This is a genomic window from Modestobacter lacusdianchii, from assembly GCF_054177765.1.
In genome coordinates, this window is the sequence record NZ_JBJJTJ010000006.1 from 1 (window position 1) to 193,356 (window position 193,356).

General features: G+C 74.1%; 186 protein-coding genes, 2 tRNA genes and 2 pseudogenes. 86 read left to right on the top strand and 104 right to left on the bottom strand.

The features are described from left to right. Nucleotides 1-228: 228 nt before the first annotated feature. The 3 genes from ACJTNH_RS05680 to ACJTNH_RS05690 all read left to right on the top strand — a co-directional run bounded on the left by ACJTNH_RS05680 (nucleotide 229) and on the right by ACJTNH_RS05690 (nucleotide 2,581). On the top strand, nucleotides 229-525 hold the full coding sequence (locus ACJTNH_RS05680; protein WP_458173465.1) for a winged helix-turn-helix domain-containing protein: 297 nt from the start codon (nucleotides 229-231) through the stop codon (nucleotides 523-525). 234 nt (nucleotides 526-759) lie between these two features. Beyond that, nucleotides 760-1,650, top strand: a complete 891-nt coding sequence (locus ACJTNH_RS05685) for an ATP-binding cassette domain-containing protein (protein ID WP_458173467.1) — start codon at nucleotides 760-762, stop codon at nucleotides 1,648-1,650. Between the two features lie 94 nt (nucleotides 1,651-1,744). Beyond that, nucleotides 1,745-2,581, top strand: a complete 837-nt coding sequence (locus tag ACJTNH_RS05690; RefSeq protein WP_458173469.1) for an ABC transporter permease — start codon at nucleotides 1,745-1,747, stop codon at nucleotides 2,579-2,581. 219 nt (nucleotides 2,582-2,800) lie between these two features. On the opposite strand, the gene ACJTNH_RS05695 is transcribed toward ACJTNH_RS05690, so the two are convergent. Beyond that, nucleotides 2,801-3,529 carry a class I SAM-dependent methyltransferase gene (locus tag ACJTNH_RS05695; protein WP_458173471.1) on the bottom strand — a complete coding sequence of 243 codons (729 nt, stop codon included), beginning with the start codon at nucleotides 3,527-3,529 and terminating at the stop codon, nucleotides 2,801-2,803. Nucleotides 3,530-3,617: 88 nt separating this feature from the next. Between ACJTNH_RS05695 and ACJTNH_RS05700 the strand changes: the two genes are divergently transcribed. Both ACJTNH_RS05700 and ACJTNH_RS05705 read left to right on the top strand, forming a co-directional pair. Next, on the top strand, nucleotides 3,618-3,812 hold the full coding sequence (locus ACJTNH_RS05700; RefSeq protein WP_458173473.1) for a helix-turn-helix domain-containing protein: 195 nt from the start codon (nucleotides 3,618-3,620) through the stop codon (nucleotides 3,810-3,812). Between the two features lie 140 nt (nucleotides 3,813-3,952). Continuing rightward, entirely contained in the window at nucleotides 3,953-4,309 is a 357-nt protein-coding gene (locus tag ACJTNH_RS05705) for a cupin domain-containing protein (protein ID WP_458173827.1), read from the top strand. Here the strand turns inward: ACJTNH_RS05705 and ACJTNH_RS05710 are convergent. Beyond that, nucleotides 4,215-5,084 carry an NmrA family NAD(P)-binding protein gene (locus ACJTNH_RS05710; RefSeq protein WP_458173475.1) on the bottom strand — a complete coding sequence of 290 codons (870 nt, stop codon included), beginning with the start codon at nucleotides 5,082-5,084 and terminating at the stop codon, nucleotides 4,215-4,217. The two genes, ACJTNH_RS05705 and ACJTNH_RS05710, sit on opposite strands and share 95 nt — an antisense overlap. 85 nt (nucleotides 5,085-5,169) lie before the next feature. On the opposite strand from ACJTNH_RS05710, the gene ACJTNH_RS05715 reads away from it, so the two are divergent. Then, nucleotides 5,170-5,589, top strand: a complete 420-nt coding sequence (locus ACJTNH_RS05715) for a MarR family winged helix-turn-helix transcriptional regulator (RefSeq protein WP_458173477.1) — start codon at nucleotides 5,170-5,172, stop codon at nucleotides 5,587-5,589. Between the two features lie 13 nt (nucleotides 5,590-5,602). Here ACJTNH_RS05715 and ACJTNH_RS05720 read toward each other — a convergent pair whose 3' ends face one another. Both ACJTNH_RS05720 and ACJTNH_RS05725 read right to left on the bottom strand, forming a co-directional pair. After that, entirely contained in the window at nucleotides 5,603-6,727 is a 1,125-nt protein-coding gene (locus tag ACJTNH_RS05720) for a sensor histidine kinase (RefSeq protein WP_458173479.1), read from the bottom strand. After that, nucleotides 6,720-7,394, bottom strand: a complete 675-nt coding sequence (locus tag ACJTNH_RS05725) for a response regulator transcription factor (protein ID WP_458173481.1) — start codon at nucleotides 7,392-7,394, stop codon at nucleotides 6,720-6,722. Before ACJTNH_RS05725 ends, ACJTNH_RS05720 begins: the two co-directional genes overlap by 8 nt. A gap of 86 nt (nucleotides 7,395-7,480) precedes the next feature. Between ACJTNH_RS05725 and ACJTNH_RS05730 the strand changes: the two genes are divergently transcribed. Continuing rightward, nucleotides 7,481-8,158 (top strand): M15 family metallopeptidase, encoded by a 678-nt coding sequence (locus tag ACJTNH_RS05730; RefSeq protein ID WP_458173483.1) that lies wholly within the window; start codon nucleotides 7,481-7,483, stop codon nucleotides 8,156-8,158. A gap of 60 nt (nucleotides 8,159-8,218) precedes the next feature. On the opposite strand, the gene ACJTNH_RS05735 is transcribed toward ACJTNH_RS05730, so the two are convergent. Further along, complete coding sequence (locus tag ACJTNH_RS05735; RefSeq protein ID WP_458173485.1) at nucleotides 8,219-9,016, bottom strand: MerR family transcriptional regulator; 798 nt, start codon at nucleotides 9,014-9,016, stop codon at nucleotides 8,219-8,221. A gap of 151 nt (nucleotides 9,017-9,167) precedes the next feature. Here ACJTNH_RS05735 and ACJTNH_RS05740 point away from each other — a divergent pair, with 151 nt between their 5' ends. Continuing rightward, a complete protein-coding gene (locus ACJTNH_RS05740) occupies nucleotides 9,168-11,501 on the top strand; it encodes a glycoside hydrolase family 65 protein (RefSeq protein ID WP_458173487.1) in 2,334 nt (777 codons plus the stop codon). A gap of 24 nt (nucleotides 11,502-11,525) precedes the next feature. Here ACJTNH_RS05740 and ACJTNH_RS05745 read toward each other — a convergent pair whose 3' ends face one another. The 13 genes from ACJTNH_RS05745 to ACJTNH_RS05805 form a co-directional block, all read right to left on the bottom strand. Continuing rightward, complete coding sequence (locus ACJTNH_RS05745; protein ID WP_458173490.1) at nucleotides 11,526-12,212, bottom strand: hypothetical protein; 687 nt, start codon at nucleotides 12,210-12,212, stop codon at nucleotides 11,526-11,528. A 129-nt stretch (nucleotides 12,213-12,341) separates the two neighbouring features. After that, complete coding sequence (locus ACJTNH_RS05750) at nucleotides 12,342-12,794, bottom strand: hypothetical protein (RefSeq protein ID WP_458173492.1); 453 nt, start codon at nucleotides 12,792-12,794, stop codon at nucleotides 12,342-12,344. A 216-nt stretch (nucleotides 12,795-13,010) separates the two neighbouring features. Beyond that, a complete protein-coding gene (locus ACJTNH_RS05755; protein ID WP_458173494.1) occupies nucleotides 13,011-13,442 on the bottom strand; it encodes a hypothetical protein in 432 nt (143 codons plus the stop codon). Further along, the gene (locus ACJTNH_RS05760; RefSeq protein WP_458173496.1) at nucleotides 13,439-13,687 is read right to left on the bottom strand and encodes a hypothetical protein; all 249 of its coding nucleotides are present in this window, start codon (nucleotides 13,685-13,687) and stop codon (nucleotides 13,439-13,441) included. Before ACJTNH_RS05760 ends, ACJTNH_RS05755 begins: the two co-directional genes overlap by 4 nt. A gap of 208 nt (nucleotides 13,688-13,895) precedes the next feature. Next, a complete protein-coding gene (locus tag ACJTNH_RS05765; protein ID WP_458173498.1) occupies nucleotides 13,896-15,956 on the bottom strand; it encodes an MMPL family transporter in 2,061 nt (686 codons plus the stop codon). 382 nt (nucleotides 15,957-16,338) lie between these two features. Then, complete coding sequence (pcaD, locus tag ACJTNH_RS05770; RefSeq protein WP_458173500.1) at nucleotides 16,339-17,112, bottom strand: 3-oxoadipate enol-lactonase; 774 nt, start codon at nucleotides 17,110-17,112, stop codon at nucleotides 16,339-16,341. Then, complete coding sequence (locus ACJTNH_RS05775) at nucleotides 17,109-17,687, bottom strand: nuclear transport factor 2 family protein (protein WP_458173502.1); 579 nt, start codon at nucleotides 17,685-17,687, stop codon at nucleotides 17,109-17,111. Before ACJTNH_RS05775 ends, pcaD begins: the two co-directional genes overlap by 4 nt. A 23-nt stretch (nucleotides 17,688-17,710) precedes the next feature. Beyond that, nucleotides 17,711-18,580: an adenylyltransferase/cytidyltransferase family protein gene (locus ACJTNH_RS05780; protein WP_458173504.1), complete on the bottom strand. Its 870-nt coding sequence runs from the start codon at nucleotides 18,578-18,580 to the stop codon at nucleotides 17,711-17,713. Continuing rightward, a complete protein-coding gene (locus tag ACJTNH_RS05785; RefSeq protein ID WP_458173506.1) occupies nucleotides 18,577-18,870 on the bottom strand; it encodes a muconolactone Delta-isomerase in 294 nt (97 codons plus the stop codon). Before ACJTNH_RS05785 ends, ACJTNH_RS05780 begins: the two co-directional genes overlap by 4 nt. A gap of 31 nt (nucleotides 18,871-18,901) precedes the next feature. Then, nucleotides 18,902-20,023, bottom strand: a complete 1,122-nt coding sequence (locus ACJTNH_RS05790) for a muconate/chloromuconate family cycloisomerase (RefSeq protein WP_458173508.1) — start codon at nucleotides 20,021-20,023, stop codon at nucleotides 18,902-18,904. Between the two features lie 66 nt (nucleotides 20,024-20,089). Then, on the bottom strand, nucleotides 20,090-20,986 hold the full coding sequence (locus ACJTNH_RS05795; protein WP_458173510.1) for a dioxygenase family protein: 897 nt from the start codon (nucleotides 20,984-20,986) through the stop codon (nucleotides 20,090-20,092). Nucleotides 20,987-21,110: 124 nt separating this feature from the next. Continuing rightward, nucleotides 21,111-22,706 (bottom strand): 4-hydroxyphenylacetate 3-hydroxylase family protein, encoded by a 1,596-nt coding sequence (locus tag ACJTNH_RS05800; protein ID WP_458173512.1) that lies wholly within the window; start codon nucleotides 22,704-22,706, stop codon nucleotides 21,111-21,113. A 91-nt stretch (nucleotides 22,707-22,797) separates the two neighbouring features. After that, complete coding sequence (locus tag ACJTNH_RS05805; protein ID WP_458173514.1) at nucleotides 22,798-23,367, bottom strand: flavin reductase family protein; 570 nt, start codon at nucleotides 23,365-23,367, stop codon at nucleotides 22,798-22,800. Between the two features lie 45 nt (nucleotides 23,368-23,412). On the opposite strand from ACJTNH_RS05805, the gene ACJTNH_RS05810 reads away from it, so the two are divergent. Next, nucleotides 23,413-24,345, top strand: a complete 933-nt coding sequence (locus ACJTNH_RS05810) for an IclR family transcriptional regulator domain-containing protein (protein WP_458173516.1) — start codon at nucleotides 23,413-23,415, stop codon at nucleotides 24,343-24,345. Nucleotides 24,346-24,387: 42 nt separating this feature from the next. Here the strand turns inward: ACJTNH_RS05810 and ACJTNH_RS05815 are convergent, their stop codons facing one another. After that, nucleotides 24,388-25,611, bottom strand: a complete 1,224-nt coding sequence (locus ACJTNH_RS05815) for an acetyl-CoA C-acetyltransferase (protein ID WP_458173518.1) — start codon at nucleotides 25,609-25,611, stop codon at nucleotides 24,388-24,390. 424 nt (nucleotides 25,612-26,035) lie between these two features. Between ACJTNH_RS05815 and ACJTNH_RS05820 the strand changes: the two genes are divergently transcribed. Next, nucleotides 26,036-26,884 carry an aldo/keto reductase gene (locus ACJTNH_RS05820; protein ID WP_458173520.1) on the top strand — a complete coding sequence of 283 codons (849 nt, stop codon included), beginning with the start codon at nucleotides 26,036-26,038 and terminating at the stop codon, nucleotides 26,882-26,884. A 347-nt stretch (nucleotides 26,885-27,231) separates the two neighbouring features. After that, entirely contained in the window at nucleotides 27,232-27,540 is a 309-nt protein-coding gene (locus tag ACJTNH_RS05825) for a putative quinol monooxygenase (RefSeq protein ID WP_458173522.1), read from the top strand. 402 nt (nucleotides 27,541-27,942) lie between these two features. Here ACJTNH_RS05825 and ACJTNH_RS05830 read toward each other — a convergent pair. Both ACJTNH_RS05830 and ACJTNH_RS05835 read right to left on the bottom strand, forming a co-directional pair. Continuing rightward, a protein-coding gene (locus ACJTNH_RS05830; RefSeq protein WP_458173524.1) for an IS3 family transposase occupies nucleotides 27,943-29,222 on the bottom strand; the annotation gives its coding sequence in 2 pieces (ribosomal slippage) (nucleotides 27,943-28,934 and nucleotides 28,934-29,222; 1,281 coding nt in all). Nucleotides 29,223-29,888: 666 nt separating this feature from the next. After that, the gene (locus tag ACJTNH_RS05835) at nucleotides 29,889-31,031 is read right to left on the bottom strand and encodes a glutathione-independent formaldehyde dehydrogenase (RefSeq protein WP_458173526.1); all 1,143 of its coding nucleotides are present in this window, start codon (nucleotides 31,029-31,031) and stop codon (nucleotides 29,889-29,891) included. 264 nt (nucleotides 31,032-31,295) lie between these two features. Here ACJTNH_RS05835 and ACJTNH_RS05840 point away from each other — a divergent pair. Further along, nucleotides 31,296-32,485, top strand: a protein-coding gene (locus ACJTNH_RS05840) for an IS3 family transposase (RefSeq protein ID WP_458173528.1) whose coding sequence is annotated in 2 segments (ribosomal slippage) — nucleotides 31,296-31,566 and nucleotides 31,566-32,485 — 1,191 coding nt in all. Because the reading frame shifts where the segments join, the coding sequence is not laid out codon by codon here. A gap of 150 nt (nucleotides 32,486-32,635) precedes the next feature. Here the strand turns inward: ACJTNH_RS05840 and ACJTNH_RS05845 are convergent. The 3 genes and pseudogenes from ACJTNH_RS05845 to ACJTNH_RS05855 all read right to left on the bottom strand — a co-directional run bounded on the left by ACJTNH_RS05845 (nucleotide 32,636) and on the right by ACJTNH_RS05855 (nucleotide 35,462). Then, nucleotides 32,636-34,251 (bottom strand): annotated as a pseudogene (locus ACJTNH_RS05845) (aldehyde dehydrogenase family protein). Then, a complete protein-coding gene (locus ACJTNH_RS05850) occupies nucleotides 34,163-35,038 on the bottom strand; it encodes an alpha/beta fold hydrolase (RefSeq protein WP_458173530.1) in 876 nt (291 codons plus the stop codon). Before ACJTNH_RS05850 ends, ACJTNH_RS05845 begins: the two are co-directional and overlap by 89 nt. Nucleotides 35,039-35,054: 16 nt before the next feature. Next, nucleotides 35,055-35,462, bottom strand: a complete 408-nt coding sequence (locus tag ACJTNH_RS05855; protein WP_458173532.1) for a hypothetical protein — start codon at nucleotides 35,460-35,462, stop codon at nucleotides 35,055-35,057. Between the two features lie 165 nt (nucleotides 35,463-35,627). On the opposite strand from ACJTNH_RS05855, the gene ACJTNH_RS05860 reads away from it, so the two are divergent. After that, nucleotides 35,628-36,605, top strand: coding sequence for a LysR family transcriptional regulator (locus ACJTNH_RS05860; RefSeq protein ID WP_458173534.1), 978 nt, complete (start codon nucleotides 35,628-35,630; stop codon nucleotides 36,603-36,605). Nucleotides 36,606-36,832: 227 nt separating this feature from the next. Here ACJTNH_RS05860 and ACJTNH_RS05865 read toward each other — a convergent pair whose 3' ends face one another. Then, complete coding sequence (locus tag ACJTNH_RS05865; RefSeq protein ID WP_458173536.1) at nucleotides 36,833-37,066, bottom strand: helix-turn-helix domain-containing protein; 234 nt, start codon at nucleotides 37,064-37,066, stop codon at nucleotides 36,833-36,835. Between the two features lie 306 nt (nucleotides 37,067-37,372). Between ACJTNH_RS05865 and ACJTNH_RS05870 the strand changes: the two genes are divergently transcribed. After that, complete coding sequence (locus ACJTNH_RS05870) at nucleotides 37,373-38,581, top strand: tyrosine-type recombinase/integrase (RefSeq protein ID WP_458173538.1); 1,209 nt, start codon at nucleotides 37,373-37,375, stop codon at nucleotides 38,579-38,581. A 93-nt stretch (nucleotides 38,582-38,674) separates the two neighbouring features. On the opposite strand, the gene ACJTNH_RS05875 is transcribed toward ACJTNH_RS05870, so the two are convergent. After that, nucleotides 38,675-38,762: transfer RNA gene (locus tag ACJTNH_RS05875), tRNA-Leu, on the bottom strand. A gap of 86 nt (nucleotides 38,763-38,848) precedes the next feature. Between ACJTNH_RS05875 and ACJTNH_RS05880 the strand changes: the two genes are divergently transcribed. Both ACJTNH_RS05880 and ACJTNH_RS05885 read left to right on the top strand, forming a co-directional pair. Then, a complete protein-coding gene (locus tag ACJTNH_RS05880) occupies nucleotides 38,849-40,177 on the top strand; it encodes a M20/M25/M40 family metallo-hydrolase (RefSeq protein WP_458173540.1) in 1,329 nt (442 codons plus the stop codon). Between the two features lie 12 nt (nucleotides 40,178-40,189). Beyond that, a complete protein-coding gene (locus ACJTNH_RS05885) occupies nucleotides 40,190-41,005 on the top strand; it encodes an SDR family oxidoreductase (protein WP_458173542.1) in 816 nt (271 codons plus the stop codon). 7 nt (nucleotides 41,006-41,012) lie between these two features. Here ACJTNH_RS05885 and ACJTNH_RS05890 read toward each other — a convergent pair whose 3' ends face one another. Beyond that, nucleotides 41,013-42,092, bottom strand: a complete 1,080-nt coding sequence (locus tag ACJTNH_RS05890) for a PP2C family protein-serine/threonine phosphatase (protein ID WP_458173544.1) — start codon at nucleotides 42,090-42,092, stop codon at nucleotides 41,013-41,015. 147 nt (nucleotides 42,093-42,239) lie between these two features. On the opposite strand from ACJTNH_RS05890, the gene ACJTNH_RS05895 reads away from it, so the two are divergent. Then, complete coding sequence (locus ACJTNH_RS05895; protein WP_458173546.1) at nucleotides 42,240-43,196, top strand: NADPH:quinone oxidoreductase family protein; 957 nt, start codon at nucleotides 42,240-42,242, stop codon at nucleotides 43,194-43,196. Between the two features lie 57 nt (nucleotides 43,197-43,253). Here ACJTNH_RS05895 and ACJTNH_RS05900 read toward each other — a convergent pair whose 3' ends face one another. Then, nucleotides 43,254-43,457, bottom strand: coding sequence for a DUF5703 family protein (locus tag ACJTNH_RS05900; RefSeq protein WP_222194965.1), 204 nt, complete (start codon nucleotides 43,455-43,457; stop codon nucleotides 43,254-43,256). A gap of 149 nt (nucleotides 43,458-43,606) precedes the next feature. Here ACJTNH_RS05900 and ACJTNH_RS05905 point away from each other — a divergent pair, with 149 nt between their 5' ends. Then, nucleotides 43,607-43,858, top strand: a complete 252-nt coding sequence (locus tag ACJTNH_RS05905) for a hypothetical protein (protein ID WP_458173548.1) — start codon at nucleotides 43,607-43,609, stop codon at nucleotides 43,856-43,858. Between the two features lie 4 nt (nucleotides 43,859-43,862). On the opposite strand, the gene ACJTNH_RS05910 is transcribed toward ACJTNH_RS05905, so the two are convergent. Then, a complete protein-coding gene (locus ACJTNH_RS05910) occupies nucleotides 43,863-44,867 on the bottom strand; it encodes a YncE family protein (protein ID WP_458173550.1) in 1,005 nt (334 codons plus the stop codon). An 81-nt stretch (nucleotides 44,868-44,948) separates the two neighbouring features. Between ACJTNH_RS05910 and ACJTNH_RS05915 the strand changes: the two genes are divergently transcribed. Genes ACJTNH_RS05915 through ACJTNH_RS05930 form a run of 4 tightly spaced genes read left to right on the top strand, consistent with a single transcriptional unit; the run spans nucleotide 44,949 to nucleotide 49,472 of the window. After that, nucleotides 44,949-47,309 (top strand): phosphoketolase family protein, encoded by a 2,361-nt coding sequence (locus ACJTNH_RS05915; RefSeq protein ID WP_458173552.1) that lies wholly within the window; start codon nucleotides 44,949-44,951, stop codon nucleotides 47,307-47,309. Further along, nucleotides 47,306-48,406, top strand: coding sequence for an acetate/propionate family kinase (locus ACJTNH_RS05920; RefSeq protein WP_458173554.1), 1,101 nt, complete (start codon nucleotides 47,306-47,308; stop codon nucleotides 48,404-48,406). Before ACJTNH_RS05915 ends, ACJTNH_RS05920 begins: the two co-directional genes overlap by 4 nt. 35 nt (nucleotides 48,407-48,441) lie before the next feature. After that, complete coding sequence (locus ACJTNH_RS05925; RefSeq protein ID WP_458173556.1) at nucleotides 48,442-48,945, top strand: hypothetical protein; 504 nt, start codon at nucleotides 48,442-48,444, stop codon at nucleotides 48,943-48,945. Next, nucleotides 48,942-49,472: a hypothetical protein gene (locus ACJTNH_RS05930; RefSeq protein ID WP_458173558.1), complete on the top strand. Its 531-nt coding sequence runs from the start codon at nucleotides 48,942-48,944 to the stop codon at nucleotides 49,470-49,472. The genes ACJTNH_RS05925 and ACJTNH_RS05930 overlap by 4 nt, the downstream gene beginning before the upstream one ends. On the opposite strand, the gene rpsD is transcribed toward ACJTNH_RS05930, so the two are convergent. Next, nucleotides 49,460-50,065 carry a 30S ribosomal protein S4 gene (gene rpsD / locus ACJTNH_RS05935; protein WP_458173560.1) on the bottom strand — a complete coding sequence of 202 codons (606 nt, stop codon included), beginning with the start codon at nucleotides 50,063-50,065 and terminating at the stop codon, nucleotides 49,460-49,462. The genes ACJTNH_RS05930 and rpsD overlap by 13 nt on opposite strands. A gap of 68 nt (nucleotides 50,066-50,133) precedes the next feature. On the opposite strand from rpsD, the gene ACJTNH_RS05940 reads away from it, so the two are divergent. Next, a complete protein-coding gene (locus ACJTNH_RS05940) occupies nucleotides 50,134-50,934 on the top strand; it encodes a DUF2470 domain-containing protein (protein ID WP_458173562.1) in 801 nt (266 codons plus the stop codon). Between the two features lie 93 nt (nucleotides 50,935-51,027). On the opposite strand, the gene ACJTNH_RS05945 is transcribed toward ACJTNH_RS05940, so the two are convergent. Genes ACJTNH_RS05945 through ACJTNH_RS05955 form a run of 3 tightly spaced genes read right to left on the bottom strand, consistent with a single transcriptional unit; the run spans nucleotide 51,028 to nucleotide 54,285 of the window. Beyond that, the gene (locus ACJTNH_RS05945; protein ID WP_299951027.1) at nucleotides 51,028-51,294 is read right to left on the bottom strand and encodes a GlsB/YeaQ/YmgE family stress response membrane protein; all 267 of its coding nucleotides are present in this window, start codon (nucleotides 51,292-51,294) and stop codon (nucleotides 51,028-51,030) included. Between the two features lie 56 nt (nucleotides 51,295-51,350). Beyond that, nucleotides 51,351-53,300, bottom strand: a complete 1,950-nt coding sequence (locus ACJTNH_RS05950; RefSeq protein WP_458173564.1) for an AAA family ATPase — start codon at nucleotides 53,298-53,300, stop codon at nucleotides 51,351-51,353. Between the two features lie 4 nt (nucleotides 53,301-53,304). Next, the gene (locus ACJTNH_RS05955; RefSeq protein WP_458173566.1) at nucleotides 53,305-54,285 is read right to left on the bottom strand and encodes an aldo/keto reductase; all 981 of its coding nucleotides are present in this window, start codon (nucleotides 54,283-54,285) and stop codon (nucleotides 53,305-53,307) included. Between the two features lie 161 nt (nucleotides 54,286-54,446). On the opposite strand from ACJTNH_RS05955, the gene ACJTNH_RS05960 reads away from it, so the two are divergent. The 7 genes from ACJTNH_RS05960 (at nucleotide 54,447) to ACJTNH_RS05990 (ending at nucleotide 60,598) form a co-directional block, all read left to right on the top strand. Then, nucleotides 54,447-55,277 carry an undecaprenyl-diphosphate phosphatase gene (locus tag ACJTNH_RS05960; protein ID WP_458173568.1) on the top strand — a complete coding sequence of 277 codons (831 nt, stop codon included), beginning with the start codon at nucleotides 54,447-54,449 and terminating at the stop codon, nucleotides 55,275-55,277. Nucleotides 55,278-55,383: 106 nt separating this feature from the next. Beyond that, entirely contained in the window at nucleotides 55,384-56,085 is a 702-nt protein-coding gene (locus ACJTNH_RS05965; RefSeq protein ID WP_458173570.1) for a histidine phosphatase family protein, read from the top strand. A gap of 10 nt (nucleotides 56,086-56,095) precedes the next feature. Further along, nucleotides 56,096-56,647, top strand: a complete 552-nt coding sequence (locus ACJTNH_RS05970) for a DUF3090 family protein (RefSeq protein WP_222194953.1) — start codon at nucleotides 56,096-56,098, stop codon at nucleotides 56,645-56,647. 16 nt (nucleotides 56,648-56,663) lie between these two features. After that, nucleotides 56,664-57,515, top strand: coding sequence for an SCO1664 family protein (locus ACJTNH_RS05975; protein ID WP_458173572.1), 852 nt, complete (start codon nucleotides 56,664-56,666; stop codon nucleotides 57,513-57,515). A gap of 234 nt (nucleotides 57,516-57,749) precedes the next feature. Next, complete coding sequence (locus ACJTNH_RS05980; protein ID WP_458173574.1) at nucleotides 57,750-58,136, top strand: VOC family protein; 387 nt, start codon at nucleotides 57,750-57,752, stop codon at nucleotides 58,134-58,136. 72 nt (nucleotides 58,137-58,208) lie between these two features. Next, nucleotides 58,209-59,492: a cysteine--1-D-myo-inosityl 2-amino-2-deoxy-alpha-D-glucopyranoside ligase gene (mshC, locus tag ACJTNH_RS05985; RefSeq protein ID WP_458173576.1), complete on the top strand. Its 1,284-nt coding sequence runs from the start codon at nucleotides 58,209-58,211 to the stop codon at nucleotides 59,490-59,492. After that, nucleotides 59,489-60,598, top strand: a complete 1,110-nt coding sequence (locus ACJTNH_RS05990; RefSeq protein WP_458173578.1) for an HD domain-containing protein — start codon at nucleotides 59,489-59,491, stop codon at nucleotides 60,596-60,598. Before mshC ends, ACJTNH_RS05990 begins: the two co-directional genes overlap by 4 nt. 276 nt (nucleotides 60,599-60,874) lie before the next feature. Here ACJTNH_RS05990 and ACJTNH_RS05995 read toward each other — a convergent pair whose 3' ends face one another. Then, nucleotides 60,875-61,735, bottom strand: a complete 861-nt coding sequence (locus ACJTNH_RS05995) for a PAC2 family protein (protein WP_458173580.1) — start codon at nucleotides 61,733-61,735, stop codon at nucleotides 60,875-60,877. Between the two features lie 224 nt (nucleotides 61,736-61,959). Between ACJTNH_RS05995 and metH the strand changes: the two genes are divergently transcribed. Then, a complete protein-coding gene (gene metH / locus ACJTNH_RS06000; protein ID WP_458173582.1) occupies nucleotides 61,960-65,784 on the top strand; it encodes a methionine synthase in 3,825 nt (1,274 codons plus the stop codon). 75 nt (nucleotides 65,785-65,859) lie between these two features. Here metH and ACJTNH_RS06005 read toward each other — a convergent pair whose 3' ends face one another. Both ACJTNH_RS06005 and ACJTNH_RS06010 read right to left on the bottom strand, forming a co-directional pair. Beyond that, the gene (locus tag ACJTNH_RS06005) at nucleotides 65,860-67,260 is read right to left on the bottom strand and encodes a CopD family protein (protein ID WP_458173584.1); all 1,401 of its coding nucleotides are present in this window, start codon (nucleotides 67,258-67,260) and stop codon (nucleotides 65,860-65,862) included. Then, nucleotides 67,257-67,919 (bottom strand): copper resistance CopC family protein, encoded by a 663-nt coding sequence (locus ACJTNH_RS06010; RefSeq protein ID WP_458173586.1) that lies wholly within the window; start codon nucleotides 67,917-67,919, stop codon nucleotides 67,257-67,259. The genes ACJTNH_RS06005 and ACJTNH_RS06010 overlap by 4 nt, the downstream gene beginning before the upstream one ends. A 362-nt stretch (nucleotides 67,920-68,281) precedes the next feature. On the opposite strand from ACJTNH_RS06010, the gene ACJTNH_RS06015 reads away from it, so the two are divergent. From ACJTNH_RS06015 to ACJTNH_RS06030, 4 genes are all read left to right on the top strand, one after another. Beyond that, nucleotides 68,282-69,055 (top strand): hypothetical protein, encoded by a 774-nt coding sequence (locus tag ACJTNH_RS06015; protein WP_458173588.1) that lies wholly within the window; start codon nucleotides 68,282-68,284, stop codon nucleotides 69,053-69,055. 78 nt (nucleotides 69,056-69,133) lie between these two features. Next, on the top strand, nucleotides 69,134-69,832 hold the full coding sequence (locus ACJTNH_RS06020; RefSeq protein WP_458173590.1) for a class F sortase: 699 nt from the start codon (nucleotides 69,134-69,136) through the stop codon (nucleotides 69,830-69,832). A 35-nt stretch (nucleotides 69,833-69,867) separates the two neighbouring features. Then, nucleotides 69,868-70,602, top strand: a complete 735-nt coding sequence (locus tag ACJTNH_RS06025) for an HAD family hydrolase (protein ID WP_458173592.1) — start codon at nucleotides 69,868-69,870, stop codon at nucleotides 70,600-70,602. Between the two features lie 121 nt (nucleotides 70,603-70,723). After that, nucleotides 70,724-71,485: an SAM-dependent methyltransferase gene (locus tag ACJTNH_RS06030; protein ID WP_458173594.1), complete on the top strand. Its 762-nt coding sequence runs from the start codon at nucleotides 70,724-70,726 to the stop codon at nucleotides 71,483-71,485. Between the two features lie 18 nt (nucleotides 71,486-71,503). On the opposite strand, the gene ACJTNH_RS06035 is transcribed toward ACJTNH_RS06030, so the two are convergent. Beyond that, nucleotides 71,504-72,481, bottom strand: coding sequence for a RecB family exonuclease (locus tag ACJTNH_RS06035; RefSeq protein WP_458173596.1), 978 nt, complete (start codon nucleotides 72,479-72,481; stop codon nucleotides 71,504-71,506). Between the two features lie 97 nt (nucleotides 72,482-72,578). On the opposite strand from ACJTNH_RS06035, the gene ACJTNH_RS06040 reads away from it, so the two are divergent. From ACJTNH_RS06040 to ACJTNH_RS06085, 10 genes are all read left to right on the top strand, one after another. Further along, nucleotides 72,579-73,559 (top strand): tRNA (adenine-N1)-methyltransferase, encoded by a 981-nt coding sequence (locus ACJTNH_RS06040; RefSeq protein WP_458173598.1) that lies wholly within the window; start codon nucleotides 72,579-72,581, stop codon nucleotides 73,557-73,559. 190 nt (nucleotides 73,560-73,749) lie between these two features. After that, nucleotides 73,750-75,471, top strand: a complete 1,722-nt coding sequence (gene arc / locus ACJTNH_RS06045; RefSeq protein WP_458173600.1) for a proteasome ATPase — start codon at nucleotides 73,750-73,752, stop codon at nucleotides 75,469-75,471. A gap of 118 nt (nucleotides 75,472-75,589) precedes the next feature. Then, the gene (gene dop, locus ACJTNH_RS06050) at nucleotides 75,590-77,095 is read left to right on the top strand and encodes a depupylase/deamidase Dop (RefSeq protein WP_458173602.1); all 1,506 of its coding nucleotides are present in this window, start codon (nucleotides 75,590-75,592) and stop codon (nucleotides 77,093-77,095) included. 175 nt (nucleotides 77,096-77,270) lie between these two features. Continuing rightward, nucleotides 77,271-77,480, top strand: coding sequence for a ubiquitin-like protein Pup (locus ACJTNH_RS06055; protein WP_458173604.1), 210 nt, complete (start codon nucleotides 77,271-77,273; stop codon nucleotides 77,478-77,480). Nucleotides 77,481-77,735: 255 nt separating this feature from the next. Continuing rightward, a complete protein-coding gene (locus tag ACJTNH_RS06060) occupies nucleotides 77,736-78,263 on the top strand; it encodes an endonuclease VII domain-containing protein (protein WP_458173606.1) in 528 nt (175 codons plus the stop codon). After that, complete coding sequence (gene prcB, locus ACJTNH_RS06065) at nucleotides 78,260-79,102, top strand: proteasome subunit beta (protein ID WP_458173608.1); 843 nt, start codon at nucleotides 78,260-78,262, stop codon at nucleotides 79,100-79,102. Before ACJTNH_RS06060 ends, prcB begins: the two co-directional genes overlap by 4 nt. A gap of 3 nt (nucleotides 79,103-79,105) precedes the next feature. After that, nucleotides 79,106-80,020 carry a proteasome subunit alpha gene (prcA, locus tag ACJTNH_RS06070; protein WP_458173610.1) on the top strand — a complete coding sequence of 305 codons (915 nt, stop codon included), beginning with the start codon at nucleotides 79,106-79,108 and terminating at the stop codon, nucleotides 80,018-80,020. A 59-nt stretch (nucleotides 80,021-80,079) separates the two neighbouring features. Next, the gene (gene pafA / locus ACJTNH_RS06075; RefSeq protein ID WP_458173612.1) at nucleotides 80,080-81,438 is read left to right on the top strand and encodes a Pup--protein ligase; all 1,359 of its coding nucleotides are present in this window, start codon (nucleotides 80,080-80,082) and stop codon (nucleotides 81,436-81,438) included. 22 nt (nucleotides 81,439-81,460) lie between these two features. After that, nucleotides 81,461-82,069 carry an N-acetyltransferase family protein gene (locus ACJTNH_RS06080; protein ID WP_458173614.1) on the top strand — a complete coding sequence of 203 codons (609 nt, stop codon included), beginning with the start codon at nucleotides 81,461-81,463 and terminating at the stop codon, nucleotides 82,067-82,069. 114 nt (nucleotides 82,070-82,183) lie between these two features. Beyond that, nucleotides 82,184-82,933, top strand: a complete 750-nt coding sequence (locus ACJTNH_RS06085; protein WP_458173616.1) for an SDR family oxidoreductase — start codon at nucleotides 82,184-82,186, stop codon at nucleotides 82,931-82,933. 119 nt (nucleotides 82,934-83,052) lie between these two features. Here ACJTNH_RS06085 and ACJTNH_RS06090 read toward each other — a convergent pair whose 3' ends face one another. Continuing rightward, entirely contained in the window at nucleotides 83,053-84,171 is a 1,119-nt protein-coding gene (locus ACJTNH_RS06090) for a DUF3866 family protein (RefSeq protein ID WP_458173618.1), read from the bottom strand. A gap of 52 nt (nucleotides 84,172-84,223) precedes the next feature. Here ACJTNH_RS06090 and ACJTNH_RS06095 point away from each other — a divergent pair, with 52 nt between their 5' ends. The 7 genes from ACJTNH_RS06095 to ACJTNH_RS06125 all read left to right on the top strand — a co-directional run bounded on the left by ACJTNH_RS06095 (nucleotide 84,224) and on the right by ACJTNH_RS06125 (nucleotide 91,721). Then, on the top strand, nucleotides 84,224-85,201 hold the full coding sequence (locus ACJTNH_RS06095) for a helix-turn-helix transcriptional regulator (protein WP_458173620.1): 978 nt from the start codon (nucleotides 84,224-84,226) through the stop codon (nucleotides 85,199-85,201). Further along, nucleotides 85,198-86,163: a helix-turn-helix transcriptional regulator gene (locus ACJTNH_RS06100; protein ID WP_458173622.1), complete on the top strand. Its 966-nt coding sequence runs from the start codon at nucleotides 85,198-85,200 to the stop codon at nucleotides 86,161-86,163. The genes ACJTNH_RS06095 and ACJTNH_RS06100 overlap by 4 nt, the downstream gene beginning before the upstream one ends. A gap of 28 nt (nucleotides 86,164-86,191) precedes the next feature. After that, nucleotides 86,192-86,398 (top strand): hypothetical protein, encoded by a 207-nt coding sequence (locus ACJTNH_RS06105; protein WP_458173623.1) that lies wholly within the window; start codon nucleotides 86,192-86,194, stop codon nucleotides 86,396-86,398. A 104-nt stretch (nucleotides 86,399-86,502) separates the two neighbouring features. After that, complete coding sequence (tatA, locus tag ACJTNH_RS06110; protein ID WP_458173625.1) at nucleotides 86,503-86,829, top strand: Sec-independent protein translocase subunit TatA; 327 nt, start codon at nucleotides 86,503-86,505, stop codon at nucleotides 86,827-86,829. A gap of 43 nt (nucleotides 86,830-86,872) precedes the next feature. Then, nucleotides 86,873-87,805, top strand: coding sequence for a twin-arginine translocase subunit TatC (gene tatC / locus ACJTNH_RS06115; RefSeq protein ID WP_458173627.1), 933 nt, complete (start codon nucleotides 86,873-86,875; stop codon nucleotides 87,803-87,805). A gap of 126 nt (nucleotides 87,806-87,931) precedes the next feature. Next, nucleotides 87,932-90,784, top strand: coding sequence for a DEAD/DEAH box helicase (locus ACJTNH_RS06120; RefSeq protein WP_458173629.1), 2,853 nt, complete (start codon nucleotides 87,932-87,934; stop codon nucleotides 90,782-90,784). 70 nt (nucleotides 90,785-90,854) lie between these two features. Beyond that, nucleotides 90,855-91,721, top strand: a complete 867-nt coding sequence (locus ACJTNH_RS06125) for a DUF4333 domain-containing protein (RefSeq protein ID WP_458173631.1) — start codon at nucleotides 90,855-90,857, stop codon at nucleotides 91,719-91,721. A gap of 9 nt (nucleotides 91,722-91,730) precedes the next feature. Here ACJTNH_RS06125 and ACJTNH_RS06130 read toward each other — a convergent pair whose 3' ends face one another. Next, entirely contained in the window at nucleotides 91,731-92,648 is a 918-nt protein-coding gene (locus tag ACJTNH_RS06130) for a 5'-3' exonuclease (RefSeq protein WP_458173829.1), read from the bottom strand. A gap of 75 nt (nucleotides 92,649-92,723) precedes the next feature. On the opposite strand from ACJTNH_RS06130, the gene ACJTNH_RS06135 reads away from it, so the two are divergent. From ACJTNH_RS06135 to ACJTNH_RS06145, 3 genes are all read left to right on the top strand, one after another. After that, nucleotides 92,724-93,872 (top strand): M24 family metallopeptidase, encoded by a 1,149-nt coding sequence (locus ACJTNH_RS06135; RefSeq protein WP_458173633.1) that lies wholly within the window; start codon nucleotides 92,724-92,726, stop codon nucleotides 93,870-93,872. After that, complete coding sequence (locus ACJTNH_RS06140) at nucleotides 93,847-94,326, top strand: Lrp/AsnC family transcriptional regulator (protein ID WP_458173635.1); 480 nt, start codon at nucleotides 93,847-93,849, stop codon at nucleotides 94,324-94,326. Before ACJTNH_RS06135 ends, ACJTNH_RS06140 begins: the two co-directional genes overlap by 26 nt. Before the next feature lie 100 nt (nucleotides 94,327-94,426). Beyond that, nucleotides 94,427-95,539, top strand: a complete 1,113-nt coding sequence (locus ACJTNH_RS06145; RefSeq protein ID WP_458173637.1) for an Rv2578c family radical SAM protein — start codon at nucleotides 94,427-94,429, stop codon at nucleotides 95,537-95,539. A 6-nt stretch (nucleotides 95,540-95,545) separates the two neighbouring features. On the opposite strand, the gene ACJTNH_RS06150 is transcribed toward ACJTNH_RS06145, so the two are convergent. Then, complete coding sequence (locus tag ACJTNH_RS06150) at nucleotides 95,546-96,391, bottom strand: hypothetical protein (protein ID WP_458173639.1); 846 nt, start codon at nucleotides 96,389-96,391, stop codon at nucleotides 95,546-95,548. 190 nt (nucleotides 96,392-96,581) lie between these two features. On the opposite strand from ACJTNH_RS06150, the gene ACJTNH_RS06155 reads away from it, so the two are divergent. Together ACJTNH_RS06155 and ACJTNH_RS06160 are read left to right on the top strand one after the other, a co-directional pair. Further along, nucleotides 96,582-97,745 (top strand): glutamate--cysteine ligase, encoded by a 1,164-nt coding sequence (locus ACJTNH_RS06155; protein ID WP_458173641.1) that lies wholly within the window; start codon nucleotides 96,582-96,584, stop codon nucleotides 97,743-97,745. Between the two features lie 52 nt (nucleotides 97,746-97,797). Further along, the gene (locus ACJTNH_RS06160; protein WP_458173649.1) at nucleotides 97,798-98,664 is read left to right on the top strand and encodes a lysophospholipid acyltransferase family protein; all 867 of its coding nucleotides are present in this window, start codon (nucleotides 97,798-97,800) and stop codon (nucleotides 98,662-98,664) included. Between the two features lie 3 nt (nucleotides 98,665-98,667). Here ACJTNH_RS06160 and ACJTNH_RS06165 read toward each other — a convergent pair whose 3' ends face one another. Both ACJTNH_RS06165 and ACJTNH_RS06170 read right to left on the bottom strand, forming a co-directional pair. Further along, on the bottom strand, nucleotides 98,668-100,101 hold the full coding sequence (locus ACJTNH_RS06165; protein ID WP_458173651.1) for a lipase maturation factor family protein: 1,434 nt from the start codon (nucleotides 100,099-100,101) through the stop codon (nucleotides 98,668-98,670). Nucleotides 100,102-100,112: 11 nt separating this feature from the next. Beyond that, nucleotides 100,113-100,625: a GNAT family N-acetyltransferase gene (locus ACJTNH_RS06170; RefSeq protein ID WP_458173653.1), complete on the bottom strand. Its 513-nt coding sequence runs from the start codon at nucleotides 100,623-100,625 to the stop codon at nucleotides 100,113-100,115. A gap of 109 nt (nucleotides 100,626-100,734) precedes the next feature. Between ACJTNH_RS06170 and ACJTNH_RS06175 the strand changes: the two genes are divergently transcribed. Continuing rightward, nucleotides 100,735-101,928 carry an IS30 family transposase gene (locus ACJTNH_RS06175; protein WP_458173655.1) on the top strand — a complete coding sequence of 398 codons (1,194 nt, stop codon included), beginning with the start codon at nucleotides 100,735-100,737 and terminating at the stop codon, nucleotides 101,926-101,928. A gap of 28 nt (nucleotides 101,929-101,956) precedes the next feature. Here ACJTNH_RS06175 and ACJTNH_RS06180 read toward each other — a convergent pair whose 3' ends face one another. Then, nucleotides 101,957-103,321, bottom strand: a complete 1,365-nt coding sequence (locus tag ACJTNH_RS06180; RefSeq protein ID WP_458173657.1) for a KamA family radical SAM protein — start codon at nucleotides 103,319-103,321, stop codon at nucleotides 101,957-101,959. Nucleotides 103,322-103,445: 124 nt separating this feature from the next. Here ACJTNH_RS06180 and kdd point away from each other — a divergent pair, with 124 nt between their 5' ends. The 8 genes from kdd to ACJTNH_RS06220 all read left to right on the top strand — a co-directional run bounded on the left by kdd (nucleotide 103,446) and on the right by ACJTNH_RS06220 (nucleotide 112,247). Further along, nucleotides 103,446-104,483, top strand: coding sequence for an L-erythro-3,5-diaminohexanoate dehydrogenase (kdd, locus tag ACJTNH_RS06185; protein WP_458173659.1), 1,038 nt, complete (start codon nucleotides 103,446-103,448; stop codon nucleotides 104,481-104,483). Beyond that, on the top strand, nucleotides 104,480-106,012 hold the full coding sequence (locus tag ACJTNH_RS06190) for an amidohydrolase (RefSeq protein WP_458173661.1): 1,533 nt from the start codon (nucleotides 104,480-104,482) through the stop codon (nucleotides 106,010-106,012). The genes kdd and ACJTNH_RS06190 overlap by 4 nt, the downstream gene beginning before the upstream one ends. A 163-nt stretch (nucleotides 106,013-106,175) precedes the next feature. Beyond that, a complete protein-coding gene (gene kamD / locus ACJTNH_RS06195; protein ID WP_458173663.1) occupies nucleotides 106,176-107,753 on the top strand; it encodes a lysine 5,6-aminomutase subunit alpha in 1,578 nt (525 codons plus the stop codon). Between the two features lie 46 nt (nucleotides 107,754-107,799). Next, a complete protein-coding gene (gene kamE / locus ACJTNH_RS06200) occupies nucleotides 107,800-108,552 on the top strand; it encodes a lysine 5,6-aminomutase subunit beta (protein ID WP_458173665.1) in 753 nt (250 codons plus the stop codon). After that, the gene (gene kal, locus ACJTNH_RS06205; RefSeq protein WP_458173667.1) at nucleotides 108,549-108,944 is read left to right on the top strand and encodes a 3-aminobutyryl-CoA ammonia lyase; all 396 of its coding nucleotides are present in this window, start codon (nucleotides 108,549-108,551) and stop codon (nucleotides 108,942-108,944) included. Before kamE ends, kal begins: the two co-directional genes overlap by 4 nt. A 282-nt stretch (nucleotides 108,945-109,226) precedes the next feature. Beyond that, entirely contained in the window at nucleotides 109,227-110,810 is a 1,584-nt protein-coding gene (gene lnt / locus ACJTNH_RS06210) for an apolipoprotein N-acyltransferase (RefSeq protein WP_458173669.1), read from the top strand. Beyond that, complete coding sequence (locus tag ACJTNH_RS06215) at nucleotides 110,807-111,613, top strand: polyprenol monophosphomannose synthase (protein WP_458173671.1); 807 nt, start codon at nucleotides 110,807-110,809, stop codon at nucleotides 111,611-111,613. The genes lnt and ACJTNH_RS06215 overlap by 4 nt, the downstream gene beginning before the upstream one ends. A 37-nt stretch (nucleotides 111,614-111,650) precedes the next feature. Beyond that, nucleotides 111,651-112,247, top strand: a complete 597-nt coding sequence (locus ACJTNH_RS06220; RefSeq protein WP_458173673.1) for an FxsA family protein — start codon at nucleotides 111,651-111,653, stop codon at nucleotides 112,245-112,247. 87 nt (nucleotides 112,248-112,334) lie between these two features. On the opposite strand, the gene ACJTNH_RS06225 is transcribed toward ACJTNH_RS06220, so the two are convergent. The 5 genes from ACJTNH_RS06225 to ACJTNH_RS06245 all read right to left on the bottom strand — a co-directional run bounded on the left by ACJTNH_RS06225 (nucleotide 112,335) and on the right by ACJTNH_RS06245 (nucleotide 116,061). Further along, a complete protein-coding gene (locus ACJTNH_RS06225) occupies nucleotides 112,335-112,679 on the bottom strand; it encodes an RNA polymerase-binding protein RbpA (RefSeq protein ID WP_222194908.1) in 345 nt (114 codons plus the stop codon). 194 nt (nucleotides 112,680-112,873) lie between these two features. Continuing rightward, entirely contained in the window at nucleotides 112,874-113,650 is a 777-nt protein-coding gene (locus ACJTNH_RS06230; RefSeq protein WP_458173675.1) for a thymidine kinase, read from the bottom strand. After that, nucleotides 113,647-115,020 carry an MFS transporter gene (locus ACJTNH_RS06235; protein WP_458173677.1) on the bottom strand — a complete coding sequence of 458 codons (1,374 nt, stop codon included), beginning with the start codon at nucleotides 115,018-115,020 and terminating at the stop codon, nucleotides 113,647-113,649. The genes ACJTNH_RS06230 and ACJTNH_RS06235 overlap by 4 nt, the downstream gene beginning before the upstream one ends. 94 nt (nucleotides 115,021-115,114) lie before the next feature. Then, on the bottom strand, nucleotides 115,115-115,288 hold the full coding sequence (locus ACJTNH_RS06240; protein WP_458173679.1) for a hypothetical protein: 174 nt from the start codon (nucleotides 115,286-115,288) through the stop codon (nucleotides 115,115-115,117). After that, nucleotides 115,285-116,061, bottom strand: a complete 777-nt coding sequence (locus tag ACJTNH_RS06245) for a glycerophosphodiester phosphodiesterase (RefSeq protein ID WP_458173681.1) — start codon at nucleotides 116,059-116,061, stop codon at nucleotides 115,285-115,287. Before ACJTNH_RS06245 ends, ACJTNH_RS06240 begins: the two co-directional genes overlap by 4 nt. Before the next feature lie 208 nt (nucleotides 116,062-116,269). On the opposite strand from ACJTNH_RS06245, the gene ACJTNH_RS06250 reads away from it, so the two are divergent. Then, nucleotides 116,270-116,578 carry a hypothetical protein gene (locus ACJTNH_RS06250; protein ID WP_458173683.1) on the top strand — a complete coding sequence of 103 codons (309 nt, stop codon included), beginning with the start codon at nucleotides 116,270-116,272 and terminating at the stop codon, nucleotides 116,576-116,578. 96 nt (nucleotides 116,579-116,674) lie between these two features. Here ACJTNH_RS06250 and ACJTNH_RS06255 read toward each other — a convergent pair whose 3' ends face one another. Beyond that, nucleotides 116,675-116,917 (bottom strand): hypothetical protein, encoded by a 243-nt coding sequence (locus ACJTNH_RS06255; protein ID WP_458173685.1) that lies wholly within the window; start codon nucleotides 116,915-116,917, stop codon nucleotides 116,675-116,677. A 620-nt stretch (nucleotides 116,918-117,537) separates the two neighbouring features. Between ACJTNH_RS06255 and ACJTNH_RS06260 the strand changes: the two genes are divergently transcribed. After that, nucleotides 117,538-117,963 carry a hypothetical protein gene (locus ACJTNH_RS06260; protein WP_458173687.1) on the top strand — a complete coding sequence of 142 codons (426 nt, stop codon included), beginning with the start codon at nucleotides 117,538-117,540 and terminating at the stop codon, nucleotides 117,961-117,963. Between the two features lie 76 nt (nucleotides 117,964-118,039). Here ACJTNH_RS06260 and ACJTNH_RS06265 read toward each other — a convergent pair whose 3' ends face one another. Further along, complete coding sequence (locus ACJTNH_RS06265) at nucleotides 118,040-118,594, bottom strand: isochorismatase family protein (RefSeq protein WP_458173689.1); 555 nt, start codon at nucleotides 118,592-118,594, stop codon at nucleotides 118,040-118,042. A 236-nt stretch (nucleotides 118,595-118,830) separates the two neighbouring features. Here ACJTNH_RS06265 and ACJTNH_RS06270 point away from each other — a divergent pair, with 236 nt between their 5' ends. The 6 genes from ACJTNH_RS06270 to ACJTNH_RS06295 all read left to right on the top strand — a co-directional run bounded on the left by ACJTNH_RS06270 (nucleotide 118,831) and on the right by ACJTNH_RS06295 (nucleotide 125,942). Further along, nucleotides 118,831-120,456, top strand: a complete 1,626-nt coding sequence (locus tag ACJTNH_RS06270) for an ABC transporter substrate-binding protein (RefSeq protein ID WP_458173691.1) — start codon at nucleotides 118,831-118,833, stop codon at nucleotides 120,454-120,456. Further along, nucleotides 120,423-121,511 (top strand): ABC transporter permease, encoded by a 1,089-nt coding sequence (locus ACJTNH_RS06275; protein ID WP_458173693.1) that lies wholly within the window; start codon nucleotides 120,423-120,425, stop codon nucleotides 121,509-121,511. Before ACJTNH_RS06270 ends, ACJTNH_RS06275 begins: the two co-directional genes overlap by 34 nt. Further along, nucleotides 121,504-122,325, top strand: coding sequence for an ABC transporter permease (locus tag ACJTNH_RS06280; RefSeq protein WP_458173695.1), 822 nt, complete (start codon nucleotides 121,504-121,506; stop codon nucleotides 122,323-122,325). The genes ACJTNH_RS06275 and ACJTNH_RS06280 overlap by 8 nt, the downstream gene beginning before the upstream one ends. Next, nucleotides 122,322-123,290, top strand: coding sequence for an ABC transporter ATP-binding protein (locus ACJTNH_RS06285; protein WP_458173697.1), 969 nt, complete (start codon nucleotides 122,322-122,324; stop codon nucleotides 123,288-123,290). Before ACJTNH_RS06280 ends, ACJTNH_RS06285 begins: the two co-directional genes overlap by 4 nt. Then, nucleotides 123,284-124,009 (top strand): ABC transporter ATP-binding protein, encoded by a 726-nt coding sequence (locus tag ACJTNH_RS06290; RefSeq protein ID WP_458173699.1) that lies wholly within the window; start codon nucleotides 123,284-123,286, stop codon nucleotides 124,007-124,009. Before ACJTNH_RS06285 ends, ACJTNH_RS06290 begins: the two co-directional genes overlap by 7 nt. Before the next feature lie 142 nt (nucleotides 124,010-124,151). Continuing rightward, a complete protein-coding gene (locus ACJTNH_RS06295) occupies nucleotides 124,152-125,942 on the top strand; it encodes a glycoside hydrolase family 15 protein (protein ID WP_458173701.1) in 1,791 nt (596 codons plus the stop codon). Between the two features lie 41 nt (nucleotides 125,943-125,983). On the opposite strand, the gene ACJTNH_RS06300 is transcribed toward ACJTNH_RS06295, so the two are convergent. Together ACJTNH_RS06300 and ACJTNH_RS06305 are read right to left on the bottom strand one after the other, a co-directional pair. Next, nucleotides 125,984-126,769, bottom strand: coding sequence for a hypothetical protein (locus ACJTNH_RS06300; protein WP_458173703.1), 786 nt, complete (start codon nucleotides 126,767-126,769; stop codon nucleotides 125,984-125,986). After that, nucleotides 126,766-127,677 (bottom strand): annotated as a pseudogene (locus ACJTNH_RS06305) (ABC transporter ATP-binding protein). Before ACJTNH_RS06305 ends, ACJTNH_RS06300 begins: the two are co-directional and overlap by 4 nt. 141 nt (nucleotides 127,678-127,818) lie before the next feature. On the opposite strand from ACJTNH_RS06305, the gene ACJTNH_RS06310 reads away from it, so the two are divergent. The 3 genes from ACJTNH_RS06310 to ACJTNH_RS06320 are packed head-to-tail and all read left to right on the top strand — an operon-like array spanning nucleotide 127,819 to nucleotide 130,000. Then, nucleotides 127,819-129,168 (top strand): sensor histidine kinase, encoded by a 1,350-nt coding sequence (locus ACJTNH_RS06310; protein WP_458173705.1) that lies wholly within the window; start codon nucleotides 127,819-127,821, stop codon nucleotides 129,166-129,168. Beyond that, nucleotides 129,165-129,836 carry a response regulator gene (locus ACJTNH_RS06315; RefSeq protein WP_458173707.1) on the top strand — a complete coding sequence of 224 codons (672 nt, stop codon included), beginning with the start codon at nucleotides 129,165-129,167 and terminating at the stop codon, nucleotides 129,834-129,836. The genes ACJTNH_RS06310 and ACJTNH_RS06315 overlap by 4 nt, the downstream gene beginning before the upstream one ends. Further along, the gene (locus ACJTNH_RS06320) at nucleotides 129,836-130,000 is read left to right on the top strand and encodes a hypothetical protein (protein ID WP_458173709.1); all 165 of its coding nucleotides are present in this window, start codon (nucleotides 129,836-129,838) and stop codon (nucleotides 129,998-130,000) included. Before ACJTNH_RS06315 ends, ACJTNH_RS06320 begins: the two co-directional genes overlap by 1 nt. Before the next feature lie 10 nt (nucleotides 130,001-130,010). On the opposite strand, the gene ACJTNH_RS06325 is transcribed toward ACJTNH_RS06320, so the two are convergent. After that, the gene (locus ACJTNH_RS06325; protein WP_458173711.1) at nucleotides 130,011-130,628 is read right to left on the bottom strand and encodes an antibiotic biosynthesis monooxygenase; all 618 of its coding nucleotides are present in this window, start codon (nucleotides 130,626-130,628) and stop codon (nucleotides 130,011-130,013) included. 108 nt (nucleotides 130,629-130,736) lie between these two features. On the opposite strand from ACJTNH_RS06325, the gene ACJTNH_RS06330 reads away from it, so the two are divergent. Further along, nucleotides 130,737-131,459, top strand: a complete 723-nt coding sequence (locus ACJTNH_RS06330) for a M50 family metallopeptidase (protein ID WP_458173713.1) — start codon at nucleotides 130,737-130,739, stop codon at nucleotides 131,457-131,459. Between the two features lie 94 nt (nucleotides 131,460-131,553). On the opposite strand, the gene ACJTNH_RS06335 is transcribed toward ACJTNH_RS06330, so the two are convergent. Both ACJTNH_RS06335 and ACJTNH_RS06340 read right to left on the bottom strand, forming a co-directional pair. Next, a complete protein-coding gene (locus ACJTNH_RS06335; RefSeq protein WP_458173715.1) occupies nucleotides 131,554-133,926 on the bottom strand; it encodes a glycoside hydrolase family 65 protein in 2,373 nt (790 codons plus the stop codon). Then, nucleotides 133,923-134,654 carry an HAD family hydrolase gene (locus ACJTNH_RS06340; RefSeq protein WP_458173717.1) on the bottom strand — a complete coding sequence of 244 codons (732 nt, stop codon included), beginning with the start codon at nucleotides 134,652-134,654 and terminating at the stop codon, nucleotides 133,923-133,925. The genes ACJTNH_RS06335 and ACJTNH_RS06340 overlap by 4 nt, the downstream gene beginning before the upstream one ends. A gap of 340 nt (nucleotides 134,655-134,994) precedes the next feature. On the opposite strand from ACJTNH_RS06340, the gene ACJTNH_RS06345 reads away from it, so the two are divergent. After that, the gene (locus tag ACJTNH_RS06345; RefSeq protein WP_458173719.1) at nucleotides 134,995-135,534 is read left to right on the top strand and encodes a YbhB/YbcL family Raf kinase inhibitor-like protein; all 540 of its coding nucleotides are present in this window, start codon (nucleotides 134,995-134,997) and stop codon (nucleotides 135,532-135,534) included. A 73-nt stretch (nucleotides 135,535-135,607) separates the two neighbouring features. Here ACJTNH_RS06345 and ACJTNH_RS06350 read toward each other — a convergent pair whose 3' ends face one another. Continuing rightward, nucleotides 135,608-136,435, bottom strand: coding sequence for a GNAT family N-acetyltransferase (locus tag ACJTNH_RS06350; protein WP_458173721.1), 828 nt, complete (start codon nucleotides 136,433-136,435; stop codon nucleotides 135,608-135,610). Nucleotides 136,436-136,525: 90 nt separating this feature from the next. Between ACJTNH_RS06350 and coaA the strand changes: the two genes are divergently transcribed. Next, nucleotides 136,526-137,488 (top strand): type I pantothenate kinase, encoded by a 963-nt coding sequence (gene coaA, locus ACJTNH_RS06355; protein WP_458173723.1) that lies wholly within the window; start codon nucleotides 136,526-136,528, stop codon nucleotides 137,486-137,488. Between the two features lie 90 nt (nucleotides 137,489-137,578). Here the strand turns inward: coaA and gcvP are convergent, their stop codons facing one another. The 22 genes from gcvP to ACJTNH_RS06465 all read right to left on the bottom strand — a co-directional run bounded on the left by gcvP (nucleotide 137,579) and on the right by ACJTNH_RS06465 (nucleotide 158,883). After that, complete coding sequence (gene gcvP / locus ACJTNH_RS06360) at nucleotides 137,579-140,587, bottom strand: aminomethyl-transferring glycine dehydrogenase (RefSeq protein WP_458173725.1); 3,009 nt, start codon at nucleotides 140,585-140,587, stop codon at nucleotides 137,579-137,581. 215 nt (nucleotides 140,588-140,802) lie between these two features. Continuing rightward, entirely contained in the window at nucleotides 140,803-141,375 is a 573-nt protein-coding gene (locus ACJTNH_RS06365; RefSeq protein ID WP_458173727.1) for a MerR family transcriptional regulator, read from the bottom strand. Nucleotides 141,376-141,620: 245 nt separating this feature from the next. Next, complete coding sequence (locus tag ACJTNH_RS06370) at nucleotides 141,621-142,109, bottom strand: bifunctional nuclease family protein (protein ID WP_458173729.1); 489 nt, start codon at nucleotides 142,107-142,109, stop codon at nucleotides 141,621-141,623. Between the two features lie 106 nt (nucleotides 142,110-142,215). After that, entirely contained in the window at nucleotides 142,216-142,938 is a 723-nt protein-coding gene (gene ftsR, locus ACJTNH_RS06375) for a transcriptional regulator FtsR (protein ID WP_458173731.1), read from the bottom strand. Beyond that, on the bottom strand, nucleotides 142,935-143,480 hold the full coding sequence (odhI, locus tag ACJTNH_RS06380) for an oxoglutarate dehydrogenase inhibitor Odhl (RefSeq protein WP_164702279.1): 546 nt from the start codon (nucleotides 143,478-143,480) through the stop codon (nucleotides 142,935-142,937). The genes ftsR and odhI overlap by 4 nt, the downstream gene beginning before the upstream one ends. A gap of 294 nt (nucleotides 143,481-143,774) precedes the next feature. Next, the gene (gene gcvH, locus ACJTNH_RS06385) at nucleotides 143,775-144,176 is read right to left on the bottom strand and encodes a glycine cleavage system protein GcvH (RefSeq protein ID WP_458173733.1); all 402 of its coding nucleotides are present in this window, start codon (nucleotides 144,174-144,176) and stop codon (nucleotides 143,775-143,777) included. A 134-nt stretch (nucleotides 144,177-144,310) separates the two neighbouring features. After that, nucleotides 144,311-145,258: a DUF881 domain-containing protein gene (locus tag ACJTNH_RS06390; protein ID WP_458173736.1), complete on the bottom strand. Its 948-nt coding sequence runs from the start codon at nucleotides 145,256-145,258 to the stop codon at nucleotides 144,311-144,313. Then, nucleotides 145,255-145,587 (bottom strand): small basic family protein, encoded by a 333-nt coding sequence (locus tag ACJTNH_RS06395; RefSeq protein ID WP_222194877.1) that lies wholly within the window; start codon nucleotides 145,585-145,587, stop codon nucleotides 145,255-145,257. Before ACJTNH_RS06395 ends, ACJTNH_RS06390 begins: the two co-directional genes overlap by 4 nt. A 3-nt stretch (nucleotides 145,588-145,590) precedes the next feature. Continuing rightward, nucleotides 145,591-146,589 carry a DUF881 domain-containing protein gene (locus tag ACJTNH_RS06400; RefSeq protein WP_458173738.1) on the bottom strand — a complete coding sequence of 333 codons (999 nt, stop codon included), beginning with the start codon at nucleotides 146,587-146,589 and terminating at the stop codon, nucleotides 145,591-145,593. Continuing rightward, nucleotides 146,586-147,251 carry a CDP-alcohol phosphatidyltransferase family protein gene (locus tag ACJTNH_RS06405; RefSeq protein WP_458173740.1) on the bottom strand — a complete coding sequence of 222 codons (666 nt, stop codon included), beginning with the start codon at nucleotides 147,249-147,251 and terminating at the stop codon, nucleotides 146,586-146,588. The genes ACJTNH_RS06400 and ACJTNH_RS06405 overlap by 4 nt, the downstream gene beginning before the upstream one ends. A gap of 139 nt (nucleotides 147,252-147,390) precedes the next feature. Then, a complete protein-coding gene (locus tag ACJTNH_RS06410; RefSeq protein ID WP_458173742.1) occupies nucleotides 147,391-147,606 on the bottom strand; it encodes a hypothetical protein in 216 nt (71 codons plus the stop codon). 471 nt (nucleotides 147,607-148,077) lie between these two features. Further along, nucleotides 148,078-148,151 (bottom strand) — tRNA-Pro (locus tag ACJTNH_RS06415). 103 nt (nucleotides 148,152-148,254) lie between these two features. Then, nucleotides 148,255-149,619 (bottom strand): ribosome biogenesis GTPase Der, encoded by a 1,365-nt coding sequence (der, locus tag ACJTNH_RS06420; RefSeq protein ID WP_458173744.1) that lies wholly within the window; start codon nucleotides 149,617-149,619, stop codon nucleotides 148,255-148,257. Continuing rightward, complete coding sequence (gene cmk, locus ACJTNH_RS06425) at nucleotides 149,616-150,305, bottom strand: (d)CMP kinase (RefSeq protein WP_458173746.1); 690 nt, start codon at nucleotides 150,303-150,305, stop codon at nucleotides 149,616-149,618. The genes der and cmk overlap by 4 nt, the downstream gene beginning before the upstream one ends. 157 nt (nucleotides 150,306-150,462) lie before the next feature. After that, complete coding sequence (gene aroH / locus ACJTNH_RS06430; protein ID WP_458173748.1) at nucleotides 150,463-150,825, bottom strand: chorismate mutase; 363 nt, start codon at nucleotides 150,823-150,825, stop codon at nucleotides 150,463-150,465. Between the two features lie 112 nt (nucleotides 150,826-150,937). Further along, nucleotides 150,938-151,855: an aldose 1-epimerase family protein gene (locus ACJTNH_RS06435; protein WP_458173750.1), complete on the bottom strand. Its 918-nt coding sequence runs from the start codon at nucleotides 151,853-151,855 to the stop codon at nucleotides 150,938-150,940. Further along, a complete protein-coding gene (locus ACJTNH_RS06440) occupies nucleotides 151,852-152,925 on the bottom strand; it encodes an ABC transporter ATP-binding protein (RefSeq protein ID WP_458173752.1) in 1,074 nt (357 codons plus the stop codon). Before ACJTNH_RS06440 ends, ACJTNH_RS06435 begins: the two co-directional genes overlap by 4 nt. 116 nt (nucleotides 152,926-153,041) lie before the next feature. Further along, nucleotides 153,042-154,460: a xylulokinase gene (xylB, locus tag ACJTNH_RS06445; protein WP_458173754.1), complete on the bottom strand. Its 1,419-nt coding sequence runs from the start codon at nucleotides 154,458-154,460 to the stop codon at nucleotides 153,042-153,044. A 43-nt stretch (nucleotides 154,461-154,503) separates the two neighbouring features. Next, nucleotides 154,504-155,694, bottom strand: coding sequence for a xylose isomerase (gene xylA, locus ACJTNH_RS06450; RefSeq protein ID WP_458173756.1), 1,191 nt, complete (start codon nucleotides 155,692-155,694; stop codon nucleotides 154,504-154,506). Nucleotides 155,695-155,743: 49 nt separating this feature from the next. Continuing rightward, nucleotides 155,744-156,649, bottom strand: coding sequence for a carbohydrate ABC transporter permease (locus ACJTNH_RS06455; RefSeq protein WP_458173758.1), 906 nt, complete (start codon nucleotides 156,647-156,649; stop codon nucleotides 155,744-155,746). Between the two features lie 2 nt (nucleotides 156,650-156,651). Continuing rightward, complete coding sequence (locus ACJTNH_RS06460) at nucleotides 156,652-157,548, bottom strand: carbohydrate ABC transporter permease (protein WP_458173761.1); 897 nt, start codon at nucleotides 157,546-157,548, stop codon at nucleotides 156,652-156,654. Between the two features lie 24 nt (nucleotides 157,549-157,572). Then, nucleotides 157,573-158,883, bottom strand: a complete 1,311-nt coding sequence (locus ACJTNH_RS06465) for an ABC transporter substrate-binding protein (protein ID WP_458173763.1) — start codon at nucleotides 158,881-158,883, stop codon at nucleotides 157,573-157,575. A 299-nt stretch (nucleotides 158,884-159,182) separates the two neighbouring features. On the opposite strand from ACJTNH_RS06465, the gene ACJTNH_RS06470 reads away from it, so the two are divergent. After that, nucleotides 159,183-160,181 carry a LacI family DNA-binding transcriptional regulator gene (locus ACJTNH_RS06470; protein WP_458173765.1) on the top strand — a complete coding sequence of 333 codons (999 nt, stop codon included), beginning with the start codon at nucleotides 159,183-159,185 and terminating at the stop codon, nucleotides 160,179-160,181. Nucleotides 160,182-160,276: 95 nt separating this feature from the next. Beyond that, complete coding sequence (locus ACJTNH_RS06475) at nucleotides 160,277-162,640, top strand: beta-xylosidase/alpha-l-arabinosidase (RefSeq protein ID WP_458173768.1); 2,364 nt, start codon at nucleotides 160,277-160,279, stop codon at nucleotides 162,638-162,640. Nucleotides 162,641-162,717: 77 nt separating this feature from the next. Here ACJTNH_RS06475 and ACJTNH_RS06480 read toward each other — a convergent pair whose 3' ends face one another. From ACJTNH_RS06480 to ACJTNH_RS06520, 9 genes are all read right to left on the bottom strand, one after another. Further along, a complete protein-coding gene (locus tag ACJTNH_RS06480) occupies nucleotides 162,718-163,557 on the bottom strand; it encodes a pseudouridine synthase (protein WP_458173771.1) in 840 nt (279 codons plus the stop codon). Between the two features lie 102 nt (nucleotides 163,558-163,659). Next, on the bottom strand, nucleotides 163,660-164,538 hold the full coding sequence (gene scpB / locus ACJTNH_RS06485; protein ID WP_458173773.1) for an SMC-Scp complex subunit ScpB: 879 nt from the start codon (nucleotides 164,536-164,538) through the stop codon (nucleotides 163,660-163,662). Further along, the gene (locus ACJTNH_RS06490; protein ID WP_458173775.1) at nucleotides 164,535-165,377 is read right to left on the bottom strand and encodes a segregation and condensation protein A; all 843 of its coding nucleotides are present in this window, start codon (nucleotides 165,375-165,377) and stop codon (nucleotides 164,535-164,537) included. Before ACJTNH_RS06490 ends, scpB begins: the two co-directional genes overlap by 4 nt. A gap of 153 nt (nucleotides 165,378-165,530) precedes the next feature. Next, the gene (locus ACJTNH_RS06495) at nucleotides 165,531-166,052 is read right to left on the bottom strand and encodes a hypothetical protein (protein WP_458173777.1); all 522 of its coding nucleotides are present in this window, start codon (nucleotides 166,050-166,052) and stop codon (nucleotides 165,531-165,533) included. A 58-nt stretch (nucleotides 166,053-166,110) separates the two neighbouring features. Continuing rightward, nucleotides 166,111-167,031 carry a ParA family protein gene (locus ACJTNH_RS06500; protein WP_458173779.1) on the bottom strand — a complete coding sequence of 307 codons (921 nt, stop codon included), beginning with the start codon at nucleotides 167,029-167,031 and terminating at the stop codon, nucleotides 166,111-166,113. A 315-nt stretch (nucleotides 167,032-167,346) separates the two neighbouring features. After that, nucleotides 167,347-168,261: a site-specific tyrosine recombinase XerD gene (gene xerD / locus ACJTNH_RS06505; RefSeq protein ID WP_458173831.1), complete on the bottom strand. Its 915-nt coding sequence runs from the start codon at nucleotides 168,259-168,261 to the stop codon at nucleotides 167,347-167,349. A 68-nt stretch (nucleotides 168,262-168,329) separates the two neighbouring features. Then, nucleotides 168,330-169,445 (bottom strand): alanine dehydrogenase, encoded by a 1,116-nt coding sequence (ald, locus tag ACJTNH_RS06510; RefSeq protein WP_458173781.1) that lies wholly within the window; start codon nucleotides 169,443-169,445, stop codon nucleotides 168,330-168,332. 212 nt (nucleotides 169,446-169,657) lie between these two features. Next, entirely contained in the window at nucleotides 169,658-170,197 is a 540-nt protein-coding gene (locus tag ACJTNH_RS06515; RefSeq protein ID WP_458173783.1) for a dihydrofolate reductase family protein, read from the bottom strand. Then, complete coding sequence (locus ACJTNH_RS06520) at nucleotides 170,194-171,126, bottom strand: helix-turn-helix domain-containing protein (protein ID WP_458173785.1); 933 nt, start codon at nucleotides 171,124-171,126, stop codon at nucleotides 170,194-170,196. Before ACJTNH_RS06520 ends, ACJTNH_RS06515 begins: the two co-directional genes overlap by 4 nt. 120 nt (nucleotides 171,127-171,246) lie before the next feature. On the opposite strand from ACJTNH_RS06520, the gene ACJTNH_RS06525 reads away from it, so the two are divergent. Beyond that, nucleotides 171,247-171,891, top strand: coding sequence for a hypothetical protein (locus ACJTNH_RS06525; RefSeq protein ID WP_458173787.1), 645 nt, complete (start codon nucleotides 171,247-171,249; stop codon nucleotides 171,889-171,891). Here the strand turns inward: ACJTNH_RS06525 and ACJTNH_RS06530 are convergent. The 9 genes from ACJTNH_RS06530 to steA are packed head-to-tail and all read right to left on the bottom strand — an operon-like array spanning nucleotide 171,876 to nucleotide 182,781. Beyond that, nucleotides 171,876-172,289: a GlcG/HbpS family heme-binding protein gene (locus ACJTNH_RS06530; RefSeq protein ID WP_299960277.1), complete on the bottom strand. Its 414-nt coding sequence runs from the start codon at nucleotides 172,287-172,289 to the stop codon at nucleotides 171,876-171,878. The genes ACJTNH_RS06525 and ACJTNH_RS06530 overlap by 16 nt on opposite strands. Before the next feature lie 50 nt (nucleotides 172,290-172,339). Then, entirely contained in the window at nucleotides 172,340-172,924 is a 585-nt protein-coding gene (locus ACJTNH_RS06535; protein WP_458173789.1) for an NUDIX domain-containing protein, read from the bottom strand. Continuing rightward, nucleotides 172,924-174,645: a CTP synthase gene (locus ACJTNH_RS06540; RefSeq protein WP_458173791.1), complete on the bottom strand. Its 1,722-nt coding sequence runs from the start codon at nucleotides 174,643-174,645 to the stop codon at nucleotides 172,924-172,926. The genes ACJTNH_RS06535 and ACJTNH_RS06540 overlap by 1 nt, the downstream gene beginning before the upstream one ends. After that, nucleotides 174,620-176,992, bottom strand: coding sequence for a hypothetical protein (locus tag ACJTNH_RS06545; RefSeq protein WP_458173793.1), 2,373 nt, complete (start codon nucleotides 176,990-176,992; stop codon nucleotides 174,620-174,622). The genes ACJTNH_RS06540 and ACJTNH_RS06545 overlap by 26 nt, the downstream gene beginning before the upstream one ends. Nucleotides 176,993-176,997: 5 nt before the next feature. Then, complete coding sequence (locus tag ACJTNH_RS06550) at nucleotides 176,998-178,137, bottom strand: glycosyltransferase family 4 protein (protein WP_458173795.1); 1,140 nt, start codon at nucleotides 178,135-178,137, stop codon at nucleotides 176,998-177,000. Continuing rightward, nucleotides 178,130-179,764 (bottom strand): murein biosynthesis integral membrane protein MurJ, encoded by a 1,635-nt coding sequence (gene murJ / locus ACJTNH_RS06555; RefSeq protein WP_458173797.1) that lies wholly within the window; start codon nucleotides 179,762-179,764, stop codon nucleotides 178,130-178,132. The genes ACJTNH_RS06550 and murJ overlap by 8 nt, the downstream gene beginning before the upstream one ends. Nucleotides 179,765-179,810: 46 nt before the next feature. Then, nucleotides 179,811-180,656, bottom strand: a complete 846-nt coding sequence (locus ACJTNH_RS06560) for a hypothetical protein (RefSeq protein WP_458173799.1) — start codon at nucleotides 180,654-180,656, stop codon at nucleotides 179,811-179,813. Beyond that, nucleotides 180,653-181,600, bottom strand: a complete 948-nt coding sequence (locus ACJTNH_RS06565; RefSeq protein WP_458173801.1) for a copper transporter — start codon at nucleotides 181,598-181,600, stop codon at nucleotides 180,653-180,655. Before ACJTNH_RS06565 ends, ACJTNH_RS06560 begins: the two co-directional genes overlap by 4 nt. Next, nucleotides 181,597-182,781 carry a putative cytokinetic ring protein SteA gene (gene steA, locus ACJTNH_RS06570; protein WP_458173803.1) on the bottom strand — a complete coding sequence of 395 codons (1,185 nt, stop codon included), beginning with the start codon at nucleotides 182,779-182,781 and terminating at the stop codon, nucleotides 181,597-181,599. The genes ACJTNH_RS06565 and steA overlap by 4 nt, the downstream gene beginning before the upstream one ends. A 163-nt stretch (nucleotides 182,782-182,944) precedes the next feature. Here steA and ACJTNH_RS06575 point away from each other — a divergent pair, with 163 nt between their 5' ends. Next, entirely contained in the window at nucleotides 182,945-183,991 is a 1,047-nt protein-coding gene (locus ACJTNH_RS06575; protein ID WP_458173805.1) for a helix-turn-helix domain-containing protein, read from the top strand. 118 nt (nucleotides 183,992-184,109) lie between these two features. Here ACJTNH_RS06575 and recN read toward each other — a convergent pair whose 3' ends face one another. The 4 genes from recN to ACJTNH_RS06595 all read right to left on the bottom strand — a co-directional run bounded on the left by recN (nucleotide 184,110) and on the right by ACJTNH_RS06595 (nucleotide 187,989). Then, a complete protein-coding gene (gene recN / locus ACJTNH_RS06580) occupies nucleotides 184,110-185,903 on the bottom strand; it encodes a DNA repair protein RecN (protein WP_458173807.1) in 1,794 nt (597 codons plus the stop codon). After that, on the bottom strand, nucleotides 185,878-186,936 hold the full coding sequence (locus tag ACJTNH_RS06585) for an NAD kinase (RefSeq protein ID WP_458173809.1): 1,059 nt from the start codon (nucleotides 186,934-186,936) through the stop codon (nucleotides 185,878-185,880). The genes recN and ACJTNH_RS06585 overlap by 26 nt, the downstream gene beginning before the upstream one ends. Before the next feature lie 133 nt (nucleotides 186,937-187,069). Continuing rightward, nucleotides 187,070-187,867, bottom strand: a complete 798-nt coding sequence (locus ACJTNH_RS06590) for a TlyA family RNA methyltransferase (RefSeq protein WP_458173811.1) — start codon at nucleotides 187,865-187,867, stop codon at nucleotides 187,070-187,072. Then, on the bottom strand, nucleotides 187,867-187,989 hold the full coding sequence (locus ACJTNH_RS06595; RefSeq protein WP_458173813.1) for a hypothetical protein: 123 nt from the start codon (nucleotides 187,987-187,989) through the stop codon (nucleotides 187,867-187,869). Before ACJTNH_RS06595 ends, ACJTNH_RS06590 begins: the two co-directional genes overlap by 1 nt. A gap of 364 nt (nucleotides 187,990-188,353) precedes the next feature. Between ACJTNH_RS06595 and ACJTNH_RS06600 the strand changes: the two genes are divergently transcribed. Beyond that, on the top strand, nucleotides 188,354-188,692 hold the full coding sequence (locus ACJTNH_RS06600) for a sterol-binding protein (RefSeq protein ID WP_458173815.1): 339 nt from the start codon (nucleotides 188,354-188,356) through the stop codon (nucleotides 188,690-188,692). Nucleotides 188,693-188,705: 13 nt separating this feature from the next. Here the strand turns inward: ACJTNH_RS06600 and ACJTNH_RS06605 are convergent, their stop codons facing one another. Further along, nucleotides 188,706-189,779, bottom strand: a complete 1,074-nt coding sequence (locus ACJTNH_RS06605; RefSeq protein WP_458173817.1) for an HAD-IIA family hydrolase — start codon at nucleotides 189,777-189,779, stop codon at nucleotides 188,706-188,708. 106 nt (nucleotides 189,780-189,885) lie between these two features. Beyond that, nucleotides 189,886-190,272: a tetratricopeptide repeat protein gene (locus ACJTNH_RS06610; protein WP_458173819.1), complete on the bottom strand. Its 387-nt coding sequence runs from the start codon at nucleotides 190,270-190,272 to the stop codon at nucleotides 189,886-189,888. Between the two features lie 136 nt (nucleotides 190,273-190,408). Between ACJTNH_RS06610 and ACJTNH_RS06615 the strand changes: the two genes are divergently transcribed. Beyond that, complete coding sequence (locus ACJTNH_RS06615) at nucleotides 190,409-191,716, top strand: DUF1015 domain-containing protein (RefSeq protein WP_458173821.1); 1,308 nt, start codon at nucleotides 190,409-190,411, stop codon at nucleotides 191,714-191,716. Between the two features lie 37 nt (nucleotides 191,717-191,753). Here the strand turns inward: ACJTNH_RS06615 and ACJTNH_RS06620 are convergent, their stop codons facing one another. Both ACJTNH_RS06620 and ACJTNH_RS06625 read right to left on the bottom strand, forming a co-directional pair. Beyond that, on the bottom strand, nucleotides 191,754-192,113 hold the full coding sequence (locus ACJTNH_RS06620) for a single-stranded DNA-binding protein (RefSeq protein WP_458173823.1): 360 nt from the start codon (nucleotides 192,111-192,113) through the stop codon (nucleotides 191,754-191,756). Between the two features lie 86 nt (nucleotides 192,114-192,199). After that, nucleotides 192,200-193,198, bottom strand: a complete 999-nt coding sequence (locus ACJTNH_RS06625; protein WP_458173825.1) for a hypothetical protein — start codon at nucleotides 193,196-193,198, stop codon at nucleotides 192,200-192,202. Nucleotides 193,199-193,356 lie beyond the last annotated feature (158 nt).

Genomic DNA, 193,356 nt, shown 5'->3' on the forward strand with positions numbered 1-193,356 from the left:
GATTAAGGGCCACCAGTACCCCCCCCCCACCCCCCCCCCCGGCCCACACAACCCCCCCAACAGCGGGCCGCCCCCCCCCCCCCCCCCCCCCCCCCCCCCCCCCCCCCCCCCCCCCCCCCCCCCCCCCCCCCCCGCCGCGCCGTTCCGGGTCGCCTCGGCCGAGGAGACGGCGGCGCTGGAGCCGACCTGGCGGCGGCCGGCCGCCGTGACGAGGGAGGGCGGAGCCGGGTGAGCGCCGAGCGGCCGTGGACGTTCCTGACCAACCACGGGCACGTCCTGCTGGCCGTCGCCGGGGCGCCGGACGCCCGGGTCACCGAGATCGCCGCGCAGGTGGGCATCTCGCCCCGGGCCACCCTGACGATCCTCGGTGACCTCGCCGACGCCGGGTACGTCCGCCGCACCCGGGTCGGGCGGCGCACCCACTACGCCGTGCAGCCGCACCAGCCGTTCCGGCACCCCGCCGCCGCGGCGCACGAGGTCGACGAGCTGCTGGCGATCTTCCAGCGGCCCCCGGCCTCCGGCTGAGGCCGGCCGCACCGGCGGTGACCGGCCGGCCGCCGGGGGTGGGCACCCGCCCCCGGCGGTCCCACCCGGCCGCGGAACTCCCTTGACCTCAGGTGCACCCGAGGGGCCAGCATCGCCGCTGGACGCCCGGACGGACGGGGTCCCCGGGTCGACACCGGCACGCCGATGACTTCCCGGTCGCCGTCCGGTCCTCCCTGACAGAGCCGCCCGTGCAGCGCACCAGTGAGGAAGCCGATGACCATGCAGACCACCCTCGCCATCGAGGCGAGCGGGCTGGGCAAGTCCTTCGGGGAGACCCGCGCCGTCGCCGGCGTCGACCTCGCCGTGCCGGCCGGCACCGTCTACGGGGTGCTGGGCCCCAACGGAGCGGGCAAGACCACCACCATCCGGATGCTGGCGACGCTGATCCCGCCGGACCAGGGCAGTGCCCGGGTGCTGGGCCACGACATCGTGTCCGAGGCGGACGCCGTCCGGGGGCTGGTCAGCCTGACCGGCCAGCTCGCCTCGGTCGACGAGGAGCTCACCGGCCGGGAGAACCTGGTGCTGATCGGCCGGCTGCTCGGGTACTCCCGCGCCGCCGCCCGGGCCCGCGCCGACGAGCTGCTCGACGCCTTCGACATCGCCGAGGCCGCCGGCCGGCTGGTCAAGCACTTCTCCGGCGGCATGCGCCGCCGGCTGGACATCGCGGCGAGCATCGTCGTCACCCCGCAGCTGGTCTTCCTCGACGAGCCGACGACCGGGCTCGACCCGCGCTCCCGCAACCAGGTCTGGGAGATCGTCCGGGCGCTGGTGGCCGAGGGGACGACGATCCTGCTCTGCACCCAGTACCTGGAGGAGGCCGACCAGCTGGCCGACGGCATCGCGGTGATCGACCGGGGCCGGGTCATCGCCGAGGGCACCCCCGGCGACCTCAAGGCCTCGGTCGGCACCGGCTCGCTGCACGTGCGGCTGCGCGACCCCGGGCAGCGCGGCGAGGCCGCCGAGCTGCTGGAGCGGATGGTCGGGCAGGTCGCGCTGGCACCGGAGCCCTCGGCGCTCTCGGCCACCGGGGCGGATGCCGGGCAGGCGGCGGTCGCCGTCGCCGAGCTCACCCGGGCCGGCACCCGCTGGCCCACTTCACCCTGACCCAGCCCAGCCTCGACGAGGTCTTCCTGTCGCTCACCGGCCACCCCACCGAGGAGACGGCACCCGCCGACGACACCCTGCAGGAGCAGCTGTCATGACCACCACGACCAGGGAACCCACCGGCGCGGACACCGCCGCCGTCCGCCGGGCCATCTCCGCCAGCCCCCGGCCGCCGCGGCCCGGGCCGCTGTCGGCGGCGCTGACCTTCGGCTGGCGGGGCATGCTGAAGGTCAAGCACGTGCCTGAGCAGCTGCTGGACGTGACCGTCACCCCGGTGATGTTCCTGCTGATGTTCACCTACCTGTTCGGCGGTGCGATCGCGGGCTCGACCAGCGCCTACCTGGACTACACGCTGCCCGGGTTGCTGGTCATGTCGGTGCTGTTCACCACCGTGTACTCCGGCATCTCGCTGAACACCGACCTGACCAAGGGCGTCGTCGACCGGTTCCGCTCGCTGCCGATCTGGCGGCCGGCGCCGCTGGTGGGCGCGCTGCTGGGCGACAGCGTCCGCTACGTGGTCGCGGGCACCGTGATCATCGTGGTCGGCGTCGCGCTGGGCTTCCGGCCCGACGGCGGCGTGCTCGGCGCGGTCGCGGCGCTGGCGCTGGTCGTCGTCTCCTCGTTCGGGCTGTCGTGGGTGTTCTCGGTGCTCGGGCTGCTGATGCGCTCGCCGAACGCGGTGATGAACGCCGGTTTCATGGCGATCTTCCCGCTCACGTTCCTGTCCAACGTCTTCGTCGACCCGGCGACGCTGCCGGGCCCGCTGCAGGCCTTCGTCGACGTCAACCCGATCTCGGTGCTGGCCACCGCGTCGCGGTCGCTGATGGCCGGCTCGCCCGACGGCACGGCGATCGTCGTCTCGCTGGCGGTGGCGGCCGGGCTGGCGGCGGTGTTCGTCCCGGTGACCACCCGGCTGTACCGCAGCCGCTGACGGGCGGACCGCGGCTGGGCGGCGATCAGACCGCACACCGAGGCGATGGCGGCCACCGCGGCGACGCAGACCGCGGTCAGGACCGCGTGGCGTCGACGGGGGTTGGAGGTGGTGGGTGTTGCGGCCGGTCCGCCGGCAGGTGGGTGCGCACGGTCCTCGCCGGGCCAGGGGGCACCGGCGCCGGGGCAGTGCCCGGGCGCCGGTGCCGGGTGGGGTGGGTCAGCTGCGCCGGGTGGCGCGCACGACGACGTCGTGCAGGTGGACCAGGCGGCCGTCGGCAGCGGTGAGGCTGCGGTGCAGCTCTTGCGCGGTGTGCACGTCCCACCCCGCGTCGTCCCACTCGGGGTCGCCCAGCAGGGCGGTCACCGAGGCGGCGGTCACCGTGGCCCCGGCGGGCGGCCGGCCGTCGTCCCCCGGGTGGCCGTGGCCGTGGGCGTCGTCGTCCAGGTGCCCGACGACGAGCAGCGTGCCGCCGGGAGCCACCCACCGCGCGATCCGCGCGTAGAACGCCAGCTGCGGCATCGCCGGGTGGGCGTAGGCGGTGGTGACCAGGTCGAACGGGGCCTCCGGTGCCCAGTGGCCCAGGTCCGCCGCCACCCACTGCACGCGGTCGCCGACCCCGCTCGCGGCGGCTCGGTCGGCGGCCCGGGCCAGCGCCTCGGTCGAGATGTCCGCCGCGGTGACCCGCCAGCCGTGCTCGGCCAGCCAGATGGCCTCGGCACCGGCACCGCACCCGGCGTCCAGCGCCCTGCCGGGCACCAGGTGGCCGACCTCGCGGGCCAGGTGCGGGTTCGGGGGGTTGCTGCTCATGGACCCGCGGTCGCCGGCCCGGTCGTGCTGCCAGTGCCGTTCCCAGTACGCCCGGTCGAAGTCGTGGCCCCCGCCGGACCGGTGGCCGTGGCCGGCGTCATGGTCCCGGCTCGACGGCGCCGGTTGCTGCTCGCTCATGTCAGGTCCTCCCCATCGGTGTGCACGGGGACGATGACCTGCGACCCCTCACTTGCGCAAAGTTCCTTGCCGAACTGGCAATCGACTGATGAGCGACCCCTGGAGCCGGACCATCGACGCGGTGGGCCCGCGGCTCCGGCAGCTGCGGCAGCGACGCGACGCCACCCTGGTCGACCTCGCGGCAGGGACCGGCATCTCGACCAGCCCCCTCTCCCGGCTGGAGGCGGGGTTACGGCGCCCAGGCTGGAGCAGCTGCTGCCGCTGGCCCAGGCGCACGGGGTGAGCCTCGGCGAGCTGGTCGACGCACCACCCACCGGCAACCCGCGGGGTCGACCTGCGGCCCATCGCCGCCGGCGGCGGGTCGGTCGTCATCCCGCTGACCCGCCGCCCCGCCGCCCCGGGGGCATCCAGGCCCACGAGTTCGTGCTGCCGGCCGGGAGCGACGACGCCGAACCGGAGCCGCGCACCCACGAGGGCCGCGACTGGACCCACGTCCTCGACGGCACGCTGCGGCTGGTGCTCGGCGAGCACGACATCCGCCTCGCGCCGGGCGAGGCCGCCGAGTTCGACGTCCGGGCCCGGCACTGGTTCGGCGCCTCCAGTGCCGGGCCCGTGGAGTTCCTCAGCCTGATCGGCCGGCAGGGCGAACGGGCGCGCGACCGGCGGGGCGTGGCCGCCCCCGTCGTCAGGCCGCGGCCGGCACGCCCGGCGCCGCGTCGACGAGGAAGGCCGCCAGGCTGCGGGGCGGCCGCCCGGTCACCTGCTCGACCGTGCCGGTGACGGGAGTGAAGCTGCCGCGCTGCACCCGCTCGTAGGTGAAGGTGAGGATCTCGCGGTCGAAGCCCGCCGTGCCGGCCACGGCCTCCTCGACGGTCACCTCCCGGTGCACCACCGGGCGGCCGACGCCTTGGGAGAGCAGCTCGGCGGTGCGCGGCAGGGTGAGCGCCTCCGGTCCGGTGAGCTCGTACCGCCGGCCGGCGTGCCCCCGGTCCAGCAGCGCACGCTCGGCCACCGCCGCGATGTCCCGGGCGTCGATCCAGGCGATCTGCGCACCAGCGTCGGGGAAGGGCAGCTCGCCGCCGCTGGTGAGCAGGTCGAGGTAGAAGCGCGGGTCGGTGAACACCTGCATGAACCAGCTGGGCCGCAGCACCGTCCAGCTGCGGCCGCTGGCCTGCACCACCTGCTCGGTGCGCATGGCCCAGCCCTCGGGGCCGACGTCGTCCGCGCTCTGCTCGGACAGCAGGACGACGTGCGCCCGGTCGGGTACCCGGTCGAGCAGGGCGCCGATCAGCTCGGGTGCGTCGGCCCGGTCGGGCCGGACGACGTAGACGGCGTCGACGCCCTCGACGGCGGCGGGCCAGCCGGCCGGGTCGTCCCAGGAGAAGGCGGTCGGCCGCACGCCCGGGGCGGTGACGGTGGTCGGGTCGCTGCTGCCGCCGAGCACCTCGACGTCCGGCCGGGCGGTGAGCAGCTCGGCCAGCGGGGCTCCGGTCTTGCCGCGGACCCCGGTGACCAGCACGCGGGTCGGGGCGGTCGCTGCGCCGGGAGCGGTCATGTCGATCTCCTCCGATTGGTTGAGTGACTGAAGTACTTCGCCCATGCAAGCACGGATCCCTGAGCCACTCAAGTAATCTGGGTGCGTGACCGAGTCCTCGAGCCCACTCGGGCAGCAGCTGTGGGACCTCGTGTACGGCTACGACGCCGCCTACGACCGGGCGGCGCAGCAGGTCGGGCTGAGCGCGGCCCAGGCCTGCCTGCTCGACCAGCTCACCCGGGGCACCAGCTCCATGGGGGAGCTGGCCACCGCGCTGCTGTGCGACGCCTCCAACGTCACCCAGCTGGTCGCCCGCCTGGAGGCGCGCGGCCTGGTGACCCGCGAGCCCGACCCGGCCGACCGGCGGGTCAAGCGGGTGTCGATCACCGCGGCGGGCCGCCGCGAGCACCGCGCTGTCCGGCGGGCGTTCGACTTCCCGGCCGAGACGCTGAGCCGGCTGACCGTGGCGGAGCAGCAGCTGCTGTCCGAGCTGCTGGGGAAGATGCAGGCACCGCCGGAGTCCTGACCGACGGGGCCGCCTACGGCGAGGTGGGCAGGTGGACGAGGACCCGGAGCCCGCCCCCGGGCCGCGGCTGGACGGCCAGCGACCCGCCGTGCACGGCGACGATGCTCGCCACGATGGCCAGCCCGAGGCCGACGCCGGCGTCGTCGGTGCGGATCCGCGTGGTGACGCGCTGGAACGGCTCGGTGAGCGTCGCGACCAGCTGCGGGGCGACCACCTCGCCGGTGTTCTCCACGGTGAGCGTGGCGTACCGGGGGCCGCCGGTGGTGGTGATCCACACGGCGCCGCCGGAGGGGAGGTTGTGGACCACGGCGTTGTGCAGCAGGTTCGTCGTCAGCTGCAGCAGCAGGGCCGGTGAGCCGACGGCGGGGCTGACGTCCCCGGAGGTCTCGATGACCACGCCGCGCCGTTCCGCCAGCGGGAGCAGCGTCTCGGCGGCCTCCTCGGCCAGCAGCGACAGGTCGACGTCCTCCCGGTCCAGGGCGCCGTGCTCGGCCCGGCTGAGCAGCAGCAGCGCTTCGGTGAGGGCGATCGCCCGGGCGTTGACCGCGTGCAGGCGTGCGAGGAGCTCGCCGGTGTCGGCAGTCGGATCGGTGCGGGCGAGGTCCAGGAGGGCCTGCGTGACGGCCAGCGGGGTGCGCAGCTCGTGCGACGCGTTCGCCGCGAACCTGCGCTGCTCGGCGACGTGCCCCCCGATCCGGGCGAGCATCGCGTCGAAACCGTCGGCCAGCTCCCGGAACTCGTCGCTGCGCCCGGGCAGCCGGACCCGGTGGGAGAGCGAGCCGCCGGCGGCCAGCCGGGTGGCCTGGCTGATCCGGGTCAGCGGCGCGAGCATCCGGCCGGCGAGCAGCCACCCGCCCACGAGGCCGACGACGAGCAGCACGGCCAGCACCGCGGCCGCCTTCGGGACGAAGGCGCGCTGCAGGTCGCCGCGGTCGGGGATGAAGACCGACCGCGGCATCTCGCCGGACCCCGGCACCGCGGCCTGGCCGTACCGGACGTCCTCGGGCACGTAGCGCAGCAGGAACACCCACACCACGGCCAGCAGCAGCACGCCGGCGAGCATCAGGAAGCCGGCGTAGCTGAGGGTGAGCCGGGCGCGGACGCTCATCCCCGGCCGGCGGTGCGCCGCCTCAGTCACCCGCGGGGCCGGTGTCGATGCGGTAGCCGACGCCCGGCACGGTCGCGATCACCCACGGCTCACCGAGCCGCTTGCGCAGCGCGGAGACGGTGATCCGCACCGCGTTGGTGAACGGGTCGGCGTTCTCGTCCCACGCGCGGGCCAGCAGGTCCTCGGCGCTGACCACACCGCCGTCGGCGGCCACGAGCACCTCGAGCACGGCGAACTGCTTGCGGGTCAGCGCGACGTAGCGGCCGTCCCGGAACACCTCGCGGCGGAACGGGTCGACCCGCAGGCCGGCGAGCTCCCGCACCGGTGGCCGGTTGTGTGCCCGCCGGCGGTCCAGTGCCCGCAGCCGCAGCACGAGCTCCCGCAGCTCGAAGGGCTTGGTCAGGTAGTCGTCGGCGCCGAGCTCGAACCCCGAGGCCTTGTCGTCGAGCCGATCGGCGGCGGTGAGCATCAGGATGGGGGTGCCACTGCCGGAGGCGACGATGCTCGCGGCGATCTCGTCGCCGGACGGCCCGCACACGTCCCGGTCCAGCACGGCGATGTCGTAGGTGTTCAGGCCCAGCAGTTCCAGCGCGGTGTCACCGTCCCCGGCGACGTCGGCGGCGATCGCAGCCAGCCGGAGCCCGTCGCGGATCGCATCGGCCAGGTAGGGCTCGTCCTCGACGATCAGCACGCGCACGCGGCGATGCTAGGAGCGGGCGCGTATCGCCGGGGTATCGGAAACCGCTGACGCGCCGGTGACACCGCGCTGCCTTGACTCCGGGCATGACCCGGAACGCACCACCACGGACGACGCCCCGCCGGGGCGGACGCATCCTCACCGCAGCCGTGCTCGCGGCGGTCGCGGGCACGGTCGTCGCGACGACCCACCTGTGGCCGACGGCCGGGCCCGAGGTCCCGCCACCGCCGGCGGCGGGATCGGCGGCCTCCGGGCCCGCCGTGGTCGAGGCCCTGCCCCGCGTGCTGGGCGGCGCGGGCGGTGGTGCCATCGGCCCGGCGGACGGCGTCCTGCCCGCGGGCACGACGGTGCACGACGACGACCTCCCGGGCGTGGCCGGGCTCGACCCGGCGCTCCTGACCGCACTGCGCCGGGCGTCGGCCGACGCCGCGCGGGACGGCGTCCGGCTCGAGGTCAACAGCGGCTGGCGCTCCCGTGCCTACCAGGAGCAGCTGCTCCGCGAGGCGGTCGGCGAGCACGGGTCGGCGGAGGAGGCCGCCCGCTGGGTGGCGACCGCGGACACCTCCGCACACGTGTCGGGGGACGCGGTGGACGTCGGGCCGCCCGCCGCCGCGCAGTGGCTGGCCGAGCACGGTGCCGGGCACGGGCTCTGCCCGGTGTACCGCAACGAGCCGTGGCACGTCGAGCTGCGGCCCGACGCGGTCGGCCACGGCTGCCCGCCGATGTACGCCGACCCCACCGAGGACCCGCGCCTGCAGGAGTGATCCAGCACCCCCGAGAACGCCGCCGGCGTCCACCGGGACCCGGCGGGTGCGCCCCGGCCGTCAGGGCCCGGCGACCCGGAAGACCGGCCAGCCGATCTCGGTGCGCCAGGCCGCGGGCCCGGGGACGTCGCGAGGACCGACCAGATAGACCTCGCGCACCGGCCCGGCCACCGCCAGGGCGTTGGCCACCACCCACGCGCCCAGCTCTCCGTAGGTGACCTCGATGTCGTCGTGCGCACCGACGTGGGTGGTGACGGCCAGCTCGACGGCCGGCAACGTCACCGGGCGCACCCGGCCGCGGCGCGGCGGACGGGCCGCCGGCCGGTACACGAGCACGTGCCCGCGGCCCTCCTCGAACAGCGCGTTGTCGTACAGCCCGCCCGGCGGGCCGGCGGCCTCACCGACGACGGCGTCCAGCTCGGCCATGGCACCGGCGTACCAGCCCAGCACCTCCTCGTGCGTCACGTCGCCCTCGACGGCGGCCACCGACGTCGCCGGCACCGCGCGCAGTTCGACGTCCAGGGGCGGCGGCTCCGGCCGCAACAGCCGGCGGAGCGACGCCACCGCGGCACGGGTGCGGTCCAGCTGCTGCTCCAGCCGCTGCAGGTGGTCGGCCACCAGCGTGGCGCGGGCGTCGGGGTCGGGGGAGCGGAGGATCCGCTGCACGTCCGGCAGCGGCACGTCCAGCTCGCGCAGGCGGTGGATGACCTGGGCCGACGGGATCTGGTCGGCGGTGTACCAGCGGTAGCCGGTCGCGTCGTCCACGTGCGCCGGCTCGAGCAGGCCCGCGTCGTGATACCGACGGAGCGTCCGGATGCTCAGGTGGGTCAGCCGGGAGAACTCTCCGATCGCCAGCACGGCCCCACCTTGCACCCTCCCCCCGGGGGAGACCCCAGCGCGTGCCCCTCCGGGCCCCGGCCGTCGCCTCGGATCGCGCCCCGGCGCGCCGCCCGGTAGGACGGTGGGCGAGGCGCGGCCACCCCGCCACCCGACGACACGAGGGACCGATGTGACCGCACCGACACTGGACGTCGACCCGTGGCTGGTCCGTGAGCCGCAGGTGGGCCTCACGACGCTGGCCGCCGCCGAGTCGCTCTTCACGCTGACCAACGGCCACGTCGGCATCCGCGGGACGCTCGACGAGGTCGAGCCCTTCGGGATGCGCGGCACCTACCTGTCCGGGGTGCACGAGACGCACCCGCTGTCCTATCCCGAGGGCGGCTTCGGGCACCCGGAGGAGGGGCAGGCGCTGCTCACCGTCGCCGACGGCACGCCGGTGCGGCTGCTGGTCGACGGCGTCCCGCTCGACGTGCGCGAGGTCCGGCCTGAGGTGCACGAGCGCACGCTGGACCTGCGCGCCGGGACGCTCGACCGGCGGGTGCGCTGGAGGACGCCGCGCGGGACGACGATGGAGGTCACCTCCCGGCGGCTGGTCTCCCTGGCGGAGCGGTCGGTGCTCGCGGTGCGGTACGAGGTCCGGGCCCTGGACGGGCCCGCGCACGTCGCGGTGCGGTCGGAGCTGGCCGGCGGGCAGGTCACCCCGACCGGCGTGGTCAACGACGACCCGCGCGTCGCGGAGTGCCTCGACCGCGCTTTCGAGTCGCTCATCTGCGCCTGCACCCCGACCGGTGGCGCGCTGGCGTCCCGGACCCGCCGGTCGGGCATCACGGTCGCCAGCGCCGTCGACCACCGGGTCGACGGCGGGCGGGTGGCCACGGAGTCCGACGGCGACCGGATCGTCACCACCGTCACCGCCGACCTGACCGCCGGCGACACCCTCACGCTCACCAAGGTCGTCGGGTACGTCTGGGCGGTGGACACCGGCGGGGACTCGCTGGTCGGCGAGGCCTCGGCCGCGGTGGACTCCGCGCTGGACCTCGGCTGGGACGGGCTCCTCGCCGCGCAGCGCGAGGTGCTCGACGAGTTCTGGGCCACGGCGGACGTGCAGGTCGACGGCGACCCCGAGCTGCAGCAGGCGCTGCGCTACGACGTCTTCCAGGTGTTCTGCTCGGCCGCCTGCATCTCCGGCGCGCCCGTCGGGGCCAAGGGGCTGACCGGCATGGGGTACAGCGGCCACACGTTCTGGGACGTCGAGGGCTTCGTGCTGCCCACGCTGACCCTGCTGCGGCCGGACGCGGCGGCCCGGCTGCTGCGCTGGCGGGCGGCGACGCTGGACTCCGCCCGGGACCGGGCCCGCACCCTCGGGGTGGCGGGCGCGGTGTTCGCCTGGCGCACGATCAGTGGGCCGGAGGTCTCCGCGTACTGGCCGGCGAGCACGGCGGCGGTGCACGTCAACGCCGACATCGCCCGCGCGTTCTGGTTGTTCGAGAACGCGACCGGTGCCGACCTGGAGTCCGTCGGCGGGCTGGAGGTGCTCGTGGAGACCGCGCGCGCGTGGCTCTCGCTGGGCCACGCCGACGACTCCGGCGCCTGGCACCTGTTCGGCGTCACCGGGCCGGACGAGTACACCGGCGTCGTCGACGACAACGTCTTCACCAACCTGATGGCCCGGGCCAACCTGCGGCGTGCCGCCGACGCCTGCCGCCGGCTGGCGCACCAGGCCTCGGACCTGGGCGTGGACACCGACGAGATGGCCGCCTGGCGGGCCGCGGCCGACGCGGTGTCCGTGCCGTGGGACGACGCGCTGCGGGTGCACCCGATGAACTCCGGTTTCACCACCTACGCGGACTGGCCGTTCGAGGACCTGGAGGACAGCTACCCGATCGAGCAGCACCACCACTACGCCCGGTTCTACCGGCGGCAGGTGCTCAAGCAGGCAGACCTGGTCCAGGCGCTGTGGTGGTGCCGCGACGAGTTCACCGCGGAGGAGGTGGCCCGCGACCTCGACTACTACGAGGCGCGCACCGTCCGCGACTCCTCCCTGTCCGCGGCGGTCCAGGCGGTGGTGTGCGCCCAGGCGCAGCACCCCGACCTGGCGCTGCGCTACCTGCGCGAGTGCGCCCTGGTGGACCTGCGCGACGTCCGGGGCGACACCCGGGAGGGGCTGCACCTGGCCTCGGTGGCCGGTGCCTGGCTGGCGTTCGTCGCCGGCCTGGGCGGGCTCCGGGACGACCACGAGGAGCTGGAGATCGCGCCGCTGCTGCCCTCCGCGCTCTCCCGCACCGCCTGGTCGGTCACCTGGCGCGGCCGGCTGCTCCGCGTCGAGACCACCCGTGCGGGCACCACCGTCACCCTGGTGCGCGGCGACGGGCCGGTGCCGGTCGTCGTGGACGGGGTGCCGTTGACCGTCACGGCAGCGGCCCCGGCCCAGGCGCCGCTCCGCGCTCCGACGCCCCTGCTGGAGGAGCCCCGGCAGCCCGCCGGACGCGCACCGCGCACCTGACGGCGCCGGCGTCCGGTGGTCGGCTCAGCCCTGACCGGCCGCCCGGTCGGGGGCCTGCGACGACGGCGGCCAGGGCGGCAGCGCCGGTGGGGTGGTGAGCTCCCGGTAGGCGGTGGTGTGGGCGCGCAGGGCACTGACCGCCTCGGCGACGTCGGTGGTCACCCGGCCGGCCGTCGGTGCTGCTCGCTCCGCCGCCAGCACCGCGTCGCAGACCTCCGCGAGCGTGTGGAGGTACGCGCGCGCATCGGACTCCACGTCAGCCCGCCCGGCCGGGCCCGCCAGCGCCGCCTGTCGCAACAGCTGCTCGAGCCGGGCGCCCTCGTTCTCCAGGCCGGGCAGCAGTGCGGGCACGTCGCCGAGGTGCGCACCGGCGGCCTGCGCGGTGGCCACCTGTCGACGCACACGCTCGCGGGCCCGGGCGATCTCCAGCTGGAGCTCCGCGGCCGTGCGCCGCGGGCCGGGCGGCAGGCGGCGGGCAGCGACGGCCGTGGCGCCGTGCGCGCCGAGGGTGCGGGCCCGGGCCACCAGCGGGCTGCGCCGGACCCGCCGCACCGCCAGCCACCCGATCAGCAGGGCGGCCATCACGAGCACCAGGAACACGCCACCGAGGACGGCGAGCACGGTCGGGTCCAGCGACACCAGCCACGCCAGCTCGTCGTCGGCCCGGACGTCCAGGGCAGCGGCCTGGCCGGTCGGCAGCGGGGTGGTCATGCGACTCCTCGTCTCGGGGCGTGCGCCGTCGGGGAGGCAACGGTCGCACCGCCCCCGACGGTTCCCCGCTGCGCGCCGCCCCCGGTGACAGGGCCCGGCCGCCGGGGTCGGACCCGCCGCGCGATCCGATCAGCTCTCCGTGGGCGCCGGGAGCAGCCCCAGGGCTGCCATCAGCGCGCCGTAGACCAGCGCCGGGCCGGTGTGCGGCAGCCGCTTGCCCGCGGCGGCGCGGGCCTGGCCCCGGCGGTGGGCCCAGCGCTCGGCGGCCACCGTCCCGGCGACGGACCCGGCCAGCGCGGCGGTCAGCACCCCACCCGCGACGGCCTTGGTGCGCAGGGGCAGTGCGCGCAGGGTCTCCGGGAGCGAGGCGCCCTCCTCGGACGCGGGCTCCCCACCGGTGGCGGGCGGGGTGGCCCGCAGCTGGCGGACCGCCACGGCCGCGGACGCGGTCAGCAGCCCCGCCTTCGCCCAGGCGCGGGCGGTGCGGGAGGGGACCAGGTCGGGGCTCGCGTACCAGAGGGCCGTCAGCGCGCCGGAGGTCAGGCTCATCACGACTCGGGAGGACGTCGGCTGGGTGCTCATGCCGCCATCCTCACCCGACCGCACGGCCATCCGGGAGCCCCGACCACGGCATCGCCGCTGCCGAGGTGGGCACCGGTCCCGCCGGCCGGTTCGCGCACCCAGCGGCGTGCCCGGCCGCCCGGGCGCACCAGCAGCCGTGGGTACGGGGCTGCTGGTGCGCCGGTGGCCGACGACGGTGGGCGCGACCGGCTCGCTGCCGGCCGCGCCCACCGCCGCTCACCTGCGGCGGCGGACCAGGACGCCCACCAGCCCCGCCGCGACGGCCACCGCGGCGAGCACCCACCGGCCGCGGTCGGCGGCGATGACCACGACCGCGACCCGCGGCTGCACCCGCCGGGTACCGAGCAGGAGCCCACCGGCCGGTGAGTCGACGCCGGCACCGGCGACGGCCACCGGACGGGACGGCGACTCCAGGTGGGCGGTGATGCCGGCCGCGGCCAGGGCGTCGGCCAGCCCGCCCACGTCCCGCCGGCCCGGTGCCACCCCGGTGCGCGCGGTCGCCGCCTCGCGGAGCCGGGTCACGAAGGCCCCGACGTCCTCGGCGACGACCCGCACGTCAGCGCCGTCGGCGTGCACCTGCACGCCCGACCCGTCCACCTCCAGCGACAGCTGGCCGGACAGGTGGAGCGGGCCGTGCGGCTCCGTCATCCCCGGCTGGCGTTCTCGGCGGTCGTGATCCGCAGGGTGCCGTTGAGCCGCCAGACGGCGCGCGGCGCATCGGCGCCGGTCTCGCGCGGCACCTCGACGACCATGTCGACGAACTCGTAGTTGATCGCGGCGCCCTTGCCGGTGAGGTACGACCACATCTCCTTGCCGAGGTCGGCGAAGCTGGTGGTCTCGTGGGCCTTGATGTCGCGGGAGCCGGTTGCTGCGTCGGAGCTGGTCATGCTCATCGGGGCGATCTCCTCGACCGTCGGGGTTCCGCCGGCGCTGCTGCCGACGTCGGTTGCGCCCTACCCGATACCGCGCGAGACGAACACGTCGCGCTCCGCTGTCGACGGCGGGGTGGCTCGCCGGGCCGGGGTGCCGCCCGGCCCGCCGAGGCTGAGACGCCGACGGCACCCGGCCGGTCGGCGTGCCGGGCAGCAGCCCGGGTCGGCGTCAGGTCTGGGCGGAGGCACCCGACCGGCTGCGCTCGGGAACGACGTCCCCGGCCGGGCCGACGTCCTCCGCCGGGCGACGGGCCAGCCTGCTCGGCCACCACATGCCCCGGCCCACGTCCAGGGTCAGCGAAGTGACCAGCACCGAGCGCACGACGATCGTGTCGAGCAGCACGCCCAGGGCCACGGCGATGCCCAGCTGGGTCAGGAAGGTCAACGGCAACGTGCCCAGCACCGCGAACGTCGCTGCCAGCACCAGACCGGCCGAGGTGATCACCCCGCCCGTGGCCGCCAGCCCGATGAGGGCGGCCCGGTGGGTGCCGTGGTCGACGGCCTCCTCCCGCACCCGGGTCATCAGGAAGATGTTGTAGTCGATGCCCAGGGCGACGAGGAAGACGAAGACGAACAGCGGGAACGAGCTGTCGGTCGCGGTCACGCCGAGCGTCCAGTCGAAGAGCAGGGCGCTCAGCCCCAGCGCGGCACCGTAGGACAGCACGACCGTGGCGATCAGGAGCACCGGCGCGACCAGCGCCCGCAGCAGCACACCCAGCACCACCAGGACGACCAGCATGATCAACGGGATGATGACGACGTTGTCCCGCTGGGAGGCGTTCTGGACGTCGAGGTTGAGCGCAGTGTTGCCGCCGACCAGCGCCTCGCCGTCGCCGGCGTCGTCCAGCACCGCCCGCAGCCGCTCGATGGTGGCGTAGGCGGCCTCGCTGTCGAATCGCTCGACCAGCGAGGCCTCCACCAGCGCGCGGTCGCCGACCACCTGGGGTGGCTGGGTGGCGGCGATCCCCTGCGTCGCGGCGGTGGCCTCGGCGACCTCGGCGACGGAGCCGGCCGTGGTCAGCACGTACACCGGGTTGCCCGCAGCGGCCGGGAAGTGCCGGGACGCCACCGCGTCGCCCTCGATCGACTCCGGGGTGCCACGGAAGCTCTCCGCCTGGGTGAGACCGCTGGGCTGCAGCAGCAGCACGCCCGCGCAGGCGGCCAGCAGCAGTGCGCCGGTCACCAGCCAGGTGGCGCGCGGCCGGGGGGCGATGCGGGCGCCCACCCGCGCCCACAGCCCGGTGGCGCTCGGCTCGGCGCTGCCGAAGGCCGGCCGCACCGGCCAGAACACCCAGCGTCCGCAGATGACCAGCAGCGCGGGCAGCAGCGTCATCAACACGCAGAGGGTGACGGCGACGCCGATCGCGGCGACCGGACCGAGCCCGGCGGTGGAGTTCATCTCCGCCACGACCAGGCACAGCATGCCCAGCACGACGGTGCCGCCGCTGGCCAGCACGGCCGGCCCGGCCCGGTGCACGGCCTCGGTCATGGCCTCGTGCCGGTCGGTGTGCAGCCGCAGCTCCTCGCGGTAGCGCGCGACCAGCAGCAGCGCATAGTCGGTGCCGGCACCGACCACCAGGACGGTGAGGATGCTGGCGCTCTGCGCGTTGACGGTGAGGTCGGCGTGCCGGGCCAGCAGGGTGATCACCGCCTGCGACACGGACAACGCGATGACCGCGGAGAAGATGGGCAGCACCCACAGCACCGGGCTGCGGTAGGTGAACAGCAGGATCAGGATGACGACGCCGAGCGCGGCGAACAGCAGCGTGCCGTCGATGCCCTCGAACGCCTCCGCCGAGTCGGCGGCGCTGCCGGCCGGTCCGGTCACGTAGGCGGCCAGGCCCTCGGAGCCGCTCTGGGCCTCGGCGCGGATGTCGTCGACGATCGGGGCGATCTGCTCCCAGCCGTCCTCGCCCACGTTGAGCGGCACGATGAGCTGCGCCGCCTCGCCGTCCTCGGCGGGCACCGGCCCGACCACCTCGCCGTCGAGGGCCCCCAGCTGCCCGAAGGCCGCGACGTCCGCCTGGACCGCCGCGGTGTCCTCGGCGGTCAGCCCGGTGCTCCGCTCGTAGACGACGACCGCGGGGATGAGGTCGGGGTCGGAGCCGAGCTCGGTCTGCAGTTGCAGCGCCCGGGTCGACTCCGCGTCCGGCGGCAGCCACGCCGCGATGTCGTTCTCCTGCTCGTCGGTGAGCCCGCCGGCCACCGGAGCAGATGCCGATCTAGGCACGCCGGCCGACGGTTCGGATGCGGCGAGGACAGCAGCCAGTACAGCAACGCGGTCTGGACGGCGGCAGGCGCGGGAGAACGTTCACGGTTGTCTTTGCCCCCTGACCTCCGGAAACTAGTCGTGCGCGGATGCTGACGAACACCCCGCACGAAGCGGTTGGTCAAGGGGTGGGCTGCTGCAAGAGTGCACGGCAGGCAAGCCCGCCGAGGCCCGGCCCGCCCCGTGCATCCGGGTGCTCGGCGCTCACCCGTCCTCCACCGACAACGACGAGACGGCCGGCTCGGACGTGCCCGAGGTCGACCCCGGCGACCTCGTCCGCGCCGTGCTCGACGCCTGGCCGCAGGAGTCGGCCACGGCCAGCGACGAGCCGGAGCCGATCGGATCAGTCGCGGGAACGGAGGTGGCCACGGATCGCGTCGGAGACGGCGTCGGGTGCCTCTGCGCTGACCAGGTGCGACGTCCTGGGGATGGACAGGAAGGCAGCTCCCTCGATGCCGTCGGCGATCGCGCGGACCATGGGCAGCGGTGTGGCTGGGTCCTCTGCGCCGGCGATCACCAGGGTGGGGGTGGTGATCTCGCGCAGGCGGTCTCGGATGTCGAACGCTGCGATGGCATCGCATGCGGCGGCGTAGCCCTCAGGTGGTGTGTCCCGGAGCATGGCGAGCAGCCGACCTGCTTCGTCGGGGTGCTGCGCGGCGAACTCCTGGGTGAACCAGGCGCCGGTTCGTGATGGGACCAAAAACTCGGTGCCCTCCGCACGGACCTTGGCGGCCCGGAGGGGCCAGGACGGTGGGTCGGCGAACCGTGCGGCCGAGGCGATGATGGTGAGGGTGGGCAGCCGGGTCGGCGCAGTCACCGCGAGGTGGAGCCCGATCGCACCGCCGATCGACACCCCGGCGTAGTGGAAGGTCGCGACGCCTAGCTGGTCGAGGAGGGCGAGGACGTCGCCACTGAGGTCAGCGATGGTGGTGGGTCCAGCGACGACGGCACTGTGGCCGTGGCCGCGCAGGTCGAACCGCAGGACCCGGAACTGGTCGGACAGGGCTGCGGCTTGGGCGTCGAAGAGATGGAGGTTTGTGCCGAGGGAGGGGCCGAGCACCAGCACGGGTGCGTGTGTGGGGCCGTCGATGACGTGGTGCAGCGTGGCGGTGGTCATGGGTTCCTCGTCGGTGTCGGCTCTGCTGGTGGGGTCGACGGGGTCGGTGCGTCGTCGGATGTCCGGGCTCCGGACCTGCCGGAGGCGTTGGGCCGGGGGAGTGCGGCGGCCCGGGCGCTGTCGAGGGTGAACCGGTGGTGGTCCCAACCCTGGTTAAGGGGGGCGAAGTAGGAGAAGCGGACCTGCTTGATCTGGTAGCGCCAGCCGTTCGGTGTGCGGGTGAGGGTGTCCTGGTAGCGACCGGCGGCCACGTGCGGGACGCCGTCCACGACACAGGGTTGCCAGAGCAGGGACGTCGCATGGGCCTCGTCCGCGCCGGGGTGCACCGTGATCTCCAGGTTGGAGATGTGGTGCCAGAAGGTGGTCAGGCCCTGGTCGGCGAGGCCGGCGAAGAACCGCACCAGATCGGATCGGCCACGGACCACCGACAGGCCGTCGAAGGTGCCGTCCGGGGTGAAGCAGTCGACGAGCTCGTCCCACTGTCCCTGGTCGAGATACCTGCAGTAGCGTGCGTCGAGCTCGCGGATGGCTTCGCGGTCCTCGAGCACCGCGATCCTGCGCCGGAGGTCGGCCATCGGGTCCCGTGTGGGCGTGGGGTTCACGCGGGCTCGAGGAAGTCCAGGCCGACCGGCCCCGACCACGCCGTGCCCGGTCGTGGGGTGGCGAGGGGGACCAGCACCTGACCCCGGTCGGTGACCTGGACGAGCAGCAGCGGCCCGGGACCTGCGACGGGGCGGGTGACCCGGACTCGGTAGAGGCCGGGGGCCGGGATGGCCGCGGTGGGGTCACTGGGGTGCAGCACGCTGCCGGCAGCCCCGCCCGCGGCGAGCAGGCTGCCTTCCAGGCGGTGGGGTCGGCCGAGCATGCCGGCGGCACCGAACACGTCGCCGGCGGCCAGAGCCTGTCGGACCCCGGTGGAGGAACAGCGGACTCCCGCGTGGGGGTGCAGCGGGGCCGCGGTCACCGTCCAGCCGAGTTCGGGGCCCAGTGCGCGCAGCAGGGCGACGTCCCCTCGTCCTCGGGAGCCGAACCGGAAGTCCTCACCGACCACGATGGACATCGCGTGCAGACCGTCGCCCAGTACGCGGCGGGCGAAGGAGTCGGCGGCCTCCCCGGCAAGATCTCGGTCGAAGGTCAGCACGAGTACCCGGTCGATGCCGCTCTCGCCGGCCAGCTCAGCGCGCCGCCGGGGGCTGGTGAGCGCCGAGGTGTCCCGTGCGGGGCCGGCGACTCGGGCGGGGTGGGGGTCAAAGGTCACCAGGACGACGGGCAGGCCCAACCGATCGCCGTGTGCGGCTGCGGTGCCCAGCAGCTGTTGGTGGCCGGTGTGCACGCCGTCGAAGACGCCGACGGTGACCACGCACGGGCCCCAGTCGGCGGGGACGTCGTTTAGCCCCCACCACAGGTTCACCGGGGACTTGTCGGCGTCGTGGACGGCCGGGGGGTGCTCGGTGTGGGCGGAGGTCATGGGGCCGTGTTGGCCGACAGCGCCGAGGGGTGCTCGGTGAGGGCGGTGACCTGGACGGTCATGAACGGGAACAGCGGCAGGGACCACAGCAGGTCGTGCATCGCGGTCGAGTCGGGGACATCGAAGATCGAGATGTTGGAGTACTGGCCCACCACCCGCCACAGGTGGACCCAGGTGCCCTCGCGCTGCAGCTGCAGGGCTCGGGCCTTCTCGGTGGTCACGAGCTCGGTGCGCTCGTCGGGGTCGAGGTCGCGGGGGATGGCGACGTCCATCCGGACGTGGAAGAGCACGATGCCTCCTGGGCGTCGGTCGGCTGGAGGGTCAGGCCCGGGTGAACCGGGCGACCGCGGCGGCGTCGAGGTCCACACCGAGTCCGGGGCCTTCGGGCAGGTGCAACTGCCCGTCGCTGTAGCGCAGCGGTTCGGTGAGCAGCCCTTCGCTCATCAGCAGCGGGCCGAACAGCTCGCTGCCGGCGGTGACTGCGGGGGATGCGCAGGCCAGGTGAAGGGACGCGGTGGTGCCGATCGGGCCCTCGATGGAGGTTCCGCCGTGGCAGGGCACGCCGGCGGCGGCGGCGATCGAGGCAATGGCTGCGGTGCGCCGCAGGCCACCGGACTTGGTGGTCTTCAGGCTGAACACGTCGGCCGCTCGGTGCTTGACCAGGCGGAGGGCGTCGCCGGGGGTCCGCAGGCTCTCATCGGCCATGACGGGGATGGACAGGGCGGCGTTGATCTCGGCGAGCCATTCGAATTCCGGGCCGGGCACGGGCTGCTCGATCAGCTCGATGCCGGCGTCGGCGAGGTGGGGCAGCCAGCGCAGGGAGGTCTGCAGGTCCCAGCGGGCGTTGATGTCGACCCGCACGCCGGCGCTGCCCCGCAGCTTCTCAGTGACTTCGATGATGCGGGCGACGTCCTGGGCGGGTTCCTGGGCGCCCATCTTCAACTTGAAGGAGGTGTGCAGGCCGGCGTCGAGCTTGGCCTGGGCTTCGGCGACGACTTCGCTGGCCGATTCGGTGCCCAGCGCCCAGGTGACCGGGATGGCGGTGCGGGCCAGTCCACCCAGCAGGGTGTGGACGGGGACGCCCAGAGCGCGGCCCCAGGCGTCGTGCAGGGCGACCTCGATGGCGGCCTTGGCGTAGAGGTTGTTGGCCACGACATCGTCCATGGCCTGGTAGATCGCGGCGATGTCGTCGACGCGTCGGCCGATCAGCTGGGGGGTGAGGTAGTTCTCGATGATGACCTGCATGGTCTCCACCGACTCCCCGCCCCACCACGGGCCGCCGGGGACGACGCCTTCGCCGGTGCCGGTGGCGCCGCCGGCGGTGTGGATGGTGACCAGCAGCAGGGGTTGGGCGGTCATGCCGGTGCGTGCGAAGCGGTGTGGGCGCACAAGGGGCACATCGAGGATGGCGGTGTCAACGCGGTCGATGGTCAGGTCGTGCACGGTGGTCTCCTCAGCGCTGGTGCGGGCACCCGGCCGCATGGCCGGGTGCCCGCGGGTGTAACAGGGTCAGTTGCGCTCGAGCACGAAGTCGTAGGTGACCTCACGGGTGCCGTTCCCGGCGTCGGTGGGGTCCAGGATCAGCTCGGGCTTGGTGGCCTCGGCGACGTCGGAGTCCAGGTACTCCCCACCGGCGAAGTACAGCTGCGTGGTCACCGTGCGGTGGCCCTCGGCGCTGACGAGCAGGTGCAGGTGGGCCGGGCGCCAGGGGTGCCAGCCGGCGGCGGAGATGAGCGCTCCGGTCGGGCCGTCGGTGGGCACCTGGTAAGGAGCGGGCTGGATGGTGGTGATCTCGAAGCGGCCCTGGTCGTCGGTGGTGACCACGCCGCGCAGGTTGCCGGAGGGGATGTCGGGGGCGAAGCCGGAGTAGTAGCCCTTCTCGTCGGCCTGCCAGATGTCCAGGACGGCGTGAGGCACCGGCGAGCCGTCGGTGCCGGTGACCTGCCCGCGGAACAACAGCGGGGTGCCCTTCTCATCGGGGCGGGCCGGCAGCGTGGCCGGGGAGGTCAGCTGCACCTGCTCGGGGAGGTAGTAGGGGCCCAGGATGGTGCCCTTGGTGCCGGTCTGGGTGCGGGCGGCGACCTCCTCGACGGCGTGCTCGACGAACACGTCGAGGAACAGCGGCCACTCCCCGCCGTCGCCGACGTCCATCAGCCACTTCTTGGCGGCCTGGAACTCCGGGTAGGTGACCTCGTGCTCGCTGATGACCTGGTGCACTGCGCCCAGCAGTGCCCGGGCCAGGGTGTCGACCCGGGCGGTGTCGCTGACGGCGCCGGCGCCGGAGTACTGGCTGGTGGAGCGGAAGGACGCGCTGGCCGAGGCGCCGGAGTCCGCGGCGGTGGGGGAGGTGGCGGCGGCGCTGTGGTCGATGGCCGACTGCTCGACGGCGTTGTCGGTGGTGGTCATGGTGCTGGCTCCAGTCGGGAGTGGTGGATGAAGGTCACCCGGTGTCGGTGGCGCTGATGTCCCACTGATGCCGGCGACCGCCCTGAGGCGGTCGCCGGCACCAGCGGGGTGGTCCGGTCAGATCTCAGTTGCGACGGTTCCTGAAGTAGGAGACGTCGTCGTTGCCGATGAGGTCGGGCACGGTCCAGCCGTCCAGGTCGTACTCGTTGAGGCATGCCTCGGCCAGGCCCTTCATCGCCCCGGTGGTGCCCTGGGCCTCGGCGGCGAACAGCAGCTCGGCTTTGACGTTCTCGTGGTTGCCCGAGTAGTTGCGCTCGTACAGCTCGTGGCGGCCACCGAACTCGCTGCCCACCGCGTCCCAGAGGGCCTTCATGACCTTGACCCGGTCGACGGCGTCGTAGCCGTTGGAGCCGCGGACGTACTTGTCCAGGTAGGGCCGAACTTCGGGGGTCTTGAAGTCCATCGAGTGGGAGTTGAGGTAGATCAGCCCGCTGGCGACGTCGGACTCGATGATCTCCTTGATCCGGGGGTAGGCCTGGATCATGAGCATGCGGTAGGTCAGGCCGTAGTCCAGCTTGGGCAGCAGGGCGCCGTTCTCCCAGCCGTCGGGGTTGCGGGCCATGGCGTCGGCGAGGGCGTAGAAGGTGTTGCGCCAGCCGATGACCTCACCGACCCGGGTCTGCACGCCGCGGAAGTCCTTGCTGCCGGTGATCTCCAGGGCCTTGAGCAGCAGCCCGGCGATGAAGTCGATCTTCGTGGCGAGGCGGATGCAGCCGTGGAAGGTGAACCGGGGGATGAATCCGGACACGGGGAAGAAGCCGTTGATCTTCTCGACGTCGCCGTAGAGGAAGACGTTCTCCCAGGGGACGAGGACCTTGTCGAAGACGAAGATCGTGTCGTTCTCGTCCATGCGGGAGGACAGCGGGTAGTCGAAGGGGCTGCCCATGACGGCGGCCTGCTGGGTGTAGGAGGTGCGGCAGATCAGCTTCACGCCCGGTGCGTCCATCGGCACCGTGCAGATGACGGCGAACTCCTTCTTTTTGATGGGGAGTCCGTAGTGGGCGATGAAGTTGTAGTTGGTGATGGCCGAGCCGGTGGCGACGACCTTGGCGCCGGAGACGATCAGGCCGGCGTCGGTCTCGCGCTCGACGCGCATGAACACGTCGCCGACCTCGTCGGGGGACATGTTGCGGTCCACCGGGGGGTTGATGATGGCGTGGTTCCAGTAGAGGACCTTCTCCTGGGACTCCTTGTACCAGCGCTTCGCGTTGTCCTCGAAGGGTGCGTAGAACTCGCTGTTGGCGCCCAGGGTGCCGAGGAAGCTGGCCTTGTAGTCGGGGCTGCGGCCCATCCAGCCGTAGCTCATCCGGGCCCAGCCCTCGATGGCGTCGCGGTCGGCGAGCAGGTCCTCCACCGAGTGCGGGCTGCGGAAGAAGGGGTGGGTGACCCCACCGTTGCCGGTGTCGGTGGGGACGGTGAGCTTCTGGTTTTGCGTCGGGTCGTGCAGGGCGTCGTAGAGCCGGGCGGTCATCCGCACCGGGTTGCGGAACGCGGGGTGGGTGGTGACGTCCTTGACCCGCTCGCCGTAGATCCAGACCTCGCGGTCGTCCTTGAGGCTCTCGATGTATTCGTCACCGGTCATTGGGCGGGTGGCGGTGGGCTTGTCGAGATCGATGGCGCCCGTGGTCGGGGCGATCGGGCGGTCTTCCTGCAGCGTCACGAGGGAACCCTTCTTCGTCGGTGGAGACGGGTGTTCGATCTTCCGGTGGGGTGGTGCTCGTTCTCGATGGCCAGCCGTTGTGGCTGGCAGATCAGGAGGCGACTCGGTCGCGGTGCGCCGGGAGGGCGGTGAAGGTGGTGGCCGCGTCGAACCAGCCACTCTCGGGAGAGTCGAGGGAGGCGCCCCAGTGCGCGCTGGGGCGGGGCTGGCCTAGCTCGCGGAACTTGCCGCCGAAGAACAGCAGCGGATCCCGGTCGCTGACGTCGATGTCGGTGACCTCGCCGATGACGATGAGGTGGTCGCCGCCGTCGTAGGTGCGCCACGGCTGGCAGGAGATGGTGGCCGCGTTGCCGAGCAGCACCGGGCTCGTCGGCCCCTGCGCCCATTCGGGTGCGGGGTCGGCCGGTCGGCCGGCGAAGTGCCAGGCCACGTCGACCTGGTCGGCGGACAAAACGTTGACCGCGAACGGGGCGCCCTCCAGGTAGGCGCATGCCTTCGACTGGCGGGTCAGCGTCACCTGGCACAGCGCCGGATTTAGGGACACCGCCGTGAAGGCGTTCACGGTGGCCCCGTGCGGGACGCCGTCGTCCTTGGCGCACGTCACGACGGTGACCCCGGTGGCGAACTTGCCGAACGCGTTCCGGACGACTCTGGGCTCCATTGCACCGTCCCTTCCTCCGAACGCTGTGCGTACATATTGCACGCAGTGCGTCGTGAAGGGGAGTGTGCCGCCGGTCACGGCGGTCGTCAAGCACTTGCTGCTCAACACGTGGGAAAGACTGAGGGCATGGCGGCGAAGGACCCAGACGAACAGGCGACCGAAACGACGGGCGCAGCGGGATCGGACCGCGACTACGTCCAGTCGCTGGACCGCGGCCTGGCGCTGCTGTTGGCCATCGACGGGGAGCACCCCGACCCCACCCTGGCCGAGCTCGCCCAGCTGACCGGCTTCTCCCGCCCGGCGGTCCGCCGGTTCCTGATCACCCTCGAGCGGCTGGGCTACGTGCGAGCCCACGGCGGTCGGTTCTCCCTCACCCCTCGCGTCCTGTTGATCGGGCAGCACTACACCGAGTCCCACGCGCTCATCGGCGTCGCACAGCCCCACCTGCTCCAGCTGGCCGAGCGCACGGGGGAATCCGCGTCGTTGGCGGTCCTGGACGACGCCGAAGTGGTCTACGTCGCCCGGGTGCCCGTGCGGCGGATCATGAGCATCAACGTCCAGATCGGCACGCGGATCCCGGCGCACGCGACGTCGATGGGCCGGGTGCTGCTCGCCTGGGCCCCAGCGGCAGTGGTCGACGACGTACTCACCCGGCGACCTCCAGTAGCGCTCACGGCGAACACGATCACCGACGGCATCGCCATCCGGGACGCGCTGCACCTGGTCCGGGAGCAGGGGTGGTCCATCGTGAGCGAAGAACTGGAGCCCGGTCTGCTCTCAGCATCTGCCCCCGTGCGTGACCGCAGCGGCACGGTCGTGGCCGCGCTGGCCACATCGACCTCGACGGGGCGCTCGAACCCTGACGAGCTCCAGCGCGAGGTCATCCCACTCCTCTTGGAGACCGCGAGCCGGATCAGCAGCGAGCTTGGCTTCGGGCCAGCTCAAACTCGGCCGACCGCTTACGAGGGCTTCTACTGATCCGGGCCGCGACCAGGATTCGCTCGACCGCATCGCCCCCAGTCAGCTGACCCGCTCGAACACCGCGGCCAGGCCCTGGCCGCCGCCAATGCACATCGTCTCCAGCGCGTAGCGGCCCTCCCGCCGGCGCAGCTCGTGGGCCATCGTGGCGAGGATCCGGGCCCCGGTGGCGCCGACCGGGTGGCCCAGCGAGATGCCCGACCCGTTGACGTTCACCCGCTCCCGGTCGGCGTCGGTGAGGTCCCAGGCCGCCAGGCACGCCAGCACCTGGCTGGCGAAGGCCTCGTTGAGCTCGATCAGGTCCATGTCGGCCAGCGTCAGGCCCGTGCGGGCCAGCGCGGCGGCGACGGCGGGCACCGGGCCGATGCCCATCGTCTCCGGCGCCACCCCGGCCACGGCCCAGCCACGGAGGGTCAGGAACGGGTCCCAGCCGCGGCGGTCGGCCTCGGCGCGGGTGGTGACCAGGCACATCGCGGCGCCGTCGTTCTGCCCCGACGCGTTGCCGGCGGTCACCGTGGCCGCGGGGTCGACCCGGGCCATGACCGGGCGCAGCGCGGCCAGGTCCTCCATCGTCGTCCCCGGCCGGGGGTGCTCGTCCTCGGTGACCGTGCGGGCCGGCGCCTTCCGGGTGCCGGGCACCTCGACGCCGACCACCTCGTCGGCGAACCGGCCCTCGGCGATCGCCGCACCCGCCCGCTGCTGGGAGCGCAGCGCCCACGCGTCCTGCGACAGCCGGTCCACGTCGTGGTCACGGCGGACGTTCTCCGCGGTCTTCAGCATGCCGCCGGGCACCGGGTGGTGGATGCCGCCGGCGGTCTCCCGGGCCCGGGCCAGCCGGTCGTGCAGCATCGTGCCGTCGCCCCGGACGCCGGTGCGCAGGCCCAGCGCGTAGTGCTCCACCTGGCTCATCGACTCCACGCCGCCGGCCACCACGGTCGTCGCCGCGCCGGTGGCCACCTGCATGCAGGCGTAAAGCACCGCCTGCAGCCCCGAGCCGCAGCGCCGGTCGACCTGCAGCCCGGGGACACCGGTGCCCAGCCCCGCGTCCAGCGCCGCGATGCGGCCGATCGCCGGCGCCTCGCCGTTGGGGTAGCACTGCCCGAGGACGACGTCGTCCACGTCGCCCTCGCCCAGGCCGTTGCGCGCGGCGAGCTCGCGCAGCACGGTGGCCGCGAGCGAGGCGGCGGTCAGCCCGGCGAAGACGCCGCCGAACCGGCCGACCGGGGTGCGCAGCGGAGAGCAGATGACGACGTCGTCGAGACTCATGACCGGAGATGGTGCGCTACGGCTGTTGTGTGGCTGCGGTCAGCCGGGGTCTGCAGCCCAAGGTTGGCCCGGCCCAAGCGTGTCCGCTGACCACCATCAGCGTGCTGCCGCGATCCTTTAACCCCCGTATGCGTTCCTACGAAATTTGGCTCACAACGTGGTCCGAAACCGGCGCCTACTGCTTTGTGCCGCCCGGGGTCTGATTGCTTCCGCATCTATGGTTACCCGATACACGAGGCGTTGAAGACGAACATTCGGGGCCTCGTCACGCTCCTGGGGTCCGACGTGCGACCACGGCCCGAGCGTGGATCGCTCGGCACATACGGTTTCACATGCGGCCGCAGACAGCTCCAGACACGGGGACCGTCGAGGATTGTTCGGACCCTTGTGTCTTCCGCTGCCCCCCACCCCGAGGAGCTGCACCATGAGCGCACCCACCATCCGCACCGTGACCCTGCCCGATGGGGCATCAGTCCCGGCACTGGGCCTGGGCACTTGGTACATGGGTGAGCAGTCCGCCACGCGGGCCACCGAGGTGGCCGCATTGCGCACGGGCATGGACTGCGGCTTGACGCTGATCGACACCGCCGAGATGTACGGCGACGGCGCCGCCGAGGAACTCGTCGGCAAGGCCATCGCGGGGCGGCGGGACAGTGTCTACCTCGTCGGCAAGGTGCTACCCAGCCACGCCACCCGACGAGGGACAGTGGAGGCATGCCAGGCCAGCTTGCGGCGATTGGGCACCGATCACCTCGACATGTACCTGCTGCACTGGCGCGGGCGAGTGCCGCTTGCCGAGACCGTGGCCGGGTTCGAGGACCTGGTGCAGGCCGGGTTGATCAGGGGTTGGGGTGTCAGCAACTTCGACGTCAGAGACCTCGACGAGGTGGCCTCGGTGCCGGGCGGGGAGCGCGTGCAGACCGATCAGGTGCTCTACAACCTCAACCGCCGCGGACTCGAGTACGACCTCCTCCCGAGATGCCGCCAGGCCGGCGTGCCCCTGATGGCCTACTCCCCGGTCGATCATGGTCGGCTGCTCGGGAACCCCGCGGTCCGCGACATGGCCAGCGCCAAGGGGGCGACTGCGGCCCAGCTGGCCCTCGCCTGGGTGCTGCGACTCCCCCAGGTGTTCGCTGTCGTGAAAGCCTCCTCTCCCGCGCGGGTGACGGAGAACCGCGCCGCCATGGAGATCAGCTTCAGCACCGCAGAGTTGGAAGAACTCGACCGGATGTTCCCACCGCCATCGAGCAAGGTGCCGCTCGAGATGCTCTGATGGCTGCCAGTTCCAGTCATTGAGGCCTCGGAGGTTGAGGCCTCCGAGGTTGAGGCCTCGGAGGTTGAGGCCTCGGCGGTTGAGGCCGTCGACTCGGCTCTCCCAACCACCAGCTCGAGACCAGGGCCACCTGCAGAGACGGTCGTCACGGTGGCAGATGGTCACTGGAGCGAGCGTCCTCGCCGACATCGACGAATCCCCAGATGGACGCCGTGGGGATCGGCATGACAGTGTCGAATGGACCGGCACGCTGGACAAGAGAAGTCGGCCCGAATGTTGGTCCATCCTCCGCCCTAGCGGCGTTCCGGTCATCGTGACAACGCGAACCACCGAAGGAGAAACCCGAGATGGCGACACAAGTCAGCAAAGCCCTTCTGGTGCGCCTTGAGGCGCTACCTGGCAGGGAGGACGACGTCCGCGCTTTCTTGAACCAGGGGCTGTCGATAGTCGAGGGGGAACCCGCGACCGTCAGGTGGTTCGGCATCCAGTTCGGACCCTCCTCGTTCGGGATCTTCGACGCCTTCCCCGACGACGAAGGGCGCCAGGCGCACCTGTCGGGTGCGGTAGCACAGGCGCTCGGCGAGAACACGGGTGTGCTCTTCGAGGCACCCGTGATCGAGCAGCTCGACGTCGTCGCCGAGAAGCAGCCCGCATAGAACAGGCGGCGCCCGCGGTGGGTTCGCCCGCCGCGGGCGGCTCGCGGATGTCTCAGCGCCTGCCGACAACGTCCCACCGCGGCGCGCTGCCATGGGCGACCGCGAAGGCAAGAACCGAAGTCTTCACTCCTACCGCGTCGATCACGACTGCGGGTTCTGAGCAGCGCCGAGCTCAGCATCCGGACGTCGACCACGGAGACGACGCAGCTGCATCCGCTCCGCTGGGCACCTGGCCGAGGTCGCCGCCATGGTCGCATCTCGGTTCCCGCCACCAGCAGGCTTCGCCAGGGGCGTGGTTCTGCCTGTGGAGGGCGGACGCACCACCACAGGTGCCCCAAGGCTAGTGAATGCCCTCGCAGTCATGACGAGGAACGCTTGAACCGCCCCGGCATGTCCGGAGACTCATCTGTCTGTGACCCCGGCGGTCGTCAGGGTCGGTTGTTGAGCGTAGTGAGCGTCCTCCATCTGGGCCGGGGGCATGTCGCCGCAGTACTGGTAAAGCCGTCGGTGGTTGAACCAGTCGACCCATTCGGCGGTGGCGACTTCGACCTGGTCGACGCTGCGCCAGGGTCCGTGGGCCTTGATCAGTTCGGTCTTGTAGAGGCCGTTGATCGTCTCGGCCAGGGCGTTGTCGTAGGACGATCCGACCACGCCCATCGAGGGTCGGATGCCGTCGGCGGCGAGCCGTTCGCTGTAGGCGATCGACGTGTATTGACTGCCGTGATCATGGTGGGCGATGACCCCGCTGACGTCGCGGCATTCCCGCGCCCGGGTCCAGACGGCGTGGTCGAGGGCGTCCAGCACGAGCTGGGCGGTCATCGTGGTCGCTGAGCGCCAGCCGATGATCCGGCGGGCGTAGGCGTCGACCACGAACGCGACGTACACCCAGCCGGCCCAGGTCGACACGTAGGTGAAGTCGGCTACCCATAGCCGGTCGGGTGCCAGCGGCCCGAACTGCCGCCCGACCAGGTCAGCTGCCCGCGGGGCGGCGGGGTCAGCGATGGTGGTGCGCTTGACCTTGCCGCGCACCGCCCCGGTGAGCTGCAGCTCGCCCATCAGCCGCTCCACGGTGCATCGGGCGATCGGTGGGGCGCCGGCGGGGCGTTCGCGATTGAGGGCCAGCCACACCTTCCGGGCGCCGTAGACGCCGTAGTTGGCTGCGTGCACCCGGGCGATCTCGGCCCGCAGCGTCTCATCCTGCAACTGCCGCTTGGACGGGGTCCGGGCGCGGTGTTCGTAGTAGGTCGCGGGGGCGATCTTCGCGCCCAGCTCGGTGAGCTGGGCGCAGATCGTCTCGACACCCCAACGCAGACCCTCGGGTCGCTCACCGACGTGGGTGTCGATGAACTCCACGATCAGCGAGATGGCCGGTCGAGTTCGGCCGCGAAGAAAGTCGACGCCGCCTTCAAGATGGCGTTAGCGCGCTTGAGCTCGGCGTTCTCCCGCTTCAACCGCTTCACCTCAGCCGATTCCTCGCTGCTCACCCCGGGCCGCTGCCCGCCGTCGATCTCGGCCTGGCGGCACCACTTGCGCACCGTCTCCGCCGTGCCGATGCCCAGCAGCTCGGCGACCCGGCCCATCGCCGCCCAGTCCGAGCCGTGATCGCCCCTGACTTCGGCGACCATCCGCACCGCCCGCTCACGCAACTCAGCGGAGTACCTCGTGGTCGAACTTCCTGCCATGACTCCATCCTTCCCAAGCGATGAAGTCTCCGGACATGCCGGGGCGGTTCACGCTTGCTGAGCGATCGAGCTGAGGGGCCATGTGGTTGCGATTGCTGGCCAGGCCTCAGGCACTCCTGGGGCTGCGGCGATCGCAGCTACCCCTGGTCACACCTCTCGTACGGGACCCGGACCAGCTCTAGCGGATGTCTTTCCGAAGTGACACTGGCGGGGCAGGACCGGTGGTCCCGGGACAGTCACTGAGTCAGGCGATAGGGGTCCGGTAGACGAACCCGGCCGGGAACACCGCGAGGAAGATCAGGTGCCCCTCGTGCGCCGTCCCTTGAGACCCTGGCATCGGCCGGTGCGGCGACCCTGCCCGCCGCTCTGACGATCGAGTACGGCGCCGCCCGCCGCGGCGGAGTCCACCCCGGCGACGCCGTGCTGCTGACTGCGCCCCCGCCAGTATCGCCCTGGTGGGCGTGCATTCGCGGCACAGTCTGGCGACCACCAAGCGCTCAGGTGTCAGTTGACACGACTTTGCGCAACCGCCGGGGGGCTCTGGACCTCGGCGGCTTGCTAGCCAGCCGTACCCACCAGGAGTGGCGGATGAGCTCCATCGGCTCACACTGGCGGGTGGCAACCAGGCGTCGGGTCCTTGTTCGACCCGACGCCCGGTCGGCGGTCTCAGCCCCTGGTGGGGTTGAGGACGACCTTCGTCCAGCCCTGGTCGCGGGCGTCGAAGTGCCGGTACGCCTCGGGCGCCTCGTCCAGACCCAGATTGTGGCTGACCAGCTTCGAGGGCTGGGCCTTGCCCTGGTGGATGAGCCGGGCCAGTGCGCGGTTGTAGTTCTTCACGTTGGCCTGGCCGTTGCCGATCGTCTGGCCCTTGAACCAGAACTTGCCGTAGTCGAAGGCCAGCTGGCCCTTCTTGGCGAGCTCGTCGGATGCGCCCGGGTCCTCGGGCAGGAACAGGCCGACGACGCCGATGGTGCCGGTGGCCTTCACGACCTCGACCAGGCCGTTCATGGTCATGTTGGGCTGCTCGACGCCCTGGCTGTCGTGCGCCTGGTAGCCGATCGCCTCCACGCCACGGTCGGTGCCGCGGCCCTTGGTGGCGTCCTTGATCTGCTCGATCGGGTCGCCCTTGCTCGAGTCGATGCCGATCGCGCCGAACTCCTCGGCCAGCGCGAGCCGCTCGGCCAGGTGGTCGATCACGTAGACCTCGCTGGCGCCCTGCAGCACCGCCGAGTAGCCGGCCATCAGCCCGACCGGGCCGCCGCCGTAGACGGTAACCGAGTCGCCGGGAGCGACTTTCGCGAGCCGGGTGCCGTGCCAGCCGGTGGGGAAGATGTCGGCGAGCATGACGTAGTCGTTCTCCTTCTCTACGCTGTCCTCGGGGAGCTGGAGGGCGTTGAAGTCGGCGAAGGGCACCCGCAGGTACTCGGCCTGGCCACCGGCGTAGCCGCCCATGCCGGCGAAGCCGTACGCGCCGCCGGCCACGCCGGGGTTCACGGTGAGGCAGAAGCCGGTGCGGCCCTGCTCGCAGTTCTCGCAGAACCCGCATCCTATGTTGAACGGCAGCACGACGCGGTCGCCGATGCTCAGCTTGGTGACGCCCGAGCCGACCTCGACGACCTCGCCGAGGTTCTCGTGGCCGATGACCATGCCGGTCTCGAGGTCGGTCCGGCCCTCGTACATGTGCAGGTCGGAGCCGCAGATGTTGGTCGCGGTGATCCTGATGACCGCGTCCGTGGGCTGCTCCACCGTGGCGTCGGGGACCTGTTCGACCGCAACGTCGCGGGGGCCATTGTAAACGAGTGCGCGCATGGTGTCCTCCAAAAACTAGTGCATGAGCGCGGGGGTACTTGGAAACATCGCCCCCAGCGCATGTGGTGCACCATCGGACTGCCCCAGCTCAAGGGGGCTCAACCATCGTGAGCGGTACTCACCACTGTCCTACTGCTCATGGATCTGGACGCAACGCCAGTTGGCCCCGAGTCAACCCAGCGAAGGCCGACGACGATGTAGTGGAGTTGACCCGCTTCGGTGGACACCCTGAGCTTGGGCGCATCGCCCGAGGAAGGGGTCCTGATGGGCCGACCGAGCAAGTACTCCCCGGAGTTCCGGGAGCAGGCCGTGGAGTTGGTGAGAGCGACCGGGAAGACGGTGGCTGAGGTCGCTCGTGACCTGTCGATCAACGACACGACGCTGGGCAACTGGGTCAAGGCCGACCGCGCCGAACGAGGCGAGCCGGACTCGAGCGGGCTGCTGCCGCTGACCGCTGAGGAGCGGGCCGAGCTCACGAGGCTGCGGCGGGAGAACGCCAAGCTCAAGACCGAGCGGGAGATCTTGAAAAAAGCGGCGGCCTTCTTCGCGACGGAGTCGACGAGGTGACGCGGTTCGCCTTCATCGACCAGGAGAAGGCCTGCTACGACGTCGCCGCGCTGTGCCGGCTGCTGAAGGTCAGCCGGTCGGGTTTCTACGCCTGGGCCTCCCGTCCGCCCTCGGCGCGGGCGGTCGCCGACGCGGTGCTCACCGAGCAGATCCGCACCGCCTACGACGACAACCGGCAGGTCTACGGGGCGCCGCGGATCCACGCCGAACTCGCCGCCGCCGGCCTGCGCGTCGGGCGCAAACGCGTCGCCCGGCTGATGCGCGAAGCGCAGCTCGAGGGCTGTCACCGGCGCAAACGACCCTTCGGCATCACCCGTGCCGACCCGCGGGCGGAGGCCGCACCGGACCGGGTCGACCGGAAGTTCGTCACGAGCGCCCCGAACCAGCTGTGGGTGGCCGACGTGACCTACGTGCCCACGGTTCAGGGCTGGCTGTACCTGGCCTGCGTCACCGATGTGTTCAGCCGGATGATCATCGGCTGGTCGATGGCCTCGCACCGCAAGACCGACCTGGTCGTCGACGCGGTCACGATGGCGGTGCACCGCCGCGGCGGCCGGGTGCCCGGCGTCATCCATCACAGCGACCGCGGCGGGGAGTACAGCTCGCACGCCCTGGAGCGTGAGCTGCGCCGGCACGGCGCCCTGGCCAGCATGGGGTCGGTCGCGGACTGCTTCGACAACGCGCTGGCCGAGAGCTTGTTCGCGACGCTGGAGTGCGAGCTGTTCGACCGCCAGCCCGGCGGCCGGTTCGCGACCCGCCGCGAGGCCAAGCTCGCCGTCTTCGACTACCTCGAGACCTTCTACAACCCCCGCCGGCGGCACTCCGCCCTCGGCCAGACATCGCCGGCCGCCTTCGAGGCCGCGCACACTGTCAGCACCGCGGCCTGAACCTCAGACCGCATCAACGACGTGTCCACCGAAGCGGGTCAACTCCAGTAGTCGTCCCGTTGAGCAAACGGTCGGGCGGCGTAGTCCACAAACCCCGGTATTCGGTCCTACAGGATCCGGCCCAATACCTGGTCCGAAATTGCTTGTCTGCTAGAGGTGCACGCCGGTGAGGACGAGGGACCGGTCGTAGGTGAGATCGTCCATCGCGTATCGGACTCCCTCACGTCCAATGCCTGACCCCTTGGTGCCGCCGTAGGGCATCTGGTCGGCCCGGTAGCTGGGGACGTCCCCCACGATGACGCCGCCGACCTCGAGGTCACGGTGGGCGCGGAACGCGGTGGCGATGTCGTGGGTGAAGACCCCGACCTGGAGTCCGAAGTCGGAGTCGTTGACGGCGGCGAAGGCCTCATCGAGTCCGTCAACGGCGCGCAGGGACAGCACTGGGGCGAGAACTTTGTCGCGGTCGACGCGGGCGCCGGGGGGCACGTCGACCAGCACGGTGGGTTCAAGGCGGGCGTGGTTGCGGCCGCCGCCGGTGAGTGTGCGGGCCCGCCGTCTAGGGCCTCGGTGATCCAGGCGTGGGCACGCTGGGCGGCCCGTTCGTCGATCATCGGGCCCAGGGTCGTGTCTTCCGCCTCGGGGTCACCCAGCACCTGGGCTTGGACTTCGGCGACGACGAGATCGCGCAGCTGGTCGAAGACGCTGCGGTCCGCGATGACTCGTTGCACCGAGATGCAGGACTGGCCGGCTTGGCCGACCCCGAACGCTGCGATGCGTGCCGCGGCGCGCTGCAGGTCGGCGGGGGTGTTCCAGTCGGCGCAGATGACGACTGCGGCGTTGCCTCCGAGCTCGAGGGTGACGTGCTTGCGGGGCACACGGTCGCGGATGCCCCAGCCGACGGGTCCCGACCCGGTGAAGGACACGACCGGTAGTCGCGGGTCGGCCACGAGTGGGTCCATGCGGTGGTTGGGCACGGTGAGGATTGACCAGGAGCCTGCCGGGAGGTCGGTCTCGGCGAGAAGGTCGCCTAGGAACAGCGCTGACAGCGGGGTGGCCGGTGCGGGCTTGAGCACGATGGGTGCGCCCACGGCCAGGGCGGGGGCGACCTTGTGGGCGACCAGGTTGAGCGGGAAGTTGAACGGAGTGATGCCCAGGACGGGGCCTCGGCTGACCCGCCGGTTGAGGGCGACGCGGCCTTCGCCGGAGGGATCTGTGTCCAGGCGCTGCAGGTCACCGACCCAGCGGCGGGCTTCCTCGCCGGCCAGGCGGAACGTTGCGGCGGCGCGGTCGACTTCGGCGCGGGCCCAGCGGATGGGTTTGCCGCCTTCGGCGACGATGACCGCGGCGAGCTCCTCGCGGGACTCGGTGAGCCGGCGGGAGACGCGGGCGAGGGCGTCGGCGCGGCGGTGTGCGGGCAGCCCAGCGAACTCAGCGGCGACCTGGCGGGCAGCCGCGACGGCGGTTTCGACGTGCTTGGGGTCGGCGACAGTCACGTGCCCGGCGGGGTCACCCCCGTCGGGGCGGTTGACCGGTTGGGTCTGCGATCCCCAGGCCTGGGCGCCGGCGACGCGGATGGGGGTCGAGGTGGGCTGCACTGAGGTCCCTTCGGTGAACTGCCGGGCATGACGACACTGCAGGTGGCCGACCCTCGGCGGGTCGGCCACCTGCGGTGGTAAGTCAGGCCGAGACGGCCTGCTTCTCGTGCTTGTCCTGCAGCAGCTGCAGTGCCTGGATGAGGTAGGTGCGGAACACCGCGTGGTTCTCACTCATCGGGAAGTGCCCGATCGCGGGCATGTAGATGAAGGAGCCGTTGGTGATGGCGTTGGCGGTGCGCTCGCTGTCCTCGGGGGTGGTGAGGTAGTCGTACTCGCCGGTCATCATGACCACCGGGCACTTCTCGCCGTCGATGTCCCCGAGCTTGCCGCGCAGGTCGTGGTCGACGGAGTAGAAGTGCAGGTCGCCCTTGAAGGCCTCGGAGCCCTGGGTGTAGTAGAACCAGGTCTTCCACCGGTCGGCCTCGGGGGACTGGGGTGCCATTAGGTCCCAGGTGCCGCTGGCGCAGACCTGGGCGGCGTTGGCGTGCGGGTGCTGCCACCAGTCCAGGTAAGAGCCGGGGGAGTAGTCGGCGCCCTCGACGCTCAGGACGCCGGCGAACCGGTCGGGTCGGCGCAGCGCCAGCTGCAGGGCCACGTTCCCGCCGAAGGAGGAGCCCATGAAGATGGGGTTTTCCAGCTCGAGGGCGTCGGCCAGGGCGACGATGAAGTTGGAGTAGTGGTCAATGGAGAGCTGGTACTCCTCCTTCCACCACTCGGTGTTCTCCGGCGGGTCGGACTTGCCGTGGCGGGGCAGGTCGTAGGCGATCACGCGGTAGTTGGCGGTGATCTCCTCGTCCTCGAGCAGGCCGCGCCACTGGTGGTTGTGGCAGCCGGCGGTGTGCTGGCACAGGATCGGCTGGCCGGTCCCGTTCTCCAGGTAGAAGACCTTGTACTCCAGGCCGTCGACGTCCACGGTCACGTAGTGGCCGGTGACCGGCGAAATCTTGCTGTTGCTCATGGTGGTTGTTCCTTCCTCAGACCGGGGAGCCGACGACGCGCAGGAGTTCGACTTGGCGGGTGATGCAGCGCAGGTTCTGCATGAGGACCAGGATGTCGCCCTCGAGCTTCATGTCGCGCTGGAAGCTGGCGGCCCAGATCCCGTGGAACATCGCGGCGGGGGTCTCCTCGCCGAACTCCCGCCAGGTCTGCGCCGAGGCCCGGATCGCGAACTGGTAGGCCACGTCCAGCGGGCCGGGGTCCACGGTGACGTGGGTGACCTTCCCGGACTCGACCTGGATCACGTAGCTGCGGTCGGTGGCGTCCAGGAGGTAGGAGCAGGTGAAGTACTTGCCGTGCGCCTGGATCTCGGGGTCGTTGTTGCTGGCGTCGGTGAAGGCCGTGGCCCATGCTTCGGCCGACGGGGCGCGGGTGGGCGCACTCATCGTTGAGTCCTCTCTGAGATGAACAGGATTGGCCGGCCGGGGCTGTCCCCGTGGCGGTCGTCGTCATCAGACGGTGGCGCGCCCCACACGTCCAATACCTGCTTCCTACGGACCTATAGGCACCGTCTATTGGTGTTCGCGCAGGCCAGGGCCTAGCTCCAGGTGGTGCCGGATACCCCTGAGCTGCGTTCGCTCCGGTACTTCGTCGCCGTGGCCGAGGAGTTGCACTTCGGGAAAGCCGCCACCCGGCTGCACATTTCTCAGCCCTCCTTGAGCGTCCAGATCCGCAAGCTCGAGCACTCCCTTGGGGCCCGTCTGTTCGAGCGCACCAGCCGGCACGTCGAGCTGACGGTGGTCGGCAAGGTGCTGCTGAATGAAGCCCACCGTCTTCTCACCGGTGCCGATCGGCTGGTCGCAACGACCCGGGAAGCCGCGCGCGGGGTCCACGGCACGTTGGTCGTCGGGTTCCAGGGCAACGCCGCCGCCGAGCTGACCCCCAAGATCCTTACCGCTTTCCAGACCCGGCACCCGCGTGTGCAGGTCGAGATGCGTTCCCACGACTTCGCCGACCCCTACGTCGGGTTGGTCAACGGCAGCGTCGACGTCGCCTTCGTCCGGCCTCCGTTGCTGGTGCACGACTGGCTGAACATCGAGACCCTGTTCATCGAGCCCCGCCTGCTGGTCACCTCCACGGCCTCGGAGCTGGCTGGCCGGCCGCGGGTCAGCGTGGAGGAGGTCGCGAGCGAGGCCTTCGTCGGGCGACGTGCCCCGGAGTACTGGCGGGATTCTTGGCTCGCCACCGACAGTCGGGGCTCCCATCCCGTCAAGCTCGGCGCCGACGTCGGCAGCGTCGACGAATGCTTCGAAGCCATCCTGGCCGGCCGCGGGGTCGCATTCACCCAGGCCTCAACCCAACGGTTCTACGACCGCCCGGGACTGACCTTCATCCCGGTCGACGGCCTGCCGCCCTCCACCCTGGCCATCGCCTGGCGCAACGACATGGACGCCCCACCGGTCAACGACTTCATCGAGACCGCTCGCATGCTCGCCGCCCTCGACCTCGTCCCCGGTGCCCTGGCCCCACCTGCACCAGGGCTCGTCTCTGCACCGGCACTGTCGCTGGTGCAGGGCGACGCTGTATGACCACGAACCCCCGTTTGTGAGCTACTGGACTCATGTTCGATGCGTCCGGCCAATGTGCTGGTCGCTCACGAAGACTGCTGACCGAAATCCGTGCCGAATTCAACGGACCACAAACCCCCAGGTCCTGGGTTTTGATCCGACAGCAACTCACTTACTTCACCATTGATTGTTGGAGGAGACCGCAACACGCTTCTTGGCGTTCTGACCGACAGCAAAGTCATCGGCAATCAGGAGGCGAGAGCGCCTCCTGATGCAGACGGCCCGGCAGTCCCCACCCCGAGGTGTGCCATGAGTAGCAGTCGCGGGATTAGCAGGCGACGTCCGACGCGGAGAGCGGGTAGGTCGCCGTTGTTCATCGCTCGCGAGACCGTGCGCACGTCCACCCCCAGGAGTTCTGCGGCCTGGGCGACGGTCACTACTGCCGAGCTGCTGTTCACCAAATCATCCAGGTCCATCGACATGGCCGTCCTCTCGCCGGTGCCGTCCAATCACCGCCTCGACCTGGGTGCTTCGAGGCAACCGAGTTGGTTGCTCGTTTAGGTGCCGCCGAAGCCCCCCTGATGACGGCTGCCCGGCGGACGCCGCGCTGGGGCTCGAGGGTTGGCCGGTTCCTGTCACGCACCCGCGCTGGCCGCCACCTCTTCCTGTGGGTAGCCCACGCCGTCCACAGCTTGCGGCTTCCGCCCCTGCTGCCGAGCTCCAGGGCCTTGCATGAGCCCGTGGCGGACAACGGCCTGTCGGGCCAAAGGAAGTAGGCGAGGAACACCGTGGCGAGGACGAAGAGGCGGCAAGCAGGTGAGGGTGGGATCAGCGAGTACCAGACGTCGACTGGCACCAGGTTCCTCATCAAGTACAACGCCATCCGACCGGACGGCTCGACCAAGGTGGTGCTGAAGAGAGGATTCGCCACCCGACGCGAGGCTGCCGCCGCCCTGCGGACCGAGGTGCGGAAGGTCGAGACCGGTGAGTGGGTCGACCTGTCGAAGGAGACGTTGGCTGCATACCTGCACGAGTGGATCGGCGCTCAGCGGTTGGCGCCGTCGACGAAGTCGAGCTACGAAAAGAACATCCGACTCCACGTCGACAAGTACATCGGCCGGACTCCCCTTGACCGCTTGACCGCGATGTCGATCGACACCTGGATGCGGAAGCTCGAATCATCCGGCCGGGCGGACGGCAAGGGCGGACTGTCCGCACGGACGGTCCGTTACATCTTCACCATTCTCCGTTCCGCCCTCAGCGACGCCGTCAAGCACGGGCACCTCGCCGTTAACCCGACAGACCGGTGCAGCCCACCCACACCCTCGCAGGCTCGCCCACCGGAGATGCTCGCGTGGACGGCCGTCGAGCTGGCGCGATTCCTGACGTGGAGCGAGTCGTTCGACTCCGACGCGGCGATGGCGTGGCGGGTCCTCGGATTTACCGGCATGCGTCGCGGTGAGGCCCTCGCGCTCCGGTGGAGGGATGTCGACCTCGACGTCATGCGCGTGGCGGTCCGGCGCAGCGTGGGGTTGGTCAGGACGAAGGACAGGGGAGAGGAGCTCGTGGAAGGCCCCACCAAGACTGGCCAGTCGCGCGTCGTCGACCTGGACGCCGGCACAGTCCAAGAGCTGCGCTCGTACAAGAGCCGCCGGTCGAACATCTCAGCGGAGCTCGTCCGCGACAGCGCCCTGGTGCTGGGTGGTCTCGACGGCGCATACCGGCACCCCGAGCGGTTCTCGCGGCGGTTCAATAGCCATGTCACCCGCGCCCGCCGCGCCTTCGGAGAGGACAAGCTTCCCCGGATCCGGCTGCATGACCTCCGGCACACCCACGCGACCCTCCTCCTGGCCGACGGCGAGCCCGTCAAGGTCGTGTCCGAGCGGCTAGGGCACGCCAACGCCACGATCACCCTCGGCGTCTACCAGCACGTGCACCCAGGCATGGGCCGGCAGGCCGCCGACCGGTTCGCGGCGCTCCTCGATGACCCCGAATGAGGTCCGAAGTATCACCGGGGTATCACGGGCCACGAAGTGGGGTTCGAACGGTAACGCCCCGGCCCCCTGACCTGCAGGAACGCCGGGGCGATGTGGTGTCCGAGGGGGGACTTGAACCCCCACGCCCGATAAAGGGCACTAGCACCTCAAGCTAGCGCGTCTGCCATTCCGCCACCCGGACAAGGTGGGCACTCCGCGGAGCGCCTGGACGAGCATAACCGAGGCCACCCCGGGCCCGGGACAGGGGCCGGTGGCACCATCGACGGCATGTCGCAGCCCACCCCCACGCCCCTGGCCGGTGCCCAGTCCGAGGTCGCGGACCTGCTGTCCGAGCTGATCCGGATCGACACCACCAACACCGGTGACTCCGCCACCAGCGCGGGGGAGCGGAAGGCCGCCGAGTGGGTCGCCGCCAAGCTCGACGAGGTGGGCATCAGCAGCGTCGTCCACGAGTCCGAGCCGGGCCGGGCCAACCTGGTCGCCCGGATCGAGGGCACGAACCGCGACCGCCCCGCCCTGCTGGTGCACGGCCACCTGGACGTCGTCCCGGCCGACCCGGCCGAGTGGAGCGTGCACCCGTTCAGCGGCGAGCAGCGCGACGGCTACGTGTGGGGCCGCGGCGCCGTCGACATGAAGGACATGGACGCGATGACCCTGGCGCTGGTGCGCGACTGGGCCCGCACCGGGGTGAAGCCCGACCGCGACATCGTGCTGGCCTTCGTCGCCGACGAGGAGGCCGGCGGCCGCAAGGGCGCGCACTTCATGGTCGACCACCACGCCGACCTGTTCGAGGGCTGCACCGAGGCGATCAGCGAGGTCGGCGGCTTCAGCATCACCGTCCGCGACGACCTGCGCCTGTACCTGGTCCAGACCGCCGAGAAGGGGCTGGCCTGGATGAAGCTGACCGCGCAGGGCCGGCCCGGCCACGGCTCGTTCGTGCACGACGACAACGCCGTCACCCGGCTGGCCCAGGCCGTCAGCCGGATCGGCTCCAGCCGGATGCCCACCGTGGTCACCCCGCCCATGAAGCAGTTCCTCGCCGAGGTCGGCGACGCCTACGGCATCGAGATCGACCCCGACGACCCGGACCAGGCGCTGGCCCGGCTGGGCAGCATCAGCCGGATGATCGGCGCCGCGCTGCGCAACACCGCCAACCCCACGATGCTCGACGCCGGCTACAAGACCAACGTCATCCCCGGCAGCGCCAGCGCCACCGTCGACGGCCGCTTCCTGTACGGGCAGGAGGCGGAGTTCGAGAAGCAGCTGGACGAGCTGATCGGCGAGGGCGTCACCCGCGAGTGGATCACCTACGACCAGGCCGTGGAGACCACCTTCGACGGCCCGTCGGTCGACCTCATGGTCCAGGCGCTCACCGCCGAGGACCCGGGCGCCCGCGCCGTCCCGTTCACCATGAGCGGCGGCACCGACGCCAAGAGCTTCGAGACCCTGGGCATGCGCTGCTTCGGCTTCTCCCCGCTCAAGCTGCCCGCCGAGCTGGACTTCGCCTCGCTGTTCCACGGCATCGACGAGCGCATCTCGGTCGACTCGATGCAGTTCGGCATCCGGGTGCTCGACCGGTTCCTCCGGCAGGCGTGATGTGATCAGCGGGTGACCGAGACCACTGCTGCTCCCGGATCCCCCCGCCCCGGCGACGTCGCCCTGATCACCGGGGGCACCGGCGGCTTCGGCCGTGCGCTGGCCGCCCGGCTCCGCGCCCGGGAGGTGACCGTCGTCCTGGCCGACCTGGACGGCGAGCGCGCCCGGCAGACCGCCACCGACCTCGGTGCCCACTTCGTGCCCCTCGACGTGACCGACCGGGCCGCCAACGCGGCCGTGGTCGCGCAGGTGGAGGCCGAGCACGGCCGGCTGGACGCCGCCTTCCTCAACGCCGGCATCGCCGGGAAGAGCCGCGACGCCCTCGACGTCGACGAGTTCCTGCACGTCGTGGACGTCGACCTCTTCGGCGTCGTCTACGGCGCGGAGGCCGCCCTCCCGGCGCTGCGCCGGGCCGGCGGCGGGTCGATCGTGGTCACCGCCTCGCTGGCCGGCCTCGCCCCGGTGGCCACCGACCCCGGCTACAGCGTCGCCAAGGGTGGGGCGATCGCCTTCGTCCGGTCGATGGCACCCCGCCTGGTGGGCGAGCGGATCACCATCTCCGCGATCTGCCCCGGGTTCGCCGACACCGCGATCATCGACCCGCTGCGCGACGAGTTCGCCGCCGCCGACTTCCCGGTGCTCTCCGCCGACGAGGTGGCCCAGGCCATGGAGGCCGCCTGGGCCGGGGCGGAGCCGGGTGCGGCCTACGTCGTCCAGCCCGGCGTCGGGGCGGTGCCGTACCGGTTCAAGGGCGTGCCGGCGGCCCGGACGGCGAGCGGGGAGACCGCCGTCGTCCCGGAGGCGCTGATCCCGCCGTCGCTGCGCTGAGGGAGGGTCAGCAGACCCGGACGGCGAGCACCGCGACGTCGTCGTCCAGCCGGCCGGACATCCCGGCGATCAGCTCGTCGCACAGCTCCTCCAGCGGCAGGCCGGCCAGCCCGGCCAGTCGCTCGGTGAGCCAGCTCGTGCCGGCGTCCAGCGGCACCCCCCGGCGCTCGACCAGGCCGTCGGTGTAGAGCACCAGCGTGTCCCCGTGGGCGAGCGTCAGGTGGTGCTCGGCCCGCTGGACGCCGGCGGCGACGCCCAGCAGCAGGTCCGGCGTGCGGTCCAGCAGCTGCACCCGGCCGTCGGCGGAGAGCAGCACCGGCGGCGGGTGACCGGCGTTCGACCAGTCCAGCCGGGGCCCGCTCTCGGCGGTGGGCGGGTGCACCGTGGCCACCGCCGCGGTGATGAGGGTGTGCACCTGCAGCTGGGCCATCGCCCGGTCCAGCGCCCCGAGCACCAGCGCGGGCGAGCCGGCCACCGTCGTCCCGATCCCGCGCAGCACACCGCGGGCCTGCGCCATCGTCGCGGCCGCGGCCACGTCGTGGCCGGCGACGTCGCCGATGACCAGCATCGTCGAGCCGCCTGGCACCGGGAAGGCGTCGTACCAGTCACCGCCGACCTGGGCGTGCTGGACAGCGGGCAGGTAGCGGACCGCGATGGCCAGGCCGGGCACGGCCGGTGGGTCGGTGAGCAGGCTGCGCTGCAGGGTCTCGGCGACCTGGACCGCGCCGCGGGCCATCGCCGCCTCGGCGCTGAGCCGGGTGAGCACCTCCTCCCGGCGCAGCCGGAGCGTGCAGGCGAACAGGGCGAGCACCCCGCCGAGGGCGACGCCCATCAGCCGGATGGACTGGGCGACCACCGTGCCGGCGGAGTACTGGTCGCCGTAGAACCCGAAGAAGACGGCCAGCAGGAGGGCGGCGACCCCGTAGGCGGCGGTGGCCCGCCGGCCCAGCACGGTCGCTGCGACCAGCGGTGCCATGGCCAGCAGCCCGACGACCACCTGGCCGGGCTCGCTGACCAGGTTCAGCAGGCTGAACAGCACCAGGACCCCGAGGGGGAGCAGGTGCCGCGTGCGCAGCCGCCGGTTCACCGAGCGCCCTTCCCGTCCGTGCGGCCCCGCGCCACACGCCCATGATCATCAGAGATCGTCAGCAGCCTAACGGCCCGGCCGCGCGACGCCGGGGAACCGCCACACCCTGGTGACCCGCGTCACGCGGGGTTCTGGCAGTGTCGGGGCATGCGTGCATGGCGAGTCCACTCCCTCGGCGACCCGGCCGAGGTCATGTCCCTCGACGAGGTCGACCAGCCGACACCGGGAGAGGGCCAGCTGCTGGTCCGGGTGCGGGCGGCCGGGCTGAACTTCCCCGACGTGCTGATGACCATGGGCATGTACCAGGAGAAGCCACCGCTGCCCTTCACCCCGGGGGTCGAGCTGTGCGGCGAGGTGGTCGGCACCGGGCAGCGGGTGCTCGGGTCACCGGCCGGTGGGCCCGGTGCCTTCGCCGAGTACGCGCTGATGGACGCCGCCGCGGCGTGGCCGGTGCCCGACGCGATGTCCGACGAGCAGGCGGCCTCCCTGTACCTGACCTACCAGACCGGCTACGTCGGCCTGCACCGCCGGGCGGCGCTGCAGCCGGGGGAGTGGCTGCTGGTGCACGCCGGTGCCGGCGGCGTCGGCACGGCGGCGATCCAGCTCGGCAAGGCCGCCGGGGCGAAGGTGATCGCCACCGCCGGCGGGCAGCGCAAGACCGAGGTCTGCCGCTCGCTCGGCGCCGACCACGTCATCGACTACACCGCCGAGGACTTCGTGCCCCTGGTCAAGGAGATCACCGGCGGGCACGGTGCCGACGTCGTCTACGACCCGGTCGGCGGCGAGGTGTTCGACAAGTCGCGCAAGTGCATCGCCTTCGAGGGCCGGCTGGTGGTCGTCGGCTTCACCAGCGGCACCATCCCGCAGGCGCCGGTGAACCACGCGCTGGTCAAGAACTACAGCATCGTCGGGCTGCACTGGGGGCTGTACCGCAAGCACGACCCCGCGCGGATCGGCGCGGTGCACGAGGAGCTGTGCCGGCTGTTCGCCGCCGGCGCGATCGATCCGCTGGTCGGCGCGTCGATGCCGCTGACCGAGCTGCCGCAGGCGATGGCGGCGATCGCCGACCGCAGCACCGTCGGCAAGGTCGTCCTCACCCCCTGACGGCCCCGTCGTAGGGCCCCGCCGCGAGCCCGCGAGTGGTGGGAGGCGACGGGGCCCTCAGACCATGGGGCGGGGGAGGTAGGACAGCCGCATCCGCCGGCGCATGATGATCTTGCGGGTGCCGTCGGCGTGCAGCTGGAGGCGGGCCAGCTCCCAGCCGCCGGTGTCGGACTGCATGCTCATCAGCTGCGCAGCCGCCGAGCGTGAGGTGCCCGCGGGGATGCGCAGCGGGGCGTACTCGTACTCGCCGGCTGCTGACACCCGCCCGATTGTGCCCGCCGGACGCGTCCCGGTCATGTGGTGGTCACCACCAGGTCGCCAGCTGGGGTGTCGCCGCCGGGCCACCGGGGCAGGGGAGGACGGCGCACGCCGGGCCACCCGCCCGGCCCATCGACCGAGAGGAGCGCGCCGTGACCGACCCGGAGGCCACCGACGCCGACCGTCTGGAGCAGCGGGCGACCGCGTCGCCGAGCGGCCCCGAGCTCGCCGACGAGGTGACCACCCCCGCCGACGACGTCCCGGAGGCCGACGCCATCGAGCAGCAGCTCACCGCGACCCCCGGCGGCACGAGCACGTGGCGCAGCGCCCCCGAGGCCGACGAGTACGACGTGCTCGAGCAGCAGACCGCGGTGCCCGACGACGAGGACGACGTCCGCGGCTGAGGGCTCAGGGGTCGATGAGCTGCAGCTCACCGGTGGCCCGGCTGCCGACGAACACCCGGCCGGTCAGGGGGTCGACGGCGACCGTGTTCGGCTGCCGCACGGTGGCGAACCGGGCCACCTCGGACAGCTCCGGACCTGCGGTGGACAGCCCGACGAGCTCGTTGGTGGCGGTGAGCGTCACCCACAGCACCTGGGCAGTGGGGTCGACGGCCAGGCCGTAGGGCGTGCCCGCCAGCGGGAAGGTCCCGGTCTGCCGCAGCGGGTCGGCGGTGTAGGTCAGCACGGCGTCCCCGCGGGTGTCGGCCACCAGGAACCGTTCCTGCGCGTCCGCGACCAGGTGCGTCGGCCCCGCACCGGCGTCCACCACGTCCACCAGGTCCCCGGCGGCCACGTCGTAGGTCGTGAGCGTGAACGCGCCCACGTCGACGACCCCGGCGGTGTCGCCCACCGCGGCGACCCCGCCGGGCTGCGTCTGGCTGTCGAACCGCTGGGTCACCTCGCCGTCGGTGACCACCGACATGGTGCCGCCCATCTCATCGGCGACCAGCACCTGCCCGCCGGCCAGCTGGACGGCGTCGTGCGGGTAGTCCCCGACCGCGGTCTCGCTGACCTCCCCGCCGGGCAGGGCGACCTCGACCAGGGTGTTGGAGTCCTCCGCCGGTACGAGCACCGGGCCGCCGGGCGCGGCCAGCTGCAGGTGCCGGGCGTGGCCGGGCAGCGGCACCTCGCGCACCGTCGCGCCGTCCCGGTCCACCAGCAGCAGCCGGTTCGGGTCGCGGACGGCCACCGCCAGCAGCTCGGTGACCGGGTCGAAGGCCATGCCCTCGGCATCGGGGTCCAGCGGGACGACGGTGCCGGCCGGATCGGCGGTCAGCTCGGGGGAGTCGGCCGGCTCGGCGGCTCCCGGCTGCTCCTCGGCCGGGTCACCGCCCTCGTCGGCGCCCGAGCACCCGGCCAGGCCGGTCAGCAGCGTGAGGAGCAGGACGGCGGTGGCACGGCGTCGTCGCATGACCCGATGGTCCGCCGCGATCGGCGATCGCGCCCCCCGCCGACGGCGTGCAAGTCCCGGGGGACCGGGTAGGGGGCGGGGGTGCCGGACCTGACCACGGACCAGCTGCGCCGCTACCGCCGCAGCGCTGACTACCTCGCCGCCGCGATGATCTTCCTGCAGGACAACGTGCTGCTCCGCGAGCCGCTGCGGGTGGAGCACCTCAAGCCCCGGCTGCTCGGCCACTGGGGCACCTGCCCAGGCATCACGTTCGTCTACGCGGGCCTGAACCGGCTGGTGCAGCGCACCGGGGCGCAGACCATGCTGGTCACCGGTCCGGGGCACGGCGCCCCGGCCAACCACGCCAACCTGTGGCTGGAGGGCACGCACGGCGACCTGGACCCGGAGCTCTCCCGGGACGAGGCCGGGCTCACCGAGCTGGTCCGCCGGTTCTCCTGGCCCGGCGGGTTCCCCAGCCACCTCTCACCCGAGGTGCCCGGCGTCGTGCACGAGGGCGGTGAGCTGGGCTACGCGCTGGCCACCGCGTTCGGCGCCGCGCTGGACGCCCCGGACCGGCTGGTCGCCTGCATCGTCGGCGACGGCGAGGCCGAGACCGGCCCGACCGCCGGCGCCTGGCACTCCACCAAGTACCTGGACCCGGTGACCTGCGGCGCGGTGCTGCCGGTGCTGCACGTCAACGGCTACAAGATCGCCTCGCCCACCCAGTCGGGCACGATGAGCGACGCAGAGCTGCTCGACCTGTACCGCGGCTACGGCTGGTCACCGCGGATCGTCGACGTCCGGGAGCCCTACGGCAGCAGCGAGCACGACCCGGACGCCGTCCTGGCCGACGCGCTGGACGCCGCGCACGCCGACATCCGGGCGCTGCAGGAGCGGGCCCGCGCCGGCGACCGCCCCGACCGGCCGGTCTGGCCGATGATCGTGCTGCGCAGCCGCAAGGGCTGGGGTGCCCCGGGGGAGGTGGCCGGCTCCCCGGTGGAGGGCACCTTCCACGCCCACCAGGTGCCGCTGGCGAAGGTGCACGACGACCCGGAGCAGCTCGCCGCGCTGGAGGCATGGCTGCGCTCCTACCGGCCCGAGGAGCTGTTCGACGACGCCGGGTGCCCCGCGGACGACGTGCTGGCCGTCTGCCCGCGGGGCGACCTGCGGCTGGGCGCGCACCCCGGCACCAACGGCGGCCGGCTGCGGCAGCCGCTGGACCTGCCCGATCTCGCCCCGTTCGCCGTCGACGTCCCCACCCCGGGGCAGGGCGCGGCCGGTGCCACGCCGGCGCTGGGCCCGTGGCTGGCCGAGGTGTTCCGGCGCAGCGAGGCCCGCCGGGACTTCCGCATCGTCTGCCCCGACGAGCTGGAGTCCAACAAGCTCGAGGCGGTGCTGGAGGTGACCGACCGGGCGTACCAGTGGCCGGTCGAGGGCTACGCCGAGCACCTGGCGCCGGACGGCCGGGTGATGGAGGTGCTCTCCGAGCACGACTGCCAGGGCTGGCTGCAGGGCTACCTGCTCACCGGCCGGCACGGCCTGTTCCCCTGCTATGAGGCGTTCGTCTCCATCGTCGACGGGATGGTGAACCAGTACGCCAAGTTCCTGAAGATGGCTGCCGAGGTGCGCTGGCGGGAGCCGGTGGCCTCGCTGAACTACCTGCTCACCAGCGAGGGCTGGCGGCAGGAGCACAACGGGTACAGCCACCAGGGCCCCGGCTTCATCAACAACGTGCTGACCAAGAAGGCCTCGGTCGCCCGGGTGTACCTCCCGCCGGACGCCAACAGCCTGCTGGTCATCATGCGGCACTGCCTGCAGACCACCGACCGGATCAACGTGGTGGTGGCCGGCAAGCAGCCGGCGGTGCAGTGGCTGACCCTGGAGCAGGCCGAGGCGCACGTGCGGGCGGGCGCCTCGGTGTGGGACTGGGCCTCCACCGACGGCGGCCGCGACCCCGACGTCGTCCTGGCCTGCGCCGGCAACATCCCCACCGTGGAGACCCTGGCCGCGGCCTGGATGCTCCGCCGCGACGCCCCCGACCTGCGGGTGCGGGTGGTCAACGTCGTCGACCTGCTCTCCCTGACCCCGGCCGACCGGCACCCGCACGGCATGACCGACGAGGAGTTCGCCGCCCTGTTCGGCGTCGACACCCCGGTGGTGTTCGACTTCCACGGCTACCCGTCGGCGGTGCACGAGTGCCTGCACGGCCGGCCGCGACCGGACCGCTTCCACGTGCAGGGGTACGTCGAGGAGGGCACCACGACCACCCCCTACGAGCTGCTGGCCAGCAACGGGGTGAGCCGGCACGACCTGGCGATCGCCGCGCTGCGCTGGGCGACCGGCTGGTCGACCACCGGCGGCGAGCTGGCGGTCGCCTACGCCCGGGAACGGGACGACGTCCGGGCCGAGCTGCGCCGCACCGGGGTCGACCCCGACTGGATCACCGACTGGAGCTGGACATGAGCACCGTGCTGGTGGTCAACGCCGGCGGCCACAGCCTCAAGCTGCGGCTGCTCGGCCCGGACGACGACGACCTCGGCAGCTGGACCGTCGACGCACCACCGGACTCCACCGAGGCCGCCGAGCTGCTGGACCGGGCGCTCGACGAGGCCGACGACGTCACGGCGGTCGGCCACCGGGTCGTGCACGGCGGCGACCGGCTCAGCGACCACGCCCTGGTGGACGACGACGTCCGGGCCGCGCTGGACGCCGCCGCCGACCTCGCGCCGCTGCACGTCCCCCCGGCGCTGGCCGCGCTGGACCGCTGCCGGGAGCGGCTGCCCGACGTGCCGCAGATCGCCTGCCTCGACACCGTCTTCCACGCCGGCCTGCCCGAGGCAGCCCGCACCTACGCCGTCCCGGCGCGGTGGCGGGAGGAGCTCGGCGTCCGCCGGTACGGCTTCCACGGCCTCTCCTACGCCTGGGCGGTGCCGCGGGCCGCCGAACTGCTGGGCCGGGACGTCGCCGACCTGCAGCTGGTCGCCTGCCACCTGGGCAGCGGCGCGTCGGTGTGCGCGGTGGCCGGCGGGCGCAGCGTGTGGACGTCGATGGGCTTCACCCCGCTGGAGGGCCTGGTCATGGTGACCCGCAGCGGCACCGTCGACCCCGGGATGATCACCTGGCTGCAGACCCGGCACGGGCTCTCCGCGACCGACGTCTCCGACGCCCTGGAGCACGAGTCCGGGCTCACCGCGCTCTCCGGCGGGCTGGGCGGCGACACGCGCGACCTGGTGGCCGCCGCTTCCGACGGCAACGCCGACGCGCAGCTGGCGCTGGACGTCTTCGCCCTGCGGCTGCGCCAGGAGGTCGCCGTGGCTGCCGCCTCGCTGGACCGGCTGGACGCCGTCGTCTTCACCGGTGAGATCGGCGCCGACCAGCCCGAGGTGCGTGAGGCGGTGGCCGCCGGCCTGCCGGTGCTCGGGCTGCGGGAGGGGCTGTCGACGGCGCAGGACGTCGACGCGGTGGTCAGCCCGATCGGGGCGCAGGTACCGGTGGTGCTGGTGCACCCGGAGGAGGAACGGCAGATCGCCGCGGAGGTGCGCCGGCTGATCGCCCGCTGAGCGCGATCGGCGGCGGTGCCCGATGATCATCGATCGTGACCGCCGGAGTGATCATCGTGCTGATCCTGGTCGGCCTGCCGCTGCTGGCCTGGTGGGTCGGCGGCCGGCGCTTCTGGAACCGGCTCACGCCCGGCCGCGGCCCCGATCCGTGGGGTGACTTCGTGCGCTCCCACCGGCTGAGCACCAGCGAGGCGATGAAAGTGCAGAACGCCGTGTCCAAGGGCACCGCGCTGGACGACGAGCGGCTGCGCCGGGCGGCGGTCGACCTGGCTGGAGCGACGCTCGGCCAGCTCCAGTTGTGGCCGGAGAACGGGACGCGGGCGCAGCGGGTGATGACCCTGCTGTTCGTGGTCTGGACGGTGCTCCTGGTCGCCGGGGCCGTCTTCGCCCTCGCCTTCGGTGGTCTCTCCGACGTCCCGTGGTTCGGGCTGCTGCCCGCGGTGGTGGCGTTCGTCAGCCCGATCTGGATGCGGCGCACCACACGGCGGGCCATCGAGCTGAACAGCGGGCCGCCGTCCGAGACGCCCGTGCAGCCATGACCGTCGCGATCGCCGTTGGGTTGCTCCTCCTGATCGGATCGCCGCTGCTGGCGTGGTGGGTGGCGCGCCGACCTGTCTGGACCGTGCAGGCCGTGCAGTACTCCGAGGCCCGGAAGAGGCAGCGGGCCGTCGTGCTCCGCTACGAGTTGAGCACCACCGAGCAGGCCGATGTGGAACGGGCCGTCACCACCGGCAGGGCGCTGACCGAGCCGCGGTTGCGGGCCGCCGTCGTCGACTGGGCCGAGGCGTCGTGCGACGCCCACCGACGCCCGGCGCTGCGCAGCGGGCTGGTGCTGCTGGTGCTGGCGTGGGGCCTGCTGCTGCTCGGCCTGGGCGTCGTCGGTCTGGTGCGCGGCGAGTGGAGCGCGCCCTACTGGCTGAACCTGCTGCAGTGGGGCTGTTTCGCCGCCTTCGTGCACCTCCGGCACCGTGCGCCGCAGCTGGCGATCACCCGCAACTCCGGTCCGGCCACCGGCGGCGCCGTGTCCCCGAGGGCGGCGCCACCGGCGGTGGATCAGCGGGAGTAGTGCTCCACGACCAGCTGCTCCTCGCAGATCACCGGCACCTCGTCGCGCCGGGGGCGGCGGAGCACGGTGCAGCGCAGCTGCGCGAGCTGGACGTCCAGGTAGCCCGGGGCCGCGGCGTGCGCGCCTGAGGCGGCCACCTGGAAGGGCACCTTGCTCTTGCTCTTCTCGGCGATCTCGATGACGTCGTAGGGCTGCACCTGGTAGCTGGGCCGGTCGACGCGCTTGCCGTTGACGGTCACGTGCTGGTGGCTGACGGTCTGCCGGGCCTGGTAGATGGTGCGGGCGAAGCCGGCGCGCAGCACCGTGGCGTCCAGCCGGGCCTCGAGCTGGTGGGTGATCAGCTCCTCACCGGTCTTGCCCCCGGCGCGCCGGGCCCGGTCGAAGGCAGAGCGCAGCTGGGTCTCGCTGATGTCGTACTGCGCGCGCAGCCGCTGCTTCTCCATCAACCGGGTCTTGTAGTCGCTGGTGTTCTTGCGCTTGCGGCCGTGCTCACCCGGCGGGTAGGGGCGCCGCTCGAAATAGCGGACGTCCTTGGGGGTGAGCGGGATGCCCAGCGCGCGCGAGCGCCGGGCCTTGGGACGGGACTGGTTCACACGGGCCTCCGAGTTCGGTTAGGCTCACCTTACCCCCGACGCCAGGTCGGCCGTCCACGGAGGAACGCATGACGCGATCGACCCGCCCCGCACCCGGGCAGCCCGGGCGCTCACCGCAGCGGCAGGGCCCGACGCCGGCCGAACGGGCCCGCACCGTGGCCGGCCGGTCCGGAGCCGCCGTCTGCGCGGCCGGCATCGACGGCAGCCGGGTCCTCGCGCACGCCACGACGGCCGACGGGCAGGTGCTCGTCGTCGTCCCCACCGACGGCGACGTCGCCACCGCGGTGCGGCGCTCCGCCGACGGCGACCTGGCCGCGCTGCTGCTGGTCACCGACCACGCACCGGTCGAGCTGCGCGACCCGGTGCGGGCTCAGGTCTGGCTGTCGGGGTGGTTGACCCCGATGCTCCCGGCCGACCTGCGGCCCGCCGCGCTGGCGTTCGCCGACGTGGCCCCGGTGGGCGCCCTGCTGGACGTCGGCCGCGGCGCCACGCTGCTGCGACTGGACCTGGCGGAGGTGATGCTGGGGGAGTGCGGCACCGTCACCGAGCTGACCCCGGAGGACTACCTGGCCGCCGCGCCCGACCCGTTGGCCGAGGTCGAGGCGCACGCACTGCAGCACCTGGACCAGGCGCACCCCGAGGAACTGGCCCTGCTGGCCTCCCGGGTGCCGCGCGCGTGGCTGGGCGACGGGGGCGTCGTGCGGCCGCTCGGGCTGGACCGCTGGGGCTTCCGGCTGCGGGTCGAGGGCCGCCGCGGACACCGTGACGTCCGCATGCCCTTCGCCGCGCCGGTCAGCGGGCCCGACGAGCTGGCGGCGGCGATCAACCGGCTGATGTGCGCGGCCCGGCAGGCCTGCCCAGGCAGCTGAGGCGACCCCCGAAGGCGAACGCGCCCGCCTCGGGCGCCGACGGCGTGGTCGGCACCCGGGGCGGGCGCAGGTGTTCCGGGGTGAGTCGCGAGGTCAGTGGACCTTGCGACGGCCGCCGCTCATGCCCTCGGCGACGCCGATGAGGAGCACGGCCGCGACGATCGCGACGATCGCGCCGATGATGTTGAGCTCGCCGAAGTCACCGGTGCCCAGCGCGGTGGCGACGACGCCACCGATCAGGGAGCCGACGACACCGAGGGCGAGGGTGGCCAGGATGCTGAGGTTCTGCTTGCCCGGCTTGATGAGACGCGCCAGTGCGCCGACGATCAGGCCGAAGACGAGGAATCCGATGATGCCCATGGCAGCTGGGTGCCCTCAAGATCAACGGGTCAAACGCCGGTCACCTGATCGGGTGGTCACTCAGCCAGTTCGGCCAGCAGAGTGGCGAGCCTGGTGCGCCGGGGCCGGACGTCGACCTCACGCACGGCGCGGGCCAGCGCCGCGCCGCTGGCGTGCACGATCGACAGGTGCTTCTGCGCCCGGGTGAGCGCGGTGTAGACCAGCGGACGGGAGAGCATCCCGCCGGCCTCCGGCGGCAGGACGACGACCACCCCGGGCCACTCGGAGCCCTGCGCCCGGTGCACCGTGATCGCCCAACCGTGCCGCAGGTCGGGCAGCGCGTTGCCGGTCACCGTCACGGGCCCGGAGCTGAAGTCGACGGTCAGCGAGCCCTCGCCGGTGCCGGTGACCACGCCGACCTCGCCGTTGGCGAACCCGATCGGTTCCAGGTCCAGGTGGTTGGCGGTGGCCACCACCCGGTCACCGACGTCGAACCCGAAGACCGCGCCGTCGCCGGGGTTCAACCGCGCCTTGAGCGCCTTGTTCAGCTCGATCGTGCCGGCCGGGCCGCGGTGCACCGGGGTGACCACCTGCACCGTCGACGGGTCGATGCCCAGCGCCCGGGGGATCGAGTCGGTGACCAGCTGCACCACCCGCTTGGCCGCCTCGGCGCTGCCCACGGCCGGCACGATGACCACCTCGCGGTCGGGGGAGTCGACGTGCACGAGCTCACCGCCCCGCACCCCGGTGGCCAGCCGGGCGATCGCGCCACCGGCGGCCTGCCGGTGCAGCGTGGTCAGCTCGGTGACCGGTACCGCGCCGGAGTCGATCAGGTCGCCGAGCACGTGCCCCGGGCCGATCGAGGGCAGCTGCGCCGGGTCGCCGACGAGCAGCAGGTGGGTGCCGTCGGGGCAGGCCTCCAGCAGCGCGGCGGTCAGCTCGACGTCCAGCATCGACGCCTCGTCGACCACCACCACGTCGGCGTCCAGCGGCCACTCCTCGTTGCGGGCGAAGCCGCCGGTCATGCCCTGGGCGCCGAGCAGCCGGTGCACGGTGACCGCAGGGTGGTCGGTGAGCTCCTCCAGCCGCTTGGCCGCCCGGCCGGTCGGCGCGGCGAGGGCCACCTCGGTGCCCTTGGCCTGCAGCAGCTCCACCAGCGAGGCGACCGTGCGGCTCTTGCCGGTGCCGGGGCCGCCGGTCAGCAGGGAGATCCCCGCCCCGAGCACCTGGGCGACCGCCGCCTGCTGTGCGGGGTCCAGGCCCTTGGCCACCGAGCGCACCGAGGCCGGGTCGGCGATCCGGCCGCTGGTGGCCGCCAGCCGGTGCACGTTCTCCGCCACCGCCTCCTCGGCCATGCCGAACCGGGCCAGCGACAGCATCCGCAGCGCCGGGTCGGGCTCGGCCGGCTCGTCCTCGGCGTCCGGGTCGAAGGGCGGTTCCGGCGGCTCGTGCTCGAGCACCTCACCGGACTCGACCGCGGCCACCACCGCCGCCGCCGGGTCGGCGATGCCCTCCGCCCGCAGGGCCGCGACGACCAGGTCGGCCGGCAGCACGGTGTGCCCGTCGCGGGTCGCGGTGCGCAGCGTGAGGCCGACGATCGCCCGGCCGCGGCGCGAGTCCTGCCGGTCGGCGCCGGACAGCACGGTGATCGCCAGCCGGTCGGCGTCGGACAGCGTCACGCCGGACAGGCTCAGCAGCGCCCACGGGTCGTCGCGCAGCCGGCGGGCGGCGTCCTGACCGAGTGCGTCGGCGGAGTTCACCGCCAGCCGGGCGTTCAGGCCGGCGCCCACCAGCAGCTCGACCACCTCGTAGGTGGGGGCCGCGGCCAGGAAGGAGCTGAACAGCCGCTCGGCCCGCTGGCGGCCCACCCGGGGCAGCTTCAGCAGCCGGTCGGCGGTGACGTCGTCCGGGCTGGTGATGCCGGCGGCGGGCAGGTCGGCCGCCGTCCGCTTGCCCAGCCCGGGCCACAGGCCGGCGGTGCAGAAGGCGGCGAAGACCGGGTCACCGGTGGCGGCAGGGGTGCTCATCTGATCAGTGCTCACGGTGCTGTTCGGGATAGGAGAAGTGCGGCGCGGACACGTCGTCCAGCGCGGTGGTGATCGCCGGCGGCAACCGGACGCCCTCGGCGTCCAGCGCGGCCTGCAGCTGCTGGGCGGTACGCGCCCCGACGATCGGGGCGACCACGCACGGGCGGTCGCGCAGCCAGGCCAGCGCCACGCCCAGCGGCGTGGTGCCCAGCCCCTGCGCGGCGGTGATCACCGCCTCCACGACCCGGTCGGCGGTGGCCGAGCGCAGCCCGTCGATGAACCCCTGCCACTGCGTCGAGGCGCCCCGCGAGTCGGTGGGCGTGCTGTGCCGGTACTTGCCGGTCAGCAGCCCCCGCCCCAGCGGCGACCAGGGCAGGATGCCCAGCCCGAGCGCCTCGGCCGCCGGGGCGACCTCCCGCTCGATCCCGCGCTGCAGCAGCGAGTACTCCACCTGCGTGCTGACGATCGGGGTGCGGCCGGGCCAGGCCCGCTGCCAGGTCACCGCCTGCGCGGTCTGCCAGCCGGTGAAGTTGCTGATCCCCACGTAGCGTGCCCGACCCGAGGCCACCGCGGTGTCGCACGCGGCCAGCGTCTCCTCGATCGGCGTCACGTCGTCCCAGGCGTGCAGCTGCCAGAGGTCGACGTGGTCCAGCCCCAGCCGCTCCAGGGAGGCGTCGAGGGCCGCCAGCAGGTGGCCCCGGGACGCCCCGCGGCCCATCGGCCCGGGCGCGGTGCGGCCCACCGCCTTCGTGGCGACCAGCACGTCCGAGCGCGGGACGACGTCGGCCAGCAGCCGCCCGAGGGTGCGCTCGCTCTCGCCGTCGGCGTAGACGTCGGCGGTGTCGACCAGCGTGCCACCGGCGTCGACGAAGGCCGTGAGCTGCATCGCGGCCTCGTCCTCGTCGGTGTCCCGGCCCCACGTCATGGTGCCCAGACCGAGCCGGGAGACCACGAGCCCGCTGCGCCCGAGCGCCCGCTGTTCCACGACGGGTCAACCTACCGTTGCCCACCGACGGGCCCCGGCAGCGACGAACCTCTCGGAGCGGTCTCCCCGGCCTCGACGGGCCCGCCACCTAGGGTGCCTGTCGTGCGACAGCCCTCGACCTGCCCTGCCCACCCGCTGACCGACGAGCGGGGAGCCTGACCATGGGATGGGTCGAAGCCGTCGTCCTCGGGCTCGTCCAGGGCCTGACCGAGTTCCTGCCGATCTCCTCCAGCGCCCACCTGCGGGTGGTCGGTGAGGCGTTCGGGTGGCAGGACCCGGGTGCGGCGTTCACCGCGATCACCCAGATCGGCACCGAGGCCGCCGTCCTCCTCTACTTCCGCAAGGACATCGCGCGGATCGTCGTCGCCTGGTGCCAGTCGCTCGTCGGCCGCCGGAAGGGCGACCCCGACGCGCGGATGGGCTGGCTGATCATCGTCGGGACCCTGCCGATCGTCGTCCTGGGGCTGCTGTTCCAGGACTCGATCGAGACGACGCTGCGTGACCTGCGCATCGTCGCCGTGGCCCTGATCGTCTTCTCGCTGATCCTGTTCTGGGCCGACCGCATCGGCAGCAAGCAGCGCCAGCTCCAGGACCTCACGGTGGGCCACGGCATCGCCTTCGGCTTCGCCCAGGCGATGGCCCTGATCCCCGGCGTCTCCCGGTCCGGCGGCACGATCACCGCCGGCCTCTTCCTCGGCTACTCGCGGGCCGCGGCCGCCCGCTACTCGTTCCTGCTCGCCGTGCCCGCCGTCCTGGGGTCGGGGTTCTTCCAGGCCTACGAGGCGCTCTCCGGCGACACCGAGGGCCGGGCCATCGCCTGGGGCCCGACCGTCCTGGCGACGGTCATCGCCTTCGGCGTGGGGCTGACCGTGATCGCCTGGCTGCTGCAGTACCTGGACCGGGGCAGCTTCACCCCCTTCGTCGTCTACCGCATCGCGCTGGGCCTGCTGGTGCTGGCGCTCGTCGGCGCCGGCGTCCTCGACCCCACCTGATCTCCGAGCCCCTCCGCTCCGCCGGCCCGGACGGCTGTCGGCACGGGCCCATAAGCTCGCGCACCAGCACGGGCCCAGCCGCGGGCCGATCGAGGAGGAGCACCCCATGACGACGGTCATCCTGCTCAGGCACGGCCGGACGACGGCCAACACCGCCGGCGTGCTCGCCGGCTGGACCCCCGGCGTGCAGCTCGACGAGACCGGTCAGGGGCAGGTGCAGGCGGTGGCCCAGCGGCTGGCCGCGGTGCCGCTGGCCGCGGTGGTCAGCAGCCCGCTGGAGCGCTGCCAGCAGACCGCCGGTGCCGTGGTGGCCGGCCGGGAGCTGGAGCTGCGCACCGACGACCGGCTCGGTGAGGCCCGCTACGGCGACTGGACCGGCCGGCCGATCAAGGAGCTGGCCAAGGAGCCGCTCTGGAAGGTCGTGCAGCAGCACCCCTCGGCGGCGGTCTTCCCCGGCGACGAGGGCGAGGGGCTGGCCCAGACCCAGGCCCGCGCGGTCGCCGCCGTCCGGGAGTGGAACGCCCGGCTCGGCCCGGACGCCGTCTGGCTGGCCTGCAGCCACGGCGACGTGATCAAGGCCGTGCTGGCCGACGCGTTCGGCATGCACCTGGACTCCTTCCAGCGCATCGTCGTCGACCCGGCGTCGATCTCGGTGGTCAGCTACACCGACACCCGGCCCTTCGTCGTCCGGGTCAACGACACCGGCGGCGACGTCGCGGCGCTCATCCCGCCGAAGAGGAAGCGCGGTCGGCGGAAGGCCTCCTCCGACGCGGTCGTCGGCGGCGGCGCGGGCTCCGGCGCCGCGTAACCTGATCGCCGTGCCTCGTCAGGTCTTCCTCTTCGACCGTCCCACCCGGTTCGTCGCCGGCACGGTGGGCCAGCCCGGCGACCGCACCTTCTACCTGCAGGCCTCCGACGAGGCCGGCCGCACGATCAGCGTGGCGCTGGAGAAGACGCAGGTCCAGGTGCTGGCCGACCGGATGAGCGAGCTGCTCGACGAGGTGGCCGGCCGGGCCTCCGTCGTCGTCCCGCCCGATGCCGACGTCGACGACCTCGACCCGCTCACCGCGCCCGTGGACGAGGAGTTCCGGGTCGCCGCGATGGGCCTGGCCTGGGACGGCGAGGCCGACGCCGTCGTCGTCGAGGCCGTGGCCGCGGGCGAGGAGCCGATCGAGGAGGACGTGATCCTCTCCGACAGCGACGAGGGCCCCGACGCGCTGCGGGTGACCATCACCCCGGCCGCGGCCCGCGCCTTCGTCGCCCGTGCCCGCCGGGTGATCGCCGCCGGCCGCCCGTCCTGCCCGCTGTGCTCCCTGCCGCTCGACCCGGCCGGGCACGTGTGCCCTCGGCAGAACGGCTACCGGCGCTGATCGCCGGGTCGCCACGATGACCGCCCCCGTGAGCCCGGGCGAGGAGCCGGTCGAGGACGCCGACGGACTCGAGTACGAGTACGACCCCGAGGACGGGGACGAGGACGTCCGCACCCTCGACCTCGCCGCCTTCGACCACGGTGACCGGTGTGCGCCGGCCGGCGCCGAGGAGGTCGCCACCCTGCTGCGCGAGGGCGAGCTCGACCTGGAGGGCCGGCTGCTCGACGCCAGCAACGTCACGCTCATCGGGGCCATCCGGACGGAGACCCTCGCCGGCACCTGCGTCTACAAGCCGGTGGCGGGGGAGCGGCCGCTGTGGGACTTCCCCGACGGCACCCTCGCCGGCCGGGAGATCAGCGCCCACCTGGTGTCGGAGGCGACCGGCTGGTCGGTCGTCCCCCCGACCCTGCTGCGTGACGGGCCGTTCGGCAGCGGCATGGTGCAGCTCTGGATGGACGCCGACCCGGCCGTCGACCTCACCGAGTTCGTCCGCCGCGACGACCCCGGGCTGCGCCGGATGGCCGTCTTCGACGCGGTGGTCAACAACGCCGACCGCAAGGGCGGCCACATCATCCCGATGCCCGACGGCCACGTGTACGGCGTCGACCACGGCATCTGCTTCTCGGCCGACCCCAAGCTGCGCACCCTGCTGTGGCGCTGGGCCGGCAAGCCGCTGCTGCTGGAGCACCTGGCCGTCCTGGAGCGGTTGGACGAGCAGCTGCGCGGCGACCTGGGGGAGCAGTTGCACGAGCACCTCACCCGGCGTGAGGTCCGCCGCACCCAGCAGCGGGTCGCCGAGCTGCTGCGCACCAAGCTGCACCCCCAGCCCAGCGGTGACTGGCCGGCCCTGCCCTGGCCGCCGTTCTGAGCACGTCGTCATCCTCCGGATGACACCGCGGCCGACGGCCGTCCCCGGCCGCCGCTGAGCCGCTCCCTCCGATCGGTCGCGGGAGCCTCCGGCCCCCCCTTCGCGGAGAGCCGCTGGCGCGGCGCTGTCGTCGCCTTCCAGCCGGCGGTCACCCGCGGTGGTCCGGTCCCGGTGCGACTCGCCCGCGGGCCCCGACCGTTGCCGCGGTCGGGTGGGCGCTGACAGGGTGACCGGGTGCCGCACCGGAGCCGTCTGGCGATCCTGCTCATCGACCTGCCGCCGCACCTGCACGACCGGGGGCAGCAGTTCTGGTCCCGGGCCACCGGGCACCCGGTCGAGCCCGACGGGATCGACGACCACTGGTCCTCGCTCGGCTCGTTCGCCGACGGGTTCCATCTCGAGGTGCAGCGCACCGGTGAGGGCACCCCGCCCCGCTGGCACGTCGACATCGAGACCGACGACGTGCACGCCGAGGTCGCCCGGCTGGAGCAGCTGGGCGCGGTGCGGATCGCCGACATGGGCGGCTTCTGGCAGATGAAGGACCCTGCCGGCCTGCTGTTCTGCGTGGTCGGCATCCAGACCGGCGAGGAGTTCGAGCGGCACGCCACCACCTGGCCCTGACCACCCGGCGACCGAGCCCGGTCGCACCGGGTGGCGTGCCGGACCGTCGGTGGCCGGATCTAGGCTCGCTCCGTGCTCTCCTGGCCCGCTCCACTGCTCCCGACCCTGCCCGGGTCCGGCCCCGCCCTGCGGCTGTACGACACCGCGCGCGGCGAGGTCGTCCAGACGCAGCCGGGCCGCACCGCCCGGATGTACGTCTGCGGCATCACCCCCTACGACGCCACCCACCTCGGCCACGCCGCCACCTACCTCGCCTTCGACCTGGTCAACCGGGTCTGGCGGGACGCGCGGCACGCGGTGCACTTCGTGCAGAACGTCACCGACGTCGACGACCCGCTGTTCGAGCGGGCCGACCGCGACGGCGAGGACTGGATCGTGCTCGGCATGCGCGAGACGGCGCTGTTCCGCGAGGACATGACGGCGCTGCGGGTGCTGCCCCCGGACGACTACGTCGGTGCGGTCGAGTCGATCCCGCGGATCGTGGCGCACGTCGAGTCGCTCTGGGACGCCGGCCTGGCCTATCAGCTCGACGACGGCACCGGCGACGTCTACCACGACGTCGCCCAGGCCCCCGGCTTCGGCGGGGAGTCCGGCTACGACGAGTCCACCATGCTGCAGCTGTCCGCCGAACGCGGCGGCGACCCCGACCGGGCCGGCAAGCGCAACCGGCTCGACCCGCTGCTGTGGCGCGGCGCCCGCGACGGCGAGCCGTCCTGGCCCGGCCCGCGGGGCGTCGCCGGCCGCCCGGGGTGGCACATCGAGTGCGCCGCCATCGCCCTGGACACCATCGGCATGGGCTTCGACGTCCAGGGCGGCGGCAGCGACCTGGTCTTCCCGCACCACGAGTACTCCGCCGTGCACGCCGAGGCGCTCACCGGCACCAAGCCGTTCGCGCAGGCGTACGTGCACGCGGCGATGATCGGCCTGGACGGCGAGAAGATGAGCAAGAGCCGGGGCAACCTGGTGTTCGTCTCCCGGCTGCGCGGTGACGGGGTCGACCCGATGGCGATCCGGCTGGCCCTGCTCTCCGGCCACTACCGCACCGACCGGGCCTGGACGCCCGACCTGCTCGACCGGGCCGTGCGCCGGCTCGACACCTGGCGCCGCGCCGCCGCCCTGCCCCTGGGCGCGCCGGCCGGCCCGGTGCTCGCCGCGGTGCGTGAGCGCCTCGCCGACGACCTGGACACCCCCGGCGCCCTCGCCGCCGTCGACGCGTGGGCCGCGGCCAGCCTCGCCGAGGCGGCCTCGGGAGGCGGCGTCCCGGTCGCGCAGGCCGGCGACGACTGGGACGAGCAGTCACCCGTCGTCGTCGCCGACCTCGTCGACGCGCTGCTCGGGATCGCGCTGACGCCGTGAGCGGGGGCGGCACGGGTCACGAGTGGCTGGCGCACCCGCCCGCCTTCTCCCGGATCGACCGGCAGGCACGGGAGGACGCCGAGGCGCAGCTGGCCCCGGCCGCGGCCCGGTCGGCGCAGTCGCGGGGCCGGGCGCGCCCGGAGCCCGAGGACGAGCTGCGCACCTGCTGGGAGCTCGACCGCGACCGGATCCTGCACGCCAAGGCCTTCCGCCGGCTCAAGCACAAGACCCAGGTGTTCCTGCACCCCGACGGCGACCACTTCGTCACCCGGCTCACGCACACCCTGCAGGTCACCCAGGTGGCCCGCTCCCTCGCCCGCGCGCTCGGCCTGCACGAGACGCTGGCCGAGTCGATCGCGCTGGCCCACGACGTCGGGCACTCGCCCTTCGGGCACATCGGCGAGGACGCCCTGGAGCCCTACGTGGCGGGCGGCTGGCACCACGCCGCCCAGGGGGTGCGCATCGTCGAGGTGCTCGAGGACCTCAACCTCACCTGGGAGGTGCGCGACGGCGTCCGGGCGCACAGCTGGAAGATCGACCCGCCCCCGGCGACCCGCGAGGCCGAGTGCGTGCGGTTCGCCGACCGGATCGGCTACCTGTCCCACGACGCGCTGGACGCCGTCCGGGCCGGGGTGCTGCGCCCGGGCGACCTGCCGGCCCGCACGCTGGCCACCTTCGGCCCGCCCGGTGGGGCGATGGTCGGTGCCATGATCGAGGCGGTGGTCGACGGCTCGTTCCGCCAGGCGATGGACGACGCCCGGCACGCCGGCCCCGGTGGGCGCCCGGCGCCGTCGGTGCGGATGGACCCCGACGCCCTGGAGGCGATGCACGAGCTGCGGGCCTTCATGTTCGAGCGGGTGTACGGGTCAGAGGTCGCCGCCGGGCAGAAGCACGTGGCGATCGACGTCATCCGGCGGCTCGTCGACCACCACCTGGTTCACCCCGAGCTCATCCCGGCCAGCTACCGCGACACCGAGGCCGACGTCCTCACCCAGGTGGTCGACTACGTCACCGGCATGACCGACCGGTTCGCCCTGGCCACCCACGACCGGCTCTTCGACGACACCGCCTCCGTGCGGATGCGCCCGCTGCTCGTCACGCCCTGACCCCAGGGCAGGGCCCGCCGGCCCCTGGAGGCGCTGATCATGGTCGCCGGCCGGTCGGCGACTGGCCCGCCGACGCCTCGCGACTCCAGTCGAGAGCCAGAACGGGCTGGTGGTCGTCTCCGGTCACGGATGACGACCACCAGCCCGATGTCGGCGCCTCACCGATGTCGGCGAGGCCGCGAGGTCAGCTCGCGCTGCCGCGGCGGCGCAGCGGAAGGACCCCGTCGCCCCCCACCACTCGCAGGCTCGCGGTGGGCCCCTGCGACGGGGCCGAGGTCAGCTCGCGCCGCCGCGGCGGCGCAGGTAACGCTCGAACTCGCGGGCGATCTGGTCGCCGTTGGCCTGGGACAGGTCGGTGGCGGTCTGCCGCTCCTCCAGCGAGCGGACGTACTCGACGACCTCGTCGTCCTCCTGGGCCATCTCGTCGACCGTCTTCACCCACTCGTCGGCCTGCTGCGGCAGCGTGCCCAGCGGCACGGTCATCTCCAGCACCTCCTCGACCCGCTGCAGCAGCGCGACGGTGGCCCGGGGCGAGGGCGGCTGGGAGACGTAGTGCGGCACCGCCGCCCAGAAGCTCACCGCCGGCAGCCCGGCCTGGACGCAGGCGTCGGCGAAGACGCCGAGGATGCCGGTGGGGCCCTCGTAGCGGGAGGTCTCCAGGCCCCACGCCGCCGCCGAGTCGGCGTCGTAGGCCGAGCCGGTGACCGGCGTCGGCCGGGTGTGCGGGGTGTCGACGAGCAGCGCGCCGAGCGCGACGACGGTCGTGGCGCCCAGCTCCTGGATCAGCTCGATCAGCTCCTCGCAGAAGGTGCGCCAGCGCATGTTCGGCTCGATGCCCCGGATGAGCACCACGTGCCGGTCGCTGCCGGCGGGCTTGGCCACCGACAGGCGGGTGGTGGGCCACTCGATGCGGCGGCTGATGCCGTCGATCAGGGAGACGGTGGGTCGGTTGACCTGGAAGTCGTAGTAGTCCTCGGGGTCCAGTGCGGCCAGCGGGGTGGCGTCCCAGCTCAGCTCCAGGTGCTCCACGGCCCCGGTCGCTGCGTCCCCGGCGTCGTTCCACCCCTCGAACGCGACCACGACCACGGGGTCGTCCAGCTCGGGCAGGTCGTCTGCGGTGGACTTCGGATCGATCACCCTTCGAGCCTACGTCGATCTCGCCGACCACCCCGGGTGCCCGCGGGGCCGGTGGGGTGCCCCGGACGAGCGCGGGCCCCGGCTCGGGCGTCCCGGGCGCGGGAAGTGAGACCATGGGGGAGCTGTTCGAGGACGACGAGGCGCCGCGCTGCCCGTCGGAGTTGCCAGGGCCCTGGCGCCGGACGCCTCCGTGACCGTGTCCGATCGATCCCGAGGACCGCCCTGTGCCCGAGAACGCCCTGCTCGAGAGCCCACAGCCCGAGGATCCACAGCTCCGTCCCGATGCCACCGCCGAGCTCACCGAGCTGCTCCGGCAGCGGATCCTGGTGCTCGACGGCGCGATGGGGACGGCGATCCAGCGGGACCGGCCGGACGAGGCGGGCTACCGGGGGGAGCGGTTCGCCGACTGGCCCACCGACGTCCAGGGCAACAACGACCTGCTCAGCATCACCGCCCCGGACGTGATCAGCGGCATCCACCGCGAGTACCTCGAGGCCGGCGCCGACCTGATCGAGACCAACACCTTCAACGCCACCCGCATCTCGCTGCTCGACTACGGGATGCAGGAGCTGGCCTACGAGCTCAACGTCGCCTCCGCCCGGTTGGCCCGCGCCGCCTGCGACGCGGTCAGCACCCCGGAGAAGCCGCGCTACGTCGTCGGCGCGCTCGGTCCGACCAGCCGGACGGCGTCCATCTCGCCCGACGTCAACGACCCCGGCGCCCGCAACGTCACCTTCGACGAGCTGGTCGAGGCCTACCTGGAGCAGGCCAACGGGCTGGTCGACGGCGGCGCGGACGTGCTGCTGATCGAGACGATCTTCGACACGCTCAACGCCAAGGCGGCCGTCTACGCCCTGGAGACGCTGTTCGAGGAGCGCGGCCGTCGCTGGCCGGTGATGATCTCCGGCACCATCACCGACGCCTCCGGCCGCACCCTCTCCGGCCAGGTGACCGAGGCGTTCTGGCACTCGGTGCGGCACGTCAGGCCGCTGCTGGTCGGGCTGAACTGCGCGCTGGGGGCCAAGGAGATGCGGCCCTACATCGCCGAGATGTCGCGGATCGCGGACACCTTCGTCTCCTGCTACCCGAACGCCGGGCTGCCCAACGCCTTCGGTGAGTACGACGAGTCGCCGGAGGAGACCGCGGCGATCGTCGCCGAGTTCGCCCAGAGCGGTTTCGTGAACCTGGTCGGCGGCTGCTGCGGCACGACGCCGGCGCACATCGCCGCGATCGCCCGCTCCGTCGCGGGCGCCCAGCCGCGCACCCCGGTCGAGACGGCGCCGGCGCTGCGGCTGTCCGGGCTGGAGCCGCTGACCGTCACCGAGGACAGCCTGTTCGTCAACGTCGGCGAGCGGACGAACATCACCGGGTCGGCGCGCTTCCGCAACCTGATCAAGGCAGGCGACTACCCGGCGGCGCTGGCCGTGGCCCGCCAGCAGGTCGAGGCCGGCGCGCAGGTCATCGACGTGAACATGGACGAGGGCATGATCGACGGGGTCGCGGCGATGGACCGCTTCCTCAAGCTGGTCGCCACCGAGCCGGACATCTGCCGGGTGCCCACGATGATCGACTCCTCCAAGTGGGAGGTCATCGAGGCCGGCCTCAAGTGCGTGCAGGGCAAGGCGATCGTCAACTCGATCTCGCTGAAGAACGGCGAGGAGGAGTTCGTCCACCAGGCCCGGCTGTGCCGCAAGCACGGCGCGGCGGTGGTGGTGATGGCCTTCGACGAGAACGGGCAGGCCGACAGCCTGCAGCGCCGCACGGAGATCTGCCGGCGCGCCTACGACGTGCTCACCCAGCAGGTCGGGTTCCCGGCCGAGGACATCATCTTCGACCCGAACGTCTTCGCCGTGGCCACCGGCATCGAGGAGCACGCCACCTACGGCGTCGACTTCATCGAGGCGACCCGCTGGATCAAGCAGAACCTGCCCGGCGCGCTGGTGTCCGGTGGCGTCTCCAACGTCTCGTTCTCCTTCCGCGGCAACAACCCGGTGCGGGAGGCGATCCACGCCGTCTTCCTGTTCCACGCCATCGCCGCGGGGATGGACATGGGCATCGTCAACGCCGGCGCGCTGGAGGTCTACGACGAGGTCCCCGAGCTGCTGCGCGAGCGGATCGAGGACGTCGTCCTGAACCGGCGGCCGGACTCGACCGAGCGGCTGCTGGAGATCGCCGCGGACTTCGCCGGCGACGGCGCGGCCAAGGAGGTCGCCAGCGAGGAGTGGCGGGCGCTGCCGGTGGGGGAGCGGATCACCCACGCGCTGGTGAAGGGGATCGACGAGTTCGTCGAGACCGACACCGAGGAGCTGCGGCTGGAGATCAGCGCCCGCGGCGGCCGGCCGATCGAGGTGATCGAGGGCCCGCTGATGGACGGCATGAACGTCGTCGGTGACCTGTTCGGGCAGGGGAAGATGTTCCTGCCGCAGGTGGTGAAGAGCGCCCGGGTGATGAAGAAGGCCGTCGCGCACCTGATCCCGTTCATCGAGGCGGAGAAGCAGCCCGGGGACGCCGAGCGGAGCAACGGCAAGGTCGTCATGGCCACCGTGAAGGGCGACGTGCACGACATCGGCAAGAACATCGTCGGCGTCGTCCTGCAGTGCAACAACTACGACGTGGTCGACCTGGGCGTGATGGTCCCGGCGCAGAAGGTCCTGGACACCGCCAAGGCCGAGGGCGCCGACGTCATCGGGCTGTCGGGGCTGATCACCCCGTCGCTGGACGAGATGGTGAACCTGGCGACGGAGATGGAGCGGCAGGGGTTCACCATCCCGCTGCTCATCGGGGGCGCCACCACGTCCCGGGCGCACACCGCGGTGAAGGTCGCGCAGAAGTACTCCGGCCCGGTGATCTGGGTGAAGGACGCCTCCCGCTCGGTGCCGGTCGTCGCCGCCCTGCTGTCGGACGAGCAGCGGCCGGCCCTGCTCGCCGAGACCGACACCGAGTACGCCGCGCTGCGCGAGCGGCACGCGGCCCGCACCGACACCCGGGCGCTGCTGCCGTTGGCCACCGCACGGGCGAACGCGACCCCGGTCGACTGGAGCGGCTACACCCCGCCGCGGCCGCGGATGCTGCTCCAGCAGACCCGCGACGTCTGCGCCGGCCCGGTCTGCGACCACCCGCAGGGCCACGCGACCCAGTTCGTGCGCACCTTCACCGACTACCCGCTGGCCGAGCTGCGCGACTACATCGACTGGCAGCCGTTCTTCAACGCCTGGGAGATGCGCGGGCGCTTCCCCGACATCCTGCACAACCCGGCCAGCGGCGAGGCCGCCCGCCGGCTCTACGACGACGCCCAGGCGATGCTCGACCGGATCGTCGAGGAGCGCTGGCTGCAGGCCAACGGCGTCCTCGGGCTCTTCCCGGCCGCCCGGGTCGACGGCGAGGACATCGAGGTCTACACCGACGAGTCGCGCACAGCCGTCCGGGCGACGCTGCACCAGCTGCGGCAGCAGACCGAGGGCCGGGACGGTTCGCCGCGCAAGTCGCTGGCCGACTTCGTCGCGCCCGAGGAGACCGGGCTGCGCGACCACGTCGGCGCCTTCGCGGTCACCGCCGGCCTCGGCTCCGCGGAGCGGGTGGCGAAGTTCAAGGAGGACAACGACGACTACTCGGCGATCCTGCTGGAGTCGCTGGCCGACCGGCTGGCCGAGGCGTTCGCCGAGCGGCTGCACGAGCGGGTGCGCACCGAGTTCTGGGGCTACGCCCCCGACGAGCAGCTGGACGCCGACGGGCTGATCGCCGAGCGGTACCGGGGCATCCGGCCGGCTCCGGGCTACCCGGCCTGCCCGGAGCACACCGAGAAGCAGACGATCTGGGAGCTGCTCGACGTGCAGGCGAACACCGGCATCGAGCTGACCGAGTCGATGGCGATGTGGCCGGGCGCGGCGGTCAGCGGGCTCTACTTCTCCCACCCGCAGTCGCAGTACTTCGTGCTCGGCCGGGTCGGCCGCGACCAGGTCGAGGACTACGCCCGGCGCAAGGGCTGGACGGTCGCCGAGGCCGAGAAGTGGCTCTCGCCGAACCTGGGCTACCGCACCGAGGACGAGTGAAGCTGGAGGACCCCCGTGCCCCCCACGCCTCGCTCCGCTCGGCGCGGGCCCCTGCACGGGGGCCGGGGGTCGGGGTCACTCGACGACGAGGACGTCGGTGTACGTCGCCGAGTGACGGCTGGCGAAGGCGTACTCGCCGGGCTCGTCCGGGGCCAGGAAGGTCAGCAGGGTGCGGCCGGGGACCTCGACGTCGAACGACCCGTCGTCCGCGGTGATCGTCACCTCCTGGTCGGTGCCGTTGTGCACGGTCACCCGCTGGCCGGCCGCGACCGGGCCGGCCACGTGGAAGCGGGTCTCGTCGACCAGCACCCCGACGGTCAGCTCGCCGTGGTCGTGCCCGGCCATCGGGTCCACCGCCGCCGGGTCGACAGCCGCCGGCTCCCCGGCCGCCGGAGCCGAGCCGGCCTGCGCAGTGGCGAGCGTCGCGGCGGGCGGGGGAGGGGACGCCGCCAGCGCGACCGCCAGCGCGACGGTCGCCAGCAGCACGGCCACCTCGACCACCGCCAGCCGCCGGAAGGCACCGGGCCGACCGGCGCGCAGCTCGGGCAGCGTCCGCCGCCGGTGCCACCAGCCCAGCACGCCGGCTGCCGTGAGGCCGAGCGTCTTGGCGAGCAGCAGCGCGCCGTAACCGCTGCCGAGAGCCGCGACCACCGCCCCGGCGCCGCCGAGGACCAGGCCGGCGGCCAGCACGCCGGAGACCGCGGTCGCCACCCAGCAGGTCAGTGCCAGGGCGCTGAAGCGCTCGGTTGCCGCGACCGGCGCGCGGCCCCACCACAGCAGGCCCCCGAGGCCGCCCACCCACAGGCTCGCGGCCACGACGTGCACCGCGAGGGTCGTCACGGCGACCACGTGGTCGTCGGCCGCCGACGAGTGCCCGCTCAGCACGACGGGGACGACCAGCGCGGCCAGGGCGACCACCAGCAGCGGGCGCGCGCCGGCGGTGCCGCCGCGGCGCCGGGCCGCCAGTGCGACCGCGGCGCTGAGGGCCACGACCAGCAGCGCCGCCCGGCCCGCGCCGGTGTCGACGAAGAAGACCCGGAGAGAGGAGGGGTCCAGCGCCGTCGGCGGCACGCCGACCAGCCGGCTCACGGTCAGCAGACCGCCGAGGGCCGTCGCCACCGCCCAGAGCAGGGCCCAGCCCGAGGCTGCGCGCAGCGCCCGCCGGGCCGGCTCGGACAACGGCCCACCGGGGAGCAGCACGGCGGCGACCAGCAGCGCACCGACGGTGCCCACCGCGGCGACCCGGCCGATGAGGGTGACCACCGGCGCGCCCACCTCGACGAGCTGCCCGGCCTGCCGCAGGCCCGCCGCCCCCTCGGCTCCGGCAGCGCCACCGACCGCCAGTGCGCCGCCCAGGACGGCCAGCAGGCCCACGGTGCCCGCCACGGCCAGGGTCAGGGGCGCCGGCCGCCTCGGGCCCGGCGTACCGGCCGGCGCCGTCTGCTCGGTGGGCGCCGGTGCGACCGCGCTGCTCACGACCGACGCCGGCTGCGGACCAGCGCCGCCACCGCGCCGACCAGCACCGCGCCGGCCGCGATCAGCCAGCCCACGGCCGGCCCGCTCCCGGTGGCCCGGCCGGCCTCCGCCAGCGCGGGGTCGCCGTCCTGGGCCGGGTCCGGGCCCGTGGCGGTCGTGCCCGGGGTGCCCGCGGTGGGGGCTGTGGCGCCCTCGGCGGGCGCTGTGGCCGAGGGCGCCGGTGCCGGGGCGGTCGCGACGGTGAAGGCGAAGCTGCCGGTGAGGGCGTGGCCGTCGGAGGACGTGCTCCGCCACTCGACGCTGTAGGCACCCGCGGGCACCCCGCCGGCCAGCGGCTGGACCACCGACCTGCCGCTGATCTCCGCGGCACCGTCGGACACCGACTGGCCGTCCGGGCCGGTCACCACCACCTGGGTGCCCAGCGGCAGCGGCTCCCCGGTGAACTCGAGCTCGACGACGGTGGGGGAGGAGGTCACGGCCGCCCCCGACCCCGGGGTGGTGCGGACCAGACCGTCGTGGGCGCGGGCCGGACCGGCGCCGGCGGCCAGCACGAGGACGGCGAGGACGAACACGGTCAGCAGAGCCGGCAGACCCGCCGTCCACCGTCGCCGGGCGGAGGTCACCCGGAGGACCGGCGACAGGGCTCGGAGCGCAGTCATGCCCGGTGTTCGTGCGTGACGGTCGATCCGGTTGGGCCGACGCAGGTGGCGGCGTCCCGCGCCGCGGCCTCGGCGGGTTCCACCGGCCACACAGCGAGGGGCTCCCATCGGCTGCACAGCCGGGGGACAGAAAAAGATCCGGATCGGGTGAACCGCTCCGGCCCCCGGGGCCGAACCACAGGCGATCGGCGCGGCAGCGGAGACCACCCAGCTGCCGACCTGCAGCCGGTCGTGGTCTTCACGGACCTGATCGACAGCGGGCGCACCGACGCGTCCGCCGGCACGACGGGCGAGTGGTTCCCAACCGCCGTCCTGCGGCCACCTCCCCGGAGGCGACCGCATCCCGACAACGAGGAGCATCAATGCGCAAGGCACTCGCACTCCCGGCCGTCGCCGCGGCCGCGGCCTTCCCGCTGCTGACCATGACCGCCGCCTCGGCGCACGAGGGCACGCACAGCTACCAGGCCGACCTCGGCGCGGTGAACCAGTCCGGCGTCTCCGGCACCGGCATGGTCACGCTGGACGGAAACACCGCCACGGTGATGATCGAGGCCTCCGGGCTGCTCGCCGGCTCGCCGCACGCCCAGCACTTCCACATCGGCGCCATGGGCACCTGCCCCAGCAACGACCTGTCCGACGACGCCAACGGTGACGGTTTCGTGAGCGTCACCGAGGCCGCCAAGTACTACGGGGCCATCGGCACGTCGCTGACCACCACCGGCGACACCAGCCCGGACAGCGGCCTGGCGATCGACCGGTTCCCGACCGCCGAGGGCGGCTCGATCAGCTACGAGCGCACCTTCGAGGTCTCCGACGACGTCCACGCGGCGTTCGAGGCGGGCACCGCCGTCCTGGTCCTGCACGGGGTGGACAAGGACGGGTCGGGCGCCTACGACGGCGACGTCAAGAGCGACCTCGACCCGTCGCTGCCGATGGAGGCCACCGCCCCGGCCGCCTGCGGCTCGCTGGATGCCGCGCAGATGGGCGCCGCCCCCGCCGGTGGCGCCGAGACCGGTGCCGGCAGCACCGCCGGCACGGAGAACACCACGGCCATGGGCGTCGGCGCCCTCGCCGCCGTCGGTGCCGCCGCCGCCGGTGCGGTCGCCTACCGCCGTCGTCAGGCCGACCAGGCCTGATCCGGCTCCGTGCCGCGCGGGGAGGGCGACCTCCCCGCGCGGCACGGCACCCCCACCCCACCCTGCGGAAGGAACCCCGTGACCGAGCCCCGCGGCCGCCGGCCGAGCACCCGCACCTGGACGGCGCTGGCCGTCGCCCTCGCGATCGTGGCCCTCGTCGCGGTGGTGGTGGCGGTGACCGGTCAGCAGGAGGCGCCGCGGCCGGCACCAGCCGCCGACCGCGCGGAGAGCTCGGCGCCGCCCAGCACGGTCGCACCGCCCGCGCCGTCCTCCGCGGCCCCCTCGACGGACGCCGAGACGGCCGCCCAGCCGGTCGCCGCCCCGGTGGCGGTCAGCATCCCGGCCATCGACGTCACCAGCGACCTGTTGCGCCTGGGCCTCAACGACGACGGCACCGTCGAGGTGCCGCCGCTGGGCCCGGACGACCAGGCCGGCTGGTACGAGCGGGGCCCGGCGCCCGGGGCGATCGGACCTGCGGTCCTGCTCGGCCACGTCGACTCCGCCGAGCACGGCCCGGGGGTCTTCTTCGACCTCGGTGGCCTGCAGCCCGGGGACGAGGTGCGTGTCGACCGCGCGGACGGCACGACCGCCGTGTTCGCCGTCGACCGGGTGGAGACCCACCCCAAGGACGACTTCCCGACCCTCGCCGCCTACGGCAACACCGCCGACGCGCAACTGCGGCTGATCACCTGCGGTGGCGACTTCGACTCGTCGGTCCGCAGCTACGAGGACAACGTGATCGCCTTCGCGACCCTCGTGCGCACCGAGCCGGCCTGAGCGGCCGCCGCCGGCCGGCTCCCTAGACTGCCCGGGTGTCGGCGACCCCGGTGAGCAGCGTGTCCGTGCAGTCACTGCAGGCGGTGCTGTTCGACATGGACGGCACCCTCGTGGAGACCGAGGAGCTGTGGGGCGAGGCGATGGACGAGCTCGCCGCCCAGCTCGGCGGGGTGTTCTCCGCGGAGGGGCGCCAGCAGACCGTCGGCGCCTCGATGCGGGTGGCGATGCAGGTGCTCTACGCCGACCTGGGCCTGACCCGCGACGAGGAGCAGCTGGTCTCGGACGCGCAGTGGGTCGAGCAGCGGACGGCGGCGCTGATGACCAGCCGCGGCATGCCCTGGCGGCCCGGCGCCCGTGAGCTGCTGCTCGCGGTGGCCGACGCCGGCCTGGCGACCGCGCTGGTCACGACGACCCCCCGCCGGATCGCCGCCCTGGTGATCGACTCGATCAGCGCAGACCTGGGCCGGATGCCGTTCGACGTGACCGTCTGCGGGGACGAGGTGCCGGCCCGCAAGCCCGACCCGGCCCCCTACCTGCAGGCCATGGCGGCGCTGGGGGTGGAGCCGGGTGGCTGCCTGGTGGTCGAGGACTCCCAGGTCGGCGTGGCCGCGGGCCTGGCGGCCGGAGCGGTCGTGCTCGGCGTCCCGTCGTTGCAGCCACTGGAAGCCGGCGGGCTGCTCACCCTCCGCGCATCCCTGGTCGGCCTCACCGTCGCGGACCTCGCCGCGCTGGTCGACGACGTCCGCGCCGGGAGCTCGCCACCGGCCTGACCAGGTCCCCGTCGTCTGGCTACAGCCACTGGAGTCCCCGGGTCGCGAGGCCCGCTCAGTGTTCCGGATCGGCCGAGGAAGTCGATCGACCCGGCGCCGACCCCCTGGCAGCATCCGGCCGATGGACTTCCTCAGGGCCAGCGACATCGCGCACGCCGAGCACCCGATCGCGGCGCCGGTCGCGCCCGAGGCGGTGCGCGCCCTGGTCCGCCACCTGGGGCCGGTGCCCGCCGGGGCCACCTTCCTCGACCTGGGCTGCGGGTACGGGAGGTGGCTGATGGAGGCCCTCGCGGCGCACCCGGGGACCACCGGAGTGGGGGTCGACCGGGTGCTCCCCGCCGGCCTCGCCCAGGAGGCCACCGGCCGAGGCCTCACCGGCCGGGTCCGGTGGGTGGAGGCCGACGCACAGGACTGGACAGGGGACGAGCTCGTCGACGTGGTGCTCTGCGTCGGCGCCACGCACGCCTTCGGCGGCCTCGACGGCACCCTGCAGGCCGCGCGCCGGCACCTGCGCCCGGGTGGGCGACTGGTCCTCGGTGACGGGATCTGGGACGCCCCGCCCTCGCCGGCCGCCCTGGAGCACCTGGAGATCGGGGCAGACGACAGGCCCGACCTCGCCGGGCTGGTCGAGCGGGTGCAGGCCGCGGGCTGGGAGCCCGGCCACGGTCACGTGAGCTCGCTGGCCGAGTGGGACGAGTACGAGCTGTCCTGGACCGGCTCGCTCACCACCTGGGCGCTGCACGACGCACCGACCCAGCAGGACCGGACCGACGCGCTGGAGATCGCCCGCTCGCACCGCACGGCCTGGTTGCGTGGCTGGCGGCGGCACCTCGGGTTCGCCACGCTCGTGCTGCACGACGTCCGCCGGCCGGACGCCGGCTGAGCCATCCGGACCAGGGCGTCAGCTCGCGGCGGTGACCGGCAGGGTGGTGCGCCAGCCCGCGGCGGCGGCCGCCTCGGCCGGGAACGGCGGGGGAGTGCCGCCGAAGGCCGGGCACAGCGCCTGGTGGTCGCACCAGCTGCACAGCCGGCTCTTGTTGGCCCGGAAGTCACCGGTCTCCACCGCCCGCTCGATCGCCGCCCAGATCGCCTGGAGGGTGCGCTCGAAGCGCAGCAGCTCGGCCTCGTCGGGGGAGTAGGTGAGCGCGTCGCCGTCCTTGAGGTAGAGCAGCTTGAGCTGGGCGGCGACCACCCCGCGGGTGCGCCACAGCACCAGTGCGTAGAACTTCATCTGGAACAGGGCCTTGCCCTCGAACGCCTCCCGGGGCATGCCCCCGGTCTTGTAGTCGACCACCCGCAGCGCACCGGTCGGGGCGACGTCGAGCCGGTCGACGTAGCCGCGCAGCAGCAGCCCGTCGGGGAGCGTGACCTCGACCAGCTCCTCCCGGCCCGCGGGCTGGATGCGGGTCGGGTCCTCCAGCCGGAAGTAGGTATCGACCAGCTCACCGGCCGACGCCAGCCAGGCCTCCAGGCTCTCCGCCACCGGCGCGTCCGCGCCCTCGGGTGCCTCGAACAGCTCGGTGATGCCCGGCTCCTCGCGCAGCTCGGCCCAGGCCGGGTCGACCAGCGTGCGGGCCGCCTCGACGGTGCGCTGCGCGGGTGGCAGGTCGTACAGCTTCTCCAGCACCGCGTGGACGAGGGTGCCGCGCACGGCCGCCCGCGACTTCTTCTCCGGCAGCCGGTCGATGGTGCGGAAGCGGTACAGCAGCGGGCAGGACTTGAAGTCGGCGGCCCGGGACGGCGACAGCGACGGGCGGCGCGGGGTGCTGTCGGCAGCCGTCGTCCGCTCGGCGGCGGCCTCCACGAGGGTGGTCGTCTCCGGGGCAGTCGTGCCCGGCTCGGCCCCGGGGGACCGGCCGGCGTCCAGCGTCACCGTCATGGCCCCGAGGTTAGGTCGGGCCACCGACATTCCCGGTCAGCCGGTCCGGCGCGTGCGCCGAGGGCCGGCCGATCCGCCGTCCGTACCCTCCCGGTACGTGAGCGAACAGCCAGAGCAGCCGCAGGACGACACCGTCGAGACTCCGGCGGTGCTCCCGGCCCCGGACCCCACCGCGAGCGAGCTGCTCGCCGACGTCCCCCTGGAGCCGGTCGTCGTCGACGGCGACCCGGCCCCGCCGGCGGCGGCCGAGCCGGTGGACGGCGCGTTCCGGGTCGGCGACCGGGTCCAGCTCACCGACCCCAAGGGCCGGCACCACACCGTCGTCCTGGAGCCGGGCAAGGAGTTCCACACCCACCGCGGCGCGATCAGCCACGACGAGCTGATCGGTGCACCGGAGGGCTCGGTCGTCCACTCGACGGCGAACACCGGGTACCTGGCGCTGCGGCCGCTGCTGGCCGACTTCGTGCTCTCCATGCCCCGCGGCGCGCAGGTGATCTACCCCAAGGACGCCGCCCAGATCGTCGGCTTCGGCGACATCGGCCCGGGGATGCGGGTGCTCGAGGCCGGCGCCGGCTCGGGCGCGCTGAGCTGCTCCCTGCTGCGTGCGGTGGGCGAGCACGGCACGCTGACCAGCTACGAGCGGCGGGAGGACTTCGCCGACGTCGCGCGGGGCAACGTGGGCGCCTTCTTCGGCGAGGTGCCGGCGAACTGGTCGTTGCGGCTGGGCGACCTGGCCGACCACCCGGCCACCGAGACCGTCGACCGCGTCGTCCTGGACATGCTGGAGCCGTGGGCGGTGCTGCCCACGGTCGCCGCGGCGCTGCGCCCCGGGGGCGTGCTGATCGGCTACGTCGCCACCACGACCCAGCTGTCGACCTACGTGGAGGCGGTCCGGGCGCAGGGCGTCTGGACCGAGCCGTACGCCTGGGAGACCATGCTGCGGCCCTGGCACGCCGAGGGTCTGGCGGTGCGTCCGGAGCACCGGATGGTGGCCCACACGGCGTTCCTGGTGACCGCCCGACGGCTGGCCGAGGGAGCCGTGGCGCCGTTGCGGCAGCGGCGCAAGAAGCTCGCCTGAGCGGGCTCGCGTGTCGGTCGGATGACGTCCTGACCCAGCGTCCGCACGCGTTCACGATCCAGCGGCGCCGTCGGTCCACGCGTGTATAGATTGGCCTCCTGGCTCCCCCCGATGTGTGCGGAGGTGCGCGATGGGCGGCATTGGTCCTGATGAGTTCCGAGCGCGGCGTGAACGTGACGTCGCCTCCCTGGTGAGCCAGATCTCCTACCTCGAGGAGGAGATCGGGTTGCTGCGACGCAAGGTCTCCGACAGCCCGCGCCAGGTGCGCGCGCTGGAGGAGCGGCTCGCCGAGGCGGAGGGCCGGGCGGCCTTCCTCTCCGAGCGCAACGACAAGCTGGCCGGCACGCTCCGCGAGGCGCGTGAGCAGCTGGTCACGCTCAAGGAGGAGATCGAGCGGCTCGGGCAGCCGCCGTCGGGCTACGGCGTCTTCCTGGAGGACTTCGAGGACGGCACGGTCGACGTGTTCACCGGCGGCCGCAAGCTCCGGGTGACGGTCTCCCCGGCGCTGGAGGTCACCGACCTGCGGCAGGGCCAGGAGGTCATGCTCAACGAGGCGATGAACGTCGTCGCCGCGCGGGGCTTCGAGCGGGCCGGTGACGTGGTCATGCTCAAGGAGCTGCTCGAGCCGGTGGAGGGCGAGCCGCGCCGCGCGCTCGTCATCGGGCACACCGACGAGGAGCGGGTGGTCCGCCTCGCCGACTCCCTGGCGGGCCAGCCGCTGCGCAGCGGCGACTCGCTGCTGCTGGAGTCCCGGTCGGGGTACGTGTACGAGCGGATCCCCAAGAGCGAGGTCGAGGAGCTCGTCCTCGAAGAGGTCCCCGACATCGACTACGAGGACATCGGTGGGCTCTCCCGGCAGATCGAGCAGATCCGGGACGCCGTCGAGCTGCCGTTCCTGCACGCCGACCTGTTCCGGGAGTACGAGCTGCGCCCGCCCAAGGGCATCCTGCTGTACGGCCCGCCCGGCTGCGGCAAGACGCTGATCGCCAAGGCGGTGGCCAACTCGCTGGCCAAGAAGGTGGCGGCGGTCCGCGGTGACTCCGACACCACCCAGGGGAAGTCCTACTTCCTCAACATCAAGGGCCCGGAGCTGCTGAACAAGTACGTCGGGGAGACCGAGCGGCACATCCGGCTGGTGTTCCAGCGGGCCCGGGAGAAGGCCAGCGAGGGCACGCCGGTCATCGTCTTCTTCGACGAGATGGACTCGATATTCCGCACCCGCGGGTCGGGGGTCTCCTCCGACGTCGAGTCGACGATCGTCCCGCAGCTGCTCAGCGAGATCGACGGCGTCGAGGGCCTGGAGAACGTCATCGTCATCGGCGCCTCCAACCGCGAGGACATGATCGACCCGGCGATCCTGCGGCCCGGCCGGCTGGACGTGAAGATCAAGATCGAGCGGCCGGACGCCGAGGCAGCACGGGACATCTTCAGCAAGTACCTGACGACGACCCTGCCGATCCACGCCGACGACCTGGCCGAGCACGGGGGCAGTCGCGAGGCGACCATCGCCGGGATGATCCAGAGCACCGTCGAGCGGATGTACACCGAGACGGAGGAGAACCGCTTCCTGGAGGTCACCTACGCCAACGGTGACAAGGAGGTCCTCTACTTCAAGGACTTCAACTCCGGGGCGATGCTGCAGAACATCGTCGACCGCGCGAAGAAGATGGCGATCAAGGACCGTCTGGAGACCGGCGTCGGGGGCCTGCGGGTCGGGCACCTGATGGCGGCGTGCGTGGACGAGTTCAAGGAGAACGAGGACCTGCCCAACACGACCAACCCCGACGACTGGGCGCGGATCTCGGGCAAGAAGGGTGAGCGGATCGTCTACATCCGCACGCTGATCAGCGGCAAGGGCGCCGACAGCGGACGCGCGATCGACACCGCCACCAACACCGGCCAGTACCTGTAACCGGCCGAGCGCCGACCGACTCGGCACCGACCGGCCCGTGCCGCCCCTCGCGGCACGGGCCGGTCGACGTTCCCGCTCCGTCGACCAGTGGTCCGCCGCGGGCACATAGCCTGGTCCCATGAGCGTGCGACGGGTGATGGGCACGGAGCTGGAGTACGGGATCTCGGTGCCGGGGCAGCCGGGGGCCAACCCGACGACGCTGTCGAGCCAGGTGGTCAACGCCTGGGCCTTCGCCGGGGCGCCCACGCCGCGCCGGCCGCGGTGGGACTTCGAGGAGGAGTCGCCGCTGCGCGACGCCCGCGGGTTCGACCTGTCGCCGGCCACCGCGCTGGACCACAACGACCTCGACGAGGACGCCGGGATGGCCAACGTCATCCTCACCAACGGCGCCCGGCTCTACGTCGACCACGCGCACCCGGAGTACGCGACCCCGGAGGTCACCAACCCGCGTGACGTCGTCCTCTGGGACAAGGCGGGGGAGCAGGTGATGGCCGAGGCCGCCCGCCGGGCCGCGCAGGTGCCCGGCACCCAGCCCATCCAGCTGTACAAGAACAACACCGACGGCAAGGGTGCCTCCTACGGCGCGCACGAGAACTACCTGATGAGCCGTTCGACGCCGTTCATCGAGATCATCCGCGGGCTGATCCCGTTCTTCGTCACCCGCCAGGTCTTCGCCGGCGCGGGCCGGGTCGGCATCGGCACGGAGGGACGCCGGGAGGGGTTCCAGCTCTCCCAGCGGGCCGACTTCTTCGAGGTCGAGGTGGGCCTCGAGACGACGCTCAAGCGGCCGATCATCAACACCCGCGACGAGCCGCACGCCAACCCGGACGAGTACCGCCGGCTGCACGTGATCATCGGCGACGCGAACCTCGCCGAGCTCTCCACCTACCTCAAGGTCGGGACGACGTCGCTGGTGCTGGCGATGATCGAGGCCCGGGCGCTCACCCAGGACCTGACCATCGAGGAGCCGGTCGAGGCGCTGCAGGCGATCAGCCACGACCCGTCGCTGACCCACACGGTGCGGCTGCGCGACGGGCGGCGACTGACCGCGATCGAGGTGCAGCGGGAGTACCTGGCCCAGGCGCAGAAGTTCGTCGCCGACAACGGGGACGACGACGGGCAGACCGCCGACGTCCTGCGCCGCTGGTCGGAGGTGCTCGACCAGCTAGCCGTCGACCCGATGCAGCTGGCCGACCGGCTCGACTGGCCGGCCAAGCTGCGGCTGCTGGAGGGCTACCGGCAGCGCGACGGGCTCTCCTGGGGCGACGCCCGGCTCAAGCTGGTCGACCTGCAGTACTCCGACGTCCGGCCGGAGAAGGGCCTCTACCACCGACTGGTGGCCCGCGGGGCCATGCAGCGGCTGCTCACCGACGAGGAGGTGACCCGGGCGATGACCACACCGCCGGCCGACACCCGGGCCTACTTCCGCGGCGAGTGCCTGCGGAGGTACCCGGCCCAGGTGGCCGCGGCGTCCTGGGACTCGGTGGTGTTCGACGTCGGCCGGGACGCCCTGGTGCGCATCCCGACCATGGAGCCGCTGCGCGGCACCCGGGAGCACGTGGCCGCCCTGTTCGAGTCGACCTCGACCGCCGCGGAGCTGGTCGACAGGATCACCGGCGGCTGACGCCCGCTGATCGGCCTCCCGACGCCGATCCGGTCCTCTGGCCCCGGACGGATCCGCGGACCGCGCACCGATCGTCACCGGAGAGGCGCGAGTCCGGCGGACTGTCACATCCCGCGGGTAGCGTTCGCCGCACCAGCTCAGCTGGCGACAGCTTCGACTCGGCACGGAGGGTCAGATGGCCACGAGGGACACCGGCGGGCAACAGCGGTCCACGCGTTCGCGTGAGGAGACCGAGGAGGTCGAGGCGTCGGTCGACACGACGGCGTCCGAGCGCACCAAGGAGGTGAGCGACGACGTCGACTCACTCCTGGACGAGATCGACGGCGTATTGGAAGAAAATGCCGAAGAATTCGTTAGAAGCTACGTACAAAAAGGGGGGGAGTGAATGGTCGACGGCCGCCATTTCTTTTAATTCGAAATGGTCGACGGTAAACACTGCCCGGACTGCGGGCAGGTCCGACCGTTGGACGAGTTCACGCGTGACCGGCGGCGTCGAGACGGGCTCGCCTTCTACTGCCGACAGCATGCACGGCTGCGGCTGAGGGAGTCCAGAGCCAGGCGACAGGGACCTCCGAAGACGCGGCACGTCCTGGACCGCCCGGTCCCGGCCGGGAGCAAATGGTGCCCGGATTGCGACTCCGTGAAGCCGTTGACCGCCTTCCCCACCACACCGGCGAGCCGGACCGGCCGGCACAGCTACTGCAAGTCCTGCCACAACGCGCGCGGGCGCGCGAGCCTCGCGAAGGTCGGCGGCTCCCGCTCATATCACCTCACGCGGCGGTACGGCATCACGGCGGATCAGGCCGATCAGATGCTCGCCGACCAGGGAGGGCTGTGTGGGCTCTGCCGCGCGGCGCCGGCGCATCATGTCGACCATGACCACGCGACGGGCGCAGTCCGCGACCTGCTCTGCTTCAACTGCAACGGCGGGCTGGGCCAGTTCAAGGACGATCCGGCGCTGCTACGAGCCGCCGCGCGCTACGTCGAGGCGCACAGCGCCGGCCGTGCGGCACAGGGCGACCCCGCGGTGCGAGCACTGGTCAGCCCGCCCCAGAGCCCGCCGGTAGTGTCGTCACAGCGGCCGCCGGGAGCACCTCCGAGGTGGCGGCGCACTCGACTGACCAGCACAGACGGCCGTCTCGGGACGGCAGGAGAGGTGGATGGGTGACCGACGCGTCAGCTGGCCGGAGCGGGTTCCCACCCGCCTACCTGGACCGGGTGGGCTCCTCGTTCACCGACTTCCTGGGCACCGCCGCCCCCGACCTGCTGCCCGGGCGCCGCACGCTGCCGGGCCTGCCGGTGGGTGAGCTGGCCCCGCACGCCACCACCATCGTCGCGGCCACCTTCGACGGTGGCGTGCTGATGGGCGGCGACCGGCGGGCCACGATGGGCAACCTGATCTCCAGCCGGGACATCGAGAAGGTGTACGCCGCCGACTCCTGGTCGGTCATCGGCATCGCCGGCGCGGCCGGCATCGCCATCGAGATGGTCCGGCTCTACCAGGTCGAGCTGGAGCACTACGAGAAGATCGAGGGCCTGACCATGTCCCTCGACGGCAAGGCCAACCGCCTCGCCGCGATGATCCGCGGCAACCTGGGCGCGGCGATGCAGGGCCTGGCCGTCGTCCCGCTGTTCGCCGGCTACGACCTGGACGCCGCCGAGGGCGCGAGCCCCGGCCGGATCTTCAGCTATGACGTCACCGGCGGGAACTACGAGGAGCGCGGCTACGCCTCGGTCGGCTCCGGCTCGCTGTTCGCCCGCAACTCACTGAAGAAGACGTGGCGCCCGGGGCTGTCGGCCGACGCCGCCACCCGCACGCTCGTCGAGGCGCTCTACGACGCCGCCGACGACGACTCCGCCACCGGCGGGCCCGACACGGTGCGCCGCCTCTACCCGATCGTCTACCGGGTCGACGCCGAGGGCGCCGTCCGGCTGCCGGACGACGAGGTCGCCGCCATCGCCACCACCATCGTCGCGGAGCGGTCCGCCGCGGACGGGCAGGGCTGAGCCATGACCATGCCGTACTACGCCTCCGCCGAGCAGGTCATGCGCGACCGCTCGGAGTACGCCCGCAAGGGCATCTCCCGCGGTCGCAGCGTCGCCGTCCTCACCTACGCCGACGGCGTCCTGTTCATCGCCGAGAACCCCAGCGCGACCCTGCACAAGGTCAGCGAGCTCTACGACCGGATCGGGTTCGCCGCGGTCGGCCGGTACTCGGAGTTCGAGAGCCTGCGGGTGGCCGGTGTCCGGCTGGCCGACGTCCGCGGCTACTCCTACAACCGGCGCGACGTCACCGGCCGGATCATCGCCAACGCCTACGCCCAGACCCTCGGCGCGGTCTTCACCGAGCAGATGAAGCCCTTCGAGGTCGAGCTGTGCGTCGCCGAGGTCGGCGACGGCCCGGAGACCGACCAGCTGTACCGGCTCACCTTCGACGGCTCGATCGTCGACGAGTCCGACTTCGTGGTGATGGGCGGCCAGGCCGAGGCGGTCACCAGCCACCTCCGCCAGCACTTCACCGCCGGCATGCCGCTGGCCGACGCCCTGCGGGTCGGTGTCCAGGCGCTGTCCGCGGTCAGCCCGGCCACCGCGGCCAACGGCGGCGCGCACGACCAGCTGCCCGCCACCCAGCTCGAGGTCGCCGTGCTCGACCGGCGGCGCCCCAAGCGGACCTTCCGCCGCGTCGTCGGCGCCGCGCTCGCCGCGCTGCTCTCCGACGAGCAGTCGGAGGCCCCGGAGACCGCACCGGCCGAGGCAGCGGCCACCCACGCGCCCAGCGCGCCGGCCCCGGGCACCCCGGCCGGGCTCGGCGACCCGAGCGCGGTCGACACCGCCGGCGGCACCGAGCGTGCCTCCGCCCAGCCCGACACCCAGGACGGCGTCGGCGGCGGCACCGACGGCGGCGCGCCGGACCCCGAGCAGTGAGCGGCGCGGCGCACTCGGCACACGAGCCGAGTGCGCCGCGGACGCCTACGCTCGGCGAGGTGGAACGACGGATCTTCGGCATCGAGACCGAGTACGGCGTCACGTGCACCTTCAAGGGCCAGCGCCGGCTCTCCCCGGACGAGGTGGCCCGCTACCTGTTCCGCCGCGTCGTCTCCTGGGGGCGCAGCTCCAACGTCTTCCTGCGCAACGGGTCCCGGCTCTACCTCGACGTGGGCAGCCACCCCGAGTACGCCACCGCCGAGTGCGACGACGTCACCGAGCTCGTCGTCCACGACAAGGCCGGCGAGCGGATCCTCGAGGGCCTGCTGGTCGACGCCGAGCAGCGGCTGGCCGAGGAGGGCGTCACCGGCGACATCTACCTGTTCAAGAACAACACCGACTCGGCCGGCAACAGCTACGGCTGCCACGAGAACTACCTGGTCGGTCGGCACGGTGAGTTCTCCCGGCTGGCCGACGTGCTCATCCCGTTCCTGGTCAGCCGGCAGACCGTGGTCGGCGCCGGCAAGGTGCTGCAGACCCCGCGCGGCGCCGTCTACTGCGTCAGCCAGCGCGCCGAGCACATCTGGGAGGGCGTCTCCAGCGCCACCACCCGGTCACGGCCGATCATCAACACCCGCGACGAGCCGCACGCCGACGCGGAGAAGTACCGCCGGCTGCACGTCATCGTCGGCGACTCGAACATGAGCGAGACGACGACCCTGCTCAAGGTCACCATCACCGACCTGGTGCTGCGGATGATCGAGCAGGGGGTGGTCATGCGGGACATGACCCTGGAGAACCCGATCCGGGCGATCCGGGAGATCAGCCACGACATGACCGGACGGCGCAAGGTCCGGCTGGCCAACGGCCGGGAGATGTCCGCGCTGGAGATCCAGCAGGAGTACCACGACCGCGCCGCGGAGTTCGTCGACCGGGAGGGCTACGGCCCGGTGCACCGGCAGATGCTCGAGCTGTGGGGTCGCACCCTCAAGGCGATCGACTCCGGTGACCTGTCGCTGATCGACCGGGAGGTCGACTGGGCGATCAAGCACCGGCTGATCGAGCGCTACCGCGCGAAGCACGACCTGCCGCTGTCCAGCGCCCGCGTCGCCCAGCTCGACCTCGCCTACCACGACATCCGCCGGACCCGCGGGCTGTACTACCTGCTGGAGAAGGCCGGCCAGGTCGACCGCGTGGTGCACGACCCCCGGATCTTCGAGGCCAAGAACGTGCCGCCGCAGACCACCCGGGCCAAGCTGCGCGGGGAGTTCATCCGCAAGGCGCAGGAGAAGCGGCGCGACTTCACCGTCGACTGGGTGCACCTCAAGCTCAACGACCAGGCACAGCGCACCGTGCTGTGCAAGGACCCGTTCAAGTCCGTCGACGAACGCGTGGAGAAGCTCATCGCCAGCATGTAGGCGACCGGGGCATGATCCGCTCGTGACCACGGGAGCGGATGGGCCGGCCGGCAGCGTCCCCGACGCGACGTACACCAGCCGGCCGCTCGGCCCGGACACCTGGGACGTCTTCGCCGAACTGGTGGAACGGAACAACGGCGTCTTCGGCGGGTGCTGGTGCATCGGCTGGCACCCCGAGCGGGGGCAGCGGGGGATCGACCACCGGGAGGTCAAGCAGCAGCGGGTGCTCAGCGACCGCGCGCACGCCGCGCTCGTCCTCGACCCGGACGGCGTGGCGCAGGGCTGGTGCCAGTTCGGCGACCCCGACGAGCTCCCGACCATCAAGCACCGGCGGGTCTACGAGCAGGACCCGCCGCCGCGCCCGGACTGGCGCATCACCTGCTTCTACGTCGACACCCGGCACCGCGGCCAGGGGATCGCGCGCGTGGGCCTGGCGGGTGCGCTGGAGCAGATCGCCGCCCGCGGCGGCGGGCTGGTCGAGGCCATCCCCGAGGTGACCGCCGGCCGCACGGCGCACGGGCGCTTCTTGTACAGCGCCACGGTCGAGCTCTTCGAGGCGCACGGTTTCGGTCGCGTCCGACAGGTGGGCAAGCACGCCTGGATCGTCAGCCGGGCGGTCGACCCGGCCTGACGGCGTGCCCCGGCCTGACGGCGTGCCCCGGCCTGACGGCGTGCCCCGGCCGGGCCGCCGGACCCTGCCGGAAGTCGGTCGCGACCGGGCGCCGGACGGGCCAGACTCGCCCGGATGCGCAGCGCACTGGTCACCGGCGTCAGCCGGCGCAGCTCCATCGGCTTCGAGGTCGCCCGGCGGTTGCTCGACCGGGGCGACCGGGTCGTCGTCCAGTCCTGGGCGCCGCACGACGCGGGGCAACCCTGGGGCGCCGACGACCTCGACGCCGTGCTGGCCGAGCTGGGCGACCCGCCGCACCTGAGCATCGACCTGGCCGACCCCGCGGCGCCCGCCCGGCTGGTCGCGGCCGCCCGGGACGCCGTCGGGCCACTGACCGCCCTGGTCGCCGCGCACGCCCGCAGCGCCGAGGGCCGGCTCGCCGAGGTGACCGCCGCGGAGGTCGACCTGTGCTTCGCGGTCAACGCCCGCGGCAGCCTGCTGCTCACCCAGGCCTTCGCCGCCCAGTACGACCCGGCCGCCGGGCCGGGGTCGGTCGTGCTGTTCACCTCCGGACAGCACCGCGGCCCGATGGCCGGCGAGCTGCCCTACGCGATCAGCAAGGGCGCGGTCCAGGCGATGACGCTGTCGTTGGCCGACGAGCTGATCGACCGCGACGTCACCGTCAACTGCCTGAACCCCGGGCCGACCGACACCGGATGGGCAGACCCGGCACAGGCCGAGCTCGTCCAGCGACTGATGCCGCGCGGCCGGTGGAACACCCCGGCGGAGGCCGCCGCGGTCGTCGCCTGGCTCACCGGACCGGACGCCCGCTCGGTCACCGGCCAGACGATCGACGCCGAGGGCGGTTTCCGCCGCTGGCGCTGAGCAGCCGGCCGTTCGACAGCCGGGCCGAGATCACCCACGGTCGAGCCGTTGTCCCCAACTCAACTGCTCAGCAGGGAAGACGGGAGAACAGCACCAGCGACCACGGAGCACGTCGTCCGTCAGGCCGGAGGTGGGCCGAACAGGGTCAGCTGGGCGGCGAACCGGCCGGCCGCCGCGGCGGCGAGGAAGTAGGCGTGGTCCTCGGCCAGCCCGCGCCCCATCGTCGACAGCCGCACCGGCAGGGCCGCCAGCGCGTCGTCCAGGCCGAGGGTGTCCACCCACTCCACGGTGTTCCGCTCCGGCTGGCCGGCGAGGTCCTCCTCGACCTGGTTGCCCAGGTCCGAGCCCAGCCCGCGGGGCGCGACGAGGGCGACCCCGCCGAGCGCGACCCGGCCGAACGCGGTCAGCGAGTGGTGCGACACCCCGCGGTGCCGGGGCCGCGGGTCGGCCTCGGAGATGCGCAGCGCTCCCACCGTGCGCCCGCCGAGCACGTGGACGGCGTTGCAGGCCTCACCGGCGGCGACCCCGGAGAACCCCCACGGCGTCCCGGTGCCCAGGTTGCCCGGGCCCTGGGTGACGATCGTGACGTCGGCGCCCAGCACGTGCCGGGCGGCGAGCAGACCGGTGTGCACGGTGACCGCCTCGACGTCCCCGCCGAAGGCCTGCCCGACGGTGACCACGCCGGCCAGCGACCCGGCGAGCGCGTCCAGCGTCCGGGAGAACGCCGCGGGCAGCGCGCCGCCGTCGGTCATCACGTAGGCCACCCGCAGCGCCGGGTCGGTGGCCTGCACGCCGGCCAGCACGGCGGGCAGCGCGGAGTGCAGGTCGGCGACGACGACCGGCATGCCGTCCAGGTCCTCGGCGGCGGCGATCGTCTCGTGGTGCGGGGTCTCCTGCTCGTCCACGCCCTGCACGGTCACCTGCAGCGGGGTGTACCGGCCCTTCACCAGGTGGCCGGGGCCCGTCGGGTCCGGGGGCAGCCGGTCGGGGACGGCGACGACGAGCGCGTACCCGCCGGTGCCCAGCCGCTGCGCCCAGGCGGTGGTGTTGAGCAGCACCTGGTCGCCGACCTCCGCCGTCCCGACGATCGAGGGGTGCGCCAGCGCCGTCAGGCTGCCGTCGCCGTCGACCTCGACGGTCATCTCCTGGGCGTCCCGCCAGGACCGGCCGAGCTCGGTCACCCGGCCACGACGCCAGCGGATCCGCGGACCGGGGGCGGGGGAGGGGGGAGTGCTCACCCGGGCAGGCTAGCCAGCGGGCCGGGTTGCCGCCGAGCCGTAACCTGTCCGCGTGGCAGCCAAGCGGGCAGAACGACTGGTCAACCTGGTCATCGCCCTGCTCGGCACCCGGCAGTACGTCTCCGCGGCCAAGATCCGGGCCACCGTCCCCGGGTACGAGCCGGACGACGGCACCGAGCGGGCCGACGAGGCGTTCAAGCGGATGTTCGAGCGGGACAAGGCCGAGCTGCGGGAGATCGGCGTCCCGCTGGAGACCGGCCGCACCAGCGTCTTCGACACCGAGGACGGCTACCGGATCGCCCGCACCGACTACGAGCTGCCCGAGATCACGCTGACCGGTGAGGAGGCGGCCGCCGTCGGCCTGGCGCTGCGACTGTGGCAGTCCGCCCAGCTCGCCGGGGCGGCGCAGAGCGCGCTGGTCAAGCTGCGCGCGGCCGGGGTGGACGTCGACCAGACCCGGGGCATCCCGATCCAGCCGCGGCTGGACGCCGGGGAGCCCGCCTTCGAGCCCTGCTACGCCGCGGCCCGCGACCGCCGCGAGCTGACCTTCGACTACCGCCGTCCCGACGCCGACAAGGCCAGCCGCCGCCGGGTGCAGCCCTGGGGTGTGGTCGCCTGGCACGGCCGCTGGTACCTGGTCGGCCACGACCTCGACCGGCAGGCACCCCGGGTGTTCCGGCTGTCCCGGGTGACCGGCACCCCCAGGCCCAGCGGCCCGGTCGGGGCCTTCGAGCCCCCGGCCGACCTCGACCTCGCCTCGGTGGTGGCCGGCTCCGAGCGCCGGGAGGAGCAGCTCGTCGTCGTCCGTGCCCGGCCGGGCACCGCCATCGGCCTGCGCCGGCACGCCGTCCCGCTCGGCCCCGCCGAGGACGGGGACGACCGGCTCGAGCTGCGCACCACCGAGCCCTGGTCGCTGGCCGACGAACTGGCCGCCTACGGGCCCGACGTGCTGGTCGAGGCGCCGCGGCGGATGCGGGAGGCCGTCGTCGAGCGGCTCACCCGGCTCGCCGCCCTGGACGGTGCGGCATGACCGCCCCCAGCACCGCCGAGCGGATGACCCGGCTGCTGGCGCTGGTGCCCTACCTGCAGGCCCGCCCGGACGGCGTCCGGCTGGCCGACGCGGCCGCCGACTTCGGGGTGACCGAGGCCCAGCTGCGCCGCGACCTGGACCTGCTGTGGGTCTGCGGCCTGCCCGGGCACGGCCCCGGCGACCTGATCGACCTGGCGTTCGAGGGCGACCGGGTACGGGTCACCTTCACCGCCGGGATGGTGCGGCCGCTGCGGCTGACCACCGACGAGGCGGTCGCGCTCATCGTGGCGCTGCGCACCCTGCTGGAGCTGCCCGGGCTGGCCGAGGGCGAGGCGGTCAGCCGGGCGCTGGCCAAGGTCTCCGCGGCGGCCGGGCACCCGGCCGAGGTCCGGGCGCCGGTGGCGGTCAGCGTCGGCGCCCGCGAGCAGTCGCTGTCCGTCGTCCGGGACGGCCTGGAGCGCCGGCGGGCCCTGCACCTGCACTACTACGTGCCCAGCCGGGACGAGCGCACCGAGCGCACCGTCGACCCGATGCGGCTGCTGCTGGTCGACGGGCACTGGTACCTGGAGGCCTGGTGCCGGGGAGCCGAGGGCGTGCGGCTGTTCCGGCTCGACCGGATCGACGAGGTCGCCGTGCTCGACGAGCCCGCCGCCCCGCCCCCGCAGGCCCACGAACGCGACCTGGACGACGGCCTCTACCAGCCCGGCGCCGAGGCGCCTGTGGTGCGGCTGCGGCTGGCCCGCACCGCCCGCTGGGTCGCCGACTACTACCCGGTCGAGGAGCCGGCCGAGGTCACCGACCCGCCCGGTGGGCTGGCCGTCTCGGTCCGCACCTCCGACCTGGCCTGGGCCCGCCGCCTGGTCGCCTCCCTCGGGGGCGCGGCCGTCGTCGACGAGCCCGTCGAGCTGGCCGGGCAGGTGGCCGCCGAGGCCCGGGCCGCGCTGGCCCGCTACGCCGACTGAGCACCGGGCCGGCAGCTAGGGTCGTCCCGTGCTGCTGACCGTGTGGATCGTCGTGGCGGTTCTCGCCGTGCTCGTGCTGGGTGTCCTCGGCTACGGCCTGCTCGGCGCCGCCGGGCGGCTGGACCGGGAGCTGCGCGCCCTCGAGCGCGACGTCCGGCCCGTGCTCGCCGAGGCCCAGGCCACGGCGGAGCGGGCCGCCGCGCAGCGCGCCGAGCGCTCGGCGACGACCGACTGAACCCCAGGTGGACGGCGCGCGTACAGCCGTCCGCGACCCTGGACCGCCTCATCTCCACGCGTAGAGTCGGCCGGGCACGCCCCACCACGACTCGGAGGAGTCCGATGAACCTCGGCCCGATGGAGATCGGCCTCATCATCCTGGCCGTCCTGCTGCTGTTCGGTTACAAGAAGCTGCCCGACGCCTCCCGCTCGATGGGTCGCTCGATGCGCATCTTCAAGAGCGAGATGAAGGGCATGAAGGACGACGACGTCCGCGCCAAGGACGAGGCCCGCACCTCGCCGGTCACCGGCCAGATCGTCGCCCCCTCGGTGACGCCGTCGGCCGTGGACTACGAGGCCGAGGCCGCCGCCGCCGAGGCGCGGGCCGCCGAGGCCCGGGCACGTGCGGAGAAGGCGCGCGCGTCGGCTGCCGCCGACAGCAACCGCTGAACCCCAGCACCGACTGCTGCCGCCCATGACCCTGGCAGGGCGAGTGCGTGACCGTCGACCGCGGCGTCCCGAACGGGACGCCGCGGCGACGATGAGCCTCATCAGCCACCTCCGCGAGCTGCGCAACCGGATCGGCATCGCGCTGTTCTTCGTGCTGATCGGCACCGCGGTGGCGTTCTGGTGGTACGAGCACGGCCTGGGTGCGTTCATCCGGGCGCCGTACTGCGGTCTCGACCCCGACCTGCGCGGGCTGCCCGGCCAGGCCGACGGTGACTGCGACCTGGTGATCACCAACGTCCTCGGTGGCGCACTGATCCGTCTGAAGATCAGCTTCATCGTCGGCGTCGTGCTGTCCGCGCCGTTCTGGCTCTACCAGCTGTGGGCGTTCCTCACCCCGGGTCTGAAGAAGAACGAGAAGCGCTACGGCGTCGGCTTCGTCGCCGCCTCCACCACCCTGTTCGCCCTCGGTGCGGCCCTGGCCTACGTCTCGCTGGACAAGGGCCTGGCACTGCTGCTCGGCCTGGCCGGTGACGGCGTGACCGCCCTGCTGACGGCGGAGGAGTACATCGGCTTCGTCATCTCGCTGCTGGTCGCCTTCGGCGTCAGCTTCGAGCTGCCACTGATCGCGGTCGCGCTGAACCTGATCGGCGTCCTGTCCCACGGCGCGCTGGCCAAGAGCCGCCGGTGGATCTACTTCCTCACCATCGTCTTCGCCGCCTTCATCACGCCCACCCAGGACCCGTTCACCATGCTGGCGATGGCGGCCCCGATGTGTGTGCTCTTCGAGATCGCCATCCAGTTCGCGCGGATCGTCGACAAGCGGCGCGCGAAGCGGGAGGCCGAGCAGGGCCTCACCGGCCTGGACGACGACGAGGCCTCCCCGCTGATCGACGGCCCGAGCGCGCTGGACACCACCCCGAGCCCGCTCGACCTCACGCCCAGCCGACTCGACGAGCCCACCCACACCCAGCGCTGACCCGCACCCGCCGTCCCGGTCGGCCGTGCCCGCTCGCGGCCGACCGGGACGACGGCTGTGCTGGCGCACCTGGCCGGGGCGGACGGCGTCCGAGCCGAGGTGGGCGAGCGCGCATACGGTGGGGGCATGTCCAGCCCGGCTGAGCGGTACGCGGCTGCGCGCCGGCGTAATGCACACCCCACCCTGTCGGACTTCACCGCCGAGCTCGGGTTCTCCCTGGACCCCTTCCAGGTCGAGGCCTGCGAGGCGCTGGAGGAGGGGTCGGGGGTGCTGGTCTGCGCGCCGACCGGTGCCGGCAAGACCGTCGTCGGGGAGTTCGCCGTCCACAAGGCGCTGCAGGAGGGCCGGAAGGCCTTCTACACGACGCCGATCAAGGCGCTGTCGAACCAGAAGTACAGCGACCTGTGCGACCGGTACGGCGCGGCGAAGGTCGGGCTGCTCACCGGCGACAACGCGATCAACGGCGACGCCCCGGTGGTGGTGATGACCACCGAGGTGCTGCGCAACATGCTCTACGTCGACTCCCCGGCGCTCACCGACCTCGGCTACGTCGTCATGGACGAGGTGCACTACCTCGCCGACCGGTTCCGCGGCGCTGTCTGGGAAGAGGTGATCATCCACCTCCCCGAGCACGTCCGGCTGGTCTCGCTGTCGGCCACGGTGAGCAACGCCGAGGAGTTCGCCGACTGGCTGGTCACCGTCCGCGGGGACACCCGCGTCGTGGTCAGCGAGGTCCGGCCGATCCCGCTGTGGCAGCACATGCTGGTCGGCGGGCGGGTGTTCGACCTCTTCGCGCTGCGCCCGGCGGCGCACGCGGGGGAGTGGGAGCAGACCCCGCGCGGGCTGTCGACCCGGGAGCGCGGCCGGGCCGTCGTCGACCCGGAGCTGGTGCGGTACGTGCACGAGCAGGAGCGCCGCTTCGACAGCTGGTCCGGCGGCGGGGGCGGCACCCGCGGCGGGTTCAGCCACAAGCCGCGCTACCGGCCGCCGTCCCGGCCCGAGGTGATCGAGCGGCTGGACCGGGCCGGGCTGCTGCCGGCGATCACCTTCGTGTTCAGCCGCAACGGCTGCGACGCCGCGGTGCACCAGTGCCTTGCCTCGGGCATGCGGCTCACCGACGAGACCGAGCGCGCCGCGATCGCCGAGGTCATCGACCGCCGCACCGGCTCGCTGCCGGAGGAGGACCTGCACGTCCTGGGCTTCTGGGAGTGGCGCGAGGGGCTGCTCGCCGGGTTCGCCGCCCACCACGCCGGGCTCGTGCCGGTGTTCAAGGAGACGGTCGAGGAGTGCTTCGTCCGCGGCCTGGTGAAGGCGGTGTTCGCCACCGAGACCCTGGCGCTGGGCATCAACATGCCGGCCCGCACCGTCGTCCTCGAGCGGCTGGTGAAGTGGAACGGCGAGGCGCACACCGACGTGACGCCGGGGGAGTACACCCAGCTCACCGGCCGGGCCGGGCGTCGCGGCATCGACATCGAGGGCCACGCCGTCGTCGTCTGGGCGCCCGGCGTCGACCCGGCGGTGGTGGCCGGGCTGGCCAGCACCCGCACCTACCCGCTGCGCTCCTCCTTCCGGCCCAGCTACAACATGGCCGTCAACCTGGTCGGGGCCTTTGGCCGCGACCGCGCCCGGGAGCTGCTCGCGTCGTCCTTCGCGCAGTTCCAGGCCGACCGGTCGGTCGTCGGCCTGGCGCGGTCGGCGGCGCGCCACGAGGAGGACGCCGCCCGGCTGCTCAAGGAGATGAACGGCGGGCTCAGCGCCGCCGTGCTGGACGTCGCTGGCTACGCGAAGCTGCGGATGGAGATCTCCGAGCGGGAGAAGGCGCTGTCCCGCGACTCGCAGGCCAAGCGGCGGCTGGAGGCCGCCGAGTCACTGGCCGCGCTGCGGGCCGGCGACGTCATCCGGGTGCCCACCGGGCGCCGGCAGGGGCTCGCCGTCGTGCTCGACCCGGGCATCACCGAGCTGACCGACCCCCGGCCGCTGGTGCTCACCGAGGACAAGTGGGCCGGCCGGCTGGGCTCGGTGGACTTCCCGACCCCGGTGACCGCGCTGGCCCGGGTCAAGGTGCCGAAGAACTTCAACCACCGCAGCCCGCACGCCCGGCGCGACCTCGCCTCCACCCTGCGCAACGCCCGGGCGGAGAACGACCTCGGCGCGCGCCGGACCCGGGGCCGCTCGGCGGCCGGCGACGACCCCGTGCTGGGCGACCTGCGGCACGCGCTGCGCGCGCACCCGGTGCACTCGCTGCCCGACCGCGAGGAGCGCGTCCGGGCCGCCGACCGGTGGCTGCGGGAGGTGCGGGACGCCGAACGGCTGCGCCGGGAGATCGCCCAGCGCACCGGCTCGCTGACCGAGCAGTTCGACCGCACCTGCGACGTGCTGCAGGAGCTGGGGTACCTGCGGCCCGAGCCCGCCGGCCGCCCGGTGCCGGCCGAGGGCGGCACCCCGCCGGACGAGTCCGCGGTGGTCTCCGACGCCGGACGGCGGCTGGCCCGCATCTGGTCGGAGACCGACCTGCTGACCGCCGAGTGCCTGCGCGCCGGCGTCTTCCGCGGGCTGACCCCCGCCGAGCTGGCCGCCGTGGTCTCGGCCCTGGTGTTCGAGGCCCGCCGGGAGAGCGCCGCCCAGCCGTCGGTGCCGGCGGGCAAGGTGGCCGGGGCGCTCGCCGAGATGCGCCGGGTGCACAGCCGGCTGGCCGACACCGAGCGGGAGCACGGCGTGCCGGTCACCCGGGAGCTCGACCTCGGCTTCGTCTGGGCCGCCTACCGGTGGACCGACGGGCAGACCCTCGACCGGGTGCTGGACGGCGCCCAGCAGGCCGGCACCGAGCTCTCCGGCGGGGACTTCGTCCGGTGGGCCCGCCAGCTGGTCGACCTGCTGGACCAGCTGGCCAAGGTGGCCGACGAGCCGCTGGCCGGCGTCGCCCGGTCCGCGGTGGGCCGGGTCCGGCGGGGCGTGGTGGCCGTGGCGGTGAGCGGATGATGCGGTCCTGGGTCGGTCAGCACAGCGGAGCCCGGTGGCGCCGGGCCGGGCACCGGAACGAGGAGCGACGATGAGCCAGCCACCGCCGGACGACGACGCGCCGGACGGCCGGGCGGCCGCGCCGGGCTGGGGGCCGCCGTCCCCGGGCGGCTGGGGTCCGCCGCAGGGCGAGGCCGCCGGCTCAGGCTGGGGCCCGCCGCAGGGTGGGTCGGCCCCCTCGGGCTGGGGCCCGCCCTCGGGTTGGGGCCCGCCCTCGGGTTGGGGCCCACCGTCGCGTCCTGCTCCGTACCCGGGGGGCCAGCACGGGCAGCCCGGACACCACGGCAGCCAGTACGGCCAGCCCCCGCAGCACGGGCAGCCCGGCCGCTACGGGGAGCCCTCGCCGCACGCCGCGCAGCCCGGCCAGTGGGGCCAGACCCCGCAGCACGGACAGCCCGGCCAGTGGGGCCAGACCCCGCAGCACGCGCAGCCCGGCCAGTGGGGCCAGACCCCGCAGCACGCGCAGCCCGGCCAGTACGGCCGGCTGCCGCAGCACGCCGGCCAGCGCCCGCAGCCCGGCCAGTACGGGGCTCCGGCCCCCGGCTGGGGCCAGCCGGGCTGGGGTCAGCCGGGCTGGGCGCCGCCGCAGCCGGACCGCCGGCGCCGGCGCGGCCGCAACGGGTCGCTGGTCTCCCTCCTGGTCGTCCTGGCCGCGGTGCTGGTGTTCGTCCTGGTCACCGGGCCGACCCGCCTCGACCCCGGCTCGGTGGAGCAGCAGGTGAGCGAGCAGTTCGAGCAGCGCGAGGGGGTGGCGCTGGACCTGACCTGCGACCAGGAGATGGACGTGCGGGCCGGTGCCAGCTACCAGTGCTCGGGAACGACCGCCGACGGTGAGCGGGTGCCGGTCACCATCGCCGTCACCAGCGAGGACGGCGACTTCACCTGGCAGGCCGGCTGAGCCGCACCCTCAGCCCAGGACGTCGTCCGGCCAGCCCAGTGCGGCGCCCAGCCGGCGCACCGAGCTCTGCAGGCCGTGCGCCTCGGCGAGGTCGGCCAGCGCTCCCGGGTCGGCGGGGCGGCGGGGGAGCTCGCCGTCCACCGGGGGGAGGTCGATGGAGGTGACCACGGAGACCACCTCGGGCGCGGCGTCCAGGTAGGCCCCGGCCGCGGCCAGCTTCTTGAGCACCGCGGCGGTCAGGGGCGGCTCGGGCACGACTGTGCGGGCCGCCGCCGCACGGATGCCGGCCAGCGAGCCGAACTCGTTGATCAGCGCGGCCGCCGTCTTGGCGCCCACCCCGGCCACGCCGGGCAGCCCGTCGCTGGGGTCACCGCGCAGCACCGCGAAGTCGGCGTAGGCGCGCCCGGGGATGCCGTACTTGGCCGCGACCGCCGCCTCGTCGACGAACTCCAGGTCGTTGATGCCGCGGTTGGTGTAGAGCACCCGCACGCCCCGCGCGTCGTCCACCAGCTGGAACAGGTCGCGGTCGCCGGTGACGACGTCGACCGGCCCGCGGGCGCGGGTGGCCAGGGTGCCGATCACGTCGTCGGCCTCGTAGCCGGGCGCCCCGAGCCGGGTCACCCCCGCGGCGGCGAGCACCTCGACCAGCACGGGCACCTGGGGGCCGAGCTCGTCGGGCACCTCCTCGCCGCCCTCGGCGGCCACCCGGTGGGCCTTGTAGCTGGGCAGCGCCGCCACCCGGAACGCCGGCCGCCAGTCGTCGTCCCAGCAGGCCACGAAGCGGTCGGGGCGGTGCGCGACGACCAGCCGGGCGCTCATGTCCAGGAAGCCGCGGACGGCGTTGATCGGCCGGCCGTCGGGGGTGGTGACACTGGTGGGCACGCCGTAGAAGGCGCGGAAGTACAGGCTCGCCGCGTCCAGCAGCATCGTGGTCACGCCGGGCACGGTAACGGTGGGATGACGACGGGTGGAGCTGTCGGGGTCCGTGGCTAGTCTGCGGACGTGGTCGCCGTCTCTCCGAGTCCTTCCCCGCTGGTGTCGATCGACCGGGTGCACGCCGCCCGGGCGGTCGCCGACGAGCTGGGGGTCGACGTCCTGGTCGTCACACCCGGGTCCGACCTGCGCTACCTCTGCGGGTACGACGCGCACGCCATGGAACGGCTGACCGCGCTGGCGGTGCCGCGTCGCGGGGAGCCGCTGCTGGTCGTGCCCCGACTGGAGGCGCCGATGATCGGCGCCTCGCCGGCCGGCGCACTGGGCCTGGAGGTGCTGGCCTGGGACGAGACCGACGACGCCTTCGCCCGGCTGGCCGAGGCGGTCACCGAGCGGCTGGGCAGCGCACCCACCCGGGTGGCGGTCGGTTCCCGCACCTGGGCCGAGCACGCGCTGGGCCTCCAGCGGGCGCTGCCCGGCTCGGTGCTCGAGCTGGCCAGCCCGGTCATCGACCGGCTGCGCATGGTCAAGACCCCGGCCGAGGTGGCGGAGCTGGCCCGGGCCGGCGCGGCCATCGACCGCGTGCACGCCCGGATGGGGGAGTGGCTGCGGGTCGGTCGCACCGAGGCCGAGGTCGGCGCCGACATCGCGGCCGCGATCCTCGCCGAGGGCCACGTGGGCGTCGACTTCACCATCGTCGGCTCCGGGCCCAACGGAGCCAGCCCGCACCACGAGCTGTCCGACCGGGTGGTCCGGGCCGGCGACCTCGTGGTCGTCGACATCGGCGGCGAGACCGCGACCGGCTACCGCTCCGACTGCACACGCACCTACATCGTCGGTGGCGTCGCCGCCCGGGGGCTGCGTGAGTGGTACGCCGTGCTGCAGCGGGCGCAGGCGGCGGCCGTCGCCGCGGTGCGCCCCGGCGTCACCTGCGCACAGATCGACGCCGTCGCCCGTGACGTCATCACCGAGGCCGGCATGGGCGAGTACTTCATCCACCGCACCGGGCACGGCATCGGCCTCGACAGTCACGAGGCGCCCTACATCGTGGCGGGCAACGACCTGCCCCTGGAGCCGGGGATGGCCTTCTCGATCGAGCCGGGCATCTACCTGCCCGGGCGGTACGGCGCCCGGATCGAGGACATCGTGGTCTGCACCGACGACGGCGTCCGCAACCTGAACAACGGTCCCCGTGAGCTCGTCGAACTCCCCGGGTGACCCCGGCGCGGGCGGCGCCCCCGACGTCGACCGCGTGCTGCTGAGCGCCCTGGCCCGTGACGGCCGGGCCAGCTTCACCGACCTGGCCGAGCGGGTCGGGCTGTCGGTCTCGGCGGTGCACCAGCGGGTGCGCCGGCTGGAGCAGCGCGGCCTGATCACCGGCTACGCCGCCCAGCTCGACGCCAAGGGGCTGGGGCTGCCGCTGACCGCCTTCGTGTCGATCACCCCGATCGACGTGGGCCAGCCCGACGACGCCCCGGCCCGGCTGGCGCACCTGTCGGCGATCGAGGCCTGCCACTCGGTGGCCGGCGTGGAGAGCTACATCCTCAAGGTGCGCGTTGCCTCGCCGGACGCACTGGAGGGCCTGCTGCACGAGATCCGGGCGGCGGCCAACGTCAGCACCCGCACCACCGTCGTCCTGTCGACGTTCTACGAGGACCGCCCGCCGGTCTGACGGAGGACCCTCCGCCGCCCGCCCGTGCAGGCTCGCGGCGGGGCCCGGTGCAGGGGCCGGACCGGTGGACGGCTGATCGAACATGTGTTCGGATGGCGTCATGCGATGGGACGCCCAGCGGCTGGACTTCGACGAACCGAGCGCCCTGCCCGGGCTGCCCGACGTCCGCGGTCTGCTGCGCACCGTGCAGGTGCCGGAGTTCCCCGGCCTGACGTTCCACGAGGTGCGGGCCAAGAGCGCGTTGAACGCCGTGCCGAAGGGCTCGGCCATGCCGTTCGGCCACACGATCAACCCCTACCGAGGCTGCTCCCATGCCTGCGTGTACTGCTTCGCTCGGGGGACGCACGAGTGGCTGGAGCTGGACAGCGGGGCGGACTTCGACCAGCAGATCGTGGTCAAGACCAACCTCGTCGACGTGCTGCGCCGTGAGCTGGCCCGGCCGTCCTGGCAGCGCGAGCACGTCGCGCTGGGCACCAACACCGACCCGTACCAGCGGGCCGAGGGCCGCTACCGGCTGATGCCGGGGATCATCGACGTCCTGGCCCGCTCGGGCACCCCGTTCTCGATCCTGACCAAGGGCACGCTGGCCCGCCGCGACGTCCCCCGGCTCGCCGCCGCGGCCCGCGACGTGCCGATCGGGATGGGGGTGTCGATGGCCATCTGGGACGACGACCTGCACGCCGCCCTGGAGCCGGGGGCGCCCACGCCCCGGGCCCGGCTCGACCTGGTCAGGGCGATCACCGACGCCGGGCTGCCGTGCGGGGTGTTCCTTGCCCCGGTGCTGCCGGGGCTCACCGATCAGCGCGAGCACCTGGAGGCAGCGATCGGGGCCATCGCCGCAGCTGGTGCGACCGGGGTGACCGTGCTGCCCCTGCACCTGCGCCCCGGGGCCCGCGAGTGGTTCACCGCCTGGCTGACCCGGGAGCACCCCGGGCTGGTCGGCCGGTACCGGCAGCTCTACGGGCGGGGTGCCTACGTGCCGGTGGAGTACCGCCGCTGGCTGGCCGCCCGGGTGGCGCCGGTCCTCGCCCGGCACGGTCTGGACCGGCAGAGCGGGGGAGCGGCGCGCGGCGTCGACGGACTCCCCGGCACCGGGAGCAGCCTGGGGCTGCCGGGCGACGAGTCGGCCGGGTTCCCGGTCGGCAGCCTGCCCGGCCGGTCACCCGAGAGAGCCGTCGCGGTCGAGGAGCCGGAGCAGCTGGCGCTGTGCTGACCGGCCTCAGCCCGCCTGCCGGGCCGCCCGGCTGACACTGCGCAGCGCCCGCACCGCGCCGCGCGGGCCGACCGGTGGGGCACCGGCCGCCAGCGCGAGCCGGCGGTAGGAGTCGTAGGACAAGGTCAGGTAGTCCGCGGCCAACTCCTCGACCGCGGCCCGGTGCGAGGGTGCAGCGGCGGCCCGCATCGCGGTCGCGGTGCGCACCGCGTGCTTGGCGAAGGTCACCTGGAGCGCCTGGGTGGAGAGCTGCCCGCCCACGTGCGACAGGACCCCGGGGCCGCGGCGCAACGCGGGCAGCACCCACGGGCTGGCGGCGAGGCCGGGGAACCGGTTGCGCACCGACTCCCAGGCGTGCCAGGCGGTCAGCGCGCCGGGCACCGCCCACTCGCCGTCCTCGGTGCTGATCAGCAGCCGGCGGGCGGTGGCGTGCACCTGGTCCCGGCGCAGCGCCCGGAACTGCCCGACGGTCCCCGGCCAGCCGAGCGCGAGGGCGCACCAGGCGACTGCCCGCAGGTGCTCGGGTGCCTCGCCACGCACCCGGGTCAGCTCGCGCAGGTCCAGCACCGGCGGATCGGGTTCCGGAGTCCGGGGCTGGGCCACGCCGAGCCCGCCGTACCGGGCGACCTTGCTGTACAGGGCCACGGTGGCGGGCTTCCAGCCGCGAGCGGCGGTCAGCGGCTCCAACCCGGTCTCGGACAGCGCATCGGGCCCCAGCCCCTGCTCCAGCGCCGCTTCGACGAGGCGCCGCCACTGCGGTTCGTAGCCCCGCGGCGGGGTGAGCCTCGCCCAGGCGCGTACCGGCGGCGGGGCCGGCATGTCCGGCAGCGGCGGCTGCCACTCACCTCTCATGAACCATTTCTACCGTTATCCCCAACAATTTGCGATTTGCATTTCGTCGGGTCTCACCAAGAGAGACCACGGCACCCCTCGAACGAAAAGCGCGCCAACACGCCGACCCCGGCGAGAGGTCGTGACGAGTTCGAGTGAGGCGACCGGCCCCGCCCTGCACACCGCACACCGGGCGGCTGATCATGACGGGGTGCGCACCGTCGGGGTCGAGGAAGAACTGCTGGTCGTCGACCCGGCCGGTGTGCCGGTCCCGCTGGGGCCCGAGGCCCTCGAGGTCGCCGCGCGGCGGGGCGAGGGGGAGACGGTCGCCGAGCACGACCGGGCCGAACGGTCCGGCGAGCAGCCCGACACCGACGCCGGGGGAGCGTCCGCCGGCCCGCGCCTGGTGCCCGAGCTGAAGCAGCAGCAGATCGAGCTGGACACCCGCGTCTGCACCGACCTCGACGAGGTCGCCGCCGAGCTCCGGCACTGGCGGTCCCGCGCCGACGCCGCCGCCGCGACGGTGGGCGCCCGGGTCGCGGCGCTGGCCAGTTCGCCGGTGCCGGTCCAGCCGGTCCCCACCGACGGACGACGCTACGAGCAGATGGTGGCCACGTTCGGGCTGACCGCGGCCGAGGTGCTCACCTGCGGCTGCCACGTGCACGTCTCGGTCGCCGACGACGAGGAGGGCGTCGCCGTCCTGGACCGGGTCCGCGTCTGGCTCCCGGTGCTCACCGCGCTGACGGCGAACTCACCGTTCTGGGACGGCCAGGACACCGGCTACGCCAGCTTCCGGTCACAGGTGTGGAACCGGTGGCCCTCGGCCGGGCCGAACGACGTCTTCGGGACGCCGGCCGCCTACCACCGGCTGGTCACCGACCTGGTCGCCACCGGCACCGTGCTCGACGAGGGGATGGTCTACTTCGACGCCCGCCTCTCGGCGTCCTGGCCGACGGTGGAGGTGCGGGTCTCCGACGTCGCCCTCCGGGTGCAGGACGCCGTCGTCCTCGCCGGGCTGGTGCGCGCCCTGGTCGAGACCGCCGCGCGCGAGTGGCGGGCCGGCGTGCCGGCGCCCGACGTGCGCGCCGAGCTGGTCCGGGTGGCCGGCTGGCGGGCGGGCCGCTCAGGCCTGACCGGCGAGCTGGTCGACCCACGCACCGGTCATCCGGCGCCGGCGGCCCAGGTGGTGCAGGCGCTCGTCGAGCACGTGCGTCCGGCGCTCACCGACGCCGGGGACGCCGAGCGCGTCGTGGCCGGGCTGGCCGAGCTGCTGCGCCGGGGGAGCGGGGCGACCCTGCAGCGCGCGGTCGCCGGGGAGGCCGGCGACCTGGCCGCCGTCGTGCGGGCCGCGGTGGCGGCCACCCACCGCGACTGACCCCCACGGACGCCGGAGCGCCGCTCTCAGTGCGGTTGGTTAGGGTCCGCTCATGTACACCGCCAGCTGGGGCGACGTCGCCCGCCGCGACCTGTTCGGGTCCCACCCCGATCCGCGTGACCGCCCGTATCGCGTGATCATCCGGCTGGCCCTCGTCGTCTTCCGACTGTTCGGGTTCCGCTTCGACGTCCGGGGGCAGGAGCACGTCCCGGCCAGCGGCGGGGCGATCATCTGCAGCAACCACGTCTCCTTCTTCGACTTCACCTACCTCGGGCTCGCGGCGCTGCCGCAGCACCGGCTGGTGCGGTTCATGGCGAAGGCATCGGTGTTCGGGCACTGGTTCGCCGGCCCCTTCATGCGGGCCATGCAGCACATCCCGGTCGACCGCAAGGCCGGGGCGGCCGCCTTCGACGCCGCCGTCCGGGCGCTGGAGGACGGTCAGGTCGTCGGGGTGTTCCCCGAGGCGACCATCAGCAGCTCGTTCACCGTGAAGGACCTCAAGGCCGGCGCCGCCCGGATGGCCGTGGCGGCGGGGGTGCCGATCCTGCCCGCGGCCGTGTGGGGTGGGCACCGCATCGCCACCAAGGGCCACAAGGTGGTGCTGCGCCGCGGCGTGCCGGTCACGGTGATCATCGGCGAGCCGCTGGTCCCGCAGCCGGGGGAGAAGCCGCAGGCGCTGCTCCGGCGCACCCGCACGGCGATGGTGGAGCTGCTGGAGGAGGCCCAGCGCACCTACCCCGACCGGCCGGCCGGGGAGGACGACCGCTGGTGGCAGCCGGCCCACCTGGGCGGCAGCGCGCCGACGCCCGAGCAGGCCGCCGCCATCGACGCCGACTACGCGGCCGGCAACCGCACGAAGGTCAAGGCCCCGCACCCGCTGGCCCGCGTGAAGCAGCTGCTGGCCCGCGCCCGCCGCTGACCCTCAGCGCGCCCGGGCGGCCAGGTCGTCCGCCGTCACCGGGGCGACGAGCTCGCGCTCGTACGTCCGGTGCCACCACGCACCGGTCTCCCGCCGCTCGGCCCGGGTGGTGAACCGGTAGCGGTACAGCAGCACCCGGACGGCGGCCGGCCGCTGCGTGCCGAACGGCGCGGAGCGCAGCAGGCGCAGGGTGGTCGGGTCGGCGTCCAGCAGCTTGCCCAGGAACGGCACCAGCCACGAGCGGCCGTAGGCGGGGGAGAGGGCGACGAACCACATCAGCCAGTCCAGCCGCAGGTGGTAGGGCGCCCACTGCGGCGGCCGGCGGTGCACGTCCCCGGGCTTGCCGCGGAACTCGTACTCCCGCCACACCGCGCCCGGCCCCGGGGTGTCGGTCGCCTGCACCACCAGCTCCCGGCGCACCTTGGTGACCGAGCCGAAGGCGCCGTAGCTGTTCACCAGCCGCAGCGGGTCGAAGCTGGAGTTCATCCGCTGCGCGGACGACAGCAGGTTGCGCACCGGCGCCACGCTCAGCGCCGCGACCAGCACGGCCAGGACGACGACCACGACGACGTGCCAGGTGGGGGTGGCCAGCTCGGCCGGGCGGTCGGGCAGCACCGCGGCCAGCCAGCGGCCGTCGAGCAGGGAGAGCCCCAGCACCAGCGTCAGCGCGTTGAGCCAGGCGAAGTTGCCGCTGATCAGCAGGTAGCCCTGGGTGACCACCATGACCGCGGCGGCGACCCCGGCGATCGGCTGGGGCAGCAGCAACCCGAAGACGACGACCAGCTGGGTGACGTGGTTGGCCAGCGTCTCCACCCGGTGCAGCCGCGGGCTGAGCCGGTGGAACCACCAGCTCAGCGGGTTGGGCATCGGCTGCGTCTCGTGGTGGTAGGCCAGGCAGGTCAGGTCGCGCCAGCACCGGTCGCCGCGCATCTTGATCAGCCCGGCGCCGAACTCCAGCCGGAACAGCAGCCAGCGCACCAGCCACATGCCCAGGGTGGGCGGTGCGACGTGCGCCGGGCCGAGGAAGACCACCAGGAAGCCGACCTCGAGCAGCAGTGACTCCCAGCCGAAGCCGTACCAGATCTGGCCGACGTTCACGATCGACAGGTACAGCGCCCAGAGCACCAGCCACAGCGCCATCCACCCGGCCAGCGGCAGCCGGTCGGCCAGCCCGACCAGTGCGGCGGCGGAGAGCGCGACGCCGGTCCAGCAGCAGCCGGTGAAGAACCGGTCGGACCAGTGCAGGTGGAACAGGCTCGGGGCCTTCCGCCACGACGCCCACTGCAGGTAGCGGGGCACCGGGGTGAGCCCGGACGTGCCGATCAGCGCCGGCCCCTGCCGCAGCGCGGCCACGAACGCGATCAGGTAGACCAGCGCCACCCCGCGGGTGAGCACGAGCCGTCCCTCCCACGCGCCCGGGTCGGCGAACCAGTCCATCGGGCGCTCCCTCAGACCGCCGGCGACTCGAGCCGGAAGGCTTCCAGCTCGGTGTCGTACCACCGGGTGGTGCGGCCCAGCGGCCGCATGCCGAGCTTGCGACACACCCCGAGGGAGGCCTCGTTGCCCGGCCGGACGACGGCGTAGACCTCCAGCAGCCCCTCGTCGAAGGCGCGGTCCACCACCGCGCGGGCCGCCTCGGTCGCGTAGCCGCGGCCCCAGCTGTCCGGGTGCAGGTGCCAGCCGACCTCGACCTCACCGACCCCCTGGGGCAGCGGCTTGAGCAGCACGGTGCCCGCCGGGGGGCCGCCGTCCGGCGGGTCGATCGCCCAGCAGCCGTGCACCGGGTTCAGCTCGTGCACCAGCCGCCACCGCTCGACCAGCTCGGCCGGGGAGACCGTGGGCCCACCGCCCAGCCAGCGGGTCACCTCGTCGCGGCTGTACAGGTCGGCCAGGCGGGCGAGGTCGGCGTCGGACGTCGTCCAGGCGCGCAGCCGCAGCCGGTCGCTGCACAGCAGTTCCACCCCGGGGGAGCTACCGCCGCCCGCCACCCCGGAAACCCACCCCGGGGAGCTCAGCAGTGATCAGGTGACTCGGGCTCAGGTGGTGGTCGCAACACCCTGATGGAGGGGTGTGCTGGTGGCGGTCACGCGGGAGAAGGAGCGGTTGTTTTGGCGGGCGGTGGTCCGGGAGGGCGCCTCGACGTCGGCGGCTGCGGCGTCGGCGAGGGTGACGGGGTCGACGGCGCGGCGGTGGTTCCGGGACCGTGGTGGAGTGGCGCCTCTGGACCTGGATGAGCTGGCTGGCCGGTATCTGTCGCTGTCGGAGCGGGAGGAGATCGCCGTCGGGCTGGCCGCGGGGTTGAGCTTGCGGGAGATCGCCCGCCGGATCGGGCGGGCCCCGTCGACGGTGAGCCGGGAGATCGCCCTCAATGGCCCTGCCCGGCCGGGGCGGCCCTACCGGGCGGTGGCCGCCCAGCAGGCCGCTGAGGCCCGCGCCCGCCGCCCGAAAGCGCGCAAGCTGGAACATCCGCCGCTGCAGGCCCGGGTGCAGGCGGAGCTGCAGAAGAAGTGGTCACCGGAGGAGATCGCGGCCCGGCTCACCCGTGACTTCCCCGACCAGCCGGCGATGCGTGCCTCGCACGAGACGATCTACCGGGCCCTCTTCGTGCAAGGCCGCGGGTCGCTGCGCCGGGAACTCACCGCCTGCCTGCGCACCGGGCGGGCGGTCCGCAAGCCCCAGCGCCGCGTGGACGGCCGCTCCGATCCCGACCGCCGCATTCCGGACAAGGTCATGATCAGCGAACGCCCCGCCGAGGCCGAGGACCGGGCGGTGCCCGGGCATTGGGAAGGCGACCAGATCTTGGGCAAGGCCAACAAGTCCGCGATCGGCACCCTGGTGGAGCGCACCACCCGGTTCACAATCTTGCTGCACCTGCCCGGACCAGCCGACGCGATCGCCGTCCGCGACGCCATCATCGACCAGATCGGCGGCCTGCCCGAGGCGCTGCGCCGCTCACTGACCTGGGACCAGGGCCTGGAGATGCGCCGGCACACCGAGATCACCGTCGCCGCCGACCTGCCGGTCTACTTCTGCGACCCACGCTCACCCTGGCAGCGCGGCAGCAACGAGAACACCAACGGCCTGCTGCGCCAGTACTTCCCCAAGGGCACCGACCTCTCGGTGCACAGCCCCCAGCACCTGGCCGCCGTCGCCGATGAACTCAACGGCCGCCCACGCAAAACCCTCGGCTGGGACACCCCAGCCGAGGCCATGGCCAAGCTACTGTCGACGGCCCACGACGACGGTGTTGCGTCCACCCCGTGAATTCACCTGACCTGATCAACGCTGCGGGTCAGCCGACGGGGGTGAGGGCGGAACTGCGGTGGGCGGCCCACCAGGCGCGGCCCTCGGGCCCGAGGGTGTGGATCGGGTCGTAGTAGGTGTGCCGCCGGTCGAGCGCCGCCTCGTCGGTGCGCTCGATGCCGGTGCGGTAGTTCTTCGTCCAGTACGAGATGCCCAGCTCGCGGTCGTACTCGGCGACCTGGTGCACCCAGCGCTTGCCCACGTAGGGCACGTCGCAGACGATCCGCGGCGTGGCGAAGCCGGGCAGGTAGCCCATCACGTCGTGCTGCAGCGTCTGGGCCGTGGCCAGCGAGACCCGCCAGTGCTCGGCGCTGGGGATCATGTCGCACATGTAGAAGTAGTAGGGCGTGATCGAGGCGCCGTCGAGCAGGGCGAAGCAGAGGTCGAGCAGCTGGGCGGCGGTGGCGTTGACCCCGTCGAGCAGCACGCCCTGGTTGCGCACGTCCCGCACGCCGACACCCAGCAGGGCGCGGGCGGCCTCGGCGACCAGCGGGGTCACCGACTGGGCGGCGTTGACGTGGGTGTGCACCGCGAGCGAGACGCCGCGGGCCCGGGCGGTCTCGGCCAGCCGGCCCATCCCGTCGAGCACCTCGCCCTGCAGCCAGTGCTGGGGCAGGCCCATCAGCGCCTTCGACGCCAGCCGGATGTCCCGGACCGAGTCGATCTCCAGCAGCCCGGCGACGAACGCCTCGAGGTTCTTGAACGGCAGGTTCGCCACGTCGCCGCCGGAGACGACGACGTCCCGGACGCCGGGGGTGTCGCGCAGGTACTGCAGCATCGCGCCCTGCCGGTCGACCGGCTTGAGCTCGAACTTGAGCTTGGGGACGGCGGGGGTCGAGTTGCCGACCAGGTCCATCCGGGTGCAGTGGCCGCAGTACTGCGGGCAGGTCGACAGCAGCTCGGCGAGCACCTTGGTCGGGTAGCGGTGGGTCAGCCCCTCGACCGCCCACATCTCGTGCTCGTGCAGCGAGTCGCGGGAGGCGTGAGGGTGGCTGGCGTCGTCGCCGGTGAGCCGGTCGGAGGCGACCGGGAGCATGTAGCGGCGCACCGGGTCGGCCAGCATCGCGGCCGTGGTCGGCGCCCCGGTGGGCACCATCGTGTTGAGCATCTGCGGCGGCAGCAGCAGCGACATCGTCGCGGCGCCGTTCTGGTCGGCCTCCAGGTCGGCGTAGAACGCCTCGTCGAGCAGGTCGCCGTAGACGCCGCGCAGCTGGCGCACGTTCTTCACGCAGTGCGCCCGCTGCCACTGGGCGCTGCGCCACTCCTCGTCGGTCACGCCGGCGAAGCCGGGCAGTCGGCGCCAGTCGGGCTCGACGAGCTCGCGCGCGGTGTACTCGTAGGGCTGCTCCAGCACTGGCACTCCTGTGCGACCGGGAAGTCGGGCCTCGACACGGCGACCCTACGGGAAGAACTACGGCACATGACAGAGATCACGCTAAGTTCTCCCGTGTCGAGCGGGAGATGACGAAGGGACGACGGTGGCCGTCAACGCACTGCACCGCAGCCTCGGGGTGCACCGGGTGCTCGAACCGCTCGGTGTGCTGCCCCAGGCCGCGCGCCGGCTGGACCCCGACCCGCGGATCGGTCCCGAGGAGGTCCGGATCGCCGTCCACCGGCTCAACCTCGACGCGGCCTCCTACCGCCAGCTGGCCGAACAGCACGGCGGGGACGGCGACGCGGTGCGGGCCGCGGTGCTCGGGATCATCGAGAGCCGGGGCAAGATGCACAACCCGGTCACCGGCTCCGGCGGGATGCTGATCGGCGTCGTCGACGAGGTGGGTGACGACTCACCGCTGGGCCTGGAGCCGGGGCAGCGGGTGGCCACCCTGGTCTCGCTCACCCTCACCCCGCTGCGCGTCACCGACGGCCTGGCGCACTGGGACGGCCGCAGCGAGCAGGTCCCCACCGCCGGCACGGCCGTGCTCTTCGCCCGCTCGATCGCCGCCGTGCTGCCCGACGACCTGCCCCAGGAGATCGCCCTCGCCGTCCTCGACGTCTGCGGGGCGCCCGCGGCCACCGAGCGGGTCGTGCACCGGTCCGGCCACCGCCCCTCCGTCGCCGTCCTGGGTGCGGCCGGCAAGTCCGGCTCGCTCAGCCTGGCCGCCGCGCGCGACGCCCGCGCCGGCCGGCTGGTCGGCGTCGTCCGGGACGAGCGCGAGGCCACCGCACTGCGCGCCGCCGGCCTCGCCGACGAGGTCGTGGTCGCCGACGCCACCGACCCGTTGGCCGTCGCCGCCGCGGTCGGCCACCCGGTCGACGTCACGGTCGTCTGCGTCGACGTCCCCGGCGCCGAGCACGGCGCGGTCCTCGCGACGGCCGACGGCGGCACCGTGGTCTTCTTCTCCATGGCCACGTCCTTCTCGGCGGCGGCCCTGGGAGCTGAGGGGATGGCGGCGGACGTGACGATGCTGGTCGGCAACGGCTACACGCCGGGGCACGCGGCCCTGGCGATGGACCTCTACCGGCGGTCGCCGGGCGTGCGGGCCCTGATCGAGCCGCGGGTCCACACCTCGTGACCGGCCTGCTGGTGAACGAGCTGCTCGTGCGGGACGTGACGATCGGCGACCGGCCCGGGCAGGCGGTGCACGTCGTGGCCGGGCGGATCGCCTGGCTGGGGCCGGCCGCCGACGCGCCGTCGTCCGGCCGGGTGCTCGACGGTGGGGGAGCGCTGCTGACCCCGGCGTTCGTCGACGCCCACGTGCACGCCACCGCCACCGGGCTGGCGCTCACCGGGCTGGACCTCGCCGGCGCCGACAGCCTGCGGTCGGCGCTCACCCGGGTCGCCGAGCACGCCGCGGCCTCGCCGACCGGGGTGGTGCTCGGCACCGGCTGGGACGAGACGGCCTGGCCGGAGGGGCGCGGCCTGACCCGGCACGACCTGGACGTCGTCGTGGGGGACCGGCCGGCGTACCTGGCCCGGATCGACGTCCACTCCGCGACGGTCTCCACCGCCCTGCTCGACCGCCTGCCCGACGTCACCGGGCTGCCCGGCTTCTCCGCCGACGGCCGGCTGCGGCTGGACGCGCACCACGCCGCGCGGCAGCTGGCCTACGGCTCGGTCGACCCGGTGCAGCGGCGCACCGCCCAGCGCGCCACCCTCGACGCCGCCGCGGCGCTGGGCATCGGCACCGTGCACGAGATGGCCGGCCCCGAGGTGTCCGGCGCCGACGACCTCGCCGGGCTGCTGCAGCTGGCCGCCGAGCAGCCCGGGCCGCGGGTGCTCGGCTACTGGGGTGAGCTGTTCGAACGCGGCGGCCTGGACGTCGTCGCCGAGCTCGGTCTGGCCGGCGCCGGCGGCGACCTGTTCTGCGACGGCGCGTTCGGGTCGCACACCGCGGCGCTGAGCAGCCCCTACACCGACCGGCCGGAGTCCAGCGGCGCGCTGCGCTTCGAGACCGGGCAGCTGGTCGGGCACCTGCGCGCCTGCACCCTGGCCGGCGTGCAGGCCTGTTTCCACGTCATCGGCGACGCTGCAGTGGCGCAGGTGCTCACCGCCGTCGCGACCGTGGTCGACGAGCTCGGCCTCGACGCCGTCCGGGCCTGCCGGCACCGGCTGGAACACCTGGAGATGGTCGACCCCGACGCGATCGACCGGCTGCGCCGCTGGGGGATGGTGGCCAGCGTGCAGTCGGCGTTCGACGCGCTGTGGGGTGGGGCCGAGGGCATGTACGCCGAGCGGCTGGGGGTCGCCCGGGCGGCGGCGACCAACCCGCTGGCCGACCTCGTCGACGCCGACGTCCCCGTGGCGCTGGGCAGCGACGCCCCGGTCACCCCGCTGGACCCGTGGGGCGGGGTCTTCGCTGCCATCGACCACACCACCCCCGGGTCCGGCATGCGCCCCTTCGACGCCTTCGACGCGGCCACCCACGGCGGCTGGGTGGCCGCACGAGCCGAGCACCCGGAGGGCCCGCTCGCCGTGGGCGCACCCGCGGACCTCGCCCTGTGGGCCACCGAGCTGACGCTCTCCGGCGTCCTGACCGCCCGGGCCCGCCCCGCCTGCCGGCACCTCCTGGTCGCCGGCCACCCGATCGGAGCCCCCCGATGACCTCCCGCGCTCTCGCGCGATCAAGCACGCGCGCTTTCGCCCGATCAACCACGCGCGGTTTCGCGCGATCAAGCACGCGCGGTTTCGCGCGATCAAGCACGCGCGGTTTCGCGCGATCAAGCGCGCGCGGTTTCGCGCGATCAAGCGCGCTGGGGGGAGCGCAGTGAGCCGGCTCGCGCTGGACCCGGCGCTGGTGGGGCGGGCGCGGGAGCTGGCCGCGCGGGCCGCGGCGCCGGTGATCGACCTCGCCGCGACGTACACGACCGTGTCGGTGGAGCGCGCGCAGCTGCGGCTGGCCGGCCTCACCGGCACCGACCCATTGGACGGCGAGGGAGAGGTGCCCTGGGTCAACCGGGTGGTCGACGCCGTCCGCGACCAGGTCGGGCTGGAGCACGGGGTCGCCCTGCCGGTGTGGCACGCCCTCGCCGACGGCGGCACGCTGCAGGGCCTGGCCGAGCAGGTGGGCGCCGGCACCGCGCGGTTCACCGTGCCCGAGGGCGCCGCCGCCGATCGGGCCCGGGAGGCCGCCCGCGCCGCCGTCGGTGCCGGGATCGCCAGGATCGACGCCAACCGCGCCCGCCGGGAGGAGCTGGTGGCCACCCACGGCGACCCGCCACGCCGTCCGTGGATCTACCTGATCGTGGCCACCGGCGACATCCACGAGGACATCCCGCAGGCCCAGGCCGCGGCCCGGGCCGGGGCCGACGTCATCGCGGTCATCCGCTCGACCGGGCAGTCACTGCTGGACTACGTGCCCGAGGGCGCCACCCGCACCGGCTACGCCGGCACGTACGCCACCCAGGAGAACTTCCGGCTGATGCGCGCCGCGCTGGACGACGTCAGCGCGGAGCTGGGCCGGTACGTGCGGCTGACCAACTACGCCTCCGGGCTGTGCATGCCCGAGATCGCCGTCCTCGCCGGGCTCGAGCGGCTGGACATGATGCTCAACGACGCGATGTACGGGATCCTCTTCCGCGACATCAACCCGCGCCGCACCTTCGTCGACCAGCGGTTCAGCCGGATGGTGCACGCCCGCGCCGGGATCATCATCAACACCGGTGAGGACAACTACCTCACCACCGCCGACGCCGTCGACGAGGCGCACACCGTCACGGTCAGCCAGCTGCTCAACGAGCACCTGGCGCACGAGGCCGGGCTGGCCGACTGGCAGCTGGGCCTGGGGCACGCCTTCGAGATCGACCCGGCGGTCCCGGAGTCGTTCCGGCTGGAGCTGGCGCACGCGCTGCTGGCCCGCGGCCTCTTCCCCGACGCACCGCTGAAGTGGATGCCGCCGACCAAGCACATGACCGGCGACGTGTTCCGCGGCTACCTGCTCGACGGGTTCTTCAACCTGGCCGGGGCGCTCACCGGCCAGGGGATCCTGCTGGTCGGCATGATGACCGAGGCCGTGGTCACCCCGTGGCTGAGCGACCGCGACCTGGCGCTGCGCAACGTGCGGTACGTGCTGGAGGCCGCCGGCAACCTGCACGAGGACTTCGCGCCCCAGCCCGGTGGCTTCATCGACCGCCGGGCGCACACCGTGCTCACCGAGGCGGTCGACCTGCTGGAGCGGATCGCCGCCCATCCGCAGGGCCTGATCCAGGCGATCGCCGACGGCACGTTCGGCATCACCAGGCGGTCCCCGGACGGCGGCAAGGGCCTGGACGGCGTCGTCGCCAAGGCCGCCGACCACTGCGACCCCGCCACCGAGCTGCTCACCCGCGAGGTGTCCCGTGCCTGACCAGGGCCAAAGTCGCGACATCGGCCCCTCGGGGGGCGGGAGCGTCGTGCGGCCGTACGGGGACACCACGGGCGACGGGATGGTGCAGACGTCGTTCACGCTGCCCGTCCCGCCCGGGCCGAGGGCCGACGGTGCCGCGCTGCAACTGGCGGCCAAGATGGGCATCGAGCCGGCGATGGTGGTGCACAGCGCCGGCATCGGTGAGGGGTTCACGTTCTTCGTGGTCTACGGCAGCGTGCGGCACCTGGTCGACCTGGACGCCGTGCAGGTCGAGGAGCGGGCCTACCCGCTGCTGTCGCCCGGCGAGGTCAACGCCGCGGTGAAGACCCGCCTGCGGCGCAGCCTCGTCGTCCTGGGCGCCTGCATCGGCACCGACGCGCACACCGTGGGCATCGACGCGATCCTCAACCTCAAGGGCTTCGCCGGCGAGAAGGGCCTGGAGTACTACCGGGAGCTGCAGGTGGCCAACCTCGGTGCCCAGGTCAGCGTGCCCGAGCTGGTGCACGCCGCCCGGGCCCGCAAGGCCGACGCCGTGCTGGTCTCCCAGGTGGTCACCCAGAAGGACGCCCACCTGCGCAACACCCGCGAGCTGGCCGGGGCGTTCCGCGAGGCGATGGGGGAGTCGCGCCCGCTGCTGGTGGTCGGCGGCCCCCGCTTCGACCCGGCGATGGCCGCCGAGCTGGGCGTGGACAAGGTCTTCGGCCGGGGGACGACGCCCGGCGAGGTCGCCAGCTACCTGGTGCACGCACTGGTGCCGGCACCCACCCCGCCCACCACCCCGCAGGAGGGACCCGCATGACCGACGCCCGGGTCGGACTGACCGTGACCCACCGCCGCTACGTGCCCTACGCGCACGCCCACTACGGCGGTGACCTGGTCGACGGCGCGTACACCCTCGGCCTGTTCGGCGACGTGGCCACCGAGGTGGCGATCCGCACCGACGGCGACGAGGGGCTGCTGGCCGGCTACTCGGAGGTGCGCTTCCTGGCACCGGTGCAGGCCGGCGACGTGCTGGAGGCCTCCTGCGAGGTCGTGCGGGTGGGCCGGCGCAGCCGGGAGCTGCGCTGCTGGGCCGAGGTGGTCGCCCGCGCCGAACCCGCGCGGGGCGCGTCGGCCGCCCGGGTGCTCGACCCACCGGTCCGGGTGGTCGAGGCGGTCGCCACGCTGGTGGTGCCCGGCGAGCAGGACTGACCCACCGGACCCCCGTCGAGCGGGACCGACCCCACCGGGCCCCGGTCGAGCAAGGCCGCCCGTCGGATGGACCGGGCTGGCCGGCGGACACGAGGTCGACACGTCGACACCTCGACCGGGCCGGACCCGACCGCCGCGACCCCGGCGCGGCCTGGTCACAGCGGGACGCCCAGCTCCGAGTGGGATGCTGGACGGCGGTCGCGCCGACGGGTGCGCGACCGGGTCGGCGCGGGTCGCCGGCGACGACGACCCGGGGTGACCCGGACAGCGCGGAGGTGGGGCGTGCCGGCAGTGGTGGCGACCGGCACGGTCGAGGCGGAGCGCCCGAGCGCCCCGCCCGCGCAGCCACGACGCCGGCTGCCCTGGCGCACCGCACTGGCCGCGGCCGGCGGCCTGGCGATGTTCCTGGCGTTCCCCGGTCACGACGTCTGGGCGCTCGCCGTGCTCGGCCCGGCCGCGCTCACCGTGGCCGTGCACGGGCAGCGGGTCCGCGGCGGGCTCTGGCTGGGGCTCGTCCTCGGCCTGGTCTTCTTCGTCCCGCTGCTGTCCTGGACCGGCATCTACGTCGGCGCCTTCCCGTGGCTGGCCCTCGCCGTCGCCGAGACGCTGTACCTGGCGCTGCTGGGCGGGGCGGCCGCCGCGGTGTCCCGGCTGCCGGGCTGGCCGGTCTGGACGGCGGCGCTGTGGGTGGCCCAGGAGGCCCTGCGCGGCCGATGGCCGCTGGGCGGCTTCCCCTGGGGCCGGCTCGGCTTCAGCCAGGCCGAGGGACCGTTCACCGCGTTCGCCGCCTACGGCGGGGTGCCGCTGGTGAGCTTCGCGGTCGCGCTCACCGGCACGCTCCTGGCCGGCGCCGCGATCACCCTGGTGCGGGGCCGGCACGGTCGACGGCCCGCCGCGCTCACCGCGGTGGCCGCACTGGCCCTCCCGCTGCTGGGCACCGCGGCCGCCCTCCCGCTGGCCGGCTCCTCGCTGACCGAGGGCGGGCCGACCCGCACCGTGGCGGTGATCCAGGGCAACGTGCCCCGCGCGGGGCTGGACTTCAACGCCCAGCGCCGCGCGGTGCTGGACAACCACGCCGGCCAGACGGTCGAGCTGGCCGACGCGGTCGCCCGCGGCGAGGCCGCGCAGCCGGACATGGTGATCTGGCCGGAGAACAGCTCCGACATCGACCCGTACAGCAACCCCGACGCCGCCCGGGTGATCAGCCGCGCGGCCGCCGCGATCGGCGCCCCGATCCTGGTCGGCGCGGTCGTCGACGGGCCGGGGGAGAAGATCTCCAACACCGGCATCGTCTGGGACCCGGTCACCGGTCCGGGGGAGACCTACGTCAAGCGGCACCCGGTGCCGCTGGCCGAGTACGTGCCCGCGCGGTCGTTCTTCCGGTTCTTCAGCCCGCTGGTCGACCGGGTCACCGACTTCGCGCACGGCACCCAGGACGGCAACCTCACCATCGCCGGCGCCAACGTGGGCGACGTCATCTGCTTCGAGGTCGCCTACGACGGGCTGGTCGGCGACGTGGTGGACGGCGGCGCGGAGATGATCGTCGTGCAGACGAACAACGCCACCTTCGGCTACACCGACGAGACCGAGCAGCAGCTCGCGATGAGCCGGCTGAGGGCGGTCGAGTTCGGCCGGACGGTGCTCGTGGCGGCGACCAGCGGCATCAGCGCCGTCGTCGCCCCCGACGGCACGCTCGTGCAGCGCTCGGAGCTGTTCACCGCGGACACGTTCGTCGAGGAGATCGCCCAGCGAGACTCCCGCACCGTCGCCGAGCGGCTGGACGCCTCACCGGAGTGGGTGCTCACCGCACTGGGCGTGGGCGCCGTCCTCGCGGTCGTCGTCCGGCGCCGGCTGGCCGCCCGGTGACGGGGCGACCGGCCGTCCCCGGGCCGGTGCTCGTCGTCATCCCCACCTACGACGAGGTCGACAACCTGGGCGCCGTCCTGGACCGGCTGCACGCCGCCGTGCCCACGGCGCACGCCCTGGTGGTGGACGACGCCTCGCCCGACGGCACCGGCGAGCTGGCCGACGCCCGCGCCGCCGCCGACGAGCGGGTGCACGTGCTGCACCGGGCGGGCAAGGCCGGGCTGGGCCCCGCGTACGTGGCCGGCTTCCGTTGGGCGCAGCAGCACGGTTACGGCGTCGTGGTCGAGATGGACGCCGACGGCTCGCACCCGCCCGACCGGCTGCCGGCCATGCTGACCGCGCTGGCCGACGCCGACCTGGTGCTCGGCTCGCGGTACGTGCCCGGGGGCTCGGTGCTGGACTGGCCACCGCACCGGCTGGCGCTCTCCCGGCTCGGCAACCTCTACACCCGCTGGGCGCTGCGGCTCCCGCTGGCCGACGCCACCGGTGGGTTCCGGGCCGCCCGCATGGAGCTGGTGGCCGCACTGCCCTTCGACGAGGTGGCCAGCCAGGGCTACTGCTTCCAGGTCGACTGGGCCTGGCGGGCGGTGCGCAGCGGTGCCCGGGTGGTGGAGGTGCCGATCGCCTTCAGCGAACGCACAGCCGGCCGGAGCAAGATGAGCGGTTCGATCGTTGGAGAGGCACTGGCACGGGTGACCTGGTGGGGCATCACGGACCGGCTGGCCGACCGGCTGCCGGGCCGGGTGCGCCGTCCCGTGCCGGCACGGGCCCGCGACGGGCGGCGACCGACGGTCCTCCGGTAGGGAGGGCCCGCCACCGACGGGCGGAGGAGGAGCGCAGATGGCGATGGGTGACAGGGCGATCGGCGACCGGGCGATCGGCCACCCCACGACGCGCCGACGGGGGCAGGGTCTGCGCACCGCGATCGGGTTGGCCGCGCTGGCCGAGGTCGCCGTCTACGTGCTGGTTGCCGCCCAGATCGGGCTGGGCTGGACGATCCTCGCCACGCTGGTCACCAGTGCGCTGGGCTGGGTGCTGCTGGCCCGCCAGGGCACCAAGGCGCTGGGCGAGCTGCGGCTGCGGGCCCAGGAGCACCGGGCTCCCGGCCGCGCGCTGGGTGACGCCGGGCTGGTCGCCGCCGGCGGCCTGCTGATGGTGCTGCCCGGCTTCCTCGGCGACCTGCTGGGCCTGCTCTGCCTGCTCCCGGTCACCCGCGCGCTGCCGCGGGCGCTGATCGCCCGGTTCGTGGCCCGCCGGATGCCCGCGCACCTGCGCGGCCCGGTGCGGGTCCGCTCGGTGCGCACCGAGCCGGTGGGCGCCCCGGGCGAGCCGTTCCGCGCCGGTCCGGCGTCCCGCGCGGGCGGCCCGGTGATCGACGGTCAGGTCGTCGAGGGGGACGTGGTCGACGACCGGGGGACGCCGGGCGACCGCTCCTGACCCCGGACGCACGAGAGCCCCAGCGGGTCCTCCCGCTGGGGCTCTCGTGTCGTTCGGTGCCGGCCCCGCGGTCAGCGGGGCCGTGCGTCAGCTGGCGCGGGTGCGCCGTCCGCGGAGCACCTCGAGGCGCTCGGCGAGGACCTCCTCGAGGTCGTCGACGGAACGGCGCTCCAGGAGCATGTCCCAGTGCGTGCGCGGGGGCTTGACCTTCTTGGGAGCCGGCTCGGAGCCACCGACGAGCTTGGCGGCCGAACCGTCGTACTTGCACTCCCAGGTGTCGGGGAGCTCCGCGTCATCGGCGAAGGGCACCGTGACGAGGTGCCCCTGGGCGCACCGGTACTCGGCGTACTGCCGCTCGATGGGCGCGGTGTTGCGCTCGGTCTCGTAGCTCACGCTGCCCAGTCGGCTTCCGCGCAGGGAACGCTCGCCCATGGCACACCGTCCTCTCGTGCTGTGGTGGTCAGTCCTGGACTGCCCGGGCAGCCGCATGCTCACGCATCCGGTGCGGGGTGTCGCAGGGGTCAACGACAGATGAAGGAAAGAGATTCCGTGTCGTCAGCGCAACATCATCGCACGGGGTGAGGTATCGGTGCCCCACCACCCCCGAAGGGTGATCGTGCGGGCACTCAGCGCAGCGCGAGCTGCCCGGGGCCGGTCTGCGTCGGCCCCAGCTGCCCGCGGGTGTAGTGCCGGCGGCAGAGCACCTGGTAGCGGACGGCCTGCTCGCCCCCGCCGCTGTCGCCGCCACCACTGTCACCCTCGCCGTCCTCGGCGGTGACGGGGGCCGCGGCCGGCGCGGTGTCCGCGACGACCACCGTCGCGCCCTCCCGCACCATCGCACCGCCGACCACCCGGGCGTTGAGCAGCCCGCGCAGCCCGCACCAGCACAGCACCTCGACCTGCACCCGCTGCACGTCGTCGGCCAGCTCGAACAGCCGCTGCGTGCCCGGGAACAGCCGGGTGCGGAAGTCGGTGGTCAGGCCGAACGCGTAGACGTCCACGTGCGACTCGTCGACCAGCTCGGCCAGCTGCTCCACCTGCGCGCCGGTCAGGAACTGCGCCTCGTCCACGATCAGGTAGTCGACCCGCTGCCCGGCCGCCCAGCGGTCGCGCACCAGCAGCCGGACGTCGACGTCGCCGTCCAGCTCGAGGGCGTCACGGCACAGCCCGACGCGGGAGCTGATCTGCGGGCTGCCGGACCGGTCGCCCTGGGTCAGCAGCAGCCCGTGCCGGCCCTGCCGGCTCTGGTTGTGGTCCACCTGCAGCGCCAGCGTCGACTTCCCGCAGTCCATCGGGCCGTGGAAGAACACCAGGTGTGCCGGCGCGGGGTGCCTGCGCCGGTCGCCGGCGGACGGGACGACGGCGGGCTGGCCCAGCGGTGAGAGGGCGGGGGAGGGGGTCACAGACGCTCCGGCGGTGTGTTGCCGGCGGCCACGATGGCCTGGCGCATGTCCAGCCGGAGCAGCAGCCAGCCACCCAGGACGAAGAACAGCACCAGGCTGAAGATGGCGTACCGGTAGGACTCGGTCAGCTGGTAGGTGAGGGCGAAGAGGAAGGGGCCCAGCCAGCTGGTGCCCCGGTCGCTGATCTCGTAGAACCCGAAGTACTCGGCCTCCTTGCCCGGCGGGATCAGCTGGCTGAACAGCGAGCGGGACAGCGCCTGCGTGCCGCCCAGCACGAAGCCGATGACCACGGCGAGCAGGTAGAACTGCACCGCGGCGCCGGCCTGGACGAAGTAGGCGGCGACCAGGACGCCGACCCAGACCACGAGGCTGCCCAGCACGGTGCGCTTGGCACCGACCACGGCGGCGACCCGTCCCAGCCCGATCGCGCCGAAGAAGGCCACCACCTGGACCAGCAGGATGGTGGACACCAGCGTGGTCTGGGACAGGTCGAGCTCCTCGGCGCCGTACTGCGCCGAGACGCCGATGATCGTCTGCACCCCGTCGTTGAAGAGCAGGTAGGCGGCGAGGAACCACAGCGTCAGCCGGTAGTTCCGCAGGTCGCGCAGCGTGGCGGCGAGCTGCCGGAAGCCCCCGGTCAGCGGACCGGCGCCGGTCACGCCGACGACGGCTGACTCCCGCGGCCGCCGGTTGCGCAGCAGCGAGACGCTGACCAGCGTGAAGCCCGCCCACCAGACGCCGGCCGAGGCCAGGCAGATGCGCACCGCCTCGCCCTCGGTGAGCCCGAGGGACTCGTACTGGGTGAACAGCACCAGGTTGCCGGCCAGCAGCAGCGCACCGCCCAGGTAGCCGCACGCCCAGCCCCGGCTGGAGACCGCGTCCCGCTCGTCGGGGCCGGCCAGGTCGGGCAGCCACGAGTAGTAGACGACGGTGGCCGCGCCGAACGACAGGTTGGCGACGATGAACAGGACGGCGCCCAGCAGGTACCGCTCGTCGGCGACGAAGAACAGCCCCATCGTGCACAGCGAGCCCAGCCCGGCGAAGGCGGCCAGCAGCTGCCGCTTGGCGCCGCTGCGGTCGGCGACCGCCCCGGTGAGCGGCAGCACGAACACCTGCAGCAGCACCGACAGCGACAGCACGTACCCGAACCAGCTCCCCGGCGGGATGCTGATCCCCAGGGGGTGGATCCGCCCGGCGTCGTCCGCCGCGGCCTCGGCGATCGAGGTGAGGTACGGGGCGAGGAAGACCGAGGTGACGGAGGTGTTGAACACCGACATCGCCCAGTCGTAGGAGTACCAGCCGGCACGCTCGCGCCGCAGGGCGCGATCGGGGGTGGCGGCGGGCTGGTCGGCCTGCGGGACGGCGCTCACCGGCGCAGGGTGCCAGTCGCCGGGACGGCGGTCCAGCACCGGCACCGGACGGCGTCCGCGCCGCCGGGCGGGGCGTTGCGCCCGGGCCGCACCGTCACGGGACGTCGGGCGGCACGACGCCACCGGAGAAGGCCGCCACCGCCGAGGTCGGCCGGCGCCGGTCGCCAAGCACCCGGTCGCCAAGCACCCGGTCGCCAGGCACCCGGTCGCCATGCACCCGGTCGCCAAGCACCCGGTCGCCAGGCACCCGGTCGACCAGCCTGGTCACGTCCCGGTCCACTCGCCCCTGGAGACGAGCAGGTCGCGCAGCATCGCCGGCCGGTCGGTCATCACCCCGTCGACGCCCAGGTCGAGCATCTCGGTGGCCTCCGCCTCGCTGTCGACGGTCCACACGTGCACCTGGAGGCTGCGGGCGTGCGCTGCGGCGATGAACCGCTCGTCCACCAGCGGGCGGCCACCGAGCGCGAGCGGCACCTGGGCGCAGCCGGCCTGGATCCGGACCAGCCCCGCGGCGCGCGGCGAGTACGAGGAGAGCCGCAGGGCGGCCACTCCCTTGGGCCCCAGCGAGGTGCAGACCTCCGGGCCGAACAGCCGGCGTGCGGCCGCGATCCGGGCGTCGGAGAAGGAGCCCAGGCAGATCCGGTCCTCGACCTTGAGCCGCCGGACGGTGCGGACCAGCGGCGCCAGCACACCGGCCGCCTTGATGTCGAGGTTGAACCGGACGTCCGGCCAGGCGCCCAGCAGGTCCTCCAGGAGCATGATCGGCTCACGACCGCCGATCAGCGCGGTGCGCATCTCCCGCCAGGGCAGGCTCTCCACCCGGCCGGTGCGGTCGGTGACCCGGTCGAGCGTGGGGTCGTGGAAGACGACCAGTTCACCGTCGTAGGTGACCCGGACATCGGTCTCCAGGTAGCGGTAGCCCATCGCGACGCAGGCCTCGAAGGCGGGCTGGGTGTTCTCCAGGTGTTCGATCGCGCCGCCGCGGTGGGCCATCGCCACGGGGGTCGGGCCGTCGAGGAAGGCGTAACGGGACCCCGGCACACCACCACGCTAGTGCGGCGCCCAGCGCGCCCGGCGCAGGGTGTCCCAGCGGACCCGCGACCGCGGGTGCGGGCGTGTCCACCCCGGACTGTCGGAGGTGACGTCTACCGTCGCTGGCGTGGCGGGAGAGCAGGGTGCCCACGCCCGTCCGACGTCTCGGACCCGGCGTGCGGAGGGCGAGGAGCGACGGTGCGGCTGGTGCCGCAACGTGCTGCCTGCGCAGGAGTCGGTCGGCCGGCCGCGGCTGTACTGCGGGCAGGCCTGTCGGCAGCGTGCCTACGAGCAGCGGTCGGCCACGGCCAAGGCCGGGCTGTCCGACGACGTCGTCCTGGTGACGCGCGCGGAGCTCGACGGCCTGCAGGACAGGCTGTACCAGCTGCGCTGTGCCATCGAGGACGTGCAGACCCTGCTCACCGAGAAGCCGACGAAGGCCGAGCTCGAGCGGTCGCTGGCCGACCTGGTCCGGTCGACCGGTCGGCTCGACCGGCTGTGGCTCAACGGCCGGGCTGCCAGCTGACCTGACTCGACCCACCCGGATGTTGCGTCACAGTGACGCAAGTCACCCGGGCTGGGGGTCGCCGGGGGAGCGGTCACGCCCACCCGGCGACACGGCTCAGTTGTCGGTTCCCGAGTCCTCGTCGCGCTCGGAGTCCTCGTCGCCGTCGGAGTTGTCCGGCAGGTTCCCCTGGGATGCGCCACCCGGGTCGTCTCCGCCGCTGTTGCCGCTGTCGGTGTCGGTGGTCCCGTCGTTCCTGTCCTCGCCGCCGCCGGCCGCGCTGCACGCAGTCAGCGTGGCCGGCCCGCCGGCCAAGGCGAGAGCGACGAGCAGGGCGGTCACCGGGCGTCGGATGTTCATGTCACGACCCTATGAAGGGATCGACGCGACCGCCCGTCGAGAGGCGCCCTGCAGTCGACCATTTCGTCAGAGTGACGTATTCAAGCCGGTAGCGGTTGAACAGGGCGAGGAAGGAGGAGGGGTCGACCGGGGGTTACCGCGGGCACAGGACGAGCCGTGGAGGGCTCGGTCGATCTCGTGGTCAAGATCAACTCATGGGGGAGTCGGATCGACGATCATCGGGACCCGACGAGTCGGCCACCGGTCCGGAGATCGGCAGCGAGACGTCCGGCTCGGCGGGCGGCCCAGGTGGACACCGACCGAGCACCCACCGGGGTGTGCGACCGGAGTCGTCGTCGAGTCAGCCGCCGAGCGACCGGGAGCCGTCGTCGAGCCGACCACGGAGCGCGGCAACCGGTTGATCCGCCTGGACTGGGGTCAGTCTGGCATCAGCGCACCCCTTCCAGACCCTGGTCCAGCGCGCCGATAATCGACATTATGTCAAGTAGTGCGGTTCGGGACGGCGGTCCGGCCTCCCACGGTCCCCGTCTCCGCTGACACGTCGACGCCGCGACCTGACACCCAGCGCGGTCGACCTCGCTGTGCAACACCGCACTGCTCGCTGCCGCTACGTTGCGCAGATGCAACGACGCACCCGGCTCCTGGCACTCCTGCCACTCGTCATCGCGTGTTCCCTGGGCGCCTGTTCCGGCGGCGACGAGATCGCCGCCGACCCACCCGTCGACGAGGCCATGGACATCGCCGGTGACGCCCTCACGGCGTCGGGCGCGACCCTCCTGGGCGCGGTGGGTGGCGACAGCCGGACCGGGTCGACCGCGTCGACGACCCTGCCGGCGGGCGGCACCCTGACCACGTTCGCCGCCTGCACCGGTGGCGGGTCCATCGAGCTGGACCTCGGCGGCGTCACCGAGGTCCAGCTCGACTGCGACGGCCAGGCCCACCAGCTCGACGACCTCGTCGTGCCGGCGCACGGCAGGCCGGTGTTCGGGGTGACCGAGCCCACCGACGTGGCCTCGACGTGGGGCGTCGCCTTCGCCGAACGCTGAGGAGGCCTGACCGCCCATCCCAGCTCGGCTCCCCTGCTGCCAGCGCGCGGCCGGCCCGACGGCGCGGGTGGTGCCCTCAGCCGCTGAAGGTGACCTCGTGGGCGTCGACGACGGCCGCGGTGCGACCGGGGGCTGCCTGGAACTGCCAGTACAGGTTGGTGTGCGCGATGACCTGCTCGGCCGGCGGCGCGCCCCAGGCGCTCTTGTCCCCCGCGGTGTGCGCGTCGCCCACCAGCGTCACGTCGTAGCCGCGGGTGAACGCCCCGTGGATGGTCGACCGGATGCAGGCGTCGGACTCGGCGCCGGCCACGACCAGCCGGCCGACACCGGCGGCGGCGAGCACGCTCTCCAGGTCGGTGCCCTCGAACGAGTCACCGAACGACTTGTGCACCAGCGGCTCGGACTCCGCCCGGACCAGCTCGGGCACGTACTGCCAGTCGTCGCTCCCCCGCACCAGCTCCTCGTCGGAGTGCTGCACCCAGACCACGGGCACGCCCTCGCCACGCGCCCGGTCGACCAGCGAGCCGATGCTGGTGACCACCTCGTCGCGCCGGGGCGCCTCCGCCACGACGCCCTGCTGGACGTCGATGACGACCAGGGCGGTGTTCGGTCGATCGGGCAGCGTGGTCATGGCGGTCTCCCCTGCTGGTCGGCGGGTGGTGCGACACCGCGCACGCTAGACCCGGCCACCGACGGGATCGGCCGGCCCGCGCCTCCGCACGGTCGCACCGGCCCGAACCGGGGCCGGGCGCCGATCGTTCACCTGGTCGCCATCCGGTCGGCTTGTTGCAAGCCACGGGCAACAACTAGGTTCTGCGAACAGCTCGCAACAACACCGTCCGCGGACCGCCCGATCGGAGCACCTCGTTGACCCCGCAGCACGTCCGCCCCGCCGTCCTGGGCCTGGGCCTGGCCGCCCTCACCGCACTGGCCGGCTGCAGCGCCCCCGGCTCGGCCGGCGACGGCGACGCCGAGCAGTCCCGCCGCCTGGTGCTGGCCGACGCCTACGAGCCCGAGGCCCTCAACCCGGTGGCCGGGCACGGCGAGACCGGCTACTCCAAGGTCTACGACGGCCTCGTCCGGCTGCAGGGCGGCTCCGGCCTGCCCGAGCTGGAACCGGCGCTGGCCGCCGAGCTGCCCACGGTCGACGAGGCGGGCACCACCTGGACCGTGCCGCTGCGCACCGGGGTCGAGTTCTCCGACGGCACGAGCTTCGGCGCCGAGGACGTGGTGGCCACCTACGAGGCCGTGCTCGACCCGGCGTCGGCCTCCCCCATCGCCACGAACTACGCGATGGTCGCCGAGGTCACCGCCGTCGACGAGCAGACCGTGCAGTTCCGGCTGGCCTACCCCTACGCGGCGTTCCCGACCAAGCTGCTGCTGGGCATCGCCCCCGCCGAGGCGCTCGCCGTCCCGGGGCCCGCCGAGGAGTCGGCGCTGAACACCGAGCCGATCGGCACCGGCCCCTACCTGCTCACCGAGCGGCGGGGCGACCGCACCGTCTACACCGCGAACCCGGAGTACTGGGACGGCGAGCCGGAGGTCGAGGAGCTGGTCGTCGTCTACGTGCCCGACGACAACACCCGCGCGCAGCGGATGGCCAGCGGCGAGTTCGACGGCACGACGCTGCCGCCGCTGCTGGCCGACACCCTCGCCGAGACCGACGGGCTCAGCGTGGTCGGCCACCCCAGCGCCGACACCCGCTCGGTCTCGCTGCCCGCCGGCGACCCGGTGACCGGTGACCCGGCGGTCCGGCTGGCGCTCAACCACGCCGTCGACCGGGACGCGATGGTCGAGTCGATCCTCGGCGGCCACGGCGTGCCCGCGTACACCCCGGTGCCCGAGGTGCTGGGTGAGGCCCACGCCCCCGACGCCACCTTCACCCACGACCCCGACCTGGCGCGGCAGCTGCTCGACGAGGCCGGCTGGGCGCCGGGTGAGGACGGCGTCCGGGTGCGGGACGGCGTCCGGGCGGAGTTCACGCTCATGTACTTCCCGGAGGAGACGCTGCGCCGCGACCTCGCGCAGGCCTTCGCCTCCGACGCGTTGGCCGTCGGCGTCGAGGTCGACCTGGAGGCCGTCGACCGGCCGCAGTTCCGGCCGCGGATCCCGGTGGACGCCGGGCTGCTCGGCGGCGGTGACGTGCCCTACGACCCGGACACCCAGCTGTACGCGGCGCTGCACAGCGTCTACACCCAGGACGGCGTCGGCGGCCCGTTCGACAACCCGAGCGACTACGCGAACCCCGCGGTGGACGCGGCGCTGGACGAGGGCCGGCGCAGCACCGACCCGGCGGTGCGGACGGCGGCCTACCAGGAGGTGCAGCGGGAGTTCGTCGCCGCTCCCCCGGCGGTGATGCTGGTCTTCCTCGAGCACGTCTACGTCATGCGGGACGGCGACTGGACCGGCACCGAGCCGGTGCTCGAGCCGCACTCGCACGGGGTGAGCTGGGGCCCGTGGTGGAACCTGCGCGAGTGGCGGCCGGCCGGGTGACGACCGCTCCCCCGCTGCTGGGCGACGCCCCGGCGGAGACGCCCCCGGCGCCCGCCGGCGCGAAGGGCCGCGACCGGTCCCGGCGGGCCGCCGCGGCCCGGATGGCCGGCCGGCGGCTGCTGTTCGCCGTCCCGGTGGTGCTGGCCGTCTCCGTCGGCGTCTTCGCGGCCGCGGCGGCCTCCCCGTTCGACCCGCTGGCCGGCTACCTCGGCGACCGCTACCTGACCGCCAGCCAGGCCGCGCAGGACGACCTCGCCGCACAGCTGGGCACCGACCGCCCCTGGTTCGAGCAGTACCTCTCCTGGCTGGGTCACCTGGTCACCGGAGACCTCGGGACGTCGCGGTCGTTCGGCCAGCCGGTGGCCGACGTGCTGGCCGAGCGGCTGCCCTGGACGCTGCTGCTGGTGGCGGTCGCCCTGCTGCTCGCCGTCGTCCTGGCCCTGGGGCTGGGGACCTGGACGGCGGCGCACCGCGGCGGCTGGGTCGACCGGCTGGTGACCCCCGGCTGCCTGCTGCTCCAGGGGCTGCCGCCGTTCGTGGTGGCGCTCGGCGCGGTGGCGGTGTTCGGCATCGGGCTGGCGTGGCTGCCGGTCGCGGGGCTGACCGACGCCGGCGCCGACCTCTCCGTCGGCCAGGTCGCCCGGCACCTGGTGCTGCCGGCGCTGGTGCTGGCGCTCAGCCAGCTGCCGTGGCTGCTGCTCAACGTGCGCCAGTCGCTGCTGCGGGCGCTGACCGAGGACCACGTCACCGGCGCCCGGGCCCGGGGGCTGGCCGAGCGGACCGTGGTGGCGCGGCACGCGCTGCCCACCGCCCTGCTGCCGTTCGTGACCCTCCTCGGCGCCCGGCTGCCGGAGCTGGTGGTCGGGGCGGTGCTGGTCGAGGAGGTGTTCAGCTGGCCGGGGCTGGCGCAGGCGGTGGTCACCTCGGCGACCGAGCTCGACTTCCCGCTGCTGGCCTTCCTGACCCTGCTGACCACGGTGGCCGTGCTCGTCGGCTCCCTGGTCGCCGACGTCGCCTACGTGCTGCTGGACCCCCGCGTGGCCGCAGATGGGTGACCGGCGGCTGGTGGTGGGCGTTGCGGTGCTGGCCGGACTGGCCGCCTACGCGGTGCTGGTGCCGTGGGTGGCCGGGGTCGACGACCGGGTCACCGACTTCGCGGCGGCCCGGCAGGCGCCGTCCTGGGCGCACCTGTTCGGCACCGACTCCGCCGGCCGCGACCTGTTCGTGCGCACCGCGGCCGGGCTGCGGGTGTCGCTGCTGATCGCGGCGGTGTGCGCGGTGCTGTCGACGGTGATCGGTGCGCTGGTCGGCGCGCTGTCGGCGGTCGCCGGCGGCTGGGTCGACCGGCTGGCCATGCGGGTGGTCGACGGGGTCAACGCGGTGCCGCACCTGCTGCTGGGCATCGTGCTGGTGGCGTTGTTCCGCGGCAGCCTGGTGGCGATCATCGCCTCGATCGCGCTGACCCACTGGACGCAGGTGGCCCGGATCGTGCGGTCGGAGGTGCTGTCGCTGCGCGACCGGCCGCACGTCGACGCCGCGGTGCTCGGCGGGGCCACCCGCTGGCGGGTGGTGCACCGGCACCTGCTGCCCGCCGCGCTCCCCCAGGCGCTGGTCGCCGCGGTGCTGCTGCTGCCGCACGCCGTCTGGCACGAGTCGACGCTGAGCTTCCTGGGGCTCGGGCTGCCGCCGCACCGCGCCAGCCTGGGCACGCTGCTGGAGGAGGCGCGCAGCTCGCTGCTGCTGGGCGGCTGGTGGACGCTGGTCTTCCCCGCCCTCGGCCTGGTGCTCGCCACGCTCGCCGTGGCGGCGGTCGGCTCGGGGCTGCGCGACCGGGTGGCCCTCCCCCGCCGGGCGGAGGCCACGCTGTGACCCCGGCCCTGACGGTCCGTGACCTGACCGTCCGCTTCCCGCTGCCCGGTCGCCGCCGCGCACCGCGCCGGGTCGTGCACGCCGCCACCGACGTCTCCTTCGACCTGCACGCCGGCCGGGTGCTGGCGCTGGTCGGCGAGAGCGGCTGCGGCAAGTCGGTGCTGGCCTCGGCGCTGCTCCGGCTGCTGCCCGGCAACGCCGTCGTCACCGGTTCGGCCGTGCTGGGCGGGAGCACGCCGGTCGACGTCCTGACCGCCGACGAGCGGGTGGTCGGCCGGGAGGTGCGCGGCCGCCGGGTGGCCCTGGTGCCGCAGTCGGCGGCGACCTCGCTCACCCCGGTGCGCACCGCCCGCAGCCAGCTGGAGGAGACGGTGCGGGAGCTGACGCCCGGCGTCGACCCGCGGGCCCGCGCCGACGAGCTGGCCGACCGGGTCGGGCTGGCCCCGCACCAGCTCGACCTGTTCCCGCACGAGCTCTCCGGGGGCATGGCGCAGCGGGTCGTGGTGGCCCTGGCACTGGCCGGCGACCCCGCGGTGGTGCTGGCCGACGAGCCGACCGCCGGGCTGGACCGCCCGCTGGCCGACCGCACGCTGCAGCTGCTGCGCACGGTCGCCGACGCCGGCTGCGCGGTGCTGCTGATCACCCACGACCTCGGTGGGCTGCTGCGCGCCCCGGAGGTCGCCGACGACCTGGCGGTGATGTACGCCAGCCGGCTGATGGAGACCGGCCCGGCCGCCGCGGTGCTGGCCGCGCCGGCGCACGACTACACCCGGGACCTGCTCGGTGCACTGCCGGCCGGCGGACTGGTGCCCATCCCCGGCCACCCCCCTGAGCTGACCGACCTCCCCGCCGGCTGCGCCTACCACGCCCGCCGCCCGGAGGCGGGCCGCTGCGACGGCGGGGCGCTGCACGGCGGGGGCCTCCGCTCGGCCCGGTGCCGTCCCCTGGCGGTCACGTCGTGCTGACCGGCCGCGGGATCGTCGTCGGGCACCGCCCGGGCGTGCCGGTGCTCGACGGCACGGAGCTGTCGGTGGCCCCCGGTGAGGTGGTCGGGCTGGCCGGGCCCAGCGGCAGCGGCAAGTCGACGCTGGCCCGGGTGCTGGGCATGCTGCTGGCCCCGTGGTCCGGCGCGGTGGCGGTGGACGGGGTGCCGGTCACCGGCGTGCGGTACCGGGTGCCGCGGGAGCTGCGCGGCACCGTCGGCATGGTGTTCCAGTCACCGCGGCTGTCGGTCGACCCGCGGCTCCCGCTGGCCGCGGTGGTCGCCGAGCCGCTGCGGGTGCCCGGGACGCCGACCGCGGGCCGGCGGGGCACCGCGCTGCGCGACCGGCGGGTGGCCGAGCTGGCCGAGCGGGTGGGCCTGACCGCCGACCTGCTCCCCCGCCGCGCGCACGAGGTCAGCGACGGGCAGCTGCAGCGCGCCTGCCTGGCCCGGGCGCTGGCCCAGCAGCCGCGGTACCTGATCTGCGACGAGATGACCGCGATGCTGGACGCCTCCAGCGCCGCGGCGCTCGTCGCCGCACTGCGGGACGACGTCGCGACCGGCCGGCTCGGGGTGCTGGCGATCAGCCACGACGAGGACCTGCTGGCCGCCTGGGCCGACCGGACCGTGCGGCTGACGGCCGCGTCGGCCGGCGGTGCGGCGCACCGCGCCGCGGGTGCGGGCACCCCCGAGCACTGGTAGTCAGGGACGGCGCGCCCGGTGGCCCCGCGCCGCCGGGCCACTTCCCCGCCGTGGCGAGCGGCACCCGAGGTGCCGCCGGGCAGCAGGCGCCGGGACGACGCCGCACCGCCCCCGCGCCATCCCCGACCGAGAGGACCTGCCCATGCCCAGCCGGATCGAGGACTACGGACTGATCGGGGACCTGCAGACCGCGGCGCTGGTCGGCAAGGACGGCTCGATCGACTGGCTGTGCCTGCCGTCCTTCGACTCGGCGGCCTGCTTCGCCGCGCTGCTCGGCGACGAGCGCAACGGGCGGTGGCGGCTCGCCCCGGCCGGCGGGGGCAGCTGCACCCGGCGGCGGTACCGCGGCGACTCGCTGGTGCTGGAGACCGAGTGGGAGACCCCGACCGGGACGGTGCGGGTCATCGACCTGATGCCCCCGCGCGGGCAGAGCGCCGACGTCGTCCGGATCGTGGAGGGCGTCTCGGGCCGGGTGCCGATGCGGCTGGACCTGGTGCTGCGGTTCGACTACGGCCACCTGGTGCCCTGGGTGCGCACGGTGGACGGCGACCTGGTCGCCGTCGCCGGCCCGGACGCGGTGTCGCTGGCGACGCCGGTGCAGTTGCACGGGCAGGACCACACCACCACCGCCGAGTTCGAGGTCACCGCCGGCGAGCGCGTCCCGTTCGTGCTGACCCACTCCGCCTCGCACCTGCCGCCGCCCGAGCCGGTGGACGCCGAGGAGGCGCTGGCCGGCACGGAGGCGTTCTGGGCCGAGTGGATCGGCCACTGCACCTACGACGGCGAGTGGGCCCCGGCGGTCCGCCGCTCGCTGATCACCCTCAAGGCGCTCACCTACCGGCCCACCGGCGGCATCGTCGCCGCCGCGACCACCTCGTTGCCGGAGGAGCTGGGCGGCAGCCGCAACTGGGACTACCGGTACTGCTGGCTGCGCGACGCGGCGTTCACCCTGCAGGCGCTGCTGGGCACCGGGTACCTGGAGGAGGCGCGCGCCTGGCGGGAGTGGCTGCTGCGCGCCGTCGCCGGCGACCCCGCGGACCTGCGGATCATGTACGCCCTGGACGGCTCCCGGCGGATCCCGGAGTACGAGCTGCCCTGGCTGCCCGGCTACGAGGGCTCGGCCCCGGTGCGGGTGGGCAACGCCGCCGCCGGGCAGTTCCAGCTCGACGTCTGGGGCGAGCTGCTCGACGGGCTGCACCTGGCCCGGGAGTCCGGCCTCTCCCCCACCGCGGACGCCTGGGCGGTGCAGAAGGAGCTGCTGGCCTTCCTGGAGGGCGTCTGGGACACCCCGGACAGCAGCCTGTGGGAGGTCCGCGGCGAGCCCCGGCACTTCGTGCACTCCAAGGTGCTGGCCTGGGCCGGGGTCAACGGCGCGATCGAGGCGGTGGAGCGGCACGGCCTGGACGGGCCGGTCGACCGGTGGCGGGAGCTGCGGCAGCGGATCCACGACGACGTCTGCGCCCGCGGGTACGACCCCGAGCGGCGCACCTTCACCCAGTTCTACGGCTCGCAGGGCCTGGACGCCGCGCTGCTGCTCATCCCCCAGGTCGGCTTCCTGCCCTGGGACGACGAGCGGGTCGTCGGCACCGTGGAGGCGGTGCAGCGCGAGCTGACCTCCGACGGCTTCCTGCTCAGGTACCACACGCACGCCGACGGCCGGGTCGACGGACTGCCGGGTGACGAGGCGCCGTTCCTGCTGTGCAGCTTCTGGCTCGCCGACGCGCTCAACGGCATCGGCCGCACCACCGAGGCCCGCGAGCTCTTCGAGCGGCTGCTCGGGCTGGGCAACGACCTGGGGCTGATGAGCGAGGAGTACGACCCGCGGACCGGGCGGCACCTGGGCAACACCCCGCAGGCGTTCAGCCACGTCGGCCTGGTCAACACCGCCCGCCACCTCAGCGGCGGGGTGCGGATGCCCGGCGAGCACGCCTGAACCGGTCGGCGGCGGGCGTTCCCCCGCCGCCGACCGGGAGGTCAGGCGATCTCGGACCGCTGGATCCGCAGCCAGCCGAGGGTCATCGGCAGCAGCACCCACAGCGCCACCGAGGTGCCGAACTGCAGCCAGCCCTGCGCGTCGACGTCCCCCTCGAACAGCGGCATCGAGGTGGTCGAGAGGTCCAGCCAGTCACGCACCCAGTCCAGCGCCGACACGAGGTTCACCAGGAGGGTGAACACCGTCGGCAGGACGAAGTACAGGACGATCGCCAGCGGCGAGCTGAGCAGCAGCATGCCGAACGCGACACCGGCCAGCACGCTCACCACCTGGACGGCGGCCACCTGGCCCACCAGCGCACCACTGATCCCCCAGTCGCTGTCCAGGTCGGTGACGACCGGGGTCAGCAGCGTGGCGAGCGCGGAGGCCAGGGCCGCGGCGAGCACGCCGAGCAGGGCCAGCACCGTGGCGGCGAGGACCTTGGCGACGAGCACCCGGGAGCGACGCGGCACCAGGGTGAACGTCGTCATCGCGGTGCGCTGGGACCACTCGCTGGTGACCAGCAGGATGCCCAGCACCGGCAGCAGGATGCTGACCGGCAGCTGGGTGAAGGTGAAGTGGTCGGTGAACGTCTTCGGCGCGTCCTCGACGAACAGGGAGAGCGCGACGACGGCGAGCACGGCCAGCCCGATCACGATCAGCAGCCAGCGACCGGCGCGGGTGTCGTGGGACTTGCGCAGCTCGACCCGCGTCAGCGTGAGCATGGACGGCGCGCTGGGCGCGGTGCCGGTGCGGGGACGGTCGGCGTCCAGGGTCGCGGTGCTCATGCCAGCACCTCCTGCACCTGCTGGTCGCCGCCGGTGCCGGTGAGGGAGCGGAAGAGGTCCTCCAGCCCGCCTCCGCCGGCCGGGCGCAGCTCGGTGAGGACGACGCCGGCGGCGGCCACCGCCTGACCGACGGCGAGGGGCTCGGCGTCGGCGACCAGCGCGTCGTCCGGGCCGGGTGCGACGCCGATGCCGGCCACCTCCAGCGCCTTGACGAGCAGGGCCCGGTCCGGCCCGCGCACCAGCGTGCCCCCGGTGCCCGCCAGCAGCTCGGACTTGCTGCCCTGGGCGACGATCCGCCCACCGGCGATGACCACCAGCTGGTCGGCGACCGCCTCGACCTCGTGCAGCAGGTGCGAGGAGAGCAGCACCGTGCCGCCGCGGTCGGCGAAGCCGCGCAGCAGGCCGCGCATCCAGAAGATGCCCTCGGGGTCCAGGCCGTTGGCCGGCTCGTCGAGCACCAGCACCTGCGGGTCACCGAGCAGCGCGGTCGCCAGGCCCAGCCGCTGGCGCATGCCGAGGGAGTAGTTGCCCAGGCGCTTGCCCGCCGGGCGACCGGCCAGGCCCACCCGGCCGAGGACCTCGTCGACCCGCTCCTATCCGACGCCCAGGACCTTCGCCGACAGGGTGAGCACCTCCCGGCCGGTGCGGCCGGCGTGCTGCGCGCCGGCGTCGAGCAGCACGCCGACCTGGCGCCCGGCGTTGGGCAGCTCGCGGTAGTGCTTGCCGTCGATGGTCGCGGTGCCGCTGGTCGGGTCGGCCAGCCCGACCAGTGTCCGCATCGTGGTGGACTTGCCGGCTCCGTTGGGGCCCAGGAAGCCGGTGACCGTGCCCGGTCGGCAGGTGAAGGAGACGTCGGAGACGGCGACCTGCGCGCCGTACCTCTTCGTCAGGTGCTCGATCGTGATCATGGCGCCGACCCTGCTCCCCTCCCCCGGCCCGGCACATCCGTCTTTGGTCGACGATCTGCCCACCGGGCCGGGGCGCGGACCCGCCCGAGGGCAGACCTTGGTCGGTTCCGGGGACAGGCTCCCGTCCGTAGCCTCGTCCGGGTGAGCGTCGCCATCCGACCAGGGCAGGACGCCGGACGACCCGGCACGGACGTCGGCACCGGCGTCGAGCACCCCTCGCTGGTGCCGGCCCAGCTGCTCGGGCAGCCCGGCTCGCCCGAGCGGGGCCCGGACTCCGCCACCTCCACGGCCGGCCGGCACCGGGTCCGCCGTTCACTGCGGGACTGGGCCGTGGACCTGGCGTGCTTCCTGCTCTCCGTCGCCGGGGGCATGGTCTTCATCGGGGTCGCCCTGGAGGAGCCGTCGCCGCCCTCGGGCCTGCTGGTCCTCGCCGACCTGGTCGCCGGTTCGCTGGGCTGCCTGCTGCTGTGGTGGCGGCGCCGGTGGCCGGTGCAGGTCGCGCTGCTGCTCGCGGCGATCGGCTCCTTCTCCGACATGGGCAGCGTCGCGGTGATGATCGCCCTGTTCACCGTCGCCGTGCACCGGCGGCTGCCGACGGTGCTGGTCGTGGCCACGGTGCAGCTCGCCGGTTTCGCGGTCTACTGCGTGCTGCGCCCCGTCCCCGACATCCCGGACGCGGTGGTGGCCGGCTTCGGCGTGGTGGTGACCGCCGCGGTCGTGGCCTGGGGCATGTTCGTCCGGGCCCGCCGCCAGCTGGTGCTCTCCCTCCAGGAGCGCGCGGTGCGCGCCGAGACCGAGCAGCAGCTGCGGGTCGAGCAGGCCCGGGACACCGAGCGCACCCGGATCGCCCGGGAGATGCACGACGTGCTGGCCCACCGGCTCTCGCTGCTGAGCATGCACGCCGGCGCGCTGGAGTTCCGGCCCGACGCCTCCCCGGCCGAGGTCGCCCAGGCCGCCGGCGTCGTGCGGGCCAGCGCCCGGCAGGCGCTGGAGGACCTCCGCGAGGTGATCGGGGTGCTCCGCCACGGCGGGGACGGCGACCCCGGCACCCGGCCGCAGCCGACACTGGCCGACGTGCCGGTGCTGGTCGAGGAGAGCCGGCGGGCCGGGGTGCGGGTGCGCGCGGAGTACCGGGTGCCCGAGCTCGCCGCCGTCCCCAGCGGGGTCGGCCGCAGCGCCTACCGGGTGGTGCAGGAGGGGCTGACCAACGTGCGCAAGCACGCTCCCGGCACCGTGGCGACGGTGCTGCTCGAGGGCGGCCCGGGCGCCGGCCTGGTCGTGGAGCTGCGCAACCCGGCGCCCACCGGCGGGGAGAACGCCGCCCCGCTGCCGGGGGGCGGCACCGGCCTGGTCGGGCTGCTGGAGCGGGTCAGCCTGGCCGGCGGGCACCTGGCGCACGGCTGGACGCACGACGGGGAGTACCGGCTGCGCGCCGAGCTGCCCTGGCCGGCCGCGCAGCCGGCGGTGCAGCCCGCCGGGCAACCAGCGTGACCGCCCCGGTCCGGGTGCTCGTCGTCGACGACGACCCGCTGGTCCGTGCGGCCCTGGCGATGGTGCTCGGCGGTGCCGACGACCTGACGCTGGTCGGTGAGGCGGCCGACGGCGCCGAGGTGCCGGCGGCCGTGGCACGGACGTCCCCCGACGTCGTCCTGATGGACATCCGGATGCCGCGCACCGACGGGCTCACCGCCACCGAGCAGCTCAGCCAGCAGCGCGACGCACCGGAGGTGATCGTGCTGACCACCTTCGACGCCGACGACCAGGTGCTGCGCGCCCTGCGGGCCGGGGCCAGCGGCTTCCTGCTCAAGGACACCCCGCCGGCGGCGATCGTCGACGCCGTCCGCCGGGTCGCCGCCGGCGAGCCGATGCTCTCCCCCACCGTCACGCGCCGGCTGATGGCGCACGTGGCCACGGCCGGACCGGCGGCCCCCGGCGACGACCGCCGGACGCTGGCCCGGGCGCGGCTGGACCTGCTCAGCGACCGCGAGCGGGAGGTCGCCGTCGCCATCGGCCGCGGCCTGTCCAACGCCCAGGTGGGCGCCGAGCTGTACCTCAGCGTCGCCACGGTCAAGGCGCACGTCTCCCGGCTGCTGGTGAAGCTGGAGCTGACCAACCGGGTGCAGATCGCCCTGCTCACCCACGACGCGGACCTGGTCTGATGGCCGCCCTCGAGCTGACCAGCGCGGCGGGCGGCAGCGGGACGTTCGGCTGGTTCTACGCCCTGGTGTCCGACCCGGTCTGGCAGGCGGTGGTCGCGGTCGGCCTGGGCGTCCTGGTGTTCGTCGTCGGCACCTGGTGGCAGCGGCGGCACGGGGACGACTGACGCCCGGGCCTCAGCGGTCGCGCCAGTGCCGACCGCGCAGCCACCACTCCAGCCGCCGGGTCACCCACGGCAGCAGCAGGTAGGTCATCACCGGGGTGAGCGTCAGCGTCATCACCGCGACCCGCAGGACGACGTGCAGGTCGGCCAGCAGCGCACCGAGGGTGACCGTGGCCAGCAGGTTCAGCGGGAAGAAGACCAGCCAGATCGTCGTCGCCTGCTTCCAGCGCGGCGGAGCGGCCGGCGGGCTCACCGCCTGCGGCAGCTCGGTGGCCGCCTCGACCGGCGGGTCGAACCAGCCCTCGATCCCGGTGCGCCGCTCGGTGCGGGTCATCTCGGCCAGGCCCTGGGCCGAACCGAGCCACCAGCGCCGCTGCGGGCTGGCCTCCCAGGCGGCCAGGCTGGCCGGTGAGTCGAAGCGGCACAGCATGTGCCACTCGTCGGCATCGTGGCGTGGGCGGACCCAGCCACCGCCGAGGAACCCGGGGAAGTCCTCGGCCATCGTCAGTCCCGCCTGGATCCAGGCGGTCATCTCCACCGCGTGGGCCGGGTCGGCCCGCCGGGTGAACGAGACGGTCACCGGCAGCTGCGGGGTCTCCGCGAGCGCCGGCGCCGGGGCAGTGCTCTCCATGCACCCAGGATCGCTGCTCCGGATGACGGCGGGATGTCGGGTCCCTCACCACCCGCGCTGCGGCGTGGCGCTGGGCCGGCGCACAGCTGCGCTGGTCACGATCAGCGGGTGGACGCCGTCAGCTCGTTCTGGGACCAGGTCACCGCGTCCTCTCCCCCGCTCCCGGGCGGGCTGCTCGTGCTCACCGCCGTGCTCGCCGCCGCCGTGGTGTGGTCGCGGGCGCTGTGGTCGCGGGCCCGGCACTCGGTGACCATCGCGCACGAGGGTGCGCACGGCCTGGCCGCCCTGGTCACCGGCCGGCGGCTGGCCGGCATCCGGCTGCACTCGGACACCTCCGGCGTCACCGTCTCGGCCGGGCGGCCGACCGGGCCCGGGATGGTGCTGACCGCGGCCGCGGGCTACACCGGGCCCGGGCTGTTCGGCCTGGGCGCCGCGGCGCTGCTGGCGGCCGGGCACGCGATCGGCCTGCTGTGGGCACTGCTCCTGCTGCTCGCGCTGCTGCTGGTGCAGATCCGCAACTGGTACGGGCTGTGGTCGGTGCTGGTCACCGGCGCCCTGGTCTTCGCCGCCACCTGGTGGCTGCCCGCCACCGGCCAGGCGGTGTTCGCCCACGTCGTCACCTGGTTCCTGCTGCTGGCCGCACCGAAGACGGTGCTGGAGCTGCAGGCCAAGCGCCGCTCGGGCTCGGCCCGGGACTCCGACGCCGACCAGCTGGCCCGCCTCACCGGCCTGCCGGGCCTGGCCTGGGTGGCCGTCTTCCTGCTGGTCGACGTCGGCGCCCTCCTCCTCGGCGCCTGGTGGCTCCTCCACGCCTCCGCCGTCCTCCCCTGACCCAGGGTCCCCCAGCCCCGAACGGCGCCCTACCGGCCCCGTCGCAGGGCCCCGCGCCGAGCCTGCGAGGCGTGGGGGGCGACGGGGTCCTTGTTCAGTCGCTGGTGGGGCGGTGGCGGCGCCGGGGTGCTGCGTGCGGCGGCTGGTGCACCGGAGCGACGTCCGGCGCCGGTGGGATCTCCAGCTCCTGGCCCTCGGGGGTGACCAGGAACGGGGTGCCGTGGTGGGCGATCTCCAGCGGGTCGTCACCGTGCACCAGCCGGTAGGTGGCCTTCTCCGGGGTGATGGTCACCGACACGCAGCGCCCCTGGAACGCCACCCGGAACCGCAGTCGGCTCAGCCGCGGCGGCAGCCGGGGGGCGAAGGTCAGCCGGCCACCGTGGTCGCGCATCCCGCCGAACCCGCCGACGGCGACCATCCAGCCCCCGGCCAGCGAGGCGATGTGCAGTCCGTGGCCGCTGTTGCCGTGCAGGTTCTGCAGGTCGGTCAGCGCGGCCTCGCCCCAGTAGTCGTAGGCCAGCGACAGGTGACCGGTCTCCGCGGCGATCACCGCCTGCACCGCGGCGGAGAGGGAGGAGTCGCGCACCGTCCGGGCCTCGTAGTAGGCGAAGTCGGCGATCTTCTCCTCGAGGGTGAACGCGTCTCCCCGCAGGTGCAGCGCCATCACCAGGTCGGCCTGCTTGACCACCTGCTTGCGGTAGATGTCGAAGTAGGGGAAGTGCAGCAGCAGCGGGTACTGGTCGGGCAGGGTGCCCTCGAAGTCCCACTCCTGGTGGTGGGTGAAGCCCTCGGACTGCTCGTGCACCCCGAGGTCGGCGTTGAACGGCACCCGCATCGCGTCGGCGGCCCGGGTCCAGAGGTCGACCTCGTCCGCCCCCACCTGCAGCCGTGCGGCGGTGTCGGGCTGGCGGCCGACGGCGGCGACGGCCTCGCGCAGGTTCCGCTGCGCCATCAGGTTCGTGTAGACGTTGTTGTCCACCACGGCGGTGTACTCGTCCGGGCCGGTCACCCCGTCGATCCGGAAGCCCCGCCCGTCGTCGAAGTGGCCCAGCGAGGCCCACAGCCGGGCGGTCTCCACCAGCAGCTCGGTGCCGTAGTCGCGGTCGAAGACGTCGTCCTGGGTGGCCGCGGTGTACCGGGCGACGGCGTCGGCGATGTCGGCGTTGATGTGGAAGGCCGCCGTCCCGGCCGGCCAGTACCCCGACGTCTCCTCCCCGCGGATGGTCCGCCACGGGAAGGCCGCGCCGTCGTGGCCCAGCTGCCGGGCCCGTTCGCGGGCGGCGTCCAGGATGGAGTGCCGCCACAGCAGGGCGTCCCGGACGGCGCCGGGGGCGGTGTAGGTGAGCACCGGCAGCACGTAGGTCTCGGTGTCCCAGAACGTGTGCCCGTCGTACCCGTCGCCGGTCAGCCCCTTGGCCGGGATCGGCTGGCGCTCGGCGCGCAGCCCGGCCTGCAGGACGTGGAACATGCCGACCCGCACGGCCTGCTGCAGCTCGTCGTCGCCCTCGATCTCGACGTCGGCCTCGTCCCAGTGCCGGTCCAGCAGCTCGCGCTGCTCGCGCGCCAGCCGCTCCCAGCCGGCCAGCTTGGCGGTGGCCAGCGCCCCCTCCACCTGGTCGCGGACGGCGGCTGCCGACCGGCGGCTGGACCAGCCGTACGCCAGGTACTTGACCAACCGCAGCTTCGAGCCGGCCGGCAGCCGGGCGGCGAGGGTGTAGCGCGCCAGGTCCGGTGAGGTCTCCAGCTCCTCGGTGGCCGAGTCGGGGACGTCGACCTCGTGGTCCATCCCGGCGGCCATCCGCAGCTTGCTGCGCCGCGTCCGGTGCACCAGGACGGCGTGCCGGCCACGACCCACGTGCAGCTCCGACTGCAGCGGCCGGGTCATCGCCGCGGCGGCCCGCGGGTCGTCGGACTCGGTCGTGGTGACCTGCTCGTTGGCCAGCAGGTCCGACTGCAGCGCGATGTAGAGGTCGCCCTGGTCGTCGGTGCACTCGACCTCGTACTCGACGGCGGCGATCGACCGGCGGGTCAGCGACACCAGCCGGGTGCTGGTCACCCGCACCTGGCGACCGCTGGGGCCCCGCCACTCGGTCACCCGCCGGAGCACCCCGTTGCGCAGGTCCAGCGTCCGCCGGTGCCCGACCACGTCGCCGTACTGCAGGTCCAGCGGGGTGTCCCCCACCAGCAGCCGGATGAGCTTGCCGTCGGTCACGTTGACCACGGTCTGCCCCTGCTCGGGGAAGCCGTAGCCGGCCTCGGCGTAGGGCAGCGGCCGCTCCTCGAAGAAGCCGTTGAGGTACGTGCCCGGGACGACGGTGGGCTCCCCCTCGTCCAGCGTCCCGCGCATCCCGATGTGCCCGTTGGCGAGGGCGAACACCGACTCGTTCACACCCAGCGAGGCCAGGTCGATGCCCACCTCGGTGAGCGACCAGGGCTCGACGGCGAAGTGCGCGCGCCCCTCGGTCACCGGATCTCCGTCAGCAGCTCGTCGAGGTCGGCGACGACGACGTCGGCGCCCTGCTCCCGCAGCCCCGCCGCCTGCCCGACCCGGTCGACGCCGACGACGAAGCCGAACCCACCGGCCCGGCCGGCGGCCACCCCGGAGAGGGCGTCCTCGAAGACCGCTGCCTGCGCCGGGGCGACACCCAGGACGCGGGCACCGGCGAGGAACGTGTCCGGGGCCGGCTTGCCGCGCAGCCCCTGCTCGGCGGCGACGACGCCGTCCACCCGGGTGTCGATCAGGTCGGCGAAGCCACCGGCGGCGACCACGCTCTCGCCGTTGGCCGAGGCGGTCACCACGGCGGTGGCCAGCCCGGCCTCCTTGGCCGCCCGCAGGTAGCGCATCGACCCCTCGTAGACCTGGACGCCGTGCTCGTCGAGCTCGGCCAGGATCAGCTGGTTCTTGCGGGTGGCGACGCCGGCGACGGTGGGGGCGTCGGCCGGGTCGTCGTCGCTGCCCTCGGGCAGGGTGATGCCGCGGCTGGCGAGGAAGTCGCGGACGCCGTCCTTGCGCGGCTTGCCGTCGACGAAGCGGTTGTAGTCCTCGGCGCTGAACTCGGCCGCCGACGGGTCCTGGGCCCGGAGGAACTCGTCGAAGGTGCGCTTCCAGGCAGCCTGGTGCACCTTCGCCGTCTGGGTCAGGACCCCGTCGAGGTCGAACAAGCAGGCCCGGATGTCTTCGGGGAGTCCCAGCACGCCCGACACGCTACGTCGGCGTCGCCGCGTCGACCCGTCGAGCCCCCGCTCCCCCGCTCCCCCGCCCGTCCGGTGGCCGGCCCGGCGCCCGCCCGAGGTCCTTGCCGCCCGCCCGGAGGGCGTCCCCTCTGCCGAGGTGAGCTGGTCCCCTGGGTCGGGGACGGCGGGTGCGTTGGCCGGCTCAATGTTGGGGATAACGGTCGTACCGGAGGGTGTCGGCGGGGCCGTGGGCCGGTGACCGGGCAGGGGCCGGCGCCGCTGCCTAGGGTCGGGAGCGCGTGCGGCCCCCTGCCGCACTGGCCCACGGGCCAGCCCACCCCGTCCCCGAGGAGGACCCGGCATGGCCGGTCGACCGACCCCGCCCAACCCGTACGACTTCCTCCCGCAGGTCCCGAGCTTCACGGTCACCAGCACCGACATCAGCTCCGGCGAACGCCTCCCCGCTCCGCACGCCAGCGGCAAGATGGGCGTGCCGGGTGGCGAGGACGTGTCCCCGCAGCTGAGCTGGTCCGGCTTCCCCGAGCAGACGCGCGGCTTCGCGGTCACCGTCTACGACCCGGACGCCCCCACGGCCAGCGGCTTCTGGCACTGGGCCGTGGCCGGCATCCCGGCCTCGGTGACCGACCTGCCCCGCGGCGCCGCCGACGGCGGCCTCCCCGAGGGCGCGGTGCAGCTGCGCAACGACGCCGGGTTCGCCGGCTTCGTCGGCGCCGCTCCCCCGGCCGGCCACGGCACGCACCACTACTACGTCGTGGTCCACGCGCTGGACACCGCCGACCTCGGGGTGCCGGCCGAGGCCACCCCGGCCTACCTGGGCTTCAACCTGTTCAGCCACACCCTGGCCCGCGGCACGATCGTGGGCACGTTCGACATCGAGTGAACCCACCGGCCGGGGCGGACCACCCGTCCCGGCCGGCCGGGCGTCGCCCCGGGCCGCCCGGCGCCCGGCCGGTTCAGCCGGCCGGGCGCTCCGCGACGCAGCTGGTGGCGATCCGGGCGAACCCCGCCCGCTCGTACACCCGGGCGACGTCGTCGTCCCCGGCGGAGAGGAAGACCAGGTCCGCGGTCTGCTGCGCGTGCTCGACCAGCGCGGAGGTGAGCCCCGCGCCGAGCCCGCGCCCGCGGAAACGGGGCAGCGTGACCACGCCGACCACCTCGCTGACCTCGGTGCCGCCGACGTCCACCGGCTGGTGCGAGCCGATCGCGACCGGCTGGCCGTCGTCGACGGCCACCATCATCACCGTGCGCCCCGACGCCACCCGCTCCCGGAGCACCTCCGTGGGCGGCACCTCCGCCGGGCCCGGGTCGTGCCGCGCGACGTCGGGGACGCCCTGCGCCGGCTCGCCGTCCGGTACGGGGCCACCGGCGAACGCCAGCGCGATCAGCCGCTGGTAGAGACCCAGCCGTGGGTCGTCGGCACCGACCAGGAACAGCCGCACCTCACTCGGCAGCAGCACCGAGACCGGGTCGGCGGCCACCAGCAGCGGCAGCTCCTCGACCCGCAGGCCGGCCGACCGCGCCACCGAGGCCAGGCCCCGGCAGCGGTCGCCGAGCCACTCCAGCGACGCGGGCAGCCCGGACCGCTCCTGCAGCTCCACGGCGGCTCGCACGTCGGCCTCGGTGACCTCGGCCTCCTGGCCCGGGAGCGGGCGGGCCGGGTAGGGCCACTCCGGCGACCCGATCGGCACCTGGAGCGCACCGACGGTGTGCACCTGGGCGTCCGACAGCGGAGCGAGCGCGAAGTAGCGCTCGATCCGGTCCAGCAAGCCGGTCGACGACACGCTCAGACCCTAGACGCCCCGCCGCTCCGGACCGCCTACCCGGCGGCCGGGACCACCCCGTCGGGGGGCTCGGGGCGGGCAGGCGGCACCATGGGCGCCGTGACGGCCGGAACGCGAGCGCAGGTCTCGCCCTTCACCGCCTTCGACCGCGCGTCGTGGCGGGCGCTGGCGGCCGGCGGCGAGCTGCCGCTGGACGACGCCGACGTGCGGGCGCTGGCCACCCTCGGCGACCGGATCGACCTGGACGAGGTCGCCACCGTGTACCTGCCGCTGGCCCGGCTGCTGCACCTGCACGTCACCGCCAGCCGGCGGCTGTGGGCGGCACAGACCCAGTTCCTGGGGGCGCGCACCGAGAAGGTGCCCTTCGTGATCGCGGTCGCCGGCAGCGTCGCGGTCGGCAAGAGCACCACCGCCCGGCTGCTGCAGGCGCTGCTGGCCGCCGCGCCCGACACGCCGCGGGTCGACCTGGTCACGACCGACGGCTTCCTGCTGCCCAACGCCGTCCTGGAGTCCCGTGGCCTGCTGGGCCGCAAGGGGTTCCCGGAGAGCTACGACCGGCGGGCCCTGCTGCGGTTCATGGCCGACGTGAAGTCGGGCAAGCCGGCGGTCAGCGCCCCGCTGTACTCGCACTCCTCCTACGACGTGCTGCCCGGCGAGCGGCAGGTGGTCGACTCCCCCGACGTGCTGGTCCTCGAGGGGCTGAACGTGCTGCAGGCCGGCGGGCGGGCCAACGGGCGGGTGCCGGAGGTCTTCCTCTCCGACTTCTTCGACTTCTCCGTCTACGTCGACGCCACCGAACACGACATCTCGCAGTGGTACGTCGAGCGCTTCCTGGCCCTGCGTCGCACCGCGTTCCAGGACACCAGCGCCTACTTCCACCGCTTCGCCGACCTGACCGACGAGGAGGCGACGACGACCGCGCTCGGCATCTGGTCGGCGGTCAACGAGCCGAACCTGCGGCTGAACATCGCCCCGACCCGCTCGCGTGCCCGGCTGGTGCTGCAGAAGGCGGCCGACCACTCGGTGCGCCGGGTGCTGCTGCGCAAGCTCTGAGCCCCAGGAGCCGACGACCACGTCGGCGCTCGACTGCCGCTGGGACCCTGCGCCCGGTCGCCCTGCCGCCGGCCCGGGACGCCGCCGCGGTCAGCTCTGGCCGACGACGTCCAGCGTGGTGCCGAGGTCGTCCGGGGCGCCCTGCGCCCGGGAGGGCTCGGCGGCCACCGGCGGGTGCTCCTCGTGCGGCTCCTCGAACGCCTCCGGTGAGGGGCAGGAGCAGACGAGGTTGCGGTCGCCGTAGGCACCGTCGATCCGGCGCACCGGCGACAGGTAGCCGCGGCCCACCAGCCGGCGCACCGGGTACACGGCCACCTCGCGCGGGTAGGGCCGATCCCACTCCCCCGCCAGCATCTGCAGCGTGTGCGGGGCGTTGCGCAGCGGGTTGTCGGTGCGGTCGTACTCCCCGGTGGCGACCTTCTCGATCTCGCCGCGGATGTGCACCATGGCCTCCACGAACCGGTCGAGCTCGGCCCTGTCCTCGCTCTCGGTCGGCTCCACCATCAGCGTCCCGGCGACCGGGAAGCTCATCGTCGGCGCGTGGAACCCGAAGTCGATCAGCCGCTTGGCGATGTCGTCGTTGGTGACGCCGGTGGCCTTGGTCAGCGGCCGGATGTCCAGGATGCACTCGTGCGCCACCAGGCCGGTGGCACCGGTGTAGAGCACCGGGTAGTGCGGCCGCAGCCGCTCGGCCACGTAGTTGGCGGCCAGGATCGCGTGCTCGGTGGCCTTGAGCAGCCCGTCGGGGCCCATCAGCCGCAGGTAGGCCCAGGAGATCGGCAGGATCCCCGCCGAGCCCCAGGGGGCACCGGAGATCGGGGCGCCGGTGCCGCCGGTCTCCACCAGCGGGTGGCCGGGCAGGAAGGGCACCAGGTGCTCCCGGACGCCGATCGGCCCGACGCCGGGGCCACCGCCGCCGTGCGGGATGCAGAAGGTCTTGTGCAGGTTCAGGTGGCTCACGTCGGAGCCGAACCGGCCCGGCTTGGCCAGCCCCACCAGGGCGTTGAGGTTCGCGCCGTCGACGTAGACCTGCCCGCCGGCGTCGTGCACCGCGGCGCAGATCTCCTGCACCTCGACCTCGAACACCCCGTGGGTCGAAGGGTAGGTGATCATGATCGCGGCGAGCCGATCGGCGTGCGCGTCGACCTTGGCGCGCAGGTCGGCGAGGTCGACGTTGCCGGCCTCGTCGCAGGCGACGACCACGACCCGCATCCCGGCCATGACCGCGCTGGCGGCGTTCGTGCCGTGCGCCGAGGACGGGATGAGGCAGACGTCGCGGTGCTCGTCACCCCGGCTGTGGTGGTAGGCGCGGATGGCCATCAGCCCGGCGAACTCGCCCTGCGAGCCGGCGTTGGGCTGCACGCTGACCGCGGCGTAGCCGGTGACCTCGGCCAGCCCGTCGCAGAGCTCGCCGATCAGCTGGGCGTAGCCGCGGGCCTGCTCGACCGGGGCGAAGGGGTGCAGGCCGGCGAACTCCGGCCAGGTGATGGCGGCCATCTCGGTGGCGGCGTTGAGCTTCATCGTGCAGGAGCCCAGCGGGATCATCGTGCGGTCCAGCGCGAGGTCCTTGTCCGAGAGCCGGCGCAGGTAGCGAAGCATCGCCGTCTCCGACCGGTGCTCGCTGAACACCGGGTGGGTCAGGAACTGGGTGCGGCGGCGCAGCGCAGCGGGCAGGGCGTCGGCGCCACCGTCGTCGAGCACGGCGTGGTCGGCGGCGACACCGAAGGCCTCGGCCACGAGCTCCAGCGTCGGCAGCGTGGTGGTCTCGTCGACGGCGACCGCGACGGTGTCGGCGTCGACCCGGCGCAGGTTGACCCGGCGCGCGGCGGCCGCGGCGACGACCTCGTCGGCCCGCCCGGGCACCGAGACGCTGAGGGTGTCGAAGAACTCCTCGTGCACCAGCGACAGCCCGCCGGCGCGCAGCCACGTGGCCAGCGCCAGCGCCGTCCGGTGCACGCGGGCCGCGATGGCGGTGAGCCCCTCGGGCCCGTGGTAGACGGCGTAGGCGCCGGCCATGATGGCCAGCAGCACCTGCGCGGTGCAGATGTTGCTGGTCGCCTTCTCGCGGCGGATGTGCTGCTCACGGGTCTGCAGCGCCAGGCGGTAGGCGACGTCCCCGTCGGCGTCCACCGACACCCCGACCAGCCGGCCGGGCAGCTGGCGGGCCAGGCCCTCCCGGACGGCGAGGTAGCCGGCGTGCGGGCCGCCGTAGCCCATCGGGACGCCGAAGCGCTGGGTGGTGCCGCAGGCGACGTCGGCGCCCCACTCCCCCGGCGCCTCGAGCAGCGTCAGGGCGAGCAGGTCGGCGGCGACGACGACGGCGGCCCCGGCCTGGTGGGCGGCCTCGGCCAGCGCCCGGTGGTCACGCACCGCCCCGCTGGCACCGGGGTGCGCCAGCAGCACGCCGAAGGCCCCCGCTTCGGGCAGGTCGGTGGGCCAGCCACCGGACAGGTCGGTGACGTGCAGGCCGATGCCCAGCGGCTCGGCCCGGGTGCGGAGCACCGCGAGGGTCTGCGGCAGCGTGTCTGCGTCGACGACGAACACGGCGTCGACCTTGGCCCGGCCGGCCCGGCGGACCAGGGTCATCGCCTCGGCGGCGGCGGTCGCCTCGTCCAGCATCGAGGCGCCGGCCACCGGCAGCCCGGTGAGGTCGGCGACCATCGTCTGGAAGTTGATCAGCGCCTCGAGCCGGCCCTGGCTGATCTCGGGCTGGTAGGGCGTGTAGGCGGTGTACCAGGCCGGGTTCTCCAGGATGTTCCGCTGGATGACCGTCGGGGTGATCGTGCCGCTGTACCCCAGGCCGATCAGCGAGGTGAACACCTCGTTCGCCGCGGCGCGCTCGCGCAGCTCGGCGAGCACGGTGGCCTCGTCGGCGGCGGCGGGGAGGTCCAGCGGCGTCCGGTCGCGGACCCCCTCGGGCACGCAGGCGTCGGCGAGTGCGGCGAGCGAGTCGTGGCCCACGACCTCGAGCATCGCCGCGGTGTCGTCCGGTCGCGGGCCGATGTGCCGGGCCGCGAACGACCCCTGCGTGCTCAGCTCGGCGAGCGAGGGCAGCGCCTCGGTGCGGAGTCCGTCAGAGCCAGAGTTCAGGTCGCCCACTGCAACGACGCTACCAGCGGCTCAGCGGCCTCCGGCCGAGTCGCGCGGGACCGGTCGGCGGGCCGGCGCCGTACCGCGGCGCGCGCCGACGCACCCGGCATGGTGCGGCCCGACCCCCTCTCCGGGGGCCGCCGCGAGTGGGAGGACCCCGTCCTCCTCATCCCTCGCACGCTCGGGACGAGCCTCGGGACGGAGCCGGGGAGAGGGGGCCTTCGTCAGGCGCTGGCGGCGCGGCGACGGCGCCGGGCGGACAGCTCGTCGTCGGCAGCCGCGCCACTGCCGCCCAGCCGCTCGGCGGGCAGCTCGGCCAGCTCGCCGGACAGCTCGCGCAGCGCACCGGAGACCGCGATCCCGAAGACGCCCTGGCCACCGGCGAGGAGGTCGACGACCTCCTCGGCGGAGGTGCACTCGTAGACCGTCGCGCCGTCGGACAGCAGGGTGATGTTGGCCAGGTCCTTGACCCCGCGGGTGCGCAGGTGGTCGACGGCCTTGCGGATGTTCTGCAGCGAGACGCCGGTGTCGAGCAGTCGCTTGACGACCTTGAGCACCAGGATGTCGCGGAAGGAGTAGAGCCGCTGGGTGCCCGACCCGGTGGCGGTGCGCACCGAGGGGGCGACCAGACCGGTGCGGGCCCAGTAGTCGAGCTGCCGGTAGGTGATGCCGGCGGCGGCGCAGGCCGTCGGGCCGCGGTACCCGACCACGTCGGTGTCGACCTCGTCGTAGGAGGGCGCACCCACGGCCGCGTCGCTGAACAGCTGACCCTGCGATCCGTTGTCCTGATCGCTCATGGGCAGCGCCTCCTCGAGTTCCGCACCCAGCACCTGGGCCGCGCCCGCGCTGTCGCCGGGGCGGTCACGAGGCGGGGCTCCGGGAGTTCCACACACGTGATTCGCTGACCGTAGGCGCGCACCGATGACCGGTCAACCGAAGGCAGCGGCGTGTCGCAGTCCTCACCCCAACGGGGGTGCCCTCGGCCCCCCGGCCCCCTCTCAGGGCCCCACCCCGAGCTCGCGAGGGGTGAGGGGGTCCTCCCTCAGGCCGGGCCGCCGGAGCCGGACCCGGCGCCGAAGTCCTCGGGGCTGATGTTGTCGAGGAACTCGCGGAATTTCTCCACCTCGTCCTCCTGCTCGTCGGGGATCTCGATCCCCACCTCGTCGAGCAGCTCCTCCGCCCCGTAGATCGGGGCGCCGGTGCGGACGGCGAGCGCCACGGCGTCCGACGGGCGGGCGCTGACGGTCCGCTCGTCACCGAACAGCAGCTCGGCGAGGTAGATGCCGTCGCGCATCTCGGTGATGTGCACCGCCTCGAGGCTGGCCCCCAGCGCGGTGACCACCTCGCGCAGCAGGTCGTGCGTCATCGGCCGGGCCGGGCGGACGCCCTGCTGCTCGAAGGCGATGGCCGCTGCTTCCACGGCACCGATCCAGATCGGGAGGTAGCGCTCCCCCTGGGTCTCCTTGAGCAGCAGGATGGGCTGGTTGCCCGGCAGCTCGACCCGGACGCCGACGACCCTGAGCTCCTGCACGGCTGGCTCCCCTCCGCTGACTTCCCCCGTCGACCGCACGTCCGCTCCCGGCGTCGGCCGGTGTGCGTCGGAGCGTGCCCCTGCCCGCTCAACGGTACGCCAGTGATCAGCCGCCGAGGACCTCGCGGAGACGGGCGGCCAGCAGCGCCGAGTGCAGCTGGGCGGAGAGCCCGGCGAGCTCCTGCAGCTGCTCCCCCGCGCGGGAGTGCGCGTCCTCCGACCGCGCCCGCAGCACCGGGGCGACCAGCTGCTCCAGCAGCGCCGCCTCCCGCTCGACGGCGGTGCGGTAGACCCGCAGGTGACGCGGTTCGATGCCGTGCTGCGCCAGGCCCGCGGCGGCCTTGGCCACCGGCAGGTCGCCGGGGCGCAGCCTGCCCTGGGCGTCCTGGCTGACCAGCCCGAACTGGACGCAGTCGGCCAGCTGCTCGTCGGTCAGGCCCGCGGCCCGGGCGAACTCGGCCGCCGGCACGGGGGCGGTGCCGGCGAGCTCGCCGGCACCGCCCGGGCCGTCCCCGGCGGTCGGCACGGGCTCACCCCGGTCCCGGGCGTCGAGCTGCTCCTTGATCACCCGCAGCGGCAGGTACTGGTCGCGCTGGGCGGCCAGCACGTACCGCAGCCGGACGACGTCGGCACCGGAGAACTTCCGGTAGCCCGACGGCGTCCGCTGGGGGTGGACCAGCTCCTCCGACTCCAGGTAGCGGATCTTGCTGATCGTGACCTCGGGGAAGTCGCCGCGCAGCAGCGACAGGACCTCGCCGATGGTGAACCGGGGCGTCGTGTCGTCGGTGTCCCGGTCAGCGCTGCCGCTGGGCTGGGGCACCGCGGTCATGCGCCGGCCGGCTCGCCCGTCCGCGGCCCGGTCAGGTAGACCAGGCGGAACTTGCCGATCTGGACCTCGTCGCCGCCGGCGAGCGAGGCCACGTCGACCGGCTCGCGGTTGACGTAGGTGCCGTTGAGGCTGCCGACGTCGTGCACGGTGAAGCCGCCGCCCTCGCGGTGGAACTCGACGTGCCGCCGGCTGACCGTGACGTCGTCCAGGAAGATGTCGCTGTCGGGGTGCCGACCGGCGGTGGTCACCTCCTGGTCGAGCAGGAAGCGGCTGCCGGCGTTCGGGCCGCGCTTGACCACGAGCAGCGCGGACCCGGCCGGCAGGGACTCCACGGCGCCGGCGTGCGCGTCCGCGGTCGACTCGGCGACCTCGGCCTGCTCGCCGGAGTCCTCCCCGCCGACCTTGGGGATGATGCTGGTCGACTCACCGACCCGCTCGGGGCTCAGCGCGGCGCCGCACTGCGCGCAGAAGCGGCTGCCCTCGGGGTTCTGGTGGCCACATCGAGTGCAGAGCACGTCGGTCTCCTCCGGTGCAGGGGGCACCGCCGCGGGCCTGGTGGTACGGCCGCGGTCGGCCGGCGGACGACGAGCCGGTCGGCCCGCCGCAGGTCGGCCGCCGCATGGTCGCGGTCGGGCCGGGGATCATGGAACCAGCGGCCGACCCGAGGGTCAACCGCACGTACAGGGTGAGGGTCGGGTGCTGCCGCTGGACTCACGGCTCGACCGTCTGCGCTGATGATAGTGATCGACGGTGCACCCGCCCGACCGGCGGGGTGCCCGGACGTCCGCGCACCGGAGGACCGGACGCTGCGACGCGGGAGCTGCACCGGCGAGAGGTCAGGAGCCGGCGACGACGGCCTCGTACGCGGCTGCGTCGAGCAGGTCGGCCGTGGGGTCCTGGTCACCGCTGACCCGGACCTCGACCAGCCAGCCGGCGCCGTAGGGGTCGCTGTTCACCGTCTCCGGGGCGTCGGTGAGCACGTCGTTGACCGCGGTCACCACGCCGGTCACCGGGGAGTAGACGTCGGAGACGGACTTGGTCGACTCGACCTCGCCGATCGCCGCCCCGGGCGCGACCTCCGCGCCCACGTCGGGCAGCTGCACGAACACGATGTCGCCCAGGGCGTCCTGGGCGTGGTCGGTGATCCCGACCCGGACCACCGTGTCAGCCCCCTCGGTGCCCTGGACCAGCGCCCACTCGTGCTGGTCGGTGTAACGACGGTCGTCGGGCGTGGCCATGCGGGCGTCTCCAGTGTTCGGTTCGGTCGTTGCTCGGTCAGGACTGTGCGCGCTTCGGCCAGTGCGCGGTCCGGCCCCCTCGCAGGGGCCCGGACCGAGCGCAGCGAGGGCTGGGGGGCGAGGGGGTCCTTCGTTCAGTCCCCGCTGCCGGGCTCAGCGTATTGAGGCTCGTCCAGCGGCCGCAACGCGTCCACGACGACCTGCTCGGACTGGACGATGTCCACGCTGCCCTGGCGGCGGTTGACCACCGACGGGGACACCCCGCCGGGGATGTTCATCGCGGTCGCCATGTCCTCGGGTGAGCCGATCACCTCGAAGACGTAGGGCGACTCGATCGGGATGCCGTCGATCGACAGGTCGCCGGGCTCACCGGTGACCGCGCTGCTCACCCCGATCCGGACGTCGTTGATCTGCATCGTCTCCGCACCCGCCCCGCGCAGCTCCTGGATGGCGTTGAGGACGTCGGCGACGGTGACCGCGTCCTGGGGGTCACGGATGGTCATGACCAGCCCCTCCCCCTGCGCCGGCACCGTGCCGTTGAGGATGCCCAGCGTCTCCGCGCGCTGCCGCGCCTCCTCCAGCGCGGCGGCCGCGGCGCTGTCGGAGTTGCCGAGCTGCTCCAGCGCCGTCCGCTGGTCGGCGATCTCCTGGCGGAGCCGGTCCTGCTGGGCGGTCAGGTCGTCGAGGATGCGGACCAGGTCCTCCTCGCGGGCACCCACCAGGGCCTGGTCGGTGTCGGTGTTGCGCACCTGGACGGCGAAGGCGAAGCCCAGCAGCAGGGTGAGCACACCGATCAGCGTCGCGGCCAGGGGGTCCCGTCGCCGGCGGCGCGCTGCGGGGGCACCGCCCGGGGGCTCCGACGGCTCGTCCCGGAGACCCGGGACGACGCCCGGCCCCTCCGTCGGCTCGTCGGGGTGCGGCCGCTGCCCGGTCGCCTCCCCGGGGCCCGGCCGGGCACCCCGCGGCTCCGGGACCGCCGCCTCCGCGTGCTCGCCGCCGGCCTCCCCCGAGGGGGCGGCGTCCCCTCTCCGGCGGCCCGGACCGTCGCCGGCCCAGCGGCCGGGCTGCTGCCCGCCGCTCATGCGCGGAACAGGTGCCGGCGGATCGCCGCGGCGTTGCCGAAGATCCGGATGCCGAGGACGACGACGACCGCGGTGGACAGCTGGGCCCCGACGCCGAGCTGGTCGCCCAGGAACACGATGAGCCCGGCGACCACGACGTTCGAGACGAACGACACGACGAAGACCTTGGCGTCGAAGATGCCGTCGAACCGGGCGCGCACGCCGCCGAAGACCGCGTCGAGCGCGGCGACCACGGCGATCGGCAGGTACGGCTGCAGCCAGAGCGGCACGCTGGGGTCGAGCAGCAGCCCCAGCACCACACCGACCGCGAGTCCGAGGATCGGGATCACGCGTCAGCCTCCGTCGGTGAGCGGGTCGGTGGTGGCGGCGTCGGTTGTGGCGGCGTCGCCGGTGCCGGCGGGCGCGTCCCCGGGCTCCTCGGCCAGGGGCGCTGCGTGGCGCAGCTCGGCGCTGGTGCCGGCCGGCAGGTCGAGGTCGTCGACCCGGGCGTAGTCGAACACGACGCCGAAGCTCTTCGTGAGGCCGGCCAGCGTCTGGGACTCCGGGCTGGGCACGAACCGCCGGGCCAGGTCGCCGGGATCCCCGATCGCCTCGATCTCGTAGGGGCTGAGCACCGGCCGGAAGTCGACCAGGATCGCGTCACCGGCCTGCCGGATCGCGGTGGTCGCGCCGATCCGCTGGCCGTCGATGCTGATCGCCTCGGCACCCGCGGCCCAGAGCGCGTTGACCGCCAGCTGCAGGTCGCCGTCCTGCACGATGCCGGCCAGGGCGACCTGGTCGGAGCCACCGACCGGGTCGCTGTCGGCAGCCGGCGGCGCATTGCCCAGCGTGACGCGCAGCCCCGGCCCGGAGACCGGCTGGACGGCGGCCCCCTGCTCGGCGGCGGCCAGCTGCTCGAGTGCCCGCTGACCCACGACGCTGCGGGCCAGCGCGCCCTCGCGGGTGCTGGCCACCTCGGCGGTGAGCTCCTCGAGCAGGGTGACCAGCTCGGCGTTGGCCTCGGTCTCCTCCACGACGTCCTCACGGAGCGCCTGACGGGCCTCCTCCCGCCCCTGCGCCCCGGCGGCGGCCTCGCGGTAGGTGATGGCCGCGAGGAGGCCGGTGAGCAGCAGGGTGAACGCGACGAGCAGCTGCCCGCGGTTCCGCCGCCACCACGGGCGCGGCGGACGCGGCTCGCCCGAGGCCTCGGCCCGGGCGCGGCGGGCGGCCCGGGCCTCCGTCGCCTGGCGGTAGGCCGGGTCGACGGTCTCGGCGAGCACCTGGTCCAGCAGCGAGGCGCCCAGGGAGCGCTGCCGGCCCGGGGGCGGGCCGCTCCCCTGCCGGGTGCTCACCTGCGCACCCCCGCCCGGCCGCCGGTCAGCAGGCCCACCGCCTGGACGACGTAGAACACCCCGGCCAGCACGTAGAGCGCCGCGCCCCACACGGTGAGCGCGTACGCGATCGGCGCGGCGACGGCCGCAGCGGTGCCCTGCCCGTCGGCCAGCAGCAGCAGCGGGAAGGCGTACAGCAGCAGGAAGGTGGCCGCCTTGCCCAGGTAGTGCACCTGCAGCGGTGGCCAGCCCGCGCGGCGGAGCAGCAGCAGGGTCGCCGCGAGCACGAGCTCCCGGGCGAGCAGCACGACGACGACCCACAGCGGGATGACGTCGCGGATCACGAAGGCGACCAGCGTCGCCACGATGTAGAGCCGGTCGGCCGCCGGGTCGAGCAGGGCACCCAGCCGGCTGGACTGCCCCAGGGCGCGGGCCAGCTTGCCGTCGGCCCAGTCGGTGACGCCGGACAGCGCCAGCACCACGATCGCCCAGCCGTCGGCGTGCGGCCCCAGCAGCAGCCACAGGAACAGCGGGACGCCGAGCAGCCGCACCACCGAGAGCAGGTTGGGCAGGGTGAGCACCTGGTCGCCCAGGTCGTCGCGGTTCACCAGGGGTGCCGGGGCGCGGCTCCCCCGGGGTCCGTCCGCCGGGACGTCGGTCGCCCGATCGTCGGCCGTCGTCATCGCAGCTCCACCTCGCCGTCCACCGCGGGCCAGGTTAGTGCCCGGCGTCCACCTCCCCGGCCGCGACCGGCCCACCGACCACCGGTTCCTCCCCGGTCGGTACCGGGTGCGGTGGGCCGCTCACGGACCGGACACGGGCTCAGGCCGGGACCGGCTGCGGGTCCTCCGGGTCGTCGGGCGGCACGACCGGCGCCGGCGGCAGCGCCGGCTCGGCCGGGGCCGGCGGCAGGTCGTCGGGGGTGTCCGGGAGCAGGGGCCCCGGGTCGACCGGCGCCGGCTCGGCCGGGTCCAGCGGCGGGTACTGCGGGTCGGGCTCGACTCCCGGCTGGAGCAGCCGGGTGGTCACCTCGGTCATCGCACTGTCCTCTCCGTCCGGGCCCGGCCCACGACGTGGCCAGGCCCCTCCTCGGGAGCCGGTCCGGACCGCCCGTCCGTGAGGACGACGCCCGGGTCGGACCACCGTGTCACCGGCACCGTACGGCGGGGGTCCGGTGCGCGACCCGACCGGGCGGCCACCGGAGACGGCGCGCGCTCAGCGGCGGGCACCGGCACCGTGCGCCCTGGGGTGGACGCGACCGGGTCGCGCGCTGGCCGGCCCGCCCGACCACATCGGACCGAGCCGTCGTGGCCGCAGCCCTGCCCGCCAGCACCGTGCAGACGCGGACCTGCACCTGGTCCGACCCGGCCTGCGGGGAGGCGGTCACCTCCTCCGGGAGACAGCGAGCGGACACCGGTGCCCGCGGTCACGATGACGGGCAGGTCGTCGGACGAGACGGCAGAGGCCGTTCCCGGTGTTCCGGGAACGGCCTCTGACCTGCGACTTCTGTCGGGCTGACAGGATTTGAACCTGCGACCCCTTGACCCCCAGTCAAGTGCGCTACCAAGCTGCGCTACAGCCCGAGCTCCGAGTTCCCGGCGGAGCCGCCGGTCGCTCGATCGCTGCCGGAGCAGGTTACCTCACCGGCAGATCCGGTCCGACGACCGGGCCCGACGGTGCGGGCACCTACTTCTTCTTGTCCGCCCGCGCGTCGCGCACCTTGACCGAGACGTCGATCGGGGTGCCGTGGAAGCCGAACTGCTCGCGCAGCTTGCGCTCCAGGAAGCGGCGGTAGCCGGCCTCCAGGAACCCGGTGGAGAAGACGACGAACCGGGGTGGCCGGATGTCGGCCTGCGTCACGTACTTGATCTTCGGGGCGCGGCCGCCGCGGGCCGGCGGCGGGGTCTCCTGCACCAGCGCACGGATGAACGTGTTCAGCTCGGCGGTCGGCACCCGGGTCTCCCAGCCGGCCAGCGCCGTCTTCAGGTGGCCGGCCAGCTTGTTCACCCCGCGGCCGGTGGCCGCGGAGATGTTGACCCGGCTGGCCCACTTGATCCGGGCCAGGTCGCGGTCGACCTCCTTCTCCAGCTGGTCGTGCCGGTCCTCGTCGACGGCGTCCCACTTGTTGAAGGCGATGACCAGCGCGCGCCCGGCCTCGATCACCTGGGTGATCACCCGCTGGTCCTGCTCGCTGATCACCTCGTCGGCGGCGAGCAGCACCACGGCCACCTCGGCGGCCTCGATGGCGGCCTCGGTGCGCAGGCTGGCGTAGTACTCGGTGCCGCTGGCGGTGTTCACCTTGCGGCGCAGCCCGGCGGTGTCGACGAACTTCCACTCCTCCCCGCCGAGGGTGACCAAGGAGTCGACCGGGTCGACGGTGGTGCCGGCGACCGAGTCGACGACCGAGCGCTCCTCCTTGGACAGCCGGTTGATCAGGCTCGACTTGCCCACGTTGGGCCGGCCCACCAGCGCCACCCGGCGCGGTCCGCCGACCTCCTCGGTCTCCCGCGGCGCCTCCGGCAGCGCGTCGAGCACCAGGTCGAGCAGGTCACCGCTGCCGCGGCCGTGCAGCGCGCTGACCGAGTACGGCTCCCCGAGGCCCAGCGACCACAGCTCGGCGGCGTTGGACTCGCCCCGCTCGTCGTCGACCTTGTTCGCGACCAGGATCACCGGCCGGTCGCTGCGGCGCAGCACCCGGGCGGCGGCCAGGTCGGTCTCGGTGACCCCGACCGAGGCGTCGACGACCAGCACGATCACGTCGGCGGTCTTCATCGCGTACTCGGCCTGGCGGGCGATCGAGGCGGCCATGCCGGTCGCCTTGGGCTCCCAGCCGCCGGTGTCGACGACGGTGAAGTTCCGGCCGTTCCACAGCGCCTGGTACGGGATGCGGTCGCGGGTCACCCCCGGGACGTCCTGCACCACCGCGGCGCGGCGGCCCAGGAACCGGTTCACCAGGGTGGACTTGCCCACGTTGGGGCGCCCCACGATGGCCACCACCGGCAGCGGACCGGTGGGCTGGTCACCTCCGGGGAGGTCGTTGTCGGTGCTCATGCGGGCTCTCCTACTGCAGTGCGGGCCAGGTCGAGCACGCGCTCGACCACGGCCTCACGGTCCAGCCCGGTGCTGTCCACGACGATCGCGTCGGCAGCGGGGCGCAGCGGGCTGTCGGCCCGGCTGCTGTCGTACTCGTCGCGGCGGCGCAGGTCGGCGGCGATCTCGGCGATCCGCGCGGGGTCGGTCACGCCCAGCTGCCCGGCCCGCCGCTGGGCGCGCGCCTCGGGTGCGGCGGTCAGGTAGACCTTGAGCGTCGCCTCCGGCAGCACGACCGTGCCGATGTCCCGGCCCTCGACGACGACCGCGGCCGCCTCGGCGACCAGCGACCGCTGCCGGTCGACCAGCAGCCGGCGCACGGCCGGGACGGCGGAGACCGGCGACACCGTGCGGGTGACCTCGGCGCCGCGGATCCGCTCGGCGACGTCGACCCCGTCGACCAGCACGAGCTCGGCGTCGGCCGTCGTCCCGACCTGGATGTCGGCGGCCGCGACCGCGCGGGCGACCGCCTCGGCGTCGGTGAGGTCGACGCCGGCGTCCAGGACGGCCACGGTGGCCGCCCGGTACATGGCGCCGGTGTCCAGGTAGGCCGCGCCCAGCCGGGTCGCCACGTCACGGGCGACGCTGGACTTCCCGGTGCCCGAGGGCCCGTCCAGGGTGACCTGGCCGCGGAACTGCTCGCTCACTGCACTCTCTCCGTTCACTGCTCTTCCGGCGCCGTCCAGGGGCCCGCGGCGAGCCTGCGAGTCGTGGGGGGGACGGGGTCCTTCGATCACTGCGCGATGCCCCTGCGCAGCGACGTTCGCTCCGCTCCTCGCTCGCTGGCGCTCACTCGATGCTCACTCACTGCGCGATGTCCCGGCGGAGGGCGACCGCGCCCCGCAGGTAGACGTGCTGCACCTCGGCGCGGGTGCGCCCGGTCTCCACGTGCGCCATCAGCCGCAGCACCCGCGGCAAGGCGTGCGGGACGGCGATCTCGGTGGCACACATCAGCGGCACGTCACCCAGCCCCAGCTCCCGGGCGGCCAGCGCCGGGAACTCCGACACCAGGTCGGGGGTGGCGGTGAACAGGATGCTGATCAGGTCGGCGGGGTCGAGCTCGTTGCGCTCCAGCACGGTGCCGACCAGCTCGCGGGTGGCCTCGAGGACCTCGTCCCGGTCGTCAGCGGCCACCTGCGTGGCACCCCGGATGGCTCGGACGGCCACGGCACTCTCCTCGATCGATGCAGCACCCGGGTCGCCAGGCACCTCGGTCGAGTCTACGGAGGCCGCGCCACCCGCTCCGCCCCACCGCAGGACGGCGGGGCGGAGCGGCAGCTCAGCCGAGCGGGGCGATGCCCCAGACGGCGGTGGTCGACTCGCCCGGCTCGAGCCGGCGGATGCCCTCACCGGTGGCCAGCGCGTTCGGCGGGCAGGTCATCGGCTCGACCGCCAGGCCACGCCGGCGCCGCGGCTCGGGCACCACGTCGCCGGTGAACACCTGCAGGTACCGGTAGGCGGCGTCCATCCAGACGGTGGCACCGCGGCCATCGGGTCCGGCGAGGTGCACCCGGGCCAGCCCGTCGTCGTCCCGGGCCAGGTCGGTGAAGCAGTGGTCGATCACCAGGTCACCGATCAGCCGGCCCGCGCGCAGGTCGTAGGGCGTGCCGGCGACCGGGACCGAACCGGTGGGCAGCGCCCGCGCGTCGGTCTCCAGCCGGGTGGCCCCCGGCGCGGTCAGGGTGCAGTCGTCGACGTGCAGGCCGGCGCCGGCGGCCAGGTAGGGGTGGTGACCCTCGCCGTAGGGCAGCGGGACGTCGCCGCAGTTGGTGGCGGTGGTCTCCACCCGCAGCCCCGAGGCGGACAGCTCGTAGCGGATCCGCAGCAGCAGGGTGAACGGGTAGCCGGGCTGCGGGTGCAGCAGGTGCTCCAGCGTCACCGCGTCGCTGGACCGGTCGACCACCTGCCAGGCGGCGAACCGGACCAGCCCGTGGATCGCGTTGCCGGTCTCGGCCTCCGACAGCGGGGTGACGTGCTCGGCGCCGTCCCAGGTGTAGCGGCCGTCGTCGAGCCGGTTCGGCCAGGGTGCGAGCACGTGCCCGCGCGCGTTGCCGGCCATCTCCCGCTCGCCGAAGCCGTCGACCAGGTCGCGGCCGCCGTCCCGGTACGTGCGCAGGCCGCCGCCGACCTCGACGACGACGGCCTCCGCCCCGGCGTGCGTGAGCCGGTACTGCTCACCGGTGGGGAACACCGTCATCCGAGGCGCTCGCCGCTGGCGGTGTCGAACAGGTGGACGTGGTTGGCGCGCGGCAACACGTGCAGGACGTCGCCCTTGCGCGGCGGCGTCCGGCCGTCGACGCGGGCGATGATGTCGTGCTCGCCGTCGCCGACCTTCGCGCGGCCGTAGACGTAGGCGTCCGCGCCCAGCTCCTCCACGACGTCGACGTCGACGGTCAGGCCGGAGTCGGCGAGCTCGAGGTCCTCCGGGCGGATGCCGACGGTGACCGTGCCGCCGGCCGCGCGGCCCAGCACGTCCCGGGCGACCGGGTGCACGGTGTCGCCGAAGGCCACCCCGCCGTCGGTGTGCGGCAGCTCGAACAGGTTCATCGCCGGCGAACCGATGAAGCCGGCGACGAACACGTTGGCCGGGTTGTCGTACAGGTCGCGCGGCCGGCCGACCTGCATGAGCAGACCGTCCTTGAGCACCGCGACCCGGTCGCCCATGGTCATGGCCTCGGTCTGGTCGTGGGTGACGTAGACCGTGGTGACCCCGAGCCGGCGCTGCAGCGAGGCGATCTGGGTGCGGGTCTGCACGCGCAGCTTGGCGTCGAGGTTGGACAGCGGCTCGTCCATCAGGAAGACCTGCGGGGAGCGGACGATGGCCCGGCCCATCGCCACGCGCTGGCGCTGGCCACCGGAGAGCGCCTTCGGCTTGCGGTCCAGGTAGGGCTCCAGGTCGAGCAGCTTGGCCGCCTCCTCGACCCGGGAGCGGCGCTCCTCCTTGCCGATGCCGGCCATCTTGAGCGCGAAGCCCATGTTGTCGGCCACCGTCATGTGCGGGTAGAGCGCGTAGTTCTGGAACACCATCGCGATGTCCCGGTCCTTGGCCGCCGTGTCGGTGACGTCCTTGCCGCCGATCAGGATGCGGCCGCCGTCGATGTCCTCCAGACCGGCGAGCATCCGCAGCGAGGTCGACTTGCCGCAGCCGGACGGGCCGACCAGCACGAGGAACTCGCCGTCCTCGATCTCGAGGTCCAGCGCGTCCACCGCGGGGCGCTGGGCCCCGGCGTACAGGCGGGTCGCGGAGTCGTAGGTGACAGACGCCATGGTGTTCCCTCTCGTGCTCCTCCTCCGCCGCTCCGCGGGGAGGTGATGGCCGCCCGCTGGCGCGGGTCGGGGGCGTGCAGCGGTGCCGTCGCGTCAGACGACGGCACCGCGGTGGGTCAGGTGCGGTCGGCGGTCAGCTCGCGGACCTCGGCGTACCGCTCCCGCACGTGCGGGACCGGGTCGGCCTCGTAGGTCTCGGTGCTGGTGGCCGGCCAGACCGGCGGGGTGTCGCCGCCGGCGAGCACCCAGGCAGCCTGCCGGGCGGCGCCGTCGGCGACGTACTCCCCCGGCGGCGGCACGAGCACCGGCACCCCGAGGACGGCGGGGGCCAGCCGGCGCACCGCCTCCGAGCGGGCGCCACCGCCGACCAGGAGCACCCGGCGGACCGGGTTGCCCAGGGCGGAGATCGCCTCGAGCCCGTCGGCCAGGCCGCAGAGCAGCCCCTCGACCGCGGCCCGGGCCAGGTGCGCGGGGTGGGCCGTGGCCAGCGTGAGGCCGTGCAGCGCACCGGTGGACCGCGGCTTGTCCGGTGTGCGCTCGCCCTCCAGGTAGGGCACGAGCACCAGCCCGCCCGAGCCGGCCGGTGCGCTGAGCGCGAGCCGGGACAGCTCGTCGTGGTCGACCCCCAGCAGCCGGGCGGTCGCGTCGAGCACCCGCGCGGCGTTCAGCGTCACCGCCAGCGGCAGGAAGTTGCCGGTGGCGTCGGCGAAACCGGCCACGGTGCCCGACGGGTCGGCGCTCGGCGTGGTCGAGACGGTCGAGACCACCCCCGAGGTGCCGATCGAGACCACGACGTCGCCGGGCTCGGCGTTGATGCCGAGCGCGGCGGCGGCGTTGTCACCGGTGCCCGGGCCCAGCAGCGCTCCCCCGGCGGCACCCAGCGCGCCACCGGCGACGGTGCCGGCCTGCTCGGCCGGGCCGAGCACCCGCGGCAGCACCGGGGTGCGGCCGAACGCGCGCTCGAGCAGGTCGGGCCGGTACTCGTTCGTGTGCGTCGACCAGTAGCCGGTGCCGCTGGCGTCGCCCCGGTCGGTGACCAGGGCGTCCAGGCCCGTCGACCCGGCCAGCTGCCAGGTCAGCCAGTCGTGCGGCAGGCAGACCGCCGCCGTCCGGGCCGCGTTCTCCGGCTCGTGCTCGGCCAGCCAGCGCAGCTTGGTGACGGTGAAGGAGGCCACCGGGACGAGCCCGACCGCGTCGGCCCACGCCTGACCGCCACCGAGCTCGGCGGTCAGGTCGGTGGCGGCCTGCGCGGACCGGGTGTCGTTCCACAGCAGCGCGGGACGCACCACCTGGCCGGACTCGTCCAGGCAGACCATCCCGTGCTGCTGCCCACCCACGGCGACCGCGGCGACGTCGGCCAGGCCACCGGCCTGCTCGATCGCCGTCCGCAGCGCCGCGGACCAGGCGGCCGGGTCGACCTCGGTGCCGTCCGGGTGCGGCGCCCGGCCCTCCCGGACCAGGGCGCCGCTCCCGGCGTCGCGCACCACGACCTTGCACGACTGGGTCGAGGAGTCGACCCCCGCGACCAGCGTCATGCTCCCGCCACCAGCGTCATGGCTGCACTCTCTCCGACTGCGCTCAGCGGGCGCCGAGCAGGTGCTCGATCATCAGCTGGTCGACCCGGACGACGCCGGCACCGCGCTTGGCCACGGCCTCGGCGTCGAAGTCCTCGAACGCCGACCGGTCGGCGAGCAGGTCCTCGAAGGACTCCCCCGCGGCCAGGGTGGGCTGGCGCAGCTCGGGGACGCGGGCGGCGGCCAACGCCTCCTGCACCTCCGGGTCGGCGCGGAACGCCGCGGCGCGCTCCTTGAGCAGCAGGTAGGTGCGCATGTTGGCCGCGGCCGAGCGCCACACGCCGTCCATGTCCTCGGTGCGCAGCGGCTTGTAGTCGAAGTGCCGCGGGCCGTCGTAGGCCGGGGCGCCGTCGACGCCGCCGTTCTCCAGCAGGTCGACGGTGGAGAAGGCCTGCAGCAGGTCGCCGTGGCCGAAGACCAGGTCCTGGTCGAACTTCGGGCCGTGCTGGCCGTTGAGGTCGATGTGGAAGAGCTTGCCGGCCCACAGCGCCTCGGCGATGCCGTGGGTGAAGTTCAGGTTGGCCATCTGCTCGTGCCCGGTCTCGGGGTTGAGCCCCACCAGGTGGGCGTGCTCGAGCTTGGCGATGAAGCCCAGCGCGTGCCCGATGGTGGGCAGGAAGATGTCGCCGCGGGGCTCGTTGGGCTTGGGCTCCAGGGCGAAGCGCAGGCCGTAGCCGCGGGCCTCGGAGTAGGCGGCCAGGGTGTCGATCGCCTCGGCGTAGCGGTCGAGGGAGGCGATGAGGTCCTTGGCCATGTCGACCTCGGCGCCCTCGCGGCCGCCCCACAGCACGTAGGTCTGCGCGCCCAGCTCGGCGGCCAGGTCCATGTTCCGCATGACCTTGCGCATCGCGTAGCGACGCACCTCGCGGTCGTTGGCGGTCAGGCCGCCCTCCTTGAACACCGGGTGGGTGAACAGGTTGGTGGTCACCATCGGCACGACCAGGCCGGTCTCGTCGATCGCGGCGCGGAAGCGCTTGATGTGCGCGTCCCGGGCGGCGGTGTCGCTGCCGAAGGGGATCACGTCGTCGTCGTGGAAGGTGACGCCGTAGGCGCCCATCTCGGCCAGCCGGTGCACCGACTCGACCACGTCCACCGGCTCGCGGGTGGCGGTGCCGAACGGGTCCGCCGCCGGCCAGCCGACCGTCCAGAGACCGAAGGTGAACTTGTCCTCGCGCGTGGGCTTCAGGTCGGTCATCAGGTGAGTTCCTCTCGAGTACAGGTGGATCAGGAGGTCTGCGGGGCGGTCACTTGCCGAAGCCGGCCGTCAGGCCGCCCAGCAGGTAGCGCCGACCGAACAGGTACAGCAGGAAGATCGGGACGACCGACAGCGTGACGGCTGCCAGCAGTCCCGGCACGTTGGTGCCGAACTGACCCTGGAAGTCCCACAGGCCCAGGGTGAGCACGCGGGTGTCCTTGGACTGGGTGAGCACCAGCGGGAAGAGGAAGCCGTTCCAGGCGTTGAGCGCGGTGAACACCGAGATGGTGGTGATCGCCGGCTTGGCCAGCGGCAGCACCAGGCTGCGCAGCACCGCGAACGGCCCCGCCCCGTCGAGGGTCTGGGCCTCGTAGAGCTCCTTGGGGATGTCCCGCAGGCTGTTGGTCATCACCAGCAACGCCACCGGCATGGCGTAGGCAGCCGTCGGCAGGATGATGGCCAGCAGGGTGTCGTAGAGCCGCATCTGGGTGATGAGCAGGTACACCGGGATGATCGTCGCCTGCGCCGGGATGGCCAGGCCGATCAGCATGATCGAGAAGCCGCGCTGCACCAGCCGGCCGGTGTTGCGGGCGATGGCGTAGGCCGCCGGGACGCACAGCCCCACCACGATCGCCACCGTGGCCACCGTGACGACGGCGGTGTTGACCAGGTAGGTGGGGAAGCCGCCGGAGAAGACCGTCCCGTAGTTCTCGCCCGTCGGGTCCGACGGGGGGTTCAGCGGGTTGGTCGACAGGTAGTCCTGCCGGGTCCGGAAGCTCGCCGCCACCAGGTAGTACAGCGGGACGGCCACGAGCACCAGCCAGAAGGTGGCGAGCACGCCGGCGAGGAGGTTGGGCTTCTCCCGGCGGCCGCCCGCACTGCCGCGACGGCGCGGCGGCCGGGAGGCCGTCGAGCCCGCGCTGATGGTCTCCGGGTGGATGGCGGTCTGGGTCACGGTCAGACCCCTTCCTGCTCGCTCTGCATGTTGCGGAACCCGGTCGCCCTGGTCACGACCAGGGACAGCACGCCACCGAGCAGGAGCAGCAGCACCGCGATGGCGCTCGCGTAACCGAGCTCGTAGGCGCTGAAGCCGGTGATGTACATGTACAGCGGCGCGACGCGGGTCGCCGTGCCCGGTCCACCGCCGGTGAGGATCAGGATCGTGTCGAAGGTGGTGAAGGAGCCCACCAGCATCAGCACGCTCGAGGTGACGATCGTGTAGCGCAGCAGCGGCAGGGTGATCTGGAAGAACTGCTTGAACCGCCCGGCGCCGTCGATGGTCGCCGCCTCGTACAGGCTGGCCGGGATCCCGCGGGTCGCCGCTTGGTAGAGCAGCGTGTGGAACGGGATGTACTGCCAGCTCACCACGAAGACGACGGTGTAGACGACGATCGAGGTGTCACCGAGGAAGTTGAAGCGGTCCAGGACCGGCAGCGCCTGGGTGACGCCGAAGTTGGTGTCGAGCACCGACCGCCACAGCAGGGCGATGGCGGCGGTGGACAGCAGCAGCGGGAGGAAGAACAGCGTGCTGAGCACGGCGCGGTTCCGCTGCTTGCCGGCCGCCCAGACCCCGATCATGATCGCGATCGGGGTCTGGACGAGCCAGGACAAGACCATGAACAAGAGGGTCAGCCCCAGCGAGTCGAGTGCCTCGCCGTCCCGGACCAGGCGCTCCCAGTTCTCCGTCCCGGACAGGCCCGGGAAACCGAAGCCCCTCCAGTCGGTGAAGCTGAGGTACACGACCAGCACCATGGGCACCAGCGCGAACAGCCCGAAGAAGAGCAGTGCCGGTGTGGCGTACCAGGCAGACGGCCGCTGCAGACCGGTCTGCACCGAGGACCCTCGTGAACTCATGATCTACCGTTCTCGTTCGATCTCTCAGCCGGCCAGCGCGTCGACGAAGCCCTGGGCGTCGATCTCGCCGAGGAAGAACCGCGACAGCTGCTCCAGCATCTCGTTGGCCTCGTCAGAGGTCAGGTCCTGGTCCCAGGAGAGCTGGAAGTTGTCGGCGGCCACGGCCGAGTCGTACACGAAGGTCGCGTGGTCGCCGTTGTCGGTGGCCGCGAGCTGGTCGCGGATGCCCTCGACCGGCGGCACGTCCCCGGCCTCGATCAGGTCGGTGATGTACTCGTCGCTGGTGAGCTGCGTCTCCAGGTACTCGCGGGCCGCCTCCTTGTTGCCGGAGTCGGCGGTCAGCGAGTAGAAGTTCGACACGTTGCCGACCAGGTTCGACGGGTCGCCCGCGCCACCCTCGACCGCCGGGAACTCCGTCCAGCCGAGGTCACCGGCGGCGACGAAGTCCGGGCTCTGGTCCAGCTGGTTGGTGTACTCCCACGAGCCCATCAGGTGGAAGCCCGCGTCGCCCTGCGCCAGGATCGTGGAGGCACCGCCGACGTCGTAGCCGACGGAGGCGAAGTCGCTGCCGAAGGCACCCCGCTCGATGAACTCCTGCAGCAGCGTCATCGCCTGGAGGACCTCCGGCTGCTGCCAGCCGCCCTCGACGCCGTCCCGGATGTTCTGGAACACCTGCGGGCCGCCGACGCGGTCGAGCAGGTACTCGGCCCACATCAGCTCGGTCCACGGCTGGTTGCCGGCCAGGGCCACCGGGGTCTTGCCCGCGGCCTTGAGCTGGTCGACGGCGGTGAGCATCTCGGCCCAGGTGGTCGGGACGGTGGCGCCGGCCTCGTCGAGGACCGCCTGGTTGTAGTACAGGACCACGGGCTGCATGCCGCGCATCGGCAGGCCGTAGTTCGCGCCGTCCAGCTCCGCGCCGGCGAGGACGCTCGGCAGGAAGGCGTCGCGCAGCTCGGGGTTCTCGTCGAGCAGCCCGGTCAGGTCCTCGACCTCGCCGGCGTCGACGTACTCCTTGAGGTTGCCGCCGCCCCAGTTGAAGAACAGGTCCGGCGCGGTCGGGGTGCCGATCGCGATGCGGAGCCGCTGCTTGTAGGGGTCGTTGCCGAACGTCGTGAGCTCGGCTTCGCCGGCCTCCGACTGCTCGTTGAAGCGCTCGATCGAGCCCTCGAGGATCGGCGCGAGGGCCGCGTCCTGCAGGGCCCAGACCTGGGCGGTGTCGCCGCCACCGCCACCGCCACCACCGGCGGGGCCGGAGGACCCGCAGGCGGCCATGGAGCCGATGAGGACGAGGGACGTGGCCGAGACGGCCACACGGCTCAGACGCCGGGATGTCATCCCACGCACCTTCCTGTTTCGTCGTTGAAAACCGAAAGTTTCGGGCAGTTGCGAGAACGTAAGCCACGTCACCGCCGGGTGTCAACGGCCCCGTCACTGCTCGTCCCGGCGTGTCGTCAATGCTGTGACCGGACCAGCGCAGACGACGCGCGGTGACCTCTGATGACTATGCAGCGACCGAAACTTTCGATAACGTTCCGGGCACGCCGACAGCGACGCCGGCCTGACCGCTCCCGTCGAGCCGGCCAGGCTCCCCGCGGAGCTGGACCGGCACCGATCGAGGACCGGGAGGGCCGAGCGTGCCACCGAACGAGCTGGGCCGACCGACGCTGGCGAGCATCGCCGCGGCGGCCGGGGTCTCGCTGCCCACCGTGTCGAAGGTCGTCAACGGCAAGCAGGACGTCGCCCCGGCCACCCGGGCCCACGTGCAGCAGCTGCTGGACCTGCACAACTACGTGCCGGTGACCCGGCGGGCGCCGGAGGACCTGCTGGTCGACGTGGTCTTCACCGCCCTCGACAGCCCCTGGGCCGTGGAGATCCTGCGCGGGGTCACCGAGAGCGGCCTGGAGGTCGTCGTCTCCTCCCAGGACCGCACCGCCGACACCGACTGGGTGCAGGCGCTGATCAACGGCGGCCGACGGGGCGCGCTCGTGGTCACCTCCCGCCTCACCGCCGCCGACCAGCGCCGGCTCGGCCGGTCGAAGCTGCCGGTGGTCGTCATCGACCCGGTCGACATGCCCGGGCAGGACGTGCCCAGCGTCGGGGCGACCAACTGGGCCGGCGGCCTGGCCGCCACCGAGCACCTCGTCGACCTCGGGCACCGCCGGATCGCGGTGATCGGCGGGCCGCAGGACTACCTGTGCAGCCGCGCACGGATCGACGGCTACCGCGCCGCGCTGGAGCGGGCCGGCATCACCGTCGACCCCCAGCTGCTGCGGCACGGCACCTTCCGGCACCAGGGCGGGTACGACCAGGCGCAGGCCCTGCTCGCGCTCCCCGACCCACCGACCGCGATCTTCGCCGGCAGCGACGAGCAGGCCTTCGGGGTGATGGAGGCCGCCCGCCAGGCCGGGCTGTCGGTCCCTCGCGACCTCAGCGTCGTCGGCTTCGACGACCTGCCGATGGCCCGCTGGTCGTCCCCACCGCTGACCACCGTGTGCCAGCCGCTGGCCGACATGGGCCGGATGGCCGGCCGGATGCTGCACGAGCTGATCGACGGCGGCGCGCTCGCCAGCCAGCGGGTCGAGCTGGCCACCCACCTCGTCCCCCGCGCGTCCACGGCCACCCCACGACGTTGACCCCAGCCTGGCGCTGACCACCACCCGACCTCCCCGGCGGACGGCCCACCGCCCTCCGCCGGCGCCCGAACCGAACCGAACCAGGAGCCCGTCTCGTGACCGAGCCCCAGTCCCTGCCCGACCTCGACGCCCAGCAGCAGGACGCATGGCGGGACCAGTCCCGCCCGCTGCCCGAGCGGGTCCGCCTGCTGATGGAGGCGATGACCCTCGAGGAGAAGGTCGCCCAGCTCTACGGGGTCTGGACCGCCATCTCCGAGGGCGAGGAGGTGTCGCCGAACCAGCACGAGTTCGCCGAGCCGCTGCCGCCGTGGGAGGAGCTGACCAAGCCGGGGCTGGGCCAGCTGACCCGCGTCTTCGGCACCGGCCCGGTCGAGCCGGAGACCGGCGCCCGGGTGCTCGCCCAGACCCAGCGCGGCATCGTCTCCGGCTCCCGGCTGGGCATCCCGGCGATCGCCCACGAGGAGTGCCTGACCGGGTTCACCGCCTGGAAGGCGACCGTCTTCCCCACCCCGCTGGCCTGGGGCGCCGCCTTCGACCCGGAGTCGGTGGAGACGATGGCCCGCGGGATCGGCGAGCTGATGCGCTCGGTCGGCGTGCACCAGGGGCTCTCCCCCGTGCTCGACGTCAGCTTCGACCACCGCTGGGGCCGCACCGAGGAGACCATCGGCGAGGACCCCTACCTGGTCGCCGCCCTGGGCAGCGCCTACGTCCGCGGCCTGGAGAGCGCCGGCATCGTCTCCACCCTCAAGCACTTCGCCGGCTACTCCGGCTCCGGCGCGGGCCGCAACCACGCCCCGGTGCGGATGGGCCAGCGGGAGTTCCGGGACGTCGTCCTCCCGCCCTTCGAGACGGCGCTGCGCGACGGTGGCGCCCGCTCGGTGATGAACAGCTACGCCGCCGTCGACGGCGTCCCGCCCGCCGCCGACCCGGGCCTGATGACCGACCTGCTCCGCGGCGAGCTCGGCTTCGACGGAACCGTCGTCGCCGACTACTTCGCCGTCTCCTTCCTGGAGACCACCCAGGGCGTGGCCGGCGGCCCGGGTGAGGCCGCGGCGCTGGCGCTGGCCGCCGGCATCGACGTCGAACTGCCCACCGTGCGCTGCTACGGCGAGCCGCTGCTGGAGCTGCTGCGCACCGGCGCCGTGCCGCTGGAGCTGGTCGACCGCGCGCTGGAGCGCGTGCTGCTGCAGAAGGGCGAGCTGGGCCTGCTGGACGCCGGCTGGGACCCCGAGCCCGAGGCGCTGCGCGACGGCGGCGAGCTGGACTTCGACCCGCCGCACATGCGGGCGCTGGCCCGCACGCTCGCCGAGCGCTCGGTGGTGCTGCTCGCCGACCGGGCCGGGGTGCTCCCGCTGCAGGAGCCGGCCCGGCTCGCGGTCGTCGGCCCCGCCGCCGACGAGGTGCTCTCGCTGATGGGCTGCTACGCCTTCCCGAACCACGTCGGCGTCGCCCACCCCGACATGGACCTGGGCATCGAGCTGCCGACCCTGCTCGACGCCGTGCGCAGCGAGTTCCCGGGTGCGCAGATCAGCACCGCGCGCGGCGTGCCGGTGCAGGAGGTGGACCGCAGCGGCATCGCCGAGGCGGTGCGCACCGCCACCGAGGCCGACGTGGTCCTGGCCGTGCTCGGCGACGTCGCCGGCCTGTTCGGCCGCGGCACCTCCGGCGAGGGCTGCGACGCCGACGACCTGCAGCTGCCCGGCGCCCAGGCCGAGCTGCTCGACGCCCTGCTCGACACCGGCAAGCCGGTCGTCGTGGTGCTGCTGACCGGCCGCCCGTACGCCCTGGGCGCGGTCACCGACCGGGCCGCCGCGATCGTGCAGGCGTTCTTCCCCGGCGAGGAGGGCGCGGGCGCGGTCGCCGGCGTGCTCAGCGGGCGGGTCAACCCCTCCGGGCGGCTGCCGGTCCAGGTGGCCCGCACCCCGGGCGGTTCCCCGGCCACGTACCTGCACGGCGCGCTCGGCGCGAAGAGCGGGATCAGCGCCGCCGACCCCACCCCGGCCTTCCCGTTCGGCCACGGGCTGTCGTACACGACCTTCGCCTGGGACGACCTGCAGGTCGACGGCGCACCGGACGGCGCCTGGGCCACCGACGGGACCGTCACCGTCTCCTGCACGGTGCGCAACACCGGCGAGCGGGCCGGCGCCGACGTCGTCCAGCTGTACCTGTCCGACCCGGTGGCCAGCGTGGTGCGCCCGGTGCGTCAGCTGGTCGGGTTCGCCCGGGTCGAGCTGGCCGCCGGCGCCGCCGCGCGGGTGTCCTTCACGCTGCACGCCGACCGCACCGCGTTCACCGGGCGCGACCTGCGCCGCGTGGTCGAGTCCGGGGACGTCGTCCTGGCGCTGGGCGCCTCCAGCGAGGACCTGCGGCTGACCGCGCCGCTGCGGCTCACCGGGGCCGACCGGGTGGTCGGCGCCGACCGCGTGCTCACCACCCCGGTGGAGACCACCGCGCTGTAGGACCTGGTCACGACAGCGGCCGCCGACCCATCGGGTCGGCGGCCGTTGTCGTGTGTCCGGTCAGCAGGTCCTCGGGGTCACAGCCCGACGAGCTCGTGCAGGGCGCCGACCTCGGTGCGGGTGAGCTTGCGGATCGTGCCGCTGCGCATCCGGGCCAGCTCGATCGGGCCGACCGCGGTGCGGGTGAGCCGGTTGACCGGCAGGCCGACCTCGGCCAGCAGCCGCCGGACGATGTGCTTGCGGCCCTCGTGCAGCACCACCTCGACCACCGACTGGCCGGCGTGGGTGTCCACGACCTGGAAGGAGTCGACCTTGACCGGCCCGTCCTCCAGCTCGATGCCCTTGCGCAGCCGCTTGGCCATGTCCCGGGGCACCGAGCCGCTGACCTGGGCCAGGTAGGTCTTCTTCACCTCGTAGGAGGGGTGGGCGAGCCGGTGGGCCAGCTCGCCGTCGGTGGTGAGCAGCAGCAGGCCCTCGGTGTCCTGGTCGAGCCGGCCGACGTGCACGAGGCCGGCGGCCAGGTCGCCCATCATCTCCCCCACCGTGGGCCGGCCGCGGTCGTCGCTCATCGAGGTGATCACGCCGAAGGGCTTGTTCATCGCGTAGCTGACCTTGTCGTTGCGGATGTCGATCCGCCGCCCGTCGACCGCGATGACCGCGGTGTCGGGGTCGACCCGCATGCCCTGCACCCGCACGACCTGGCCGTCGACGGAGATCCGGCCCTGGTCGATCATGTCCTCGCAGACCCGGCGGGAGCCGACACCGGCGCGGGCCAGCACCTTCTGCAGCCGCTCGCCCTCACCGGCCTCGGTCGCGGTGTCCTCGGCGTCGCCGGGGTGGACCGGGGCGAGCTCCATGTCCTCGGACCAGCCCTCGCCGCCGGAGGTCGTCGACTCGTCATCGGGTGCGGTGTTCATCCCCGCCATCCTCCCACCCCGGCGCACTCCTTCCGACCATCGCTCGCCCGCCCGGGGGGGACCGGCCCCTGCGGCCGTGTCGGACACCATGGCCGCGAGGGGTCAGGCGTCGGGGTGCTCGTCGAGGACGGTGCCGGTGTCGGGGAGCAGCGGGGCCAGTTCGGGCAGCTCGTCGAGGCCGGTGAGGCCCAGCCGTTCCAGGAACAGCGGCGTGGTCACGTAGAGCCCGCCGCCGGTGTCGGGGTCGGCGCCGGCCTCGCGGACCAGCCCGCGGGTGACCAGCGTCCGGACGACGGCGTCCACGCCCACCCCGCGGATCGCCGACACCCGGGCCCGGGTGACCGGCTGCCGGTAGGCGATGACCGCGAGGGTCTCCAGGGCGGCCTGGGTGAGCCGGCTGCGCTGGCCCTCCAGCAGGTGCCGCTCCACGACGGCGGCGTGCTCCTCCCGGGTGTAGAGCCGCCACCCCTCCCCCACCCGGCGCAGCGTGATCCCCGCCCGGCGCGCGTCGTAGTCGGTGGCCAGCGCGGCCAGCTCGCGTCGCACCCGGCGCACCGAGCAGCGCAGCGCCGCCGCGAGCGAGCCCTCGTCGACGGGGCTGTCGACGACGAACAGCAGCGCCTCCAGCCCACCGCGCAGCGCCTGCGGGTCCAGGTCCGGGTCGTCCGGCTCCGGGTCCGGTGCGGCGGCCTCCTCGACCCGGGCCTCGGGCTCGGGGACGACGACCAGCTCCACCGGCGGGGCGGCGGGCCCGCGGGCCAGCACGGGGGCCGGCGCCTCCTCGACGGTCGCCGCCTCCTCGGCCGCGGCCGGGTCCGCGACGGGCACGTCCGGAGAGCTGGTGCCCAGGTCGGCGGCCAGCCGGGCGGCGACCGCGCCCCAGTCCTCCGCGGGGGTGTCGTCCTGCTCGAGCCCGGCGGCGACCTCGGCGGCGACGGCGTCCCAGGAGAAGGGACGCGGCTCCTCCGGCCGGTCGCTCACGTGTACTCCGCCAGGTGCTCGGTGGTGTCGGGGTCGACCTCGTCGGGCAGGCGCCCGCCCACCAGGTCGGGCCCGGTCCAGCGCACGTGCAGCTCACCCAGCGGCGACACCTGGTCGAAGGTCACCAGCTGCTGGCGGTAGAGCTCCAGCAGCGCCAGGAACCGCGCGACGACCTCCAGGGTGTGCGCGCAGTCGCTGCTCAGGGCCCGGAACGTCGCCGTCCCGGCGGTGGCGACCCGGCTGCGCACCAGCAGCAGCTGCTCGGTGACGCTGACCGCGGGGGCGTGCAGGTGGGTGACGCTGACCGTCGGCGGGGGCTTGGGCACCAGCGCCTGGTGCGCCAGGGCGGCGAACTGCTCGGGGGTGACCCCCAGCAGCACCTCGGGCAGCAGGTCGGCGAACCGCTGTTCCAGGCCCACGGACCGCGGGTACCGGCGGGACGCCTCGGCCTCCCGGCTGCGCAGGAACTCCGCGGCGCGCTTGTAGGCCCGGTACTGCAGCAGCCGGGCGAAGAGCAGGTCGCGGGCCTCCAGGACGGCGAGGTCCTCCTCGTCCTCGACGTCGGCGGCGGGCAGCAGCCGGGCGGCCTTGAGGTCGAGCAGGGTGGCGGCGACGACCAGGAACTCGCTGGCCTGGTCGAGGTCGAGCTCGTCACCGAGGGCCCGCAGGTGGGCGATGAACTCGTCGGTGACCACCGAGAGCGCGATCTCGGTGACGTCGAGCTTGTGCTTGCCGATCAGCTGCAGCAGCAGGTCGAACGGGCCCTCGAAGTTGGTCAGCCGGACGGTGAACCGCCCGTCGCCGGACGTCGGGGCCTCCACCGCCTGCGCCGTCGTCACGCTCCGACCCTAGACGGGCACGCAGCGCCGGTCAGGCTGCTGACCACACCGGCCCCTGCAGCACCGCACCGTCGGGCTCCGGCGACGGTGCCGCCCGACCCGCGGGAGGACGCCCCCGCGGGCCGGGCCCAGGTCAGTTGGGTCGGGCCCAGGTCAGTTCTTGCGCAGCCGGCGGACCAAGACCGAGTCCTCGCCGTGCACCTCGAGGTCGGCCAGCAGCACGGCGATCGCCTCACGGACGATCCGGCCGCGGTCGGCGGCCACGCCGTGCTGGCCGCGCAGGGTGAGCCGGGCGGTCTCCAGGGCCAGCAGCTCCTCGGCGGAGCAGTAGACGGTGATCTTCTCCTCGTGCTTGGTGCGGCTCTTCTCCGCGCGCTGCCGGGGCGCCTTGGGCGCGGCCGCGGGCAGGGTGGCGCGGTGCGCGGCGAGCTCGTCGACGACGATCCGCGGCGCGCCGCCGTCCACGTCGGGCACCAGCGCCAGCGGCGCGGCCGGGGCGGGCGTGCCGCCGGCGGTCGGCGTGGCGTCGGCGTCCCGGCTGGTGCGCAGCGCGGGCGAGGCCTGCGCGGCGGCCAGGGTCGGCAGCTCGGTGACCGGCGCCGGCGGCGGCGTGGCCGGGGTGTCGGTGCGCCGGAACAGCTCGGCGGCGCCCGGCAGCACGGGGCGGCGGGTCACGCGGTCACCTCCGTGGCGTCCGTCGGGCGTGCGGTGAGGGGTGACCTCGGGAACGCGGTCACAGGGCGAGGACCTCCTTGGCCAGGTCGCGGTACGCCGCGGCGCCCGTCGACGACGGGGCCCACTGGGTGATCGGCTGCCCGGCGACGGTGGTCTCCGGGAAGCGCACCGTGCGGGTGATGACGGTCTGGAACACGGTGTCGCCGAAGGCCTCGACGACCCGGCTGAACACCTCGCGGCAGTGCACGGTCCGCGTGTCGTACATGGTGGCCAGGATCCCGGAGATCTCCAGGGACGGGTTGAGCCGCTCCTTGACCTTGTCGATGGTGTCCACCAGCAGGGCGACGCCACGGAGGGAGAAGAACTCGCACTCCAGCGGGATGATCACGCCCTGTGCGGCGGTGAGCGCGTTGACCGTGAGCAGCCCGAGGGAGGGCTGGCAGTCGATCAGCACGTAGTCGTAGTCGGCCCGGATGGGGGCCAGCACGCGCAGCAGCGTCTGCTCGCGCGCGACCTCGCTGACCAGCTGCACCTCGGCGGCGGACAGGTCGATGTTGCTCGGCACCAGGTCCAGACCCGGGATGCCGGTGGCGACGCGGACGTCGGCCAGCGAGGTGGCCGGCTCCATCAGCGCGTTGTAGATGGTGCGCTCCAGCCCCTGGGAGGGGACGCCGAGGCCGACCGACAGCGCGCCCTGCGGGTCGAGGTCGACCAGCAGCACCCGGCGGCCCTGCTCGACCAGCGCCGCGCCCAGGTTGATCGTGGACGTCGTCTTGCCGACGCCGCCCTTCTGGTTGCACATGGCGATGACCTGGGCCGGGCCGTGCGAGCTGATCGGCTTGGGGTCGGGCAGCCGGCGTTGCCGCGCACGGGCAGGGTCGACCCGGCTCGCCGGAGCACCCATCTCGGCGCCTCCGGCCGGGTCCCCGACGTACGGGAGCCCGACGGCGGACCCCGCCGCCTCGGCTCGTGTCGACATCGCTTCTGCCTCTTCCCTGGGTCGCACCGGACCGTGGTCACCGGCCGGTGACGACGGCGGGAGGACGTGGTGGACCTGCGGGGGGAAGCCGCTGGTCCGTTCTCCCGCTCCCGTTCTCGGCAGCGCCCGGGGCGACCGTGACCACCTCGGGTCACCTTGTCGACAAGTTGCCGTCCGACGGCGCTCGTCGGCCCCCGGGACCGGGCTGGTGGCTGTCTGCGCCGCACGGAGACAGCCACCAGCCCGCCCTCGACAGGGGCCAGCGGCCAGGGGGGAGCTGGTGCGCGGCCTGCTCGCCGCTCTGGCGGGCTGAGCTCAGCGCACGGCGCGGGGGTGGCTGGTGGCGTAGACCTCGCGCAGCCGCTCGACGGTGACCAGCGTGTAGACCTGCGTCGTGGTCACCGAGGCGTGGCCGAGCAGTTCCTGCACCACCCGGACGTCGGCGCCGCCGTCGAGCAGGTGGGTGGCGAAGGAGTGCCGCAGCGTGTGCGGGGAGAGCTCGGCGGAGATGCCGGCCCGCTCGGCGGCCGAGCGCAGGATCGACCACGCGCTCTGCCGGGACAGCGGCCCGCCCCGGGCGTTGAGGAACAGCGCTCCCCCGGCCCGGCCGCCGCGCGGGGAGGCGGCCGCCAGCGCCGGTCGGGCCCGCACCAGGTAGTCCTCCACGGCCTTGACCGCGTAGCTGCCGACCGGGACGACGCGCTCCTTGCCGCCCTTGCCGGCCAGCCGCACCGCCGCCGAGCCCGGGTCGAGGTCGTCGACGGCCAGCCCGACGGCCTCGGAGATCCGGGCGCCGGTGCCGTAGAGCAGCTCCAGCAGCGCCCGGTCCCGCAGCCCGCGGGGCCCCTCGACCGAGCCGGCGGCGGACAGCAGCGCCTCGACGTCGGCGACCGGGATGGCCTTGGGCAGCCGCCGCGCCGGGGCCGGGGGGCGCACCTCGGCCGCCACGTCGTCGGGCACCAGCCCGTCCAGCAGCGCGAACCGGTGCAGCCCCCGGACGGCGACCACGGCCCGGGCGGCCGAGGTGGCCGACAGCGGGGGGTGGTCGTTCTCGCCGGACCGCAGCGCGGTCAGGAACGCCGACACGTCGGACTCCCCCACCTCGCCCAGCCCGCGCACGCCGCCGGCGGCGAGGAACTCCGCGTACCGGCGCAGGTCGCGGCGGTAGGAGGCGATGGTGTTGGCCGCCAGGCCGCGCTCGACGGTGAGGTGGTCCAGGTAACCGGTGATCGTCCGCTCGACGTCCGGCCCCGCCGGGGTGGCGGGGCGGGTGGACGACGCGCTGGTGGTGGGGGCCGTCAGGACAGCACCTCCTGCCAGGGCACCGACGGCAGCGCGTGCGCGTCGGCGACGCCGGCGTGCACCAGCTGCCCGCCGGCCACGTTCGCCCCGCGGGCCAGCGCCGGGTCGGCGGTCAGCGCGGCCGCCGTCTCGGAGTTGGCCAGGGCCAGCACGTAGGGCAGCGTGACGTTGGTGAGGGCGTAGGTCGAGGTGTGCGGCACGGCGCCGGGCATGTTGGCCACGCAGTAGAAGACCGACTCGTGCACCCCGAACGTCGGGTCGTCGTGCGTGGTGGGCCGGGTGGACTCGAAGCAGCCGCCCTGGTCGACGGCGATGTCGACCAGCACCGACCCGGGCTTCATCCGGGCCACCAGGTCGTCGGTGACCAGCACCGGCGCCTTCGCCCCGGCCACCAGCACCGCGCCGATGACCAGGTCGGCCTCCAGCACCGCCCGCTCCACCTCCAGGGCGTTGGAGGCCACGGTCTGCAGGTGCCCGCGGTAGAGCCGGTCGGCGGCGCGCAGCTTCTCCAGGTCGCGGTCGAGCACGGTGACCTGCGCCTGCATGCCCAGGGCGATGGTGGCGGCGTTCATCCCCGACACCCCGGCCCCCAGGACGACGACCTTGGCCGCGTGCACGCCGGAGACGCCCCCGAGCAGCACGCCGCGCCCGCCGGAGGCCCGCTCCAGGGTGTGCGCGCCGACCTGCGGCGCCATCCGGCCGGCGACCTCGCTCATCGGGGCCAGCAGCGGCAGCGCGCCGCCGTCGGTCTGCACCGTCTCGTAGGCGATCGCGGTGGTGCCCGAGGCGAGCAGCGCGTCGGTGCACTCGCGGGAGGCCGCCAGGTGCAGGTAGGTGAAGAGGGTCTGCCCGGCGCGCATCCGGCCGAACTCCTCGGCGACCGGCTCCTTGACCTTGAGCAGCAGGTCGGCGTCGGCCCAGACGTCGTCGGCGGTGGGCACGATCCGCGCTCCCGCTGCGGTGAAGTCGGCGTCCGGGATGGACGACCCGACGCCCGCGTCGTGCTCGACGAGCACCTCGTGCCCGGCCGCGACCAGCTCGGTCACCCCGGACGGGGTGAGCGCGACCCGGTACTCCCGGTTCTTGACCTCTCGGGCGACTCCGACCCGCATCTGCACTGACCCCCGGTCTCGGCGGGCGACCACCGGGGTGTCGGTGGTGCCACCGCGTCTGGGCGGCCCGGTCGGGGCGCGCCTCCGGCGGAGTCTAGGCACGGACGGCGTCCGGGGTGTGTCACCGGCCACGTCCGGCCGGTCGCAGGCCGCCCACGGTGACCTGGGTGGAGGCGGCAGCAGGCCGGCGGGTCGTCCGCCGCCCGCCCCGGTCAGACGGTGGCCGGGTCCCGCCGCACTCCGTACCGCACGCAGACGAACTCGCCGTTGCGCGCGCACTCCAGCACCTCGAGCTCCACCCGGCGCGGCAGCAGCGGCGCCCCGCCGCCCAGCGTCACCGGGGCGATGGACACCACCACCTCGTCCAGCAGGCCCCGGTCGGCGAACTGGCCGGCCAGGTCACCGCCGCCGACCACCCAGACGTCCCGGCCGGCGGCGGCCCGGACCATCTCGGTGTGCACCCGGCCCACGTCGTCCGCGGTGACCCGCAGGTCCGCCCCCGGCGGCGGGGAGAGGTCACGGTGGGTGAACACCCAGGTGGGGTGCTCCGGCGACCAGTCGGGCTCGTGCTCCCGCACCCACCGGTACGTGCTCGCGCCCATGGCCGCAGCACCGACCCCGGCGACGAAGCCGTCCCAGCCCATCGGACCGGCGGGGTCGCTGTCCCGGCTCAGCAGCCAGTCCAGGGAGTGCTCGGTGGTGGCGATGAAGCCGTCCAGCGAGGTGGCGGTGTAGTACACGGTGCGGGTCACGGGTTCCTCCTGCTCAGCCACTCGATCGGGTCGCCGGCGTCGACGGCGACGCCGGCCGCACGCAGCCAGTGCCGGGCCAGCTGCCGCCGGTGCGCGCCGTAGGTCAGCACGTGGGCGACGACGCTGCTCAGCACGAAGCTCTCCGGCGGTTCGCACAGCGCGTCGACGAGCCGGTCGCCCCAGGCGCCGCGGCGCGAGACGTCCCGCACGAACGCCAGCCACCGCGGCGCCGCCTCGTCGTGCCGGGCCAGCAGGGCGGCCGGGTCGTCGGCGCCGCGGTGCGGGTGGTCGGCGCCCTCCACCGAGGCCAGCCACACCTCGGTGGTCCAGACCTGGTGCTCCAGGAGGGTCGCCAGCGACCCCTCCGGCCCGTCCCAGGGCAGCACCTGCAGCCGCGGGTCGCGCATCCGCCGGTACTCCTCCGCCGGCAGCTGCGCGGCGGTGACCAGCAGGGCGCGGGTGTCCTCGAGGTCGTGGTGCACCAGCAGCGCGGTCACCTCGTCACCACCCCGGCCCTGCGGCGGGTCGGCCACCCACAGCGAGGCGGGCGGGTGGAAGTGGATGCCGTTCGGCGCAGGCAGCCAGTGGTCGTCCCGGGCCTGCGCCGGCGCCGGCCGGCCCGGGGTGCGGCCGTAGGCCCGGCTGAACGCCCGGCTGAAGCCCTCCACCGACTCGTAGCCGGCGGCGAAGGCGACGTCGGTGACACTGCGCCCCTGCTGCAGCTGCCAGGCCGCACGCTCCAGCTCCACCCGGCGGCGCAGCGCCACCGGTGACTCGCCGGCGCCCCGGCTCACCTGCCGGGTGAAGTGCCAGGGCGAGGCGTAGGCGTCACCGGCCATCTCGGTCAGGGTGCGGTTGTCCTCGGCCAGCACGGCGTCCAGCAGCTCGCGCAGCCGGTCCCGCCCGGCGGTCGCCTGGTGCTCGGTCATGCGGGCAGTCTGTCGCTCGGCGGGCCCGGGGCGCCCGACCGTTCTTGCTCGGATCGCCGTCCCCGGCGCGGTGACGGAGCATGCCCAGGGTCACCCGTCCCCCACCCGCGGAGCCGACCGATGCGCCTGTACGCCGACCACCCCGATCGCCGCTCCCGCCAGCTCGCCGCCGACCTGGGGCTGCTGGCCTGGGCGGTGCTGTGGGTGCTGGCGGCCCGCGCGGTGCACGGCGCGGTCCTGGTGCTCGCCGAGCCCGGCCGGTCGCTGGCCGACCTGGGCCGGTCGATCTCGGACACCATGGGCTCGGCGGCCGGGGCCGCCGAGGACGTCCCGCTGGTCGGCGACGAGCTGGCCACCCCGTTCGACGCCCTCGGCGAGGCCGGCGGCGCGGTCACCGGGGCCGGGCGGGACGCCGAGGACGCCGCCCGCACGCTGGCCGCCGTGCTCGCCGTCGTCCTGGTGGTGCTGCCGGTGGGCTGGTTGCTGCTGCGCTGGCTGCCCTGGCGGCTGCGCTGGCTGCGGGAGGCGGCGGCCGCCGACCGGCTCACCGGCCGGGGCGCGGACGGGCTCCCGGACCTGGAGCTGCTGGCCGCCCGGGCGATGGCGACCGCGCCGCTCCCCCAGCTGGCCCGCCTGCCAGCCGGCACCGGGGCCGGCTGGCGGGCGGGCGACCCGGCGGCGCTGCGCGCGCTCGCCGGGCTGGAGCTCGACCGGCTCGGGCTGCGGCAGTCCGAGCGGCCGGGCCCGGGTCAGTCGGTGCTGTAGCCGCAGGCGGCGACGGCGGCCGCGCAGACGTCCTCGTCCTGCTGACCGGTGCCACCGCTGCCGCCCAGGGCCCCGACCAGCGTGCCGTCGGAGTACACCGGCACCGCGCCGGTCTGCGGGGTGAACTTCCCGTGGGTCATCGTGGTGATCGCCGAGGCGAAGTTCGGCATCGGCTCCATCTTCGCCTTCTGCGCCGCGCTGGGCGCCCCGTAGGCGGCGGCCGTCCACGCCTTGCCCTGGGCGACCTCGGCGGAGATCCACGGGGCGCCGTCCATCCGGACGAAGGCGACGAGGTGGCCGCTGGGGTCCATCACGGCGAAGGACATCGGGACGCCGAGCTTCGTCGACTCCTCGCGGGCGGACTGCAGCAGGGACAGGGCCTGGTCATGTGTCAGCACCGGGCCACCTTCGCCCGCCGCACGCTCCCGGGGCAAGCCGGGCCGGGACGTCAGACGGCGTCGAGCGGGCGCAGCCGGGGCGCGGTGGCCCGCACCTGCGCGGCGGCGAGCACCCCGATCGCGGCGAGTGAGTTGCGGATCGTGCCGTCGAAGACCCACTGGACCGCCTCGGCCAGCGGCACCCGCTGCACGGTCATGTCCAGCTCCTCGTGCTCGACCACGAAGCCCTCGGGGCGGGCGACCTCGGACAGCCCCTCCGCGAGGTAGAGCAGCACCTTCTCGTCGCAGAAGCCCGGCGAGGGGTGGTGGGTGGTGAGCAGCGACCACCGGTCGGCGTGCAGCTGCACCTCCTCGGCCAGCTCGCGCCGGGCGGCGTCCACCGGTGCCTCGCCGTCGACGTCGAGCAGCCCGGCCGGCACCTCCCACAGGTGCTCCCCGATCGGGTGCCGGTACTGCGTCAGCATCACCACCCGGTCCTCGTCGTCCAGGGCGACGATGCCGACCGCGCCGCCGTGGTGCACGACCTCCCGCACGCTGTCCCCGCCGCCGGGCATGGCCACGGTGTCCTTGCGCAGCGAGATGACCCGCCCGGTGTAGACCTCCTCGGAGGCCAGCACCTCGTAGCGGTGGGCCATCAGATGCCGACCTGCTCGTCCTCGGGCACCGGCAGCCGGGCGGCGTCCTGGAAGGTCGCCGCGGCGGCCACGAAGGCGGCGAACAGCGGGTGCGGCCGGGTGGGCCGGCTCTTGAGCTCCGGGTGCGCCTGGGTGCCGACGAAGAACGGGTGCACGTCGGCGGGCAGCTCGGCGAACTCGACCAGCGTGCCGTCCGGCGAGGTGCCGGAGAAGACCAGCCCGGCCTCGGTCAGCCGGTCGCGGTAGGCGTTGGCCACCTCGTAGCGGTGCCGGTGCCGCTCGGTGATCTCGGTCGACCCGTAGGCGCCGGCCACCACCGAGCCCGGCTGCAGCGCCGCCGGGTAGCTGCCCAGCCGCATCGTCCCGCCCATGTCGCCCCGGCCGGCCACCACGTCCAGCTGGGTGGCCATCGTGGAGATGACCGGGTCGGGGGTCTCCGGGTCGAACTCGGTGGAGTTGGCGCCGGTGATGCCGGCCAGGTCGCGGGCCACCTCGATGACCATGCACTGCAGGCCCAGGCACAGGCCCAGCGTCGGGATGCCGTTCTCCCGGGCGTGCCTGATCGCGCCGAGCTTGCCCTCGATGCCGCGCACCCCGAACCCGCCGGGCACGCAGACCCCGTCGACGCCGGCCAGCGCGGCCGCCGCGCCCTCGGGCGTCTCGCAGTCGTCGGAGGGCACCCAGCGGATCTGCACCCGCGAGCGGTGCGCGAACCCGCCGGCCCGCAGCGCCTCGGTGACCGACAGGTAGGCGTCGGGCAGGTCGATGTACTTGCCGACCAGCGCCACGGTGACCGTCTGCCTGGGGTCGTGCACCCGGTCGAGCAGGTCGCCCCACACGGTCCAGTCGACGTCCCGGAAGGGCAGGCCCAGCCGGCGGACGACGTAGGCGTCCAGGCCCTCGCGGTGCAGCACCTTGGGGATGTCGTAGATCGACGGGGCGTCCGGGCAGGAGGTGACCCCCTCGGCGTCCACGTCGCACATCAGGCCGATCTTGCGCTTGATGCCCTCGGAGATCTCCCGGTCCGACCGGCAGACCAGCGCGTCGGGCTGGATGCCGATGCTGCGCAGCTGGGCCACCGAGTGCTGGGTGGGCTTGGTCTTCAGCTCGCCGGAGGGGGCGATGTAGGGGATCAGCGAGATGTGCAGGAAGAAGCAGTTGTCCCGGCCGATCTCGTGCCGCACCTGCCGGGCGGCCTCGAGGAAGGGCAGCGACTCGATGTCACCGACCGTGCCGCCGATCTCGGTGATCACCACGTCCACCCGCTCGGCGGACTCGGCGCCGGCCAGGATGCGGGCCTTGATCTCGTTGGTGATGTGCGGGATCACCTGCACCGTGTCGCCCAGGTACTCCCCGCGCCGCTCCTTGGCGATCACGTCGGAGTACACCTGGCCGGTGGTCACGTTGGCCCGGCCGGTGAGGTCGGTGTCGAGGAACCGCTCGTAGTGCCCGATGTCCAGGTCGGTCTCGGCGCCGTCCTCGGTGACGAACACCTCCCCGTGCTGGAACGGGTTCATCGTCCCCGGGTCGACGTTGAGGTAGGGGTCCAGCTTCTGCATGGTGACCCGCAGGCCCCTGCTGGAGAGCAACGCCCCCAGGGAGCTTGCGGTCAGGCCCTTGCCCAGTGACGACACGACGCCGCCGGTGACGAAGACGAACTTCGTCGGCTGGGAGTTGGGGAGAAGAGGTCCGCGGTCACGAGGTTCTGCCAGTCGACCCACGGACGACCACGCTAACACGGTCCTCCGGCTCCGCCGGGACCCCCTCGGCCGGCCCGTGCTCCGGCGGCGGGGTCGGCGCGGAGGCGACCAGCCACACCAGCAGCGGCACCAGCAGGGTGGCGGCGGTCGCCGGCAGCGCCACGCCGCTGTCGTTGACCGCGGCCCCGACGGCGAGGGTCAGCGCGACCGCGGTCAGCCCGGCGCGCAGCACCCGGACGTCGGCCACCGGCAGACCCGCCGCGGGCCGGCCGGGGGTGCTGCGCAGCAGGCCGCCGGGCCGCAGCAGCCACAGCGCCGCGACCAGCGCGACCAGCAGCATCCAGGCCAACGGGCTGCCGAGCAGGATCGAGACGTTGGCCTGCGCCTTGCGGCCGATGACGGTCCACGCCTGGCCGTCGACCACCTGCCCGACGAACCGGCCCAGGTGGCTGCGCTCGTCGGCCGGGCCCATCCAGTCCAGCACCGCCACCGAACCGACGGCCAGCACGGCGGCGGCCAGCACGGCCACCAGCCGGGTCACCGTCACCCGGATCCGGGCCAGCAGCATGCCCAGCACCAGGAACCCGGGGACGGCGGCCAGCACGCCACCGAAGTCCCGGCCCAGCGAGGGCGCACCGACGAGCACCACGCAGCCCACCCCGGCGGTCAGCACCGGCAGCAGCCAGTGCCGGCGGCCCGGCGCGGGGCTGCGCCGGGCGACCGCGGCGGCCGCCGCGGCGGTGAGCAGCAGCGCGCTGACCGACAGCAGCCCGAAGGTGAGGTTGCCGTACCCGGTGAACCGGCCGGCCACGATGGCGTCGTAGCCCAGCAGCCCGTTGAGCTCCAGGTGCGACCCGGTGAGCACGTCCCCGGCGAGGGTGCCGAGGGTGACCGCCAGCACGACGACGCCCGGGCCCAGCCGGCGGCGGCGCCACGGGCCGAGCACGGCGACGGCGGTGAGCAGCAGGTCGGCGGCGACCACCGAGCCGGCCAGCGCCACCCGGGGCCGGTCGGCGAGCTCCCAGGGCGCCAGGTTCGCCAGGTAGGTGGCGACCGGCAGGCCGGCCACGGCCAGCGCGAGCACCCGGACCACGGCCGCGGTGCGCCGTCCCCGGGGCCGGCTGCGCAGCCACGCCTGCGCCCGGCCGCGCCCGCCCCGCCGGCCCGGCAGCCGGCCGCGGTCCCAGCCACCCAGCCCGACCACCCCGAGAGCGACGACCAGGGCACCGAGGGCCACCAGCAGCCAGAAGGTGGTGGCCGTGCTGCGGTAGTGCACCACCGCGCCGGTGTTCATCTCCGCCAGCTCGTCCAGGGCGGCCGCGAGGTCCGGGCGGTCCAGCCCCAGGGCGCGGAGCACGGTCGGCGCGACGTCGATCAGCTGGACGAACGGTGCCCGCCCGGTGCTGGCCGAGGTCAGCCACCCCGGCGTCATGCCCGGCCCGTGGGCCAGCCCGACGTGCAGCTGCGGGCGGCCCCCGTTGACCTCGGAGATGCCCTGCAGCAGCAGCAGGGTCTCCCCCGGCAGCGCGTCGGCCGCCGTCCGGAGACGGCCGACGACGTCGTCGATGCGGGTCAGCGCGGCCTCACGGGCCGAGGGCTGGGTGCCGGTGTCGGTCTCGTCGGGCAGCGGGAGGCCGGCGTCGGTGAGGTGGTCCAGCGACACCAGGGTCAGGGGGCACTGCGCCATCAGCTCGGTGAGGGCCGGCTGCCCGAGGGGCAGGGTGTCCAGCACCGTGAAGCGGCTGGACTCCCCCGCGACCGCGAGCGAGGCGGCCCGGCCGACCGCGGTGCTGCAGCTGACCGCCTCCCCCAGGGCGCCCGGCTCGGCACCGAACCGGGCGGTCGCCTCGTCCTCGGCGATCCGGGCGACCGTGCGCTGCGGCTCGGCCAGCCCCACCTCGGCGACCTGCTCCTCCAGGCCGCAGTAGGACAGCCGCGCGTCCACCGGCGGCGTCGGGGGCTGCTCGACCCCGTTGACCGGCGGCGCCCCCTCCTCGGCGGCGGACTCGGCCTGGTCCTCCGGGAGCGGCGCGCTGGGCAGCGGCACCGGCGGGACCGGCTCGACCGGCCCCGGGTACCGCGCGCGGTTCCCCGCGCCCAGGGTCGCCCAGCCGTCGAGCAGGCAGGTGGTCGGCCGCGCCGCCCGGACCGACAGCGCGCCGATCGCGGAGTCCTCGGCCAGCGCCCACAGCTGAGGCGTCCGCTCGGGGTCCAGGTCGGCCCAGGTCAGCCCGGGCACGCCGATCGTCAGCACCTGGTCGGCCCGCCACCGGTCCGCCGCGTCGGCCCCGGCTGCCGGCCCGGCGCCACCGGCGAGCAGCGTGACCAGGGCGAGCAGCACGACCAGCAACGGGCGGGAGCCGGGCACCGACCTCATCGGGGCGGCCCCAGCAGCTCCCGGTACAGGCCGACCAGCTGCGCGGCGGTGGCCGCCTCGTCGGGCCAGGTGGCCGCCCGGCGGGGGCCGGCCGCACCGAGCCGGGCGATCCGCGCCGGGTCGGTGAGCACGCCGGCGACCGCGTCGGCCAGCGCGGCGGCGTCCCCGTACGGGACCAGCTCCGCGGCGTCCCCGACCAGCTCGGGGATGCCGCCCACGGCGGTCGCGACCAGCGGCGTCCCGGCGCGCAGCGCCTCCTGGGCGGTCAGCGACCGGGCCTCCCAGACCGAGGGCAGCACGCACACGTCCGCCGCACCCAGCAGGTCGGCGACGTCGGTGCGCCGCCCCAGCAGGACGACGGGCAGCCGTTCGGCGGCGATCCGGGCGGCGAGCTCGTCGTGCAGCGGACCGTCGCCGGCGATGGCCACCAGCGGGGTGGGGCGCAGCCGCGGGTCGTCGGCCCAGCGGGCGACGGCGTCCAGCAGCAGGTGGTAGCCCTTCTGCGGGTGCAGCCGGCCGACGGCCACCACCAGCGGCCGCACGTCGTCGTCCAGGCCGACCTCCCGGCGGACGTCGGGTCGGGCCCGCTCGGCCGGGCGCAGCGGCGGAGCCGAGACGGGCGCGACGCGCACGTCGGTGGCGCCCAGCCGGCGGGCGTTCTCGGCCAGGTCACCGGAGGCGGCCAGCACCACGTCGGCCCCGCGGATCGTCGCCCGCTCGGCCGCCTGCAGCACCCGGCGGCGCAGCCCGCCGCCCTCGGGCAGCGCGTTGTGCAGGGTCAGCACCAGCGGACGGCGACCGGCGGCCGGCCACCGGGCGGCGGCGGCGACCAGGCCGGCGCGCAGGCCGTGGGCATGCACCAGGTCGGCGCCGCGGGTGGCCCGGCGCAGCGCGAGCACCGCGCGCAGGTCGGCGGCGGGGGCGAGCCCGGCGGAGATGCCCACCGCCCGGAAGTCGGCGCCGGTCGCGGTGAAGCCGAACAGCTCCTCGGTCGCCCGCGGGCCGCACACCCGCACCGCGGCACCGGCCCGGCCCAGGGCGGTCAGCACCGACCGCAGGTGGGTGCCGACCCCGCCGGTGCTGGTGGCCAGCACCTCGGCGATCCGGCGGTCGGCCAGCGGACGCTGCTCAGTCATCCGACTCCTCCTCAGCGTCCCGGCTCCGCAGTCCGTGCACGGCCGCGAGCAGCGGCCGCCGGGCGGCCCCCATCATGACCGCCGCGGCGATCACCAGCACCACCCCACCGGCCACGACCCCGGTGCCGATCGCGGCCGGCAGGCCGCCGTCGGGAACGGGGTCGGCGCCCAGCGCCCGGGCGGTCAGCCACCCACCCGCGCCGGCGGCCAGCCCGGCCAGCACCGCCGGCCCCCCGGTGCGCGCCACCCCGGTCAGCGCCCCGCCACCGGCGACCCGGCGCAGCACCACGAGCAGCGCCAGGCCGGCCACGGTCACCCCGATGCTGTGCCCGGCGCCCAGCGCCAGCGCCCGGTCGCCCGCCGGCAGCACCGCGGCCAGCACCAGGTCGGCCAGGACGGCGACCAGCCACCCGGCCACCACGCAGGCCGTGGGCTCCCGCCACAGGCCCCGGGCGTACAGCGCCCGGGTCAGCAGCGCGACCAGTCCGTAGCCCAGCAGGCCGGGCGCGAAAGCGGCGATCGTCGCCTGCAGGGCGTCGGCGGCGCCGGCGTCCTCCGGGGCGGTCAGGAAGACCCGCGCCATCGGCCCGGAGACGGCGACCAGGCCCGCGGCGGCCACCGCGCTGGCCACCAGGGTGAGGACGACGGCCGGGGCCAGCGTACGCCGGTACCCCTCCTCGTCGCCGACCGCGGCCCGCTCGGTGAGCCCCGGGTACACCGAGGTGGCCAGCGGGACGGCGAGGGCGGCCCACGGCAGCAGGAAGACCGTCATCCCGGCGAGGTAGGCGACCTGGGTGCCGTCGGGGGCACCGGCGTTGGCCAGCCGGATCGCCACCACGGCGACCAGTTGCTGGCCGGCGAGGGTGAGCACCCCGGCCAGGGCCAGCCGGCGCACCCGCGGCGCCGCGCCCACCGGGAAGCGCAGCGTGGGCCGCAGCCCCAGCCGCAGACCGCGCAGCGGCACCAGCAGGCACCCCGCCAGCGCCAGCACGCCCAGCGTCGTCCCGACCCCGAGCACCAGCTCGGCGGTGGTGGACAGCCCGGCGGCGTCGCGGTCGCCGTCCAGGCCGGCGAAGAGCAGGTAGGCGGAGGCGACCACCACGGTCGACAGCAGCGGCGCCAGCGCCGGCCCGGCGAAACGCCGGTGCGCCTGCAGCACGCCGGTCAGCACCACCGCCACGCCGTACAGCACCACCTGGGGGGCGAAGACGAGCAGGAAGCGGGCGGCCAGGTCGACCTGGGTGGGGTCGTCGCCGAGCAGCGCGCCGGCGATCGGCCGGGCCAGCAGCGCCAGCAGCGCGGCCAGCGGCACCAGCACCAGCAGCGACCACCCCAGCAGCGCGCCGGCGGTGCGGCGCACCTGCTCCCGGTCGCCGGCGGCGATGCCACCGGCGAGCATCGGGACGACGAGGCTGGCCAGCGCGCCGCCGGCGACCACCTCGAAGACGATGTTCGGCACGGTGTTCGCCGCGACGTAGGTGTCGGCGGTGCTGCCGGCGCCGACGGCGTTGGTGAACACGACCGTTCGGCCGAAGCCGGCCAGCCGGGACAGCAGCGTGAGCACCGAGATGAGCACGGCCGCGCCGGCCACGCCCTGGACGACCCGGCGGCGGGTGCCGGCGGTCACCGCCGTGACCGCCGGTGCTGTCGTGCCCGCCGGTGCTGCAGCGCGCTCACGCGCCGCGGCGGCCGAGCCGGTCGAGCTCGCGCAGGCCCGGCGTCGACTCGATGACCCGGGTGAAGCTGACCTTCTCGCTGGCCAGGGTCAGCGCGGTGACCGTGCCGAGCAGCGCGGCGCGCGTGCCCCGGGCCCGGATGCCGGCCAGCCGCAGGCCCAGGAGCGCGCCGAGTGCGTTGGCGCCGCAGTCCCCGAGCATGACCCGCTCCCCCAGGTCGGCCGGGAGCACACCGAGGGTCGCGCCGAGCGGGCCGGCGACCAGGCTCCCGCCGGGGCCGGCGAGCGTGCCGGCCGCGAGCAGCGCCGCGGCCTTGCCGGCCCGCCCCGGGCGCAGGTCGAGCAGGTTGACCAGGTTGGCCGTGCCGGCCACCAGGCCGGTGGTGAGCACGCCGTCGACGACGGCGGACCGGCCGTTGCCGCGGGAGGTGAGCACCGCGGCCACGGCGGCGGCGGCACCGATGCCGGCGACCTTGACCGCGCCGGCGGACACCCGACCGGCCCGCAGGGCCGCCAGGTGACCGGCCAGGCCCTTGTCCCGGGCCTGTTCCGGTCGGGCCCCGGCCAGGTCGTCGTAACCGCCGACGACGCCGGCCACCGTGCCCACCACGACCGCGGCGGCCCGCTGCCCGGCCGGTGCGCCCAGCGCGGCCGACGCGGTGGCCGCCACGGCCAGGGCGGGGCCGCCGAGCAGGCTCACCGGCCGGCCGGCGTAGTTGGTCCGGCGCCACGGCGCACCGGCCGGGCGCGCGGTCAGTGCGGCCGCACCGGCCAGGCCGGCCCGGGCCGCGAGGGCCCCGGTGACCGCCAACGCCGTCCGGCGGCCGGTCGCGCTGCCGGTCACGGGGCTGCGGGCGGGACCGGCTGGGTGTCCTCGCCGGTCCCGTAGGCGCCGGTCGTGCCGCGACCCTCGGCGGCCAGCGCGAGGACCGTGCTGATCCGCCCGGCCGCGGTGGCGACGTTGTCGACCGTGGAGACGGTGACGGTGGGGTCGGTGCGCACGGCGGCGACCAGGCCGCCCTCCTCGGCGGCGTCCTCGTCGCCGGCGACGACGGCGCCGGCGCCCTGCGCGTCGAGCGCGCCGACCAGCTGCACCAGCGCCGCCAGCCGCTGGTCGGCGTCCTCGCCCTCGACCTCACCGGTGGTCAGCACGACGGCGAAGTCCGCCGGGCTGACCGAGGAGGTGTCCCGGCTCAGCACCTCGAGCTGCTCCAGCCCGGCCAGCACGGTGGAGGTGGCCGCGGCGTCCGGGACGGCGCCCGGGCCGTCCGCGGTGGTCGGCGGGACCATCAGCACCTGTGCCAGCAGCGAGGCGGCCTGCTCACCGGTGTCGTCGCTGTCCGGAGGCGTCCAGCTGGCCGGCAGCCCCGGTCCGGTGAGGTAGCTGGACAGGCTGCTCTCGGCGTCCGCGGTGCCGAAGGCGTCGGTCAGCCGGACGGTGCCGGTGACCGTGGCGCCGGCGCTGCCCAGCAGCGCGGTGACCCCCTCGACCACCTCGGTGGCGACGTCGGTGCCGTCGAGGACCAGCACCACGCTGCGGTCGGTGAGGGCGTCCTCGACCAGGGTCGGGCCGACGGCCTCCTCGAAGCTGCCCACGTCGTCGAGCCGGGCCTGCAGCTGCTGGGTCTGGTCCTCCAGCGCGCGCTTGTCGGTCTGCAGGGCACTGACCTGGTTCTGCAGGTTGTCCGTCAGCGGCCCGTTGAGCTGAGTCGTGCCGATGATGATCCCGAGCGCGACGGCCAGGAACACGGCGATCAGCGAGACGAGGTGGTAACGGAAGTCGATCACGTGAAGAGGTTCTCCAGCCAGAACACGAAGCTGTCCCATTGGTCGACGAGCAGGTCGAGGTAGATGTGGCCGGCGGTGGACACCGCCAGCGCCGCGGTGATCGAGACCAGCGCGGCCAGCACCAGCAGGACCAGCGCCAGGGTGGAGATGCGGCTGCGGTACAGCCGGCTCACGCCCTTGGCGTCGACCAGCTTGCCGCCCAGCCGCAGGCGGGTCAGGAAGGTGGAGGCCATGCCGCCGCGGCCCTTGTCGAGGAACTCGATCAGGGTGGCGTGGGTGCCGACGGCGACGATGAGGGAGGCCCCCTTCTCGTCGGCCAGCAGCATCGCGATGTCCTCGCTGGTGGCCGACGCCGGGAAGGTGATCGCGTCGACGCCGAGGTCCTGGACCCGCTGCAGGCCGGGGGCCCGGCCGTCGGCGTAGGCGTGCACGACCACCTCGGCGCCGCACTTGAGCACGCTGTCGCTCACCGAGTCCATGTCGCCGATGATCATGTCCGGCTGGTAGCCGGCCTCGATCAGCGCGTCCGCGCCGCCGTCGACGCCGATGAGCACCGGGCGGTAGTCCCGGATGTAGGGGCGCAGCGCCTGCAGGTCCTCCTTGTAGTCGTACCCGCGGACGACGACGAGCACGTGCCGGCCCTCGATCGAGGTGGCGATGTCGGGCACGCCCACGCCGTCGAGCAGCAGCGCGCGCTCGCGCTTCATGTACTCCATGGTGTTGGCGGCGAAGGCCTCCAACTGGGTCGACAGCCCGGCGCGGGCCTCGGCCATGGCCTCGGCGACGGTCTCCGCCGTCTGCTCGACGCCCTCGGCGACGACCTCGTCACCGGCGTACACCTTGTTGCCCTCGACCCGGAGGGTCACGCCCTCCTTGAGCCGGGTGAACACCTCCTTGCCGACGCCGTCGACCAGGGGGATGCCGGCGTCGACCAGGATGCCGGGGCCCAGGTTCGGGTACCGGCCCGACGTGCTGGGCGCCGCGTTGACGACGGCGCCGACCTTGCCGGCGACCAGGGAGTCGGCGCTCACCCGGTCGATGTCCACATGGTCGATCACGGCGATCTCGCCCGGCCGCAGCCGCTTGGTCAGGTTCTTGGTCCGACGGTCCAGGCGCGCCGTGCCGGTCACGCCGGGTGCCGTCTCGGACGCTCGTCCGCGCCGCAGGGTGCCGATGCGCATGCAGGCGATGCTCCCACGATGCGCGGACCGGTCACCCCCGACGCGCGACAGCGACGGATCAGTCACACATCGTGAGCGACACCGGGTTCGAGCGGACACGCCGACGAACGCGACGGGTGTCGCTGCCCGGGGACGGGACCGGCCCGTCACTACCGTGACTGGTGTGACTGCAGGGGCCTCCGCTCGCCGGAGCACAGCGACCGTCCTGCTCGACGACCCGGCCGAGGAGGCTGCCGTCGGCGCGCCGTCACCCGAGGGCGCGAGTGCGGCCGCCGACGACCCGGTCACCGCCCCCGAGGTCACCGCGTCGGTGGTGGCCCTGCCGCAGCGGCCGCCGGTGCCCACCCGCGCCGATCGCCCGGGCACCTCGACCCCCGCACCGGCCCAGAGCCCGGACGACGCCGCCCCGGCGGTCGCCGGTGGCACGGCGGGCGGTGGCACGGCGGGCGGTGGCACGGCGGGCGGTGGCACGGCGGGCGGTGGCACGGCGGGCGGTGGCACGGCGGGCGGTGGCACGGCGGCCGAGGAGCCGGCTGACGCCCCCGGCCCGGGGCGCCGGGCCCGCCGCCGTGAGCGGCGCGGGCCCAACCTGCGCGAGCAGCGGCGTCAGCGCACCCGCGAGGCGATCGTCGACGCCGCCGCCGAGCTGTTCGTCGAGCGGGGCTTCGACCACGTCAGCGTCATGGAGATCGCCCAGCGGGCCGGCGTGGTGGAGAAGACGGTCTTCAACCACTTCCCCGTCAAGGAGGGGCTGGTCTTCGAGGCCGACCCGCCGATCCGGGCCGCACTGCTCGACGCCGTCCGGCGGCGTCCGGCCGGTGAGTCGGTGGCCGCGGCGGCCGGTGGCTTCGTGGTCGCCGCGATCAGCCAGCTGGGCTCCCCCGCCGCCGCCGAGGGCGTGGCGGAGATGGCCCGGGTCATCCGGGGCAGCCGCACGCTGCAGGTCCGGGAGCGGGAGATCCTCGGCACCCTCGCCGACACCCTCGCCGAGCAGATCGTCGAGGAGACCCACGCCGCGCCCGACGAGCTCGAGCCGTGGCTGGCGGCCAACGCCGTGCTCGGCCTCTACTCCGCGCTGCTGGAGCTGGCCCGCGACCGGGTGCTGGAGGGCGCCTCCGGCCCGGAGCTGGTCGAGGAGCTCCGCGCCCGCGGCCGCCGCGGGCTGGCCCTGATGCAGTTCGGCCTCGCCGGGTACGCCAAGCGCAGCTGACCGACGACCCGCCGGCCACGGCGGGCGCGCCGGCGGCGTTCGGGCGGGGCCGTAGGCCGGACGCCGCGCGGCCCTCGCACACCCCGGTCCACCGCACGGCCGGTGGACCGGCCCTCCGCTACTGGCGCTCGGCGGCCACGGCGAGCAGTTCGCGGGCGTGGGCCTGACCGGTGTCGCTGTCGGCCAGGCCGGACAGCATCCGGGCCAGCTCGCGCACCCGGTCCTCCCCGGCGACCGCGCGGATGTCGGTGGCCGTCACGCCCGCGGCCGAGTCCGGTGACTTGTCCACCACCAGGTGGGTGTCGGCGAAGGCCGCGACCTGGGCCAGGTGGGTGACCACGACGACCTGGTGCTCCCGGGCCAGCCGGGCCAGCCGCCGCCCGATCTCCCCCGCCGCCTGACCACCGACGCCGGCGTCCACCTCGTCGAAGACCATGACCGGCACCGGGTCGGCGCCGGCGAAGACCACCTCGATGGCCAGCATGACCCGGGACAGCTCACCGCCGGAGGCACCCTTGTGCACCGGGCGGGCCGGGGCGCCGGGGTGCGGGGTCAGCAGCAGCACGACCTCGTCGACGCCGTCGGGCCCGGGCTGGTCCGGGTCGCTGGTGACCTGGAAGGACACCCGGGCGTTCTTCATCGCCAGCCCGGCGAGCTCCTGCCCGACCTCGGAGGCGAACCCGTCGGCGGCGGCCCGGCGTCCCTCGGTGACCCGCCCGGACAGCGCGGCCAGCTCCGCGCGCGCCGCGTCGCGGGCGGCCTCGAGCGCCTCGAGGGCCTCGTCGGAGACGTCCAGCTGCGCCAGCCGGGACTCCGCGTCGGCGGCCCAGGCCAGCACCCCGGCCAGCCCGTCACCGACGTCGGCGTACTTGCGCACCAGCGCGGTGATCGCGGCCCGCCGGTCGAGCACCTCGGCCAGCCGGGCCGGGTCGGCGTCCAGGTCGGCGACGTAGCCGGCCAGCTGGACCCCGACGTCGGAGACCACCGCGACGGCGTCGGCGAGGTCCTGGGCCAGCAGCACCAGGGTGGGGTCGTCGGACCCGGCCAGCGCCCGCTCGGCCGTGGCCAGCGCGCTGGTCGCGTCCTGCGGCAACCCGCCCTCACCACCGAGGTCGCCGGTCACGTCGCCGACCAGCGCCAGCCGGGCGGTGTCGGCCACCGAGCGCAGCGCGTCGGCGTCGCCCAGCCGCTTGGCCAGGGTGTCGAGCTCCTCGTCCTCCCCCGGCTGGGGGGCGACCGCGGCGATCTCCTCCAGGCCGTGCCGCAGCACGTCGGCGGTCTGCGCCAGCTCCCGGGCCTGCCCCCGGCGGCGGTCCAGGTCCTCGGCCAGCTCCCGCCACGCGGCGTACGCCGACCGGTGCTCCTCGACCAGCGCCAGGTGGGCGGGGCCGGCGTACCGGTCCAGGGCACGGCGCTGCTCGGCCGGCCGGGTCAGCCGCAGCTGGTCGGTCTGCCCGTGCACGGCCAGCAGGTCCTCGGCCAGCTCGGCGACGACCCCGACCGGCACGCTCCGGCCGCCCAGGTGCGCCCGCGACCGCCCCTCGGCGCTGAACGTCCGGGCCAGGATCAGGCTGCCGTCCTCGTCCGGCTCGGCCCCCGCGTCGGCGGCCCGCGCCCACACCGGGGACTCCGGCGGCAGCACCAGCCGGCCCTCGACGCCGGCCCGCGCGCCGGCCCGCACCCGGCCCTGGTCCGCCCGCCCGCCGAAGAGCAGGGTCAGCCCGGTCACCACCATCGTCTTGCCGGCGCCGGTCTCCCCGGTGACCACGGTCAGCCCGGGACCGAGCTCCAGGGTGACGTCGTCGATCGAGCCCAGCCCGTGCAGGTGCAGCTCCGACAGCGCCCCACCGCGGGGACGCGCGGGGGTCGCCGGGGCCGGCGGCTGCTCACGCCGCGCCGTCCGGGTGGCCACCGCTCACCTCCCCCGGGGTCCGCAGCACGCCGTCGCTGGTGTTGACGTCACCGGTGAGCACGTTGGTGCGCCCGATCGGGGCCTCGAGGCCGGGGCCGTGCGAGCGGGCGTCACGGAAGCCACGCACCGGCAGCCCGAACTTGGCGACCAGCCGGTCACCGAAGGACGTCGGGTTGACCCGGGCGATCCGCACCGGCCTGTCCGACCGGCGCACCTCGACCCGGCCGCCGTCGGGCACCTCGACGATGCGCCGGCCGTCGGCGGAGATCCGGGCCCGGGTGCCGTCGGGCGGCACCGCGACGGTGAGCACGGAGGTCGGCGAGGTGACCAGCGGCCGGGCGAACAGCGCGTGCGCGTTCGTCGGCACGAGCAACAGCGCCTCCACGTCGGGCCACACCACCGGACCACCGGCGGAGAAGGCGTAGGCGGTGGAGCCGGTCGGCGTCGCGCACAGGATGCCGTCGCAGCCGAAGCTGGTCAGCGGGTGGCCGTCGACCTCCAGGACGACGTCGAGCACCCGGGAGCGCTCGACCTTCTCCACCGAGACCTCGTTGAGCGCCCAGGTGCCCTCACCGGTGGGCCGGCCCTCGGCGTCGAGCACCGTGGCGTCCAGGGTGAGCCGCTCCTCCACCTGGTACTGGCGGTGCTCCACCGCGGTGAGCATCTCCACCACCGCCTCCGGCTCGGTCTCGGCGAGGAAGCCGACCCGGCCCAGGTTGACGCCGGTGATGGCGGCGTCGGTGCTGCGGGCGAGCTCGGCGGCCCGCAGGAAGGTGCCGTCGCCGCCGAAGACCAGCACGATCTCCACGTCGTCGGCCGCGCCCGGCCCGAACGGGCAGACCTCCGCGCCCGGCACGGCCATGTCCTCGGCCTCGTCCTCCAGCAGGCGGACGACGATCCCGGCCTCGGTCAGCCGCGCCGCGGCCGAGCGGGCCAGCTGCACGATGTCGGCGCGCCCGGTGTGCACGGCCAGCAGGGCCCGGCGGGTCCGGGTGGTCCCCGCGGCGGTGGTCCCGGTGCCTGGCTGGCTCACTGGTCTCCCTCGGTGACGTTCATCGGCACTGCGTACCCCGGGACCACGTGCCCCGGAACTGAGTCGTCCGGCACCACGTCGTCCGGCACCACGTCGTCCGGCAGGTCGGAACGGTACGACCTCGCACGCTCGGTCACTGGGGTCCTTCCTGCACTGCTCGGTCGATGTCGGCGGCGTCCGGGGGTGGTGCGTCCCGGCGCAGCCAGAGGAAGAACTCCACGTTGCCCGCCGGACCGGGCAGCGGGCTGGCCACCACGCCCGCGGTGCCCCAGCCCAGCTCGGCCGCGGCCAGCGCCACGGTGAGCACCGCGTCGGCCCGGTGGGCCAGGTCGCGGACGACGCCGCCGGCCCCCAGCCTCTCCCGGCCCACCTCGAACTGCGGCTTGACCATCGGCAGCAGGTCGGCGCCGGGCTGCGCACAGCCGGTCAGCGCCGGCAGCACCAGACGCAGCGAGATGAACGACAGATCGGCCACCACCAGGTCGACCGGGCCGCCGATCGCCTCCGGGCTCAGCTCACGGACGTTGGTCCGCTCGTGCACCGCGACCCGGTCGTCGGTGCGCAGCGACCAGGCCAGCTCGCCGTAGCCGACGTCGACGGCGACCACCTCGCGGGCGCCACGGCTGAGCAGCACCTCCGTGAACCCGCCGGTGGAGGCCCCGGCGTCCAGGGCGCGACGGCCCTCGACGTCGACGGGGAAGGCGGTCAGCGCACCGAGCAGCTTGTGCGCGCCGCGCGAGACCCAGCTGGGCTCGTCCGGGTCGGTGCGGACGACGACGGGGGTGCCGGCCTCCACGCCGGTGGCGGCCTTGGTGGCGGCCTGCCCGCCGACGGTGACCCGCCCCTCGGAGATCAGGGTGACGGCGTGCTCGCGGGAGCGGGCGAGCCCGCGGCGCACGAGCTCGGCGTCGAGCCGGCTGCGACGGGCCATCAGAGCTGGTCGACGGTGGACAGTTCGCGCTGCAGCCGGTCGTGCTCGGCCTCGAACACCGCGACGTGCTCGGCCACCGGCCGGGCGGCCAGGTCGGCGAACGGGGACGGCCCCGCAGGCACCGGCGCACCCGGGTGCCCGGGGCGTCCGGTGGACGTGCTCCCGGCGGGGACGGGCCCGGCCGGGGAACGCGGCGGACCGGGGACCGGGCGTGGCTGGTGCTGCTCGCTCACGGGTCCTCCTCCACGCTCGGGCTCCCCTGGGCAGCCGGCTGAACCGGGATCGCCACCGGTCGGGACGTCCACGTCGGAGGTTACCGGCCCGGTGGGACGGGTGACGGGACAGCGGACCGGGTGGTGGACGACGCCCGCCGGCGCAGTGGGCCGGCCGGGACCGCCGCGATCGCGCCCGCGACCCGCCGGTAGCGTCCCGGCGGACCGCCCGGCCGGGACGATCCCGGTCCCCGCTGGAGGAGGCACCCGCCACATGGCGACGCTCGAGCAGTGCATGACCGCCCTGGACGGGTTCGTCGGCCGGCTGGCCGCCACCGATGCCGCCCGGGACCTGGACCGGAGCGTCTCCTGCCGGCTCACCGACCTGCAGCAGGTCGTGCAGGGTCGGCTGGCCCGCGGCTCGGTGCGGGACATGACCGCACTGCCCGACGGCCCGGTGGTGCCCAAGGCCGACATCCGGCTGACCATGAGCAGCGACGACCTGCTGGCCCTGACGGCCGGCGAACTCGCCTTCGGCCCGGCCTGGGCCAGCGGCCGGGTCAAGCTGGAGGCCGGGCTGCGCGACATGCTCCGGCTCCGCTCCCTGCTCTGAGATCTCCTCCGCGTCACCCCGCGAGCAGCCCCCAGCCGCGCAGCACCGCCGCAGCGTCCTCGTCAGCGGCCCGGACGGTCGCCGGGTGCCCGTCCTCGGCATGACCGGCCCAGTGCGCGACGGCGAGCACCCGCAGGGCGTCCAGCCCGTCGCCGTCCTCGCGCACCGGCCCGTCGAGGCGCAGGGCCAGCTCCCCGCCGGCCCGGTCGGCCTGCCACCCCTCGCACCGCCAGGCCCCCTCGACCGCGGTGACGCCGGGGTGCCGGACGAGCAGGCCACCGGCGTCCGGCGCGATGAGGTCCGGCCGGTGCAGCGGCCCGGCGGCCAGCAGGTCGGCCGGGGTGGCGACACCGGTGAACACCAGCAGGCTCGCGGCACCGGCCCGGCGGGCGCCCTCGATGTCGGTGTCGAGCCGGTCGCCGACCACGAGCGGATGGCGGGCACCGGTGCGCCGGACGCACTCGGCGTGCATCGCGGGGTCCGGTTTGCCGGTCACGAGCGGCTGCTGACCGGTCACCGCGCTGACCACCCCGACCAGCGCCCCGTTGCCCGGCAGCACGCCGCGCGGTGAGGGGATGGTGGCGTCGGTGTTCGTGGCCACGTGCCGGGCCCCGCGCCGGACGGCGACCACCGCCTCGGCCAGCTGGGCCCAGCCCACCGCCGGCCCGTACCCCTGGACGACGGCGGCGGGTCCGTCCTCGGCCCGGTCGACCACGGTGAGCCCGGCGGCGGCCAGCGCCGCGGCGACCCCGGGTCCGCCGACGGCCAGCACCCGGGCACCGTCGCCGACCAGGTCGGCCACCACCGAGGCGGCGGCCTGGGAGCTGGTGATCACGTCGTCGGGCGCGGCCTGCACACCGAGCTCGGTGAGGTGCGCGGCGACCTGGTCAGGGGTCCGGGCGGCGTTGTTGGTCACGAACCCCAGCTGCATGCCGCCCGCGCGGGCCGCCGCGAGCGCAGCCGGCACACCGGGGACCGCGGCCGGACCCACGTAGACCACGCCGTCGAGGTCGAGCAGTGCCACGTCGTGGGTCTGGCTCGGCGCGGTGCCCGCCCCGCGGGCCAGCCCCACCTCGGGCGCGGTCACGCGGCGCCGGCGGTGTCGGGCGATCCGCACGGACGGCCCTCACGCGGGTCACGCGGGCGAGCGGCGCCCGCCCGGTCGTGCGCGGTCCGGCGGTGTGGTGCGGTGCTCATGGCAGCTCCTCGGCTGGCAGGTCCCCGACGGCGCCCCGGCGGGCGCGCACCCCGCGGAGCGCGCGGGCGTAGTGGGACTGGTCGGGGCGCATGGCCACGGCCAGCGCCAGGTGCTCGGCGGCGAGCTCCAGCTCGCCGGCCCGGCTGGCCGCCAGGCCGAGACCGAACTGGGCGTAGTCGTCGGTCGGGTTGACCTCGATCAACGCCTGGAAGCTGTCGATGGCCGCACGGTAGCGGCCGGCGTCGTACTGCGCGCGGGCCAGCGCCTCGCGGACGCTGCGCGAGGCGGGCTCGGCGGCGACGGCCCGCTCCAGCAGCGTCGCGGCGGCGGCGGGGTTGCCGTCCCCGAGCAGCTGCAGACCCCGCTGGTACCACTCGTACACCCCGCCATCGGGTTGCCCTGGTCCGTGCTCTCCCACCGCAGCTCCTCTCGCGCGCCGCCCTCGCCACCACGCGGGTGCCGGGTCCCGGCGGACGCCGCTCCCGGCTCCCGGGCGGCGCGCTCCTACGATCGACTCCGTGCCCTCGACGTCGGCGGACGCCCCGCCTCCTGACGTGACGGGCCTCGACGTCCGGCCGTTCCGTGCCCTGACCTACCGCGACCACGACGCAGCGCACCTGGCGAGGGTGACCTCGCCGGCCTACGACCTGGTGAACGCCGCGGGCCGCGACCGTCTGGCCGCGGCCGATCCGTACAACATCGTCCGCCTGATCCTGCCGCACGTCGACCCGGTCGAGGGCCAGGACGGCAGCCGGTCGGCCCGGGAGCGGCGGTCGGCGTCGGCCGCCGCGGCGACGCTGCAGGCGTGGTCGCAGTCCGGGGTGCTGGTCCGCGACGACGCGCCGGCGATGTGGCGCTACGAGATGGCCGGCCCCGCCGCGGAGGCGACGACCGGCTGGCTGGGCGCCGTGGCGCTGCCCGCGGCCGGCTCGTCGGCCGTCCTGCCGCACGAGGACACGTTCGCGCCCGCCGTCGCCGGACGCGCCGCCCTGCTGGCCGCCACCGACACCGACCTCGAGCCGATCGTGCTGGCCCACGACCCCGACCCGGAGGTCGCCGAGCTCACCCGGACCGCCGTCGCCGGTCCGCCGACGCTCGAGGTGGCCGACCCTGACGGGGTCGTGCACCGGCTGTGGCGGGTGACCGACCCCGGGACGCTGGCCGGGTTGACCCGCGCGCTGGCTCGTACCCGTGCCGTCATCGCCGACGGTCACCACCGCTTCGCCGCTGCCTGCGACCACCAGGCCGAGGGCGGGGCACACGGCAGCGTGCTCGCCCTGCTCACCCCCATGGGCGCCGGGGGCCTCCAGGTGCGCGCCATCCACCGGGTCGTGCCGGACCTGCCCCTCGACGCCGCGGTGCGCGCCGCGGCCGCCGGCTTCACGACCACCGAGCTCACCCCCCGCGATGGCGACGTCGACGGGACGGTGCGGCGCTGGACGCTGCAGGAGGGGCCGGAGACCTTCCTGCTCAGCGACGGCGACCGCGTGGTCGAGCTCTCCGCGCCCTCCGCCGCGATGCTCGCTGCCGTTCCCGAGGAGGCGCCGGCTGCGTGGCGGCGGCTCGACGTGGTGCTGGCCCACGCAGCCCTCCTGGGCCGGCTCTGGCAGCGGCCGGACGACCCGGCCTCGGTCCTGGTGGCCCACGACGTCACCGAGGCCCTCCGGCTGGCCGAGGACCGGGCCGGCGTGGCCCTGCTGCTGCGTTCCCCGTCGCCGGCCGACGTGGCGGCCGTGGCCAGGGCCGGCGCCCGGATGCCCCGCAAGTCGACCCTCTTCGTGCCCAAGCCCCGGACCGGACTGGTCCTCCGGCCGCACCAGGACTGAGCACGGCGCCGCCGGCGAGCGGTCGCTGCGATGGCCCTCAGACCGATGCGGACGTCGTGCGCGGAGACGCCCGGGTCACCTTGCGGCCCCTCCGGCACACCACCTCGTAGGCGACCGCCGTGCCGGTGGGGGTGCGCCAGAACCGGCGTTGCAACGTGCCCTCCACCTCGACCACGTCCTCCGGCGTCCAGGCGGCGGCGTAGCGGTGCAGCGCCGGCAGGTAGCTCACGCAGGTGAGCCGGTCCGACCGCGGGCCGCGGGGGCGGACGTGCTCCCGGCGCACGATCAGCGTGAACACCAGCAGCGTGTCTCCGCTGGGCAGCGGACGGAACTCCGGGGGTGCGGACAGCCGCCCACGCAGGACGACGTCGTTCCGGTCGATGACGGCGAGGCTCATGCGGACGAGCCTCCTGGGCCGGGACGGCCACCGGCCAGGGCCGTCCCGTTGTTGTGGACGACCCCGGCCGGTGTGGACGGACCAGGTCAGTGCGTCGGTGGCTGCTGCTCCGGCGCCACGTCAGGCGCCTCCTGGAACAACCGGGAGTGGTCCCGCTCGACCGGCGGCGGGGTCTCCCCCAGCAGTTCGGCGACCTCTGCCTCGATGTCGTCGTCGGTGACGTCCCCGAACTGCTCCTCGGTCAGGTCGCCGCCGTCGTCGGGAGCGGTGGCTGTCCCGTCGGACCCACCGGGGACCGGCTGCGGCGACTCGGGGTCGTCCTCGACCGGCTGCTCGTCAGCCAGCTCGTCGGCTGCCAGCTCCTCGTCGACCAGGTCCTCGTCGATCAGGTCCTCGTCCTCGGTGAAGACCTCGGAGACGCCGGTCAGGTCGTCGGGGTCGGCTGCGGCGATCGCCACGTACCACTCCATGGCCAGCTCCTCCTCGCCGCGATCGGCGAGCAGGTCGGCGTAGGCCATCGCCAGGCGCAGCTGCCCCAGGTCGGGGTGGCCCAGACCGGCGGGCGTGGGACGCCCACCCAGGGCGGCCTCCAGGACCAGCGCCGCCGCCGGCAGCTCGCCGAGGTCCTGACGCGCGCCGGCCTCGACGAGCCGCAACTCGACGAGCTCCTCCGCCTCCGGTCCCGCCGCGAGCGCCTCGTTGACCAACCTGATCGCGTTCTCCGGCCGGCCGAGCCCACGCTCACAGTCGGCCAGCACCGCGCGGTAGCTCTCGTCGCCGCTCATCCGGGCATAGGCGCGCAGTTCGCGGGCAGCCTCAGCGAAGTCGCCGGCGAGGTAGGCCGCGACACCGACCGCCTCCCGCACCGCAGCGATCCTGGACGCCCGGTCGCGCGCCGCCCGGGCGTGCTCCAGCGCGAGCTCCGGCTCGTCGTCGAGCAGCCCGCCGGCGGCGACCAGGTGGCGGGCGACGCTGTCGGCGTTGCGCGGGTCGAGTCCACGGAGAGCCGACCGCACCGACTGGTCGAGATCCCGCGGGTCGACCCAGTCCGGCACCTCCGGGCCGACCGGCCGCCGAGACTGCATGCTCTCGCTGTCACCGCGTGCGCGGCTCGGCCGGCGGTCCTGCCACGCCGGACGATCACCCGAGGGACGCCCACCCTGCGGGCGGTCACCGGAAGGACGGCGGTCCTGCCACGCCGGACGATCACCCGAGGGACGCCCACCCTGCGGGCGGTCACCGG

Bases quoted from the DNA above. Each gene is read 5' to 3' on its own strand.
- ACJTNH_RS05685 (WP_458173467.1), top strand. From the start codon at position 760: ATGACCATGCAGACCACCCTCGCCATCGAGGCGAGCGGGCTGGGCAAG.
- ACJTNH_RS05690 (WP_458173469.1), top strand. From the start codon at position 1,745: ATGACCACCACGACCAGGGAACCCACCGGCGCGGACACCGCCGCCGTC.
- ACJTNH_RS05695 (WP_458173471.1), bottom strand. From the start codon at position 3,529: ATGAGCGAGCAGCAACCGGCGCCGTCGAGCCGGGACCATGACGCCGGC.
- ACJTNH_RS05700 (WP_458173473.1), top strand. From the start codon at position 3,618: ATGAGCGACCCCTGGAGCCGGACCATCGACGCGGTGGGCCCGCGGCTC.
- ACJTNH_RS05710 (WP_458173475.1), bottom strand. From the start codon at position 5,084: ATGACCGCTCCCGGCGCAGCGACCGCCCCGACCCGCGTGCTGGTCACC.
- ACJTNH_RS05730 (WP_458173483.1), top strand. From the start codon at position 7,481: ATGACCCGGAACGCACCACCACGGACGACGCCCCGCCGGGGCGGACGC.
- ACJTNH_RS05745 (WP_458173490.1), bottom strand. From the start codon at position 12,212: ATGACCACCCCGCTGCCGACCGGCCAGGCCGCTGCCCTGGACGTCCGG.
- ACJTNH_RS05750 (WP_458173492.1), bottom strand. From the start codon at position 12,794: ATGAGCACCCAGCCGACGTCCTCCCGAGTCGTGATGAGCCTGACCTCC.
- ACJTNH_RS05755 (WP_458173494.1), bottom strand. From the start codon at position 13,442: ATGACGGAGCCGCACGGCCCGCTCCACCTGTCCGGCCAGCTGTCGCTG.
- ACJTNH_RS05760 (WP_458173496.1), bottom strand. From the start codon at position 13,687: ATGAGCATGACCAGCTCCGACGCAGCAACCGGCTCCCGCGACATCAAG.
- pcaD (WP_458173500.1), bottom strand. From the start codon at position 17,112: ATGACCACCGCCACGCTGCACCACGTCATCGACGGCCCCACACACGCA.
- ACJTNH_RS05775 (WP_458173502.1), bottom strand. From the start codon at position 17,687: ATGGCCGACCTCCGGCGCAGGATCGCGGTGCTCGAGGACCGCGAAGCC.
- ACJTNH_RS05780 (WP_458173504.1), bottom strand. From the start codon at position 18,580: ATGACCTCCGCCCACACCGAGCACCCCCCGGCCGTCCACGACGCCGAC.
- ACJTNH_RS05795 (WP_458173510.1), bottom strand. From the start codon at position 20,986: ATGACCACCACCGACAACGCCGTCGAGCAGTCGGCCATCGACCACAGC.
- ACJTNH_RS05805 (WP_458173514.1), bottom strand. From the start codon at position 23,367: ATGGAGCCCAGAGTCGTCCGGAACGCGTTCGGCAAGTTCGCCACCGGG.
- ACJTNH_RS05815 (WP_458173518.1), bottom strand. From the start codon at position 25,611: ATGAGTCTCGACGACGTCGTCATCTGCTCTCCGCTGCGCACCCCGGTC.
- ACJTNH_RS05820 (WP_458173520.1), top strand. From the start codon at position 26,036: ATGAGCGCACCCACCATCCGCACCGTGACCCTGCCCGATGGGGCATCA.
- ACJTNH_RS05825 (WP_458173522.1), top strand. From the start codon at position 27,232: ATGGCGACACAAGTCAGCAAAGCCCTTCTGGTGCGCCTTGAGGCGCTA.
- ACJTNH_RS05835 (WP_458173526.1), bottom strand. From the start codon at position 31,031: ATGCGCGCACTCGTTTACAATGGCCCCCGCGACGTTGCGGTCGAACAG.
- ACJTNH_RS05850 (WP_458173530.1), bottom strand. From the start codon at position 35,038: ATGAGCAACAGCAAGATTTCGCCGGTCACCGGCCACTACGTGACCGTG.
- ACJTNH_RS05855 (WP_458173532.1), bottom strand. From the start codon at position 35,462: ATGAGTGCGCCCACCCGCGCCCCGTCGGCCGAAGCATGGGCCACGGCC.
- ACJTNH_RS05865 (WP_458173536.1), bottom strand. From the start codon at position 37,066: ATGTCGATGGACCTGGATGATTTGGTGAACAGCAGCTCGGCAGTAGTG.
- ACJTNH_RS05880 (WP_458173540.1), top strand. From the start codon at position 38,849: ATGTCGCAGCCCACCCCCACGCCCCTGGCCGGTGCCCAGTCCGAGGTC.
- ACJTNH_RS05895 (WP_458173546.1), top strand. From the start codon at position 42,240: ATGCGTGCATGGCGAGTCCACTCCCTCGGCGACCCGGCCGAGGTCATG.
- ACJTNH_RS05910 (WP_458173550.1), bottom strand. From the start codon at position 44,867: ATGCGACGACGCCGTGCCACCGCCGTCCTGCTCCTCACGCTGCTGACC.
- ACJTNH_RS05920 (WP_458173554.1), top strand. From the start codon at position 47,306: ATGAGCACCGTGCTGGTGGTCAACGCCGGCGGCCACAGCCTCAAGCTG.
- ACJTNH_RS05930 (WP_458173558.1), top strand. From the start codon at position 48,942: ATGACCGTCGCGATCGCCGTTGGGTTGCTCCTCCTGATCGGATCGCCG.
- ACJTNH_RS05940 (WP_458173562.1), top strand. From the start codon at position 50,134: ATGACGCGATCGACCCGCCCCGCACCCGGGCAGCCCGGGCGCTCACCG.
- ACJTNH_RS05945 (WP_299951027.1), bottom strand. From the start codon at position 51,294: ATGGGCATCATCGGATTCCTCGTCTTCGGCCTGATCGTCGGCGCACTG.
- ACJTNH_RS05950 (WP_458173564.1), bottom strand. From the start codon at position 53,300: ATGAGCACCCCTGCCGCCACCGGTGACCCGGTCTTCGCCGCCTTCTGC.
- ACJTNH_RS05960 (WP_458173568.1), top strand. From the start codon at position 54,447: ATGGGATGGGTCGAAGCCGTCGTCCTCGGGCTCGTCCAGGGCCTGACC.
- ACJTNH_RS05965 (WP_458173570.1), top strand. From the start codon at position 55,384: ATGACGACGGTCATCCTGCTCAGGCACGGCCGGACGACGGCCAACACC.
- ACJTNH_RS05975 (WP_458173572.1), top strand. From the start codon at position 56,664: ATGACCGCCCCCGTGAGCCCGGGCGAGGAGCCGGTCGAGGACGCCGAC.
- ACJTNH_RS06010 (WP_458173586.1), bottom strand. From the start codon at position 67,919: ATGACTGCGCTCCGAGCCCTGTCGCCGGTCCTCCGGGTGACCTCCGCC.
- ACJTNH_RS06015 (WP_458173588.1), top strand. From the start codon at position 68,282: ATGCGCAAGGCACTCGCACTCCCGGCCGTCGCCGCGGCCGCGGCCTTC.
- ACJTNH_RS06030 (WP_458173594.1), top strand. From the start codon at position 70,724: ATGGACTTCCTCAGGGCCAGCGACATCGCGCACGCCGAGCACCCGATC.
- ACJTNH_RS06035 (WP_458173596.1), bottom strand. From the start codon at position 72,481: ATGACGGTGACGCTGGACGCCGGCCGGTCCCCCGGGGCCGAGCCGGGC.
- dop (WP_458173602.1), top strand. From the start codon at position 75,590: ATGAGCGTGCGACGGGTGATGGGCACGGAGCTGGAGTACGGGATCTCG.
- ACJTNH_RS06055 (WP_458173604.1), top strand. From the start codon at position 77,271: ATGGCCACGAGGGACACCGGCGGGCAACAGCGGTCCACGCGTTCGCGT.
- prcA (WP_458173610.1), top strand. From the start codon at position 79,106: ATGACCATGCCGTACTACGCCTCCGCCGAGCAGGTCATGCGCGACCGC.
- ACJTNH_RS06085 (WP_458173616.1), top strand. From the start codon at position 82,184: ATGCGCAGCGCACTGGTCACCGGCGTCAGCCGGCGCAGCTCCATCGGC.
- ACJTNH_RS06100 (WP_458173622.1), top strand. From the start codon at position 85,198: ATGACCGCCCCCAGCACCGCCGAGCGGATGACCCGGCTGCTGGCGCTG.
- tatA (WP_458173625.1), top strand. From the start codon at position 86,503: ATGAACCTCGGCCCGATGGAGATCGGCCTCATCATCCTGGCCGTCCTG.
- ACJTNH_RS06120 (WP_458173629.1), top strand. From the start codon at position 87,932: ATGTCCAGCCCGGCTGAGCGGTACGCGGCTGCGCGCCGGCGTAATGCA.
- ACJTNH_RS06125 (WP_458173631.1), top strand. From the start codon at position 90,855: ATGAGCCAGCCACCGCCGGACGACGACGCGCCGGACGGCCGGGCGGCC.
- ACJTNH_RS06130 (WP_458173829.1), bottom strand. From the start codon at position 92,648: ATGCTGCTGGACGCGGCGAGCCTGTACTTCCGCGCCTTCTACGGCGTG.
- ACJTNH_RS06145 (WP_458173637.1), top strand. From the start codon at position 94,427: ATGCGATGGGACGCCCAGCGGCTGGACTTCGACGAACCGAGCGCCCTG.
- ACJTNH_RS06150 (WP_458173639.1), bottom strand. From the start codon at position 96,391: ATGAGAGGTGAGTGGCAGCCGCCGCTGCCGGACATGCCGGCCCCGCCG.
- ACJTNH_RS06160 (WP_458173649.1), top strand. From the start codon at position 97,798: ATGTACACCGCCAGCTGGGGCGACGTCGCCCGCCGCGACCTGTTCGGG.
- ACJTNH_RS06165 (WP_458173651.1), bottom strand. From the start codon at position 100,101: ATGGACTGGTTCGCCGACCCGGGCGCGTGGGAGGGACGGCTCGTGCTC.
- kal (WP_458173667.1), top strand. From the start codon at position 108,549: ATGACCGACGCCCGGGTCGGACTGACCGTGACCCACCGCCGCTACGTG.
- ACJTNH_RS06220 (WP_458173673.1), top strand. From the start codon at position 111,651: ATGGCGATGGGTGACAGGGCGATCGGCGACCGGGCGATCGGCCACCCC.
- ACJTNH_RS06225 (WP_222194908.1), bottom strand. From the start codon at position 112,679: ATGGGCGAGCGTTCCCTGCGCGGAAGCCGACTGGGCAGCGTGAGCTAC.
- ACJTNH_RS06255 (WP_458173685.1), bottom strand. From the start codon at position 116,917: ATGAACATCCGACGCCCGGTGACCGCCCTGCTCGTCGCTCTCGCCTTG.
- ACJTNH_RS06260 (WP_458173687.1), top strand. From the start codon at position 117,538: ATGCAACGACGCACCCGGCTCCTGGCACTCCTGCCACTCGTCATCGCG.
- ACJTNH_RS06265 (WP_458173689.1), bottom strand. From the start codon at position 118,594: ATGACCACGCTGCCCGATCGACCGAACACCGCCCTGGTCGTCATCGAC.
- ACJTNH_RS06280 (WP_458173695.1), top strand. From the start codon at position 121,504: ATGGGTGACCGGCGGCTGGTGGTGGGCGTTGCGGTGCTGGCCGGACTG.
- ACJTNH_RS06295 (WP_458173701.1), top strand. From the start codon at position 124,152: ATGCCCAGCCGGATCGAGGACTACGGACTGATCGGGGACCTGCAGACC.
- ACJTNH_RS06300 (WP_458173703.1), bottom strand. From the start codon at position 126,769: ATGAGCACCGCGACCCTGGACGCCGACCGTCCCCGCACCGGCACCGCG.
- ACJTNH_RS06320 (WP_458173709.1), top strand. From the start codon at position 129,836: ATGGCCGCCCTCGAGCTGACCAGCGCGGCGGGCGGCAGCGGGACGTTC.
- ACJTNH_RS06325 (WP_458173711.1), bottom strand. From the start codon at position 130,628: ATGGAGAGCACTGCCCCGGCGCCGGCGCTCGCGGAGACCCCGCAGCTG.
- ACJTNH_RS06345 (WP_458173719.1), top strand. From the start codon at position 134,995: ATGGCCGGTCGACCGACCCCGCCCAACCCGTACGACTTCCTCCCGCAG.
- coaA (WP_458173723.1), top strand. From the start codon at position 136,526: ATGGGCGCCGTGACGGCCGGAACGCGAGCGCAGGTCTCGCCCTTCACC.
- ACJTNH_RS06365 (WP_458173727.1), bottom strand. From the start codon at position 141,375: ATGAGCGATCAGGACAACGGATCGCAGGGTCAGCTGTTCAGCGACGCG.
- ftsR (WP_458173731.1), bottom strand. From the start codon at position 142,938: ATGACCGCGGTGCCCCAGCCCAGCGGCAGCGCTGACCGGGACACCGAC.
- gcvH (WP_458173733.1), bottom strand. From the start codon at position 144,176: ATGGCCACGCCCGACGACCGTCGTTACACCGACCAGCACGAGTGGGCG.
- ACJTNH_RS06390 (WP_458173736.1), bottom strand. From the start codon at position 145,258: ATGAGCGGCGGGCAGCAGCCCGGCCGCTGGGCCGGCGACGGTCCGGGC.
- ACJTNH_RS06405 (WP_458173740.1), bottom strand. From the start codon at position 147,251: ATGACGACGGCCGACGATCGGGCGACCGACGTCCCGGCGGACGGACCC.
- ACJTNH_RS06410 (WP_458173742.1), bottom strand. From the start codon at position 147,606: ATGACCGAGGTGACCACCCGGCTGCTCCAGCCGGGAGTCGAGCCCGAC.
- der (WP_458173744.1), bottom strand. From the start codon at position 149,619: ATGAGCACCGACAACGACCTCCCCGGAGGTGACCAGCCCACCGGTCCG.
- ACJTNH_RS06435 (WP_458173750.1), bottom strand. From the start codon at position 151,855: ATGACGGTGTTCCCCACCGGTGAGCAGTACCGGCTCACGCACGCCGGG.
- ACJTNH_RS06440 (WP_458173752.1), bottom strand. From the start codon at position 152,925: ATGGCGTCTGTCACCTACGACTCCGCGACCCGCCTGTACGCCGGGGCC.
- xylB (WP_458173754.1), bottom strand. From the start codon at position 154,460: ATGACGCTGGTCGCGGGGGTCGACTCCTCGACCCAGTCGTGCAAGGTC.
- xylA (WP_458173756.1), bottom strand. From the start codon at position 155,694: ATGACCGACCTGAAGCCCACGCGCGAGGACAAGTTCACCTTCGGTCTC.
- ACJTNH_RS06460 (WP_458173761.1), bottom strand. From the start codon at position 157,548: ATGAGTTCACGAGGGTCCTCGGTGCAGACCGGTCTGCAGCGGCCGTCT.
- ACJTNH_RS06465 (WP_458173763.1), bottom strand. From the start codon at position 158,883: ATGACATCCCGGCGTCTGAGCCGTGTGGCCGTCTCGGCCACGTCCCTC.
- ACJTNH_RS06480 (WP_458173771.1), bottom strand. From the start codon at position 163,557: ATGAACACCGCACCCGATGACGAGTCGACGACCTCCGGCGGCGAGGGC.
- ACJTNH_RS06500 (WP_458173779.1), bottom strand. From the start codon at position 167,031: ATGTCGACACGAGCCGAGGCGGCGGGGTCCGCCGTCGGGCTCCCGTAC.
- ald (WP_458173781.1), bottom strand. From the start codon at position 169,445: ATGCGGGTCGGAGTCGCCCGAGAGGTCAAGAACCGGGAGTACCGGGTC.
- ACJTNH_RS06520 (WP_458173785.1), bottom strand. From the start codon at position 171,126: ATGACCGAGCACCAGGCGACCGCCGGGCGGGACCGGCTGCGCGAGCTG.
- ACJTNH_RS06525 (WP_458173787.1), top strand. From the start codon at position 171,247: ATGCGCCTGTACGCCGACCACCCCGATCGCCGCTCCCGCCAGCTCGCC.
- ACJTNH_RS06535 (WP_458173789.1), bottom strand. From the start codon at position 172,924: ATGGCCCACCGCTACGAGGTGCTGGCCTCCGAGGAGGTCTACACCGGG.
- ACJTNH_RS06550 (WP_458173795.1), bottom strand. From the start codon at position 178,137: ATGACTGAGCAGCGTCCGCTGGCCGACCGCCGGATCGCCGAGGTGCTG.
- steA (WP_458173803.1), bottom strand. From the start codon at position 182,781: ATGCGCATCGGCACCCTGCGGCGCGGACGAGCGTCCGAGACGGCACCC.
- ACJTNH_RS06590 (WP_458173811.1), bottom strand. From the start codon at position 187,867: ATGGCCCGTCGCAGCCGGCTCGACGCCGAGCTCGTGCGCCGCGGGCTC.
- ACJTNH_RS06600 (WP_458173815.1), top strand. From the start codon at position 188,354: ATGGCGACGCTCGAGCAGTGCATGACCGCCCTGGACGGGTTCGTCGGC.
- ACJTNH_RS06620 (WP_458173823.1), bottom strand. From the start codon at position 192,113: ATGAGCCTCGCCGTCATCGACCGGAACGACGTCGTCCTGCGTGGGCGG.
- ACJTNH_RS06625 (WP_458173825.1), bottom strand. From the start codon at position 193,198: ATGCAGTCTCGGCGGCCGGTCGGCCCGGAGGTGCCGGACTGGGTCGAC.